This is a genomic window from Nocardioides sp. GY 10113 (assembly GCF_004919105.1).
Taxonomy (GTDB): domain Bacteria; phylum Actinomycetota; class Actinomycetes; order Propionibacteriales; family Nocardioidaceae; genus Nocardioides.
Window position 1 is genome coordinate 1 of record NZ_STGK01000010.1, and the last position, 229,199, is coordinate 229,199.

At 72.9% G+C, this 229,199-nt stretch carries 196 protein-coding genes and 3 tRNA genes; 64 read left to right on the forward strand and 135 right to left on the reverse strand.

The features are described 5' to 3' along the window. Positions 1–656 precede the first annotated feature (656 nt). Together E8D34_RS12820 and E8D34_RS12825 are read right to left on the reverse strand one after the other, a co-directional pair. Positions 657–729 (reverse strand) — tRNA-Gly (locus E8D34_RS12820). Positions 730–770: 41 nt separating this feature from the next. Further along, positions 771–1,580: an SGNH/GDSL hydrolase family protein gene (locus E8D34_RS12825; RefSeq protein WP_240771330.1), complete on the reverse strand. Its 810-nt coding sequence runs from the start codon at positions 1,578–1,580 to the stop codon at positions 771–773. A 91-nt stretch (positions 1,581–1,671) separates the two neighbouring features. Between E8D34_RS12825 and dcd the strand changes: the two genes are divergently transcribed. Both dcd and E8D34_RS12835 read left to right on the forward strand, forming a co-directional pair. After that, positions 1,672–2,247, forward strand: a complete 576-nt coding sequence (gene dcd / locus E8D34_RS12830) for a dCTP deaminase (RefSeq protein WP_136595045.1) — start codon at positions 1,672–1,674, stop codon at positions 2,245–2,247. Positions 2,248–2,327: 80 nt separating this feature from the next. Next, entirely contained in the window at positions 2,328–3,299 is a 972-nt protein-coding gene (locus E8D34_RS12835) for a siderophore-interacting protein (RefSeq protein ID WP_240771331.1), read from the forward strand. 19 nt (positions 3,300–3,318) lie between these two features. Here E8D34_RS12835 and E8D34_RS12840 read toward each other — a convergent pair whose 3' ends face one another. The 3 genes from E8D34_RS12840 to E8D34_RS12850 form a co-directional block, all read right to left on the reverse strand. Next, positions 3,319–3,783: a GNAT family N-acetyltransferase gene (locus tag E8D34_RS12840; RefSeq protein ID WP_136595046.1), complete on the reverse strand. Its 465-nt coding sequence runs from the start codon at positions 3,781–3,783 to the stop codon at positions 3,319–3,321. Positions 3,784–3,883: 100 nt separating this feature from the next. Then, positions 3,884–4,927, reverse strand: coding sequence for a 4-hydroxy-2-oxovalerate aldolase (gene dmpG, locus E8D34_RS12845; protein ID WP_136595047.1), 1,044 nt, complete (start codon positions 4,925–4,927; stop codon positions 3,884–3,886). Next, complete coding sequence (locus E8D34_RS12850; protein ID WP_136595048.1) at positions 4,924–5,895, reverse strand: acetaldehyde dehydrogenase (acetylating); 972 nt, start codon at positions 5,893–5,895, stop codon at positions 4,924–4,926. The genes dmpG and E8D34_RS12850 overlap by 4 nt, the downstream gene beginning before the upstream one ends. 94 nt (positions 5,896–5,989) lie before the next feature. Here E8D34_RS12850 and E8D34_RS12855 point away from each other — a divergent pair, with 94 nt between their 5' ends. Next, positions 5,990–6,781, forward strand: coding sequence for an IclR family transcriptional regulator (locus tag E8D34_RS12855; RefSeq protein WP_136595049.1), 792 nt, complete (start codon positions 5,990–5,992; stop codon positions 6,779–6,781). Positions 6,782–6,796: 15 nt separating this feature from the next. Here E8D34_RS12855 and E8D34_RS21565 read toward each other — a convergent pair whose 3' ends face one another. The 3 genes from E8D34_RS21565 to E8D34_RS12865 form a co-directional block, all read right to left on the reverse strand. Continuing rightward, a complete protein-coding gene (locus E8D34_RS21565; protein ID WP_276606598.1) occupies positions 6,797–6,931 on the reverse strand; it encodes a hypothetical protein in 135 nt (44 codons plus the stop codon). A gap of 114 nt (positions 6,932–7,045) precedes the next feature. After that, on the reverse strand, positions 7,046–7,909 hold the full coding sequence (locus E8D34_RS12860) for a DUF4097 family beta strand repeat-containing protein (RefSeq protein ID WP_136595050.1): 864 nt from the start codon (positions 7,907–7,909) through the stop codon (positions 7,046–7,048). A gap of 16 nt (positions 7,910–7,925) precedes the next feature. After that, positions 7,926–8,447 (reverse strand): toxin-antitoxin system HicB family antitoxin, encoded by a 522-nt coding sequence (locus tag E8D34_RS12865; protein ID WP_240771333.1) that lies wholly within the window; start codon positions 8,445–8,447, stop codon positions 7,926–7,928. Between the two features lie 134 nt (positions 8,448–8,581). Between E8D34_RS12865 and E8D34_RS12870 the strand changes: the two genes are divergently transcribed. Then, positions 8,582–9,337: an HAD-IIA family hydrolase gene (locus E8D34_RS12870; RefSeq protein WP_136595215.1), complete on the forward strand. Its 756-nt coding sequence runs from the start codon at positions 8,582–8,584 to the stop codon at positions 9,335–9,337. A gap of 287 nt (positions 9,338–9,624) precedes the next feature. Here E8D34_RS12870 and E8D34_RS12875 read toward each other — a convergent pair whose 3' ends face one another. Continuing rightward, positions 9,625–13,194 (reverse strand): (Fe-S)-binding protein, encoded by a 3,570-nt coding sequence (locus tag E8D34_RS12875; protein ID WP_136595052.1) that lies wholly within the window; start codon positions 13,192–13,194, stop codon positions 9,625–9,627. Positions 13,195–13,414: 220 nt separating this feature from the next. Here E8D34_RS12875 and E8D34_RS12880 point away from each other — a divergent pair, with 220 nt between their 5' ends. After that, positions 13,415–15,037 (forward strand): M1 family metallopeptidase, encoded by a 1,623-nt coding sequence (locus E8D34_RS12880; protein WP_136595053.1) that lies wholly within the window; start codon positions 13,415–13,417, stop codon positions 15,035–15,037. Here E8D34_RS12880 and E8D34_RS12885 read toward each other — a convergent pair. The 14 genes from E8D34_RS12885 to E8D34_RS12955 all read right to left on the reverse strand — a co-directional run bounded on the left by E8D34_RS12885 (position 14,953) and on the right by E8D34_RS12955 (position 32,475). Next, the gene (locus tag E8D34_RS12885; protein WP_136595054.1) at positions 14,953–16,293 is read right to left on the reverse strand and encodes a dihydrolipoamide acetyltransferase family protein; all 1,341 of its coding nucleotides are present in this window, start codon (positions 16,291–16,293) and stop codon (positions 14,953–14,955) included. The genes E8D34_RS12880 and E8D34_RS12885 overlap by 85 nt on opposite strands. 14 nt (positions 16,294–16,307) lie before the next feature. Then, on the reverse strand, positions 16,308–17,291 hold the full coding sequence (locus tag E8D34_RS12890; protein WP_136595055.1) for an alpha-ketoacid dehydrogenase subunit beta: 984 nt from the start codon (positions 17,289–17,291) through the stop codon (positions 16,308–16,310). Then, positions 17,288–18,433, reverse strand: coding sequence for a pyruvate dehydrogenase (acetyl-transferring) E1 component subunit alpha (pdhA, locus tag E8D34_RS12895; RefSeq protein WP_136595056.1), 1,146 nt, complete (start codon positions 18,431–18,433; stop codon positions 17,288–17,290). The genes E8D34_RS12890 and pdhA overlap by 4 nt, the downstream gene beginning before the upstream one ends. A 520-nt stretch (positions 18,434–18,953) precedes the next feature. After that, a complete protein-coding gene (locus E8D34_RS12900) occupies positions 18,954–19,892 on the reverse strand; it encodes a cation diffusion facilitator family transporter (protein ID WP_136595057.1) in 939 nt (312 codons plus the stop codon). A 61-nt stretch (positions 19,893–19,953) separates the two neighbouring features. Next, the gene (locus E8D34_RS12905; RefSeq protein ID WP_136595058.1) at positions 19,954–20,247 is read right to left on the reverse strand and encodes a hypothetical protein; all 294 of its coding nucleotides are present in this window, start codon (positions 20,245–20,247) and stop codon (positions 19,954–19,956) included. Beyond that, on the reverse strand, positions 20,244–21,134 hold the full coding sequence (locus E8D34_RS12910; protein ID WP_136595059.1) for a hypothetical protein: 891 nt from the start codon (positions 21,132–21,134) through the stop codon (positions 20,244–20,246). The genes E8D34_RS12905 and E8D34_RS12910 overlap by 4 nt, the downstream gene beginning before the upstream one ends. Positions 21,135–21,146: 12 nt before the next feature. Beyond that, positions 21,147–21,731 (reverse strand): hypothetical protein, encoded by a 585-nt coding sequence (locus E8D34_RS12915; RefSeq protein WP_136595060.1) that lies wholly within the window; start codon positions 21,729–21,731, stop codon positions 21,147–21,149. A 47-nt stretch (positions 21,732–21,778) separates the two neighbouring features. Then, complete coding sequence (locus E8D34_RS12920) at positions 21,779–22,795, reverse strand: putative zinc-binding metallopeptidase (RefSeq protein ID WP_136595061.1); 1,017 nt, start codon at positions 22,793–22,795, stop codon at positions 21,779–21,781. A gap of 56 nt (positions 22,796–22,851) precedes the next feature. Beyond that, positions 22,852–23,739 (reverse strand): transglutaminase family protein, encoded by an 888-nt coding sequence (locus tag E8D34_RS12925; protein ID WP_136595062.1) that lies wholly within the window; start codon positions 23,737–23,739, stop codon positions 22,852–22,854. Between the two features lie 25 nt (positions 23,740–23,764). Next, a complete protein-coding gene (locus E8D34_RS12930; RefSeq protein ID WP_136595063.1) occupies positions 23,765–26,245 on the reverse strand; it encodes a circularly permuted type 2 ATP-grasp protein in 2,481 nt (826 codons plus the stop codon). A 46-nt stretch (positions 26,246–26,291) separates the two neighbouring features. Then, complete coding sequence (locus E8D34_RS12935) at positions 26,292–29,663, reverse strand: transglutaminase family protein (protein ID WP_136595064.1); 3,372 nt, start codon at positions 29,661–29,663, stop codon at positions 26,292–26,294. Between the two features lie 74 nt (positions 29,664–29,737). After that, positions 29,738–30,325 carry a hypothetical protein gene (locus E8D34_RS20795; protein WP_168929430.1) on the reverse strand — a complete coding sequence of 196 codons (588 nt, stop codon included), beginning with the start codon at positions 30,323–30,325 and terminating at the stop codon, positions 29,738–29,740. Between the two features lie 67 nt (positions 30,326–30,392). Then, positions 30,393–31,463, reverse strand: a complete 1,071-nt coding sequence (gene hisC / locus E8D34_RS12950; RefSeq protein ID WP_136595067.1) for a histidinol-phosphate transaminase — start codon at positions 31,461–31,463, stop codon at positions 30,393–30,395. Positions 31,464–31,545: 82 nt separating this feature from the next. Continuing rightward, entirely contained in the window at positions 31,546–32,475 is a 930-nt protein-coding gene (locus tag E8D34_RS12955) for an arginine deiminase-related protein (protein WP_136595068.1), read from the reverse strand. A 94-nt stretch (positions 32,476–32,569) separates the two neighbouring features. Between E8D34_RS12955 and E8D34_RS12960 the strand changes: the two genes are divergently transcribed. The 7 genes from E8D34_RS12960 (at position 32,570) to E8D34_RS12990 (ending at position 36,110) form a co-directional block, all read left to right on the forward strand. Continuing rightward, positions 32,570–33,250, forward strand: coding sequence for a GntR family transcriptional regulator (locus E8D34_RS12960; protein WP_136595069.1), 681 nt, complete (start codon positions 32,570–32,572; stop codon positions 33,248–33,250). A 50-nt stretch (positions 33,251–33,300) separates the two neighbouring features. Beyond that, positions 33,301–33,693 carry a phage holin family protein gene (locus tag E8D34_RS12965; RefSeq protein ID WP_136595070.1) on the forward strand — a complete coding sequence of 131 codons (393 nt, stop codon included), beginning with the start codon at positions 33,301–33,303 and terminating at the stop codon, positions 33,691–33,693. A gap of 7 nt (positions 33,694–33,700) precedes the next feature. Then, a complete protein-coding gene (locus E8D34_RS12970) occupies positions 33,701–34,213 on the forward strand; it encodes a low molecular weight protein-tyrosine-phosphatase (protein WP_136595071.1) in 513 nt (170 codons plus the stop codon). 75 nt (positions 34,214–34,288) lie between these two features. Further along, the gene (locus tag E8D34_RS12975) at positions 34,289–34,783 is read left to right on the forward strand and encodes a thioesterase family protein (protein ID WP_136595072.1); all 495 of its coding nucleotides are present in this window, start codon (positions 34,289–34,291) and stop codon (positions 34,781–34,783) included. A 142-nt stretch (positions 34,784–34,925) separates the two neighbouring features. Beyond that, positions 34,926–35,135: a hypothetical protein gene (locus tag E8D34_RS12980; RefSeq protein ID WP_136595073.1), complete on the forward strand. Its 210-nt coding sequence runs from the start codon at positions 34,926–34,928 to the stop codon at positions 35,133–35,135. Between the two features lie 160 nt (positions 35,136–35,295). Continuing rightward, entirely contained in the window at positions 35,296–35,592 is a 297-nt protein-coding gene (locus E8D34_RS12985; RefSeq protein ID WP_136595074.1) for a type II toxin-antitoxin system VapB family antitoxin, read from the forward strand. After that, positions 35,592–36,110 (forward strand): LytR C-terminal domain-containing protein, encoded by a 519-nt coding sequence (locus E8D34_RS12990; RefSeq protein WP_136595075.1) that lies wholly within the window; start codon positions 35,592–35,594, stop codon positions 36,108–36,110. Before E8D34_RS12985 ends, E8D34_RS12990 begins: the two co-directional genes overlap by 1 nt. A 38-nt stretch (positions 36,111–36,148) precedes the next feature. Here the strand turns inward: E8D34_RS12990 and E8D34_RS12995 are convergent, their stop codons facing one another. Further along, complete coding sequence (locus tag E8D34_RS12995; RefSeq protein ID WP_136595076.1) at positions 36,149–37,648, reverse strand: potassium/proton antiporter; 1,500 nt, start codon at positions 37,646–37,648, stop codon at positions 36,149–36,151. A gap of 117 nt (positions 37,649–37,765) precedes the next feature. On the opposite strand from E8D34_RS12995, the gene E8D34_RS13000 reads away from it, so the two are divergent. Both E8D34_RS13000 and E8D34_RS13005 read left to right on the forward strand, forming a co-directional pair. Beyond that, positions 37,766–39,259 (forward strand): FAD-binding protein, encoded by a 1,494-nt coding sequence (locus E8D34_RS13000; protein ID WP_136595077.1) that lies wholly within the window; start codon positions 37,766–37,768, stop codon positions 39,257–39,259. Next, a complete protein-coding gene (locus E8D34_RS13005; protein WP_240771334.1) occupies positions 39,256–40,431 on the forward strand; it encodes a pyridoxal phosphate-dependent aminotransferase in 1,176 nt (391 codons plus the stop codon). Before E8D34_RS13000 ends, E8D34_RS13005 begins: the two co-directional genes overlap by 4 nt. A gap of 36 nt (positions 40,432–40,467) precedes the next feature. Here E8D34_RS13005 and E8D34_RS13010 read toward each other — a convergent pair whose 3' ends face one another. Both E8D34_RS13010 and E8D34_RS13015 read right to left on the reverse strand, forming a co-directional pair. Beyond that, positions 40,468–41,910 carry a VWA domain-containing protein gene (locus E8D34_RS13010; protein ID WP_136595078.1) on the reverse strand — a complete coding sequence of 481 codons (1,443 nt, stop codon included), beginning with the start codon at positions 41,908–41,910 and terminating at the stop codon, positions 40,468–40,470. Between the two features lies 1 nt (position 41,911). Beyond that, on the reverse strand, positions 41,912–42,802 hold the full coding sequence (locus E8D34_RS13015) for a MoxR family ATPase (RefSeq protein ID WP_136595079.1): 891 nt from the start codon (positions 42,800–42,802) through the stop codon (positions 41,912–41,914). A gap of 173 nt (positions 42,803–42,975) precedes the next feature. Here E8D34_RS13015 and E8D34_RS13020 point away from each other — a divergent pair, with 173 nt between their 5' ends. After that, on the forward strand, positions 42,976–43,329 hold the full coding sequence (locus E8D34_RS13020) for a hypothetical protein (RefSeq protein ID WP_136595080.1): 354 nt from the start codon (positions 42,976–42,978) through the stop codon (positions 43,327–43,329). 22 nt (positions 43,330–43,351) lie between these two features. On the opposite strand, the gene E8D34_RS13025 is transcribed toward E8D34_RS13020, so the two are convergent. The 3 genes from E8D34_RS13025 to E8D34_RS13035 form a co-directional block, all read right to left on the reverse strand. Next, positions 43,352–43,591, reverse strand: a complete 240-nt coding sequence (locus tag E8D34_RS13025) for a hypothetical protein (protein WP_136595081.1) — start codon at positions 43,589–43,591, stop codon at positions 43,352–43,354. Positions 43,592–43,974: 383 nt separating this feature from the next. Next, positions 43,975–44,718 (reverse strand): arylmalonate decarboxylase, encoded by a 744-nt coding sequence (locus E8D34_RS13030; RefSeq protein WP_136595082.1) that lies wholly within the window; start codon positions 44,716–44,718, stop codon positions 43,975–43,977. Next, positions 44,715–45,293, reverse strand: a complete 579-nt coding sequence (locus E8D34_RS13035; protein WP_136595083.1) for a TetR/AcrR family transcriptional regulator — start codon at positions 45,291–45,293, stop codon at positions 44,715–44,717. The genes E8D34_RS13030 and E8D34_RS13035 overlap by 4 nt, the downstream gene beginning before the upstream one ends. 89 nt (positions 45,294–45,382) lie before the next feature. Here E8D34_RS13035 and E8D34_RS13040 point away from each other — a divergent pair, with 89 nt between their 5' ends. Beyond that, the gene (locus E8D34_RS13040; protein WP_136595084.1) at positions 45,383–46,276 is read left to right on the forward strand and encodes a DUF4437 domain-containing protein; all 894 of its coding nucleotides are present in this window, start codon (positions 45,383–45,385) and stop codon (positions 46,274–46,276) included. A 329-nt stretch (positions 46,277–46,605) separates the two neighbouring features. Here the strand turns inward: E8D34_RS13040 and E8D34_RS13045 are convergent. From E8D34_RS13045 to E8D34_RS13060, 4 genes are all read right to left on the reverse strand, one after another. Continuing rightward, positions 46,606–46,692, reverse strand: a tRNA-Ser gene (locus E8D34_RS13045). 72 nt (positions 46,693–46,764) lie between these two features. Further along, positions 46,765–47,766 carry an aldo/keto reductase gene (locus E8D34_RS13050; protein ID WP_136595085.1) on the reverse strand — a complete coding sequence of 334 codons (1,002 nt, stop codon included), beginning with the start codon at positions 47,764–47,766 and terminating at the stop codon, positions 46,765–46,767. Between the two features lie 62 nt (positions 47,767–47,828). Then, positions 47,829–49,031 carry an ROK family protein gene (locus E8D34_RS13055; RefSeq protein WP_240771335.1) on the reverse strand — a complete coding sequence of 401 codons (1,203 nt, stop codon included), beginning with the start codon at positions 49,029–49,031 and terminating at the stop codon, positions 47,829–47,831. 55 nt (positions 49,032–49,086) lie between these two features. After that, on the reverse strand, positions 49,087–50,691 hold the full coding sequence (locus E8D34_RS13060) for a methyl-accepting chemotaxis protein (RefSeq protein WP_136595086.1): 1,605 nt from the start codon (positions 50,689–50,691) through the stop codon (positions 49,087–49,089). Between the two features lie 216 nt (positions 50,692–50,907). On the opposite strand from E8D34_RS13060, the gene zwf reads away from it, so the two are divergent. From zwf to eda, 3 genes are read left to right on the forward strand one after another with little or no spacing between them, the layout of a single operon-like run. Next, on the forward strand, positions 50,908–52,377 hold the full coding sequence (gene zwf / locus E8D34_RS13065; RefSeq protein WP_136595087.1) for a glucose-6-phosphate dehydrogenase: 1,470 nt from the start codon (positions 50,908–50,910) through the stop codon (positions 52,375–52,377). 26 nt (positions 52,378–52,403) lie between these two features. Beyond that, positions 52,404–54,287 carry a phosphogluconate dehydratase gene (gene edd / locus E8D34_RS13070; protein ID WP_206056720.1) on the forward strand — a complete coding sequence of 628 codons (1,884 nt, stop codon included), beginning with the start codon at positions 52,404–52,406 and terminating at the stop codon, positions 54,285–54,287. Continuing rightward, positions 54,274–54,906 carry a bifunctional 4-hydroxy-2-oxoglutarate aldolase/2-dehydro-3-deoxy-phosphogluconate aldolase gene (eda, locus tag E8D34_RS13075; RefSeq protein ID WP_168929432.1) on the forward strand — a complete coding sequence of 211 codons (633 nt, stop codon included), beginning with the start codon at positions 54,274–54,276 and terminating at the stop codon, positions 54,904–54,906. Before edd ends, eda begins: the two co-directional genes overlap by 14 nt. A gap of 118 nt (positions 54,907–55,024) precedes the next feature. On the opposite strand, the gene E8D34_RS13080 is transcribed toward eda, so the two are convergent. The 3 genes from E8D34_RS13080 to E8D34_RS13090 all read right to left on the reverse strand — a co-directional run bounded on the left by E8D34_RS13080 (position 55,025) and on the right by E8D34_RS13090 (position 56,773). Continuing rightward, on the reverse strand, positions 55,025–55,603 hold the full coding sequence (locus E8D34_RS13080) for a hypothetical protein (protein ID WP_136595089.1): 579 nt from the start codon (positions 55,601–55,603) through the stop codon (positions 55,025–55,027). A 220-nt stretch (positions 55,604–55,823) separates the two neighbouring features. Then, the gene (locus E8D34_RS13085) at positions 55,824–56,258 is read right to left on the reverse strand and encodes a nucleoside deaminase (protein ID WP_136595218.1); all 435 of its coding nucleotides are present in this window, start codon (positions 56,256–56,258) and stop codon (positions 55,824–55,826) included. Between the two features lie 23 nt (positions 56,259–56,281). Beyond that, complete coding sequence (locus tag E8D34_RS13090; protein ID WP_136595090.1) at positions 56,282–56,773, reverse strand: tRNA adenosine deaminase-associated protein; 492 nt, start codon at positions 56,771–56,773, stop codon at positions 56,282–56,284. 178 nt (positions 56,774–56,951) lie between these two features. Here E8D34_RS13090 and upp point away from each other — a divergent pair, with 178 nt between their 5' ends. From upp to pntB, 3 genes are all read left to right on the forward strand, one after another. After that, entirely contained in the window at positions 56,952–57,596 is a 645-nt protein-coding gene (gene upp / locus E8D34_RS13095; RefSeq protein ID WP_136595091.1) for a uracil phosphoribosyltransferase, read from the forward strand. Positions 57,597–57,879: 283 nt separating this feature from the next. Next, positions 57,880–59,415, forward strand: coding sequence for a Re/Si-specific NAD(P)(+) transhydrogenase subunit alpha (locus E8D34_RS13100; protein ID WP_136595092.1), 1,536 nt, complete (start codon positions 57,880–57,882; stop codon positions 59,413–59,415). A 4-nt stretch (positions 59,416–59,419) separates the two neighbouring features. Next, positions 59,420–60,850, forward strand: coding sequence for a Re/Si-specific NAD(P)(+) transhydrogenase subunit beta (gene pntB, locus E8D34_RS13105; protein WP_136595093.1), 1,431 nt, complete (start codon positions 59,420–59,422; stop codon positions 60,848–60,850). A 112-nt stretch (positions 60,851–60,962) separates the two neighbouring features. On the opposite strand, the gene E8D34_RS13110 is transcribed toward pntB, so the two are convergent. From E8D34_RS13110 to E8D34_RS13190, 17 genes are all read right to left on the reverse strand, one after another. Continuing rightward, positions 60,963–62,294, reverse strand: coding sequence for a hypothetical protein (locus tag E8D34_RS13110; protein ID WP_136595094.1), 1,332 nt, complete (start codon positions 62,292–62,294; stop codon positions 60,963–60,965). Beyond that, positions 62,291–62,785 (reverse strand): SigE family RNA polymerase sigma factor, encoded by a 495-nt coding sequence (locus tag E8D34_RS13115; RefSeq protein ID WP_136595095.1) that lies wholly within the window; start codon positions 62,783–62,785, stop codon positions 62,291–62,293. The genes E8D34_RS13110 and E8D34_RS13115 overlap by 4 nt, the downstream gene beginning before the upstream one ends. Before the next feature lie 194 nt (positions 62,786–62,979). Next, positions 62,980–63,555: an RNA 2',3'-cyclic phosphodiesterase gene (gene thpR / locus E8D34_RS13120; protein WP_136595096.1), complete on the reverse strand. Its 576-nt coding sequence runs from the start codon at positions 63,553–63,555 to the stop codon at positions 62,980–62,982. 57 nt (positions 63,556–63,612) lie between these two features. Beyond that, on the reverse strand, positions 63,613–64,251 hold the full coding sequence (locus E8D34_RS13125) for a hypothetical protein (protein WP_136595097.1): 639 nt from the start codon (positions 64,249–64,251) through the stop codon (positions 63,613–63,615). A 218-nt stretch (positions 64,252–64,469) separates the two neighbouring features. Then, entirely contained in the window at positions 64,470–67,679 is a 3,210-nt protein-coding gene (locus tag E8D34_RS13130; RefSeq protein WP_136595098.1) for a family 78 glycoside hydrolase catalytic domain, read from the reverse strand. A gap of 189 nt (positions 67,680–67,868) precedes the next feature. Then, the gene (locus E8D34_RS13135) at positions 67,869–68,102 is read right to left on the reverse strand and encodes a LuxR C-terminal-related transcriptional regulator (protein WP_136595099.1); all 234 of its coding nucleotides are present in this window, start codon (positions 68,100–68,102) and stop codon (positions 67,869–67,871) included. Next, complete coding sequence (locus tag E8D34_RS13140) at positions 68,099–68,734, reverse strand: lactate utilization protein C (protein ID WP_136595100.1); 636 nt, start codon at positions 68,732–68,734, stop codon at positions 68,099–68,101. Before E8D34_RS13140 ends, E8D34_RS13135 begins: the two co-directional genes overlap by 4 nt. 50 nt (positions 68,735–68,784) lie before the next feature. Further along, complete coding sequence (locus E8D34_RS13145; RefSeq protein ID WP_136595101.1) at positions 68,785–70,257, reverse strand: lactate utilization protein B; 1,473 nt, start codon at positions 70,255–70,257, stop codon at positions 68,785–68,787. Then, complete coding sequence (locus E8D34_RS13150; RefSeq protein WP_136595102.1) at positions 70,254–71,027, reverse strand: (Fe-S)-binding protein; 774 nt, start codon at positions 71,025–71,027, stop codon at positions 70,254–70,256. Before E8D34_RS13150 ends, E8D34_RS13145 begins: the two co-directional genes overlap by 4 nt. 4 nt (positions 71,028–71,031) lie before the next feature. After that, positions 71,032–72,537, reverse strand: coding sequence for a rhamnulokinase family protein (locus E8D34_RS13155; RefSeq protein WP_240771336.1), 1,506 nt, complete (start codon positions 72,535–72,537; stop codon positions 71,032–71,034). 23 nt (positions 72,538–72,560) lie between these two features. After that, entirely contained in the window at positions 72,561–74,597 is a 2,037-nt protein-coding gene (locus E8D34_RS13160) for a bifunctional aldolase/short-chain dehydrogenase (RefSeq protein WP_136595103.1), read from the reverse strand. 149 nt (positions 74,598–74,746) lie between these two features. Beyond that, entirely contained in the window at positions 74,747–75,910 is a 1,164-nt protein-coding gene (rhaI, locus tag E8D34_RS13165) for an L-rhamnose isomerase (protein ID WP_136595104.1), read from the reverse strand. Beyond that, the gene (locus E8D34_RS13170; RefSeq protein WP_136595105.1) at positions 75,903–76,274 is read right to left on the reverse strand and encodes an L-rhamnose mutarotase; all 372 of its coding nucleotides are present in this window, start codon (positions 76,272–76,274) and stop codon (positions 75,903–75,905) included. Before E8D34_RS13170 ends, rhaI begins: the two co-directional genes overlap by 8 nt. A 113-nt stretch (positions 76,275–76,387) precedes the next feature. Next, complete coding sequence (rhaS, locus tag E8D34_RS13175; protein ID WP_136595106.1) at positions 76,388–77,419, reverse strand: rhamnose ABC transporter substrate-binding protein; 1,032 nt, start codon at positions 77,417–77,419, stop codon at positions 76,388–76,390. Beyond that, positions 77,416–78,537 (reverse strand): ABC transporter permease, encoded by a 1,122-nt coding sequence (locus E8D34_RS13180; RefSeq protein ID WP_136595107.1) that lies wholly within the window; start codon positions 78,535–78,537, stop codon positions 77,416–77,418. Before E8D34_RS13180 ends, rhaS begins: the two co-directional genes overlap by 4 nt. Further along, on the reverse strand, positions 78,534–79,628 hold the full coding sequence (locus E8D34_RS13185; RefSeq protein ID WP_136595108.1) for an ABC transporter permease: 1,095 nt from the start codon (positions 79,626–79,628) through the stop codon (positions 78,534–78,536). The genes E8D34_RS13180 and E8D34_RS13185 overlap by 4 nt, the downstream gene beginning before the upstream one ends. Continuing rightward, positions 79,625–81,190, reverse strand: coding sequence for a sugar ABC transporter ATP-binding protein (locus E8D34_RS13190; RefSeq protein WP_136595109.1), 1,566 nt, complete (start codon positions 81,188–81,190; stop codon positions 79,625–79,627). The genes E8D34_RS13185 and E8D34_RS13190 overlap by 4 nt, the downstream gene beginning before the upstream one ends. A 224-nt stretch (positions 81,191–81,414) precedes the next feature. On the opposite strand from E8D34_RS13190, the gene E8D34_RS13195 reads away from it, so the two are divergent. Further along, positions 81,415–82,410: a LacI family DNA-binding transcriptional regulator gene (locus tag E8D34_RS13195; RefSeq protein ID WP_240771337.1), complete on the forward strand. Its 996-nt coding sequence runs from the start codon at positions 81,415–81,417 to the stop codon at positions 82,408–82,410. 171 nt (positions 82,411–82,581) lie between these two features. Here E8D34_RS13195 and E8D34_RS13200 read toward each other — a convergent pair whose 3' ends face one another. Next, positions 82,582–83,307, reverse strand: a complete 726-nt coding sequence (locus tag E8D34_RS13200; RefSeq protein ID WP_346763610.1) for a VIT family protein — start codon at positions 83,305–83,307, stop codon at positions 82,582–82,584. 137 nt (positions 83,308–83,444) lie between these two features. On the opposite strand from E8D34_RS13200, the gene E8D34_RS13205 reads away from it, so the two are divergent. Then, positions 83,445–83,969, forward strand: a complete 525-nt coding sequence (locus E8D34_RS13205) for a hypothetical protein (protein WP_136595111.1) — start codon at positions 83,445–83,447, stop codon at positions 83,967–83,969. A gap of 87 nt (positions 83,970–84,056) precedes the next feature. Here the strand turns inward: E8D34_RS13205 and E8D34_RS13210 are convergent, their stop codons facing one another. From E8D34_RS13210 to E8D34_RS13225, 4 genes are all read right to left on the reverse strand, one after another. Further along, positions 84,057–85,202 carry an acyl-CoA dehydrogenase family protein gene (locus E8D34_RS13210; RefSeq protein ID WP_136595112.1) on the reverse strand — a complete coding sequence of 382 codons (1,146 nt, stop codon included), beginning with the start codon at positions 85,200–85,202 and terminating at the stop codon, positions 84,057–84,059. Between the two features lie 53 nt (positions 85,203–85,255). Next, a complete protein-coding gene (locus tag E8D34_RS13215; RefSeq protein WP_168929433.1) occupies positions 85,256–86,275 on the reverse strand; it encodes a serine/threonine-protein kinase in 1,020 nt (339 codons plus the stop codon). Positions 86,276–86,340: 65 nt separating this feature from the next. Beyond that, positions 86,341–87,828 (reverse strand): MDR family MFS transporter, encoded by a 1,488-nt coding sequence (locus E8D34_RS13220; RefSeq protein WP_240771338.1) that lies wholly within the window; start codon positions 87,826–87,828, stop codon positions 86,341–86,343. An 83-nt stretch (positions 87,829–87,911) separates the two neighbouring features. Continuing rightward, entirely contained in the window at positions 87,912–90,143 is a 2,232-nt protein-coding gene (locus tag E8D34_RS13225; RefSeq protein WP_136595114.1) for an MMPL family transporter, read from the reverse strand. Between the two features lie 124 nt (positions 90,144–90,267). Between E8D34_RS13225 and E8D34_RS13230 the strand changes: the two genes are divergently transcribed. Beyond that, a complete protein-coding gene (locus E8D34_RS13230; RefSeq protein WP_136595115.1) occupies positions 90,268–91,044 on the forward strand; it encodes a WHG domain-containing protein in 777 nt (258 codons plus the stop codon). A 6-nt stretch (positions 91,045–91,050) separates the two neighbouring features. Here the strand turns inward: E8D34_RS13230 and E8D34_RS13235 are convergent, their stop codons facing one another. The 13 genes from E8D34_RS13235 to E8D34_RS13295 form a co-directional block, all read right to left on the reverse strand. After that, complete coding sequence (locus E8D34_RS13235) at positions 91,051–91,743, reverse strand: NAD-dependent deacylase (protein ID WP_136595116.1); 693 nt, start codon at positions 91,741–91,743, stop codon at positions 91,051–91,053. A gap of 49 nt (positions 91,744–91,792) precedes the next feature. Continuing rightward, positions 91,793–92,131, reverse strand: coding sequence for a hypothetical protein (locus E8D34_RS13240; protein WP_136595117.1), 339 nt, complete (start codon positions 92,129–92,131; stop codon positions 91,793–91,795). Positions 92,132–92,201: 70 nt separating this feature from the next. After that, on the reverse strand, positions 92,202–92,858 hold the full coding sequence (locus E8D34_RS13245) for a GAP family protein (protein ID WP_136595118.1): 657 nt from the start codon (positions 92,856–92,858) through the stop codon (positions 92,202–92,204). 66 nt (positions 92,859–92,924) lie between these two features. Continuing rightward, positions 92,925–93,830 carry an intradiol ring-cleavage dioxygenase gene (locus E8D34_RS13250; protein ID WP_240771339.1) on the reverse strand — a complete coding sequence of 302 codons (906 nt, stop codon included), beginning with the start codon at positions 93,828–93,830 and terminating at the stop codon, positions 92,925–92,927. Continuing rightward, positions 93,827–94,882 carry a maleylacetate reductase gene (locus E8D34_RS13255; RefSeq protein ID WP_206056710.1) on the reverse strand — a complete coding sequence of 352 codons (1,056 nt, stop codon included), beginning with the start codon at positions 94,880–94,882 and terminating at the stop codon, positions 93,827–93,829. Before E8D34_RS13255 ends, E8D34_RS13250 begins: the two co-directional genes overlap by 4 nt. A gap of 324 nt (positions 94,883–95,206) precedes the next feature. Then, the gene (locus tag E8D34_RS13260; protein ID WP_136595120.1) at positions 95,207–96,151 is read right to left on the reverse strand and encodes a 1,4-dihydroxy-2-naphthoyl-CoA synthase; all 945 of its coding nucleotides are present in this window, start codon (positions 96,149–96,151) and stop codon (positions 95,207–95,209) included. 76 nt (positions 96,152–96,227) lie between these two features. Continuing rightward, a complete protein-coding gene (locus E8D34_RS13265) occupies positions 96,228–96,680 on the reverse strand; it encodes a nitroreductase family deazaflavin-dependent oxidoreductase (RefSeq protein WP_136595223.1) in 453 nt (150 codons plus the stop codon). A 132-nt stretch (positions 96,681–96,812) separates the two neighbouring features. Beyond that, complete coding sequence (locus E8D34_RS13270) at positions 96,813–97,427, reverse strand: amino acid-binding protein (RefSeq protein ID WP_136595121.1); 615 nt, start codon at positions 97,425–97,427, stop codon at positions 96,813–96,815. Positions 97,428–97,485: 58 nt separating this feature from the next. Next, positions 97,486–99,309, reverse strand: a complete 1,824-nt coding sequence (recD, locus tag E8D34_RS13275; protein ID WP_206056711.1) for an exodeoxyribonuclease V subunit alpha — start codon at positions 99,307–99,309, stop codon at positions 97,486–97,488. Then, entirely contained in the window at positions 99,306–102,713 is a 3,408-nt protein-coding gene (locus E8D34_RS13280) for a UvrD-helicase domain-containing protein (protein ID WP_240771341.1), read from the reverse strand. The genes recD and E8D34_RS13280 overlap by 4 nt, the downstream gene beginning before the upstream one ends. Then, on the reverse strand, positions 102,710–106,117 hold the full coding sequence (gene recC, locus E8D34_RS13285; RefSeq protein ID WP_136595122.1) for an exodeoxyribonuclease V subunit gamma: 3,408 nt from the start codon (positions 106,115–106,117) through the stop codon (positions 102,710–102,712). Before recC ends, E8D34_RS13280 begins: the two co-directional genes overlap by 4 nt. Positions 106,118–106,164: 47 nt before the next feature. After that, entirely contained in the window at positions 106,165–106,686 is a 522-nt protein-coding gene (locus tag E8D34_RS13290) for a PGPGW domain-containing protein (RefSeq protein ID WP_136595123.1), read from the reverse strand. A gap of 43 nt (positions 106,687–106,729) precedes the next feature. Then, positions 106,730–107,224, reverse strand: a complete 495-nt coding sequence (locus E8D34_RS13295) for a nuclear transport factor 2 family protein (protein ID WP_168929434.1) — start codon at positions 107,222–107,224, stop codon at positions 106,730–106,732. Between the two features lie 86 nt (positions 107,225–107,310). Here E8D34_RS13295 and E8D34_RS13300 point away from each other — a divergent pair, with 86 nt between their 5' ends. After that, positions 107,311–108,885 (forward strand): adenylate/guanylate cyclase domain-containing protein, encoded by a 1,575-nt coding sequence (locus E8D34_RS13300; RefSeq protein ID WP_136595124.1) that lies wholly within the window; start codon positions 107,311–107,313, stop codon positions 108,883–108,885. A 3-nt stretch (positions 108,886–108,888) separates the two neighbouring features. Here the strand turns inward: E8D34_RS13300 and E8D34_RS13305 are convergent, their stop codons facing one another. Both E8D34_RS13305 and E8D34_RS13310 read right to left on the reverse strand, forming a co-directional pair. After that, positions 108,889–115,917, reverse strand: a complete 7,029-nt coding sequence (locus E8D34_RS13305) for a DUF5979 domain-containing protein (protein WP_136595125.1) — start codon at positions 115,915–115,917, stop codon at positions 108,889–108,891. A 108-nt stretch (positions 115,918–116,025) separates the two neighbouring features. Then, the gene (locus tag E8D34_RS13310; RefSeq protein WP_136595126.1) at positions 116,026–126,099 is read right to left on the reverse strand and encodes a CshA/CshB family fibrillar adhesin-related protein; all 10,074 of its coding nucleotides are present in this window, start codon (positions 126,097–126,099) and stop codon (positions 116,026–116,028) included. A gap of 330 nt (positions 126,100–126,429) precedes the next feature. On the opposite strand from E8D34_RS13310, the gene E8D34_RS13315 reads away from it, so the two are divergent. Beyond that, the gene (locus E8D34_RS13315; protein ID WP_136595127.1) at positions 126,430–126,960 is read left to right on the forward strand and encodes a MarR family transcriptional regulator; all 531 of its coding nucleotides are present in this window, start codon (positions 126,430–126,432) and stop codon (positions 126,958–126,960) included. A 112-nt stretch (positions 126,961–127,072) separates the two neighbouring features. Then, positions 127,073–127,687, forward strand: a complete 615-nt coding sequence (locus tag E8D34_RS13320) for a hypothetical protein (RefSeq protein WP_136595128.1) — start codon at positions 127,073–127,075, stop codon at positions 127,685–127,687. Between the two features lie 144 nt (positions 127,688–127,831). Here E8D34_RS13320 and E8D34_RS13325 read toward each other — a convergent pair whose 3' ends face one another. From E8D34_RS13325 to E8D34_RS13345, 5 genes are read right to left on the reverse strand one after another with little or no spacing between them, the layout of a single operon-like run. Beyond that, a complete protein-coding gene (locus E8D34_RS13325) occupies positions 127,832–128,608 on the reverse strand; it encodes an enoyl-CoA hydratase (RefSeq protein WP_136595129.1) in 777 nt (258 codons plus the stop codon). Next, positions 128,605–129,486: a 3-hydroxyisobutyrate dehydrogenase gene (mmsB, locus tag E8D34_RS13330; protein WP_136595130.1), complete on the reverse strand. Its 882-nt coding sequence runs from the start codon at positions 129,484–129,486 to the stop codon at positions 128,605–128,607. The genes E8D34_RS13325 and mmsB overlap by 4 nt, the downstream gene beginning before the upstream one ends. Beyond that, positions 129,486–130,625 carry an enoyl-CoA hydratase/isomerase family protein gene (locus tag E8D34_RS13335; protein ID WP_136595131.1) on the reverse strand — a complete coding sequence of 380 codons (1,140 nt, stop codon included), beginning with the start codon at positions 130,623–130,625 and terminating at the stop codon, positions 129,486–129,488. Before E8D34_RS13335 ends, mmsB begins: the two co-directional genes overlap by 1 nt. Then, the gene (locus E8D34_RS13340) at positions 130,622–131,770 is read right to left on the reverse strand and encodes an acyl-CoA dehydrogenase family protein (protein WP_136595132.1); all 1,149 of its coding nucleotides are present in this window, start codon (positions 131,768–131,770) and stop codon (positions 130,622–130,624) included. The genes E8D34_RS13335 and E8D34_RS13340 overlap by 4 nt, the downstream gene beginning before the upstream one ends. Before the next feature lie 17 nt (positions 131,771–131,787). Then, positions 131,788–133,296: a CoA-acylating methylmalonate-semialdehyde dehydrogenase gene (locus E8D34_RS13345; protein WP_136595133.1), complete on the reverse strand. Its 1,509-nt coding sequence runs from the start codon at positions 133,294–133,296 to the stop codon at positions 131,788–131,790. A 180-nt stretch (positions 133,297–133,476) separates the two neighbouring features. Between E8D34_RS13345 and E8D34_RS13350 the strand changes: the two genes are divergently transcribed. Next, positions 133,477–133,980 carry a nuclear transport factor 2 family protein gene (locus E8D34_RS13350; protein ID WP_136595134.1) on the forward strand — a complete coding sequence of 168 codons (504 nt, stop codon included), beginning with the start codon at positions 133,477–133,479 and terminating at the stop codon, positions 133,978–133,980. 83 nt (positions 133,981–134,063) lie between these two features. Here E8D34_RS13350 and E8D34_RS13355 read toward each other — a convergent pair whose 3' ends face one another. Together E8D34_RS13355 and E8D34_RS13360 are read right to left on the reverse strand one after the other, a co-directional pair. Beyond that, entirely contained in the window at positions 134,064–134,810 is a 747-nt protein-coding gene (locus E8D34_RS13355; protein WP_136595135.1) for an SDR family oxidoreductase, read from the reverse strand. Positions 134,811–134,902: 92 nt separating this feature from the next. Further along, positions 134,903–135,688: an SDR family NAD(P)-dependent oxidoreductase gene (locus E8D34_RS13360; RefSeq protein WP_136595136.1), complete on the reverse strand. Its 786-nt coding sequence runs from the start codon at positions 135,686–135,688 to the stop codon at positions 134,903–134,905. A gap of 78 nt (positions 135,689–135,766) precedes the next feature. Between E8D34_RS13360 and E8D34_RS13365 the strand changes: the two genes are divergently transcribed. Both E8D34_RS13365 and E8D34_RS13370 read left to right on the forward strand, forming a co-directional pair. Further along, entirely contained in the window at positions 135,767–136,690 is a 924-nt protein-coding gene (locus tag E8D34_RS13365) for an LLM class flavin-dependent oxidoreductase (protein ID WP_206056712.1), read from the forward strand. Between the two features lie 184 nt (positions 136,691–136,874). Continuing rightward, positions 136,875–137,429, forward strand: coding sequence for a flavin reductase family protein (locus tag E8D34_RS13370; protein WP_206056713.1), 555 nt, complete (start codon positions 136,875–136,877; stop codon positions 137,427–137,429). A 92-nt stretch (positions 137,430–137,521) separates the two neighbouring features. On the opposite strand, the gene E8D34_RS13375 is transcribed toward E8D34_RS13370, so the two are convergent. After that, a complete protein-coding gene (locus E8D34_RS13375; protein WP_136595137.1) occupies positions 137,522–138,580 on the reverse strand; it encodes an LLM class F420-dependent oxidoreductase in 1,059 nt (352 codons plus the stop codon). Between the two features lie 60 nt (positions 138,581–138,640). Continuing rightward, the gene (locus tag E8D34_RS13380; protein WP_136595138.1) at positions 138,641–140,689 is read right to left on the reverse strand and encodes an MDR family MFS transporter; all 2,049 of its coding nucleotides are present in this window, start codon (positions 140,687–140,689) and stop codon (positions 138,641–138,643) included. 162 nt (positions 140,690–140,851) lie between these two features. Between E8D34_RS13380 and E8D34_RS13385 the strand changes: the two genes are divergently transcribed. Beyond that, entirely contained in the window at positions 140,852–141,712 is an 861-nt protein-coding gene (locus E8D34_RS13385; RefSeq protein WP_240771342.1) for an aldo/keto reductase, read from the forward strand. Between the two features lie 68 nt (positions 141,713–141,780). On the opposite strand, the gene E8D34_RS13390 is transcribed toward E8D34_RS13385, so the two are convergent. Beyond that, the gene (locus tag E8D34_RS13390) at positions 141,781–143,133 is read right to left on the reverse strand and encodes an ABC transporter permease (protein ID WP_136595139.1); all 1,353 of its coding nucleotides are present in this window, start codon (positions 143,131–143,133) and stop codon (positions 141,781–141,783) included. Between the two features lie 133 nt (positions 143,134–143,266). Between E8D34_RS13390 and E8D34_RS13395 the strand changes: the two genes are divergently transcribed. From E8D34_RS13395 to E8D34_RS13400, 3 genes are all read left to right on the forward strand, one after another. Next, a complete protein-coding gene (locus tag E8D34_RS13395) occupies positions 143,267–143,977 on the forward strand; it encodes a hypothetical protein (protein WP_136595140.1) in 711 nt (236 codons plus the stop codon). Positions 143,978–144,032: 55 nt separating this feature from the next. Further along, on the forward strand, positions 144,033–144,200 hold the full coding sequence (locus tag E8D34_RS20800) for a hypothetical protein (protein ID WP_168929435.1): 168 nt from the start codon (positions 144,033–144,035) through the stop codon (positions 144,198–144,200). A 127-nt stretch (positions 144,201–144,327) separates the two neighbouring features. Beyond that, positions 144,328–144,726, forward strand: coding sequence for a universal stress protein (locus E8D34_RS13400; RefSeq protein ID WP_136595141.1), 399 nt, complete (start codon positions 144,328–144,330; stop codon positions 144,724–144,726). A 158-nt stretch (positions 144,727–144,884) separates the two neighbouring features. On the opposite strand, the gene E8D34_RS13405 is transcribed toward E8D34_RS13400, so the two are convergent. Together E8D34_RS13405 and E8D34_RS13410 are read right to left on the reverse strand one after the other, a co-directional pair. After that, positions 144,885–146,711 (reverse strand): carboxypeptidase-like regulatory domain-containing protein, encoded by a 1,827-nt coding sequence (locus E8D34_RS13405; protein ID WP_136595142.1) that lies wholly within the window; start codon positions 146,709–146,711, stop codon positions 144,885–144,887. A gap of 370 nt (positions 146,712–147,081) precedes the next feature. Then, entirely contained in the window at positions 147,082–148,299 is a 1,218-nt protein-coding gene (locus E8D34_RS13410) for a hypothetical protein (protein WP_136595143.1), read from the reverse strand. 636 nt (positions 148,300–148,935) lie between these two features. Here E8D34_RS13410 and E8D34_RS21570 point away from each other — a divergent pair. After that, positions 148,936–149,070, forward strand: coding sequence for a hypothetical protein (locus E8D34_RS21570; protein WP_276606599.1), 135 nt, complete (start codon positions 148,936–148,938; stop codon positions 149,068–149,070). A 166-nt stretch (positions 149,071–149,236) separates the two neighbouring features. On the opposite strand, the gene E8D34_RS13415 is transcribed toward E8D34_RS21570, so the two are convergent. Beyond that, positions 149,237–149,312, reverse strand: a tRNA-Thr gene (locus E8D34_RS13415). A 172-nt stretch (positions 149,313–149,484) separates the two neighbouring features. Here E8D34_RS13415 and E8D34_RS13420 point away from each other — a divergent pair. Continuing rightward, the gene (locus E8D34_RS13420; protein ID WP_136595144.1) at positions 149,485–149,895 is read left to right on the forward strand and encodes a limonene-1,2-epoxide hydrolase family protein; all 411 of its coding nucleotides are present in this window, start codon (positions 149,485–149,487) and stop codon (positions 149,893–149,895) included. Between the two features lie 98 nt (positions 149,896–149,993). Here the strand turns inward: E8D34_RS13420 and E8D34_RS13425 are convergent, their stop codons facing one another. The 15 genes from E8D34_RS13425 to E8D34_RS13495 form a co-directional block, all read right to left on the reverse strand. After that, positions 149,994–151,637, reverse strand: a complete 1,644-nt coding sequence (locus tag E8D34_RS13425) for an ATP-binding protein (protein ID WP_136595145.1) — start codon at positions 151,635–151,637, stop codon at positions 149,994–149,996. Then, positions 151,634–151,876: a hypothetical protein gene (locus E8D34_RS13430; protein WP_136595146.1), complete on the reverse strand. Its 243-nt coding sequence runs from the start codon at positions 151,874–151,876 to the stop codon at positions 151,634–151,636. The genes E8D34_RS13425 and E8D34_RS13430 overlap by 4 nt, the downstream gene beginning before the upstream one ends. Further along, a complete protein-coding gene (locus E8D34_RS13435) occupies positions 151,873–153,351 on the reverse strand; it encodes a glycosyltransferase (protein ID WP_136595147.1) in 1,479 nt (492 codons plus the stop codon). Before E8D34_RS13435 ends, E8D34_RS13430 begins: the two co-directional genes overlap by 4 nt. Beyond that, positions 153,348–154,169 carry a PHP domain-containing protein gene (locus E8D34_RS13440; RefSeq protein ID WP_206056714.1) on the reverse strand — a complete coding sequence of 274 codons (822 nt, stop codon included), beginning with the start codon at positions 154,167–154,169 and terminating at the stop codon, positions 153,348–153,350. The genes E8D34_RS13435 and E8D34_RS13440 overlap by 4 nt, the downstream gene beginning before the upstream one ends. Then, complete coding sequence (locus tag E8D34_RS13445; protein ID WP_136595148.1) at positions 154,166–155,158, reverse strand: ATP-grasp domain-containing protein; 993 nt, start codon at positions 155,156–155,158, stop codon at positions 154,166–154,168. The genes E8D34_RS13440 and E8D34_RS13445 overlap by 4 nt, the downstream gene beginning before the upstream one ends. A 20-nt stretch (positions 155,159–155,178) precedes the next feature. After that, positions 155,179–156,264 carry a response regulator gene (locus E8D34_RS13450; RefSeq protein ID WP_136595149.1) on the reverse strand — a complete coding sequence of 362 codons (1,086 nt, stop codon included), beginning with the start codon at positions 156,262–156,264 and terminating at the stop codon, positions 155,179–155,181. A gap of 102 nt (positions 156,265–156,366) precedes the next feature. After that, entirely contained in the window at positions 156,367–157,887 is a 1,521-nt protein-coding gene (locus E8D34_RS13455) for an alpha/beta hydrolase (RefSeq protein ID WP_136595150.1), read from the reverse strand. Positions 157,888–157,917: 30 nt separating this feature from the next. Continuing rightward, a complete protein-coding gene (locus tag E8D34_RS13460; RefSeq protein ID WP_136595151.1) occupies positions 157,918–159,072 on the reverse strand; it encodes a DNA polymerase III subunit delta' in 1,155 nt (384 codons plus the stop codon). Beyond that, positions 159,069–159,734, reverse strand: a complete 666-nt coding sequence (gene tmk / locus E8D34_RS13465; protein WP_136595152.1) for a dTMP kinase — start codon at positions 159,732–159,734, stop codon at positions 159,069–159,071. The genes E8D34_RS13460 and tmk overlap by 4 nt, the downstream gene beginning before the upstream one ends. A gap of 124 nt (positions 159,735–159,858) precedes the next feature. Further along, entirely contained in the window at positions 159,859–160,692 is an 834-nt protein-coding gene (locus E8D34_RS13470) for an SGNH/GDSL hydrolase family protein (RefSeq protein ID WP_136595153.1), read from the reverse strand. Positions 160,693–160,776: 84 nt separating this feature from the next. Then, positions 160,777–163,503, reverse strand: coding sequence for a type I DNA topoisomerase (gene topA, locus E8D34_RS13475; protein ID WP_136595154.1), 2,727 nt, complete (start codon positions 163,501–163,503; stop codon positions 160,777–160,779). Between the two features lie 125 nt (positions 163,504–163,628). Next, positions 163,629–164,180 carry a DUF2510 domain-containing protein gene (locus tag E8D34_RS13480; protein ID WP_136595155.1) on the reverse strand — a complete coding sequence of 184 codons (552 nt, stop codon included), beginning with the start codon at positions 164,178–164,180 and terminating at the stop codon, positions 163,629–163,631. 54 nt (positions 164,181–164,234) lie between these two features. Next, entirely contained in the window at positions 164,235–165,719 is a 1,485-nt protein-coding gene (locus E8D34_RS13485; RefSeq protein WP_136595156.1) for a class I SAM-dependent methyltransferase, read from the reverse strand. A 182-nt stretch (positions 165,720–165,901) separates the two neighbouring features. Beyond that, entirely contained in the window at positions 165,902–168,220 is a 2,319-nt protein-coding gene (locus E8D34_RS13490) for a sodium-translocating pyrophosphatase (protein ID WP_136595157.1), read from the reverse strand. A 291-nt stretch (positions 168,221–168,511) separates the two neighbouring features. Next, positions 168,512–168,844 (reverse strand): STAS domain-containing protein, encoded by a 333-nt coding sequence (locus E8D34_RS13495; protein ID WP_136595231.1) that lies wholly within the window; start codon positions 168,842–168,844, stop codon positions 168,512–168,514. 148 nt (positions 168,845–168,992) lie between these two features. On the opposite strand from E8D34_RS13495, the gene E8D34_RS13500 reads away from it, so the two are divergent. Next, positions 168,993–171,350 carry a DEAD/DEAH box helicase gene (locus tag E8D34_RS13500; protein ID WP_136595158.1) on the forward strand — a complete coding sequence of 786 codons (2,358 nt, stop codon included), beginning with the start codon at positions 168,993–168,995 and terminating at the stop codon, positions 171,348–171,350. A 9-nt stretch (positions 171,351–171,359) separates the two neighbouring features. Further along, positions 171,360–171,695 (forward strand): hypothetical protein, encoded by a 336-nt coding sequence (locus E8D34_RS13505; RefSeq protein ID WP_136595159.1) that lies wholly within the window; start codon positions 171,360–171,362, stop codon positions 171,693–171,695. Between the two features lie 93 nt (positions 171,696–171,788). Here the strand turns inward: E8D34_RS13505 and E8D34_RS13510 are convergent, their stop codons facing one another. From E8D34_RS13510 to ssd, 8 genes are all read right to left on the reverse strand, one after another. Further along, complete coding sequence (locus tag E8D34_RS13510) at positions 171,789–172,175, reverse strand: Rv3654c family TadE-like protein (RefSeq protein WP_136595160.1); 387 nt, start codon at positions 172,173–172,175, stop codon at positions 171,789–171,791. Continuing rightward, positions 172,172–172,489 carry a TadE family type IV pilus minor pilin gene (locus E8D34_RS13515; RefSeq protein WP_240771344.1) on the reverse strand — a complete coding sequence of 106 codons (318 nt, stop codon included), beginning with the start codon at positions 172,487–172,489 and terminating at the stop codon, positions 172,172–172,174. Before E8D34_RS13515 ends, E8D34_RS13510 begins: the two co-directional genes overlap by 4 nt. A 50-nt stretch (positions 172,490–172,539) precedes the next feature. Beyond that, complete coding sequence (locus tag E8D34_RS13520; RefSeq protein WP_136595162.1) at positions 172,540–172,791, reverse strand: DUF4244 domain-containing protein; 252 nt, start codon at positions 172,789–172,791, stop codon at positions 172,540–172,542. 153 nt (positions 172,792–172,944) lie between these two features. Then, complete coding sequence (locus E8D34_RS13525; protein WP_136595163.1) at positions 172,945–174,330, reverse strand: FAD-dependent oxidoreductase; 1,386 nt, start codon at positions 174,328–174,330, stop codon at positions 172,945–172,947. Between the two features lie 147 nt (positions 174,331–174,477). Continuing rightward, a complete protein-coding gene (locus tag E8D34_RS13530) occupies positions 174,478–175,215 on the reverse strand; it encodes a type II secretion system F family protein (protein WP_136595164.1) in 738 nt (245 codons plus the stop codon). Then, complete coding sequence (locus E8D34_RS13535) at positions 175,212–175,928, reverse strand: type II secretion system F family protein (RefSeq protein ID WP_136595165.1); 717 nt, start codon at positions 175,926–175,928, stop codon at positions 175,212–175,214. Before E8D34_RS13535 ends, E8D34_RS13530 begins: the two co-directional genes overlap by 4 nt. After that, complete coding sequence (locus tag E8D34_RS13540; protein ID WP_136595166.1) at positions 175,925–177,097, reverse strand: TadA family conjugal transfer-associated ATPase; 1,173 nt, start codon at positions 177,095–177,097, stop codon at positions 175,925–175,927. Before E8D34_RS13540 ends, E8D34_RS13535 begins: the two co-directional genes overlap by 4 nt. Next, on the reverse strand, positions 177,094–178,233 hold the full coding sequence (gene ssd, locus E8D34_RS13545; RefSeq protein ID WP_136595167.1) for a septum site-determining protein Ssd: 1,140 nt from the start codon (positions 178,231–178,233) through the stop codon (positions 177,094–177,096). Before ssd ends, E8D34_RS13540 begins: the two co-directional genes overlap by 4 nt. A gap of 121 nt (positions 178,234–178,354) precedes the next feature. Here ssd and E8D34_RS13550 point away from each other — a divergent pair, with 121 nt between their 5' ends. Next, positions 178,355–179,164 (forward strand): HAD family hydrolase, encoded by an 810-nt coding sequence (locus tag E8D34_RS13550; protein WP_136595168.1) that lies wholly within the window; start codon positions 178,355–178,357, stop codon positions 179,162–179,164. Between the two features lie 396 nt (positions 179,165–179,560). Here E8D34_RS13550 and E8D34_RS13555 read toward each other — a convergent pair whose 3' ends face one another. Next, positions 179,561–180,292: an oxidoreductase gene (locus tag E8D34_RS13555; protein WP_136595169.1), complete on the reverse strand. Its 732-nt coding sequence runs from the start codon at positions 180,290–180,292 to the stop codon at positions 179,561–179,563. Between the two features lie 106 nt (positions 180,293–180,398). Between E8D34_RS13555 and E8D34_RS13560 the strand changes: the two genes are divergently transcribed. The 5 genes from E8D34_RS13560 to E8D34_RS13580 all read left to right on the forward strand — a co-directional run bounded on the left by E8D34_RS13560 (position 180,399) and on the right by E8D34_RS13580 (position 185,344). Continuing rightward, on the forward strand, positions 180,399–181,409 hold the full coding sequence (locus tag E8D34_RS13560; RefSeq protein ID WP_136595170.1) for a class I SAM-dependent methyltransferase: 1,011 nt from the start codon (positions 180,399–180,401) through the stop codon (positions 181,407–181,409). 16 nt (positions 181,410–181,425) lie between these two features. Next, complete coding sequence (locus E8D34_RS13565) at positions 181,426–182,559, forward strand: histidine kinase (RefSeq protein WP_240771345.1); 1,134 nt, start codon at positions 181,426–181,428, stop codon at positions 182,557–182,559. A gap of 5 nt (positions 182,560–182,564) precedes the next feature. Continuing rightward, complete coding sequence (locus E8D34_RS13570) at positions 182,565–183,332, forward strand: LytTR family DNA-binding domain-containing protein (RefSeq protein WP_240771346.1); 768 nt, start codon at positions 182,565–182,567, stop codon at positions 183,330–183,332. 69 nt (positions 183,333–183,401) lie between these two features. Then, on the forward strand, positions 183,402–183,833 hold the full coding sequence (locus tag E8D34_RS13575) for a hypothetical protein (protein ID WP_136595172.1): 432 nt from the start codon (positions 183,402–183,404) through the stop codon (positions 183,831–183,833). Continuing rightward, positions 183,830–185,344, forward strand: coding sequence for a cation acetate symporter (locus E8D34_RS13580; RefSeq protein ID WP_206056715.1), 1,515 nt, complete (start codon positions 183,830–183,832; stop codon positions 185,342–185,344). The genes E8D34_RS13575 and E8D34_RS13580 overlap by 4 nt, the downstream gene beginning before the upstream one ends. A gap of 144 nt (positions 185,345–185,488) precedes the next feature. On the opposite strand, the gene E8D34_RS13585 is transcribed toward E8D34_RS13580, so the two are convergent. Further along, complete coding sequence (locus tag E8D34_RS13585; protein ID WP_136595173.1) at positions 185,489–187,312, reverse strand: phosphoenolpyruvate carboxykinase (GTP); 1,824 nt, start codon at positions 187,310–187,312, stop codon at positions 185,489–185,491. A gap of 527 nt (positions 187,313–187,839) precedes the next feature. Continuing rightward, positions 187,840–188,496 carry an SDR family oxidoreductase gene (locus E8D34_RS13590; protein WP_136595174.1) on the reverse strand — a complete coding sequence of 219 codons (657 nt, stop codon included), beginning with the start codon at positions 188,494–188,496 and terminating at the stop codon, positions 187,840–187,842. A 59-nt stretch (positions 188,497–188,555) separates the two neighbouring features. Between E8D34_RS13590 and E8D34_RS13595 the strand changes: the two genes are divergently transcribed. The 3 genes from E8D34_RS13595 to E8D34_RS13605 all read left to right on the forward strand — a co-directional run bounded on the left by E8D34_RS13595 (position 188,556) and on the right by E8D34_RS13605 (position 190,897). Further along, entirely contained in the window at positions 188,556–189,581 is a 1,026-nt protein-coding gene (locus E8D34_RS13595; RefSeq protein ID WP_136595175.1) for a patatin-like phospholipase family protein, read from the forward strand. A gap of 402 nt (positions 189,582–189,983) precedes the next feature. Further along, the gene (locus E8D34_RS13600; protein WP_136595176.1) at positions 189,984–190,328 is read left to right on the forward strand and encodes a SelT/SelW/SelH family protein; all 345 of its coding nucleotides are present in this window, start codon (positions 189,984–189,986) and stop codon (positions 190,326–190,328) included. 20 nt (positions 190,329–190,348) lie between these two features. Beyond that, positions 190,349–190,897 (forward strand): gamma carbonic anhydrase family protein, encoded by a 549-nt coding sequence (locus tag E8D34_RS13605; RefSeq protein ID WP_136595177.1) that lies wholly within the window; start codon positions 190,349–190,351, stop codon positions 190,895–190,897. A 6-nt stretch (positions 190,898–190,903) separates the two neighbouring features. Here the strand turns inward: E8D34_RS13605 and E8D34_RS13610 are convergent, their stop codons facing one another. Both E8D34_RS13610 and E8D34_RS13615 read right to left on the reverse strand, forming a co-directional pair. Next, on the reverse strand, positions 190,904–191,320 hold the full coding sequence (locus E8D34_RS13610; protein ID WP_136595178.1) for a VOC family protein: 417 nt from the start codon (positions 191,318–191,320) through the stop codon (positions 190,904–190,906). A 106-nt stretch (positions 191,321–191,426) separates the two neighbouring features. Next, the gene (locus E8D34_RS13615; protein ID WP_136595179.1) at positions 191,427–192,683 is read right to left on the reverse strand and encodes an NADH:flavin oxidoreductase; all 1,257 of its coding nucleotides are present in this window, start codon (positions 192,681–192,683) and stop codon (positions 191,427–191,429) included. 247 nt (positions 192,684–192,930) lie between these two features. Between E8D34_RS13615 and E8D34_RS13620 the strand changes: the two genes are divergently transcribed. Continuing rightward, a complete protein-coding gene (locus E8D34_RS13620; protein ID WP_136595180.1) occupies positions 192,931–194,565 on the forward strand; it encodes an ABC transporter substrate-binding protein in 1,635 nt (544 codons plus the stop codon). A 208-nt stretch (positions 194,566–194,773) separates the two neighbouring features. On the opposite strand, the gene E8D34_RS13625 is transcribed toward E8D34_RS13620, so the two are convergent. From E8D34_RS13625 to E8D34_RS13650, 6 genes are all read right to left on the reverse strand, one after another. Beyond that, positions 194,774–196,159, reverse strand: a complete 1,386-nt coding sequence (locus E8D34_RS13625; RefSeq protein ID WP_136595181.1) for an amidase family protein — start codon at positions 196,157–196,159, stop codon at positions 194,774–194,776. Beyond that, positions 196,156–197,208 carry an ABC transporter ATP-binding protein gene (locus tag E8D34_RS13630; protein ID WP_136595182.1) on the reverse strand — a complete coding sequence of 351 codons (1,053 nt, stop codon included), beginning with the start codon at positions 197,206–197,208 and terminating at the stop codon, positions 196,156–196,158. The genes E8D34_RS13625 and E8D34_RS13630 overlap by 4 nt, the downstream gene beginning before the upstream one ends. Continuing rightward, positions 197,205–198,203: an ABC transporter ATP-binding protein gene (locus E8D34_RS13635; protein WP_240771347.1), complete on the reverse strand. Its 999-nt coding sequence runs from the start codon at positions 198,201–198,203 to the stop codon at positions 197,205–197,207. Before E8D34_RS13635 ends, E8D34_RS13630 begins: the two co-directional genes overlap by 4 nt. A 41-nt stretch (positions 198,204–198,244) precedes the next feature. Further along, positions 198,245–199,291 (reverse strand): ABC transporter permease, encoded by a 1,047-nt coding sequence (locus E8D34_RS13640; protein WP_206056716.1) that lies wholly within the window; start codon positions 199,289–199,291, stop codon positions 198,245–198,247. Next, on the reverse strand, positions 199,278–200,228 hold the full coding sequence (locus E8D34_RS13645) for an ABC transporter permease (protein WP_136595184.1): 951 nt from the start codon (positions 200,226–200,228) through the stop codon (positions 199,278–199,280). Before E8D34_RS13645 ends, E8D34_RS13640 begins: the two co-directional genes overlap by 14 nt. Before the next feature lie 218 nt (positions 200,229–200,446). Then, on the reverse strand, positions 200,447–201,784 hold the full coding sequence (locus E8D34_RS13650; RefSeq protein WP_136595185.1) for an MBL fold metallo-hydrolase: 1,338 nt from the start codon (positions 201,782–201,784) through the stop codon (positions 200,447–200,449). A 104-nt stretch (positions 201,785–201,888) separates the two neighbouring features. On the opposite strand from E8D34_RS13650, the gene E8D34_RS13655 reads away from it, so the two are divergent. Then, positions 201,889–202,557: a TetR family transcriptional regulator gene (locus tag E8D34_RS13655; RefSeq protein WP_136595186.1), complete on the forward strand. Its 669-nt coding sequence runs from the start codon at positions 201,889–201,891 to the stop codon at positions 202,555–202,557. Positions 202,558–202,596: 39 nt separating this feature from the next. Here E8D34_RS13655 and E8D34_RS13660 read toward each other — a convergent pair whose 3' ends face one another. Next, positions 202,597–203,373 carry an SDR family oxidoreductase gene (locus E8D34_RS13660; RefSeq protein WP_136595187.1) on the reverse strand — a complete coding sequence of 259 codons (777 nt, stop codon included), beginning with the start codon at positions 203,371–203,373 and terminating at the stop codon, positions 202,597–202,599. A gap of 206 nt (positions 203,374–203,579) precedes the next feature. On the opposite strand from E8D34_RS13660, the gene E8D34_RS13665 reads away from it, so the two are divergent. Beyond that, a complete protein-coding gene (locus E8D34_RS13665) occupies positions 203,580–205,238 on the forward strand; it encodes a class I adenylate-forming enzyme family protein (RefSeq protein WP_136595188.1) in 1,659 nt (552 codons plus the stop codon). Positions 205,239–205,335: 97 nt separating this feature from the next. Here E8D34_RS13665 and E8D34_RS13670 read toward each other — a convergent pair whose 3' ends face one another. The 3 genes from E8D34_RS13670 to E8D34_RS21575 all read right to left on the reverse strand — a co-directional run bounded on the left by E8D34_RS13670 (position 205,336) and on the right by E8D34_RS21575 (position 207,527). Beyond that, positions 205,336–205,971, reverse strand: a complete 636-nt coding sequence (locus E8D34_RS13670) for a PaaI family thioesterase (RefSeq protein WP_240771348.1) — start codon at positions 205,969–205,971, stop codon at positions 205,336–205,338. 26 nt (positions 205,972–205,997) lie between these two features. Continuing rightward, complete coding sequence (locus tag E8D34_RS13675) at positions 205,998–206,783, reverse strand: SDR family oxidoreductase (RefSeq protein WP_136595190.1); 786 nt, start codon at positions 206,781–206,783, stop codon at positions 205,998–206,000. Between the two features lie 126 nt (positions 206,784–206,909). After that, on the reverse strand, positions 206,910–207,527 hold the full coding sequence (locus E8D34_RS21575; protein ID WP_136595191.1) for a TetR family transcriptional regulator: 618 nt from the start codon (positions 207,525–207,527) through the stop codon (positions 206,910–206,912). Positions 207,528–207,800: 273 nt separating this feature from the next. Here E8D34_RS21575 and E8D34_RS13685 point away from each other — a divergent pair, with 273 nt between their 5' ends. From E8D34_RS13685 to E8D34_RS13695, 3 genes are read left to right on the forward strand one after another with little or no spacing between them, the layout of a single operon-like run. Next, positions 207,801–208,976 carry a Rieske 2Fe-2S domain-containing protein gene (locus E8D34_RS13685; RefSeq protein WP_136595192.1) on the forward strand — a complete coding sequence of 392 codons (1,176 nt, stop codon included), beginning with the start codon at positions 207,801–207,803 and terminating at the stop codon, positions 208,974–208,976. A 1-nt stretch (position 208,977) separates the two neighbouring features. Next, positions 208,978–209,286 carry a ferredoxin gene (locus tag E8D34_RS13690; RefSeq protein WP_136595193.1) on the forward strand — a complete coding sequence of 103 codons (309 nt, stop codon included), beginning with the start codon at positions 208,978–208,980 and terminating at the stop codon, positions 209,284–209,286. Beyond that, complete coding sequence (locus E8D34_RS13695; RefSeq protein WP_136595194.1) at positions 209,286–210,131, forward strand: SDR family NAD(P)-dependent oxidoreductase; 846 nt, start codon at positions 209,286–209,288, stop codon at positions 210,129–210,131. The genes E8D34_RS13690 and E8D34_RS13695 overlap by 1 nt, the downstream gene beginning before the upstream one ends. Positions 210,132–210,226: 95 nt before the next feature. Here the strand turns inward: E8D34_RS13695 and E8D34_RS13700 are convergent, their stop codons facing one another. Beyond that, positions 210,227–212,662 (reverse strand): lamin tail domain-containing protein, encoded by a 2,436-nt coding sequence (locus tag E8D34_RS13700; protein ID WP_240771350.1) that lies wholly within the window; start codon positions 212,660–212,662, stop codon positions 210,227–210,229. 248 nt (positions 212,663–212,910) lie between these two features. Beyond that, positions 212,911–213,774, reverse strand: a complete 864-nt coding sequence (locus E8D34_RS13705; protein WP_206056717.1) for an IclR family transcriptional regulator — start codon at positions 213,772–213,774, stop codon at positions 212,911–212,913. 153 nt (positions 213,775–213,927) lie between these two features. Here E8D34_RS13705 and E8D34_RS13710 point away from each other — a divergent pair, with 153 nt between their 5' ends. From E8D34_RS13710 to E8D34_RS13725, 4 genes are all read left to right on the forward strand, one after another. Next, positions 213,928–214,788: an LLM class F420-dependent oxidoreductase gene (locus tag E8D34_RS13710; protein ID WP_136595195.1), complete on the forward strand. Its 861-nt coding sequence runs from the start codon at positions 213,928–213,930 to the stop codon at positions 214,786–214,788. A 49-nt stretch (positions 214,789–214,837) separates the two neighbouring features. Continuing rightward, entirely contained in the window at positions 214,838–215,353 is a 516-nt protein-coding gene (locus E8D34_RS21580) for a gamma carbonic anhydrase family protein (protein WP_136595196.1), read from the forward strand. A 66-nt stretch (positions 215,354–215,419) separates the two neighbouring features. Then, complete coding sequence (locus tag E8D34_RS13720; RefSeq protein WP_136595197.1) at positions 215,420–216,814, forward strand: FAD/NAD(P)-binding protein; 1,395 nt, start codon at positions 215,420–215,422, stop codon at positions 216,812–216,814. Between the two features lie 68 nt (positions 216,815–216,882). Next, complete coding sequence (locus E8D34_RS13725; RefSeq protein WP_136595198.1) at positions 216,883–217,203, forward strand: putative quinol monooxygenase; 321 nt, start codon at positions 216,883–216,885, stop codon at positions 217,201–217,203. 94 nt (positions 217,204–217,297) lie between these two features. On the opposite strand, the gene E8D34_RS13730 is transcribed toward E8D34_RS13725, so the two are convergent. From E8D34_RS13730 to E8D34_RS13740, 3 genes are all read right to left on the reverse strand, one after another. Beyond that, entirely contained in the window at positions 217,298–218,080 is a 783-nt protein-coding gene (locus E8D34_RS13730; RefSeq protein ID WP_136595199.1) for an SDR family NAD(P)-dependent oxidoreductase, read from the reverse strand. Positions 218,081–218,141: 61 nt separating this feature from the next. Beyond that, positions 218,142–218,645: a TspO/MBR family protein gene (locus tag E8D34_RS13735; RefSeq protein ID WP_136595200.1), complete on the reverse strand. Its 504-nt coding sequence runs from the start codon at positions 218,643–218,645 to the stop codon at positions 218,142–218,144. 52 nt (positions 218,646–218,697) lie between these two features. Next, entirely contained in the window at positions 218,698–219,141 is a 444-nt protein-coding gene (locus E8D34_RS13740; RefSeq protein WP_136595201.1) for a TspO/MBR family protein, read from the reverse strand. Between the two features lie 187 nt (positions 219,142–219,328). Here E8D34_RS13740 and E8D34_RS13745 point away from each other — a divergent pair, with 187 nt between their 5' ends. Then, positions 219,329–219,601 (forward strand): Rho termination factor N-terminal domain-containing protein, encoded by a 273-nt coding sequence (locus E8D34_RS13745; protein WP_136595202.1) that lies wholly within the window; start codon positions 219,329–219,331, stop codon positions 219,599–219,601. Positions 219,602–219,650: 49 nt separating this feature from the next. Here the strand turns inward: E8D34_RS13745 and E8D34_RS13750 are convergent, their stop codons facing one another. Further along, a complete protein-coding gene (locus tag E8D34_RS13750; RefSeq protein ID WP_136595203.1) occupies positions 219,651–220,124 on the reverse strand; it encodes a MarR family transcriptional regulator in 474 nt (157 codons plus the stop codon). A gap of 61 nt (positions 220,125–220,185) precedes the next feature. On the opposite strand from E8D34_RS13750, the gene E8D34_RS13755 reads away from it, so the two are divergent. Together E8D34_RS13755 and E8D34_RS13760 are read left to right on the forward strand one after the other, a co-directional pair. Next, positions 220,186–221,670 carry an MFS transporter gene (locus E8D34_RS13755; protein WP_206056718.1) on the forward strand — a complete coding sequence of 495 codons (1,485 nt, stop codon included), beginning with the start codon at positions 220,186–220,188 and terminating at the stop codon, positions 221,668–221,670. 197 nt (positions 221,671–221,867) lie between these two features. After that, on the forward strand, positions 221,868–222,683 hold the full coding sequence (locus E8D34_RS13760; RefSeq protein WP_136595205.1) for a hypothetical protein: 816 nt from the start codon (positions 221,868–221,870) through the stop codon (positions 222,681–222,683). Positions 222,684–222,728: 45 nt separating this feature from the next. Here the strand turns inward: E8D34_RS13760 and E8D34_RS13765 are convergent, their stop codons facing one another. The 5 genes from E8D34_RS13765 to E8D34_RS13785 form a co-directional block, all read right to left on the reverse strand. After that, positions 222,729–223,370, reverse strand: a complete 642-nt coding sequence (locus tag E8D34_RS13765; RefSeq protein ID WP_136595206.1) for a GyrI-like domain-containing protein — start codon at positions 223,368–223,370, stop codon at positions 222,729–222,731. A 43-nt stretch (positions 223,371–223,413) separates the two neighbouring features. After that, positions 223,414–224,091, reverse strand: a complete 678-nt coding sequence (locus E8D34_RS13770) for a hypothetical protein (RefSeq protein WP_136595207.1) — start codon at positions 224,089–224,091, stop codon at positions 223,414–223,416. A gap of 129 nt (positions 224,092–224,220) precedes the next feature. Next, on the reverse strand, positions 224,221–225,459 hold the full coding sequence (locus E8D34_RS13775; RefSeq protein WP_136595208.1) for an acyl-CoA dehydrogenase family protein: 1,239 nt from the start codon (positions 225,457–225,459) through the stop codon (positions 224,221–224,223). 78 nt (positions 225,460–225,537) lie between these two features. Then, positions 225,538–226,305 carry an SDR family oxidoreductase gene (locus E8D34_RS13780; RefSeq protein WP_136595209.1) on the reverse strand — a complete coding sequence of 256 codons (768 nt, stop codon included), beginning with the start codon at positions 226,303–226,305 and terminating at the stop codon, positions 225,538–225,540. 100 nt (positions 226,306–226,405) lie between these two features. Next, on the reverse strand, positions 226,406–227,062 hold the full coding sequence (locus tag E8D34_RS13785) for a TetR/AcrR family transcriptional regulator (protein ID WP_136595210.1): 657 nt from the start codon (positions 227,060–227,062) through the stop codon (positions 226,406–226,408). 124 nt (positions 227,063–227,186) lie between these two features. Between E8D34_RS13785 and E8D34_RS13790 the strand changes: the two genes are divergently transcribed. The 3 genes from E8D34_RS13790 to E8D34_RS13800 all read left to right on the forward strand — a co-directional run. Next, a complete protein-coding gene (locus E8D34_RS13790; RefSeq protein ID WP_136595211.1) occupies positions 227,187–228,041 on the forward strand; it encodes a hypothetical protein in 855 nt (284 codons plus the stop codon). A 56-nt stretch (positions 228,042–228,097) separates the two neighbouring features. After that, positions 228,098–228,472 carry a hypothetical protein gene (locus E8D34_RS13795; RefSeq protein WP_136595212.1) on the forward strand — a complete coding sequence of 125 codons (375 nt, stop codon included), beginning with the start codon at positions 228,098–228,100 and terminating at the stop codon, positions 228,470–228,472. Positions 228,473–228,683: 211 nt separating this feature from the next. Further along, positions 228,684–229,199: DUF222 domain-containing protein (locus E8D34_RS13800; protein WP_136595213.1), on the forward strand; the 516-nt coding region annotated here is incomplete at its 3' end.

The window sequence follows — 229,199 nt, forward strand, 5'->3', positions numbered from 1 at the left end:
CGTTGGCGTAGATCGTTTGCCCCGCCGCCGGATGCCCATCGCTGGTGAGCAAAGTCCCAGAGATAACGGTGGACGTGGCGGACGCGGATTGGCCCGTCCCCACTACGCCCCAGACAAGCAGCGCTGCGATTGCTAGAAATCGCATGGTGGCGCGAGGCAAACCCTGAACCGACGTCGAGCGTCGCGGGATTGGTTCGGACGAAGGGCTCATTGGGCTTTCCGTTCGGGCCTGGCTGCGATGCGGGCTCCAGAGTGACGGGCGAACTCTACTTGCGCTGGCAGGTCGGCCGTCGGCCCTTCCGCAACCTCGGCGAGACCGAGACTTGGATCGTCAATCCGCTGATCCTTATTGGAACTCGATAGTGGTGTTGTCGACCTCGAGGTCGTCGTAGAAGTCGAGCGCGGCGGTGGAGAAGCCTTCGAACGTGGTCACGTGGCGACCCTAGCGACGGCCGTGGACAGCCCGCCCAACCCGGGAGTCCCCCCGTGAAGACCGAAGGGCCCCTCCACCAGGAGGGGCCCTTCGCGCGGAGCGGGCGACGAGACTCGAACTCGCGACATCGACGTTCGGCAGAGTGTCGCGCTCGAGCGCGACCCCACACCAGCACCCCGTGAAGACCGAAGGGCCCCTCCACCGGGAGGGGCCCTTCGCTCGGAGCGGGCGACGAGACTCGAACTCGCGACATCGACCTTGGGAAGGTCGCGCTCTACCAACTGAGCTACGCCCGCAGTGCCTCCGGTCGGCTCTCACCGCCGAGGCGTGGAGGATGCTACCGCACTCCCCCGGCGCTCCACTCACGGGGCGAGACAAGGGTCGGGTACTTCGGCCCGAGCCCGTCCCCGGAGGATCGGCCGGTGACCCGGCGGTGCACCCAGGGCCCGAGGTGCTCCGCGGCCCACTGCCGGTTGGCGGCGCGCCTCTCCTTGCCGGCCAGCACCGGGCGCTCCAGCGGCGCCGGCCACGGGATGTCGTGGTCGATGCCGAGCCGGTCGAGGACCCTGGTGGCCATCAGGGTGTGGCCGGCCGAGGACATGTGCAGCCGGTCCACGTCCCAGTAGCCCCAGTCGTTGTAGTCGGCCATCCGCCAGTAGTCGACGATGGTGGCGCCGTGGCTGTCGGCGATCTCGCGGACCAGCTCGTTGTAGTAGGCGAACCGGCCACGCATCGGCTTCCAGAACGCCGAGGAGCGCGCACCGAAGGCCGTGAACAGCAGCACCGTCGCGCCCGACCCGACCAGGCGGCCGACGGCGTCGTCGTAGGCCACCATCAGGCCGTCGATGTCGACCTTCGGGCGCAGGATGTCGTTGCCGCCGGCGTAGAGCGTGACCAGGTCGGGCTTGAGCGCCAGCGCGGGCTCGAGCTGCTCGTCGATGATGGCCCGCACCTTGCGGCCGCGGATCGCCAGGTTCGCGTAGCCGAAGCCAGGCTCGACGCCGGCCAGCACCTCCGCCACCCGGTCGGCCCATCCGCGCACGCCGTTGGGACGCGACGGGTCGGGGTCGCCGACGCCCTCGGTGAAGGAGTCGCCGAGGGCGACGTACCGCTGGAAGTGCCCGGGGATCAACGCATCGAGAACCACGACCCCATTGTCCGCGACGACGGTCCGGACGCCACGGCGGGTCCACCGTCCACTGCCGGGGCGGCGGAGCCCCCTCGGATAGGGTGCCCACGTGCTGCTGAGCGACCGTGATATCACCGCCGAGATCGACGCCGGTCGGATCGCGCTGGAACCGTACGACCCCGCGATGATGCAGCCGTCGAGCATCGACGTGCGGCTGGACCGGTTCTTCCGGGTCTTCGAGAACCACCGCTACCCGCACATCGACCCCGCCGCGGACCAGTCCGACCTGACCCGCGAGGTCGAGCCGGAGGGCGACGAGCCGTTCATCCTGCACCCGGGCGAGTTCGTGCTCGGCTCGACCTACGAGGTGGTCACGCTCCCCGACGACATCGCGGCCCGCGTCGAGGGCAAGTCCTCGCTGGGCCGGCTCGGGCTGCTCACGCACGCCACCGCGGGCTTCGTGGACCCCGGCTTCTCGGGCCACGTGACGCTGGAGCTGGCCAACGTCGCGACGCTGCCGATCAAGCTCTACCCCGGCATGAAGATCGGCCAGTTCTGCTTCTTCAAGCTGACCTCGCCCTCGGAGCACCCGTACGGCTCCTCGAAGTACGGCTCGCGCTACCAGGGCCAGCGCGGTCCGACGCCGTCGCGCTCGTTCCAGAACTTCCACCGTACGTCGATCTGACGGGCCCACCCGACCGGCCGGCGACCGACCGGCGGACGACACCCTAGTTAGGTTAGGGAGTCCTAAGTTACGCTGCCCGGGTGAGCACGTACGTCGCCGAGCTGCCGATGATCCTCGACCGGGTGGTCGTGCGCGCCGCCGAGCGGGTCAGCCCGTCCGTCATGCGCTTCGAGCTCGGCGGCGACGGCCTGGCCGACTTCGGGGTCGACGGCCCGGTCCTCGACCAGCGGATCAAGCTGATCTTCCCCAACGCCGCCGGCGAGCTGCCCTCGTTCGAGGCGGGCGAGTCGTGGTGGACCGCCTGGCAGCAGCTGCCGGAGGCCGAGCGCGGCTCGATCCGCACCTACACGATCCGCGACGTGCTCGGCTCCGGGACCGACACCCGCCTGGTGGTCGACATCGTGGTGCACGAGCCGGCGCCGGGCGAGCGGCCCGACGGGCCCGGCAACGCGTGGGCCCTCGGCGCCCGGGTGGGCGACGAGCTGATCACGATCTGCCCGCGGCGCGGCCACCCGTTCGGCGGCATCGAGTGGGACCCCGACGGGGCCGACCGCCTGCTCATCGTCGGTGACGAGACGGCCGCGCCGGCGATCCGCGGCATCCTGCGCGACCTGCCCGCGCACGCACGCGGCGCGGTCTTCCTCGAGACCGCCACCGCCGCGGACGCGTACGACGACATGGTCGCTCCTGCGGGCGTCTCGGTCACCTGGCTGCCCCGCGAGGGCGGCCGGCGCGGGGCGGAGCTCCAGCCCGCCGTACTGGACCACCTGACCGGCGCCGGCACCCCGGGACCGCTCGCCGGCGACCGGGACGTGGAGGCGGTCGAGGTCGACCCGAACCTCTGGGAGACCCCGGCCTACTCCTCCTCCGGGGAGGAGACCGGCCCGGCCACCGCGACCACCGCGGGCGGTTTCCCCGGCCTCTACGCCTGGATCGCGGGCGAGTCGAGGGTCGTCACCGGGCTGCGCCGGGCGCTGGTCGGCCTCGGCGTGGACCGTCGCCAGGTGGCGTTCATGGGCTACTGGCGCGACGGCGTCGCGATGCGTTCCTGATCCCGAGCGACGCCGGCCCTCACAGCTCCTGGAGGTAGCAGAGCATCCGGTAGTCGGTGCCGGGGAGGATGTTGAGGAACCCGTGCCGCTCGTAGAAGCGCCGGGTGTCGACGTCCACGGCGTCGACGTTGATGTGCATCTCGCCGGCACCCCGGCCGCGGCACAGGTCGAGCGCCCGCCGCAGCAGCGCGGTGCCGATCCCGCGGTCGCGCAGGTCCGGGCGGACGTAGAGCTCCTCGAGCTGGGCCAGCGGCCCGTCGTAGTACGGCGTCGGCCGCAGGGTCAGGAGTGCGAACCCGGTCGGCTCGTCGTCGCCGGCGAGCAAAGCGATCACCTCGTCGAGGGCCAGCAGCCGGGCGAACCGGGTGGCGAGCTCATCGACCGACGGCGTCGCCGCCTCGAACTCGGTGTTGAAGTCCCACAGCAGCCGGCCCAGCAGTCCGGCCTCGGCGGGGGTCGCGGTCCTGACCGTGTCGGCGCCCATGCCCCGGCAGCGTATCCGGCCGCGGAGGGCGCGTCGTCACATCCCGATTGGCCCCGAACTCGGCCGGATCGGGGGCCAATCGGGATGTGACGACGAGAACTCAGACGAGCTCGGCCTGCTCCTCGCGCTCGGCGACCAGGTTGAGCGCGATGTCGATGATCATGTCCTCCTGGCCGCCGACGAGCCCCCGCCGGCCGCACTCCATCAGCACCTGGCGGACGTCGACCCCGTACTGCTCCGCGGCCCGCTCGGCGTGCCGCAGGAAGGAGGAGTAGACGCCGGCGTACCCGAGGGTGAGCGTCTCCCGGTCGACGCGGACCGGACGGTCCTGCAGGGGCCGGACCATGTCGTCGGCCGCGTCCTGGAGCGCGAAGACGTCGCAGCGGTGCTCCATCTCGGAGTGGTCGGCGACCGCGATGAAGGCCTCGATCGGGCAGTTGCCGGCGCCGGCGCCGTGGCCGGCCAGCGAGGCATCGACCCGGTAGACGCCGTTCTGCACCGCGACCACGGAGTTGGCCACCGAGAGCGAGAGGTTCTCGTGGGCGTGGATGCCGATCTCGGTGGCGTCGTCCAGCACCGCCCGGTAGGCCTGCACCCGGGCGGCGACGCCGTCCATGGTGAGGCGGCCGCCGGAGTCGGTGACGTACACGCAGTGCGCGCCGTAGGACTCCATCAGCTTCGCCTGCTGGGCGAGCTGCTCGGGCTCGGACATGTGGGACATCATCAGGAAGCCGGAGACGTCCATCCCCATCTCCCGAGCCGCCGCGATGTGCTGCGCGGAGACGTCGGCCTCGGTGCAGTGGGTGGCCACGCGGACCGAGCGGACGCCGAGGTCGTAGGCGCGCTTGAGGTCGTGGATGGTGCCCACGCCGGGCAGCAGCAGGGTGGTCAGCCGGGCGTTCTTGATGACGTCCGCAGCGGCCTCGATCCACTCCCAGTCCGAGTTCGAGCCGGGACCGTAGTTGACCGACCCACCCGCCAGGCCGTCGCCGTGCGCCACCTCGATGGCGTCCACGCCGGCCTCGTCGAGCGCTACCACGATGCGCCGCACGTCGGTCGGGCTGATCCGGTGCCGGACGGCGTGCATGCCGTCCCGCAGGGTCACGTCCTGGACGAAGATCGGGGTCTTCTGGCTCGTGCTCACGCGTCGGCCTCCTGCTCGTTCTGCTGGGCTGCTGCGATCCGCTCGGCTACCTGCAGGCCGGCGGCGGTCATGATGTCCAGGTTGCCGGCGTACGCGGGGAGGTAGTGCGCCGCGCCCGTGACCTGGAGGAAGACGCTCACCTGGTGCGTGGGCCGCTCGTCCCCGTCCTCGAGCAGCGTCTCCACCGGCTGGTCGGCCGGGATCTCGGTGATCTGCACCTTCTGGACCAGCGTGTAGCCGGGCACGTACGCCGCGACGTCGGCGACCATCTTCTCGACGCTGGCGCGGATCTCGTCGTGCAGCGCCGGGTCGGGCGCGTTGACCAGGGCGAAGACCGTGTCGCGCATCATCAGCGGCGGCTCGGCCGGGTTGAGGATGATGACCGCCTTGCCGCGCCGGGCACCGCCGACCGCCACGATCGCACCTGAGGTGGTCTCGGTGAACTCGTCGATGTTGGCCCGCGTGCCCGGGCCGGCCGACTTGGACGAGATCGAGGCGACGATCTCGGCGTAGGGCACCGGAACCACGCGGGAGATCGCGGCGACGATCGGGATCGTCGCCTGCCCGCCGCAGGTGACCATGTTCAGGTTCGGGGCGTCGAGGTGCTCCTCGAGGTTGACCGCCGGCACCACGTAGGGGCCGATCGCCGCCGGGGTGAGGTCGATCAGCCGCTTGCCCAGCGGCTGCAGCCGCTCGGCGTTGACCAGGTGCGCCTTGGCGGAGGTGGCGTCGAAGACGATCTCGATCTCGTCGAACCCGGGCATCGCGACCAGGCCCTCGACACCCTCGTGCGTGGTCGGGACGCCGAGGTCGCGGGCGCGAGCCAGGCCGTCGGAGTCGGGATCGATGCCGACCAGGGCACCCATCTCGACGTGCTGGGCGGTCTGGAGGACCTTGATCATCAGGTCGGTGCCGATGTTGCCCGAGCCGATGATCGCGACCTTGGTCTTGCCGGCGTTGTCGCTCATGCGCACTCCTCGGTGAAGCGGGTCATGGCACCACTCTCGCGCGCCCGCCCCTCGGAGCGAGGACCCATGTTCCACTGAGCGGTACGCTGATCCCGTGTCGACCGATCCCGTCACCGATCCGACGTCGGAGACCGCGGACCTGGACACCGTGCTCGGCAAGGCCGTCGCCATCCTGCGCGCCTTCGGCACCGACGACCGGGTGCTGCCGCTGGCCGAGCTGGTCCGTCGCACCGGGCTGCCGAAGGGCACCGCTCACCGGGTCGCCGGCGACCTGGTCCACCACCGACTGCTGGAGAAGACCGAGCACGGGTACCGCCTGGCCGGCGGCCTCTTCGAGCTGGGCATGCGCGCCGCGACCGAGCGCACGCTGCTGGAGGTCGCCATGCCGTTCCTGCAGGACCTCTACGAGCGCACCCACGAGACCGTTCACCTCGGCGTCCGCGAAGGCACCGAGGTCGTCTACGTCGCCAAGATCGGCGGGCACCGCCAGGCCCGGAGCCCGTCCCGGACCGGCGGCCGGATGCCGATGCACTGCACCGCGATCGGCAAGGCACTGCTGGCCCACGCCGAGCCGGAGGTACGCCGTGCCGTCCTCGACGGCGAGCTGACCCGGCGGACGCCGTACACCGTCGTGGCGCCCGGGCTGCTCGAGCAGCAGCTGGAGCGGACGCTGGAGACGGGCCTGGCCTACGAGCGCGAGGAGTCGACCCCCGGGCTGCTGTGCGTGGCCTCGCCGGTGCTCGAGCCCGACGGGCATCGGGCGGTGGCCGCGATCAGCGTCACGGGGCCGGTCGGCCGCTTCCGGCCCGAGCAGCACGAGACCGCGGTCCGCGCGGCGGCCGCCGCACTGGCGAGCACGTTGGCGCGGCGCCGAGGAGGCCTCTGACCCCGCGGCCGAGCCTCACAGCAGGCCGGCCGCCTGCTGACGGCGGCGCTGCGCGGCCCGGGTGCGGGCGTCGATCCTGCGCTGCGTGGCGCGGGCCATCCGCTCGGCCAGCTGCTGGCGCGACCGTTGGTCGTTCGCGTTCCCCTCCATGGTCCTCCCCTCCCTCCGGGGTTCCTCGGGTGCCGTCCGGTGAGATCACTCTTCCACCCACCGCCGACACACCTCAGACCCCGCGGAGGCCCCCGCTGATACGCGGACGGACACTCACGCCGGCGCGAGGACCACGTCCCCGGAGCCGGTCACCACCCGGATCTCGACATGGTCGGCGCCCGGCTCCGGAGCGCCCACCGGACGCAGTCCCGACGTGGCCCGGCCGCCCGTGGTGATGTCCGTCCAGACCGGGGTCCCGTCGGGGATCCCCAGCCGCACGTCACCCGATCCGGACCTGCCGCTGATCCGGCCCCGTCGCGCCGTACGGACCACCATGCTGCCGGAGCCGGTCCTCATCGCCACGTCGTCCTCGGCCTCGCCGACCTCGATGTCCCCCGAGCCGGTCTTGACCGAGAGGATCGCGGCGGTGCGGCCGACCCGGACATCGCCGGAGCCGGTGGAGATCGCGGCCGCGGACCCGGCGCCGCCGACCTCGACGCTCCCCGAGCCGCTGCTCGCCTTCAACGCTCCCCCGACGTAGCCGATCCGGACCCGACCCGACCCGGAGGTGACCACGGCAGCACCGGTCAGGCACTCGATGTCGACGTCGCCGGAGCCGCACTTGACCTTCGCGACCGCCAGCTCGCCGGCGGTCGCCACGTCGGCGCTCCCGGAGCGCACGACGAGGCTGCTTCCGGTCGGTACCCGCACGTCGATGTCGAGGGCCACCCCGCTGCCGAAGAGACCGCCCCGCGGCTTGGGCGCCACCACGCTGATGCCGTCGCGGCCGCGCATCCGCTCGACCACCACCTCCTCCGCCTGCGCACCGGAGACGCGCACGGTGGTGGTGGTGACGTCGGCGGCGGTGACCGTCAGCCGACCCCCACGGATCGCGGCCACGAGCTCGATCGGCCGCGGGGTGTCGACGGCGTGCTCCGCCCGTCGGGGGTCGGGGTCGTGCTGCTGATAATCGCTCATCTCTCGCTCCTGACGCTCAGATCCAGCCGGTCATCCGGCGCTGGCCGCGGTCGGCACCGAAGGGGAACCCGCCCGCGAACGGGGCACGGGCATCGGGCAGCACTGGGTCGTCGGTGGCCCGGCGGACGACCCCGACCAGCCAGGTGTTGAGGGACTGGCCGGCCGCCGCGGCGGCCCCCTCGGCGCGCGCCTTGAGCGTCTCGGGAATGCGCAGGCTCACCCGCGCCAGGTCCCCCTCGTCCCCCGTCTCACCGGCGGGCGGGGTCCGCGGCGCCGGCTCCACGACGGCCGCCGGCTCCGGGTCGTGCACGACGAAGTCGAGGTCGCGGCCATCCAGCCGGACGTCGACCCCGCCGTCCGCCATCGCCGCGGTGATCTCCGACGCGGCCTGGCTGATCGCCTCCATCAGCGCCAGCCGCGCGGCGGGGTCGAGTGCGAACCCGAGCCGCTCCGCGACCTGGCGCACCTCCGGACCTGCGCCCTCGGCCGCGGCGAGCAGGTCGCGGCGGAGGCTCTCGACGTACGGCGTGATGTCCATGTGCACCATAATGACATCACGCTGATGTCACTTCAACTCCAATGTGACGTCACTCTGCCTCATCGGGTCGCGAGGTCCCGCGTACAAGGCAGGATGGTGCCGTGACCCGACCCGTGGAGACCTGGCTGACCGACATGGATGGCGTGCTCGTGCACGAGGAGCACCCGATCCCGGGCGCAGCCGAGTTCATCGAGGCGCTCAAGAGCAGCGGACGCCCCTTCTTGGTGCTCACCAACAACTCGATCTTCACCCCGCGCGACCTGCGCGCCCGGCTGCTCGGCAGCGGCATCGACGTGCCGGAGGGGGCGATCTGGACCTCGGCGCTGGCAACGGCGCGGTTCCTGCTCGACCAGCGTCCGGGCGGGAGCGCGTACGTGGTCGGCGAGGCGGGCCTGACCACCGCGCTGCACGAGATCGGCTACGTGATGACCGACCGCGACCCCGACTACGTCGTGCTCGGGGAGACCCGCACCTACTCCTTCGAGGCGATCACCCGGGCGATCCGGCTGATCGACGACGGCGCCCGGTTCATCGCCACCAACCCCGATCCGAGCGGCCCCTCCCAGGACGGCAAACTGCCCGCCACCGGTGCGGTGGCGGCGCTGATCACCCGGGCGACCGGCCGCGAGCCGTACTACGTCGGAAAGCCCAACTCGCTGATGATGCGCAGCGCACTGAACAAGATCGAGGCGCACTCCGAGACCACGGTGATGGTCGGCGACCGGATGGACACCGACGTCATCGCGGGCCTCGAGGCCGGCCTCCGCACGGTGCTGGTGCTGACCGGGTCGACGAAGGCCGACGCCGTCGACGCCTTCCCCTACCGCGCGACCCGTGTCGAGGAGTCGGTGCGCGAGCTGATCCCGCTGGTCGAGTCCGGGGAGATCTGAGCCTCGCCCCGGTGCTCGAGGGGGGGTGTGCCTGAGGCCTGCCGGGAGGTGCGCCGCCGGCCACGGCTGGGCCGGGACCGGGCGCCGTGGCGAGTCGTGTGCCCCACGCACCGTCATAGGCGGGCCTCAGGCACACGAGGCGACCGGGGCCGGGCGCCGACACGGGTCGTGTGCCCCACACACCGCCATAGACGGGCCTCAGACACACGAGGCACCCCCGGGAGGGGGCAGGTATGCCGACGGCCCCGGACCGGAGCCCGGGGCCGTCGTGACGGGTTGCGCCGACCTCAGAGGTCGAAGAGCGACTCCGCGCCGTGGATGTCCGCGTCGGTGCGCGGCTGGTGAGCCTCGCCCGAGCCGACCGGCACCGGCGCGGCCGGAGCCGCGACCGGCGCAGCCGGCTCGGCGGCGGGCCGCTCCGCGACCGGCGCCTCCGCGGCAGTCTCCTCCGCCGCCGGCTCCTCCGCAGCAGTCTCGGCTGCGGGCTCGACTGCGGGCTCGACTGCGGGCTCGGCCGCCGGCGGGACCGACTCGGCCACAGGGGCAGCAGGCGCGGCAGCCGCGACCACCGCACCCTCGGGCGCCTCGATGTCGAACAGCGACTCGGCCGCGTGGATGTCCACGTCGGTGCGCGGCTGGCTGGCCACGCCGGACGCCGCAGCCACCGCCGTCGCGGCGACCCGAGCGGCCGGCGCTGCCGGGGCGGACTCGGGCGCTGCGGTCTCGGCGACCGGCTCGACCGGGGCAGCGGCCTCGGCGACCGGCTCGGCCGGGGCAGCGGCCTCGGCCTCCGGCTCAGCGACCGGCTCGGCGCCCGGCTCGGCGACCGGCTCGGCAGCTGTGGTCGCCGGCGCGGCAGCCGCGACCACCGAGCCCTCCGGTGCCTCGATGTCGAACAGCGACTCGGCCGCGTGGATGTCCACGTCGGTGCGCGGCTGGCTGGCCGCACCCGATCCGGCCACGACCGCCGCAGCGGCAGCCGGAGCAGCCGGAGCAGCCGGAGCAGCCGGAGCAGCCGGGGCAGCCGGGGCAGCCGGGGCTGCCGAGGCTGCCGGAGCAGCGGGCTCGGGAGCGGCGATGTCGAACAGCGACCCGCCGCTCGGGATCTCGGTCTTCGCCTCGGCCGCCGGCGCCGCCTTCGCCTCGGCCGGCTTCTCCGCAGGCGCCTCGGCGGGCGCAGCGGGCGCCTCGGGGGCGGCGATGTCGAACAGCGAACCGCCGCTGGGCACCTCGCCAGCGGGCTCGGCCGCCGCCGGCTCCGACTTGGCGGCGGGCGCCGCGGGAGCCGGGGTGTCGAACAGCGAGCCGCCGTCGTCGAAGAGCGAGCCGCCGGACGTCGCCTCCGGCGCGGGCTCGGCCTTCGCCGGCTCGGCCGGGGCCGGGGTGTCGAACAGCGAGCCGCCGGCACCCTCGTCGAAGAGCGACCCACCGGACTTCGCCTCCGGCGCCGCCGGGGCTGCGGGGGCCGTCGGGGCCGCGGGTGCGGCCGGCTCGTCGAACATGGAGCCCGGGTCGTCGAACATCGAGCCGGAGGACGGGGCGGCCGGGGCCGCCTCCTCGGTCACGACCGCCGTGGCCGCGGCCGGGGCAGCGGGCGCAGCCTCGACCGGGGCGGCCTTCGCCACCGGAGCCGCCGCGGCACCCTCCCCGGGCTTCAGCTTGGTCGCGACCTCGCCCTTGACCGAGGCGAGCAGCATCTGCGCGACGTCGAGGACCTCGACCTCCGCCCGGGCCTCGCCGTCGGCCTGCATCTTGGTCAGACCGTCGGAGAGCATCACCCGGCAGAAGGGGCAGCCGACCGCGATCTGGTCGGCGCCGGTCCCGACGGCCTCGTTGGTGCGGTTGAGGTTGATCCGCTCGCCGACCTTCTCCTCCATCCACATCCGGGCACCGCCGGCACCGCAGCAGAAGGAGCGCTCGTTGCTGCGCTCCATCTCCTTGTACTCGGCGCCCGGGAGGATCTGCAGGAGGTCGCGCGGCGGGGTGTAGACCTGGTTGTGGCGACCCAGGAAGCAGGGGTCGTGGTAGGTGATGGAGCGCTTGTGCGCGCCCTCGCCGTTGGCGACCGGGGTCAGCTTGCCCTCGCGCACCAGGCGGTTGAGCAGCTGGGTGTGGTGGGTGACCTCGAGCTCGATGCCGAAGTCCTTGTACTCGTTCTTGAGCGTGTTGAAGCAGTGGGCACAGGTCGAGACGACCTTCTTGACCTTGTACTCCTTGAACGTCTCCACGTTCTGCTGGGCCAGGCCCTGGAAGACGAACTCGTTGCCCGCGCGGCGAGCGGAGTCACCGGTGCAGGTCTCGCCGTTGCCCAGGACGCCGAAGGTCACCCCGGCCATGTCCAGCAGCTCGGCGACGGCGCGCGTGGTCTTCTTCGCGCGGTCCTCGTAGGCGCCGGCGCAGCCGACCCAGAACAGCCACTCGACCTCGTCGAGGGACTCGATGTCGTCGCCGACGACCTTGACCTCGAAGGGCAGGTCCTTGGCCCAGTCCATGCGCGCGTTCGGCGACATGTTCCAGGGGTTGCCCTTGTTCTCCAGGCCCTTGAAGAGGCCGTTGAGCTCGGCGGGGAAGTTCGACTCGACGAGCACCTGGTAGCGACGCATGTCGACGAAGTGGTCGACGTGCTCGATGTCGACCGGGCACTGCTGCACGCAGGCACCGCAGTTGGTGCAGTCCCACAGCGCGTCGGCGGAGAGGACGAAGTCGCCGCCCTCGGGGTTGTAGAACCAGTCGTCGGCGCCGACACCCTCGCCGGGCGCGCCGTCGGGAACGCCGACCAGCGCCTTGTCCGCGGCGCCCTCGACGCCCGACGCGACGGCGTACGCGTGCTCGCGCAGCCCCATCATCATCAGCTTGGGTGAGAGCGGCTTCTCGGTGTTCCAGGCGGGGCACTGCGACTGGCAGCGACCGCACTCGGTGCAGGTCGTGAAGTCGAGGATGTCCTTCCAGGAGAAGTCCCAGATGGAGCCGACGCCGAGGACCGAGTCCTCGTCGAGGTCGTCGATGTCGTCCAGCGTGATCGGCTTGCCGGCCGAGGTGAGCGGCTTCACCGCACCCAGGGCGGTGGCGCCGCTGTCCTCGCGCTTGAACCAGATGTTGAACCAGGCGGTGAACCGGTGCCAGGCGACACCCATGGTCAGGTTGGAGGAGATCACGATCAGCCAGGCCATCGCGGAGACGATCTTCACCATGGCGATGAAGAAGATGATGTTCTCCAGCGTCCCGATGGAGTCCTCACCGGTCGGGTAGAGGTTCGCGAAGAGCTGCGAGACCGGGAAGTGCAGCCCGGTGGCGTGCTCGGCGTGCTCGCCGCCATGGGCCTGGAGCAGGTTGTACTCCGCGCCGCGGATGAAGAGGATCGCCGAGCTCTCCAGCAGCACCATCGCCTCGACGAAGTACGCCTGCCACATGGTCGATCCGAAGAACCGGCTGCGGCGACCGAGCTGGTCGGGCCGGTGCGTGAGCCGGTAGATGATCAGCGGGATGATCGCCAGCGCGCCGAGCAGGCCGAGGAGCTCCGCGGCCCATTCGTACGGCGCCCACTGGCCGACGATCGGCCAGGTCCACTCGGGGTCGATGAGCTGCGGGAACGCCGCCGCGACCGCGGTGGAGAGCATGATGAACGCGGCGAAGGCGAACCAGTGGAGGATGCCGACCCAGGTCCACTGGAGCATCCGCGTGTGCAGGAACGTCTCCTTGACCATGGTCAGGGTGCGCGCGCCCGGGTTGCTGGTGCGACCCGGTGCGGGCTGGCCCTGGCGGATCACCGCGAGCATCGCCTTGACGGCCCGCGCGGTCATCACCACCGCCACCGCCGACACGGCGAGCGAGACCACGATCGCTACGGTCTGCATCATTCCAACGACTCCTCGTCCTCAGCAGAGCGCACAGAAAGCGCGCATGGCGAGCCTAAGGCTCGCGGGCACCGGCGATCTGCGAAGGCTTACCTAACGGAGCCTCCGCGGACGTCGGCCCGGCGATCCTACCCGTTGGTAACTTAAACGGTCAGTCGATGCTCACCCCTCCGCCACCGGCGACCCAGCATGATGTGAGCGAGACCACGGAAGGGAGCCCGGCGTGAGCAACCCTCGCACCCCGCGCCGCGGCCGGGCTGTGGCCGGCACCGCGCTCGCCCTCGCCCTCGCCGGGTGCAACCTCGGCGACGACGCGGCCCGACCGCTGGGCGAGGTCCCGCCGAGCGGCGGGGCGAGCACCGCCACTCCCGGCGACGGCACGGGCACCGCCCCCACCGCCCCCGAGGACCTGGACGTCGCGGTCAGCGAGACCCGCACGGACTCGGTCTACCCCGACGCCGGCGACCCGCTCGTCGATGCGCTCCACTACGACCTCGACCTGACCTGGTCGCCCGACCGCGACCGGCTCGACGCCCGGGAGATCCTCACCTTCCGCGCCACCGCGAACGCCCCCGGGATCCGGCTCGACCTCAGCGACGCCCTGACCGTCGGCTCCGTGGCGGTCGACGGCGAGCCCGCCGACTTCGCCCTCGCCGACCAGGACCTGACCATCGACCACCGGGTCCGCCGGGACCGCACGTACGAGCTCGTGATCGAGTACGGCGGCTCGCCGGAGCCCGTGCCGGCGCCGTCGGTCCGCGACGACTTCGCCGACGGCCTGGGCTGGCTGACCGCCGCGGACCACAGCACCTCGACGCTGCAGGAGCCCTACGGCGCCTTCACCTGGTACGCCGTCAACGACCACCCCTCCGACAAGGCGCTCTACGACTTCACGCTGACCACCGACGCGCCCTGGACCGGGGTGGCCAACGGCGAGAACACCGGCACCACCGAGGAGGACGGGCTCCGGACCACCACCTGGCACCTGGCCGAGCCGGCCGCGTCGTACCTGGTGACGGTGGCCTTCGACGACTTCCAGGTGACCGACCTGGCCTCGCCCTCGGGAGTCCCGATCCAGATCTGGGCACCGGCCGAGGGCGATCCGACGCCGGGGCAGACCGGGTACGCGCCACAGGCCATGGCGTGGCTCGAGGAGCTGCTGGGCCCCTACCCGTTCGACACCTTCGGCATCGTCGTGGTCGGCCGCGACAGCGGCATGGAGACCCAGACGATGGTCACCCTGGGCAACACCCCCTACACGACCTCGGCCGCCGTGGTCGTCCACGAGCTGGCCCACCAGTGGTACGGCGACACCGTCACGCCGGCGGACTGGAGCGACGTGTGGATGAACGAGGGAACCGCGATGTACCTGCAGGGCCTGTGGCAGGCGGAGCAGGCGGGCATCAGCATCGAGGAGAAGATCGACAGCTGGGCGCGCGGTGAGGCCGCCGAGCGGGCCGAGGCGGGCCCGCCCGGCGCCTACGACCCCGAGCAGTTCGGCGCCGGGAACATCTACTACGGCCCGGCGCTGATGTGGCAGGAGCTGCGCGAACGGATCGGCGACGAGGCGTTCTTCGCACTGCTGCGCGACTGGCCGGCCGACCAGGAGAACGACACCGCCGACCGCCGCGAGTACCTGCGGTGGATCGAGCGCGAGACCGGCGAGGAGCTCACCGCGTTCTTCGGGGACTGGCTGCTGTCACCGACCACCCCCGACCGCGACGACACCGGCAGCGACGACGGGAACGGGCGGGACGGCGCTCAGTACAGCAACGCCGTCGCCGGGTCCTCGATGATCCCGGCCACGTCCGCGAGGAATCGGGAGCCGGTCGCGCCGTCGATGTGACGGTGGTCGAACGAGACCGCCAGCGTCATCACCTTCCGTGGCACCACCTGGTCGCCGACCACCCACGGCTGGGGCCTGATCGCGCCCAGGCAGAGGATGGCCGACTCCCCGGGGTTGATGATCGGGGTGCCGGCGTCGACGCCGAAGACGCCGACGTTCGTGATCGTGAACGTGCCGCCGGCCAGCTCGGCCGGCTGGGTGCGGCCCTCGCGGGCGGTCCCGGTCAGCGCCTCGAGCGCGCGGGCCAGGCCGAGCAGGTCGAGGGCGTCGGCGTCCTTGACGTTGGGCACCACCAGCCCGCGCGGGGTGTCCGCGGCGATGCCGAGGTTCACGTAGTGCTTGAGGACCACCTCCTGCGCCGCCTCGTCCCAGGTCGAGTTGAGCAGCGGGTGGCGGCGCAGCGCCAGCAGCGTGGCCCGCGCGGCCACCAGCAGCGGGGAGACCCTGACCTCGGCGAAGTCTCGTCTGGCCTTGAGCCGCTCCACCAGCTCGACGGTGGCGGTGGCGTCCACGGTGACCCACTCGGTGACGTGCGGTGCGGTGAACGCCGAGCCGACCATGGCGGTGGCCATCTGCTTGCGCACGCCCTTGATCGGCTCCCTGGTCTCCCGCTCCCCCACGGACGCCGGCACCGCGGCCGACGCGGCCGACGCTGCGGCGGGCGGTACGACGCCGGACGCCGCGGCCTGCACGTCGTCGCGGGTCACCCGGCCCTCCGGTCCGGACCCGGCGATCCCGGCCAGGTCGACGCCGAGGTCGCGGGCGAGCTTGCGGACCGGCGGCTTGGCCAGCACCCGGGTCGAGGCGGCGGTGGCGACCGGCGCCTCCGCCACGGGCGCGTCCGCCACCGGCACCGCGACCCGGGCCCGCCTCCGCAGCTCGCGCTGCTTGGGCCCGTAGCCGACCAGGGTCGGGTTGCCGGCGGGCGGCACGTTGGTGTCGATCGGGGCGGCGGCCCGCGGCGGACCGGCAGACGCGGCCGCGGGCTCGGGCGCCGGCGCCGGCGCGGCGGCCGCCGCCTCAGCCGCGCCGATCGCGATGATCGGCGTGCCGACGGTGACGGTGTCGCCCTCGGCGACCAGCAGCGCGGTCACCTCGCCGGCGTACGGCGAGGGCAGCTCCACGATCGACTTGGCGGTCTCGATCTCGACGATCACGTCGTTGACCGCGATCGTGTCGCCGACCGCGACCCGCCAGGTGACGATCTCGGCCTCGGTGAGCCCCTCGCCGACGTCGGGCAGCTTGTACTCGGGCATCGCTCCCCCTCCCCTCAGAACGCCAGCGACCGGTCGACGGCGTCGAGCACCTTGTCCAGGTCGGGCAGGTACTCCTCCTCCACCCGCGCCGGCGGGTAGGGGGTGTCCCAGCCGCCGACCCGCAGCACCGGCGCCTCCAGGGAGTAGAAGCACTCCTCGGTGACCCGGGCCGCGACCTCGGCGCCCAGGCCGAGGTTGACGTGGGCCTCGTGGACGACGACGGCGTGCCCGGTCCGGCGTACCGACTCGAAGACCGGCCCCATGTCCAGGGGCGAGAGCGTGCGCAGGTCGATCACCTCCAGCTGGCGGCCCTCGTCGGCGGCGACCGAGGCGGCGTCCAGGCAGGTGCCGACGGTGGGGCCGTAGGCGACGAGGGTGGCCGCATCACCGGGGCGGACCACGCGCGAGGCCCAGAGCGGGCCGGGGGTGGCCTCGTCGTCGACCTCGGCCTTGGTGGAGTGGTACTGCCGCTTGGGCTCCAGGAAGATGACCGGGTCGTCGCTGGCGATGGCCTGCTGCAGCATCCAGTACCCGTCGACCGGGTTCGAGCAGGCCACGACCTTCAGGCCGGGGGTGTGGGCGAACTGCGCCTCGGGCGACTCGCTGTGGTGCTCCACGGCGCCGATGCCACCGCCGAACGGGATCCGGATGACCATCGGCATCGGGATCCGGCCGCGGGTGCGGGCGCAGAACTTCGCGACCTGGCAGACGATCTGGTCGTAGGCCGGGTAGACGAAGCCGTCGAACTGGATCTCGACGACCGGCCGGTAGCCGCGCATCGCCAGTCCGACCGCGGTGCCGACGATGCCGGACTCGGCGAGCGGGGTGTCCATCACCCGCGCCTCCCCGAAGTCCTTCTGCAGACCGTCGGTGATCCGGAAGACGCCGCCGAGCCGACCGACGTCCTCCCCCATCACCACGACCTTCTGATCGGCCTCCATCGACCGGCGCAGGGCGGCGTTGAGCGCCTTGGCCAGGGTCATCGTCGTGGTGGTCATGCCGCACCTCCCTCCTGCGCGGCCACCCCGAAGGAGGCCCGGTGGGCGGCCACCGCAGCCCGCTGCGCCGCCAGCTCGGGGGTCTGCTCGACGAAGACGTGGTCGAAGACGCCGAGCGGGTCGGGATCCGGCAGCGCATGGCACTCGGTGCGCATCCGCTCGCCGAGCGCGTCGGCCTCGGCAGCGAGGTCGGTGAAGAACGCGTCGTCGGCGAGGCCGTTGCGGCGCAGGTGCACCTCGACCCGGGCCAGGGGGTCCTTCAGCTTCCAGTGCTCGACGTCGTCGCTGAGCCGGTAGCGGGTCGGGTCGTCGGTGGTGGTGTGCGCGCCCATCCGGTAGGTGTAGGCCTCGATCAGCATCGGGCCCTGCCCCTCGCGGGCCCGACGCAGCGCCGCCTGGGTCACCGCGTAGCAGGCCAGCACGTCGTTGCCGTCGACCCGGACGCCGGGGAAGCCGAAGCCGTCGGCGCGCTGGTAGAGCGGGATCCGGGAGACCTTCTCGATCGGCTCGGAGATCGCCCACTGGTTGTTCTGGCAGAAGAAGACCACCGGGGCGTTGGCCCAGGCGGCGAAGATGAACGCCTCGTTGACGTCGCCCTGGGAGGAGGCGCCGTCGCCGAAGTGCGCCAGCACCGCGCCGTCGCGCTCGGGGTCGCCGCTGCCCACGACGCCGTCGCGCTGCATGCCCATCGCGTACCCGCAGGCGTGCAGCACCTGGGCGCCGATCACGATCGTGTAGAGGTTGAAGTTCTTCTCCAGCGGGTCCCAGCCGCCGTTGTCGACGCCCCGGAAGAGCCCCAACAGCTCGACCGGGTCGACGCCCCGGACCCACGCGACGCCGTGCTCGCGGTAGGTCGGGAAGACGAAGTCCTGCGGGGCCAGCGCATGGCCCGCGCCGACCTGGGCCGCCTCCTGCCCGAGCAGCTGCGCCCACAGGCCCAGCTCGCCGTGGCGCTGCAACGCGGTGGCCTCCACGTCGAGGCGGCGCACCAGGAACATGTCGCGGTAGAAGGTCCGCAGCTGCTCGGGGGTGAGGTCCACGTCGTACTCGGGATGGTGGACGCGCTCGCCCTCCGGGGTGAGCAGCTGGACCAGGTCGGGGTCCGCCTCGCTCGGCGCCGGTCCGAACACGGGGTCGCTCATCAACGCACCTCTTCCTCTCGCCGGGCTCGGCGGGGTCGCCGCCCTGCTCCCGGGTACCGGTCGGTGTGCGGGCCGGCCGCAGGCTGGGGTGTTGCCTGTGACCTGGAACACACCTTCGGGCCCAACCTACCTGTCCAGCCTCGGCGGCGGAGCATGTCGAGCTCCGGCATCGGACTGCCGACCGGCGACGCCACACGGTGGTCGGGGTCGTGTGCCTGAGAACCCTCCATTCCGGGGTGTGGGGCACACGACTCGAGCCGAGCCCCGTCCCGGACTGCGTCGTGTGCCCAGGAACCCGCTATCCCGATGCATCAGGCACACGACACAGGGCGGGACCTCCGGGCGCCTGCCCCTGCTGTCACGCGCCGTCCACCGCGCTGGGCAGCCGTCGGCGTTGCTTCCAGCCCGGTGCGGCGGGCTCCTACCGTCGTCGACGGCCGACCAGAGCTACGGACGACGTGTGACAGGCCGTCCCGGTCGACGACCTCCCCCCGCCGACGTCACAGCGCCCGGGTACGACTCAGCGCGCCTCGCGCACCTCGTGCAGCGCGCCGAGGTCCTCGTGGTCCCGGTGGCTCTCCGGCTCGACCTGGAACGTCGTGTGCTGGACGTCGAAGTGCGCGGCGACGCACTCGCCCAGGTCGTCCAGGATCGCGCCCACGCCGCGCTCGGCCAGGGCGGCGTCGGTGACGGTCACGTGCGCCGACAGCGAGGCGAGCCCGCTGGTGATCGTCCAGGCGTGGAGGTCGTGCACCTCGACCACGCCGGGTGCGTGCAGCAGGTGGTGGCGCACCTGCTCGACGTCCAGGTCCGACGGGGCGATCTCCAGCAGCACCCGCCCCACGTCGCGGATCAGCACCAGCGCGCGCGGCAGGATCATCCCCGCGATCACCAAGGACGCGAGCGGGTCGATCAGGTACCAGCCCCACAGCCACACCACGACGCCGACGAGCACCGCGACCACGGAGCCGAGGGCGTCGGCCAGCACCTCGTTGAAGGCGCCGCGGATGTTGAGGGAGCCGGCGTCGGAGCGGCGCAGGATGAGCAGGGAGGCCACGTTGGCGGCCAGGCCGACCAGGGCGAAGCCGATCAGCGGCAGGCCGTCGACCTCCGGCGGGTCACCCAGCCGCTCGACCGCGGTCACCGCGATGTAGCCGCAGACCGCCAGCAGCGCCAGGCCGTTCACGCCGGCCGCGACCACCTCCGCACGGTGGTAGCCGAAGGTCGAGCCGCGCCCGCCCGGCAGGGCGGCGACGTACGACGCCCCGAGCGCGAGCACGACGGCCCCCGCGTCGGTCGCCATGTGTCCGGCGTCGGCCAGCAGCGCCAGCGACCCGGTGATCCAGGCGCCGACGACCTCGACGAGCAGGACGACGGCGGTGACCCCGAGCACCCAGCGCAGCCGGCGGCGGTCCGCCGCCCGCCCGGCGGCATGTCCGTGCCCGTGCCCGTGTCCCACGCGTCCACCCTAGGGCGGGCCGGAACCGCGAGCCGGCAGAAAGGGCCTGCCGACGCGCGCCTCAGATCGCGCGGTCCCCGGCGGCGGGATCGACGACCCTCGACTGGGTGTCGGTGCCGTCCGTGGGCTCGTCGGTGGGCTCGTCGGCACCGACCAGCAGGATCACGATCATGATCACGGCGCCGATCAGCACCAGGACGGCCGCGCCGACGAGCGCGGCGAGCACCATGCCCCTGCGCCCGCCCCCGCCACCGGTGGGCGGCGCCGGGAACCCTCCCGGTCCGTCGGGGATGCCCGGGCCGCTCGGGGGCTCGTAGGGCGGCCGGATCGGGTCGTCGCCAGGGTTCTGGCTCACGTGGCGAGCCTAGACGAGGTTCGCCCGGCCGGTCCCGGGCCGGAGCCCCGACGGGGCAGGAAGGAGAGCGCCACCAGCGCCAGCCCGACCGGCGCGGCGAGCAGGAACCAGGAGGCGTACGGCGCCAGCGACCGCACCACGACCTCGGTGGTCAGCCGCGCCAGCTCGGAGCGGTCCTCCTCCGCGATCCGGCCGGCCACCTCGGCCGCCGGCCACGTCGCCAGGATGACCAGCACCGCGGCGAGCGCCAACCCGAGCGCGCCCACGCCCAGCGCCCGCAGCCGTCCGCGCCAGCCACGACCCAGCGCGACCGCGAGCACCACCAACAGCACCCAGACCGCCCAGGCGGCGTACGAAGTGCGGCGCAGGGCGAGGTAGGCGTCGCGCTGCTCGAGCAACGTGGACTCGCGCACCATCGGCACCCGCAGGGCGACGTCGTCGGCCGACACCGCGAGCCCGTAGCGGTCCAGGCGCTCGAGGGTGGAGACGAGCAGCGGGCCGACGTCGACCGCCACCCAGTCGTCCTCGTCGTCGTCGACGCCGTCACGGACGAGCCGGAGGAACTCCTCGTGCACCGTGCGGTTCGCCTCGCGCCAGAAGTCCGGGAATCCGGTGTTGGCCACGACGGCGTCCGCCGAGGCCCGCACCCACTCCTCGGCCATCGCGGGGAGCGCGAAGGGCAACCGTTCGTCGAGGTCCTCCAGCGCCGCGTCGCCGACCACGCGGCCCAGCTCCTCGCGCAGCGCCGGCTCGTCGGCGAGCGGCGCCACGGTCGCCACGTAGGCGTCGGTGTCGTCGACCCGGGCGTGCAGCCAGGTGCCGACGATGCCCAGCGGCGCGAGCAGCGTCGCCACCACCAGGAGGAGGGAGATCAGAGCGGTGCGCATCGCCCGGCCCGCCTAATCCCCGGTGGCCGCGCAGTGCGGGTGGGAGCAGTCGGCGTCGACCCGCCAGTCGCCGTCCTCCTTGACCAGGAGGTACCAGCCCTCGCCGGAGTCGACCCGGTCACCGCCGAAGAAGTCCTCGACGAACCGGACGTTGTCGCCCCGGTAGTTCGCGTGCCCCGTGTAGCCGACGATCGCCTCGTCCCCGCCCCGCTCGGTCACCTCGTCGATCTCGACCCTGATGGTGACGTCACCGAAGGCGTCGGCGTAGGACTCGCCGTAGGTCTCCTCGAAGTCGGCCTCGGCGTCGGCGAGGAACTCCTCCGCGCGGTCGGCGTAGTCGGCGCAGTCGACCGCCCCCGCGAGGAGCTCCTGGCGGTACCTGGCGCTGCGCAGCTCGCACTCGGTCCGGAAGTCGTTGTCGACCTGCGCCCGGACGTAGTCGTCGACGACGGCGCCGGGACCGCCGCCGGGGAAGAGGAGGAGCGCGGCCGCGCCGAGGACGACCAGCCCCAGCGCGAGCCCGGCGAGGACCAGCCCGACCACCCGGCCCGACGGGGTCGACCCGCGCGGGGCCGAGGGCTGGCGGGGGTCGGACATCGGCGCCTCCTGGGAGCGGAGTCGAAGCGGGCGCGGCAGGCGTCAGATCATGTCACGGTGGGCGCGGCCACCGGCGCGTTGCCCAGAGCGCCCCCGGCGGCCAGCCCGGCGACGAACTCCAGCTTCTCCAGCACCGGGTCCGGGATCAGGAACGGGTAGAGGTCGTCCTTGCCCATCGACCGGTTGATCTGGTTGAGGCCGATCGAGAACGGCACCCAGACCCCCCGCACCAGGTCCCCGAAGCCGGCGAACGCCGCCGGCTCCACCGACAGCAGCCCGTACGCCGCGGCGGTCTCGCAGGTGTCGGCGATGTGCAGGTAGTGCGCGAAGGTCTCCGCGAAGTCCTCGAACGGGTGCATCGTCGCGTAGGTCGTGATGTACGACGCCTCCCAGCCGTCCGGCGCGCCCTGGGCGTAGTGCCGGTCGATCTCGGCCTGGTAGTCGAGAGTGTCGTCGCCGAACAGCTGCCGGCAGCGGTCGACCGCCGCCTGGTCCCCGCCCTGGAGCAGCAGCATCTGCACGTAGTGGCCGGTCTCGTGGCGCAGGTGGCCGAGCATCGTCCGGTAGGCCTCGCCGAGCTCCACCCGGATCCGCTCGCGCCGTGCGTCGTCGGACTCGGCCAGGTCGATGGTGATCACACCGTCGGCGTGGCCGATCACCACGTCCTCGCCGGCCTGCCTGCTGCTGGAGAGCAGGTCGAAGACCAGGCCGGAGACGTCGATCCCGCGGGCGTCCAGCTCGACCACCAGTCGCCGCTTGGCGGCCTCGGCGGTGGGCAGCTGGCGCAGACCCTCGGCGTCGCTGTCGGCGGGCCGGGTCCGGGTCATGTCGCAGGCGGAGCACTGGCCGCCCTCGATCCGGGCCAGCCAGGTGCAGCCGCTGAGGTTGAGGTTGCGGCACACGTGCCAGACCAGGCCGTCGTGGTCGACGTACCGGCCGGTCTCGTCGACGACGACGATCTCGCGCTGCTCCCGGGAGAAGCCGAGGCGGCTGCCGCAGGAGATGCAGACGGAGTTCTCGAAGTAGAGCTGGTTGCCGCAGACCCCGCAGCGGAATACCTTCACGCCGCCATCATGCAGGGGCGGGTGAAGGACCGGGGCGGATCGCGGGCCGCGGGGAGTCAGCCGATCGGCGCCACGTCGACCGACACCGACAGCTCCGAGGTGGTGGCCTCGGTGAAGATCACACCCTTGACCGGCGGCACGTCGCCGTAGTCGCGACCCCAGGCGACCGTCACGTACCGCTCGTTCTGCCACTGGTCGTTCGTGGGGTCGAAGGCCAGCCACTCGTCGTCGCCCAGCCAGAGCGCGAGCCACGCGTGGGAGGCGTCGGCGCCGACCACCCGCTCCTTGCCGGGCGGCGGCTCGGTGGCCAGGTAGCCGCTGACGTAGCGGGCGGCCAGGCCGTGGGCGCGCAGCCCGGCCAGGGTGAAGTGCGCGAAGTCCTGGCAGACCCCGGCCCGCCGGGCGATGATCTCGGGCACCGTCGAGGTGACCGTGGTGGCCGACGGGTCGTAGTCGAAGTCCGCGTGGATGCGGTTCATCAGCTCGGTGACCGCCTCGCCGACCGGCCGGCCGCGGGTCAGCGACTCCGCGGCGTAGTCCCGGGCACCCGGGTGGATCGGGACGGCCGGGCTGGCCAGGGCGAAGTCGGTGGCCCGCCAAGCCCCCGGAGCCCCCGGGTCCAGCAGCGGCCGGAACCGCTCCCACCGGGTGGCCAGCCGCTCCTCGTCGACGACGGGGGTGACCACGTCGACCTCGCCGCGGCCGACCACCTGCAGCTCCCGGTGCGGGGTGACCACCTGGAAGTAGGTGACCCGGTTGCCGTAGAAGTCGACCTCGCTCGAGTGGTCGTCGGGCGTCGGCGTCACCGCGACCCGGTACTCACCGTCGCCGGTGCCCAGCTGCTGCCAGGGCAGCGAGCGGGGCACCAGGTGCGCGACCCCGAGGCTGTCGGTGACGTGGTCGTCGTAGGTGTAGGTGGTGCGGTGCTCGACCCGGTATCTCATGGCACGCTCCTCGACGGCACGGCCCTCACGAGGCTCCCTCCAGGGCGGCGCCGTCCGGGTCGCGCACCGGCAGGGCGCCGAAGCTGCGCGGACGCGGGCCGGTGGCGAAGTGGTGCTCGGCGATCGACTGCCCGGCGCGGCGCACCTGCGCCTCGACCGAGTCGAGGAACCGGGTCAGGTTGGGGCGGTCCACCCCGCCGATCGCGACCAGGGTGGCCAGGTCGGTCCCCTCGACCTCGGCGATCAGGTCGGCCAGCAGCCGCTCGGGGCGGGTGGATCCGGTCGACAGCGGCTGCGCGGCCAGGTGCTCGGCCGCCCGGGCCAGGTTGAACGCCACCGAGCGCGGGTTCTCGGCGTCCATCAGCAGCAGGTCCAGCACCCCGACGGGGCGCACGTAGTCGCGGTAGCGGCGGCGGTGGGTCACCGTGCTCTCGGCACTGGCGATGACGGCGTTGAGCACCTCCCGGTCCACCTCGAGCCCGCGCCGCTCCACGACGACCCGCAGCAGCCGGCAGAGCTGGAGCACCCGCTCCAGCGCCTGACCGACGCCGATCATGTGCCACCCGGTGTCGCGCACCATGCTCGCGGTGACGCCCTGCAGCGAGAGCACCCCGACCAGCATCCGGCCGGCGGTCTCGGCGATGGCGTGGCTGTGCGGCGATCCGCGCAGCGCCGCCTCCGCCCGCGCGGCGACGCCGAAGACGCGCCACACGTCCGGGGAGAGCTGGTCGCGGACGCCGGCGAGGTCGTCGCGCAGCGCGGCCAGCGCGTGCGCCACCGACCCCTCGCGGTCGGCGTCGAGCAGCAGCGAGCGGAACTCGGCGTCCAGGTCCTCGTGGTAGCGGCCCGCGAGCGAGGCGACCACGCCGAGCATCACCTCGAGGCTGATGCCACCGGTGGTCCGCGGGCGGGTCCGGTAGTCCTCCGCGAGCACGTGCGCGGCGAGCACCAGCCGCAGCATGTCCTCGGCGCGCTCGGCGTACCGGCCGAACCAGAACATGTCCTCCAGCGCCCGCGGCACGGTCGCCGGCAGGGAGCGGACGCTGGTCATCGGTCGCACGTCCGAGAGCCGCTGGTCGGGCTCGCGGTCACTGGCCTTGAGCACCCAGACGTCCTTGCTGGCGACCGGGCGGTCGCCGTCGCGGACGCTGGCCATGCCGCCGAGCAGCGGTCGGTAGGTGGAGCCGTAGCGCAGCGTGAAGGTGCGCAGGGTGACGTCGAGCGGGCGCGCGTCACCGCGGCTCCAGGCGGGCGCCTGCGACAGCGGCAGCCGCTCCTGGCCCGCGTAGCGGTGCGGCGCGGCCAGGATCCGCCGGCGCAGCAGGTCCGGCGCCAGGTCGGTGACCAGGACCCCGGTGCCGTCGGTGGTGCGGATCTCCAGCTCGTCGAGCCGGTCCAGCACGTGGTCCAGGGAGTCCGGGTCGCCGCACCACCAGGTCGGCACGGTCTCCAGCCGCAGCGGCTCGCCGAGCAGGTGCTGGCACATCGCGCCCATCGACGCCTGCAGGCCGGGGTTCTCCATGACGCCCGCGCCGAGGCCGTTGACCACCCGCACCCGGCCGCGGCGTACCGCCTCGGCGAGGCCGGCGACGCCCAGCTGGGAGTCCCCGCGCAGCTCCAGCGGGTCGCTCCACGCCGCGTCGACGCGGCGCAGGATGACGTCGACGCGCTCCAGGCGCACCGGGGTGCGCATCAGCACCCAGCCGTCGCGCACCACCAGGTCGCTGCCCTGGACCAGCGGCAGTCCGAGGCTGGTGGCGATCGCCGCCTGGTCGTAGAACGTCTCGGAGTGCGATCCCGGGCTGAGCACCACGACCCGCGGGTCGGGCAGGTCGCCCTGCGCGGACTGCAGCAGCGCCGAGCGCAGCGCCCACAGGTACGGCGCCATCCGGTGCACCTCGGCCTCGCGGTACAGCTCGGGGACCACACGGGAGAGCACCTTGCGGTTCTCGGTGGCGTAGCCGAGGCCCGAGGGCGCCTGCGTGCGGTCGGCGAGCACGCGCCAGGTCCCGTCGGCGTCACGCCCGAGGTCGGTGGCGGAGAGCACCAGCGGGCGGGGGTCGGCGATCCGGTCGCCGGCCATCACCCGGGTGAAGCCCGCGTGGCCGTAGACCAGCGCCGGCGGGACGACGCCGTCGCGCAGCAGCGTCTGCTCGCCGTACAGGTCGACCAGGATCGCGTTGAGCAGCTCGGCACGCTGGGCCAGGCCGACCTCGAGGCCCTGCCAGGAGGCGGCGTCGATGATCAGCGGCACCGGGTCCAGGCGCCAGGCGCTGGGCCGGTGCCCGGGCCGGGAGTAGGTGACCCCGTCGTCGGCGAGGAACCGTCCGATCTCCTCCTCCACCCGGCGCAGCTCCGTCGGCCCGATCTGGAGCGCGACCTCGGCCAGGCGCTTCCAGGCCTCGCGCAGCGAGCCGTCCGGCGCGACCATCTCGTCGTACCTCGGCGGAGCGCCGGTCAGGTCGGGCTGGCTCAGGCTGGCGACGTAGTCGCGCAGGACGGTCACGGGCGGCTCACGGGAGGGGTCACGTACGGGGTAGGTCGGGTGCGGGTCAGCGGCGGATCGACGCCCGACGCAGGTCGAGCGTGTGCGGGTACTCGGCGCTCGCCACGGCGCGGGCGGCGGCGCGCAGGGACGCTACGTCGATCGGGCCGGCGGTGTGCCGGCCCGGCTCGAAGCGCGAGGCGCGGCGCGCCTCCGCCTCGTTGGCGTTGACCGGCGGGTGGTCGTAGGAGCGGCCGCCGGGGTGGACCACGTGGTAGGTCGCGCCGCCGAGGCTGACCCCGGCGTCGAGGTCGACCACGTCGAAGGTGAGCGGCGACTGGACGCCGATCGAGGGGTGCAGCGAGGACCACGGCTGCCAGGCCTTGAACCGCACGCCGCCGTAGTAGGCGTCGCCGGGCAGGCCCGGGGTCCCCAGGCTCGTCGCGGCGGTGGGCGTCATCGGCACAGGGACACCTTGGCACGTCACGAGGTGGCGCGCAGGGTCGATGCCGGTCACGGCGACCTGGACGCGCTCCACGGACGAGTCGACGTAGCGGGCCGTGCCGCCCCCGGTGGCCTCCTCGCCGAGCACGTGCCACGGCTCCACGCCCTGACGCAGCTCCATCCGGATCCCCTCGCCCGGGCCGGCACCCGGGCCGGCGCCGAGGTCGGCGAAGCCGATCCGCGGGAACCGGAACTCCACGAACGGGTCCAACCAGGCCGGGTCGAAGGCGATCCCGAACCGCTCCAGGTCGGCGACCACGCGGCGGATGTCGCCGATCGCCCCCTGCGGCAGCAGGAAGTCCTCGTGCAGCCGGGTGCCCCAGCGGACCAGCGGCTGGGTGGCCACGTCGAGCGGCCGCTCCCAGAACATCGCGACCAGGCTGCGCACCAGCAGCGCCTGCACCAGGGCCATCTGGGGGTGCGGCGGCATCTCGAAGCCGCGCAGCTCCAGCAGCCCGAGCCGGCCCCGGGTCGAGTCCGGGCTGTAGAGCTTGTCGATGCAGAACTCGGCGCGATGGGTGTTGCCGGTCAGGTCGGTGAGCAGGTGCCGCAGCGCCCGGTCGACCATCCAGGGCGCCACCTCGTCGCCACGCTCGGCCGCCGCGGCGCTCATCCGGAGCACCTCCGCGAAGGCGATCTCCATCTCGTAGACCGCCTCGGGGCGACCCTCGTCGAAGCGCGGCGCCTGGCTGGTGGGGCCGATGAACCGGCCCGAGAACAGGTAGGAGAGCGCCGGGTGGCGCTGCCAGTAGCCGACCAGGCTGACCAGCAGGTCGGGCCGGCGCAGCAGGGGCGAGTCGATCGGCGCCCGGCCGCCCAGGGTCAGGTGGTTGCCGCCGCCGGTGCCGGTGTGCAGCCCGTCGAGGTCGAACTTCTCGGTGGTCAGCCCCGCCAGCCGCGCCTCGGAGTAGAGCCGGGTGACCAGGTCGCGCTGGTCGGCCCAGCTGGTGGTCGGCTGGACGTTCACCTCGATCACGCCGGGGTCCGGGGTCACCGACAGGGTGGTCAGCCGTGGGTCGGGCGGCGGCGGGTAGCCCTCGAGGACCAGCGGGCACCCCGCACCGTCCCCGCCCCCGCCGGCGGCCGCCGCCTCGACGACGTGCAGCAGGTCGGCGTAGTCCTCCAGCCGCGTGGTCGGCGGCAGGAAGACGTGCACGTGGCCGTCGCGGGCCTCGAACGCGACCGCGGTGCGGTCGGCGCCGACCGGGTCGGCCAGCGCCACCGGCGGCACGCCGGGCGCCAGCGGCTCCCCCGCCTCCAGGTACGACGGCTGCGCCGGCGCCTCCGGGTCCACCCAGTCGATCGAGTCCAGCGGCAGCCGCAGGCCCACCGCGCTGGTGCCCGGGGTGAGCACCAACCGGCCGCGCCGGAACCGCCACACCGGGCTGGTCCAGCCGGTCTCGGCCATCGCCAGCGGGACCACCCACCCGGTGGGCGTGGTGACGTCGGCGTCGAGCGCCTCGACCAGGGCCTCGGCCTCCTCGTCGAGCTCGTCCAGGTCGGCCTCCGGGCGGTCGCCGTACGGCTGGCGGACGTGGTCGGCGAGCGCAGCGAACGGGTCCTCGAAGGCGGGCCGGACCTGCGAGTCGGGTAGGCCGAGCGCGGCGGCGAAGCGACGCGCGAGCCGCTCGGCCGCGGCCGGCGGGTCGGCCACGGCGGCGCCGGCGTCCCAGGGGTCGGCGAGGAGCGCGGGGTCGGCCCACAGCGGCTGGCCGTCCGTGCGCCACTGCAGCGCGATGTTCCACCGCGGCAGGGGCTCGCCGGGGTACCACTTGCCCTGCCCGCGGTGGACCACCCCGCCGGCGGCGTACGTCTCCCGCAGCCGCTCGGCGAGGACGGTGGCCAGCGCGCGCTTGGCGGGTCCGTCGGCCTCGGTGTTCCACTCCGGGGTGGAGGCATCGGCCATCGACACGAACGTCGGCTCCCCGCCCATGGTCAACCGCACGTCGCCGGCCTCGAGGCGCTTGTCCACGGCGGCGCCGAGGGCGTCGATCCGGGCCCACTGGTCCGCCGAGTAGGGCGCGGTGACCCGGGGGTCCTCGTGGATCCGGGTCACGCCGTTGTGGAACTCGAAGGTCACCTCGACCGGCTCCGTGGCCCCCTCGATCGGAGCGGCCGAGCTCGGGTGCGGGGTGGCGCTGAGCGGGATGTGGCCCTCGCCGGCGAACAGCGCGCTGGTCGGGTCCATCCCGACCCAGCCGGCGCCGGGGATGAAGACCTCGGTCCAGGCGTGCAGGTCGGTGAAGTCCTCGGCGGGCCCGCTGGGACCGTCCACGCCGTGCGTGGCGTACTCGTCGGGCGCGAGCTGGACCAGGTAGCCGGAGACGAACCGGGCGGCGAGGCCGTACTGGCGCAGCAGGCTCACCAGCAGCCAGGCGCTGTCGCGGCAGGACCCGATGCCGACCTCGAGCGTGTGGTCGGGGGTCTGCACGCCCGGCTCCATCCGCACCGAGTACGCGACGTCGCGGTGCACGGCGGCGTTGAGCGTGGCCAGGAAGTCCACCGTCGGCACGCCCTCCTCGGGCAGCGGCGGAAGGCCCTCGCGCCAGGCAGCGGCCCGATCGGCGTTCTCGACCGGCCGCAGGTACGGCGCCAGGTCGGCCTTCAGGGCGGGCGCGTAGTCGAAGGGGAACCGCTCGGCGTACTCCTCGATGAAGAAGTCGAACGGGTTGATCACCATCATGTCCGCGACCAGGCCGACGGTGATGTCGAGGTGGTCGACCTTCTCCGGGAAGACCAGCCGGGCCAGCCAGTTGCCGAACGGGTCCTGCTGCCAGTTGAGGAAGTGGCCGGCGGGCTCGACCGTCAGCGAGTAGGCCTCGATCGGCGTGCGGCAGTGCGGCGCGGGACGCAGCCGGACCACGTGCGGCGCCACCGTCACCGGGCGCTCGAAGCGATAGGTGGTGCGGTGCTCGAGCGCGACCTTGATCGACATGGGCGCCACACTAGGTAACGACGGGCACCCCCGTGTTTCGGACAGGTCACGTCGTCGGTAGGGCCCTCCGCCGGTCAGCGCGAGGCGGTCAGCTCGTCCAGCTGGGACTGGAGGTAGGACCGCCACTCGCCCGGGTCCGTGGGCAGGTCGCTGGGCAGGGAGGGAAGCCCGCTGGGCAGGTCGGAGAGGACGCTGGAGAGGTAGTCCGTGACCTCCGACATCCGCTCGGAGGCGAACTCGGACATGCGCGAGGCCATCTCGGAGAGGTTGGTGGGCATGTCGGTGGGCATGCCCTCGGGCAGGCGCGGCCTGTCGGTCCCCTCGACTGTCTCCTCGGTGGGCTCCGCCGTCAGGCTGGCGCCCTGCTGGTCGGTGCCGGAGTCGTCGCCGGTGAGGACCAGGATCGCGGCCGCGACGATCGCCGCCACGATCACCACCGAGCCGAGCACGCCGAGCACGATCAGCAGCGTCCGGTTCGCCCCGCCGCCCGGCGGCGGACCGGTGGGCCCGCCCGGACCGTCGGAACCACCAGGCCCATCAGGCCCACCCGGGCCACCCGGGCCACCCGGGCCACCGAACGCGCCACCGAACTCGTAGGGGCGGGTGTCGCCGTCGTCACCGCCCGGCGGGTACTGCGGGTACTGGGGGCTCACTCCGGACACCCTGGCCTCCTCACGCCGGCCTCACCGTGCACCACCTGCCAAGGTAACGCCGCGACCGCCCGAACGGTCACGGCTCCAGGCGGGAGAGCACCTCCACCACGCGCCTGTTGGCCTCGGCCTCGCCGACGGTGATCCGGACGCCCTCACCCGCGAACGCGCGCACCGAGAGGCCCACCGCGTCGCAGGCCGCGGCGATCTCGGCCGTCCGATCGCCGACGCCGAGCCAGACGAAGTTGCCCTGGGCCTCGGGGACCTGCCAGCCGATCTCGGCCAGGCTCTTGACCAGTCGCTCCCGCTCGTCGACCAGGAGGTCGACCCGGGCGCGGAGCGCCGTCTCGGCCTGCAACGAGGCGACCGCGGCGGCCTGGGCCGCGGTGGAGACGCCGAAGGGCAGCGCGACCGACCGCACCGCGGCGGCGATCTCCGGGGTCGAGGCGAGGTAGCCGACGCGCAGCCCGGCCAGCCCGTAGGCCTTGGAGAAGGTGCGCACCACGGCGACGTTGCTGCGCTCGCCGACCAGGGCGATCCCGTCCACCGGATCCTCGGCGCGGACGAACTCCAGGTAGGCCTCGTCGACGACGACCAGCACGTGCTCGGGAACGGCGGCGAGGAAGCCCCGGACCTCGGTCGCCGACAGCGCCGGACCGGTCGGGTTGTTCGGCGTGCAGAGCAGCACCACCTTGGTCCGCTCGGTGACCGCGGCGGCCATCGCGGCCAGGTCGTGCCGGGCGTCCGCGGTCAGCGGCACCGGGACGGGCGTCGCCCCCGCCACGGTGATCGCGATCGGGTAGGCCTCGAAGGACCGCCACGGCATCACGACCTCGTCGCCGGGGCCGCAGAACGCCGTCAACAGGCCGAACAGCACGGCGGTGGAGCCGGTGCCCAGCGACAGCTGCTCCGGGACGACGTCCAGCCGGTCGGCGAGCGCCCGGTAGAGCGCGACGGAGCCCATGTCGGGGTAGCGGTTCATGGTCGCCACCGCCTGCTCGGCGGCCTCGAGCACGCCCGGCAGCGGCGGGTAGGGGTTCTCGTTGGAGGAGAGCTTGTACGGCGTCACCCCGGGAGGCGCCGTGGGCGGCCGGCCCGGCACGTAGGGCGGCAGGCTGCTGAGGTGCGGGAGCGGCTGCGGAGACGTCACCGGACGACCCTACGATCGCGGCGCGGGCGGGCCCGCATCCGGGCCGGGGCGGCCGTCCGCGGGGGCCGCGGGGCCGGCGGTGTCACGCCGCGCTGTCCTCGGCCTCGGCGAGCACGACCCGCCCGCCGGGCACGATCGCGAGGTCCCGCCCGAGCGTGAGGTCGAGGGGGTTGGTCAGGCAGCGCACCGAGCCGCCGCCGAGGTGGAACTCGGTGACGTCCACGAGCACCACCGTGAAGCCCCACTCCTCGAGCCGGGCCCGCACCCGGTCCGGGCACGAGGGCATCACCACGGTGCGGCCGACCACGACGGAGTTGGCGCAGAAGGTGGTCAGCGCCTCCTCCTCGGTCAGCACCAGCGGCTCGGGCACGAGGTCGAGCAGCATCGCCGCGGAGGCGGGGTCGAAGGCGTCGGGACAGACCAGCGCGCGGCCCTCGTCCAGCGGGCAGAAGGCGAGGTCGAGGTGGTACATCGCCGGGTGGGTGATCCGGACACCGCGGACCAGGACGTCCAGGTCCGCGGCGAGGGCGGAGAGCGCCAGCTCGTCGGTGCGCGGCCCGAAGCCGACGACCAGCTCCCCGCGCCACGCGAAGGCGTCGCCGGCCTCGAAGCTCGGACCGTGCCCATCCGTGCCCACGTGGGAGGAGGCGAAGAGCGCGGCCTCGAACCAGTCGCGGGCCGACGGGGTCTCGGTCCGCCGCTGCGCGTAGCGCATGTGCGACATCACCACCGAGCGGGTGGACGGGGTGCCCGGCACGGCGTGCCGCAGCACGGGGAGCCCGAGGTTCATCGCGTAGACCATGTCCGGGGCGTCCGCACGCGGCGGGATCACCTCGACCGGCGCCCCGAGCGTGCGCAGCGTGGAGGCCAGCCGGCGCCACTGGGCGCCGGCCCGCTCCGGGTCGGGCTGCACGGCGGTGTCCATGAACGGGTTGATCACGTAGTCGACGCGGAAGTGCGACGGCTCGACCATCGCGTAGTGACGACCCCAGAGCAGCTCGGTCACGACCATCCCCTTCCCGAATTTGTCGGATTGTCCGACAATCTGACAACGAAGTATGCGGGCAGCACGCCCCGAATGCCAACAGCCCTGCAGAATGGGCGCCATGCCCGGCCGCTTCGACACCCTGCACGTGGAGCACGCGCTGACCTCGGACCGGGTCGCCGCCGAGCTGCGCCGAGCGGTCTTCGAGGGCGAGCTGGAGAGCGGTACGCCGCTGCGGGAGGTCGCGCTCGCCGACTCGCTCGGAGTCGCCCGCTCGACCGTCCGCGAGGCACTGACGGTGCTGGTCGCCGAGGGGCTGGCCACGCGCGAGCCGCACCGCGGGGTGAGCGTGGCGACGCCGCGCGCCGAGTCGGTGCGCGACGTGTGCCGGGCGCGACAGGTGCTCGAGGGCGCCGGCGTCCAGGCGTGGCGCTCGGCGACCCCGGCGGCGCGCCGCCGGGTCCGCACCACGCTCGACGCCTACACCGCGGCGGTCCGGGAGAACGCCTCGTACGAGGAGCTCAACGAGCGCCACCTGGCGTTCCACGTGTCCCTGGTCGAGCTGACCGCGAGCCCGCGGCTGGTGCAGATGGCCGACAACCTGATGGACGAGCTCAAGCTGGCGCTGGCCCAGGTCGACCGGGTCCGCCGCAACGCCCACGACCAGGCCGACTCGCACGAGGCGCTGGTCCGGCTGCTCGAGGCCGACAGGCTCGACGGCGCCGACGGCGCGGCGGCCTTCCTGCGCAGCCACATCGCCGACGCCGAGGCGGAGATCATCGAGGCGCTCGGCCTGCAGTGAGCCTCCGGGCTCGCCTGCGACGTACCGTCTCGGCTGCCAGACTGACCGCCATGCTGGTCTTTCTGACGCGGTGGGCCATCACCGCCGCCGCCCTCGCCCTCGCCGCCCAGATCATGGACGGCATCTGGTTCGACGGAGCGACCACCGGCCAGGCCGAGTGGGAGGACAAGATCGTCCCGGTGCTGCTGGTCGCGCTGATCCTCAACGCGGTGACGATGTTCGTGAAGCCGGTGCTGACGATCCTCTCGATCCCGTTCATCATCATCACCCTCGGCCTGTTCCTGATCATCCTCAACGCGCTGCTGCTGCTGTTCACCGAGTGGCTGGCCGGACTCGTCGACATCGGCTTCCACGTCAACGGCTTCTGGACCGCGGTCGGCGGCTCGATCATCATCAGCATCACCACGTGGTTCCTGGACGCCTTCATCGGCGTGGAGCGATGATCGGCTGATGGACGTTCCGGTCCCCCGCACCCCGGGTGGCTACCAGGTCGCGCTGGTCTGCCTCGGCAACATCTGCCGCTCCCCGATGGCCGACGTGGTGCTGTCCGCACGGGTCGCCGACGCCGGGCTCGACGGCGCCGTGGCGGTGGTCAGCGCGGGGACCGGCGACTGGCACGTCGGCGACGGCATGGACCGCCGGGCGGCGGCCCTGCTCACCGCCGAGGGCTACGACCCGACCGCGCACCGGGCCCAGCAGGTCGCGGTCGCCTGGTTCGACACCTTCGACCTGGTCCTCGCGATGGACGAGGCGAACCTGGCCGACCTCTACGAGCTCGACCGCGCCGGCGAGGCCACCTCCGACGGCCGGGTCCGGCTGTTCCGCGACTTCGACCCCGAGGGCCCCGGCGAGGTGCCCGATCCCTACTACGGCGGGGACGCGGGCTTCCGGAACGTGCTGGCGATCGTCGAGCGGACCGCCGACGCCCTGGTCGCCGCGATCGCCGAGGCGATCGGCGACTGACCGAGACGGGACCGAGCACGTCCGCTGCCCGATTTCGGAGATGAGGCGGCGCCACGCAGGCAGTAGTGTCCGAGGATGCCCCAACCGACGTACGCCCAGCTCGCCGACCTTCCCGCGTACGCCGAGCAACCGGTGCCCACCGCGTTCGAGGACATGAACGGCTACCTCAACGTGCGGCACTACCTCGGCATCGGCAGCGAGGGCCTCGACGAGTCGCTGGTCGACCTCGGCATCCCGACCAACTGGCCGCTCTCGGCCGGTCGGGCCTGCCTCTCGGCCGAGCACCACGTGAGCTACCTGCACGAGCTGAAGACCGGCGACATGATGTCGGTGCGCGTCCGACTGCTCGGTCGCTCCGAGCGCGCCGCGCACGCGCTCGTCTACATCCTCGACGACACGAACGAGCGACTCGCCTGCGTGTTCGAGGAGATCTTCCTGCACGTGGTGGTCGCGATCCGCAAGACCGAGCCCTGGCCCGAGGAGATCGCGACCCGGATGGACGAGCGGGTCGTCCAGCACGCCGCGCTGCCGTGGCCGGCCGAGACCAGCGGCTGCCTGGCGCTGCGCTGACGCGTGCGCCGCCGTCGCGCACGTGCGCGCGATACCTGAGAAGTTCCGGCCGTGACAGGTATCACGCACATTCGGCGGCCCGGACACCTGGGCGTAACGAACGATCAATCTGCCGGCGACCTGTCCGGCGCACTCTGTGATCATGAACGAGACGACCTCTCCGACGCTCGTCCCGGGCCGCCACACCGCCGACCCGGAGACCACCCCGTCCGGCTCCACCCAGGAGCGCCGCAACGCCCTTCGCACCCGCCACGCCCGCGGTCTCACCACCCTGATGACCGAGCGCAGCGACCTGCGGGGCGTCCATGCCCTCGCCGACTTCGTCGCCGACGCGGTCCGCTGGTCCGCCTGATCACCCGACCGACCGCCGCGCCCGCACGGCGCGGCCCGCGTGAGGCCGATCCACGACACGGGGCCGTCCGGTGGTCGACGGCCGGTGGTCGACGGCCGGGGTCGACCACCGGGCGACGCCTCCCGAAGCGCCGTGACGGGTCCGTCTAGACTCACCAGCCGTGATCTTCAAGCGCGTGGGGCACGGTCGCCCCTACCCCGACCACGGGCTCACCGCCCGTGGCTGGGCTGCGGTCCCGCCGCGCCAGGTCCGACTCGACGAGCTGGTCACCACCAAGGACACCCTCCAGCTCTCCTCGCTGCTCGATGAGGACTCCACGTTCTACGGCGACCTGTTCGCCCACGTGGTGCTCTGGCAGGGCGAGTACTACCTCGAGGACGGCCTCCACCGAGCACTGCGCGCTGCCCTGCAGCAGCGCACGGTGCTGCACGCGCGGGTGATCCGGATGGAGGCTTGATGAACGTCGCAGCACGCACTCGCTCGGCCGCGACCGCGGCCGTGCTGGTCACCCTGTTCCTGGGCGGCACCGCCTGGGCGTGGTCGGCGGTGACCGAGCCGTTCCCGAAGGCCGAGGAGACGCCGGTCTGCATCGACCGACCGGTCGCTGCCGGGGACCGGGTGCGACCCCCGGACGTGGTGGTCAGCGTGCTCAACGCGAGCACGCGCAACGGCCTCGCCGGGCAGACCCTCAACCAGCTGGGCGGGTTCGGCTTCGCTCGCGGCGAGTCGGGCAACGCGACGGTCGCCAGCGCCAAGACCCTCACCGCGCAGATCTGGACCACCACGCCCGACAACCCGGACGTGCGGCTCGTCGCCAGCCACCTGGGCAAGCGCGTGCGGATCGTCGAGCAGGCCTCGGACCTGCCCGGCGTCACGGTGGTCGTCGGCGAGAAGTTCGACGGCGTGACGCGCGGCCGGAAGCAGGTCAGGGCCACGGTGGCCACCTCCGTCTGCGGGCCGACCCCGAACCCGTAGCGCGTCATCCGCCACCGGCGCCGCGGCCTGCGCGGTCGCTACCGCTCCTCGCCGAGCCACTGGGCGAGCCGGCCACCGGCGCTGACCCGGCGCAGCCGGTTCTCGGTCGCCTCCCGCTGCTTGCGGGGCGTGACCACCAGCAGGTCGTCGCCGCGGCGCAGCACCGTGCGCGACTCGGGCACCAGCGTGGCACCGTTGCGGACCACCATCGACACGCTCGCGCCCTGCGGCAGCCGGAGCTCCCCGACCTCGACGCCGTGCAGGCGGGAGACCGGACTGATGGTGACTTGGAGGAGGTCCGCGGCCACCCGCTCCAGCGGCGCCACCTCCAGCTCGAGGTCGCGTGGCTCCGCGCTGCGCGCGACCCGCAGCACGCGCGCGGCCAACGGCAGCGTCGGCCCGGTCAGCAGCGTGAAGATCACCACCATCACGAAGACGAGGTCGAAGAGGTGGTCCGCGTCGTCGATGCCCTCGGCGAGCGGGATGGTGGTCAGCACGATCGGCACCGCGCCGCGCAGCCCCGCCCACGACAGGAAGGCGATCTCGCGCGGCGGCATGGGCTGCACCACCGAGCTGATCGCGACCGAGAGCGGTCGGGCCACGAAGGTGAGGATCAGTCCCGCCGCGACCGCGAACCCGACGATCGTCCAGGTGATCCGGTCCGGCGACAGCAGCAGCCCGAGCATCACGAAGAGCCCGATCTGCGCGATCCAGGCCATCCCCTCGACGAACGACCGGGTGGCCCCGCGGTGCGGCAGCTCGGCGTTGCCGAGGACCAGCGCCGCGACGTACACCGCGGCGAAGCCGCTCGCGTGCAGCGCGGAGGCGGCGGCGTAGCCGATCAGGGTCAGGCACAGCACCGCGATCGGGTAGAGGCCGGAGGCGGGCAGCGCGGCGCGGCGCATCACCCAGGCGCCGCCGAAGCCGGCGGCCAGCCCCACGGTGACGCCGACCGCCAGCTCGAAGACGATGGTCGCGACCAGCCCGAGGACCCCGTGCTCCAGGGCCGCGCCGCTGGCGACCAGGCTGACCAGGACCACCGTGGGCGCGTCGTTGAGACCCGACTCCGCCTCCAGCGTGCCGGTCAGCCGCCGCGGCAGCGGGACCACCCGCAGCACCGAGAAGACCGCCGCCGCGTCGGTGGGTGAGCAGACGGCTCCGAGCAGCACGGCGAGCTGCCACGACAGCCCGAGCACGTAGTGGGCCGCCAGCGCGACCACCGCCACCGAGACCGTGACGCCGACGGTGGCCAATGCGAAGCCCAGTCGCATCGACGGCCGGGTCTCGCGCCAGCTGGTGGTCAGGCCGCCCTCCGCCAGGATGATCGACAGGGCCGCGAAGCCCAGTGCGTGCGCGACCTCGGCGTTCTCGAATCCGATCCCGAGCACGGACTCGCCCAGCACCACGCCCATCAGCAGGTAGATGAGCAGGCTCGGGAGTCCCGCGCGGGAGGAGAGCCGCACCGCGAGCACCGCCAGCAGCGTCACGCTCGCGCCGACCAGCACGAAGGTGTCGAGCTCGTGCAGGTCGAAGTCCATGTCACCTCGGAACCGGGGCGGCGATCGGGGCGGCGGATCCGAAGTCTATCGACGCCCGGGCACACCGCCACGGCCAAGGGGGTGGCCGGTTTCTAGAACGTGTTCTAGATTTGCCGCATGACCTCAACCCCCTCCGGGCTCGCCGTCCCGGCCCCGCTGCCGGCCTCCGCCCTCGCCGACGCCGAGAGCTACGACGTGGTGGTCGTCGGCTTCGGCATCTCCGGCGGCTGCGCCGCGCTGGAGGCCGCGCGCTCGGGCGCACGGGTGCTGCTGCTCGAACGGGCCGCGGTGCACGGCGGCACCTCGTCGATGTCCGGCGGCCACTTCTACCTCGGCGGCGGCACCGCGGTGCAGCGGGCGACCGGCCACGAGGACACCGTGGAGGCGATGATCGCCTACCTCGAGGCCAGCACGAAGGACCCCGACAAGGAGAAGATCCGCGCCTACTGCGAAGGCTCGGTGGACCACTTCGACTGGCTGGAGTCGCTCGGCTTCGAGTTCGAGCGCAGCTACTTCCCCGGCAAGGCGGTGATCCAGCCCGGCACCGAGGGCCTGATGTTCACCGGCAACGAGAAGGTCTGGCCCTACCGCGACGAGATCCCGCCCGCGCCGCGCGGCCACAAGGTCCCGGTGCCCGGCGACACCGAGGGCACCCGGATCGTGATGGACCTGCTCCGGCAGCGGGTCGAGGAGGCCGGCGTCGAGGTCCGGTTCGAGACCGGCGCGACCCACCTGGTCGTCGACGGCGAGGCCGGATCGGGCCGGGTCGTCGGGCTGGCCTGGAAGTCCTTCGAGAGGACCGGCGTGATCCGGGCCGGTGCGGTGGTGATCGCCGCCGGCGGCTTCGTGATGAACCCCGACATGGTGGCCCGCTACACCCCGGCGCTGGGCTCCAAGCTGTTCACCCTCGGCTCCACCTACGACGACGGCCTCGGCATCCGCCTCGGCGAGTCGGTCGGAGCGGCGCTGGAGCACATGGACGAACCGTTTATCACCGCGCCGTTCTACCCGCCGTCCTCCCTGGTCAAGGGGCTGATCGTGAACAAGGAGGGGAAGCGGTTCGTCGCCGAGGACAGCTACCACGCGCGGACGTCGTACGAGGTGCTGCGCCAGCCCGACGCGACGGCGTACCTGATCGCCGACAGCGAGCACATGGAGGAGCAGCGGATGCCGCTGGTCCCGCTCAAGGACGGCTACGAGACGATCGAGGAGATGGAGGAGGGCCTGGGCCTCCCCGAGGGCTCGCTGGTGGCCACGATGGCGCGCTACAACGAGTACGCCGCGAAGGGCGAGGACCCGGACTTCCACAAGCACCCCGACTGGCTGGCCCCGCAGACCGAGGGACCGTGGGGCGTCTACGACCTCACGCTCGGCGTGGCGATGTACGCCGGCTTCACCCTGGGCGGCATGGCCACCACCGTCGACGGCCAGGTGCGCCGCGAGGACGGCTCGGTGATCGAGGGCCTGTACGCCGCCGGCGCCTGCGCCTCGAACATCGCCCAGGACGGCGCCGGGTACTGCTCGGGGACCCAACTCGGCGAGGGGTCGTTCTTCGGACGGCGGGCCGGCCGGCACGCGGCCCTCGCGACGGCTGCCAAGATGAGGGCGTGACCACCCGCCTCGCCGCCGCCCAGCGGGCCAACGTCCCGCCGTTCCACGTCATGGACGTGCTCGCCGCGGCGGCGGAGCGCCAGCGCACCCACGGCGACGTGATCAACCTCGCCGCCGGCCAGCCGAGCACGGGAGCGCCGGCCGCGGTCAACGCCGAGGCGGTCCGCCTGCTGCAGAGCGGCGACCCGCTGGGCTACACCCCCGCGGTCGGGGTGCCCGAGCTGCGGGAGGCGATCGCCGACCACCACCGCCGCCACTACGGCGTCGCGGTCGGCGCCGAGGACGTGGTGGTCACGACCGGCTCCAGCGGCGGCTTCCTGCTGGCGTTCCTGGCCGCCTTCGAGGTCGGCGACCGGGTGGCGATCGCACGCCCCGGCTACCCCTGCTACCGCAACGTGCTGGCGGCGCTCGGGTGCGAGGTGGTCGAGCTCCCGACCGGCGCGGCCACGCGCTTCCAGCCGACCGTCGACGACGTCGCCCGGGCCCACGCGGCGCAGCGCCTGCACGGGCTGATCGTGGCGAGCCCCGGCAACCCCACCGGCACGATGCTCGCCCGCGACGAGCTCGCGGACCTGGCCCGCTGGTGCGAGGAGAACGGCGTCCAGCTGATCTCGGACGAGATCTACCACGGCATCGAGTACGGCACGGGCGAGCGGGCGGCCAGCTCCGCCTGGGAGACCTCGCGGGAGGCCGTCGTCTTCGGCTCCTTCTCGAAGTACTTCTCGATGACCGGCTGGCGACTGGGGTGGATGCTCGCGCCCGAGCGTCTGCGCCGACCGGTCGACGTGCTGACCGGCAACTTCAGCATCTGCCCGCCGGTGCTCTCCCAGCGCGCCGCGCTGGCGGCGTTCACCCCGGAGTCCTCCGCCGAGCTCGACGGCCACGTGCGCCGGTACGCCGAGAACCGCGCGCTGCTGCTCGACGGGCTCCGCCGCCTGGGGATCACCCGCCTGGCGCCGGCCGACGGGGCGTTCTACGCCTATGCCGACGTGCGGCACCTGACCGACGACTCGATGACCTACGCCAAGGGCCTGCTGGCCCGTACCGGGGTGGCGCTGGCCAGCGGCGTCGACTTCGACACCGTGGACGGCGGTCACTACCTGCGGTTCAGCTTCGCCGGCTCCGGCGAGGAGATCGTGCGCGCCCTGGACCGGCTCGACGGCGCGCTCTGATCCCGACGCCGGCGCACGTCCGGGCCTCGCGGACGTTCAGCGGGCGGGCGGGCCCACGATGCGGTGCACGAAGTGCTCCAGCTGCTCCAGGTTGCGGCACTCGAGCATCTCCACGACCTGCCCGTAGGTCGGCGCCGCGGAGTCACCGGTCCCCCAGTTCCGCTCGTGCTCGGGGTTCAGCCACCACGCCCGGCGCACCGAGCCGGCCATCCGGCGCAGCACGTCCTCGTGCAGGTCGGAGTAGTTGCTGCGACCGTCGCCGAGGATCAGCAGCGTGGTCTTCGGACCGAGCGCGTCGGCGTACTGCTCGTCGAACTTGGTGAACGCCCGGCCGTAGTTGGTGCGGCCCCACAGCGCGGCGTGGCTGGTGCTGGCGGCGAGGTCGGCGAGCACGTCGGCGGGGTCGGCACCGGAGCGGAAGTACGGCGTCACCTCGTGCACGTGGTCGATGAAGGTGAACGCCCGCATCGACTGGAAGACCTCGCGCAGCGCGAAGACGAAGAGCAGCGTGAACTGGGCGAAGTTCGCCACCGAGCCGGAGACGTCGCAGAGCACGACCAGGTCGGTGCGGTGCGGGCGCTTGGGCCGGTGGTGGGTGACGAGCGGGACGCCGCCGGTGGCCATCGACGCCCGGACCGTTCGCCGGAAGTCCAGCGGCCCGCGGCGCCGGGCGTGCTGCTCCTTGGCGAGCTTGGTCGCGAGCCGGCGCGCGAGCGGGAAGATCTCGCGGCGCATCTCCTCCAGGTCGGCGCGCCGGGCCGAGGTGAAGGCCAGCTTGTCGATGCTGGGCCGCACGGTGACGTCGGCGACGTGGTCGGGGCCCTTCTCCTCGGCGATGCGACGGCGGGCGTCGTCCTCGACGAGTCGGGTGAAGCCGCCGATACGGCGGGCCGCGGTGCGCGTCGCCTCGTCCTCGTCGGCGCCGCCGGCCATCAGCGCGGCGATGATCTGCTCGGTGAGCTCCTGGGGCGAGACCCGCTGCAGGGCGGTGTAGGCCGACCAGGAGGAGAGGCCCGGGCCGCGACCGGGCATGGCACCGAACCGGGCCATCATCTCCGCGGCCAGCTCGCGCATCTGCTGGGCGTCGTACTCGCCGGACTCCATCGCCTCCGCGAGGCGGTCGCGGAACTCCTGCAGCGCCGCCGCGTTGTCGCGGACCCGGCCCTGCTCGGCGCCGTCCCCGCCACCGTCGTCACCGGTGGCGCGGGCGGCACCGTCGCCGACCATCGCCGGGAAGTAGACGTCGAAGAGGGCGTCGAACGTGGTCCGGTGCGACTGCCTCTTCAGCAGCGTGGCGGCGAAGGCGTCCCGGACCGTGCCCCGCTCACCCCAGGGCAGCGCGGAGAGGGCGGCCACGCTGTCGATGTCCTCGGCGAGCGAGACCGAGAGGCCCGCGCCACGCAGCGCCTCGATGAAGGCGAGGTGCCGGTCGAGCAGCCCGGAGCGGTACTCCTCGACGGGGGCGGGGCCGTCGGCCATGTCAGCGGGCCCCGGGCAGGCTGCGGCCGATCTTCAGCTCCCGCACCGCGCGCTCGTGGTCCGAGGCGTGCTTGAGGACGACGCCGAGGGTGTCCGTGATCGCCTTCTCGTCGAGGTCGCGGATCTCCAGCGCGATCAGGGTGCGCGCCCAGTCGACCGACTCGGCGATCGAGGGTGCCTTCTTCAGGTCCATGTCGCGGAGCCTGCCGACCGTGGCGACCAGCTGCTCGGCGATCCGGTCGTCGATGCCCGGCACCTGGCTGTGCAGGATCTCCCGTTCACGGGCGGCGTCGGGGTAGTCCAGGTGCAGGTAGAGGCAGCGCCGCTTCACCGCCTCGGAGAGCTCGCGGCTGGCGTTGGAGGTCAGCACCACGAAGGGCCGGCGGGTCGCCGCCACCGTGCCGAGCTCGGGGATGGTGACCTGGAAGTCGCTGAGCACCTCGAGCAGCAGGCCCTCGACCTCGATGTCGGTCTTGTCGACCTCGTCGATGAGCAGGACGGTCGGCTCCTCGCGCCGGATCGCGGTGAGCAGCGGCCGGGTGAGCAGGAACTCCTCGGCGAAGATGTCGTCGTGGGTGCGGCCCCAGTCCGGCGCGTCGGCGCCCTTGGGCTCGGCCTGGATGCGCAGCAGCTGCTTCTTGTAGTTCCACTCGTAGAGCGCGCGGGCCTCGTCCAGACCCTCGTAGCACTGGAGCCGGACCAGGTCGGCGCCGGTGGCGCGGCTGACCGCCTTCGCCAGCTCGGTCTTCCCGACGCCGGCGGGGCCCTCGAGCAGCAGCGGCTTCTCCAGCGCGCCGGCGAGGAACGCGGTGGTCGCCGTCGCGTGGTCGGTCAGGTAGCCGGTGGCGTTCAGGCGGGCGGCCGCGTCGGCCGGCGAGGCGAACCAGGTCATGGCGCCTATCCTGCCCGCCCGGCGGGCACCGGGTCCCCCGACCCCGGGAGACTTCGTGATCCCGCACCCACGAGGTTGTGCGGATTGCCCCGTGACCGCAAGGCGCCCGGCCTCGTTGGGGAGGCATGCCCCCGTCCGCCGCCGCGCCACAACGCTGGCTGCGCGCTGCCAGGGTGGCTCAGACCGGCCTCTCCTCGGTCGCCCTGACCTCGCTGGTGGTCGCGGCCGCGGTCAGCGTCTGGGGGTCGTCGGGCGCCCACGACGACATCGCGGGGATCGGGGTGCGGCCCCAGAGCGAGCAGGTCGACCGGATCTACCTGGAGAACAGGTGCTCGGTCACCGGGTTCACCGGCGCAGGGTTCAGCCGCACAGGGCTCAGCGGGGACGGCACGCCGACCAAGGCCCTGATCCGCCGCGAGTCCGGACGGATCGCGCTGGTCAGCTTCGCGGAGGGCTGGCGGATCCACACCGGCGGCGCCCCGGGTGAGCTGATGGCCGTGTGCCTGGGCCCGGCGACCTCGGACTGACGCGCCGATCGGCTCCGCCGACTCAGTCGACCGCGCGCAGCAGCCGGTGCCGGGTGGCCAGACGGCCGTCGGCGTCGCGGTACAGCCCGCGGCGGGCCGCCTCCCGCTCGCCGGGCGGGAAGGTGTCGAGCAGCGCGCGGATCTGCTCGCGGCAGCGGTTCGTCTCGGCGACGATCTCCGCCACCAGCTCGGTGGCCTGGGCGTTCGCCGGGTCGGTGGCGTGGTCGGTGGGCGCGTGGCGATGCGGTCGGTGGGTCCTCATGGGCACGTCCTGCCTCTCCGGCGATGCCGCCCAGACCCCCCGTTGACCCTGAGCCCGGCGCCGCCGATGCGCGGATGCGGTCACACAAGCACACCGGGCCGGCTCCACGCCGGATTTGGCGTACGACGCCCGCGGGGTGCGTCGTCACCTGGATTCCCGCCCCGAGATCGGCATCTCAGGGGCGGAAATCCGTGTGACGCGGCCCCTCGGCGGGCTTGCGGGGCAGGAACCTGCGGGCAGGAAGTACGCCGGGATCAGGCAGCGCGAGCGGGTCCAGACGCCTCCGGGTCGTCATGGCACCAGGACCCTACGGGGCCGACGCGGCCGTGCGACCGGCCGAAGGCGCCGGATCCGGCCGGTCGATCCGCTCCGGGCGCGGTCGGTCAGTGGTCGCGCAGCAGGCTCCCGTGGCCGGCGAATCGGTCGTCGATGCCGTGCTCGCGCAGCGCGTGCCACAGCGTCGCGGCGTTGATCGCCACGACCGGCTTGCCGAGCTCCGCCTCGAGGTCGTTCGCGAGACCCACGAACGAGAGGTTGGTGCCGACCTGGACGATCGCGTCGACGCCCGGGCCGTCGAGGTCGGCGACCACCCGGCGCAGCCGGGGCTCATCGACGCGGGCGATGTCGGTCGCCGTGGCGCAGCGCAGCCCGGTGATCGCCGCGACGTCGAACCCGGCCTCGGTGAAGAACCGGCCGACCTCGCGGTCCGCGACCGGCTGGTAGGGCGAGAACACCGCGATCCGTCGTACGCCGAGCGTCTGCAGCGCCGCGCGACACGAGCTGGCCCCGGTGGTGACCGGCAGCCCGGTGGCCTCGTGCAGGCGCCGCTCGAAGGCGGCGTTGCCGTCCACCCCGCCCCAGAACGTCTCGGCCGACATCCCCATCACCAACCGGTCGGGCTCCGCGGTCATGACGTCGCGGACCGCGGTGTCGATCGAGGCGCGGATCTGCACCAGCAGGGCCTCGAAGCCGGCATCACCGTCCATGGTCGGGTCGGCGATGTGCATCGACCCGGCACGGTGGGCGACCCCGGGCACCCCGACCCGCCAGTAGTCGTGCTCGACGACGGTGTTGGTGCTGGGCACGATCACGCCGAACACGGCGCGGGTTCCGACCACGTTGGTCACGGGGCTCCGATCTCGTTGAGGTGCCGGTCGACGGCGCGGTGGGCGCGCTCCCGGGCGGTGGGCCGGTCCAGCAGGAGGGCGTCGACGAGCAGGGGCGCGACGATAGCGGCGACCGCGTCGTCGGCGGCCTCCTCGGCCGCTCCGCCGTCCTCGGCGAGGCCGGCGGCCCGCAGCACCGCGCGGAACGGCGCGAGCAGGTCGTCGACGTACCGGTGGCGGAGGGCCGCGGCCTCCCCGTCGACCGCGGCGGTCGCGGCGAGCGCCTGGAGGAACGCCGCGACCGGCTTGTCGCGCAGGCGGTCGCAGAGCGCGTCGACCTCGGCGTGCAGGTCGGCGCGCGGATCGCCCGAGCCCGCGCGGGACGGGCTCGGCGCGACCTCGATCAGCGCGGCCAGCACCGCGGTCGGCGTCGGCCAGTGCCGGTAGATCGTCGAGCGCGACACCCCGGTGACCTGGTGCAGCCGCTGCGCGGTCAGCGCTGCCGCGCCGTCGGACAGGAGCAGGTCGAGGGCCGTGGTCAGCACCACCTCGGTGGTGTCGCTCGCCGGTCCCGGCGGTCGTCCTGATCGGGCCATGAGAAAACGATACAGGTTGAACCATCAATGTGATACCAATACATCTTGTATCGCTTATCAACCGGTCCGCCCGAGCCCGAGGAGAGCCCATGCGTCCCCACGTCGAGACCATCGACGAGCGCGACCTGATCTGGCACGTCGCCGAGTTCGAGCACGCCACCGGCACCGCCAAGCAGCGCAACCTCTGCTACGACGAGGAGGACGGTTCCGCCTCGCTCAAGGTGCACTTCACCAGCGACTGGTCGCGGCCCGCGGGCGTGCACGCGGCCGAGACCGAGTGGTACGTGCTGGAGGGCGAGGTGCGGATCGGCGACACCGTGCTCGGCCCCGAGGGCTACTGGCACGCCGCGACCGGCGTGTGGACGCCGCCGCTCGAGGTGGCCGCCGGCACGGTGGTCCTGCTCTGGCGCGAGTACGGCGACTGGACCTTCACCCCGTCCGCGACCGACGCCGTCGGCGTACGGGAGGACCAGCGGCTGATCGTGCTGCAGACCAGCGAGATGCCGTGGATCGACGTCGAGGACGGCAGCCCGATGCGGTTCGACCTCGGCGGCACGCCGGTGCCGGGGCTCTACATCAAGCTGCTGCACCGCGACGAGAAGACCGGCTTCTACACCCGGCTGATCAAGGCGAAGCCGGGCTGGGTCGAGCACCCGCTGGCCCACCACCCGTGCAGCGAGGAGGCCTACTGCCTCGAGGGCGGCTTCGAGTACAGCTTCGGCACGATGTGGCCGGGCACCTACTTCTGGCGCCCGCCGCTGGTGCGGCACGGCGACTTCACCGCGCACCACGAGCTGGGCTGCACCTGGATCCTGCGCTCCGACAGCGACCTCGTCGACTGGTACACCGAGGACGCCCGGATCGAGATGCAGGGCACCCCGACCAACTGGGGCGACGGCTTCCCGCTGAGCGCGGCGCCGGTGCCGGTGCAGCCGGTGCGCTCCCGCAGTCTCGGACGCTGGGCGGACCCGACGTACCAGTGATCCGACCGCGTCCGGCCCCTGCGCGTGTCCCCGCGACCCCGGACGCGACGAAGCCCCGCCCGAGGACCCGGGCGGGGCTTCGGCCTTCTCGGCGGTCCATCGACGATGGCGTCACCCATGGGGGAACAGCTCGTCGGCATGATCGCTGCAGGCCCGGGAGGTCATGTCGACCGCACCCCGCCCTCGCCGTCGACCTAGTGCTTCGGGGAGACCACGGCGCCACCCTAGCCAGGCCGGGACGACCAGACCCGGAACAGACCCGGAAATGACAAGATCCGGACCCACAACCGTGGGTCCGGATCTTGCAGATGTCGTCCGACATCACAGGGCGGTGGCGGAGGGATTTGAACCCTCGGTGGGCTTGCACCCACAAACGCTTTCGAGGCGTTCTCCTTAGGCCGCTCGGACACGCCACCGGGGGAAACGTTACCGGAGCGCCTCCCCGGCCCGAAATCGGGGCGCCCCTTCCCGAGCGGCCGTGAGCGGCCTCACCAGCGCGGGTGGATCGCCTCCCGCAGCCGGGCGTCGTACAGCTCGCGGACCCCGGACAGGAACGACTCGGGCAGCGGGCCGATCTCGCCGGCGGCGGCGTTCGCCCGCGCCTGCGACGGGCGCGAGGCACCGGGGATCACGGTGGTGACGCCGGGCTGCTGCCAGCACCAGGCGATCGCGGCCTGGGCCGGGGTCACGTCCTCGCCGAAGGTCTCCCGGACCAGGGCGCTGAAGACCGCGGAGGCCTGCAGCCCGGTCTCGTAGTCGACGCCGGAGAAGGTCTCGCCGACGTCGAACGCCTCGCCGTGGCGGTTGTAGCTGCGGTGGTCGTCGGCGGCGAACGTGGTGCTCGCGTCGTACTTGCCGGTGAGCAGGCCCGACGCCAGCGGCACCCGGGCGATGATCCCCACGCCGGCCTCGGCCGCGGCGGGCAGCACCGCGTCCAGCGGCTTGAGCCGGAACGCGTTGAGGATGATCTGGACCGAGGCGACGCCCGGCCGGGCGATCGCGGCGAGTGCCTGGTCGCAGGTCTCCACGCTGACGCCGTACGCCGCGACCACGCCGTCGGCGACCAGGGTGTCGAGCGCGTCGTACGTCGCGTCGGCCTCGATCACCGCGCTCGGCGGGCAGTGCAGCTGGACCAGGTCGATCGTGTCGACCCCAAGGTTGCGCCGGGACCGGTCCAGCCAGAGCCGGAAGTTGTCCAGCACGTAGTTGGCGGGCACCTGGTCCATCCGGCGCCCCATCTTGGTGACCACGGTGAACCCGGAGTCGGCGCCGCCGTGGTCGGCCAGGAAGCGGCCGACGATCTGCTCGCTGCGCCCGTCGCCGTAGACGTCGGCGGTGTCGTAGAACGTCACCCCGGCCTCGGCGGAGGCCTCGAGCACCGCACGGGCGTCGGCCTCGCTCACCTCCCCCCAGTCCGCTCCCAGCTGCCAGGTGCCGAGGCCGACGACCGAGGCCGTCCGACCCATCCGAGGGAAGCTGCGCTGCTCCACGATGTCCTCCTCAACCGCGTGACGAGGCCCGGTGCCCCGCCCTCTCACCCGGCGCCGACCGCCTATCGGCCGAGCGCCAGCCGGGCGTCGACGGCCGCGGGGCTCAGCACCCGCTTGAGGGCGAGCGCCGCGCAGCCGACCAACCCGGCACGATCACCGTACGTTGCCGGGAGGATCTGCAGCTCCCGGGTGGCCACCGCGGAGGCGCGCGCGTAGACCGACTCGCGCACGCCGGCGGCGTAGACGTCGTACGCCGCCGCCATGTCGCCGCCCAGCACGACGGCCTCCGGGTTGAGCAGGTTGATGGCGACCGCCAGCAGCTCGCCGACCTGGCGTCCACTCTCGCGCAGCAGCTGCTTCGCCTCGGCATCGCCGCCGAGGGCCTGGGCGACCAGGTCACGGACGTGGTCGACCTCGTGTCCCTCCGCCTGCAGCCGCGCGACCAGCGCCCAGCCGGCGGCGACGGTCTCCAGGCAGCCGGTGTCGCCGCAGCGGCAGGGCCTCCCGGCCGCCTCCGGCACCTTGGCGTGCCCGAGGTCGCCGGCCGCGCCGCGGGAGCCGGTCACGATGGTGCGGTCGGCGAGCACCCCCAGGCCGATGCCCGTCGAGGCCTTGACCACCAGCAGGTCGCGCAGCCCGCCGGCCGCGCGGGCATGGCCCAGGTACTCCGAGCGCGCCATCGCGTCGGCGTCGTTGGCCAGGAACAGCGGCGCGCCGGTCACCTCGGCCAGGTACGGCGCCAGCGGCACATCGTTCCAGCCCGGGATCACCGGGCTGTCGATGCTCACCCCACGCTCGGGGTCGACGACGCCGGGCAGGCTGAGGCCGACGCCGAGCACCGACCGGGCGCGCGCGCCCACCAGCCGGGCGAGCTCGTCGGCGACCACCGGCATCACCTCGTCCGGGCCCGCCCCCAGCGCCAGCTCGAACTCGGCGGCCGCCTGCTCCTCGCCGGCCAGGTCGAAGACGCCGACCTGCGCGCGCGAGCGACCGATCGCCGCCGCGAGCACGACGCCGGCCCCGGCGTTGAAGACCAGGCTGCCGGGCGGGCGGCCGCCGGTGGACGCGAGCTCGGCGCCGAGCACGAGCAGGCCCGCCTCGGTCAGTGCATGCACCCGGGCGACGACGGCGGTGCGGGACAGACCGGTGAGCCGGCGCAGGTCCGACCGCGTGGTCGCACGCCCGGAGCGCAGCAGCTCGAGGAGGTCCCCGGCCGTGGCCAGGTCCCGGCCCGGATCCCGCTGCACGCCCACCCCCTCGGTCACAGGAGAACCTTAGAGCGCGACTCCCCGGCAGGGGCCGCGCCCGGGCGAGGCGGGATCAGAGGCGGAACCTGCCGACCTGGCCCCTCAGGTCCTCCGCCGTCCGGGCCAGCCCCGCCGCCGCGTCCTGGGTGATGGCGGCGTTGTGGCTGGTGTCGGAGGCGAGACCGGCGAGGACTCCGAGGCTGCGCGAGATCTCCTCCGAGCCCCCGGCGGCCTCGGTGACGTTGCGCGCCATGTCGTCGGTGGTGGCCGTCTGCTCCTCGACCGCGGACGCGATGGAGACCTGGGTGTCGTTGATCTGGTCGATGATCCCCGCGATCTGGGTGATGGCGTGGACGGCCGCCTGGGTGTCGGACTGGATCGCGCTGATCCGGCGGTCGATGTCGCCGGTCGCCCGGGCCGTCTCCAGCGCCAGCTCCTTGACCTCGCTGGCCACGACCGCGAAGCCCTTGCCCGCCTCCCCGGCGCGACCGGCCTCGATCGTCGCGTTCAGCGCGAGCAGGTTCGTCTGCTGGGCGATCGACTGGATGACGCTGATCACGTTGCCGACCTCGGCGCTCGACTCGCCGAGCCTCACCACGGTGTCCGACGTCGTCTGGGCGACCGACACCGCCTGCGAGGCCACGCCGGCCGCGGAGGAGGTGTTCTGGGAGATCTCGCGGCTCGAGGCCGACATCTCCTCGGTGCCCGTCGCGACCGTCTGCACGTTCTGGGTCACCTGGGCCGCGGCAGCGGAGACGCCCTGCGCGTGCGAAGCGGACTCCTCGGCCGAGTCGGCGATCCGCTGGGCCGTCGCGGCCATGGTGGACGCCTGCGCCGTGAGGTCGTCGGAGCTGGTGAGGATGCCGGACAGCATGGTGCGGATGGAGCCGGCCGCCGCGTCCAGCGAGGCGGCCATCTGCGCCAGCTCGTCCCCGCTCGGGTCGTCGACACGGACGGTCAGGTCGCCGGCGGCGAGCGCCTCGAGGGCCTCGGCCTGGCGGCGGATGCGCGCGAGCACGTTCCGCACCAGCCGTACGCCGATCGCGCACGACACCAGCAGCCCGATGACGACCGTGAGGATGAGCACCAGCCGCGAGGTGCCCGCCGCGGCCTCGAACCCGGCGCCGCGCCGGACGATGGCGTCGGCGTTGTCGCGGGCCGTCTCCAGGGTCGCCTCGTAGACCTTGCGCAGGTCGCGGGTCTCGCTCAGGCTGAGCCGGGTCGCCCCGTCGACGTCGGTCAGGGCCATGTCCATGACGGTGCCCAGCGACTCCTCCCAAGCGGCGACATCGGCCCGGGCCTGGGCCAGCAGCGGGCCCTCGCCGTCCGGCACGTGGTCGGCGGCGGTCACGAACAGCTCGTCGACCTGCTGGAGCTTCTCGGTGATCGAGTCCGCGAACTCGGGGTCCTGGGTGAGCAGGAGGCCTCGCTCGTCGTTGGCGATGCCCTTCGCAACGACCCGGATCTCCTCGACCGTGCTCAGGTAGGGCACCGAGTGCCCCAGCTCCTGATCCCTGACCTCCGCGAGCCGGGCGATGGTCCAGAACCCCACCCCGGCCGCGACGATGGCCGACAGCAGCACGACCACGATCGGCGCGGCGATCTTCTGGCCGAGGCTGAGGTCGGCCAGCCGCCGACGGCGGGGCTGGTCGACGTGCGCGCGATCGGTCGTGTCCATGCAGATGTCCTCCGGTCCTTCGAGGCGGGGCAGCGGCCCCACACGCCCGGTATCGGCGCCCACCGACGATTCCTGAGGTGACGGCTGTCACACGCTCGGCGGCACCGGCGGCCCGCGGTCCATCGTGCGGCGAGCCGGTCCGGCGGCCGTGCTTATGTCCCGAAAATGCCGAAGTTGGGTTTCCCGAAGACACTAGGCGGGGCTACCCTCGATCCAATGACCGTTTCGCCGCCCGACCTCGTGCTGCCCGCCTGCGACTTCACCGTCTTCGGCGCGACCGGCGACCTCGCGCTGCGCAAGCTCCTGCCGGGCCTCTACCACCGCGAGCTCGAGCACCAGCTGCCCGAGGGCACCCGGATCATCGGCATCTCCCGCAGCGGCCTGGACGACGCTGGCTACCGCGACCTGGTCGGCCACGCGCTCTTCGACCACGTCCCCGAGGACCACCTCGAGGCCGGTGCCCTGCACCGGTTGATGCGCCGGCTGCACCACGTGAGCATCGACGCGGACATGCCGGAGCGCTGGCACGACCTGCAGGGCCTGCTCAAGGACCGGCCGGCGGTCGCCGGCGGGGACGCCGCGGTCCGCATCTACTACCTGGCCGTCGCGCCCGAGCTCTACTCCCCGATCTGCCACCGGCTGGCCGAGTTCGACCTGGTCAGCCCGGAGTGCCGGGTCGTCCTGGAGAAGCCGATCGGCAACAGCCTGGAGTCCTTCCGCGCGATCAACGACGCGGTCAGCGAGGTCTTCGAGGAGCGGCAGATCTTCCGGATCGACCACTACCTGGGCAAGGAGAGCGTCCAGAACCTGCTGGTCACCCGCTTCGCCAACACCTTCCTCGAGCCGCTGTGGAACTCCCGGTGGGTGGACCACGTCCAGATCACCGTGGCCGAGCGGCCGGGTGTCGGCCACCGCACCGACTACTACGAGTCGGCGGGCGCACTGCGCGACATGGTCCAGAACCACCTGCTCCAGCTGCTGTGCCTGGTGGCCATGGAGCCGCCGACGCACATCGGGCCCGAGACCGTGCGCAACGAGAAGGTCAAGGTGCTCCAGGCGCTGGCCCCGCTCGTCGGCGAGGACGTCGACCACCTCACCGTGCGCGGCCAGTACGAGTCCTACCCGCACGACATCGGGGTCCCCACCGGGACCGAGACCTTCGTCGCGCTGCGCGCGGAGGTGCAGAACTGGCGCTGGGCAGGCGTGCCGTTCTACCTGCGCACCGGGAAGCGGATGGCGCGCGACGAGTCGACGATCGAGGTGGTTCTCAAGGAGCCGCCGCACGCGATGTTCCCGCAGAGCGAGGGCACCACCACGCCCAACCGCTTGACGATCCGGATGAAGCCGGACGAGGGCATGCAGCTGCACGTCACCGCGAAGGTCCCCGGCCCGGGCGGGATCCGGCTGACCCCGGCCTCGCTCGACCTCAGCTACGCGACCGCCTTCGACGAGCGCTGCCCCGATCCCTACGAGCGGCTGCTGATGGACGTCATCCGCGGCCTCCCGACCCTGTTCATGCGTCGCGACGAGGTGGAGGCCGCCTGGGCCTGGATCACCCCGATCCTGGCGCGGTGGCAGGACACCTCCACCGAACCGATCTGTTACGCCGATGGCACCAATGGACCCGCCGAAGCGTCCACTCTGATGTCTCGGGACGGCCGCACCTGGCAGGAGAACCCAGCATGAGCCACTCCACGACCTCACCCGCGCAGCTGCACCCGGTCCTCGCGGACGTCACCGCGCGACTGGTCGAGCGCAGCGCGCAGACCCGCACCGCCTACCTGGCCAAGATCGAGGCCGCCCGGCTGAGCGGCCCCGCCCGCGGACACCTGGCCTGCGGCAACCTCGCCCACGGCTTCGCCTCCGCCGACCCCGGCGAGAAGAAGGAGCTGCGCCGCGGCGGGAAGCCCAACCTGGCGATCGTCACCAGCTACAACGACATGCTCTCGGCCCACCAGCCCTACGTCGACTACCCGCCGGTGCTCAAGCACGAGGTGATGCGGGCCGGCGGCATCGCCCAGGTCGCCGGCGGCGTGCCGGCGATGTGCGACGGCGTCACCCAGGGCCGCGCGGGCATGCAGCTCTCGCTGTACAGCCGCGACGTGATCGCGATGGCGACCGCGATCGCGCTCTCCCACGACATGTTCGACGGCGCGCTGCTGCTCGGCGTCTGCGACAAGATCGTGCCCGGCCTGCTGATCGGGGCGCTGTCCTTCGGCCACCTGCCGGCCGTCTGGGTGCCGGCCGGGCCGATGACCTCGGGCCTGCCGAACAAGGAGAAGGCCCGGGTGCGGCAGCGGTTCGCCGAGGGGAAGGCCGGACGTGAGGAGCTGCTCGAGGCCGAGGCGGCGTCGTACCACTCCCGCGGCACCTGCACGTTCTACGGCACCGCGAACTCCAACCAGCTGCTGATGGAGGTGCTCGGGCTGCACCTGCCGGGCTCCTCCTTCGTCAACCCCGGTACGCCGCTGCGCGAGGCGCTCACCCACGCGGCCGCCGCGCGCGCGGTCGCCCGCACGGCGCAGTACGAGGATGCCCCCACCCTGGGCCAGATGGTCGACGAGAAGGCGATCGTCAACGCCTGCGTCGCGCTGCTGGCCAGCGGCGGCTCCACCAACCACACGATGCACCTGGTCGCGATCGCCCGGGCCGCGGGCATCCAGCTGACCTGGAACGACCTCTCCGAGCTGTCCGACGTGGTGCCGCTGCTCGCGCGGATGTATCCCAACGGGCCGGCCGACGTGAACCACTTCCACGCCGCCGGGGGCATCGCGTTCCTGGTTCGCACCCTGCTCGACGCCGGCCTGCTGCACGAGGACGTGGAGACCATCGTCGGCCCCGGCCTGCGGCGCTACACCGAGGAGCCGGTGGTGATCGACGGTGAGCTGACCTGGCGCCCGGGTCCCGACCGGAGCCTGGACCTCGACGTGCTCCGGCCCGCGACCGACCCGTTCTCCGCCCACGGCGGCCTCCAGGTCCTCCACGGCCCGCTCGGGACCGGCGTCGTCAAGACCTCCGCGGTCGCCCCCGAGCACCACTACGTCTCCGCCCCGGCCCGGATCTTCGACGACCAGCAGGACTTCCTCAAGGCGTTCCAGGACGGCGAGCTGGACGGCATCGACCTCGTCGCGGTGATCCGCTACCAGGGTCCCGCCGCCAACGGGATGCCCGAGCTGCACAAGCTGACCCCGGCGCTGGGCGTCCTGCAGGACCGGGGCCAGAAGGTCGCGCTCGTGACCGACGGGCGGATGTCCGGCGCCTCCGGCAAGGTCCCGGCGGCCATCCACGTCACCCCCGAGGCCGGCCTCGGCGGCCCGTTGGCGCTGCTCCGCGACGGCGACCTGATCACGCTCGACGCCGACGCCGGGACGCTCACGGTCGGCGAGGACGTGGTGCTCGCCGACCGTGAGCCGACCGGGCACCGGCCGACCGAGTCCGAGTGGGCGGGTACGGGACGCGAGCTGTTCGCGGCCTTCCGCGCCACGGTCGGGCCGGCCGACCAGGGGGCATCGGTCTTCGGCCTGCCCGCCGTCCCCCCGACCGCCGACGCCACCGACACCGCCGCCGACCGGGAGGTCTCCGTTGTCCGCTCCTGAGCTGCCCGACTCCGTGCTGGACGCCGTGCCGGTGCTGCCGGTCGTCGTCATCGACCGCGTCGCCGACGCCGTCCCGCTGGCGCGGGCCCTGGTCGCCGGCGGTCTGCCGGCGATCGAGCTGACGCTGCGCACCCCGGTGGCCCTGGAGGCCATGGCCGCCATCGCCGCGGAGGTGCCCGAGATCCTGCTCGGCGCCGGCACGGTGACCACGCCAGCGGAGGCGGAGGCGTCCGTCGCCGCGGGCGCCCGGTTCCTGGTCTCCCCCGGCTGCACGCCGACCCTGCTGGCCGGCATGCAGGCCACCGGGGTCCCGTTCCTGCCCGGCACCTCGACGGTCTCGGAGGTGATGGCCGTGCTCGAGGCCGGACTGACCGAGATGAAGTTCTTCCCCGCCGAGGCGGCCGGCGGGGCGCCGTACCTCACGTCGGTCGGCGGACCGCTGCCGCAGGCCCGGTTCTGCCCCACCGGCGGGATCACGCCGGCCAGCGCGCCCACCTACCTGGGCCTGGCCAACGTCGGTTGCGTCGGCGGGAGCTGGATCACCCCCGGCGACGCCGTCGCGACCGGTGACTGGGAGCGGATCAGCAAGCTCGCCGCCGAGGCCGCCGCACTGGGCTGAGACCGGTCCTCGCCGGTCCGCCGCCGACTGGTCGGCCGCGCGCGGAGCGACAGGCGTCACCCCCCGGCGACGCGTCGCCAGGGGGTGACCGGGATCAGTCAGCGGGCTCGCCGAGCCCTCACTGGTGCACCGCGCGCGGGGCGATGGGGCGCGCGGGGGTCGGCACTCCCTGGCCCCCGGGCGTGTAGACGATCGACAGCTGGCGAGCGCGGACGAAGCTGCCCGTGCCGGCCTCGCGAGCCACGAGCTGCACGTTGTGCTTGCGAGCCTTGACCGGCACCACGATCGTGATCGCACCGGCGTTGCCGGTCTGGTCCGCGACGTGGGTCAGCTGGTAGGCCAGGGAGTCGGAGATCGCCAGCTTGCCGTCGATCCGCAGGTTGTACTGCAGCCGGCCCGCGCCGGCGAGTGAGAAGTCGTCCTCGGCCCCGACCGTGCCGGTGACCGCGAGGTAGCCCTTGGCGGTCCGGAACTTCTTGGTGACGATCGGCGTGTAGTCCGTCTCCGTGAAGTCGTTGATGAAGCCGGTCTTGGCGGCGCCGAAGACCTTGACCGCCTTGGGCCCGGCCTGGGCCTTCGCGGCCGCGGTGGACTGGGCGCCGCCGGTGACGGCCTGGCTGGGCAGGCCCAGCGCGAGGACGAGGGCGAAGAGGCCGAGCACGAGCCCGACCCGCCCGCTGGTGAGGTGCGATCGCACCGAGGTGATGTTCACAGGAGTCTCCCGAGCAGATGGGGGAAGCGAACCGGACTGCCGCATCCCTGGGGGTTGCCCATGACGCTAGGCAGCGCCGCTCGGGCGCAGCAACGGTTGCCGCGGCGACTGGTCTAGACCGGTTGGGGCAGCCCTGGAACGCCCTCGCCCCGGCCGCGATCAGACCGCCTCCAGACCGCCCCCAGGGCGCGGATCGGTGCCCCGGTCACCCGCGGTGACCGGCGAAGAACCGCTCCAGCAGGCGCGTCGACTGATCCGCCAGCACGCCCGCGACCACCTCCGGCCGGTGGTTCAGCCGACGGTCGCGGACGACGTCCCACAGGCTGCCCACCGCGCCGGCCTTCTCGTCGTACGCGCCGAAGACGACGCGGTCCACCCGGCTGAGCACCGCTGCGCCCGCGCACATCGTGCACGGCTCCAGGGTCACCACCAGGGTGCAGCCGGACAGCCGCCACTCGCCGCGGGACCTCGCCGCCGCGCGCAGCGCGACCACCTCCGCGTGCCCCGTCGGGTCCGCATCCGCCTCGCGCACGTTGCGGCCCGACGCGATGACCGCACCCGACTCGTCGAGGACCACCGCGCCGATCGGCACGTCACCCGTCGCCAGCGCGGCGCGCGCCTCCTCCAGCGCGGCCTCCATCGGGCCGCGCCAACGATTCGTCGTCACGCCGAGGTGAGCCCGACCACGTCGTCGAAGAGCTCGCCGAAGCCGATCTGGCGCGCCACCTCGGAGAGCATCTCGTCAGGATAGAGCTCCTCGTCGTCGAGCAGCACCGCCAGGTCGAGCGCGGGCAGTCCGAGGTCCTCGAGGAGGTCCAGGTTCCCGGCGGGGGCGGGGTCGTCCTCGTCCTCGGGCAACGGCAGGCCGAGGAACTCGACCGCGGTCGCCGCCAGCTCCCACTCCGTGGCCGCCGTGATGTCGGAGAGCAGCAACCGCACCCGGTGCGGCTCGACGCGTGCCAGCAGGAAGAAGTCCTCGTCGACCGCGACCATCCCGACCGCGCCGCCGTCGGCCGGGAAGCGGCGCAGCGCGCCGACCAGCGTCTCGATGTCGCGGGCGTGGTCGACCACCAGCTCCTCGACCACCCAGTCGCCGTCCTCCCGGTACGCGGCCACGGCGAAGTCGACCTCGGCGGCCTCGTCCAGCTCGTTCATCGCGTTCCTCCAGGGGGCATCGGGACCAGCACGGTCCAGCGTGACACGCGCGCGGCCGCATCACCAGAGAGTTCACCGCCCGTACCTACTGAGCAGGCCGCCCGGACGGCCGAGCCGGACCACCGGCCCGACGCCGCGCACGGTGCCCTGTCGGGCGCCCAGCGTCTAGGGTTCCCCCATGCGCACCCTGGTCGTGGATCACCCCCTCGTCGCCCACAAGCTCACCGCCCTGCGGGACGAGAACACCGACTCCCCGACGTTCCGGAACCTCACCGACGAGCTGGTCACGCTGCTCGCCTACGAGGCGACCCGGGAGGTGCGGGTCGAGCCGCACGAGATCGTCACCCCGGTCGCGCCGACGACCGGCGTTCGCCTGGCCTCGCCGCGACCGCTGGTGGTGCCGATCCTGCGGGCCGGCCTGGGCATGCTCGAGGGGATGATGCGGCTGCTGCCGACCGCCGAGGTCGGCTTCCTCGGGATGATCCGCAACGAGGAGACCCTCGAGGCCTCGACCTACGCCGAGCGGCTGCCCGAGGACCTCTCCGGGCGGCAGTGCTACATCGTCGACCCGATGCTGGCCACCGGCGGCACCCTCGCCGCCGCCATCCGCTTCCTGGTCGACCGCGGCGCCGACCACATCACGGCCGTCTGCCTGCTGGCCGCCCCCGAGGGCTGCGCGAACCTCGAGAAGGAGATCGGCGACCTGGCGGTGCCGGTCACCGTGGTCACCGCGGCCATGGACGAGCACCTCAACGACAAGGGCTACATCGTCCCCGGCCTGGGCGACGCCGGCGACCGTCTCTACGGCGTCGCCGGGGGCTGACCGACGCCGCCGGAGTCGAGGTGCGAGGCGCCCCGGCGCCCCGGCGCCCCGGCGCCGAGCGTCGCAACCCGGTGGGTTGAGGTGCGAGGCGCCCCGGGCGCCGAGCCTCGAAACCACCGAGGCCCGGCCGGTCTCGAGGCTGGCTTCGCCCGCACCTCACCACCGGGCTCACAGCCGGTGAGTCGGAGGTCACACGCCCCTGGGGCGTGAGACGTCTACCACCGGGGCGGTCGCCTGTGTACGTTCGCGACCACTTGCGCCCTGGAGACATTGGGAGGAACAGGTGCTCATCGGCATCCCGCGCGAGTCGAAGGCAGGCGAGACACTCGTCGCCGCGACCGCGAAGACCGCCACACAGCTACGCCAGCTCGGTTACGACGTACTCGTCGAGTCCGGTGCCGGCGCCGCCGCCGACCAGCCCGACGCCGCGTTCGCCGCGGCCGACATCCGCGTCGGCACGGCGGCGGAGGTGTGGGCCGCCGACGTCGTGATCAAGGTCAACGCGCCGACCGAGGAGGAGATCTTGCGGCTGCGCAGCGGCGCCACGATCATCTCGATGATGGCGCCGGCCCGTAGCCCCGAGCTGCTGGAGAGGCTCCAGGCCGCCGGCGTGACCGCGCTGGCCATGGACGCGGTCCCGCGGATCTCGCGCGCCCAGTCGATGGACGTGCTCTCCTCGATGGCGAACGTCGCCGGCTACCGCGCGGTGGTCGAGTCCGCCCACGAGTTCGGCCGGATGTTCACCGGCCAGGTGACCGCGGCCGGCAAGATCCCGCCGGCACGCGTCTTCGTGGTCGGTGCCGGCGTGGCCGGCCTGGCCGCGATCGGCGCCGCCTCGGCGATGGGCGCGATCGTCCGGGCCTTCGACGTACGGCCCGAGGTGGCCGAGCAGGTCGAGTCCATGGGCGCGGAGTTCGTCACCGTCGAGATGGAGCAGGAGGTCTCCTCCGACGGCTACGCCAAGGAGATGACCGCCGAGCAGGAGGCCGCCACCGCGGCGATGTACGACGAGGAGGCCCGCGCCGCCGACATCGTCATCACCACCGCGCTGATCCCGGGCCGGCCCGCGCCGAAGCTGATCAGCGCCGAGACCATCGCCGGCATGCGCGGCGGCTCGGTGATCGTGGACATGGCCGCCGCCAACGGCGGCAACGCCGCGGCGACCGTCACCGACGAGAAGGTGGTGACCGAGAACGGCGTCACCATCCTCGGCTACACCGACCTCGCCGGCCGGCTGGCGGCGCAGACCTCGCAGCTCTACGGCACCAACATCGTCAACCTGCTCAAGCTGCTGACGCCCGAGAAGGACGGCCAGCTGACGCTCGACATGGACGACGTCGTGCAGCGCGGCATCACCACCGTGCTGGGCGGGGAGTCGATGTGGCCGCCGCCGCCGGTGCAGGTCTCCGCCGGCGCCCCGGCGCCGGCCGCCCCGGCCCCGCCGGCCGAGGTGAAGCCGGCCAAGAAGCCAATGTCGTCCGACACCAAGCTCGGGCTGGTCGGCATCGCCGCGGCCGCGCTGTTCCTGCTGATCGGCTTCGCGCCGGCCCAGCTGCAGCTGAACCTCACGGTGTTCGCCCTGTCGATCGTGATCGGCTACTACGTCATCGGGCACGTGCACCACGCGCTGCACACCCCGCTGATGTCGGTGACCAACGCGATCTCCGGGATCATCGTGGTCGGCGCCCTGCTCCAGATCGGCAAGGGCGACACCGCGATCACGATCATCTCGTTCGTGGCGATCCTGCTGGCCAGCATCAACATCTTCGGTGGCTTCGCGGTGACCCGCCGCATGCTCGCCATGTTCTCCAGGAGCTGACCCGATGACCATCTTCTCCGCCGCCGTCGCGGCCTACCTGGTCGCCGGCCTGCTCTTCGTGCTCGCGCTGGCGGGCCTGTCCAAGCACGAGTCCGCCAAGCTCGGCAACTCCTTCGGCATCCTCGGCATGGGCGTGGCGCTGGTCGCCACCGTCGCGCTGGCCATCGACACCGACATCAACACGCTCGGCACGATCCTGCTGATCGTGGCGGTCGGCCTGGGCGCGGCGATCGGCCTCAACCTGGCCCGGACGGTCGAGATGACCGGCATGCCCGAGCTGATCGCGCTGCTGCACAGCTTCGTCGGCCTGGCCGCCGTACTGGTCGGCTGGAACGGCTACCTCCACATCGAGGCGCACCCGCACGGCCGGGACGCGGTGGCCCTGGACCTCCAGGGCCTGCTCGGCATCCACTCCGCCGAGGTCTTCATCGGCGTCTTCATCGGCGCGGTCACCTTCACCGGCTCGATCGTGGCGAACCTGAAGCTGTCGGCGAAGATGAAGTCCGCGCCGCTGGTGCTGCCCGGCAAGAACGCGATCAACCTCGGCGCGCTGGCGCTCTTCGCGGTGCTGACCGTCTGGTTCGTGATCGACCCGCAGCTGTGGCTGCTGATCCTGGTCACGATCGTCGCGCTGGCGCTCGGCTGGCACCTGGTCGCCTCGATCGGCGGCGGCGACATGCCGGTCGTGGTCTCGATGCTGAACAGCTACTCCGGTTGGGCCGCGGCCGCCTCGGGCTTCCTGCTCGACAACAACCTGCTGATCATCGTCGGCGCGCTGGTCGGGTCGTCCGGTGCCTACCTGTCCTACATCATGTGCGCCGCGATGAACCGCTCGTTCATCTCCGTCATCGCGGGTGGCTTCGGCATCGAGGCCGGCCCGGCCGAGGACAAGGACTACGGCGAGCACCGCGAGATCAACGCCGAGGGCGCAGCCGAGCTGCTGGCCAACGCCTCGTCGGTGGTGATCACCCCCGGCTACGGCATGGCGGTCGCCCAGGCCCAGTACCCGGTCGCCGACCTCACCGCCAAGCTGCGCGCCAGGGGTGTCGACGTCCGGTTCGGCATCCACCCGGTCGCCGGTCGCCTGCCCGGCCACATGAACGTGCTGCTGGCCGAGGCCAAGGTGCCCTACGACATCGTGCTCGAGATGGACGAGATCAACGACGACTTCCCCGAGACCGACGTCGTCCTCGTCATCGGCGCCAACGACACCGTCAACCCGGCCGCCGCCGAGGACCCGTCCTCGCCGATCGCCGGCATGCCGGTGCTGGAGGTCTGGAACGCCAAGGACGTCATCGTCTTCAAGCGCTCCATGGCCACCGGCTACGCCGGCGTGCAGAACCCGCTGTTCTTCCGCGAGAACAGCCAGATGCTGTTCGGTGACGCGAAGGAGCGGGTCGACGACATCCTGGAGTCGCTGCGCGTGCTGGTCTGACGCGCTCGGCGTACGACGAGGGGCCGGTCCCGGTGGGGCCGGCCCCTCGGTCGTTCTGTGGGTCGTCACTGCAGCCCCACGAATCACCGGAAGCCACCCAGCGCGACCGCCGCTACTGCAGCCGGGGGTCGAGCACGAGGTCGATCAGGCGCTGGTCGAGATCGTCGCTGATCGGGTCCTCGTCCTCACGCACGATCATCCCCTCGTGGACCAGCACGGTGTGGCGTGGCCCCACGTAGACGAGCTCACGGCTGTCGGCCCGCGAGTTCCGGGGGCAGCAGCTGGCCCAGTCCTCCTCGTCCCAGGCGCCGACGAAGACCGTCGTCGGGTCGTCGCCGCCGTACACGCGGCGCTCGACGCACCCGATCAGCCAGCTGCGCCCGCAGACGGGATCCGCCCCGGCGAGCTGCACCGTGACCATCAACCCCTTCCGGTCGGTGAGCGCACCCTCGACGGCGGCGAGACCCGGGTGGTTCCCCGCCCAGCTCCGCGTGTCGCGTCGGAAGCTGGGGAAGTGGTCCTGCACGACGGAGGCGACGGTGTCGTCCGAGGGCATCGCCACCGCCGCGTCGGGCAGGGTGAGTCGCGGGTCGGCGGCCGCCGCCGCCATCGCGGCGGTGGCGAACGGGTTGAAGTCGGGCGTGCCGCGCCCCTCGACCAGGACGTAGCCGGTCCGGCCGTCGCGGCGCTCGATCGCCACCGCGACCTGGTAGTCACCACACGTCGAGGGCGCCACGGCGGGGCCCTCGTAGGCGCCGCAGTGCCGCTCCCACCGGGTGAGGGTCCCGGGCTCGCCCCGGGGACCGGTGACCGTCTCGTCCGTGCACCACACCGCACCGTTGCTGGCCGCCGTCTGCCGGGGGAAGAACCGGCATCCGACGGAGGGGTCCGGCGCATCGGGGTCGACGACCAGCCCGATACGTCCGTAGGTGTCATGCGCCGACTGCGCGGGGTCGTCCGTGTCGAAGGAGGACCCTTCGGCCGGCAGCGTGAACTCGACGCCGAAGACGGTGTCGTCGGGGCCCTCCAGGCTCCTACCCGCCGGTTCGAGGTGCTCGGTCGCGATCGCGAACCACGCGCCCCGGGTCGCCCGCAACGGGTCGGCGATCTCCCAGCCGTACCCCTCCCCGGCCGCGACCTTCGTGTCGACCCAGGTCTGCGGCGACTGGGTCTTCTGGATCGACGACGGGGTCGGCGAAGGAGTCGGCGACGGCAGCTGGGCGGGGAGCGGCCGTCCGTCGCCGCCGCCGATCGACCCGACCAGGGCGATGGCGCCCACGACGACCACCACCGCGGCGACCGCGACGACGGCCAGGGCACGGTGCCGGGCAGCGCGGGCCCGGCTCCGACGCCCCAGAGCGCCGAGGTCCGGCGGCGGCGGCACGTCGACGTCGGCCCACCGGGCGAGTTGTCGACGCAGCTCGGTCTCGATCGGGGCGGTCATGACGGCTGCTCCTCCGCAGTTGGGTGCTCGGCGAGGGATCGCTTCAGCGCCGTCAGCGCCCGATGGCACTGCGACTTCACCGTGCCGACCGAGCAGCCCAGCGCCGCCGCGGTGTCGGCCTCGGTGAGGTCCTCGTAGTAGCGGAGCACCACGACCGCGCGTTGCCGCGGCGGCAGTGCGTGCACGCCGCGCCACAGGTCGATGCCGTCAGCGGGGTCCGGCACCGGATCCGGCGGCAGCGCGCCCAGCCTCAGCCGTCCCGCGCGACGCAGCCGGGTACGGCGCTCGCCGAGGTAGGTGTTGAGCATGACCTTGCGCAGGTAGGCGTCCGGAGCATCCATCGACCGGATCCGGTCCCACCGGGAGAACGCCGTGACGAGGGCCTCCTGGACCAGGTCCTCGGCGCTCTCGCGGCGCCCGGTGAGCAGGTGGGCGGTCCGGAACAGGGCGGGCCACCGGGCAGCGACGTAGTCGGCGAAGTCGTCATCCATCGACGTCTCACCAGCGCCCTGTCCGGCCCCGCCGCGCCCCGGCGCGGTCGCTCCACATGACCCTCACACCCACCACAAGGTCACCACACCACCAAAGGGTTGCCTGAGGACAGCAGGCATTTTCTGCGGCGTGCGGTGCTTCGTCACTCCTGTCGCAGGAATCCCCGGTCCACCGGTGATTCCCGCACCCCCGCTCACCCGCCAATCGGGATCTCCGCCAGCACCTCGTACCGCGGCCGCCCCGCAGCCCCCTCCCCCAGGTGGGAGGCGATCACCGCCACCTCGTAGACCGGCCACTCGGGCCCGGAGTAGGTCTCCAGCAGCCGCACCCAGTTGCTGGTGTCGGCGGGGTGGCGCAGCCGGGCCACGGTCAGGTGCGGGCGGAACCGCTGGCCGTCGACGGTCGTCCCGACCCGGACCGCCGCGTTGCGCGCCCGGCCCGCCATCCGCTCCAGCACCACGTCGGCGGCCTCGCTGACCGGCGCCACGCCGACCGCCAGCACCCGGGTCGCGGCGGCGTCCGGGAAGACCACCGGACCCGCCAGGCGCAGGTCCGGGATCGGGGTCCGCTCCAGCCCCTCGGCCAACCGGTCGACGTACTCGTCGGCCAGGTGGTCGACCACGTCGGGCAGGAACGCCAGCGTCACGTGGAACTGGGTGGACAGCGTCCAGCGGAAGTCGGCGGCGTCGCGGCGCGGCTCGAGGAAGGCCTCGAGGTGCTCCACGGCGTCGGCCGGCGGGACGACGGCGGCGAAGAGTCGGGTGCCCATCGGGCCATCATCCCGTGTACGGGCACCCCGACGCGCGCTCCCCGGTCGTGCCCGGCGTCAGGCACAGCCCTCTCGGACCGCGGCGGCCGCGATCGGGCCGGAGGGGTCCTGGCCGCAGCGCCGCCAGCCGCGAACCGGGCTGCCGAACGACCTCCACCGGCCCTCACGGTAGGTGACGACGTACGCCCCGGCGTTCGCGCCGCGCCCGGCCCGGCAGGAGTAGCGGCGGAAGGATCCGGCGGCGACCATGTTGCCCCGGAAGACCGGGAAGGCCTGGTTCCGAGTCGTCGTGTTGCGCAGGTCGACCCGTACGCGCGCCGCGTGCCGGAGCGTTGTCGAGCCGGCGCTCCGCAGGCGGAGCCCGGATTCGGACGCCGCAGCGTCCAGCACCGCGGCCGCGCCGGACGGGCGAAGCGCGCGACCGCCGCGGAACCGGACCGTCGCCGTCAGCACGTCCTGAGCGGGCACCAGGAGGGTCCCCACCCGGCTGCCGTGCGGAGGCACGGCACTCACCCGGAGGTGCGTCACCTGCCCACGCGTGGTGGCCACCTCGACCCGGTAGTGGCTCCGGTACCGGGCAGGGTCGCAGGCGGTCGCGGTCTGCACCCTGCCGTCGGCGGCGCCGGCTGGCGCGACCACCGGAGCCTGGAGCAGCGCGGCGGCGAGCAGCGCGGGAAGCAGCGCACGAATCTTCATCGAATCCCCATGTCATCGATCGGTGTCGGACGAGCAGGCGCTTCGGGTCGGCGGGAGCGGCGCACCTGACCCGGCCATCATGCCGGCTGCACGACGCGACCGCGGCCGCTCCCACGACTCGGTCAGCGAGCGCCCGCGGCGCCGACGTCGTACCGGCACCCGGCGCGCCCGAGAACGCGCGCCGGGTGCCGGGACCGGTGACCGTCCGGGCCGCCGGGTCAGCCGCAGACCGCGGTCAGCCGCTCGTCATCGGCCACCGCCGCCTCGGCGTCGTCGGCGGCGACGCTGAGGGTGTGGCAGCCGGCGGGCACCTTGGCCCGCAGGAAGCCACGCTCGCGGACGGCCGGCACGGCCCGCCCGTCGAGGTAGAGCACGTCCTCGGTAGCCCCGGCGGCCGGCACCGACACGGTCGCGACGGTGTTGCCGGGCACCGCGACGCCGACGTCGGTGCGCCCGTCGTGCTGGTGGAACGCCGCGCCGATCCGGCCCTTGAGCGTCGGCAGGATGACGTGCGCCCACTCCATCGCCCCGGCCTGCGGTCGCACGGTGTACGTGGCGTAGCCCGGCGTCGTCGGACGGATGCCGAACAGCCCCTGCGGCACGTTGTACGCCGGCGACGCGGCCCACGGGTGCGAGTAGGTCATGTTCGGCTTCAGCGACGCGTCCCACGCCTCCGCGGTGGCGCCGGCTCCGTTGCGGATCATGTTCATCCAGCTCCGGGTGCCGTCGTCGGTGAGCAGGTCCAGGGCGAGGTCGCCGCGGTCGCCGTTGTAGAGCGACTCGATGACGAACGCCGCGCAGTAGACGCTGCACCGCATGCCTTGCCCGCCGACGAACTCCGCGGCGCGGGCCGCACGCTCGGCGTCCGGGACCCCGAACGCGCTGGCGAAGACGCTGGCGTGCACGGCGTGGTGCGCGACCGGGCTTCGGTCGGCGTTGAGGCCATCGCGGTAGGCGCCGGCGGCGGCATCCCACAGGTACTTGTTCATCGCGTCACGCAGCCGGGCGCCGGTGGCGGCGAAGTCGGCGGCGTCGGCGTCCTCACCGATCGCGGTGGCGATCGCGGACATGTCCATGAAGGCCCGATAGCTGATCGCGTTGATCACCGTGTTGTACGGCCGGAAGACGTAGCCGTCGCGCTCGGAGGAGGGCCAGTCGACGATGTCGCAGTCGGTCTGGCTGCTGCAGCCGTTGGAGCGGCTGTCCTTGCGGATCAGGCCGGTGGACGCCTCGACCCACTGGGTCGGCAGCTTGGCGACCAGCTGGTCGTAGCTGCGCTCGAGCTGGGCGACGTCTCCGGTCTGCTGGTAGCTGTCGTGCATCGCGAGGATCGTGTAGAGCGGCCACTCGGTCGGCCAGGTACGCCGGGTCAGCAGGTAGTCGATCGAGTAGTTGCCCAGCGTCGGGTCCGAGGACGAGAAGAAGTTGGCCATCATCTGCAGGTAGCTGTCAGCCTCGTACGGCTCGCGCTCGCGGGTCCAGGAGTCGACGTACAGGTTGTGGTTCGTCGCCTCGACGGTGTCGTGCGAGAGCTGCCACACCTGGTTGAGCGACGCATCGGAGGAGTCGAAGACGGCGCCCTCGGCGTCGAAGGGGTAGACCTGCGCCAGCGCCGGGAAGTCCTCGATGCCGAGGCCCGTCGGCGCGCCGAGCACCTCCAGGTAGCGGAAGACCCGCATGCCCCAGGTCTCCAGGTGCTGCTCACCGTCGGCCAGCGTCCAGATGTCCTTGTACTGGTTGCCGGTGCGCAGGTTCGACCGCACCTCCTGCGGGCCCCACAGCTCCTCGCCGAACCGGAGCTCGACCTGCTGGCCGGCCGTCCCGACCAGGTCCGCGCTCAGACCGCCGATCCAGGTGCGGCCGTAGTCGACGAAGTAGCGGCCCGGCTCCTTCTCAACCACCTCGACGGGCAGCTCGAGCCGCTGGGTGACCTTGTCGGTCGGGGTGGCGACCAGGTCGTCGTACGCCGCGAGCTCGCGCGCCGACACCCAGGCGCCGTCGTCGAAGCCGGGGGTGTGGAAGCCCGTCGGGTACGACGCCGACTGGATGTTCTCCTTGGGAGCGGTGAAGTAGCCGGTGCCGATCGAGCCGGCGGCAGGGAAGACGCTGTCACCGGGCATGGCGGACCAGTCCGAGCCCGTGCCGAAGGAGTCGGTGGAGCCGTCCCGGTAGCCGACGACGAGCTGCGCCTGGAAGCCGCGGTCGCGGGTCGACCAGGCGAGGGCGCCGAGAGCGTTGGCCTCGCCCTGGCGGACCAGGTCGGTGACGTCGAAGCCGTCGTAGCGGGTCTCACGGGCGATCGAGCGGGTCGGGCCGAGGCCGACGAACTCGCCGTTGAGCCAGAGCTTGTAGACGTACTGGCGACCGGGCTCCGGGGAGGAGCCGGTGGCGAAGACGGTCGCCCACTCGATCTCCTTGTCGGCAGGGGTGGCCTCGCCGCGGAGGAACGCCCAGTCGGCGCCGCTGAGGCCGTAGACGCAGTTCTGGCCGGTGCCGACGTTCAGCCGGCCGCCGTCGACCGTGGCGCAGGAGAAGTCGCTGCCGGCCGCGGAGAAGTCGTTGGCGTAGAGGACCCGGCCGTCGGCCGCGGTCACGGAGAGGTCGTCCCAGGAGCTGCGCTCGCTGCCGCCGGTGCGGAAACCGATGGTGCCGGAGGTGAACCGGGCGTCGGTGGTCGTGTCGACCAGGCGGTCGTCGAGGTAGGTGCGCACGGTCGAGCCGTCGACCTCCATCCGCAGCCGGTGGTCGACGCCGCGCTCCAAGGTCACGCCGAGCGGCGTCGAGGAGAGCTGGGCGAACGAGCCGTTGACGCGCTGGTGCGGCGCGAGCGTGTTGACGCCGTCGCCGCGCAGCTGCCACATCAGGTAGTTGTTGGCGTCCTGGGCGTTGAAGACGATCGTGGCGTTCTGCGTGGTGACCGAGAACGTCGCCTCGAGCGTGTAGTCGTGCCAGCCGAGCGCGGCCGGGTCACCCAGCCAGACCGGGGTGCTGGCCCGCCAGTCGCCGCCGAGGGCGGTGCCGAAGCGCGCGGGGCGCGACCACGGCGACCGCTTGCCGGTGCCGTCCCAGGTGCGCACCTGCCAGGAGTAGGAGGCGCCGCGCGCCAGCTCGGGGCCGGCGTAGGCCACATTGGTGCTGGCGCCGGAGTCGACCCGGCCGGAGTCCCAGTGGAGCCGGCCCGCGGCAAGCCGTGAGCGACTGGTCGCGACCTGGACCTGGTAGGCGGTCTGGTCGGCCGACGGCACCTGCCAGCCGAGCAGCGGCCCGGTCACGTCGTCGACGTCGGCGGGTGCGGTGCGCTGGCCGACGGTCAGGCCGGTGGGCTGCGGACTCCCCGACGGGGACGGATCGGCCTGCGCTGGTGACAGCACGGCCAGGAGCAGCGCCACGACGGCGAGCACCAGGACGGATGGACGACGAGCGGACAACGGAGGCTCCCTCGAGACGGCGTGAAACGATTCATAGGCACGCTAGGGAGTCGGTGACGGTCGTCACAAGAGGGGTGACCGGATGCGGCCACAGGCTCGACCTCCGGTCGGGTCGTGTGCCTCAGGCACCGCCATGGCGGGTTCTCGGGCACACGACCCCGTCACAGCGAGCAGGTCGGATGCGCGCGCTCAGATCAGCCCGGTGCGCACCGCGTGCACGACGACCTCGATCGTGGTGCCCACGCCGAGGTCGTCGGCGGCCGCGCGCAGCCGCCGCCGTACCGTCCGGTCGGAGACCTCCAGCCGCCGGGCGATCGCCTCGGTGGTGTGGCCGGCGGCCACCAGGCCCAGCACGGTCACGTCCTGCGACCCCGGCTCCCACCGGAAGGCGGCCGCCGGATCGACGCTCGTTCGGCCGGTCACCGCTCTCCGGGGCCGCCGACCACGATCACGGTCAGGTGGCGCGGACCGTGCACGCCCTCCACCCGGGAGAGCTCGATGTCGCTGGTCGCGCTGGGGCCGCTGATCCAGGTCAGCGGGCGCGAGGGGTCCAGCACCGCGACCGCGTCCGGCACGTCGGCGACCACCTGGTCGGCCCGGACCACGCAGACGTGGCGGTCCGGCACCAGGGTGACCGCCCGGCGGCCCTGGTCGGGCTGGTGATCGAGCACGATCGTCCCCGTCTCGGCGATGCCGACCCGGCAGGCGGTGACCACCGCGTCGACCGCGTCCAGCTCGGCCGCGCTCAGGCCGTCGTCGGGAACCAGGTCGCCGTCGATCCCGGCCACCACCTCGCGGGGCAGCGCATCGGGGACGACCACCCGCGAACCGGCCGGTACGGCGTCGGCGACCGCCGCGGCGAGGCCCTCCGGCGTGCACCGGACGACGACCGCGCGGTAGTCCTCGACCCGCTCGGCGAACAGGTCCAGCACCTCCTCCGCGGAGCCACCGGCGGCACCCGGCGGCGCGACCACCGGGGCGTGCTCGACCTCGGTGGGCTCCACGTCGGCGAGGGCGGCGCGGACCCGGCCCAGGATCTCCTCGCGGGCGCTCATCGCTCACTCCTTCCACGTGCGGTGGTCTCGAGGCTCACTTGATTCGCACCTCAACCACCGGCGCTCTCGTCGCGGCCGCCGTCGGTCCGCTCCCACCAGGCCCGGAAGGACTCGGTCGGCGGGACCGGGAGGTCGCGTGCGTCGGTCCAGGCGGCGCCCGGTCCGGGCAGCCGTCCCAGCGTCGTACGGCGGCGGCCGAGCAGCTTCCCGGCCAGGCCCGAGCCACGCTCCACCTGGGCCAGTCGGCCGGCATCGGCGAACGCCCACGCGGCGCCGCGGAAGGCGAGCGCCTCGGGCTTCGGGATCCGGTCGGAGCGGTGGGCGTCGACCACCTTCGAGCGCAGGTGCACCAGCACCTCGGGGATGTCGATGCGCACGGGGCAGGCCTCGAAGCAGGCACCGCACAGCGAGGAGGCGTACGGCAGCGAGTCCGTCTGCTCGTCCACCCCGGTGCCCTTGAGCAGCGGGTTGAGGATCGCGCCGATCGGGCCCGGGTACACCGAGCCGTAGGCGTGGCCGCCGGTGCGCTCGTAGACCGGGCAGACGTTGAGGCAGGCCGAGCAGCGGATGCAGCGCAGCGCCTGGCGGCCGACCTCGTCGGCGAGCGCGCGGGTCCGGCCGTTGTCGAGCAGCACCACGTGCACCTCCTGCGGGCCGTCGCCGGGGGTGATCCCGCTCCACGTCGAGGTGTAGGGGTTCATCCGCTCGCCGGTGGAGGAGCGCGGCAGCAGCCGCAGCAGCGGGTCGAGCTCGGCCCAGGTCGGCACCACCTTCTCGATGCCGACCACCGAGACCAGCACCTCGGGCAGCGTCAGGCACATCCGGCCGTTGCCCTCGGACTCGACGACCACCAACGTGCCGGTGTCGGCGATCGCGAAGTTGGCGCCGGAGACGGCCATCTTCGCGCGCAGGAACTTCTCGCGCAGGTGCTCGCGCGCGGCGCCCGCCAGCACCGCCGGCTCGTCGGTCAGGTCGACCGGCGCGGGGCGACCGACCTTCGCCATCTCGCGCAGGAAGATCTCGCGGACCTCGGCCCGATTCCGGTGGATCGCGGGCACCAGGATGTGGCTGGGCAGGTCGCCGCCGAGCTGGACGATCAGCTCGGCCAGGTCGGTCTCCCAGGCGGCGATGCCGGCCTCGGCGAGCGCCTCGTTGAGGCCGATCTCCTGGGTGACCATCGACTTGACCTTGACCACCTCGTCGACGGCGTGCTGCCGCGCGATCGCGGTGACGATCGCGTTCGCCTCGGCGGCGTCGCTCGCCCAGTGGACCGTGGCGCCGCGGGCGGTCAGCGACTCCTCGAGCCGGACCAGCTGCTCGTCGAGGGTGCGCAGGGCGCGGTCCTTGACCGCGGCTCCGGCGAGCCGGACGTCCTCCCAGTTCTCGACCTCGCGGACCACGGACGCCCGCTTGCCGCGGATGGTGCCGGTGGCGTGGGCCAGGTTGTGCCGCAGCTGGGTGTCGGCCAGCGCCGTGCGCGCCGCGCTCGGGAACGTCGGCATCCCGACGAACGTGCCGCTCATCGCGCCGCCCCCGGCGCCGGAGCCGCCGGCTCGTCCTCCGTGGCGGCCAGGATCTCGGCCAGGTGCATCACCCGGACACCGCTGCGCTGGCGGGTCAGCATCCCGCCGATGTGCATCAGGCAGGAGTTGTCGCCGGCGACCAGCACCTCGGCCCCGGTCCCGCGGACGTGGCGGACCTTGTCGCTGCCCATCGCCACCGAGGTGTCGGAGTTCTTCAGCGCGAACGTGCCGCCGAAGCCGCAGCACTGGTCCGCGTTCGGCAGCTCGACCAGGCGCAGCCCGCGCACCGCCTCCAGCAGCCGCCGAGGCCGGTCCCCCACCCCGAGCATCCGCAGCGAGTGGCAGGTCGGGTGGTAGGTCACCGCGTGCGGGAAGTAGGCGCCGACGTCGGTCACGCCGAGCACGTCGACCAGGAACTCCGTCAGCTCGTACGTCGGGGGCGCGGCGGCGACCGCCTCGGCCAGGCCGGGGTCGCTGCCGTTCTCGCCCGCGCGTCGGGCCACCAGACCGTGCTGGTGCCGCGCCGAGCCGGCGCACGACCCGGACGGCGTCACGATCGCGTCGTACCCGGCGAAGGCGTCGACATAGGTGCGCACCGCCGGCACCGCCTCGTCGAGGTAGCCGGTGTTGACCATCGGCTGGCCGCAGCAGGTCTGGGCCTCGGGGAAGTCGACCTCGACGCCGAGCCGGCGCAGCAGCCGGACGACGGCCGCTCCCGTGCCCGGGAACATCGCGTCGTTCACGCAGGTGACCATGAGCGCTACGCGCATGGGGTCATCCTGCCCGACCGCTGAAGACCCGCGCCTCGGCGGCGTCCCAGTCCAGTCCCGTGCGCGGCTGGTACTGCTTCACGTCGTAGGAGCGGCGGACCAGGCCGCGCATGGCGGCCAGGTCCGGCAGGTCCGCGCCGAGGGTGCGGCCCTGGACCAGGACGTTGCCGAGCGCGGCCGCCTCCGTCGGGCCGGCCACGACCGGGAGCCCGCAGGCGTCCGCGGTCAGCTGGCACAGCAGCTCGTTCTGCGAGCCGCCGCCGACGACGTGCACGACCTCCAGGTCGACGCCGGCCAGCTCGGCGGCCGTGCGCACGTGGCGACGGTAGGCGACCACCAGGCTGTCCAGGATGCAGCGCGCGATCGCCACCGGGGACGCCGGCTCCGGCTGTCCCGCCTCCCGCGCCAGCGCCACCACGCGCTCCGGCATCGGGTCGCTCGCGGTGCCCGGCGTGAGCAGCCGCGGGTCGTTGATGTCGATCACGGTCCTCAGCGGCTCGAAGCCCGCAGCCGCAGCCAGCAGACCCTGGAGCGAGAGCCCCAGCCGCCGCGCGTCCCACGCGCGCATCGACTCCGACAGCACCCACAGGCCCATCACGTTCTTCAGGAACCGGATGGTCCCGTCCACGCCGCCCTCGTTGGTGAAGTCGGCCCGGCGGGCCTCCTCGGTCACCACGGGCTTGTCGAGCTCCAGCCCGACCAGCGACCAGGTGCCCGAGGAGATGTAGGCGAACCGGTCGGTCGTCGCCGGCACCCCGACCACCGCGGAGGCGGTGTCATGGGAGCCGACCGCGATCACCGGGACGTCGACGCCGGCGCCGATCTCCCGCGCCACGTCCGGCAGCACCGGGCCGAGGACCGAGCCCGGGTCCCGCAGCGCCGGAAGGATCGACCACGGGATGCCGAGCTGGCGGCACAGGTCGATCGCCCACGTGCCCTCGTGGACGTCGTACAGCTGGGTGGTCGAGGCGTTGGTGCGCTCCGCGCCCATCTCGCCGGTCAGCCAGTAGCCGAGCAGGTCAGGGAGCAGCAGCAGCGACTCCGCTGACTGCAGCGCCGCGGTGCCCTGCGCGGCGACCAGCTGGTAGATGGTGTTGAAGGCCAGCTGCTGGATCCCGGTGGTCGCGTAGAGCCGGTCGGCGCCGATCTTGTCGATCACCTGGCCCGCGATCCCGTCGGTGCGGGGGTCGCGGTGGCTGAACGGGTTGCCGAGAAGCTGGCCGTCGCGGTCCAGGAGGCCGTAGTCGACCGCCCAGGAGTCGATGCCGATCCCGTCCAGCGGCCCGGTCCGGGCCACCTCGCGGATGCCGACCAGCATCTCCCGGTGGATGCCGAGGATGTCCCAGAAGAACGATCGCCCGGCCCGGACCGCCCCGTTCGGGAAGCGGTGCAGCTCGTTCAGCTCGATGCCCTGGGCGCTGATCCGCCCCGACATCACCCGGCCGCTGGTGGCGCCGAGGTCGACGGCGGCGACCCGCACCGACCCCGCCGGGCTCCCCTGCTCAGACACGCTCGAGTCTCCGATCCACCAGGTCAGCGCAGGAAGGCGGCCGCGACGCCGGCGTCGACCGGGATGTGCAGGCCGGTGGTGTGGCTGAGCTCGTCGGTGCACAGGACGAACACCGCGTTGGCGATGTTCTCCGGCAGCACCTCGCGCTTGAGGATGGTGCGCTGGGCGTAGAACTTGCCCAGGTCCTTCTCGTCCACGCCGTACACGGCGGCGCGGTTGGCGCCCCAGCCGGAGGCGAAGATGCCGGACCCGGCGACCACGCCGTCGGGGTTGACGCCGTTGACCTTGATCCCGTGCTCGCCCAGCTCGGCGGCCAGCAGCCGGACCTGGTGGGCCTGGTCGGCCTTGGCGGCCCCGTAGGCGACGTTGTTGGGGCCGGCGAAGATCGAGTTCTTCGACGAGATGTAGACGATGTCGCCGCCCATCTCCTGGGCGATCATGACCTTCGCGGTCGCCTTCGCCACCAGGAACGAGCCCTTGGCCATCACGTCGTGCTGGAGGTCCCAGTCCTTCTCGGTGGTCTCCAGCAGCGATCGGGACAGCGAGAGGCCGGCGTTGTTGACCACCAGGTCGATGCCGCCGAAGGCGAGCACCGCGGCGTCGACGGCGGCGGAGACCGCCGCCTCGTTGCTCACGTCGACCTGGACGCCGACGGCGACGTCGGGGCCGCCGATCTCGGCAGCCGCCTCCTGGGCCTTCTCCAGGGACAGGTCGGCGATCACCACGCAGGCGCCCTCGGCGGCGAGCTTGATCGCGGTCGCCTTGCCGATGCCCGAGGCGGCACCGGTCACCAGCGCGACGCGGGTGGCCAGCGGCTTCGGCTTCGGCATCCGCTGGAGCTTGGCCTCCTCCAGCGCCCAGTACTCGATCCGGAACTTCTCGGCCTCGTCGATCGGTGCGTACGTCGAGAGCCCCTCGGCGCCGCGCATCACGTTGATGGCGTTGACGTAGAACTCGCCGGCCACGCGGGCGGTCTGCTTGTCCTTGCCGAAGCTGAACATGCCGACGCCGGGTACCAGCACGATCAGCGGGTCCTTGCCGCGGATCGCGGGGGAGTCGGCGTCCGCGTTGCGGTCGTAGTAGCCCTGGTAGTCCTCGCGGTAGGCGACCGCGAGCTCCTTGAGGCGGGCGATGGAGTCCTCGACCGAGGCGTCGGCCGGCAGGTCGAGGACCAGCGGCTTCACCTTGGTGCGCAGGAAGTGGTCGGGGCAGGAGGTGCCGAGCGCGGCCAGCCGCGGGTGCTCCGACGCGGCCAGGAAGTCCAGCACCACGTCGGCGTCGGTGAAGTGGCCGACCATCGGGCGGTCCGCCGAGGCGATGCCGCGGATGGTCGGTGCCAGCGCGGCGGCCTTGGCGCGGCGCTCGGCCTCCGGCAGCGCGCCGTACCCGTCGAGGGCGGGGCCGAACGGCTCGGCCTTGGAGTGCTCGGCGATGTACGCCGCGGCGGTGTCGATGATCCAGAGGGAGTTCCGCTCCGACTCCTCGCTGGTCTCGCCCCACGCGGTGATGCCGTGGCCGCCGAGGATGCAGCCGATCGCCTGCGGGTTCTTCTCCTTGATCGCGGAGATGTCGAGGCCCAGCTGGAAGCCGGGACGGCGCCACGGCACCCAGACGACCTTGTCGCCGAAGATCTTCTCCGTCAGCGCCTCGCCGTCGACGGCGGTCGCGATGGCGATGCCGGAGTCCGGGTGCAGGTGGTCCACGTGCGGGGCGTCGACCAGGCCGTGCATGGCCGTGTCGATCGACGGCGCCGCGCCGCCCTTGCCGTGCAGGCAGTAGTCGAACGCGGCGACCATCTCGTCCTCGCGCTCGACGCCCGGGTAGACGTCGACCAGCGCGCGCATCCGGTCGAGGCGGAGCACGGCCAGTCCGGACTCCTTCAGGGTGCCCAGGTCGCCGCCGGAGCCCTTGACCCAGACCAGCTCGACGGGCTGACCGGTGACCGGGTCGGTCTCGGTGCCCTTGGCCGAGGTGTTGCCGCCCGCGTAGTTGGTGTTCTTCGGGTCGGCGCCGAGGCGGTTGGAGCGCGCGATCAGCGCGGCTGCTGCGGGGTTCGTCATGATGCCCTTCTCGAGGTTCTCGACGGGTGGGTGCTGGCGCTCCGCTGGTTGAGGTGCGAGCGAAGCGGGCCTCGAAGCCGAGGCTGCGGTACGGCTGGTGCCGGTGGCCCGGGCTCTGGGGGATTCGCCCGAGCCACCGGGGACGGTGGTCAGTTCCAGGAGAGCTGGGTGCCGCCGACGCGCTCGGCCTCGATCTGCTCCTGGTAGCCGGACTCGGCGTAGGCCCGCATCGGGTCCGCCGGCAGACCGCGCTCCTCGCGCCAGGCGGCGAGGTCGGCGCGGACATCGGTGTAGAAGGCGTCCATGAAGACCTGGTGCGCGCCGAGCACATCGCCGGCCTCCTGGGCCGCGGCGAGCGCGTCGCGGTCGACCAGCAGGGCGCGGGCGGTCATCTCCTGGACGTTGAGCACGGACCGGATCTGGCCGGGGATCTTGTCCTCGACGTTGTGGCACTGGTCGAGCATGAACGCGACGTCGCTGTCGGGGCCGAAGCCGCCGCCCCGGATCACCTCGAAGAGGATCCGGAAGAGCTGGAACGGGTCCGCGGAGCCGACGATCAGGTCGTCGTCGGCGTAGTAGCGGCTGTTGAAGTCGAAGGATCCGAGCTTCCCGAGGCGCAGCAGTTGCATCACGATGAACTCGATGTTGGTGCCGGGCGCGTGGTGACCGGTGTCGAGGCAGACCACGGCGCGGTCTCCGAGGGCGCTCACCTGGGCGTACGACGTGCCCCAGTCGGGGACGTCGGTGTGGTAGAACGCCGGCTCGAAGAACTTGTACTCCAGCACCAGGCGCTGGTCGTCGCCGATCCGGTCGTAGATCGTCGCCAGCGACTCGGCCAGCCGGTCCTGGCGGCCGCGCAGGTCGGCCTGGCCGGCGTAGTTGCTGCCGTCGGCGAGCCAGATCTTCAGGTCGCGGGAGCCGGTCGCGTCCATCACGTCGATGCAGGCGAAGTGGTGGTCGATCGCCTTCTGCCGGATCTTCGGGTCCACGTGCGTCAGGGCGCCGAACTTGTAGTCGTCGTCCTGGAACGTGTTGGAGTTGATGGTGCCCAGCGCGACCCCGTGGTCGGCGGCGTGGGCGCGCAGCTTGCCGTAGTCGTCGACGTGGTCCCACGGGATGTGCAGCGCGACGGACGGCGCGAGGCCGGTGAACCGGTGCACAGTCGCGGCGTCGGCGATCTTCTCCTCGACCGAGCGGGGGGTGCCCGCGGTGCCGAAGACCTTGAAGCGGGTCCCGGAGTTGCCGAACGCCCACGAGGGCAGCTCGATGGCCTGGCCCTCCAGCCGGGCCGCGATGGCGGCGAAGTCAGTCATGACGGTTGCTTTCCTCTGCATGGCGGGAGCTGGCGAGCTGGTCGTCGAGGTTGAAGACCTCGCGGAGCAGCACGAAGTTCTGGTCGGGGGCCCGGCCGTCGATGCCGGTGAAGAACTCGGTCATCTGGGCCTGCCAGCGGGCGTTGACCTCGGTGGCGTCCATGGCGGCCTGCGCCGCGGCTAGGTCGTCGGCCTCGACGTAGCCGATCAGGAGACCGTCGTCCTCCCGCAGGAACAGGGAGTAGTTCCGCCAGCCGGTCTCGTCGAGCGCGGCGAGCATCTCGGGCCACACGGCCTCATGGCGCTCGACGTACTCCGCCATCCGGTCGGGACGGACCTGGAGACTGAAGCAGTAGCGGGGCATAGGTGCTGCTCCTCCCTGTTGCCTGCGGGTGGGACGTGCTGTGGTGGTGCGGGTGACTCGACCCGATCCGGGCCGACCGGCCGACGCGATACGCCGACCGGCCGACGTACGGATCAGAAGTCGAAGTCGTCGATGTTGTCGGCGTTGAAGACGAACGGGTCGCCGAGCAGGACGGAGCCGCCGTCCTCGACGGTGTACTCGCCCAGGTCACCGGCCTCGAAGGTGTCGCCGGCCTCGCCGGTGATGTCACCGTCGATCAGGGCCTGGGTGGCGTAGGCGGCCAGGTAGCCGAGGTCGGCGGGGTTCCACAGCGCGAACGCGGTGACGGTCCCGTCCTTGACGTACTCACGCATCTGGTTCGGGGTACCGAGACCGGTCAGCGCGACCTTGCCCTTGGCCTTCGAGGTGGAGAGGTAGCGGGCGGCCGCCGAGATGCCGACGGTGGTCGGCGAGATGATGCCGGCGAGGTCCGGGTGGGACTGCAGCAGCGCGGCGGTCTTGTCGAAGGAGGTCTGGTCGTCGTCGTTGCCGTAGACCACGTCGACGAGCTCGATGTCCGGGTGGTTGGCCTCGAGCTCGGCCTCCATCAGCTCGATCCAGGCGTTCTGGTTCGTGGCGTTGGCGGCGGCCGACAGGACCGCGACCTCGCCCTTGTCGCCGATCTGCTCGGCGATCAGGTCGACCTGAGCCTTCGCGATGCCCTCGGCGGTGGCCTGGTTGATGAACAGGTCACGGCAGTCGGGGTTGGTGTCGGAGTCGAAGGTCACGACCTTGACGCCGGCGTCGCGGGCCTCGTTGAGCGCGTCGCAGATCGCCTCGGGGTCGTTGGCGGAGACCACCAGGCCGTTGACGCCCTGCTGGGCGGCGGTGTTGATGAACGGCACCTGGCCGGCCGGGTCGTCACCCGAGTCGGGGCCGACCTCCTCGTAGGTGCCACCGAACTCCTCGATCGCCTTCTCGCCACCGGCGTTGCTGGTGTCGAAGTAGGGGTTGCCGAGGTTCTTCGGCAGGAAGGTGATGGCCAGGTCGCCGCCGCCGTCGCTGGCGCTGCCGCCGTCGTCGTCGGAACCACAGGCGGCGAGGCCCACCGTCGCGACCAGCGATGCGGCCGCCATTGCGACGACCCGCCGAGTCTGGAACTTCATCGTTCACTCCCATTCGTTGTAGATGATCCGGACGGCGGGCGCTGGTCGGCCCCGTCCCGTCGCGTGCCGGACGGCCGCGACCTTCTCCTCGACGAGCGGATTCCCGAGGCCCAGTTGAGGAAGCTGGTGGACATCACGGAGAGCACGAGGAGCACTCCGATGACGATGTTGATCATGTTCACCGTCTGCCCCTCCAGGCGCATGGCGCTGGAGATGACGCCGATCAGCAGCACACCGGCGACGACGCCGTGCAGGGCGCCGCGGCCACCGAAGATCGAGACGCCGCCGAGCAGGACGGCGCCGATCACCTGCAGCTCCATGCCGGTGGCGTTGTCGCCGCGGGCGTTGCCGAAGCGCAGCGTGTAGTAGATGCCGGCGAAGGCGGAGACGGCACCGGTGAGGACGAAGAGCAGGAACTTGGTGCGCTCCACGTTGACGCCGGTGAACCGGGCAGCCTCGTCGTTCAGGCCGATCTCGAAGACGCCGCGGCCGAATGAGGTGAAGTGGAGCAGGAGGGCGAACACCACCGCGAGCGCCGCGATCGGGATCAGCACCATCGGGTAGGAGCCGCCCTCGACGATCCGCTCGGTGAACAGGTCGCGCCACTTCTCGGGGAAGTCGGTGATCGCCTTGGTGCCGAGCAGGCCGACCGCGAGGCCCCGGTAGAGCGCCAGCGTGCCGATGGTCACCGCCAGCGACGGCAGCCCGAGGTAGGCGACCAGGTAGCCGTTGAGCGCGCCCGCCAGGGCGCCGACCGCGATCGCCATCACGGCCGCGACCCCCATCGGCAGGCCCATGTCGGCGAAGAAGATGCCGGTCAGGACGCTGCTGAGGCCCACGATGCTGGCCACCGACAGGTCGATCTCGCCGGTGACGATCACCATCGTCATCGGCAGCGCGATCAGCAGGATCGGCGCCATGTCGAGGAACAGGTAGTACAGCGTCAACGGGCCGTCGAAACCCTGGACGTTGGCCGTGGCGTAGGCGAAGACCGCGACCAGGAGGGCGATCACGGCCGCCTCCCGGGTCAGCAGCCAGCGCAGCAGCAGCGGGCGCGCGTACGGCTGGTAGGTGCGGGTCTCCGCACCCGGCTGCGACAGAGTGTCGGTGCTGGTCATCGGGTCCCCCCGGTGCTGGTCGTGGCGAGCGGGTCGATCTCGGTCACCGATGGTTCGAGATCTCGGGCGTCGGCGAGCTTGCGCTCCTGACGGTTGGCCAGCACGCGGTCGAGGACCACCGCCGCCAGGATCAGGGCGCCGACCACGGCGCGCTGCCAGAAGTCCTGGATCCCGATCACGGGAAGGGCGCTGTTGATGGTGACGAGCAGCGCGGCGCCGATGGCCGCGCCCCACACCGTGCCGCTGCCGCCGAAGATCGCCACGCCGCCGATCACCGCGGCGGCGACCGCCTGGAGCTCCATGTTGAGCCCGGCGCCGGAGCTGACCGTGCCGTAGCGGGCGACGTAGAAGGTGCCGGCGAGGCCGGCGAGCGCGCCCGAGAGGACGAACGCAGAGATGACCCGGCGGGTGACGGGCAGGCCGTAGAGGACCGCGGCGTCGGGGTCCGAGCCGATCGCGTAGAGCTCGCGGCCGGCGCGGTGGGCGTGCAGGTGGTAGCCGACGAGACCGAGCACGATCAGGGCGACGATGGTCAGCACCGGGACTGTCAGCACCTGCGCCGTGCCGAGGTCCTGGAAGCCGCGCGGGATGTCGCTGGCGTTGATCCGGTCGCTGCCGGCCCAGGTCAGGAAGATGCCGCGGTAGATGTAGAGCGTGCCGAGGGTGATCACCAGGGCGGGCACCTTGCCGAAGGCGACGAGCACACCGTTGACGGCGCCCAGTGCCGCACCGGCGAGCACGGCCAGCAGCACCACGAGCGGCGCCGGGAGGCTGGTGTCGATGAAGAGGCGGCCGGTCAGGTAGGCGGTCAGGCCCATCGTCGAGCCCACGGAGAGGTCGACGCTGCGGGTGATGATCACGGCCGTCTGCCCGACCGCGAGCAGGATCAGGATGCTGGGGTTGACCAGCAGCGAGCGCCAGCCGTCGGAGTCGAGCAGGAAGCTCGGGCTCTTCGCGGTCGCGGCCGCGATCACCAGCAGCAGCACGACCGCGACCGCGACCTCGCGCGACCGCAGGGCCGCGGCGAGCGCGCGCTGCACGGGGTTGGTACCGGACTGGGTCCCCGGCTGGGCCGGCGTCAGCGTGGTCATGCGGTCACTTCCCGGTCGGAGGTGGTGGTCAGCTCGGTGCCGCGGACGTCCGCGTGGCCGGTGGCGGCCCGCATGACCGACTCCGGCGTGGCGTCCGCGCGGTCCAGCTCGGCGGAGATGCGGCCCTCGTGGACCACCAGCACGCGGTCGGCCATGCCGAGGACCTCGGGCAGCTCCGAGGAGATCATCACGATCGCCAGACCCTGGCCGGCCAGGTCGGAGAGCAGGCGGTGGACCTCGGACTTGGTGCCGACGTCGATGCCGCGCGTCGGCTCGTCGATGAAGAGGATCGACGGCTCGGTCGAGAGCCACTTGGCCAGCACGACCTTCTGCTGGTTGCCGCCCGACATCGTCGCCGCGTGCATGTCCAGCGCGTTGGTCTTGACCTCGAGGCGCGCGGCCCACGGCGCGGCAGCGCGGTTCTCCGCACCGGTGGTCAGCAGCCCCGCGGTGGCGAGCTTGCCGCGGATCACGGAAGCGATGTTGCGAGCGACCGAGCCGTCGATGACCAGGCCCTGCTGCCGGCGGTCCTCCGGGACGAAGGCGATGCCCGCCTTGATCGCCGCCTTCGGGTTGTGCTTCGGCAGCGGCTGCCCGGCGACGCGCACCGAGCCCGCGTCGTACGCGTCGACGCCGTAGATGGCCCTGGCGATCTCGCTGCGCCCCGCGCCGACCAGGCCGGCGAGCGCCACGATCTCGCCGGCACGCACGGAGAAGCTGACGTCGTGGAAGGTCCCGCGGCGGTTGAGCCCCTCGACCTCCAGGACCACGTCACCGAGCTCGGCGGGAACCTTCGGGAAGAGGTCGGCCACCTCGCGGCCGACCATCCGGGCGACGATCTCGTCCACGGTGGTGTCGGCGATCGCCTCGGTGGAGACGTACTCGCCGTCGCGCATCACGGTGACGGTGTCGCAGAGGTCGAAGACCTCCTCGAACCGGTGGGAGATGAAGACCAGCGCCCGGCCCTCGTCGCGCAGGCTGCGTGCCACCGCGAAGAGGCGGTCGACCTCGACGCCGCTGAGCGCCGCGGTCGGCTCGTCCATCACCAGCAGTGCAGCATCGAGCGAGATCGCCTTCGCGATCTCGATGATCTGCTGGTCGGCGATGGACAGGCCGCGCGCGGGGCGGCGCGGGTCGATGACGACGCCGAGCCGGTTGAACAGGGCCTCGGACTCGGCGTACATGGTGGCCCGATCGATGGCCCGGCCACGTCCCAGCGGCTGGCGGCCCATGAAGATGTTCTCGGCGACCGAGAGGTCGGGGAAGAGCGTGGGCTCCTGGTAGATCACGGCGACGCCGGCACCCTTGGACTCGGCGGTCGAGCCGAAGTCCACGGGCTGGCCGAGCAGCTCGAAGACGCCCGCGTCGCGGCGGTGGACCCCCGCGACGATCTTGACCAGCGTCGACTTGCCGGCGCCGTTCTCCCCCACCAGTGCGTGGATCGAGCCGGCGGAGACCTCGAGGGTGCCCGACTTCAGCGCGGCGACCGCTCCGAACGACTTGGCGACGTCCCTCAACACCAGGGTCGGCGACGGTGCGCCCTTTGCCGGGAGGTCAGACATGCCTCTCCTCGTCCCTTGTCATTTCTTGATTGAAAGGTTTCAATCACCGATGGGGCTTGACGCTAGGTGACGCCACTCACATGAGTCAACCCCGAGTCGAAACTTTGTTGAAACGAATCAATACCAAGGAGTTCACCGCCCACCTACCCGTACCCTGTGCCGCTGGGAGGGCCCGGTGGCGGCCCCCACATCCAGGAGGTCTCGTGGCATCCGCTTCACGGAGCGTGTCCGTCAAGGACGTCGCGGCGGCGGCCGGCGTCTCCGTCGGCACCGTCTCCAACGTGCTCAACCGACCCGAGAAGGTGTCGCCCGCGACGTTGGAGCACGTCACCGCCGTGATCGACCGCCTCGGGTTCATCCGCAACGACGCGGCGCGCCAGCTGCGCGCCGGCAGCAACCGCGCCGTCGGCATGGTGGTGCTCGACGTGGCCAACCCGTTCTTCACCGACGTCGCCCGCGGCGTCGAGGAGAGCCTCGCCGAGGTCGGTCGCCCCCTGATCCTCGGCAACTCCGGCCAGGACCCCGACCGCGAGCGGACCTACCTCGACCTCTTCGAGGAGCAACGGGTCAGCGGGCTGCTCGTCTCCCCCGTCGGATCGGTGCTGCCTCGGCTGCGCCGTCTCCGGGACCGCGGCACGGCGGTCGTCGTGGTGGACCGGCGCGTGGAGGGCCAGGAGTTCTCCTTCGTCGCCGTGGACGACCTGCTCGGCGGCCGGATCGCGGCGCAGCACCTGCTCGACCGCGGCCACCGGCGACTCGCCTTCCTCGGCGGCCCCGCCGAGCTGACCCAGATCCAGCTCCGGCACCGCGGCGCGGAGGCCGCGGTCGCCGCGGTCGACGGCGCCACGCTGCGCTTCCTCGAGACCGGGTCCATGGACGCCGGCGCCGGCCGCCGCGGCGCCGAGGAGCTGCTCGCACTGCCGCCGGACGATCGGCCCGACGCGATCTTCGCCGCGAACGACCTGGTCGCCCTCGGCGTTCTGCAGGCGTTGACGCTGGCCGGCATCCGGGTGCCCGAGGACGTCGCGATCATCGGGTACGACGACATCGACTTCGCCGCGTCGGCGGCGATCCCACTCAGCTCGGTGCGCCAGCCCCGCGAGGAGCTCGGCGCGGTCGCCGCCGAGCTGCTGCTGGCACGGATCGCCGACCCCGACGGTCCGGTCAGGGAGGTCACGCTGGAGCCGACCCTGGTGGTCCGGCGGTCGACCGGGGGCTGAGGCCGCCGAGGCGGGCCGGGTCGTGTGCCCCACGCATCGGGATACCGCGGCCTCAGGCACACAACCCCCACCCGAGACCCGGTCGTGTGCCCCACACATCGGAATACCGGGGCCTGAGGCACACAACCCCACCCGAGCGGTGCCCAGCCGCCCAGAGCGGCGACCGGCGCCTCAGAGCTGGGCGCCGAGCGCCGATCCGATGCCGTAGGTGATCAGCATCGCGAACAGCCCGCCGCCCATGTTGCGCAGCACCGCGCGGCCGGCCGGCCCGTAGCCGAGCCGGGCGCTGGTCCATCCGGTCAGCGCGAGCGCGGCGGTGACCGCGACCACGGTGACCGGCACGCGCAGGTCGGCCACGACCAGGACGATGGTCAGCAGCGGCAGCAGCGCACCCACGGTGAACGCGAGCATCGAGGCCCAGGCGGCGTGCCAGGGGCTGGTCAGTTCGTCCGGGTCGATGCCGAGCTCGACCTCCGCGTGGGCGCCGAGCGCGTCCTGGGCGGTCAGCTGGCGGGCGACCTCCATCGCCAGCTCGTCGTCGAGGCCGCGCTGCACGTAGAAGCCCGCCAGCTCGGCGAGCTCGTCCTCGGGCTCCTCCTCGAGCTCGCGGCGCTCCTTGGCCAGGAGCGCCTCCTCGGAGTCGCGCTGGGTGCTGACCGAGACGTACTCCCCGGCGGCCATGCTCAGCGCGCCCGCGACCAGCCCGGCGACGCCCGCGACCAGGATGGCGGTGCGGTCGGTGGTGGCGCCGGCGACGCCGAGGACGATGCCGGCGGTGCTCACGATGCCGTCGTTGGCGCCGAGCACACCCGCTCGCAGCCAGTTCAGCCGAGCGCCGACGCCCCCTTCGTGGGGCTCGTCGCGATGCTGCCTCGGCTCCATCTCGTCAACGCGCACGCCTCATCATCGCCGCAGGTCGCGAGCGGCGCCAGCACGGCGCGCCCACCCGTCGACGGCGGCCGTCGCGGCCTAGAGTCGGGCCGACCGCCGGTGCGCCCGCACCGGCTCTTCCCCGCACCTCGAGGAGCAAGTTCATGCAGATCACCGGCAGGATCGCGATCGCGGTCGGCGCGCTCGCGCTCGTTCTGACCGGATGCGGCGACGACGACCCGCCGGCCAACGCCAGCTCGTCGACCACGCAGACGGCGTCGGACGCCGCCGCGACGCCCACCGACGCCGCCCCGACCAGCGACGCTCCCACCTCCGACGCCGGCGACGAGGCGACGGGCGACCCGGCGGACGGCGCCGTCGGCTCGCTGCCGTTCCGCCTCGTCACCGCCGACGGCTCGATCGAGGTCGACGGCACCGCCGAGGCGTGCGACAACCCCGACGAGGCCAACCTCGCCACCTCCTTCACCGACGGCACCACCACGGTGACCGTCAACGGGGTGGACGGCGCGGGGTCGATCACGATCTCCGGCGGCACCCAGTTCGAGGGGCGGATCGACAGCCTGATGGTCGGCGACGCCGGCAACGTGGCGATCACCGGCCACGGCGCGCTGGCCGACGACGCCGCCACCCCGACGGGGTTCACCATCGAGGGCAGCTGCGCCGGCTGACCCCCGCCGACAGACGCGAAGGCGCCCGGCCCACCGCGAGGTGGACCGGGCGCCTTCGTCGTACGTCAGCCCGTGAGGGGCGTGGGCTCAGAGGCCCAGGTCCCTGCCGATGAGCTCCTTCATGATCTCGTTGGAGCCGGCCCAGATCTTGGTGACCCGGGCGTCGCGCCAGGCGCGGGCCACGCGGTACTCGTTCATGAAGCCGTAGCCGCCGTGGATCTGCACGCAGTGGTCGAGGACCTCGCCCTGGACCTGGCTGGAGTACCACTTCGCCTTGGCGGCGTCGATCGCGGTGAGCTCCTTCTTCGAGTGCGCGAGGACGCACTTGTCGATGTAGGCCTCGGCCACCTCGATCCGGGTGACCAGGTCGGCCAGCAGGAACTTGTTGTGCTGGAACTTGCCGATCGACTGGCCGAACGCCTGGCGCTCCTTGGCGTAGTCGATGGTCTCCTCGAGGATCTGCTTGGCGTGCGCGACGTTGGCGATCGCGCAGCCCAGGCGCTCCTGCGGGAGCTTCTGCATCATGTGGATGAAGCCCATGTTGAGCTCACCGATGATCTCGGCATCGGTGACCCGCACGTTCTCGAAGAACAGCTCAGCGGTGTCGGACTCCTCCATGCCGACCTTGTCGAGCTTGCGGCCGCGGCTGAAGCCCTCCTTGGTCGCCTCGATGCCGAAGAGCGTGATGCCCTTGGGGCCCTTCTCCGGGTCCGTGCGCACGGCGGTGACGAAGAGGTCGCCGGAGTAGCCGTTGGTGATGAAGGTCTTGGAGCCGTTGATGACCCACTCGTCGCCGTCGCGGACGGCGGTGGTCTTCAGGGCGGCGAGGTCCGAGCCGCCGGACGGCTCGGTCATCCCGATGCCGAGCAGGATCTCACCGGAGGCGACGCCCGGGAGCCAGCGCTGCTTCTGCTCCTCGGTGCCGAGCTCGACGATGTAGGGCGCGGTGATGTCGGCGTGGATGCCGTGGCAGGTCGGGTAGGCGGCGCCGACCTTGGCCAGCTCCTCCTGCAGGACGGCGTTGAAGCGGAAGTCGCCGGCCTCCGAGCCACCGAACTCCTCGGGGACCTCGAGGCCCAGCAGACCCTGCTTGCCTGCCTCCAGCCAGAACTCACGGGGCAGCGCCTTCGCGGCGATGTGCTCCTCGGTGTGCGGGCGGACCGAGCGGTCGACGAACTCGCGGACGGACTCGCGGAACGCCTCGTGGTCCTCGTTGTAGATCTCACGCTTCATGGCGTGAATACTACTTGCCGGTAGTGTGCCTGACGACTCCGCGGACGATCGCCTCATCCGACCGACAGGGCCGACGCGCCGACGGCAGCGGCGATCACGCCCAGCACCGCGAGCACGGCCAGGAGCCACCATCGCAGCGAGCTGCGCCCCTCCCGTACCGCCGCCGCTCGCACGAGCACCGGGTCCGCCCCGGACCCCGCCGGCGGCAGGCGCAGGGCGGCCTGCACGTCGTCCCGCATCGCCGCGGCCGACGGGTAGCGGTCGCCCGGCTCCTTGGCCATCGCCGTGCGCAGCACTCGGTTCACGACCTCCTCGCGGGGGCCCTCGGCCCGCAGCTGCGGCACCCGCGCACGCCGGTGCGAGGAGATCAGCTCGTACTCGCTGGCCGCCCCGCCGTACGGCGGCTCGCCGGTCAGCGCCATCCACAGCAGGCAGCCCAGCGAGTAGATGTCGGTGGCCGCCGACGCCGGCGCACCGCGGTGGAGCTCGGGGGCCATGTAGGTCGGCGTGCCGCCCGCGGCGGCGCTGAACCTGCTGGCGGCCGGCTCGAGCCGGCGCGCGATCCCGACGTCGCACAGGTAGGCGCGCACCTGGCCGCCCCGCACCCCGACCAGCACGTTGCCGGGCTTGAGGTCGCGGTGGACGAGGCCGGCCCCGTGGATGTCGGCCAGTCCGTCGGCGACCTGCTCCACGATCTCCAGCGCGGTCCTCTGCGGCAGCACCCCCGACGCACGGACCCGGGCGCCGAGGTCGCCGGTGGCGACCAGCTGGCTGGCGATGTAGAGGTGGCCGTCCTCCTCGCCGTGGGCGTGGACGGCCACCACGTGGGTCGACTCCAGCGACTCCTGGGCCTGCGCCTCACGCGCGAACCGGGCCCGGAACTCCGGGTCGCGGGCGTAGAGCGGGTCGATCACCTTGAGCGCGACCTCGCGCCCGACCCTGTCCTCCACCGCCCGGAAGACGACCCCGGTGCCCCCTCGACCGAGCTCCTCGACCACCCGGAACCGACCGACCCGGCTGCCCGGCACCGGGTAGCCGGGCGCCGGCGATCCGGGCGCGGGGGGAAGACTCACGACCCCGTTGTACCCGACGACGGCGCTCCGGGGCGGCCCTTCGGCCCGGATCGGTTACGGCGTGGTTACCCGGCCGGATCGGTCCGCGTCGGCATCACGACCCAGGCGAGCACCAGCAGCGCGGCGGTCGCCGCCACGGCGACGAAGACCGCGTGCAGCGCGGGATCGAGGACGCCGGCCGGCAGCGACTCGAGGTCGACCGCCCCGGGACCGGTCCGCGCGGTGACCATCCCGTTGGCGATCGCACCGAAGACCGCCACCCCGACGGCACTGCCCACCGAGCGGGAGAACATGTTCGCTCCGGTGACCACGCCGCGGCGGTCCCAGTCGACGGCCGACTGGGCCGCGACGATGCTCGGGCTGGCGACGTAGCCCAGACCCAGGCCGAGGACCAGGCTGCCGGCCGCGAGCACCAGCACCGAGGAGCCCGGGCCGACCGACGCCAGGATCACCGCACCGAGCACGGCGAAGCAGGAGCCCAGCAGCAGCAGCGGCCGGAACCCGCGGCGCACGTAGAACCGGCCGGCGGTGCTCGCCGCGATCGGCCAGCCGATCGCCAGCGCCGCGACCGCGAGGCCGGCGGTGACCGCGTCCGCACCGAGCACGGTCTGGGCGTAGACCGGCACGTAGGAGGTGACGCCGAGCGTCAGCGCACCGACCACGAACGCGCCGAGCGTGGCCGCGTTGAGCACCCGGTCGCGGAACAACCAGCCCGGCAGCACCGGGTCGATGGCCCGGCGCTCCACACCGACCAGCGCCAGCGCCAGCACGGCGGCGCCGGCGAAGATGCCGACGCTGGTCCCCGACGACCACGACCATCGGATGCCGCCCTCGAGCAGACCGAGCAGCAGCAGGCCAGCGGCGATCGCCACCACGAACGCGCCGAGGACGTCCAGTCGCAGCCGCTCCCCCGCCGTACGACGCCGCGCGGTCGCCGCCTCGGACTCGGTGAACCGCCGCTGCAGCATCCACGCCGCGGCCGCGCCGAGGGGCAGGTTGATCCAGAAGATCCAGCGCCAGGACAGGTGCTCGGAGAACAGGCCGCCCAGCGTCGGCCCGACGACCGCGGACATGGCCCAGACGCTGGCCACGTAGGCCTGCGCGACCGCGCGCTCGGCGACGGAGTAGATGTCCCCCATGATCGTCATGCCCGTCGGCTGGATGGCGCCCGCCCCCAGGCCCTGCACGGCGCGGGCGGCGATCAGCGCGGTCATGCTCCAGGCCACCGCGCACAGCAGGGAGCCGAGCACGAAGAGGCCGATCCCGACCAGCATCAGCGGCTTGCGACCGACCACGTCGGCCAGCTTGCCGTAGATCGGCACGGTGACCGCCTGGGCCAGCAGGAACGCCGAGAACATCCAGGGGAACTGGGTGAAGCCGCCGAGGTCGGCGACGATCGAGGGCACCGCGGTGGCCAGGATCGTGGTGTCGATCGCGACCAGCGCGATGCTGATCATCACCGACCCGAGGATCGGCCCGCGCTCGCTGCGCAGCCCCACCGTGGCCCTGCTGACCGGGGTGGCGGGCGCAGCGGCGGTCGGTGGGGTGCTCACGTCCGGCGACAACCGACCGGGGCGGTGGAATGTTCCACCGCCCCGGCCATGGGAGGGCGATCCGATTTCGTCAGCGGCTCGGATCAGCCGGTCGGGGTGAGGCGATGACGCCCGCCAGCGTCGGCCTCGGTCGGGGCGTCGGGCCCACCCGCGGGATGGACGATCGCCTCCTCGCGGAACCCGTGCCGCTCCCACCAGCGGCGCAACGGCCCGGGCGCGTACCAGTTCCAGCCGCCGAGCAGCTTCATCGTCGCCGGCACCATCAGCGCTCGGACGATGGTGGCGTCGACCAGGATCGCGACCAGCATGCCGATGCCGAGCATCTTCATGAAGACGATCCCGCTGGTGGCGAAGGCGCCGATCACCACGGCCAGCAGCACCGCCGCGCTGGTGATGATCCGGCCGGTCTTCTGCAAGCCGGTGGCGACGGCGATCTCGTTGCGCGCGGCCGCCGGGAGGCTCGGGTCGCCGGCGTCCCACTGCTCCCGGATCCGGGAGAGCAGGAAGACCTCGTAGTCCATCGAGAGCCCGAACAGGATCGCCAGCATCAGGATCGGCTGGGTGGCGTCGAGGTAGCCCTGCGGCGTGAACCCGAGGAGGCCCGAGAGGTGGCCGTCGTTGAAGATCCAGGTCACCACGCCGAAGGAGGCGGTGATCGAGAAGGCGTTCATCGCCACCGCCTTGATCGGCAGCACCACCGAACCGAACGCGATGAAGAGCAGCACCAGCATCACCGCGACCACGATCAGCCCCATCCACGGCAGGTGGGCGCCGACGGAGTCGATCAGGTCCACCACGTCCGCGGACTGGCCGCCGACCAGCACGGTGCCCTGCTCCGGGGTGATCTGGCGCAGGTCGCGGACCATCTGCTGGGAGTCCTGCGTCTGGGCGTTGCCGTCCCACGTCGTGCGGATCAGCACGTGGGGGCCGGCCTGGGCGATCACCGCGGCCGCGGGGTCGCCGGGCAGCTCGGCGACGTCGGCGAGGTAGGCGTCCACCGTCGCCTGGTCGGCGCCCTCGAGCAGCGAGTTCGCGCTCGAGGTCTCCGGGCCGAACGTGGTCAGCTTCGCGGCCGCGACGTGCGCCGGGGCGTCGTCCGGCAGCACCCGGTAGTCGACGCTGCCCCAGCGGACGCCGAGGAACGGCGAGGCGAAGGTGAGCAGCACGACCGCGGTCAGGGCGAGCACGGCCACCGGACGGCGCATCACCGCGCGGGCCAGGGCGGCCCAGCGGCCGTTCTCGTCGGAGACGCCGACCGGGCGGTTCCGGCGCCAGGGCAGGCGGCCGGCGTCGACCCGGCGTCCCAGCAGGACGAGGACCGCGGGGAGGATGGTGAGCGCGGCGAGCATCGCGATCAGCACGGCCGCCATCCCGCCGTACCCCATGCTGCGCAGGAACATCTGAGGAAAGATCAGCAGGCTGGACAGCGCGGCGGCGACGGTGAGCCCGGAGAAGAGGACCGTGCGGCCGGCCGTGGCGATGGTACGGCGGATGGCGACCTGCGCGGCGTCGGGCTGGTCCTCGGGCAACGCCGCGAGCTCCTCGCGGAACCGGCTGACCACGAACAGCGCATAGTCGATCGCCAGGCCGATGCCGAGCAGCGAGATCACGTTGACCGCGAAGACCGACACGTCGGTGACCTGGGTGAGCAGCCGGACCACCGCGAGGCCGCCGATCATGGCGATCACACCGACCATCGCGGGCATCGCGGCGGCGACCAGGCTGCCGAAGATCAGCAGCGCGAGCAGGACCACGATCGGCATCGAGATGATCTCGGCCCGCTCGAGGTCCTCGGCCGTGATCTCGTTGACGTCGGTGAACGAGGCGTAGGCACCCGCGACATCGGTGTGCAGTCCGGCCGCGCCCGAGGCGTCGAGGCCGGGCCGGATCTCCTCGTAGTTGTCGAGGTAGTCGTCCTGGCTGTCGCCGGCCAGCGAGATCAGCACCTGCGCCGAGTGGCCGTCCGGCGTGACCAGCCCCGCGTCGGGGGCGGCGTAGTACGGCACGACCCGGGCCACGGCGTCGGCCGGCAGGCCGTCCACGACGGCGGCCACCTCGCGCCGGAACGCCGGCTGGTCGGCGGTGAGGTCGTCGCTGGTGTAGATCGCGACGACGTCGACGGACTGGTTCCCGAAGAGCGCGCGCTCGGCACTGAGCTCGCGGTACCCCTCGGCGGAGGAGTCGTCGAACCCGCCCCGGGAGAGCGAGTCGAAGACGCCGACTCCATAGACCCCGGCGGCCGCGACCAGCAGCAGCCCGAGGACGAGCACGAGCCGCGCACGGTGCGCGACGATGTTGCTCCAGCGATCGATCATGAGTGGGCCCCCTGAGTCGTCCACCACGGTTTAGTAAACAGCGTGAGCATCGTTAACGGTGTTAACGCATCGAAAGTAAACGGTGTAAACTTCTCCCGTCAACCCCCTTTTCGGAAGGAGTCCCGTGGGCCACATCCCGGCACCCCCGACCCGCCGCGAGCGCCAACGCGAGGCGACGTACGACGAGATCGTCACGGTCGCGGCCGAGCTGCTCGCCGAGGGAGCGGACCTGTCGTTGCGGGCCGTCGCCGCGCGGATGGGGATGACCGCCCCGGCCCTGTACCGCTACGTCGCCGACTACCAGGCGCTGGTCGACCTGGTCGCCTACGAGCTGGACCGGCGGGCGACCGCGGAGTGGGCCAAGGAGGCCGAGCGCTTCCCCGAGGACGACCCGATGGCGCGGCTGACCGTGGCCTGCTGCGCCTTCCGACGGTGGGCGATCGCGAACCCGCGGGCCTTCTCCCTCGTCTTCGCCAACCCGATCGCCAGCCACGTCACCGAGCGGCGCGAGGCGCTGACCGTGGCCACCTCGGGCTGCTACCTGACCGACCTGCTCTTCCAGGTGTGGGAGAAGACCAAGTTCCCCTACCCGAGCCTCGAGGAGCTCGACCCGATCGTGCGCGAGGCCGTGCAGGACCCGTGGATCCCGGCCGACACCTCCCAGATCGCGCCCGAGGACCGCGGGCTGGTCTGGATCTACATGCGCTCCTGGGCCGCCGTGTACGGCGTGGTCGCGCTCGAGGCGACGATGCACTGCGACCCGCGGGTGATCCGCAGCGGCGCGCTGTTCCGGGCGACGCTGGTCGACTGGCTCGAGCCGCTCGGCATGGACGGGGACCGGGAGCGACTGACCGCGATCCTCGACGCGGAGCTGGCGCGGGACCGCGCCACGGCGGGCTGAGCCGGGTCAGGCGCCGAGGATCTCGTCGACCCAGGCGGGCACCAGCTCGCCGGCCCGGCCGTGCCGGGCCTCGTGGAAGAAGAAGGTGCCCTCGCTCGGCTCCAGGTTGAGCTCGATCGCACGTGCGCCGTGCCGGCGCGCGTGCTGCACGAACCCGGCCGCCGGGTAGACCGCGCCCGAGGTGCCGATGGAGACGAAGACCTCGGCCTCGCCGAGCGCATCCACGATCCGGTCCATCTCGTAGGGGATCTCGCCGAACCAGACCACGTCCGGGCGCAGCGTCACCTCGCCGCAGGACGGGCAGGCGGGACGCTCGCCCAGGGTGCCGGCCCAGGGGTGCCGCACGTCGCAGGCGGTGCACCACGCCTTGAGCAGCTCCCCGTGCATGTGCACGACGTTGGTCGAGCCGGCGCGCTCGTGCAGGTCGTCGATGTTCTGGGTGACCACCAACAGCTCCTCGCCGACGGCGGCCTCGAGCCGGGCGAGCGCGTCGTGGGCGGGGTTGGGCTTGACGTTCGCCAGCGCCGCGCGGCGCTCGTCGTAGAACCGGAGCACGGTCGCGGGGTCCCGCTGGTAGCCCTCGGGGGTGGCCACGTCCTCCACGTGGTGCCCCTCCCAGAGCCCGTCGGCGTCGCGGAACGTCGGCACGCCGCTCTCGGCGGAGATGCCGGCGCCGGTCAGGACCACGATGCGACTCACGTCACGCAGCGTACGTGAGGCGTTCGACCGCCGGGGCCGGAGTCCCGAGTCACGGGCGGTCCGGTCGCCCCCGCTCCCGGGCCCCGGCCGCGACCACGTCGGCGGCCGCCGCCACGTGCCGGGGGTCGCCGGCGGCGCGCTGCCACGACACCCAGGAGTAGGCCGGGACCAGGCGCAGCGCACCGCGCTCGAGCAGCCCCAGGCCGACCAGCGCCTCGACGATCCCGTCGGCGGCGTCCGGCGCCACCGCCGCCATCACCACGTCCCCGTCCGGTCTGACCGACGCGCCCGGGAGGACCGCGATCTCGTCGACCGCGGGATCGTTCGCCAGCACGTCCACGACCTCGGGGGTGAGGTCGGCCGGGGAGGAGATGCGGAGGTCCAGCACAGCGTCGATTGTGGCGCGTGCCCGGAGATCGTGCGCCGCGAACCGCGAGATCACGCCCCATCAGCGTGACTCACGCCGCAACCAGACCCCGGATCAGGAGCGCCGCGCCGACGACGTAGCAGGCCGTCACCAACGCCGCCCGCCCGTGCCGGTGTGCCCCGTCCTGCACCGACAGGACCAGGCGCTGCGCCATCCCCGGGTCGGTGACGCACAGCGTCAGCGCGGCGATCGGCACGGCGAACCAGATCACGTCGTAGATCGCGACCGCGATCAGGCCGCCGGGCAGCCGCGGCTCGTGGGCGACGATCAGGTTGAGCGCGACCAGGTAGAACACCCCCGGGATGTGGGTGAGCGCCCCCGCCACCGCGGCCATCGGGGCGCGGACCTCGCGGTCGAACCAGCCCGCCACCGGCCCCCGCGGTTCCTGCGCGGGGGCGACGCGGCGCTGACCCACCCCGAGGTGCACCGCGATCCCGAGCAGCAGCACCAGGACCCCGCCGACGGCGTCCACCACGCCCCGCGCCTGGCTGACGTGGCGCTGCACCTGGAAGCCGTGGAAGACGCTGACCACCAGGACGCCGAACGCGATCGTGAAGCAGAGCCCCCCGACGACGTACGCGAGCATCAGCCGCCGGCGCTGCTCACGGGTGAGGAGCGCGGAGACCGCGGCCAGGCTGGTGGGGCGGATCGTGCTCGCCAGCGCGAGCAGTACGAGCTCAGGGACCAAGGTCGACCTCCGCCGATGTCGCGAGCAGCGTAGCCCGCAGACGGGCCGACCGCCCGCCGGCGCGGGTCACGCCGGTGCGGGCGCGAGCACGATGTCGAAGGAGGTCCGCGACCAGGTTCCGTCGATCGACCGTCCGTCCGGGGTCGGTGTCCCGGCGCCCTGCCGCTCGAAGTCACGCACCAGCGACTCCTTGACCCCGAACACCGCGTCCGAGGCGAGCAGCTCGTCGCCCCTCACGAAGATGTGCGTGACCAGGGTCCGGTAGCCGGGCGCCCGGACCATGAGGTGCAGGTGTGCGGCGCGCATCGGCGACCGGCCGGTCGCCTCGAGCATCTGCCCGACGGGGCCGTCGTGCGGGATCGGGTACGGCGTGGGCGTGATCGCCCAGAACCGGTACGAGCCGTCCCGGTCGCTGAACAGGTGGCCCCGCGCGGCGGTCCGGTCGTCGGCGTACTGCACGTCGTAGAAGCCGTCGTCGTCCGCCTCCCACACCTCGATCCGGGCGCCGGGCACCGGCCGGCCGTCGACGTCGCGAACCGTGCCCTCGACCCAGCAGGGCTCGCCGGCCGCACCGTGCGCGATGTCGCCGCCGCGGCCGACCTCGGGCGAGCCCTCGACGAAGAAGGGACCGAAGACGGTCGCCTCGGTGGCGTCGCCGACCGCCTCGTTGTTGATGGCGATGGTCTGCATCGAGGCGCCGAGGGTGTCCGAGAGCAGGATGAACTCCTGGCGCCGGTCGTCGGTCAGGTGACCGACCGCGGTCAGGAAGGCGATGCCCGCGGCCCACTCCTCCTCGGTCAGCCGGACGTCGCGCAGGAACGCGTGCAGGTGGGTGACGACGCCGCGCAGCAGCTCCTTGCGCCGCGGGTCGGCGCAGCCGTCGAAGGAGGCGAGCACCCGCGCGACGACGTCGTCCTCGCGCGCACGCTGCTCGGCGGAGATCTCGGCGGCTCGGCTGATCTGCTCGCTCACTGGGGCTCCTCCCCGGCCCAGGCCGCCTGCAGCAGCCGGGTCAGGTTCTCGGTGGTCACGGGCGTCGGGTTGGACGGGGGCGCGATCGCGAGCACGTCCTCGACGGCGGCGGGGATGTCCGCCTCCTCGAGGCCGACGTCGCGCAGCGCACGCGGTGCCCCCAGGGTGCTTCTCAGCTCCTGCAGGCCCGCCAGCGCCGTCGGGCTGCCGAACGCCCCGGCCAACCGGGTCGCGGCCTCCGGGGCGTTCGGCGCGTTGAGCGCGAGGACGTACGGCAGCACGGTCGCGTGGGTCTGCGCGTGCGGGAGGTCGTACCTGCCGCCGAGCACGTGGCAGATCTTGTGGTGCAGCCCGGATCCGGCCGAGGCGAACGCCTTCGCGGCCAGGTGGGCGCCGTAGAGCGCCAGCTCGATGCCCGGAAGCCCGGCCGGATCGCCCGCGACCAGCGGCAGACCGTCGCGCAGGGCACGGGCGCCCTCGGTGGCCAGGACCGCGTTGATCGGGTCGGCCTGCGGCGCCCACAGGGAGTCCACGCAGTGGGCGAGCGCGTTGAGACCGCTGGCGACCGACAGCTCCACCGGCAGGCTGCGCAGCAGGGTGGCGTCGTACACGACGGCGCGCGGCAGCACCACCGGGTCGACGCCGGTCGTCTTGCGGCTGGCCTCGGTGAGCCCCCACACGGCGGTCGCCTCGCTGCCGGCGTACGTCGTCGGGACGGCGACGATCGGCAGTCCGGTGGTCAGCGCGACCGCCTTGGCCAACCCTGTGGTGGATCCGCCGCCGACCGAGACGATCGCGTCGGCCCGGCTCTCCACGGCCGCCGCCCGCGCCCGCTCGGCGACCTCGATCGGCACGTGCATCACGACCTCGTCGTGGCGCAGGACCGGCGTCAGGCCCGACGTGACCAGGTCGGCCAGCTCACCCTCGGCGGACCCGGCGATCACCATCACCCGCGCGGCGCCCAGGCGCTCGACCTCCGCCGTGACGGCGGCCGCGGCGTCACCGGTCTGGAAGCGGACGCGCTGGGGCAGGGACTCGTGGACGAAGTGCACGGGTCCAGTCTCGGGTCTCGCCGGCGCGCGCGACAGGACCTCTCGACCCATGGCGGGCATCCGGGCGTGCTCCTCCGCGCTCCTCCGTGCTGGGCGGGGCCTCAGGGCATCAGGCCCGGGAGGTCGACCGACCAGGAACGGAGGTCGAGGAGGCTCGCGGTCCCGCGTGGTGATCGACCCCCGAGGCGGGTCGTGTGCCCGAGACATCGGGACAGCGGGCCCCTGGGCACACGACGCCGTCCGGCGCCGGCGCTCCGCTCGAGTCGTGTGCCCCACACCCTGGAATAGCGGGTGCTCAGGCACACGACCCGCACCCGCGCCGACTCAGTAGTACCAGGGGTACGGCGACCAGTCGGGGTCGCGCTTCTCCAGGAACTGGTCGCGGCCCTCCTGGGCCTCGTCGGTCATGTAGGCCAGGCGGGTGGTCTCGCCGGCGAAGAGCTGCTGGCCGACCAGGCCGTCGTCGAGGAGGTTGAACGAGTACTTGAGCATCCGCTGGGCGGTGGGGCTCTTGCCGTTGATCTTGCGGCCCCACTCCAGGGCCTCCTTCTCCAGGTCGGCGTGGTCGACGACCCGGTTGACTGCGCCCATCCGGTGCATGGTCTCCGCGTCGTACTCGTCGCCGAGGAAGAAGATCTCGCGGGCGAACTTCTGGCCCACCTGGCGGGCAAGGTACGCCGAGCCGTAGCCGCCGTCGAAGGAGCCCACGTCGGCGTCGGTCTGCTTGAACCGGGCGTGCTCGCGGGAGGCGAGGGTGAGGTCGCAGACGACGTGCAGGGAGTGGCCGCCGCCGGCCGCCCAGCCCGGCACCACGCAGATGACGACCTTCGGCATGAACCGGATCAGCCGCTGGCACTCCAGGATGTGCAGCCGGGCCAGCTTGGCCTTGTCGATGGCGCTCGGCTCCTCGGCGCCGGTGTCGTCCGCGCCGATCGCCTTGTCCTCGTACTGGTAGCCGGCCTTGCCGCGGATCCGCTGGTCACCGCCGGTGCAGAAGGCCCACTTGCCGTTCTTCGCGGACGGGCCGTTGCCGGTCAGGATGACGCAGCCGACGTCGGCGGAGGTGCGCGCGTGCTCCAGGGTGCGGAGCAGCTCGTCGACCGTGTTCGGGCGGAACGCGTTGAGCACGTCGGGGCGGTCGAAGGCGATCCGGACCGTGCCGTGCGCCTTGGCGCGGTGGTAGGTCAGGTCGGTGAGGTCCTCGAAGCCGGGCACCACGTCCCACTGGCTCGCGTCGAAGATCTCGCTCACGCCGTCGATCGCACTCATGACGCGAACGCTACTGCCCGCCCCGCCGACCGCAGGGGGCAGGTCGCGGACGCCCGACCGGTGCCCGCGCGCCCGGTCAGTCCTCGATGCGCTCCAGCAGGAAGACCGGGATCTTGCGGTCGGTCTTCTCCTGGTACTCCGCGTACGGCGCGTACTGCGCCACCGCGCGCTCCCACCACTCCTCGCGCTCGGCGCCCTCGGCGATCCGCGCCCGGTAGAGCGCCGGCGTCGGACCGTCCTGGAGCTGGACGACCGGATCGGCGACGAAGTTGTAGTACCAGGCGGGGTTCTCCGGCGTGCCGCCCTTGGAGGCGACGGCGGCGTAGACCCCGTCCTTCTCGACCCGCATCACCGGGTTCTTGCGGAGGTTGCCGGACTTCACGCCGCGGGAGGTGATCACGACGATCGGCCACTCGGGGTGGTCCATGAGCGTGTTCGCCTCGCGGCCGTCCGTGGCCTCGTAGGTCTCGACCTGGTCACGCACCCAGGCCTGCGGGTTCGGCTCGTAGGTTCCTTCGAGGAGATCCATGGTGTTCACAACACCATGCCGCGGGCCCGGATTCCAGAGGTGGTTTCGAGGCTCGGCGCCGGGGCGCCTCGCACCTCAACCACCGGCGACGCCGGCGCCGGGGCGCCTCGCACCTCAACCAGCGGCGGCGGGTCAGTCGTTGGCGTTGGCGATGGTGACCGCGAGCCCGCACAGGTGCCCGAGGCGGGCCAGCTCGGAGTCCAGGAACTCCGGCCCGCCGCGCCGGCCGATCACGACGATCTCGTTGCCGTCGAGCCGGGCGGCGGCGTACAGCGTGTTCTCGTCCTCGGGGACCTCGAGCCGCTCCGGGCCCTCGATCTCGAGGAACTCCAGCTCGTCGGGCGCTGCGCTGGTGCCGTAGACGACGCCCTTCGCCCGGTGCACCCGGGAGCCCCAGTCGGCACGGAACGTCGCCGGCAGCAGGTCGACCAGGCGGTCCAGCGCGTGCCCGGGTGACGCGGTGAGCTCCTCGACCGCCTCCAGGTCCAGCACCAGCGTCCCGCCGGACGGGTAGTGACTGATCCACAGCACCCGGACCCCGTCCAACACGTTGCACGCCGACACGATCGTGTCGGGCATCGTGCCCTGCGGGATCTCGAGCAGCACGTCGTCCAGCGCCGTGCCGTCGGAGCGCTTCTCGACGATCTCGATCGCCTCGATGTCACCGCCCGCCATACCGATCGCGGTCGCCACCCGCCCCAGCGAACCGGGGACGTCGGGGAGTGCCACGCGCATCAGGAAGGGCATGCGGCCACGCTAACGCGGCGGCGCTCCCGCCGGGGCGGCGGTTCGGAGATTGGCCCGTTCATCGGCCGGCGCCCGAGAGCCGCTCGGCCAGGCCCGTGGCGCGCTGGGCCGTGGTCGCCACCGCCGCCCGCACCGCGGCCTCGGTGCCGACCACCCGGACCCTGCTCTTGGCCCGGGTGACCGCGGTGTAGAAGAGCTCCCTGGTCAGCAGCCGGGAGTCCGCGTCGGGCAGCAGCACCGTGATCTCGCGGGCCTGGCTGCCCTGGCTCTTGTGGATCGTCATCGCGTGCATGGTGTCGAGCGCGTCCAGCCGGCCCGGCGCGAACGCCCGCGGCGCCCCGACCCCGGCGATCCAGGCGCGCGGCCGGCCGTCGTCCGCCGCGACCACCACGCCGGTCTCGCCGTTGTAGACGTCGAGCGTGTAGTCGTTGCTGGTCACCAGCAGCGGGCGGCCCGGGTACCAGGGCAGGCCGAGCGGTTGGCCGAGGTCCTCGGCGAGCCACTGCTCCACCTGCCGGTTCCAGTGTCGTACGCCGAAGGGCCCCTCGCGGTGGGCACAGAGCAGCCGGAACTCCTCCAGCGCCGCCAGCGCGGCCGCCGCCCGCTCCTCCGGGGCGCCGGCACCGGTGGCGCGGTCGTGCACCCGGCGGGCCGCCGCCACGCAGATCCCGCGCAGCACCTCGGCGGGCTGGTCGGTCTCGACGTACTCCACCTCCGCCGAGCCGCGCCGAAGCACCTCCAGCACGGCGTCGGCGGCGCCGTCGCGCAGCGCCTGCGCCAGCTCCTTGATGTCCTCGGTGGAGCGGTGGTTCTGACGCAGCGCCACCACGGGCGAGTCCGGGTGGTCGGCGAACCCCGCGACCAGGTCGGAGAGGACCGCGCCGGCACCGACCGAGGTCAGCTGCCCCGGGTCGCCCACCAGCACCAGCCGGGTCTCGGGGCGCACCGCCTCCAGCAGGCGGGCCATCAGCGTCAGGTCGACCATCGACGCCTCGTCGACCACGATCAGGTCGTGCTGGAGCCGGTTGCCCCGGTCGTGTCGGAACCGGGTCGTGTTGTCGGGCCGCCAGCCCAGCAGCCGGTGCAGCGTGCGCGCCTCGGGTCGGCCGAGCCCGGCCGGGTCGAGCCCGAGCGCCTCGATCTCCTCGCCGACCGCCTCCTGGAGGCGGGTCGCCGCCTTGCCGGTCGGCGCGGCCAGCGCGACCGAGAAGTGCTGGTCGCCGCCGGCGGCGTGGAACTGGTCGGCGAGCGCCACCACGATCCGCGCCACCGTGGTGGTCTTGCCGGTGCCGGGGCCGCCGGTGAGCACCGTCGTGCGGTGCCGGACGGCGTGATCGACCGCCGCCGCCTGCTCGTCGCTGAAGTGCTCGCCGGCCACCCGGGTCAGGGTCCGGGCGAGCACGTCCTCGTCGACGGCCGGCGCAGCGGCGGCGATCCGCCCCGCCAGGTCGTCGGCGATCTGGCGCTCCATCCGGTGGTAGCGGTCCAGGCTGACCAGGCCGAGATCGTGGTGCAGCACCCCGGCGGCGGTCAGTGGCGAGGCCGCGATCGCCGCCGTCCAGGCCGCCGGCTCGGGCAGCGCCGCGCCGTCGGGCAGGCCGAGGCCGACCGCCAGGTCACCCCCCTCGCCGGCCCGCAGGTCGACCCCGACCGAGCCGGACCGGACCGCGCGCACCGCGAGCGCGACCGCCAGCCGCACCCGCTCGTCGGTCTCGCCGCCCAGCGCGGCGACCCGCTCGGCCACCAGCACGTCGGCGGCGTCCAGCACCCCGGCCGCGTTGAGCTCGGCCATCAGGCCACGCGCCCGGCGGGCCAGCCTCGGGTCGTAGGCCCCGCGCGCCGGCGCCTCGGCCGCGGCCTGGGGCAGGTCGGTGTCGGTCATCGGGCGCCTCCCGGGGCCACGCCGTCGAGCAGGTCGGACAGGTCGGTCACCAGCGCGGCCGGCGGCCGCCAGGCGAAGACGCCGCACGGGGCGCCGTCGACCCGCGGCGTCTCGGGTCCGCAGAGGCCGCGCAGGTACAGGTAGGCGACCCCGCCCAGGTGCCGCTCCGGGTCGTAGCCCGGCTGACGCCAGCGCAGGAACCGGTGCAGCACCACGGCGTACAGCAGCGCCTGCAGCGGGTAGTCGGAGTGCCCCATCGCGGCGTCCAGCCCGGCCGGCGCGTAGGAGGCCGCGGTCAGTGGCACGTCGCGCGGCCCCAGCCAGTTGGTCTTGTAGTCGACGATCACGTACCGCGGCTCGCCGCCCTCGCCCCGCTGCCGCAGCACGACGTCGACCGACCCGGTCAGGTAGCCGCGCAGCGCCTGCTCGCCCAGCGCGGGGACGGCGAGCGCGTCGGCGTACCCGCGCACCGGGTCGCCCTCGGGCAGGTGCCGGCGGAGCAGGTCGGCCAGGTCACCCAGCAGCACCTCGGGCGCCGCGCCCGCGGGCACCAGGTCGCCACCGGCCAGCGGCAGCTCGAAGTCGAGCTCGCAGAGCCGGTCGGCGCGGCCGAACGAGCGCAGCGTCGCGTCGCCGAGCAGCGGGCCGAGCGGGGTGTCGCAGGCCGCGACCAGCGCGGTCGCCAGCTCGTCGGGGTCCAAGCCGGGCACCGGCCACCAGGTCAGCTGCTCCTCGATGTGGGCGAGCAGCTCGGCGCGCAGGTCCCCGGCCGCCGGGTCGGCGTGCTCCAGCACCGCGTGGACCAGCGACCCGAAGGTGGCGCCGACCGGCAGCCCGGCCATCGGCGCGGGGACGTCGCCGACCACGGCGGTCGGCGCGGGGACCGGCAGCACCGCGTCGCCGGCCACCCGCTCGTCGTCCTTGGCCAGCACCTCGGGCTCGCTGCCGACGCCGGCGTAGGGCTCGGCGACCTCGACCGCGCTCAGCGCCGAGTACGACGTACGCCGCCAGGCGACGTCGACGGCGCGGTCGAACGTGCGCACGCCCAGCTCCGGCGGGCTGCTCGCGGGCAGCGCCGGCGGGGTGTCGTCGTGGTGCGCGACCTCGGGCTGCGGGCCGCCCCGGTCGCGCCACTCGCCGAACAGCCGCGCGGTCGCGTCGTCGTCGGGCACGGCCGGCTGGGCGGGCACGGCGGAGCCCTCGCGCAGCAGCATCCGGTGCAGCGGGGACGCCTCGGCGTTCTTCGTCGGCGCCCACCACGCCACGACGTGGCTCTGGGCGCGGGTGAGGGCCACGTAGAGCAGCCGCAGCCACTCCCCGGCCTCCTCCTCGGCCCAGCGCCGGCAGTGGTCGGCCCAGTGCGGTCCGGCGCCACCGACGTCGATGCAGCGCCGGCCGGCGGCGTCGTGGAAGAGCGGTCGGGTCGGCTTCGGGACGAACCGGTCGGCCAGCGCCGGCAGGTAGACGACCGGGTACTGCAGGCCCTTGCTGGCGTGGATGGTGACCAGCTGGACGGCGGCGGCGTCCGAGTCCAGCCGCCGGGTGCGCTCGGCGCCACGACCCTCGGCGGCCTCGGAGACCTGGAGCCGCAGCCAGCCCAGCAGGGCGACGACGCCGAGGTGGTCGCGCTGGGCGACCTCGTGCAGCACCTCGCCGATGTGGCGCAGGTCGGTGAGGAAGCGCTCGCCGCCGGCGGTGGCCAGCAACCGGGCCGGGAGCCCGCCGGCGCTGGCCGCCTCGAGGACGGCGGCCACGCCGCGCCGCCCCAGGGCGTCGGCCCAGGCCCGCAGCCGGTCGGCGATCTGGTCGGTCAGGTCGTCGCCGCCCTCGTCGAGCGCGGCCGCGTCGTACCCGAGGAAGGCGGTCAGCGCCGCGGCCCGCACCCGGGCGGCGCGGTGCGGCTGCTCGAGGGCCTCCAGCAGGCTGAGCCAGGCGGTCGCGGCGGGGGTGGCGAAGACGCTGCCGCCGCCGGCGATGACCGCGGGCACGCCCACCTCGGCCAGCGCGGCGCGTGCCTGGGCCAGGTCGGCGTGCCGGTAGCAGATCACCGCCACGTCGCTGGGCCGGACCGGGCGGCCGTCGAAGGTGGCCTCGGAGGCGAGCAGCCGGCGCACGTCGAGGGCCAGGTCGCGGGCGATGTGCGGGCGCACGGCGCCGACCGGGACCAGGCTCCGGCCGCGCTTGCCGAACTGCTCGCGGCGCACCACCCGGACCCGGAACGCGGCCTCGCCGGACGGCGCGCCGCGCAGCCGGGGCTCCTGGTGGTGGGCCTCGACCGGGTGCACGACGATGCGCGGGTCGCCGAGCTCGGCTCCGGCCAGCAGCGCGCCGAACCCGGAGACCAGCGCGGCGTCGCTGCGCCAGTTGACCGCCAGCGTGTGCCGGGTCGTCGCGGTCGCGGCGGCCTGGAGGTAGGTGGTGACGTCGCCGCCGCGGAAGGCGTAGATGGCCTGTTTCGGGTCGCCGATCAGCACCATCGTGGAGTGCCCGGAGAAGGCGCGGTCGAAGACCTGCCACTGCACCGGGTCGGTGTCCTGGAACTCGTCGACCAGGACGATCCGCCACCGGTCACGCATCCGGACCCGGGCCGGCGCGTCCGGGTCCGCCAGGGCGTCGCGCAGCTGGGCCAGCAGGTCGTCGTAGGAGAGCACCCCGAGGTGGCGCTTGCGCCGCTCCATCTCCGCCCGGACGGCCCGCCCGAAGGAGACGCGGCGCCCGGCCGGGTCCTCGCGGGGCGCGTCGCCCGGCTCGAGCTCGGCCTGCGGGTCGGCGACCGCGGTGCGCGCGATCGCCATCGCCTCGGCGTAGTCGAAGACCGGCGCCTCACCGGGACCGATCCCGGCGAAGGCCCGCAGGTAGAGGTCGTCGACGACCTGGACGAGCAGGTCGTCGAGGTTCTCCACCAGCCGCGCCCGGGCGTCGGTGTCGCCGGCGACGCCGAGTGAGTCCAGCACCAGCGAGCAGAACTGGTGGATGGTGGCGATCGTGGCGCCGTCGAAGTCCGCGAGCGCCCGGACCACGCGGCGGTGGCGCAGCCGCAGGGTGGCCGCGTCCTGGTCGAGGAGCAGGTCGATGAGGTCGCTGCGCCGGCCCGGCTCGGGCGCCACGGCGCCGGCCAGGGCCCAGGCGAGGAACCGCTCGGCCTCCACCAGCTGGCGGCGGACCTGGTCCCGCAGCTCCTGGCTGGCGGCGCGGCCGAAGGTGACCACGAGCATCGCCTCCAGCGGCACGCCCTCCTCGGCGACGAAGCGGGTCACCAGCGCGCCGATGGTCCAGGTCTTGCCGGTGCCGGCGCTGGCCTCGAGCAGGGTGGTGCCGGTCGGCAGCGGGCCGCGGATGTCGAAGGGGGTCAGCTCGGTCGGGTCGATCGGCGCGGTCACGGGGCCGCTCGCTGGCTCGCTCACAGGGGTCCCACCTTCTCCGCGCCGGCCAGCAGCGGCTCCCAGAGCCGCCAGGCCACGTCCGCCAGGCCGAGGTCGAGCAGGGTGTCCAGCCCGGCGCCCGCCCCGAAGGCCAGACGGTGCGCCGGCTCGGCGTCCTCGCCCTCGATGCCGTAGGCGTTGTGCGGGTCGGTCACCCACACCTTCCGGGCGGCGGCCCGGACGTCGACCGGGTCGCCCCACAGGGTGCGCTGGTGCGCCTCGGCCCAGGTCGCGGCGGTACCGACCGGCAGCGGCAGCGGCCGGGTCATCCCCTCGTCGTGGAGGGCGACCAGGCCGCGCAGCCACTCGGTCGCGCGGTGGTCGAGAGGGCCGGTCAGCGCCCGCTTGGGGCCCGACCGCTCCCGGGCGACGGCGTGCGCGGTCCAGTTCTCGTCGGGATAGGCCGCCGACAGCGCGAGCACGTCGACCCACGCCTCGAGCCGCTGCTTAGGCTTCAGCCGCGAGTAGGAGAGCGTCACCACCTGGTTGCCGTAGACCCGGGGCACCGTTCCGGTCAGCCGGCGACCGTCCCCCAGGTCCACGTCGACGTCGAGGCTGCGCGGCGCGCCCTGGCGCAGGGCGGCGGTGGCGGCGAAGAGCTGCTGGCACTCCTCGACCACGTTGCCCAGCGCACGCTGGCCGAGTCCGGCGGGCGGCAGCGTGCCGCGCAGCTGCTCGGCCAGCATCACCGCCTGCGCGGTCGCCGCGGGGTCCTCGGCGGCGAGCACCTCGCGCAGCAGCCGGTCGCCGATCTGCCACACCTCCAGGCCGTTGAGGCTGATCGGGATCGCGTCGGCGATGTCGTCGGGCTCGAACGGGGTGGCGACGACCAGACGTCGCCGCAGGAAGGTCCGCACCGGCTTGACCAGGAACTCCTTGAGCTCGCTGAGGGTGAGGTCCCCGGACGGTACCGCCGGCAGCGGGTCGGCCAGGAACGGCGCCTCCGGCCGGCGTGGGCCGACGGCCGCGCGGGCGCCGCCGAGCGTCGCCCGGTCGAAGGAGAACGGGCGGTCGGCCACCAGCGCGCCGGCGGCGTGGTTGCGCGGGTCGTAGGGCTGCAGCGGGTGACGGACCAGGATCTCCTCGCGCACCGACGCGGCGCCCGACGCGGCGCCCGTCGCGGGCGTGGCGGTGCGGTCGAGCGCATCGAGGACCTCCCCGAGCGGCACCGACGGCGGGCGCTCCTGGCCGGTGTGCTCACCGGCGCCGGCGTAGGTGATCACCAGTCGCTCCTGGGCGGCGAGGATCGCGTCGAGCAGCAGCTGGCGGTCCTCGCTGCGCGGATCCCGCTCCCCCACCTGCGGATCGCGGGCCAGGACGTCGTCGCCGTCGACCGTGGGGTGTCGGGGGAAGACCCCGTCGTCGAGGCCGACCAGGCAGACCACGCGGTGCGGCACCGAGCGCATCGGGACCATCGTGCAGACGGTCAGCGTGCCGCTGCGGAAGTTGGCGCGGGTGGGGCGGCCGGCCAGCCGGGCGGCCAGCAGCGCCCGCACGTCGGCCAGCCGCAGCGGCACGTCCGCGCCCTGCCCCGACGCGTCGGCCCCCGCCCGCGCCCGGGCCAGCTCGCGCTCGAACTGCGGCAGCTGCCAGGCGTCGTCGACGTCGACGTCGCACAGGCCGCGCACGCCCTCGGCGAGCGTGCTGAACCACTCTCCCGCGCGGGTTGCGCGGCCCAGGCCGTCGAGGCAGTCGGCGAGCCGGTCGACCGCCTCGGCCAGCCGCCCGACCAGGTCGATCTCGCCGCTGCCGATGTCGTCGACGGGCAGGCCCCGCCCCAGGTGCCGGTGCTCGTCGCCGCCCATGGCCACGCCGAGCAACAACCGGTCGAGCCCGGCCCGCCAGGTGTTCTGGGTGAATCCCTCCATCCGGAAGGCGGCGCGGTGCGGCCCGTCCAGCCCCCAGCGGACGCCGGCGTCGGCGACCCACCGCGCGATCCGGGCGAGCTCGTCGTCGGTCAGGTCGAAGCGGCGGCGCACGGGGTCGCGGGCGAGCAGGTCGACGACGTCGGAGGCGGTGACCCGACCGCCGGCGAGCTCGACCAGCGTGACCGCGACCGCGAGCAGCGGGTTCGTGCTGGCCGCGGAGCGGTCCGCGAGGCGCACCCGCAGGCCGTGGGCGGGGTGCACGGCCACCCCGTCGCCGACGATCTCGGCGAGGCCGAACCCCGCCGAGATCAGCGGAGCGTAGGTCTCGATGTCGGGGCACATCACGACGATGTCGCGCGGCTCCAGCGTCGGGTCGTCGGCGAGCAGGCCGACCAGCACCTCGCGCAGCACGTCCACCTGGCGGGCCGCGCCGTGGCAGGCGTGGACCTGCACGGAGCGGTCGCCGGGAGCGAGCACGCGCGCCGCGACCTCCTCCGCCGACGGCGCCCGGTTGGCGCGCAGGTCCGACTGCAGCCAGCCCAGCAGCGTCGGCGGCAGCGGCGCCTCCGCCGCGACCGGGGTGTCGACCGTGGTCGGGCCGGGGGCCGTCAGCGCCTGGGCGAGCTCGCGGGAGTCGCGGCCCAGCGAGGCCAGCAGCGGGTGCGCGACCAGGCCGGCCGTGGCGTCGTCGGCCCGCGAGCCGCCCGTGGCGCGCGCGGCACCGGCGACGGCGTCCCAGAGCGCCGCCGAGGGCTGGGCCAACCACAGGTGCACGTCGCGGTGCTCGGCCAGCGCGCCCAGCAGCTCGATCTCAGTCGCCGGCAACCGCGTGTGACCGAACAGCGAGAGCCGGCCGGGCAGCTCGAGGCCGTCCGGCGCGCCGGTGTCGCCGCCGCCGCGGAGCCGGTCGCACACCCGGCGGTGCCGCTGGTCCGGCGCCTCTCCGCCCATCCGCTCCAGCAGCCGGCGCCACAGCTCGGCCTGCCAGCGCAGGTCGGGCGGCAGCGCGCCGCCGATGCCGTCGGTGTCCCGCCCCTCGCGCCAGTCGGCGACCAACCGGGGTCGCTGCACGGCGTACGACGCGAAGAGGCCGGCCAGGCGCCGGGAGACGGCCCAGCGGCGACTGCGCCGCAGCTCGCCCTCCTCGCCGTCCAGACCGTGACCCAGGTGGGTGGCGAGGGTGACGCACCACGGCTCGTCCAGGTGCTCGTCGATGGTCTCCAGCAGCGGCCAGACCAGGCGGTCGGGGTGCCAGGGGTCATCGGCGTCGCGGCCGAGCAACAGCCCGACCAGCGTGGCCGGCTGGAGGAACCGCACCCCGGCGCAGATCCCGTCGCCCCCGCGCGGGCCGACGCCGAGCCGGTGCGAGAGCCGCTGGGTGAGCCAGCGCTCCACGCCGCGCGCCGGAACGACGACGACCTCCTCGGCGAACGGGTCAGGCAGCGGGGTCGCGAGCAGGGTGCCCAGGTCGTCGGCGAGCCGGTCGGTACGCCAGGCGCGGTGCAGGTGGAGGGCCATCGTGGTCCGAGGCTAGTGGCAGGGCCCGACCGAACCGCGGAGCCGGGTCAGTCGTCCGCGTCGTCGCGCCGGTGCAGCCGCGGGTGGTGCTCCTGCCAGTCGTCGTCGGCGTCGTCGATCTCGCCCTGCAGCGCGGCGACCGCCTCGGGCTTCCCGTGGAACCGGCCGTAGGAGTAGACCACCAGCGCCAGGGCGATCGCGCTGGAGGCGAGCATGGTGACGCCGGTCCAGTCCCCGCCGAGGAGCCACATCGACGCCTCCAACGGCCACCACGAGGGCGCCGGAGGCTCGATGATCCAGAGCACGCCGAAGGCCCCGATGGCCAGCGCGCCGAGCGTGGAGAGCACGATCCGCGGCCAGGTCTCCACGCTCTCGGCGGCGCCGCGCAGCGCCCGCAGCCGCACCGGATCCACCCACCGCTCGGCCCACGTGTACTGCCGGGAGAGCAGCGCCAGGCCGGCGAAGGTGAGCAACAGACCCGGGCCGGGAAGGAAGAGCGCCGCGATCCCGGCGACCAGGACGACCCATCCCAGCCCCTCCAGCAGGAGTCGCTTGGCCGCGTCGCTCATGGCACGAGCCTCCCAGAACGGGGCAACCTCATCCGCCGAGCCCTCATCCGCCGAACCGCTCGAGGTAGCCGACCACCTCGTCGTCCGCGCGCCCGTGCTCGACCGCGATCCGGGCCCAGCGCAGCGCCATCGCGTGGAAGCGCAGCGGGTTGTAGACGTCCTCCTCGCGGGAGAACAGCCCGTCGCCGGCGTACGTCATGATCGTGATGTTCGGCTCCTCCAGGAGCGTGCCGTCGCCCGGGTCCGGCATCGGGTTGCGGACCTCGCAGACCAGGCGCGCCGCATCGGCGTCCACCACCTGCCAGCTCAGCGGGAAGCCGGTCATCAGCCGCCCGGGGTACGCCGTCATCGTCCGGACCGCCCAGTCCCGGATCTCCGACCGCCCACGGAACGTGCCCATGCCGTGCTCGACGTAGACGGCGTCGGGGGTGAACAGGTCGGCGTACCCGTCCCACTCGCCGGCGTCGCGCATCTCCTCGACGCGCACGTGGAACGCAGCGTAGGCCTCGCTGATCTCGTCGGCGCTGAAGCGACTCACCCGGGCATCCAAACAGACCGGCCCGCTCCGCGGCCCCGGTCTGCAACTAACGGTGGCCGGAAACACGCAGCCACTACCCTCCGGTCATGGCCCGTTCGACGAACCGCCGTCGTCGGGCGCCCTTCGGAGCCCGGGTGCTCGGCGCCCGCGACCAGGGCCCGCGGCAGCTGCGCCTGCGGGTCCAGCTGCTGCTGACCGGTCTGCTGCTGGTGACCAACGTCTTCGGCGCGCTCGTCGTCTTCGTCGTCAACATGTGGGCGATCCCGTCCCCCGACCCGACGCGGGAGATGGTGATCGCGCTCGCGATCGCGGTGCCGGCCTACGTCCTGCTGGGCGTGGTGGTCGGCGTGCTGGCCGGGACCGCGGGCGCGTTCCGCGCGCTCCGCTGGGCGACCCAGCCCGGCGTCGACCCGAGCCCCGCCGTGCGGGCCCGGGCCCTGCGCGTGCCGCTGTGGCTGACGCTGATCCAGTTCGCGATCTGGGCGGCGGGGACGGTGCTGTTCACGGTGCTCGCGAGCGTGATCCAGCCGTCGCGCGCGCTCGGCACCGGCTTGACGGTGGGGATCGGGGCGATCGTGGTCTCCGGCGTCGCCTACCTGGTCACGGAGTTCTCGCTGCGCCCGATCGCCGCACGCGCGCTCTCCGACCGCCGGGTGACCGGCCGCCTGCGCGGCGTCGGCGTCGGGCCGCGGATGATGCTGTTCTGGGTGACCGGGAGCGCCGCCCCCGTGACCGGCCTGCTGATCGCCGCCGTGCTCGCGTTGACCCGCGACGAGGCGACCCTGGACCAGCTCGCCATCGTCACCATCGTGCTGTGCACGATCGCGCTGCTCACCGGCGCGCTGATCACCACGCTCAACACCCGCGCGGTGGTCGCCCCGATCCTGTCGGTGCGCGACGCGCTGCAGGAGGTCGAGAAGGGAGACCTCGACGTCGACGTCCCGGTGTACGACGGCACCGAGCTCGGCCAGCTGCAGAGCGGCTTCAACGCGATGGCCGCCGGACTGCGCGAGCGCGAGCGGATCCGCGACCTGTTCGGCCGCCACGTCGGGCACGAGGTGGCCGCGGCGGCCGCGGCGGTGCGCACGGGCGAGATCCCGCTGGGCGGCGAGACGCTGACCGCCTCGGTGCTCTTCGTGGACCTGGTGGGATCGACCACCTACGCGACCACGCACTCACCCGCCGAGGTGGTGGCGATGCTGAACCGCTTCTTCGGGGTGGTCGTCGACGAGGTGACGGCGCGCCACGGGCTGGTCAACAAGTTCCTCGGCGACGCCGTGCTCGCCGTCTTCGGCGCGCCGGTCGAGGCGGCCGACCACGCGGCCCTCGCGCTGGCCTGCGGGCGGCGGATGGCGGAGCGCCTGGCCGCGGAGGTGCCGGAGGTGGGGTTCGGGATCGGCATCGCCACGGGGCCGGTGGTGGCCGGCAACGTCGGCCACGAGCAGCGCTTCGAGTACACGGTGATCGGCGACGCGGTGAACTCCGCCTCCCGCCTCACCGACCTGGCCAAGGAGACCCCGGGCCGGGTCCTGGCCGCCCTGGACTCGGTCGCCTCGGCCGCCGAGCGCGCCGAAGGCGAGGCCGGGCACTGGGTCGCCGACGGGGAGCGCCTGCTGCGCGGGCGCACCGAGCCGACGCCGGTGGCCGTCCCGACGCGCTGACCGTCAGGCCCGGCGCCTACCGCCGTACACCGCGACGCCGCCGGCGACCAGGAGCAGCAGCCCGAGGCCGAGCAGCCCCCGACCGAACCCCGCGCCGGTGCCCGGCAGGATCGAACCACCGCCGCCGGGCGGGTTCTCCTCGTTCGTGCCGCCGACCTCGGGCGGGACGAACTTGTTGGTGACCTCGATGCTGGCCTCGATCGCCCCCTCCTCGCTGCCGCTCAGGTCGAAGGTCACCGAGTCACCGTCGCCCCGGACGGTCTCCCCGTCCACGGTCGCCACGATCGAGGTCTCCGCGGCGCCGTTGGCGTCGGACTCCGTCAGCGTGCACCGGGAGACGGCGGCGAGCAGGTCGTAGCTCGCCCGGTAGTCGTTGGCCGTGCGCAGGATCCGGTCGGCGCCGCCGGGGATGTCGTAGGCCACCTGCTCGCCGTCGGCCAGGCGGGTGCACTCCAGCGTCACCGTGAACGGACCCTTCGCCCCGGCCACGGTGAGGTCGCCGATGACCGTCTTCTCGACCTCCAGCTGAGTCACGTCGAAGGTGTTGGTCGCCGTCATCGAGACCTGGGTCAGCGCGTCCGGATCGTCGGCCTCCGGGATGGTCACCACGCCGTCATCGGGGTCGAGCGCCACGGCGTCCGCGCCGGCCGTCCCGGTCTCCTCGACGACGCACTCCGTGCCGGTCGGGTAGGGGCCGAGCGTGATGCTGTCGCCGGCCAGCAGCTCGACGTCGCCGCCGAACGGCGTCTGGTCCTGGTAGGTGCAGACCACGTGGAAGACGAAGGTGCCGTCGCCGTACAGGGCGGCGCCAGCGCCGTCGATCTCCTTCGCCAGGGTGAAGGAGCCGGCGTCGTAGGCGTTGGTGACCTCGACCTCCGCCGGCGTCTCGCCGGGGGTCACGGTCGCGCTGCCGTCGCCGTTGTCGACCAGGTTGTCGCCGGTGAACATCAGGCCGTTGGCGGCGTCCGCGTCGGTCTCGGTCAGGGTGCAGGTCGCGCCGACGGGGATCCGGTCCTCCGGGGCGATCCACGTCTCCTCCGGCCCGATCTGGAAGGTGACCTCGGTGGTCCCGTCGTCATCGAGGACGACGTCGTCGCCGGTCGCGGTGACGCAGGACAGCGTGAACGTGAACGGCCCGAAGTCGACGTCGGTGGCGTCGGTGTCGACGCGCTTGGTCACCGAGAGCCCGGTGAACTGGTAGTCGTTGGTGATCGTCACGATCTGCGCGCCCGGGACGTCCTGGTCCTCGACCGGGATCGTGTCGTCGGTCGGCTCGGTCACGTCGACGGTCGTCGGCGTGCCGGACCGGGACGTCTCGCTGAAGTCACCGACGTCGCCCTGCTCCTCGAAGGTGCACTGGGTGCCCTGCTCGCTGACCGGGATGCCGTCGACGCGCGCGGAGAAACCGTTGCCGGCGTTCAGCTCCAGCACCTCCGCGTCGCCGAGGTCGAGCTCCCCGCCGTCGGGGTCGCCGACCACGCAGGTCAGGTCCACCAGGAACTCGTCGGGTGCGTACATCGACGCCGGACCGGTGATCTCCTTGTCCACCCGGACCGAGCCGGTGCGCAGGTGCACGCCGACCTTGCCCGGCGTGGTCTTCCGGTACTCCAGCTCGCGGGTCTGCCCGCTGTTGAGGTACTTGACGCCGAACTGGTTCCAGGCGAACTCGTCGGCCGCCGGGACCACCCGGGAGGCGCCCTCGGGCCACGCGCCACCGGGCGCGGTCTGCAGCACGTTGAGCGTCGAGAAGGTGACGTCCACGGCCTGCCCGGCCTGCAGGCTGCCCGCGGTGGTGCCGGTGAAGTCGAGGGCGATCCTCAGGCCGGTGACCTGCGTCCAGTCGGTGCCGCCGTCGGCGGCGACCCAGATCTCGCCCGACTGCTCGCAGACCGGCTGGCTGACGAGGTCGGACCAGGTGCCGACGCAGACGTTGGGGCTGGTGGTCACCTCGATGGTCTGCGCGGTGCCGGCGGGGGCGTCGACGACCAGGGAGTCGGCGACCAGCTGGGGGCGGTAGTCCGACTCACGGGCGGACCCCAGCAGGGTCAGGTCCCCGGGGATCGGCAGCTGGTCGAAGATCGTCATCTGGTCGATGCTCACGGTGCCGGAGTTGACGCTGTGCAGCACCCAGTCGTCGGTGCCACCGACCTGGCTGTTCGCGGCGCAGGGCGACCGGTAGTACGCCTGCCCGCCGACCGTGAGGTTCGCGTTGCAGGGGCTGGCCAGGTCGGTCGGCCGGATGGCGCCCGGCAGCGATCCGATCACGCCCTTGGCGACGAACAGGTTCGGGCCGACGACCGTGCCGATGTCGTCGGTGGTGCCGCAGGTGGTGGGATCGTCGGCCCAGTCATCGGTGATCGGGCCGCCGTCCTCGGTGTTGGTGCACCGGTCCAGCTGCTCCTCGGTGCCGGCGACCATCGTGTTGGTCGCCGTCTCGCCCTCCCCGAGCCCGGGCTGCAGCTCGAGCCAGACCCGGATCGTGAAGGTCTCGCCGGGGGCCATCACGTTGCCGTCGTCGGGCCAGGTGAAGACCACGGTCGAGCCGCTGGCGGTCACGGTGACGTCGGAGGAGAGCATCCCGCCGGGGTCGGCGGTGAACTCCGGCGCGGGGTCGCCGGTGTACACCAGCTCGGGCGGCAGGACGTCGGTGAGCTCGGTCAGCGTGAGGTAGCCGGTCCCGGTGTTCTCGATGGTCAGGTCGAACGGCACCGAATCGCCCGCGCTGGCCAGCCGGTCGCCGCCGTTGGTGAGCTTGTTGACCGCGAGCTCGTGCGTGCCCGGGGTCAGCTCGACGGTCGCGCCGGCGTCGTCGGGGTCGGAGTCCTTGCCGTCCGGACGGAAGCTCTGCGAGGTCTGGGTGTTGACGACGGTGGAGGGGAACTCCACCCCGCCGCCCGAGCGGTACTCGTCGCGCAGGTCGACGTCGAAACTGATCGAGCCGTTCCAGTTGGGGGCCGGCACGGTCGCGGAGAACGGCTGGCCGTCCTCGCGGGAGAAGGTGACCCGGATGCCCTGGACGTCGCCGTCCGCTACGGCGGGCAGGGTGCCGGGCGCCGGGCCGGGCGTCCCGTTGACCCACTGCGTCCCGTCGTACAGGTCGATCTGGACCTGGTCGGCGCCGTTGGGCATCACGACGCTGACGTTGTCGGCGAAGTCGAACGCGTCCCAGAACTCCGGCGAGCCCGCCTGGTCCTCGATCACCACCTGGGCGGGCGAGAGGGTGCTGCGCGGGTCGGTGCCCTGGTTGGCGCCGAGCGTGACGCGGATGGTGTCGTTGCCCGCGTCGTGCTGCGGCTCGGTGATCGTGGCCGGGTCGACGGACTTGGTCGCGGTGGTGTTGACGATGCCGCCGGTGAGCTGGGTGGTGGCGTCGTCGACGTCCCCGCTGACCTGGCCGGGCGCGGTGACCGGGTCGTAGGACTGGGCGAAGGCCCGGTTGGTCTGGTCGTAGGTCTCACCCGCCTCCAGGATCAGGTCCGTCCCGTCGCTGCGGTAGGTGGGCCGCAGCTGGGACTCGACGTCGATGGTGAGGTCGGTGTCCTGCGTGATGGATCCTCCGTCGGCCTCCGGGTCGGTGCCCTGGTAGGTGACGCTGATCCCGACCACGTCCTCGAGCTCGGCCGGACCCATCGCGTTGACCTCGGTCGCGGTGTGCTGGGTCGTGGAGTAGGTGCCCGTGGCCTCGTCGTAGCGCAGGAGCCAGACGGTGGTCGCGTCCAGGTCGACCTGCGAGGTGTCGCTCGCGCCGATGGTGATGCTGGTGGCGTTGAACCGCTCGAACGGGTTCGGGATCGACGGGTCGGTCAGGTAGTCGACGCTGCCGTCGGTGACGAACGGGTCCGCCAGCGCCCCCTCGGGGGTGCCCTCGCTCTGGCAGCCGGCCAGCGTGGTGTCGGTGCAGGTCGCGGGGTCGGTCACCCGGACGTACGACGCCTTCGCGACCGACGCGTTGTGGGCGACGACGCTCCAGTCGACGTACGGGTAGTCGGCCGGGTCGGTGCCGGCCGGCGGGGTGTAGACGTCCTCGGTGGGGTCGACGCTCTTCTCCACCTCGACCGCGGGCGGCTGGTCGATGATCAGGATGGTGTCGTCGTCGGTGTCCGTGACGGTGCCGCCCCCGCTCTCGGTGCCGGTGACCCGGAAGGTGTTGTCGACGAGGCCCTCGTCGGCAGTGTTGTAGATCAGGTCGCCGGTGACGAAGGAGCCGTCCGACCGGCGGGTGTCGCGCAGCTCCCAGCCCAGGTTGAACGAGCGCCAGGTGGAGCCCGCGCCGACGCCGGAGCCGGGGTCGGGCGCGAACGGGTCGAAGGCGTCGCCGACCTGCTGGGCGGCCTCACGGGCGGCGGTGTCCTCGGCGGTCTCCTCCAGCGTGATCCGTACGCCGATGGTCGACTCCTGCTCGGCCGCGGTCAGCGCGTAGCCCTTGAAGCCGCGGTCGGCGGTCATCCAGGTGCCGCCCGGCGCCGGAACGGTGACCCACTGCGTGCCGTCGTACAGCTCGACGCTGGTGACGGTGTCGTACTTCAGCCACCAGCCGTTGGCGTAGGGGTCGTCGCTGGCGGCGATGGCGTCGACGGAGGTCAGGTTGAAGGCGTCGAAGACACTGTCGGCGATGTCACCGGTGGCAGGGTCGCTGGCCATGTCGGTCAGCACGACCGGGTCGAGCCCCTCGCCGACGCTCCAGTCGAGCCGCGAGCCGGCCTCCTGGTTGGACTGCGAGGCGACGTCGCGGTCCCAGGTCTTCTCGACGTCGACCGCACCGGGACCGCCGCCGGGCGGGATGATCACCTCGCCGGTGTCGGTGCTCCCGTCGCCGTCGGTGAGCTCGTTGCCGCCGTCGGTCTCGCCCTCGATCTCGGCGGTGGCGCTGTTGCTGTAGGTGATCGGGGTGTCCTCGGGCGGCGCGGGGCAGGTGGGGTCGCGCAGGTCGCCCCGGGCGGTGAACTCGATGTTCGGCGTGACGGTGGTGTTGGACGGGAACCCGTCGGCCGACTGGTTGGTGAAGGTGAACCGGACGCCCTGGACGTCGTCGGCGCTCAGGCCGGCGGCGGAGAGTGCCGCGGTGACCTCGGCCTGGCTCATCTGGAAGACGGTGGCGGCGGTCTCCGGGCCGTAGGCCTGGATGGCCACCCAGCTCCCCGAGGCGTCCTGCACCTCGATCGTCAGCACGGTGTCGGCGGGCACCTGCGTGGGCGCGACCGCGGAGATGTTGAACGCGTTCCAGAAGCCGTCGCAGGCGCCGTCCCAGGCGTCGGTGACCACGATCTCGTCGACGAACGCGCCGTCGCCGGTCGCGGTGGCGTTGGTCTCGAGCGACGAGATGACCGTCTCGCCGGGGTAGACCGGGGTGCTCGGCCGCACGGTCTTGTCCAGCGTCACCTCGACCGAGGGGTTGACGATCTCCAGGTCGTCGGTGGCGTTCGCGTCGTCGGTGAGCCCGTTGCCGGCCTCGACGTCGACGTCGAGGTTGTTGGTCAGCGTCACCTCCGCGGCGCCGCCGGTGGCGTTCTCGGTGGTGTCGATGTCGAAGGAACCGCCACCGGTCTCGTTGGGCTGGATGTCACCGGTCCAGGTGATCTCGAAGCCGGTGATGTCGCCGGTCGGATCGGGCGGCGTCTCGCCCGGGCCGACGACCACGGTCTCCCCGCCGGGCTGGTAGACGATCGTCGCCTCGTCGGCGTCGGCCGGCCAGGTCAGCGGCCCGGTCCAGCCCCCGAAGGCCACGTCGGGCGGGGTGAAGAAGTCGACGTCGGCCAGGTGCAGCGAGGTGACCGGGGTGTCGCCGTTGGTACCGGTGATCGTGGCGGTCGAGGACTGGCCGGCGGTGATCCGCTGCGGGGTGATGTTCTTCCCCGCCTCGACGGTGGGGATCAGCGGGTCGACGGTGTAGGAGGCGGTGCCGTCGTCGGTCTCGGTGGCGTCCTCGTTAGTGACCGATCCGGTCGCGACGTTGTCGACCGTGTGGGTCTCGGTGGACAGGTCGCTGTCGTCGTTGCGGTCGCCTGCCCGCTGCTCGAGCCCGAGGTCGACGCTCACGGACTCACCGGGCGGGATGTCGCCGGTGCAGGTGACCCGGATGCCGCCGACGTCGGCATTGGTGACGCCGGGCGGGAGCGTGAGGTCGGTCGGCGTCGGCGTGGGCGGCCCGTTGGCCCAGTTCCAGGTGCCGTCGGGCGACTGGACGTAGGCGTCGACCTGGACGCTGTCGCATCCGGCCGGGAGCGTGACGTCGCCGAAGCCGGTGAAGTCGGTGATCGTGAACGGGTTGCTCGGGTCCAGCTCGGTGGCGCCGTCAGGCGCCGCCGACGGCTCCTGGAGCTGGATCTCGTCGACCGACACGTTGGAGGTGTTGCGGACGTCCAGGCCGATCGTGGAGGGCGAGCCCACGCCGAAGTCCTGCGGGGTGGGGCCCCAGGTCTTGTCGGTGGTGACGTCGACGATCACCTCGGAGTCGATGTTGATCGTGGCGTCGTCGCTCTTCTCGTCCGCGTTGCTCGCGGTCACCGTCGCCTCGTTGACGATGTCGGGACTCAGCCCCGGCGGGAAGTCGTCGGGGACCCGCAGGGTGATCTGGACGGTGAAGTTGCTGCCGGCCTCCAGGCCGGTGCCGACCGGGTTGTCCGTCACCTGCTCGAGGTCGACGGTGAGCGAGGTGTCGGGCCCCACGGTCGCCGGCGGGTCCGTCGTACCGCCGGGCTCCCAGGTGACCGTGTTGGGCACGCTGCCGGGGGTGAAGGAGACGTTGACGATCGGGAAGCCGTCGAGCGCGGCCGGCAGGGCGTCGGTGATCTGGGTGTCGAGGCAGTCCTCCTCGTAGCAGTTCACCTGGATCGTGTAGGTGAAGTTGGCACCCGGCTGCGGCGTCGCGTTGTCGACGCTCTTCTCGATGTCCAGCGAGTCCGGGAGGGCGAGCCCCGGGCTGGCCGCGACCACGGGAAGTCCGAGGGCGGCGAGCAGCAGGGCGAGGGCAACCAGGCCCGAGCGCCGCAGCCCTGACCACCGAGTTGGGTCCCGCCGAGCGCCCCGGGTCATAGCGGGACCATATCCATTTATTTCAGATTGTCACGGGACCTGAATCAATGGATCGGTGCAGGTAGCGGAGGTCTTCTGCCTCCGGGCCTCCACGTCGCCGTCGCCACCTCACCCCCGCCGGCGGCGGCTGAACGCGACGGCGGCGGCACCGGTGAGCACCAGCAGCGCACCGAGCGGCAGCAGCCACGGACCGAAGTCGGCGCCGGTGCCCGGCAGGACCACGCCCGGCGGGCGCTCCTGGTTCGTGCCCCCCACGCCCGGCGGCGGGGGCGTGATCGTGGTGGCGGTCTCGCAGTCAGCCTCGCTCTCGCAGGTGCCGCCGATCCCGCCGTCGGGGGCGACGACGTTGCCCAGGGTCCCGTCGCCGGTGACGGGATCGTCGACGGTGACCGAGTAGGTCACGGTCACGGTCTCGCCGACGTCCAGCGGCCCGCTCCAGCTGAGGGTCGGACGCTTGAAGGTGACGTCACCCGCGGTGGCCGACCCGTCGCGGTTGTACGTGGCGTCGTCGAGCACGTCGGAGAGGTCGTCGGTGAACGACGCGGGGTCGTCCTCGGTGTAGGGCGCGGTGCCCGTGTTCGTGACGGTCACCGTGTAGTTCACGACGTCGCCCGGGTCCGCCTCGGTCTTGTCGACCGTCTTCGACACCTCGAACATCCGGATCGGGGTGATCACCTGGCAGCCCTCGGGCCTGACCGGCGCCACGAGGGGCTGGACCCGGGCCCCACTGTCACCGCGCGGCGTCGGGACGAAGCAGTTCGACCCGGGCACGCCGGTGACCGCGTTGCGCAGCACCTCGTCGCCGCCCGGCGGGTCGTCGACCGTCACCGAGTAGGTGATCGTCGCGGTCTCCCCTGCCGCGAGCGGCGCGGACCACGTCAGCTCCGGCTCGGCGTACGTCACGCCGCCGACGGTCGCGGTCGCGTCGTTGTTGTAGGTGGCGTCGTCGAGCACGTCGGTGAGGTCGTCGGTGAACTCCGCGGGGACCAGCTCGGTGTAGTCGACGCCGCCGTCGTTGGTCACCGTCACCGTGTAGGTCACCACGTCGCCCGGGTAGACCGGCCCGTCGGGGTCGGCGGTCTTGACGATCTCGAGCGACCGAACGAACAGCTCCTCGGTGCAGTCGGGGTCGATCGAGCCGGGGTCGGTGCAGTTCGACTCGGGCGGCCCGACGACCGCGTTGTAGAGGTCGCCGTCTCCGCTCGGCGGGTCGTTGACCGTCACCGTGTAGGTGATCGTCGCCGTCTCGCCCGGCTCCAGCGGGCCCTCCCAGGAGAGCACCGGTGCGGCGTAGTCGACCGAGCCGATGTCCGCGCTCGCGTCTCCGTTGTACGCCGCGTCGTCCAGGACCTCGGTGAGGTCGTCGGTGAAGGTCGCCAGGTCGGGATCCTCGTAGGCGACCTGCCCGATGTTGGTCACCGTGATCGTGTAGGTGACCGTGTCGCCGGGCTGCGCCTGGCCGAGGACCGAGGAGGTCTTCTCCAGCTCGAGCGCCTTGACCGGCACCTCGGTGGTGCAGTCCTCCTCGGTGCCGTCGTCGCAGTTGGACTCCGGCGGCCCGACGACCGCGTTGTCGAGGAAGCCGTCGCCGGTCAACGGGTCGTTGACGGTCACCGAGTAGGTGATCGTGACGGTCCCGCCCACGGGAATGGTGCCGAACCAGGTGAGGCTCGGGTCCAGGTAGGCGACGAGCCCCGAGGACGCCTCCGCGTCGTCGTTGTAGGTGGCGTCGTCCAGCACCTCGCTGAGGTTGTCGACGACGGACGTGCCGGCGAGCGGCACCTGACCGGTGTTCTCCAGCGTGACGGTGTAGGTCACCGTCCCACCCGGCAGCACCTCGTCACTCGGGTCGGCGGTCTTGGTGATCTGCATCGCCCGGACCGGGACCTCGGTGGTGCAGCCGTCCTCGGTGCCGGTGTCGCAGTTCGACTCCGGCGGCCCGACGACCGCGTTGTCCAGGAAGCCGTCACCGCTCAGCGGCTCGTTCACCGTGACCGAGTAGGTGATCGTCGCGCTCTCGCCCGGCGCGAGCTCCCCCTGCCACGACAGGGTCGGGTCGCTGAACGAGACGTCCCCGATGTCCGCGCTCGCGTCCCCGTTGTACGTGGCGTCGTCCAGCACCGCCGTCAGGTCGTCGTCGAACGTGGCGAGATCCGGGTCGACGTACGCCGCCTGACCGGTGTTGGTCACCGTCACCGTGTAGGTCACCGTCCCGCCGGGCAGCACCTCGTCGCTCGGGTCGACGGTCTTGAGGATCTCCAGCTGCTTGACCGGCACCTCGGTGGTGCAGCCGTCCTCGGTGCCGTCGTCACAGTTCGACTCCGGCGGCCCGACGACGGCGTTGTCCAGCAGGCCGTCACCGCTGATCGGGTCGCTGACGGTCACCGAGTAGGTGATCGTCGCCGTCTCGCCCGGCGCCAGCTCGCCCTGCCACGACAGGGTCGGGTCGCTGAACGAGACGTCCCCGATGTCGGCCGACGCGTCGCCGTTGTAGGTCGCGTCGTCCAGCACCGCGGTCAGGTCGTCCGTGAACGTCGCGAGGTCCGGGTCGACGTACGCCGCCTGACCGGTGTTGGTCACCGTCACCGTGTAGGTCACCGTCCCGCCGGGCAGCACCTCGTCGGCCGGGGCGACGGTCTTGAGGATCTCCAGCTGCTTGACCGGCACCTCGGTGGTGCAGCCGTCCTCGGTGCCGTCGTCACAGTTCGACTCCGGCGGCCCGACGACCGCGTTGTCCAGCAGGCCGTCACCGCTGATCGGGTCGTTCACCGTCACCGAGTAGGTGATCGTCGCCGTCTCGCCCGGCGCCAGCTCGCCCTGCCACGACAGCGTCGGGCTGCTGAACGACACGTCCCCGATGTCCGCGCTCGCGTCCCCGTTGTAGGTCGCGTCGTCCAGCACCGCCGTCAGGTCGTCGTCGAACGTCGCGAGGTCCGGGTCGACGTACGCCGCCTGACCGGTGTTGGTCACCGTCACCGTGTAGGTCACCGTCCCGCCGGGCAGCACCTCGTCGGCCGGGGCGACGGTCTTGAGGATCTCCAGCTGCTTGACCGGCACGGTCGTCGTGCACGACGGATCCGTCGTTCCGTCCTCGCAGTTGGACCCGTCGGGGCCGGTGACCGCGTTCACCAGCAGACCGTCCCCGCTGATCGGGTCGTTGACCGTCACCGAGTAGGTGATGGTCGCCGTCTCCCCGGGATCCAGCGTGCCCGCCCAGGCCAGCGTCGGGCTCACGAAGGCGACCGAGCCGATGTCGGCAGACGCGTCGTCGTTGTACGTCGCGTCGTCGAGGACGTCGGTCAGGTCGTCGGTGAACGACGCGACCGGGTAGGTCGCCTGACCGGTGTTGGTCACCGTCACCGTGTAGGTCACCGTGTCGCCGGGCAGTACCTCGCCCGACGGGGCCGCGGTCTTCGCGATCTCCAGCGCGGCGATCGGGACCACGACCTCGCACTCGGGACCGGCGTCGGTCTCGTCGCAGTTCGACTCCGGCGGTCCGACCACCGCGTTGGTCATCGTCCCGTCCCCGCTGAGGGGGTTGTTCACCGTGACCGAGTAGGTGATCGTCGCCGTCTCCCCCGGCGCGAGCTCCCCCTGCCACGACAGCGTCGGGTCGCTGAACGAGACATCGCCGATGTCCGCGCTCGCGTCCCCGTTGTACGTCGCGTCGTCCAGCACCGCCGACAGGTCGTCGTCGAACGTCGCGAGGTCCGGGGCGACGTACGGCGCCTGGCCGGTGTTCGTGATGGTGATCGTGTAGGTCACCGTCTGACCGGGCACCGCGGTGTCGGAGTCGGAGGTCTTCTCGATCTCGACCTGCTTGACCGGGACCTCGGTGGTGCAGCCGTCCTCGGTGCCGTCGTCGCAGTTCGACTCCGGCGGACCGACGACGGCGTTGTCCAGCAGACCGTCACCGCTGATCGGGTCGCTGACCGTCACCGAGTAGGTGATCGTCGCCGTCTCACCGGCGGCGAGCTCGCCCTGCCACGACAGCGTCGGGCTGGCGAACGAGACGTCGCCGATGTCCGCGCTGGCGTCGCCGTTGTAGGTCGCGTCGTCCAGCACCGCGCTCAGGTCGTCGGTGAACGTCGCGAGGTCCGGGTCGACGTAGTCCACCGAGCCGGTGTTGGTCACGGTCACCGTGTAGGTCACCGTGCCGCCGGGCAGCACCTCCCCGCTCGGGGCGGCCGTCTTGAGGATCTCCAGCGCCCGCACCGGCACCTCGGTGGTGCAGTCGGGCTCGGTGCCGTCGTCACAGTTCGACTCGGGCGGACCCACCACAGCGTTGGTCAGCAGGCCGTCACCGGAGACGGGGTCGTTGACCGTCACCGAGTAGGTGATCGTCGCCGTCTCACCGGCCGCCAGCTCGCCCTGCCACGACAGCGTCGGGTCGCTGAACGAGACATCGCCGATGTCCGCGCTGGCGTCGCCGTTGTAGGTCGCGTCGTCCAGCACCGCCGTCAGGTCGTCGGTGAACGTCGCGAGATCGGGGTCGACGTAGTCCACCGCGCCGCTGTTGGTGACCGTGACCGTGTAGGTCACCGTGTCGCCCGGCTGCACCTCGCCGTCGGGGGCGACCGACTTGACGATCTCCAGCGCCCGCACCGGCACCTCGGTGGTGCATCCGTCCTCGGTACCGGTGTCGCAGTTGGACTCCGGCGGCCCGACCACGGCGTTGTCGAGCAGCCCGTCCCCGGACGCGGGATCGTTGACCGTCACCGAGTAGGTGATCGTCGCCGTCTCGCCCGGCGCCAGCTCGCCCTCCCACGACAGCGTCGGGTCACTGAACGAGACGTCCCCGATGTCCGCGCTCGCGTCGCCGTTGTACGTCGCGTCGTCCAGCACCGCCGAGAGGTCGTCGGTGAACGTCGCGAGGTCCGGGTCGACGTACGCCGCCTCGCCGGTGTTGGTCACCGTCACCGTGTAGGTCACCGTGTCGCCCGGCTGCACCTCGTCGGCCGGGTCGACGGTCTTGAGGATCTCCAGCTCCTTGACCGGCACCTCGGTCGTGCAGCCCGGTTCGGTGCCGTCGTCACAGTTGGACTCGGGGGGACCGACGACCGCGTTGGTCAGCAGGCCGTCCCCGCTGATCGGGTCGTTCACGGTCACCGAGTAGGTGATCGTCGCCGTCTCACCCGGCGCCAGCTCGCCCTGCCACGACAGCGTCGGGTCACTGAACGAGACGTCCCCGATGTCGGCCGACGCGTCGCCGTTGTACGTCGCGTCGTCCAGCACCGCGGTCAGGTCGTCGTCGAACGTCGCGAGGTCGGGGTCGACGTACGGCACCTGGCCGGTGTTGGTCACCGTGACCGTGTAGGTCACGGTGTCACCGGGCAGCACCTCGTCGCCGGGGGCCGCCTGCTTGGTGATCTCGAGCGCCCGGATCGGGTTCGGCTCGACGCAGTCGGGGTCGGTCGTGGTGGCGTCGTCGCAGTTCGACTCCGGCGGACCGACGACGACGTTGAACAGGTCGCCGTCACCGCTGAGCGGATCGTTGACCGTCACCGAGTAGGTGATCGTCGCCGTCTCGCCCGGCGCCAGCTCCCCCGCCCACGACAGCGTCGGGTCACTGAACGAGACATCCCCGATGTCCGCGCTCGCGTCCCCGTTGTACGTCGCGTCGTCCAGCACCTCGGTCAGGTCGTCGTCGAACGTGGCGAGGTCCGGGTCGACGTACGGAACCTCGCCGGTGTTGGTCACCGTGATCGTGTAGGTGATCGTCTCCCCCGGCTCGGCGACCCCGTCGCCGTCGGCGGACTTGACGATCTCGAGCTTCCGGACCGGCACCTCGGTGGTGCAGTCCTCCTCGGTGCCGTCGTCGCAGTTGGACTCCGGCGGGCCGACGACCGCGTTGGTCAGCAGGCCGTCGCCGGTCGGCGGGTCGTTCACGGTCACCGAGTAGGTGATCGTCGCGGTCTCGCCGGCGGCGAGCTCGCCCTGCCACGACAGCGTCGGGCTGCTGAACGAGACGTCGCCGATGTCGGCCGACGCGTCGCCGTTGTAGGTCGCGTCGTCCAGCACCGCCGTCAGGTCGTCGTCGAACGTCGCGAGGTCCGGGTCGACGTAGTCCACCTGACCGGCGTTGGTCACCGTCACCGTGTAGGTCACCGTGTCGCCGGGCAGCACCTCGTCGCTCGGGGCGGCGGTCTTGACGATCTCCAGCGCCCGCACCGGCACCTCGGTGGTGCAGTCGGGCTCGGTGCCGTCGTCACAGTTCGACTCGAGCGGTCCCACGACCGCGTTCGTGAGGATGCCGTCACCGCTGGGCGGGTCGTTGACCGTCACCGAGTAGGTGATCGTCGCGGTCTCGCCGGCCGCCAGCTCGCCCTCCCACGACAGCGTCGGGCTGGCGAACGACACGTCGCCGACGTCCGCGCTGGCGTCGCCGTTGTAGGTCGCGTCGTCCAGCACCGCGGTCAGGTCGTCGGCGAACGTCGCGAGGTCCGGGTCGACGTAGTCCACCTGACCGGTGTTGGTCACCGTGACCGTGTAGGTCACCGTCCCACCGGGCAGCACCTCGTCGGACGGGTCGGACGTCTTGACGATCTCCAGCGCCTTGACCGGGACCTCGGTGGTGCAGGACTCGTCGGTCGATCCGTCCTCGCAGTTCGAGCCGTCGGGGCCGGTCACGGCGTTGATCAGCAGTCCGTCCCCGCTGAGCGGGTTGTTGACGGTCACCGAGTAGGTGATCGTCGCGGTCTCGCCGGGCGCGAGGTCGCCCTCCCACGACAGGGTGGGGCTGCTGAACGAGACGTCACCGATGTCGGCGGACGCGTCGTTGTTGTACGTCGCGTCGTCCAGCACGTCGGTCAGGTCGTCGCTGAGCGTCGCGCCGTTGTAGACCCCCTGCCCGGTGTTGGTGACGGTCACCGTGTAGGTGACGATCCCCCCGGGGAGCACCTCGCCGGACGGGTCGGCGGTCTTCTCGATCTCCAGCGCGGCGATCGGCACCACGACCTCGCACTCGTCGCCGGGGTCGGTCTCGTCGCAGTTCGACTCCGGCGGCCCGACCACCGCGTTGGTCATGGTCCCGTCCCCGCTGAGCGGGTCGTTGACCGTCACCGAGTAGGTGATCGTCGCCGTCTCACCCGGCGCCAGCTCGCCCTCCCACGACAGCGTCGGGCTGCTGAACGAGACGTCACCGATGTCCGCGCTCGCGTCACCGTTGTACGTCGCGTCGTCCAGCACCGCGGTCAGGTCGTCGTCGAACGTCGCGAGGTCGGGGGCGACGTACGGCACCTGGCCGTTGTTGGTGACGGTGATCGTGTACGAGACGGTGTCACCGGGAACGACGGTTCCGGTGGCGTCGGAGGTCTTCTCGATCTCGAGCGACGCGACCGGCACCTCGGTGGTGCAGCCCGGTTCGGTGCCGTCGTCGCAGTTGGACTCCGGCGGGCCGGTGACCGCGTTGTCCAGCAGCCCGTCCCCCGACAGCGGGTCGTTGACCGTCACCGAGTAGGTGATCGTCGCCGTCTCACCCGGCGCCAGCTCGCCCTCCCACGACAGGGTCGGGCTGCTGAACGAGACATCACCGATGTCCGCGCTCGCGTCCCCGTTGTACGTCGCGTCGTCCAGCACCGCGGTCAGGTCGTCGTCGAACGTCGCGAGGTCCGGGGCGACGTACGGCACCTGGCCGTCGTTGGTGACCGTGACGGTGTAGGTCACGGTGTCGCCCGGCTGCACCTGGTCGGTGGGGTCGGCGGACTTGGTGATCTCCAGCGACCGGATCGGGTTCGGCTCGATGCAGTCGGGGTCCTCGGTCTCGCCCGGGTCGGTGCAGTTCGACTCCGGCGGGCCGACGACGACGTTGAACAGCTCGCCGTCCCCGGAGATCGGATCGTTCACGGTCACCGTGTAGGTGATCGTCGCCGTCTCACCGGGGGCGAGCTCGCCCGACCAGGTGATGTTCGGGTCGCTGAAGACGGCGTCGCCGATGTCGGCGCTGACGTCACCGAACGTGGCGTCGTCGAGGATGTCGCTCAGGTCGTCGGTGAACGTGGCGAGGTCGGGGTCGACGTACGGCACCTGCCCGGAGTTCGTGACCGTGATCGTGTAGGTCACCGTGTCGCCGGGCGCCACGTCCTCGGCGCCGTCGGAGGACTTCACGATCTCCAGGGCGCGGATCGGCACCTCGGTGGTGCAGTCCTCCTCGGTGCCGGTGTCGCAGTTCGACTCCGGCGGGCCGACGACGGAGTTCACCAGCAGGCCGTCGCCGGAGACCGCGTCGTTGACCGTGACCGAGTAGGTGATCGTGACCGAGTCGCCGGCCGCGAGCGGGCCCGACCAGGTCAGGTTCGGGGTGCTGAAGCTGACGTCGCCGACGCCGCCGGAGTCCGCGTCGTTGTTGTACGTCGCGTCATCGAGCACGTCGGAGAGGTCGTCGGTGACGATCGCCGGGTTGCCGGCCGTGTAGTCCGCCTGACCGGTGTTCGTGACCGTGACCGTGTAGGTGACCGTGTCGCCGGGGGACGCCTCGTCCGAGGGATCGACGGTCTTGACGATGTCGAGCTGCTTCACGGGCAGGACGACCGTGCACGCGGGGTCGGTGGAGTCGTCCGCGCAGTTGGACTCCGGTGGCCCGACGACCGTGTTGCTGAGGATCCCGTCGCCGCTGATCGGGTCGTTGACGGTCACCGAGTAGGTGATCGTGGCGGTCTCCCCGACGGGGAGCTCACCGCTCCACGACAGCACCGGGTTGGCGAAGTCGACGGTGCCCGTGTCGGCGGCCTCGTCGTTGTTGTACGACGCGTCGTCGAGCACGTCGGAGAGGTTGTCGGTGAACTCCGCGAGGTTGTCGGCGGTGTAGTCGACCTCGCCGGTGTTCTCGACGGTGATCGTGTAGTCGACGGTCTGCCCCGGCAGCACCTCGTCCGAGGGGACCGCGGACTTCGTGATCGTCAGCCCGGGGTCGGGCAGGTCCACGAACAGGGGGTAGTCCTCGACCTCGCCGCGGTCGGTGATGCCGTTCGGGGTCTCGGCGCCCGCGGCCGTGTCGGCGATCCGCAACCGGAGGAAGGTCGAGTCGTCCAGCGACTGCACCGCGTCGTCGGGCACGGTCCAGCTGAGGTTGACCGAGGAGCCGGTGCACTCCACCGGCCCCTGCCGCTCGCCGTCGTCGAACGTGCCGTTGGCGTTCCAGTCGACCCAGCCCGAGACGAAGCCCGGGCCGGTACAGGCGACGTCGAGCGAGTAGGTCTCGCCGTAGTCGGTGACGACCGTCCCCGGCGGCGCGATGCCGTCCTCGTCGGTGACGGCGTTGCCGGTGGTGTCGTCCAGCGAGGCATCGGCGCTGGCCAGATACGCGGCGTCGGAGTCGACCGTCGCGCCGAGGCGGGGCACGTAGTCACCGGGGACGCCCATCACGAAGGAGTCGGAGGAGACGTCGAGCCGGTTCGCGCCGGCGGGCACCACCCCGCCGGTCCAGTTCGACTGCAGCAGGGCGCCCGCGGGGCCGTAGCGCAGCGGCGCGTCGCCGAAGTCGGACTCGAAGACCACGCCGATCGCGACGGCGCTGAAGCCGCCGCCCCTCATCTGGATGTGAGCGCCGGTCGCGCCCTCCATGAACCCGACCGCGATCGGTCCGAAGCCGCCGTCGACCCCCGGGTACTCCGAGCACTGGGTGTCGTTGGACTCCAGTCGCAGGGTCGACCCGTTGTTGGTCGCGACCGTGGCGGTCGGGCAGTTGCGGGTGCGGTCGATGACGCGGAAGGTGGCCGGCCCGTTCGGCGTGGCCTCGATGTACTCGTCCTGCCGCTCGTTGTTGCTCTCCGCGTCGGCGACCACCAGGCCGGCGACGTCGACCTCGTCCCCCTGGAGGGTCACCGAGCAGTCGAAGTCGAAGTCGACGGTGCCGCCGTTGTCGACGTTGGCGATGCCGTTGACCAGCTGGTTGGCGTCGTCGATGCCGCCGATGTTGTACAGGTTGTCCAGGGCGTCGCCCCGGTAGTCGCCGGGGCGGTAGGCCCGGATCGGACCGATGGCGTTGGAGAGCGTGCAGGTGGTCTCGAGGACGTTCAGGCCGATGGTGCGCCGGTTGGTGACCGTCGTGCCGCTGGCGATGGTCTCGCCGTCGTCGCCCCACTCGAACCAGTCGATGTAGCCGGGGTAGAGGCCGTCCCCGCCGTCGGCGTACCGGGCCTCGGCCTCGGGGGCGGTCGCGACGAGTGCTCCCGAGATCGCCACGAAAGCGCCCGCGACCAGCGCGAACGCGAGAAGGCCGCGAAGCAGCGTCCGCCCCCACGATCGCAGTCGGCGCGACCCGCGTGGGCGGTGAATTGCGGACGAGTTTCCCCCGAGGAACACTCCCATGCCCGACAACGTATGTGATCCACGCCACGTGCGCGAGAGTCAAAAGTGATCGATGAGCGCCGAGTGGCGCGTGTGATCTGTGCGATCAATCAACATTCGCGCTGGTGATCCGACCGACCGGAACCACCGCGTCGCGCCGGAAGGATCGCACCATTCGGGAGGTCGTTCGACGATCCGGCCGGCGGACTCATTACCATCAGTCGGATGTCACAGCCGCTGCCCGCCGACCCGATCGCCCAGGCGCGGCAGAACTGGCGCGACCACGGCTGGGACGGCGCGGCCGACGGGATGGCCGTGGTCACCTCGGTCTTCCGGGTCAACCAGATCCTGCTGGCCCGGATCGACGCCGCGCTCAAGCCCTTCGGCCTCTCCTTCGCCCGGTTCGAGATGCTGCGCCTGCTCGGCTTCACACACAGCGGGCGGATGCCGATGAGCCGCGCCCGCGACCTGCTCCAGGTGCACCCGACCAGCGTCACCAACACCGTCGACCGGCTCGAGGCCGACGGGCTGGTACGGCGTACGCCGAACCCGCGGGACGGGCGGTCGTTCCTGGTCGAGATCACCGACGCCGGCCGGTCGCTCGTCGCGTCGGCCACGGACGCCCTCAACGAGCAGGTCTTCGAGGCGGTCGACTTCGGCGCCGACGAGCTGCAGACGCTGTCGCGGCTGCTGGCCGGGTTCCGGCAGCGGCACGGTGACTTCCGCGAGCCGCAGGCGCCGCCCGAGCCCTTCTGAGCCGAGTCGGCGCCGACTGCCCGGGCCAGTCGGGCACGACGCGTGACCTGGCGCCCGGTCCGCTCGTTCGGTTCTCTGCCCCGGCGTCGGGGCCCTGACGATGGAGTCACGCATGCCGCACCGCGCCCGCCGTACTGCCCTCTCGCTGCTCCTCGCGCTCGGCGCCGGTGCACTCGCCGCCGCACCGACGCACGCCGGAACCCCGCACCAGCCGGTGGCCCTGTCCACCACGGCGAGCGACCCGGTCGGCGACGTGCGTCCGGACACGAGCAGCGGCAACGCCCCCGAGCGGGTGCTCCGGTCGGTCGACCTCAGCCGCATCCGCTACGCGCTGCGCCTCGACGACGACGGACGGCCGAAGCTGTTGAGGATCACCTACCGGATCGACCGGGTGCTGCACGGCGCGCGGTACGACCAGGCGCTCGGCACCATGATCGGCCCGCCGCGCTCGCGGCTGACGGTGCTGTCCCTGCCGTCACACCACCGCAAGGTCTACGTGGTGTCCGCGAGCGAGGAGATCGGCGACCCGACCGACCACCGCTGCCGGGCCGCCACACAGCGGATCGACCGCGACCGGGACATCGTCAAGCAGGTCGTCCCCGCGCGCTGCCTGGGCGGCTTCGACGGCACCGAGACCTTCCGCAGCTGGGCGCTGCTGGAGCGGCCCGGCGGCGCCGACCTGGCGTGGGACCGCACCGCCCCGATGCGCCTGCCGCAGGGCGGCTGACGCGCCGATCCGAGCCGTTCTGACGCGCCGCCGCTGGTTGAGGTGCGACGAGCTCTGGCGAGGAGCCTCGAAACCAAGGCGCTACCGCGGCCCGCGGCGTGGTGGTTCCGAGGCTCGCTTCGCTCGCACCTCAACCACCGCGACTCAGCGGTGCGACCAGTCCGGCTTCCGCTTCTCGGAGAACGCGCTCATCCCCTCGCTCCGGTCGTCGAACGCGAACGTCGCGTAGAACGTGCGGCGCTCGAACCGGACGCCCTCGGCCAGCGTCGACTCCATGGCGACCGTGACGGCCTCCTTGGCGGCGTACACGGCGGGGAGGGAGAGGCCGGCGACCTTGTCGGCGACCTCGCGGGCCACCGTCATCAGCTCACCCGACGGCACGATCCGGGCGACCAGACCGGCGCGCTCGGCCTCCTCGGCGTCCATCTGGCGGCCGGTGAGCAGCAGGTCCATCGCCTTGGCCTTGCCGACGGCCCGGGTCAGGCGCTGGGAGCCGCCGATGCCGGGGATGGTGCCCAGGGTGATCTCGGGCTGGCCGAACTTCGCGGTGTCGGCCGCGAGCAGGATGTCGCACATCATCGCCAGCTCGCAGCCGCCGCCGAGCGCGTAGCCGGAGACCGCGGCGACGACCGGCGTCCGCACGGCGGCGAAGCGGTCCCACAGGCCGAACCAGTCGGCCAGGTACATGTCCTGGTAGGACTGCGCGCCCATCTCCTTGATGTCCGCGCCGGCGGCGAAGGCACGCTCGGAGCCGGTCAGCAGGATCGCGCCGATCCCCGTGTCGCGGTCGAACTCCTCGGCGGCCGCGACCACCTCGCGCATCAGCGCCGCGTTGAGCGCGTTGAGCGCCTTGGGACGGTTGAGTGTGATCAGGCCGACCCGGCCGTCCCGCTCGACGATGATGTTCTCGTAGTCGCTCACGCGCTCTCCCCACGGATCTGCTGGATGATGGCCGAGAAGTCGAGGCCGGAGCCGCCGGCCTCGCCGAAGGCACGGTACAGATCCGCGACCAGGGTGCCGACGGGGGCGTCCGTGCCGGTCTTCTCCACCGCCGCCATCGCCAGCCCGAGGTCCTTGTTCATCAGCGCCGTGGCGAACCCCGGCTGGTAGTCCCGGTTGGCGGGGCTGGTCGGCACCGGCCCCGGCACCGGGCAGTTGGTGTTCAGCGCCCAGCAGCTGCCCGACGAGGTGGAGACGACGTCGTAGAACGCCTGGTGGCTCAGCCCGAGCCGCTCGCCGACGACCAGCGCCTCGCTGACCCCGGCCATCGAGACCGCGAGGATGAGGTTGTTGCACAGCTTGGCGACCTGGCCGGCGGTCACCTCACCGCAGTGCACGACCCGGCCGGCCATCGGCTCCAGCACCGGCCGCACGGCCTCCAGGTCCGCCTCGGACGCGCCGACCATGAAGGTCAGCGTGCCCGCCTCGGCGCCGACGACGCCGCCGGAGACGGGCGCGTCGACGAACCGGTGGCCCGCCTTCGTCGCCCGCAGCGCGGCCTCGTGGGCGTCGTCGACGGCGATCGTGGAGGAGTCGACGAAGAGCGTGCCCGGGGCCGCCGCCGGCAGCGCCTCGTCGTACGCCGCCAGGACGATCGCGCCGTTGGGCAGGGAGGAGACGACGGCGTCGACGTCGGTGGCCGCGGCGGCCGCGGAGTCGACCACGTCGATCCCGGCGGCGCGGGCGGTCTCCTGGGAGGCGGGCACCGGGTCGTAGCCGCGGACGGTGTGGCCGGCCTTGACCAGGTTGGCCGCCATCGGGCCGCCCATGTGGCCGAGCCCGAGGAATCCGATCTTCATCAGTGCTGCTCCTTGCCGGGGGTGGTGGTCGTCGTCGACGTGGGTGGGGGCGTGCCGGGGAGGCCGAGCTCGGCGGGCTCGTCGGCGCCGAGCGGTGCGAAGAAGGCGTCCACCTCCGCGGTGGTCACCTCGGCGATCGAGGCCGGGCTCCACCGCGGGTCGCGGTCCTTGTCGACCACCTGCGCCCGGATCCCCTCGACGAAGTCATGGTGGCCGTGGCAGCGCAGCGCGAGGCGGTACTCCACCTCGAGGGCGTCGGCCAGGTCGGCGTACGACGTGGCCTCGCGGAGCGCGCGCAGCGTGATCGCCAGCGAGGTCGGCGACTTGCCGGCGATCCGGTCGGCGGCCTTCTGCGCCTCGGGCTCGGGCCGGGCCCGGAGCCGGTCGAGGATCGCGGCCACGTCGTCGCCGGCGTACGCCTCGTCGATCCACGACCGCGCGGCGAGCAGGTCCGACGACGGCGGCTCGCCCTCGGCGAGGGCGCCGATCGCGTGCTCGACGTCCTTGGTGGCGAGCAGGTCGAGCAGCGCCGGGATCTGCGCGCTCTCCATGTAGTGGTCGGCCATCCCGATCGCGATCGCGTCGCCGGCCCGCACCGAGCCGGCGGTGAGCGCCAGATGGGTGCCCGTCTCGCCGGGCGCGCGGGAGAGCAGCCAGGTGCCGCCCACGTCGGGGAGGAAGCCGATGCCGGTCTCGGGCATCCCGATCGAGGAGCGCTCGGTGACGATCCGGAACGCACCGTGGGCCGAGAGCCCGATGCCACCGCCGAGCACGATCCCGTCCATCACCGCGACGTACGGCTTCGGGTAGTGCTTGATGGCGTCGTTGAGCCGGTACTCCGCCGCCCAGAACTCGGCGGCGTCGGTGCCGCCGGCCTTGGCGTCGTGCCACAGGGCGACGATGTCGCCGCCGGCGCACAGGCCGCGCTCGCCGGCGCCGGTGAGCACCACGACCTTCACCTCGTCGTCGGTCACCCACTCCTCGAGCGCGGCGGAGATGATGTCGACCATCTCCAGGGTGAGGGCGTTGATCGCCTTCGGCCGGTTGAGCTCCAGGTAGCCGGCGTGGCCGGCTCGTCGTACCAGGACGGGCGGCTGCGTCGTCTCGGCTCCGCCCCCGTTCACGGCCTCGGCCGTCATGCCACCTCCCGTACCAGTGCGCGACCCACCACGAGCCGCATGATCTCGTTCGTGCCCTCGAGGATCTGGTGGACGCGCAGGTCGCGGACCACCTTCTCCATGCCGTACTCCCGAAGGTAGCCGTAGCCGCCGTGCAGCTGCAGCGCGTCGTTGGCGACCTCGAAACAGGAGTCGGTGACGAACCGCTTGGCCATCGCGCAGAGCTTGGTCGCGTCGGGGGTGTCGGCATCCAGCGCCGCGGCTGCGTTGTGCAGCAGGTAGCGGGCGGCGTGCAGGTTGGTCTCCATGTCGGCCAGCCGGAACTGCAGGGTCGACTGCTCGATCAGCGGTGAGCCGAACGCGGTGCGGGTGCGCAGGTGCGCGAGCACCGTGGTCAGCGCGAACTGCGCGCCGCCCAGCGAGCAGGCGGCGATGTTGATCCGGCCGCCGTCCAGGCCGCCCATCGCGATCGCGAAGCCGCGACCCTCCTCGCCGAGGCGCTGGTCGTCGGGGACGTGGACGCCCTCGAGGATCACCTGCCGGGTCGGCTGGGCGTTCCAGCCCATCTTGTCCTCGTTGGCGCCGAACGAGAGGCCCTCGGCGTCGCGCGGGACGATGAACGAGCTGACGCCGCGGGCGCCGTCGTCCGACGTACGGGCCATCACCAGGTAGACGTCGGTGCTGCCGGCCCCGGAGATGAACTGCTTGACGCCGTCGAGGACGTAGCCGCCCTCGACCTTGCGCGCGCTGGTGCGGATCGCCGCCGCGTCCGAGCCCGCGTCGGGCTCGGTCAGGCAGTAGCTGGCCAGGTGCTCCATGGAGGCCAGGGCGGGGACCCATCGCTCCCGCTGCTCCGGGCTGCCGTAGCGGTCGATCATCGAGGTGACCATGTTGTGGATGGAGATGTAGGCCGCGATCGACGGGTCGCCCTTGGCCAGCTCCTCGAAGATCCGTACGCCGTCGAGGCGGGTCAGCCCCGAGCCGCCCACGTCCTCGGCGACCCAGATGCCGCCCAGGCCGAGCTCGCCGGCCCGGCGCAGCACGTCCACCGGGAAGTGCTTCTCCCGGTCCCAGGCGATCGCGTTCGGGGCGAGCTCGCTCTCGGCGAACTTGCGCACCGCGTGCACGACCGCGCGGGTCTCCTCACTCTCCTGCGTGAGCGTCACGGCTCCGTCAGCCCCGCTCAGTCCATCGTCGGGATGACGAAGCTGGAGCCCGCGGACTCGCCCGCCTCGCCGGCCGGCCAGGTCTGGGTGACCGTCTTGGTCTTGGTGTAGAAGCGGAACGAGTCCGGTCCGTGCTGGTTGAGGTCGCCGAACCCGGAGCGCTTCCAGCCGCCGAAGGTGTGGTACGCGATCGGCACCGGGATCGGCACGTTGACGCCGACCATGCCGACGTTGACCCGGGCGGCGAAGTCGCGGGCGGTGGCGCCGCTGCGGGTGAAGATGGCGACGCCGTTGCCGTACTCGTGCTCGTTCGCGAGCCGCAGCGCCTCCTCGTAGTCGTCGACCCGGGCGATCGACAGCACCGGCCCGAAGATCTCCTCCTGGTAGATCCGCATGTCCGTGGTGACGTTGTCGAAGAGGGTGGGGCCGACGAACCAGCCCTCCTCGTAGCCGTCCACGACCAGGTCGCGGCCGTCGACGACGAGGTCGGCGCCCTCCTGCTCGCCGATCCCGATGTAGGTGAGCACGCGCTCCTTGGCCTCCGCGGTGACCAGCGGCCCGTAGTCGGAGTCGGCGTCGTGGCAGTGACCGACGGTGAGCTTGTCGATCCGGGTGCGGAGCTTCTCGACCAGTGCGTCGGCGGTCTCCTGGCCGACCGGGACGGCGACGGAGATCGCCATGCAGCGCTCGCCGGCGGAGCCGAAGCCGGCGCCGACCAGGTCGTCGGCGGCCTTGTCGAGGTCGGCGTCGGGCATCACGATCATGTGGTTCTTGGCGCCGCCGAAGCACTGGGCGCGCTTCCCGTTCGCGGTCGCGGTGGAGTAGATGTACTCCGCGATCGGGGTGGAGCCGACGAAGCCGACGGCCTTGATCTCCTCGTGGTGCAGCAGCGCGTCGACGGCCTCCTTGTCGCCGTTCACGACGTTGAGCACACCGGCCGGCAGGCCGGCCTCGATGAAGAGCTCGGCCAGGCGCATCGGCACGGAGGGGTCGCGCTCGGAGGGCTTGAGGATCATCGCGTTGCCGGCGGCGAGGGCCGGGCCGGCCTTCCACAGCGGGATCATCGCCGGGAAGTTGAACGGGGTGATGCCGGCGACGACGCCGAGCGGCTGGCGCATCGAGTAGACGTCGATCCCGGTGCCGGCGGCGGTGCTGTACTCACCCTTGAGCAGGTGCGGAGCACCGGTGGCGAACTCGATCACCTCGAGGCCGCGCTGGATGTCGCCCTTGGCGTCCGGGACGGTCTTGCCGTGCTCGGCACTGAGCAGCCGGGCCAGGTCCTCCATCTCGTCGTTGACCAGCGCGATGAACTTGGCCAGCACCCGCGCGCGGCGCTGCGGGTTGGTGGCGGCCCACTCGACCTGCGCGGCGGCGGCGACCTCGATCGCGTGCGCGACCTCCTCGGCGCTGGCCAGGTCGACCTGCGCCTGCACGGTGCCCGTGTTCGGGTCGAACACGTCGGCCGTGCGGCCCGAGGTGCCGGCGACGCGCTCGCCGCCGATGAAGTGACCGATCCGGTTGACCATGGTGAGTGACCCTTCGTTTGACGCCCGAATAACTAGTTGGAAGTCCAACTAACTGCGCCCACTATAGGCACGGTGACCCAGACCACGGAAGGGCATCAGCCCGCCGATCGGGGTTCTCCTCGGAACCGCTCACCGGGAGGCCCCGGGCACGCTAGCCATCCGGCCGGTTCAATCGGCCGCATGAGCGACGAGGCGGGACTGTTCGAGCGGCTGGAGCGGCTGGAGCGGCTGGAGGCGCGACTTGCGCAGGTCGAGGACGAGCGGGCGATCGAGAAGCTCGTCGCGTCCTACGGTCCGCTGGTCGACGCCGGGCTGCCCGACGAGGTGGCCGAGCTGTGGACCACCGACGGCGTCTACGACGTCGACGAGCTCTACATGGGCTCGGCCGACGAGGTGCGCGCGATGGTCACCAGCGACGCGCACCAGGGCCTGATCGGCCGCGGCGCCGCCCACTTCCTCGGCCCCGCGCACGTCACCGTGACCGGGGACAGCGCCCGGGCGGTCTGCCACTCGCTGCTCGTCGTCCACCACCAGGAGCGCTACCTGGTGGTCCGCGCCGGGGTGAACCTCTTCCAGCTGGTCCGTACGCCGGAGGGCTGGCGCATCGAGCACCGGACCACCCGGGCGCTGGACGGGCGCGCGGAGTCGCGGGCGCTGCTGGGCCGTGGGGTCACCGGCGCGTAGGCGCACCCACCCGGGGTGGGTCGTGTGCCTGAGAACCCCCTATGGGTAGGTGTCAGGCACACGACCCACCCCGGCGGCGCCCCTCACCGCAGCTTGATCGATCCCCCGTCGGCCATCAGCGTCTGCCCGGTCATGTAGCGGCTGTCGTCGCTGGCCAGGAAGAGCACGATCGGAGCCACGTCGGCGCGCGGGTCGCCCCAGCGACCCATCGGCACCTTGGCGGCCGAGCGCGCGTAGTCGTCGGGGAACGCCGCGGCCCACCGCTGGACCCCCTCGGTGGCGGCGATCGGGCAGATCGTGTTGACCCGGATGCCGTCGCGCGCCCACTCGTTGGCGACGGTCCGGCTCAGGCCCCGGATCGCCTCCTTGGCCGCGGCATAGGAGGACTGGGTGGGCATCCCGTCGAGTCCGGCGCCCGAGGCGAAGGTGATCACCGAGCCGCCGGCCACCCTCAGGTGCGGGTGGGCCACCTGGAGGAAGTGCCAGGTCTGGTGCAGCCCCGACCGCAGCGAGACCTCCAGGTCGTCCACGGACTGCTCGAGGAACGGCTTCTGCACCGAGCCCTGCGCGCAAGTGACGAGCACCGACAGCGAGCCGAACCGCGCCACGGCCTCCGCGACGGCCGCCTCGGCGGTCGCCCGCTCGGCGACGTCGCCGCGTACGGCGGCCACCCGGTCGCCGTACGCCTCCAGCAGGCCCGCCGCCCCGTCGAGCTCCCGGTCGACGAGGACCACGCGGGCCCCCTCGTCGGCGAACGTCTCCACGATCGCGCGGCCGATCCCGGCGGCCCCGCCGGTCACCACCGCCACCCGGTCCTGCAGCCGTCCCATCCGAGCCCTCCGTCCCGCGGGTCGGCGGAGACCTTCCGCCGACCCGCGTCACGATGCCGCGAGGAGGCGACGGGGAGCGCGCGTCCTCCCGGTCAGCGGGGCATCTGGCCGTCGTCGACCTTCACCACGGTGCCGGTGACGAACTCCGAGGCCGGCGAGACCAGGTAGAGCAGCGTGCTGTCGAGCTGGGCCGGGTCGCCGAGCCGCTGGCGCGGCAGCGCCGGGGTGAAGTCGCCCATCCGCTCCAGCATCCCGTCCATCATCTCGGAGCGGAACGAGCCGGGCGCGATGGCGTTGACGTTGATCCGGTTCCGCGCCCACTCCACCGCGAGCGCCTCGGTCATCCGGTTCACCGCGCCCTTCGTGGTCACGTACAGCGCCGAACCGGGGCCGATGGTGGCGAAGCCGGCCATCGAGGAGATGTTGACGATCCGCCCCGGCTCGCGGGCCGCGATCAGCCGCTTGGCGACCTCGGTCGCCATCAGCCACGGACCACGCAGGTTGGTGGCGATCACCGTGTCGACGAACTCCACGCTCATCTTGTGCGCCAGCCGCGCGTCCGGCATTCCGGCGTTGTTGACCAGGATGGTGACCCGGCCGAGAGCCTCCTCGGCCGCGTCCACGGCGGCGGTGATCGCGTCGGCGTCGGTGACGTCGAGCGGTACGGCGACCGCGGTGCCGCCCGCGGCGGCGATCTCCGCGACCAAGGCGTCGAGCCGCTCGACCCGGCGGGCGCAGACGGCCACCTTCGCGCCGGCGGCGGCGAGGACCCGCGCGAACCGGTCGCCGAGACCCGAGGAGGCGCCGGTCACGAGAGCGACCTGGCCGGCCAGGTCGTGGTCGGCGTACGGAAGGGGGTACGGCGTCTCGTCGGTCATGCCCGGGGAGGCTAACAGCGGTCGGCCGATCGGTAGAACCTGTTCTCCTCCCCCGGCGCGACCTGCCAGGGTGGCGGGGTGATCGCGGAGCGGATGGATGTCGGGCTGACCCTGCCGGTGATGGAGCCCGACATCGGGCCCGAGACCCTGCGGACCTGGGCGGCCGCGATCGACTCCGGGCCCTTCTCCTCGCTGGCGTTCGGGGAGCGGATCGCCTTCGACAACCCCGACGCGCTGACGCTGCTCGGTGCGGTCGCGGCGTGGACGTCGCGGGTCCCGATCACCACGACCGTGATCGTCCCGCAGCTGCACGACCCGGTGGCGCTGGCGAAGGCCCTGGCCACCGCGGACCGGCTCTGCGCGGGCCGGCTCACCGTCGGGCTCGGCGTCGGCGGGCGGGAGGAGGACTACGCCGCCGTCGGCGCCGACTGGTCGACCCGGCGGATCGCCGACCTGGCCGAACGGGCCAGCACGATGCGGCGGGTCTGGTCCGGCGAGAACGTCACCGGCTCGACCCTGCCGGTCGGCCCACCGCCGTACCGACCCGGCGGGCCGCCGCTGCTGGTCGGCACCCACGGCCCGCGGACGCTGGCCGCTGCCGCGGAGTGGGCCGACGGGCTGGCCGGGATGAGCCTCGACCTCGACCTCGCCGCGACCGCGGAGCTCTTCGACGTCGCCCGGAAGGCCTGGGCCGAGGCGGGGCGACCGGCGCCGCGGTTGACCACCTCGTTCTGGTTCGCGCTCGCCGAGACCTCGCCGGACCCGCGGGCGCAGATCCACCGGCACCTGCGCCACTACATGAACTGGATCCCGGCCGCGTTCGTCGACGCGCTGGCCCCGACCGCGGGGTTCGCCGGGACGGTCGAGCAACTGCGCGCGACCCTCCAGGACTTCGCCGACCTGGGGGCGGACGAGGTGCAGCTGATCCCGACCAGCGACGACCCGCGACAGCTGGAGGTGCTGTCGGCGGCGCTCGCCGACGCTCCGCTGACTCCTCGCTGACTCCTCGCTGACTCCTCGCTGACTCCTCGCCGGCTCCCCGCTGCCTCGTCGCCGGGGCCCGGCTGACGCGTCGCTCCCGTTCGGGCGTGACCTATCGCACAACTCCTCGGGATGAACCCCGGCCGGGCCGTAGTTCTACGGTGAACGGCGACGCCGACAGGAAGGGCGACTGGTGGGAGTCAGCGTGACGGAGCTCGTGACCGATCTCGCGACGGACCTCGCGACCGGTTCCACGGACCGGCCGGAGGCCGATCGCGCCGATCTCGCCGACGCCTTCAAGAGCGGGTTCCGGCGCCAGCCGAACGGCGTGGCGCTGGTCGCCTGCGCGACCCCGGACGGACCGGTCGGGCTGACCGCCTCGAGCGTTGCCTCCGTCAGCGCCGACCCGGCCCTGCTGTCCTTCTCGGTGCTCCGCTCCAGCGTCTCCGGCGCGACGATCGCGGGCGCCGGTGGCGGCGCCGTCTACCTGCTCGGCGAGCAGCACGCCGACCTCGCCGCCGCCTTCGCCACCCGCGGGGCGGAGCGGTTCACCGCCGCACAGGGCTGGACCACGCGCCCCGGCCAGGAGGGCGGCCTCCCGGCGCTGCCCGACGCGCTGGCGACCTTCTGGTTCGACCATCACCAGGTGATCCCCGCCGGCCAGGCCTGGCTGGTGCTCGCCTCGGTCACCGCCGTCGACCTCGGCCCGGGCGAGGACCCGCTGGTCCACCACGACCGACACTTCCGCCGGATCAGCTGAGGGCCGGCGTCCGAACCGCGTCGTCACATCCAGAATGGCCCCCTCCACCGGCGTTTGCGGGGCCAATCGGGATGTGACGACGAGCCTGAGCCTCAGCCCGCGACCGGCTCCCGCACGATCTCGGCCAGCCGCCGGACGTGCTCGACCTTCTCCTCGTCGCTCTCGGCGACCGGGTTGAGGAGCAGGGTCCGCACGCCGGCGGCGTCGAGCTCGCCGAGCTTGCGGCGGATGACGTCCTCGGACCCCATCAGCGAGACGGCGTCGACCAGGTCGTCGGGGACGGCCGTGGCCGCCTCCGCCTTGCGGCCGTCCAGGTAGAGGTCCTGGATCTCCTTCGCCTCGGCCTCGTAGCCGTAGCGGCAGGCCAGCTGGTTGTAGAAGTTCTTGCCGCGCGCGCCCATGCCGCCGACGTAGAGCGCCAGCTGGTTGCGGACCGCGGCCACGGCCTCCGGCGACGGCTCACCGAGGTGGAAGGCGATCTGCAGCTGGATGTCCAGCTCGCCCAACGACGGGTCCCGACGAGCGAAGCCGGACTCCAGCGCCTCGCCCCACGCCTCCCGGTAGCGGCCCGGGTGGAAGAAGAGCGGCTGCCAGCCCTCGGCGATCTCGGCCACCATCGCCACGTTCTTCTCCCCGAGCGCGGCGATCGAGACCGGGATGGAGGAGCGGACGGGGCGGTTGATGATCTTCAGCGGCTTGCCCAGGCCCGAGCCGCCGTGCTCCTTGGTCAGCGGCACCGTGTAGTGCTTGCCCTCGAAGACCACGGGCTCGCGCCGCCACACCTGGCGGCAGATCTCGACCACCTCGCGGGTGCGGCCGAGCGGGGCGTCGTACTTGACGCCGTGGAAGCCCTCGATCACCTGCGGGCCCGAGGCACCGAGCCCGAGCGTGAACCGGCCGCCGGAGACGAAGTCCAGGCCCGCGGCCGTCATCGCGGTCAACGCGGGGGTACGCGAGTAGATCGGCAGGATCGCCGACATCAGCTCGATCTTCTCCGTCTTCGCGGCCAGGTAGCCGATCTGGCTGGGCGCGTCGAAGGAGTAGACCTCCGGGATCGCCACCAGCTCCAGGCCCGCCTGCTCGTACGCCTGCACGCGCTCCACCGTCTCGGCGAAGCCGCGGGCGTAGTCGATCACCATTCCGAGTCTCATGCGGCCACGCTATCCGCACCGAGGAGCCCCGCCGCGACGGTTCGCCGTCACCGGCCCGGGCTACTCCGCGCCGGTGATGGCCAGCAGCCGCGGCGGGAGCACCGGGTTGTCGACCCGGTCGATCACCAGCTGCCGGGCCAGGTCGCCGACGACCTCGGTGATCTCGCTCGTGTCGGCAGGGACGATGTCGAGGTGGCCGATGATCCACTCGCTGAGTGCCTCCCGCAGGCCGTCGACCGCCACCTCGCCGCGGTCGGTGAGCACCATGTCGTTCGGCAGACCGGCCAGGTAGCCCTCGTCCAGCAGCTGCGCGAACAACGGCGCCAGTACGCCGGCCGGCATCCGCCGCGATCCCGCGATCACCCGCACGTCGGCGGTGCGGCCCGACGCGGTGAGCCCGTAGACCTGTGCCAGGCCCCACGCCCACCCGGCGTCGATGGCGACCCGGTCCGACTCCAGCACCTCGGTGATCCCGTCCCGACCGCGGCCGTAGAGCAGCGTGACCACCTGCCGGGTGAACAGGTCGCGGTTGGGCGGGTCCTCCGGGGCCGCGAACGCCTGACCCATGTCGTTGGCGTCCGGGGCCAGGCTGTCGGCGAGCTTCACCTGCGGCAGCAGCAGCGCCAGCACGAAGGCGACCAGCGCCACCGGCGCCGCCCAGAGGAAGACCTCGCTGAGCGACTCGGCGTACGCCTCCACGATGGGTCGGATCACCCGAGCGGGCAGCTCGTGCAGATCCGCGGGGACGGCCGCGGACGCGGGCGGCACCTGCGACTCCGCGACCGCCTGCGGCAGCCGGTCTGCGAGGAAGTTCGCGTAGAGGGTGCCGAAGATCGCGGTGCCGAACGCGCCGCCCATGGTCCGGAAGAAGGTGACCCCCGAGGTGGCCACCCCCAGGTCGCTGTAGGGCACCGAGCCCTGCACGATGATGGTCAGCACCTGCATGCTCAGCCCGATGCCGAGGCCGAGGATGAACAGGTAGAGCCCGGTGACCCACTTGGCCGTGTCGGGGTCCATCGTCGACATCAGCAGCATCGCGGCGGCGACGACGAGGGTGCCGATCACCGGGAAGATCTTGTAGCGCCCGGTGCGGCCGACCACGCCGCCGACGGTGATGGAGGTCGCCATCAGCCCGACCACCATCGGCAGCATCGAGAGCCCGGAGACGGTCGCGGACTCCCCCAGCACGAACTGGAAGAACGTCGGCAGGAACGTCATCGATCCCATCATCGTGAAGCCGACGACGAAGGAGAGGGCGCCGCAGTAGGAGAAGACCCGGCGGCTGAACAGCCGCATCGGCAGCACCGGCTCGGCGGCGCGCAGCTCGATCAGCACGAACGCGGTCAGGACCGCGACGCCCAGCACCAGCAGGCCGATGATCTGCCAGGAGTCCCACGGGTACTCGGTGCCGCCCCAGCTGGTGGCCAGCACCAGCGCGCCGGCACCGACCGAGACCGCGGCCATGCCCAGGTAGTCGATCCGGTGCTTCAACCCGGAGCCGCCGCCGGGGATGGTGCGCCCGGCGACGATGATCACCACGATCGCCAGCGGCACGTTGACGTAGAAGCACCAGCGCCAGCTGAGGTGGTCCGTGAAGAGCCCGCCGAGCAGGGGCCCGATCACCGTCGCCACGCCGAAGACCGCGCCGAGCGCGCCCTGGTACTTGCCCCGGTCGCGCAGCGGGATGATGTCCGCGATCAGGGCCATCGCGGTCACCGTCAGGCCGCCACCGCCCAGGCCCTGGATCGCCCGGGAGACGATCAGCCAGGTCATCCCGGGCGCCGCGCCGCACATGGCCGACCCGAGGATGAAGACGACGACGCTGACCTGGAACATGTTCTTCCGGCCGAACTGGTCGCCAAGCTTGCCCACCACCGCGGTGACCGCGGTCTGCGCCAGCAGGTACGCCGTGACCACCCACGCCATGTGCGTCCCGCCGCCGAGGTCGCCCACGATCGTGGGCAGCGCGGTGGCCACGATCGTGCCGTCCAGCGCGGCGAGCAGCATGCCGAGCGCGATGGTGCCGAACGCGACGGTCCTGGCCCGCCCGGAGAGCGTCCGCCCGGTCTCCGGGCTCGGCGGCGCCGGGGCGGTCCGGGTCGCTGTCATCGCGCCTCCTCGCGGTCGACTCCCTGGCAGTCTGTCGGCCGGCGGCCTCCGCCGGAAGACCCCGCGGCGCGGGAGGGCTCCCGTTCCGGCCCGCGGGGGTGTTGGGTGGAGGGCACGGCCGTCCCCGCCCGCCCGGCCGCCCCGCCCGAGGAGGGTGCCCCGATGTCTGCAGCGATCCCCACCGTCACGCTCGTCAACGGCGTCACCATGCCGGTCCTCGGCTTCGGCGTCTACCAGGTGCCCCCGGAGGAGACCGAGCGCGTGGTCGCCGACGCCCTGGCCGCCGGCTACCGCCACCTGGACACCGCCGCGGCGTACGGGAACGAGGAGGGGGTGGGTCGCGCGATCGCCGCCTCCGGCGTACCGCGCGAGGAGCTGTTCGTGACCACCAAGCTCTGGGTCCAGGACACCGGCGAGCGGGCCACGTCGGCCGCCGCGGAGTCCTCACTGCGGGCGCTGGGGCTGGACTACCTCGACCTCTACCTGATCCATCAGCCGTACGGCGACTACTACGGCTCGTGGCGGGCGATGGAGCACCTCCAGGACCGCGGCCTGACGCGGGCGATCGGGGTCTCGAACTTCCACCTCGACCGACTGGTCGACCTGATCGTCCACAACGACGTCACCCCGGCGGTCAACCAGGTCGAGACCCACCCCTTCTACCAGCGGTACGACGAGCATGGCGCGATGGCCGAGCGCGGGGTGCAGCACGAGTCCTGGGGCCCGTTCGCCGAGGGCCGCAACAACCTCTTCGGCGACCCGCTGCTCGGCGAGATCGCCGAGACCCACGGCCGCACGGTCGCCCAGGTGGTGCTGCGCTGGCTGGTGCAGCGCGAGATCGTGGTGATCCCCAAGTCGGTCCGCCCGGAGCGGATGGCGGAGAACCTCGACGTCTTCGACTTCGAGCTCACCGTCGACGAGATGGACCGGATCGCGACCCTGGACACCGGCGAGAGCCTCTTCTTCTCCCACCGCGACCCGGCGATGGTGGAGTTCCTGGGCACGCGGCGGATCCACGACTGAGCGGGGCAGGGTCGTGTGCCTGAGAACGACCTATCGGCGGGCGTCAGGCACACGACCCGCCTCGAGACTCAGGCCGAGGCGGGCTCGGCGGTCAGCCCCTCCGCGCGCACCTCCCGGTGCACCCGCCCGAGCCCGCGCCGGTCGTAGGCGCGGGTGCCGACCAGGCCGACCAGGAGTCCGAGCGCGGCGGCGACACCCGCCGCTACGAGCGCGCGGCCGAGGCCGGCGTCCCAGCCGCCGTCGAAGTAGAGGATCGCCCGCGCGCCGACGTACACCTGGTGCATCGGCTCGAACGAGCCGAGCCAGCGGATGAACGGCGGAACGGCCTCCAGCGGGAGGGTGCCGCCGGCCGAGGGCAGCGCGAGCACGATGAAGATGAAGAGGTTGACGGTCATCCCGAGGTTGCCGACCAGGGCGTTGACGGCGTTCACGACGATCGCGATCGACCAGATCATGGCGAACCCGAAGACCCACAGCAGCCACGGGTGGTCGATCGGCATCCCCAGCGCGGCGCCGATCGCCACGTAGACGGTCGAGACGCAGACCGCGGCCAGCCCCATCACCGCCCACTTCAGCGCCAGCGTCGTACGACGGCTCAACCCCGAGTGCGGGCGGTGCCGGTAGCGCGGGCCCATCTCGTCGGGGACGAACCCGAGCCGGGCATCGATCAGCGTGGTGGCGCCGATGGACCCGGAGAAGCCGGCCATCACGAGCAGCAGTGCGTAGTAGAACGCCGAGAGTCCGCGGCCCGTGCCCGAGGGCAGCGGGTCGTAGGCGGTGACCTCGACGTCGAGCGGGCTCGCGAGGGCCGCGGTCTCGACCGCCGAGAGCGGCCCCGCGTCGGCCGCGTCCAACTGCAGCCGCACCTGCTCGGTCAGCTGCTGCCCGACCCGGGCGTCGACCTCGGCGAGCGCGCGCTGCCCGGCCGCCGAGGCGATGCTCGCGGCCATGCTGCCGGCCCGGGTGTTGGTGGCCAGCTCGACGGTCGGCCGCGCCGCGCCCTCGCCCTCGGGGCTCGCCCCGGCCGCGGAGGCGGCCCAGCCGAGGACGTCGGCGCTGAGGGTCTCAGGGAGGACGACGACGCCGTAGAGCGACCCGTCGCCCATCCGCTCGTCGGCCTCCGCGGCGCTGAGCTCCTCGACGTCGAACTCGTCGCCGTCGAGCCCCGCGAGGAGTCCGGCGGCGACCTCGTCACCGACGCGGACGGGGCTGCCGTCGGGCGCCGTCGCGCCCGCGTCGGAGTTGACGACGGCGAGCGGGAAGCCGGACAGGTTGGCGTCGGTGTTGACCAGCCCGCCGAGGTACGTCGCGGCCAGGCAGGCCATCACCAGGGTGACCGCGAGGGTGGGCAGCAGCCACAGCGCGCGGCTGCGCAGCGGCGAGGCGGCGGTGGTCGCCGGCACGGATGAATCGGGGTGCATGGATGCCTCCAGGGCAGGACGAACTCACGGCCGGGAGTCCTCGCAGGCCTCTGACCAGCCATGATTTACAGGTGTCAATCAGACGGTACTCCCTCTGATTGACACCTGTAAATCAAGGCGGCAGAGTGGCTCCGTGACCGCGGAGAGCCGAAGGAGGCGCGCCAGCAGCGCCTCGGGCGACGTCCGCGCGCAACGCTCGGCCGACGCCCTCCACGAGGCCGCGATCGCACTGGTCCTCAGCGGTCGTCGGGTGTCGGTGGCGGCCCTCGCGGCGGCCTCCGGGGTCACCCGGCAGACCGTCTACCTCCACTACGCCGACGCCAACGGCGTGGTGCTCGCAGCCACCCGCGCGATGCTCGACGCCGAGGTCGGCACCGGCCCCTCCGGCGACCAGATGCACTGGCCCGGCGCCGCGCCGCCGCCGGTCCTGGTCAGCCTCGCCCGCCACCTCGAGGCCCACCGCGCCTTCTACCGGCGGGTGCTCGAGGGGCCGATCGCCGAGGACGTCGGGGACGCGATCGCGGCGTACTTCCTCCCGGGCACCCGGCAGCGGATCGAGGAGGCGTACGGCGACCAGCTGCCCCGGGAGACCCTCGACGACCTCACCACGTTCCTCTACGCCGGCATCCGGCGCCTGCTGACGGACTGGGTGGTCGAGCCCCTCTCGACCACCTCTCCGGACCAGATCGCGGCGCGCTGCTGGCGCGCCGCGCGACTGCTCAGCGAGCGGATGGCGCCGACGTCGGGCTTCCAGCCCTTCGTGCCGAACCGGATGCTCAACCAGATGCCCAGTGTTGGTGATCCCTCGGGGTCGCCCGCTCCGTTCCGGCCCCCCAGCATCTAGCGTTCCTGACTCGCGCGGATCAGGCGCGCCGGAGCGACCCGGGGGGGTGACGCGGATGACACGGAGGACGCAGCGACTGCTGCTCGGTGTGCTGCTGCTCGTGCCCGCGGTCGTCCTCGTCGCCACCGGCTCCGGGATGAGCCAGGCGGGCCTGATGATCTGGGCGCTGATGGTGGGCACCGCGGCCGCGCCCACGGCCGTGCGCATCACCTGCCGCCGCTGACACGACCGGTCGACCGCGGACAGCCCCCGACGGTCCACCTCGAACCCTGCCGGGCAGGGGGCTGGTGCGAGCCCTGCGGTGCGCGGACACTCGGAGGCACACGTTCCAACCGAGCAGGGAGATCTCCATGACGACGATCCTGGTGGGCTACGTGCCCACGCCCGAAGGAGTGGCCGCGGTCGACTACGCCGTCGCCGCGGTGAAGCGCGACGGCGGCCGGCTCGTGCTGGTCAACTCGGGCGTCCGCGGCAGTGACGCCCACCCGTCCTTCGCGCCCGCGGCCGACTGGGACGGGCTCGCCGCGAAGCTCACCGCGGACGGCGTCGACCACGAGATGCGCCAGCCCGCGCTCGCCCAGTCCCCCGCCGAGGAGATCCTCGCGGCGGCGGCGGACGTGAGCGCCGACCTGATCGTGATCGGCCTCCGCCGACGCTCGCCCGTGGGCAAGCTGTTCCTCGGCAGTGCCTCGCAGCAGGTGCTCCTCGACGCCAACTGCCCGGTGGTCGCCGTCAAGCGCCCGGAGTGAGCGCCCGGGCGCCGGCCGCGGCGCCCGCCCGCCCCGGAGCGGGTCGTGTGCCTGAGAACGACGCATAGGCAGGCGTCAGGCACACGACCGCACGAGGAGATGGACGCCCGCCCGGCTCTGCCGCGGGTGCGGCGGAACCGGGCGGGCGTCCGGCTGGGCTACGCGGCGCCGTGCACTGACAGCTCGATGTCCCCGAGGTCGACGTCGCCCTCGATCGTCAGGTCCTGCTGCGGGGCCTCGAGCCAGAACGGCGTGCCGGGCTGGTAGGGCATGTGCACCCACAGCTCCGGGAGGATGTCCAGCGGGGTGGAGGCGAGGCCACCGGTGGCCGTGCCCGTCGAGAGCTGGGTGATGGTGAACTCACCCGACGAGCCGCGGATCCGGCTCCGGGCCGGCCGCTCCGGATTCGGGTTCGTGGCGAGGCCCGCCGGGTAGGTCACCTGGTAGCCGATGTTGGTGATCGCCGGACGGTCGGTTCCGGCGTACACGAGTCGTCCAGTGAGGATGCGACCAACGGCGAGCGGGATGTCGTACCGCCGGGAGGCGTGGATCTTGACGTTGTCGTGGCAGATCGGCGCGAAGTTCTGCCGGTAGCCGTGCGCGGCGACCGTCCACTTGTCGCCCGGGACGAGGCCGCGGATGACGTAACGTCCGTTGGCGTCGGCCGCCTCGACCTCCTGGAAGCCGTTCCACTTCTGGGGAGCGTCCGGCGGGCAGATCTCGCTGGTGTTGGCCTGGACGGTCGCATAGGGCGCGGCGCGGCCGCGCAGCGTCAGCAGCGGCTTGTCGAGCCGCAGCCGACCGAGGTCGTAGGCCCGGGCGCCGCGGACCCGGAACGTCGTGAGGCCGTAGCCGTTCCCGTCCTTGGCGACCAGGGTGTAGGTGCCGCGGCGCAGGCCGGGGTACGTCGCGGTGCCGTCCTTGCGGAGGATGTTCGGGTAGAGGACCTTGCCGCTTCGGGTCCGCAGCTCACTGTCGACGCGGCCCTCGGTGCCCCGCAAGCGGAACGTCGCGGACGCGCCGCGCACGAGCGGCACGGGCACCGTCACCTTCTGGTCCTCCTCGGCGACCGTCACCCGCTCCCTGTGCGGGATCAGGGCGCCGCCCTCCCGCAGCTTGCCGACCCGGTAGTCGCCGGGGGTGAGGCCGGTGAACCGGTACCTGCCGCGGCGGTTGGTGAACAGGCTCGCGATCAGCTCCCCGTCACCGTGCGTCAGGAAGATCTCGGTACGCCGGGCAGGCGTCCCCGTCGCCTCCCGGAACGCCCGACCGGTGAGCGTGACGCCATGGTCGAGCGAGCCGTGGACGAGGCCGGGGTGGTCGGCGTCGATGGTCACCTCCTCCGACCTCCACGGGAGGCTGCCGAAGCCGCCGGCCTTGACGTAGTAGGCGCCGGGGACCAGGCCCTCGAACGCGAAGGCGCCGTGCTGGTCGGTCTGTCCGTTCCAGGCGACGGTGTCGTTGAGACGCATCAGCTGGATGCGCTCGAAGGCGGCGCCCTCCAGGGTGCCCTCGATGCGGGCGGGGTCCTGGACCTCCACCGTGCCGACCTCGAGGTCGGTCGCGGTCGCGTCGTACAGGTCGGTGTGGAGCACCCAGCTGTCGAACTGGCCGTCCGGGCCGACGTACCGCATCAGGTGGGCGGCGTCCGACGGCAAGGTGCACGAGGTCGGGGCGTCCGAGTGGTCGTCGCAGACCTGGATGAGGAAGCCGCGGGAGTCCTGGCGGACCCGGAACCTGCCGTCGGCATCGGTGTGGGCGCGACGGTCGGTCGTCGAGTCGAGGAGCTCGAGGTCGGGGATTCTGCGCGGGGGGAGCACGTTGACGAGCGCGCCCTCGACCGGGTTGCCCGAGGTGTCGACGACGACGCCGGTGACCCAGCCGGGCCCGGTGTCGGCGGCCGCGGCGGTCGGGGCGACGTGAGCGACGGCGCCGAGGGTGGTCAGGCCCGCGGTCAGCGCCGCGAGGAGACGGGGGACGGACATGGCTGTTCCTTCGTTCGGTGAGGAGTCGAAGGGAGTACGCGTCTGCCTGGGGGAAGGTTGCAGGGACCCACCGGACGCGCTTCGCCGGGCGCGCCGCAGCCGACCACGGGCCCGTGCGGCGCCCCCACGGCGGCCTCGGCAGGTCGCTCGTGGATCGGCGTCCGGCCCCGCGCACTGAGCGACGCCACGCAACAAGATGGCACGCGGTCCGGTCAAGAACGGCTGGCAGCACGACGGCTGCGCGGGGCCGCCCGGCCACATCAGCACGCGCGTCGTCGCTGACCGGCCGACCAGTCCTTGATCGACTTGCCGACCATTGACCGCCTTCCCCCCCGGACCGACGCACTAGGTTGTCAGGCCCGTACCTCACCTACCCGAACTCGACTAGGTCGCGCTGTAGCCACTCCACAACGAGATCCGGACCTGCGGACGAGGACGGGAGCGGGACGGTAGCGACCACGAGCCCGTCACCGCGTGCGACCGTAACCGTCGTGCCGTGGTTGACGCCGATCAACTCCCCGGACAGCGCGGCGACCGAGAAGATCGAGGTCGTGCGGAACGCAAACAGGTCCGTAGAGCACGACTTGAGCTTGATGTTCTCGATGTAGATGCCCTTTGGAAACCTCGGCACCTCCTTGGGGCCAACCAGCCTGGTCGGCTGAGTCCGGCTGCCGTCGACCCCGCTCAGGTCCTCCAAGATGTCGCCGTTCCACAGAACCGGAAGCGTCGACCGCGGATGCTTCACCGTCGCCGACCACGTCTCGACGATGCAGACCTCTCCGAGCCACGACAGGTCACCGACAGGCGTGAGCGGCCGGACAGTAGCGCTCTCCCCGCCGGTCATCCCCGTGGCGAGGCCGAGGTAGGCGTGCTGCGCCTCGACGCTGAAACCTGGGCACCCCGTCAACGCGATCGACCCGGGCACGTCTGGGCAATAGTCCGCCTCGTCGACGACGCCGTCGCCGTCGCGGTCCGAGGCCCCCTTGAACGCGGAGATGGTGACGGTGGTGGTCGTGGTCGCGTCAGTCTTGCTGTACTCGTACGTGAACCGCGTCCCGGTCGGCGCGGCGACTAGGTCGTCGACCGTCCCGACGAGCAGGAAGTTCTCGGTCAGCACCGGCTGCTCGACCGAACCCATGATCGGTTCGGTGCCGCCGCACTCCTCCACGGTGTACTGGCCGACCAGATTCGACATGCCGTTCGGGATCAGCGAGGTGTAGTCGCCGGGCTCCGCGTCAGGGAACACGGTGTTCGCGGCAGGCAGGCCGTCCCACTCCCCGGGGAACCCGACCGCACCGACCGTGAAGGCTCCGACACCTTCGCCGGAGAGCGCCCACGACTGGTCGTTGGACGGGCACCCCGGTGTGTATCTGAATGTGTCCGAGGCGGTCCACCGGAAGTCCATCGACCCGTCGTCGGCGTCGGCGAAGGTGGCCTGGCGGTGATGGTTCAGGGACGACTCGGTCCGTACCCAATCCACGGACACCTGGAACGACCACGGCGCCAGTGGGTCGTCCTCCCCGGCGGCATGCGCAACCCCGGCCGGCGCTGTCGCACCCACCAGCGCGCACACCGCAACGATCGACATGATGGCGCTGCTGCGATTCCCTGGCATGTTCAATCCCCATCGCCGGGCGCGACCGCACGTCGCACGCTCGGAGCTGCGATGTCCCACGAGCGGAACCAACAGCGTGACGGCCCCGACCATCCGGCGCCACATGCCTCGGACCAGATTCGCTGACGCCATCGGTGGCCTCGCTTCTCCCTGGAGGATCCCGCTCACCTACGGACTGCGCACGGTAGCGCCCTGCCACGATCGCCGAGTGCGAAACGGAGGCAATAGCTCCGGTGGACTGGACCGGTGGTGGCCGGCTCGTCCCGCCGCGGCGCAGCTTCGAGCGTCGAGGTCGCATCAATAGCAGCCCAACCTGCGCCACCACGGCACCGACGCCGTGAGCAACGGCTGCAAGCACACGTGACACAAGGCGCGGGGCGTCGAGCGATCTGCAGCGCTGACTCCTCCGCGGACGGAGCCCGTTCCGACGAGACTCGAGCCTCAGACGAGCGCATCTCGCAGTCGCATCGGCGACGCCGAAACGGCATCCACGTGGACCACCCCCGCGAGCCGTCACCGTCCCACCGCGAATCCGACCGACCGATGGTGTCCATTCGGAGCACTTCCTGCTTGCACAAAGGAACCCGAGCCCTGCAACCACGAGAAGCGATGACCGCCACCACGCATCAGCACAACCGCCGCGGCGACGGCGACGGCGACGGCGACGGCGACGGCGACGAGATGCTCACCCTCACCGAGGCCACCGAGTTCCTCCGGATCGCCGTCGCGACGCTGCGCTTCTGACGCAACCGCCGCACCGGCCCGCGCAGCTTCAAGGTCGTCCGCCACGTCCGCAACTGGCGCAGCGACCTGGTCCGGAGGCCCGTCACACGGATGGGCGGGTGAACGACAACGAGAAACCCCGCCCTGTCCGCGCAGGATCTGCGCTGGCCAGAACGGGGTTCCGAGATGGAGCCGCCTGTCGGAATCGAACCGACGACCTATTCATTACGAGTGAATCGCTCTACCGACTGAGCTAAGGCGGCGGAGTGCCGGCGGGGCCGTCACAACCTCGCGCAGCATACCGGCGGCCTCTGGCGCGGAGCGAATCGGCCCACCCCTCCCGTCGCTCCCGGGGCCGCAGACGCCCGTCCAGACCACTGTCACGGGGCTCGTCATCACCAACCGCGCCCTCGCGACCTGAGGCAGGCTGAGGCCATGAGCTCCCCTGAAGCCGTCGTCCGCGACCTGCTGGACAGCCTCGCCGCCAACGATCTCGAGGCCGCCCTCGACCTCCTGGACGAGGAGGTGGTCTGGAAGAACACCTACCTGCCGACGATGCGTGGGCCGCAGGTGAGCAAGGCGCTGCGGGACATGATGGAGCGCGGCGGCCGGTTCGAGGTGACCTGGCACCACGTCGCCGCCACCGACACCGGCGAGGAGTCCGGCATCGTGCTCACCGACCGCACCGACCTGCTCGGCCTCGGCAAGTGGAGCACGTCGTTCTGGGTGCGCGGCACCTTCGAGGTCCGCGACGGCAAGGTGGTCCTCTGGGACGACGCGTTCAGCTGGGCGGGCTTCATCGGCTCCAGCCTGATGGGGCTGGTCCGGATGATCGTGCCCCGCTGAGCCGGGGTTTCGAGGCTCGCTTCGCTCGCACCTCAACCACCGGCAGGGCCGGCTTCGCTCGCACCTCAACCACCGGCAGGGCCGGCTTCGCTCGCACCTCAACCACCGGCAGCAGGGCCGTCGGTGGGCAGCAGCACGGCGAAGGACGACCCCTCGCCCAGCGTGCTGTCGATCTCCATCCGACCGTCGTGCGCGGAGACGATGGTCGCCACGATCGAGAGCCCGAGGCCGACGCCGAAGCGCTCCTGGACGGTCGGCTCCTCGGAGCGGAAGAACCGCTCGGTCAGCCGCGGCAGCTCGTCGGCGGCGATCCCACGACCGGTGTCCACCACCGCCACCCGGGTACGCCGCGCCGACTCGTCCTGGGTGACCACGACCGTCACCGTGTCGCCGCGGTCGCTGTACTTGATGGCGTTGGTCAGTAGGTTGTCCAGCGCCTGGCCGAGGCGGGCGAAGTCCCCCAGGACCTCGGCCCGGGCGGGCAGGTCCGCGGCCAGGGTGATCCCGCGCGACGCCGCGGTCGGGGTGGCGGCGGCGACCGAGGCGCGGGCCAGGCCGACCAGGTCGACCGGCGCGACGCTGATCCGGAACCGGCCGGCGTCTACCTGGGCGGCCAGCAGCAGGTCGGAGACCAGGAGCAGCAGCCGGCGGGCGCTGCGCTCGATCACGCCGAGGCTCTCGCGCTGGTCCTCGGTGAGGTTGTCGTCGTCGCCGCGCAGCAGGTCGAGGTAGCCGAGGATCGAGGTGACCGGGGTCCGCAGCTCGTGGCTGACCAGCCCGGTGAACTGGCGCTGCATCTCGCGCGCCTCGACCTCGTAGGAGATGTCGGTCGCCATCAGCATGAAGCCCGGGACCGGGTCGTCGCGCAGGCCCGGGCTCCGGAAGGTCCAGACCCGGACGTGGCGCACCGTGCCGTCCGGGCGCATCAGCTCGGCGTCCTGCACCTCGCCGTGCTCGGGCACCGCGTCCAGGTTGAGCCGTGCGGTCTCCGGGGGGCCGAGGTCGTCGACGTGGAGCCGACCGATCACCTCCTCCGCGGGCCGCCCGAGCAGCCGCTCCGCGCCCGGGTTGCAGAGGTTGACCACACCGTCGGCATCCAGCCCGAGCACGGCCTGGTCGGGCGCGGCGTTGACCAGCTCGACGATCCACTCCCGGGTGGTCGCCAGCCGGGCGTTGGCCCGCTCCAGCTCGACCCGCCGCTGCTCGAGGCGGTCGACCACCTCCGAGATCGCCAGCGCCACCGCCAGGGTGATCGCCGGCAGCAGGACGCACCGCGCCGCCGCGAGGCCCGGGTCGACGTCGTGCGTGTCGAGCGCCAGCGGTGTCGCCGTCACGACCAACGCACCGATCGAGGCCACGACCGCGCCCCGCCTGCCCTGGTCGACGGCGAGCACCACGATCGGCACCAGCATGTTGGCCGCCACCAGCCCCGTCGAGGCGTCGCTACCCAGCTGGACCAGCAGCAGCGCGAGGATCTGCAGGATCGGGACCACGAGCCCGACCGGGGCCGGCGATCGGTCCCACGGCACCAGCGCCGCGATCAGCGGCAGCGCCACGGCGAGCGCGACCCCGGCGGCCACCAGACCCGGCGTGAGCACATCGAGGCCGACCACCGGGATGACCGCCGCCGACGCGGTCAGGACCACCGTGAACGGGAGGCAGCGCAGCCACGCCGGTTCCGCCGGGTCGAAGGCGATCAGCACCCACCGCCCCCAGTGGCTGCCGGTGGAGATTCCTCTCACCCGGGTTCCCCCCACCACAGCAACAACGCCACCGTGATCGCCATCGCCAGGACGCCGGTGACCAGCACCCACCACTCCGCGCGCCGGTTGGCCCGGGTCTCGTCCCGCAGTGCCTCGTCGCTGAGCGTCGCCCACCACTCGGGGCGCTCCATGCCTTCGGGCGGACCGGCGGGCTTGTCGATCTGCTCGCTCGTCTCGTGCGTCTCGTGCGTCTCGTCCGTCACTCCACCCTCACTCACCCGACTACCTTGCCCGACTTCTCCGTCTTGTCCCAGGTCTGGGCCGCTCCCTGCCACTCCTTGACGAAGGAATCGACCGAGATCGCGCACAGCACGGGCCCGAACCCGACCACGTAGAGCAGCGGGATCGCCACCTTCCGCCCGCCCGGGCGCTTCTCGATCCAGGGCAGCGCGCGCGCGATCGACATCGCGATCACCGCCCACGAGTAGAGGACCAGCGTCATCCACCACTGGCCGGTCGGGCTGACCTCGAGCCCGAACAGGCCGGGAACCCGCTCGGTGTAGAGGTCCGGGACCCAGGCGGCCGACATCACGACCAGCGTCCCGATGCCGGGGAACATGAAGCCCTCGACCCAGGTGCGCCGCGCGGTCGGCAGGTCGATGAAGAGGGTGCTGAGCGTGATGAACAGGTAGACCCCGACGCCGACCCACCACAGGCCGGAGAAGACCTGGGCCGCGAACGAGTCGTCGAACAGGAAGAGCGCCAGGATCCCCGCCGTCGCCAGCGTCAGCGCGATCGGCAGCAGCAGCACCGAGAACCAGATCAGGCCGAACGAGAGCGACCCCAGCCCGTGGGTCCGGTACGGCCGGAACCAGGTACGCCGGAAGGCCCGCGTGATCTGCACGTTGCCCCGCGCCCAGCGCAGCCGCTGCTTCCACAGCGCCGCGACGCTGTCCGGCTCCTCGGCCAGGACCACCGCGGTCGGCTCGAAGATCACCTTCCGGCCCTGCAGCTCGGTGAGCATGGTGGTGTAGGTGTCCTCGGCCAGCGTCGTGGTGTTGATCGCGCCGCCGACGGCAACCAGGTTGTGCCGCGAGTGCAGCTGCGCACCGCCGGCGAGGCACGCCATCGCGCCGAGCACGTTCTGCGAGCGGCGGGCCGCGGCCTGCGCGGTGATGTACTCGTAGCCGATGAACCGGGCCACCGGGCCGGGCTTGGCGCTGCCCTCCTTGATGTAGGCGGTGACCGCGCCGACCTGCGGGTCGGAGAGGTGGCGGGTCATCCGGCGCAGCGAGTCGGGGCGGTAGACCACGTCCGCGTCCATGATCAGCATCGCCTCCATCCAGTCGTCGGCGAGCGCGATCCGGATGCCGTGGTTGAGGGTGTGCGCCTTGCCCTCGCCGCCCTTCTCCCGGCGCAGGTGGACGATCCGGCCGGGGTACTTGTCGGCCATCCCCTGCACCACCTCCGGCGTCCGGTCGGTGCTCGCGTCGTCGACGACGTAGACCTTGAGCCGGTCCGGCGGGTACTCCAGCCCCATCAGCCGGGTCAGCGACGCGACCAGCACGTCCGCCTCGTTCCACGCGGGCACCAGCACCACCACCCGCGGCAGGTACGGCTCGACCTTCCCCCAGTGGTTGCGGATCGCGTGCAGCGGCAGCAGCAGGTACTGGTAGACCGCGGCGAGCACCGGGACCAGCCCCGACGCGATCAGGGTGAGGCAGAACGCGCGGCCCGCATCGGCCCAGGTCACCGGGCCTCCTCACCCGCCAGCCCGCCCGACCGACCACCAGCCGTGCCACGTAGCCACGCGTAGCGACCGACGTCGTCGGCGTGGTGGGCGTCGCTGGAGGCGACGAGCCGGACCCCGCGGTCGGCCAGGGCGGCGACGATCCGCGGGCCCGGGCAGCACCACTTCTCGTTGACCTCGACCACCACGTCGTGGGCCAGCGCCGCGTCGGCGAGCGCCGCCAGGTGGTCCTCGCCGACGTCGTCCTCGGTGAGCCCGATCTTCGGCAGGATCGAGAACGGGTGGGCCAGCTGGGCGGGTCCGCATCCCTCGACCGCTCGCAGGTACGACGCCACCAGCATCTCGACCGGAGCCGACCGCGCCAGGCCCCCGTCGAGGAGCTCGCGGACCGCGCGCGGGGAGAGCGGACCGTCCGGCCCGGGCAGCTGGTGGTCGGCGAGCAGCACCCGACCCGGCCCGTCCGGCCCGCCGACGCGGGCCAGCACCTCGGCCGGCGCGTCGACGGCGCCGGCGGTGTCGAGGAGCTTGGCCTCGACGCCGGTGACCACCTCCAGGCCGTCGACCGGGGGCAGCGCGGCGACCGCGGCGAGGAAGTCGGGCACGTAGGTGGTCGAGGTGCGCACGTGGTCGACCATCCGGATCGAGCGCAGGCCGCGCTCCCGGGCGGCGGCGAGGTTCTCCTCGGGCGTGCTGCGCGCGTCGTCGGAGAACGTCGAGTGGACGTGGTGGTCGTCGGTGGGCACCACGTACCCGGCAACGGACCCGGCAACGGAGCCGCCGTCGGGCCCGCCGCCGGGTCCGTGGGGCGTGCCGGGGCTCATCGTTCCGGGAGGATGTCGTCGAGCGGCAGGAAGCGGTCCTCGAGGAAGCGCACGTTGGCGATCTCCTCGAAGTCGATCCGCTCCGGGACGGGTCGCCCGAGCACCGCGTCGAGCATCAACGAGGGCATGTCCACGCCCGAGGCGATGGTCAGCGGCATCGCCCCCGGGAACCGCGGGTTCACCTCCAGCAGCGCGGGTGCTCCGTCGGAGTCGAGCTTGAGCTGGACGTTGGCGACACCGGTCAGCCCGATCGCCTCGGCGACCTGGCCGGCGGTGGCGATCAGCGCCTCGTCGTGGACGGTGATGCCGGCGACCGCGACACCGGAGTCGACGCGCAGCCGGGCCCGCGGCACCGCGGCGACCACGTGACCGTCGGGCGCGGCGAGGACGTCCACCGAGTACTCCGCTCCCGGCAGCATCTCCTGGACCAACAGGTCCTCCGCGTGCGGCGGCGCGGACTCGAGTGCCCGCAGCTCGGCGTCCAGCGCCGGCTGCTCGGTCACCGCGCGGACGCCCCGCGAGCCGGCGCCCCGGCGCGGCTTGACGATCACCGGGAACTGCCAGCCGTCGGTCGACCCCGGCTCTCCGAGCAGGTCGGTGCGCGGCACCCGGAGCTTCCCCTCGCAGGCGCGGGCCAGGGCCAGCTTGTCCAGCGCGGTCTCGAGGGTCTCCAGCGCCGGCGAGGCGAGCTCGGTGCCCACGGCCGTCAGCTCGTCGCGGCGCGCGGCCAGGCGCGGCAGCTCCACGTCCACGGTCGGGAACAGCACCTCGATCCCGTCGGCGCGGCAGGTGGCGATCACGTCGTCGACGAAGGCGTCGGCCAGCCCGGGCAGCACCAGCCGGCGACGCTCGGGGTCGGCCAGGTAGATCCCGCTGGCCCAGCGGTCCATGTCGGCGGCGTACACCTCGACGTCGCCGCGTGCGATGAGGGAGCGGATCACCGCCACACCCGCCGGTCCCCCGGCGCCGGTCACCAGTACTCGGGTCATCGCTCCTCCTGCGGTTCGGGCTAGCTCTCGGTCGAGCGTGCGGTCTGGGGAGCGGGGTCGGCCGGCGCTCTGAGGTGGGCCATCGGGTCGGCGGACTCGTCGACGTCGAGCGCGAACGCCGCGGAGGCCCGCAGCGTCTCCAGCGGCTCGGCGTACTTGGTGGTTCCGTAGCGCGACCAGTACCGGGCGGTGGAGCGGACCAGGTCGGGCTCCATGTAGTTGCGGTGCCCCTGCGAGGCGTAGGCCTCGATCATCCGGAGCTTGGTGTCGACGTGGTCGTCGATCGGGACGAACCGGTTCGGCTGGTACTGCACGCCCACCGACGGGCTCTCGAAGCACTCGATCGCGGGCACCCGACGCGCGGCGATCTCGACGGCCCGGTGCACCGCCCGGTGGTCCTGGTGCCGGTCGTGGGAGGTGTGGGTGTAGATGACCGCCGGCCGGACCTCCGCGATCACCTCCTCGATCGCGGTGATCAGGCCCGCCGCCGGGTCGAGCCGGGTGTCGGGGAAGTCGCGCAGCTCCAGGTGGGCCCCGATCACCGCCGCCGCGGCGGCCGCCTCGGCCGCGCGGTGCCCGGTGTCGCCGCCCACGCCGCCGCCCGACAGCGTCAGGATCACCACCCGGTCGCCGTTGGCGGCATGCCGGGCCAGGATGCCGCCGACGCCGATCTCCACGTCGTCGGGGTGCGCCCCGACCGCGAGCACGGTGGCGGCGGAGCCGGCCTTGCGCCGGGCCTCGGCGACCAGCTCGCGGATCCGGGTCACCAGCAGGGTGGAGTCGACCGGCTTGAGGTAGAACTCGTCGGCGTCCTGGCGCAGCGCCTCGACGGCGTAGTCCATCACCGAGTGCGCGGTGGCGACGATCACCGGCATCCCCGGTCGACGTCGCCGTACCTCCGGGATCAGGGTCAGGCCCGACATCCCCGGCAGCTCGACGTCGGTGAACAGCAGGTCGACCTGGGCGCTCTCCAGGACCTCGAGGGCGGCGTCGCCGTTGTCCACCACGGTCGGCTCGATGTCGTCGTGCCGCGCCAGCACCCGTCGCGTGAAGTCCGCGACGTCGGGGTCGTCCTCGACCACCAGTACGTGGATGGTTTCGGCCACGCCCCGACCCTAACGAGGGCCACAACCCCCGACCAGTGCGGCGCGTGCGGATTCGAGGCTCGGCGCCGGGGCGCCTCGCACCTCAACCACCGAGAGGGCGGATCAGCACTCGAGGCCGTCCTCGGGGACGACGCCGTCGACCAGGTAGCCGTGGACCGCGTCGTCGATGCAGTCGTTGCCGCGGTTGTACGCCGTGTGCCCGTCACCGTCGCGGCTGACCAGCACCCCGGACTCCAGCTCGTCGGCCAACGCCACCGCCTCCTGGTAGGGCGTGGCGGGGTCGCGGGTCGTGCCGATCACCACGATCGGCGCCGCTCCGGCCCCGTCGATCACCAGGTCCGGCTCGTCGGTGGCGGTGAACGGGATCCCGTCGCAGGAGGTCATCCCCCAGGCGAAGACGTCCCCGAACGTCGGCGAGGCCGCCTCGAACGCGGGCATCTGGTCGGGCACCTCCTCGGGCGCGATGGCGAACGGGTCGTCGAGGCAGTTGATCAGCGGCAGCGCCTCGAGCAGGTTGCTGGTGTAGCGGCCGCCCTTCCGGTCCGCGTAGAGGTCGGCCAGGAGGAGCAACGTGCTGCCGTCGCCCTCCAGGGCCTCGTTCAGCCCCTTGTCCAACGCCGGCCAGTAGTCCTTGAGGTAGAGCGGGAAGATCACCCCGTAGAAGGCGTTCCCGACCTGCAGGTCCCGCGCCTGGTTGGTGGGCAACGGCTCGGCGTCGATCTCGTCGAACAGCTCCGAGATGGTGTCCAGCCCCTCCTGGAGGGAGTCGCCGAGGAAGCACGAGCCGCCGTCCACGCAGTCGGAGACGTAGGCGCGCAGGGCGGTCTCGAAGCCCTCCGCCTGGCTGAGCGAGGACTCCAGGCTGCTCAGCGCCGGGTCCTCGGCGCCGTCGAGCGCGAACCGCCCGACGCGCTCGGGGAAGAGCTCGGCGTAGGTCGCGCCGAGCAGCGTGCCGTAGGAGAAGCCGAAGTAGTCCAGCTGCTGCTCGCCGAGCACGGCCCGCAGCACGTCCATGTCGCGCGCCACCTCGACCGTGCTCACGTGCCCGGCGATCGCGGAGGAGCGCTCCTCGCAGCCCTCCCAGAACCGCTCGCCGGTGGCCGCGAACTCCTCCTCCTCGTCCGGCGTGTCGGGCGAGGGGTCCTCGGCCAGGTACGCGTCGAGCTCCCCGTCGGTCAGGCAGTCGATCGGGTCGGAGTCCCCGGTGCCGCGCGGGTCGAACCCGACGACGTCGTACGCCGCCAGCAGCTCGGGGGCGAAGTAGCCGTCGGCGTTGGCGGCCATGTCGGTGCCGGGCACACCGGGACCACCGGGGTTGACCACCAGCGTGCCGATCGCGTCGCGGGTGGCCGGTGCCCGCTCCAGCGCGATCCCCACCGACCCGGCGCCGGGATCGGTGTAGTCGATCGGCACCTCGAGCACGGCGCAGTCGTTGCCGCCGCACGAGGACCAGGAGAGCTGCTGTCCGTAGAACCGCTCCAGGCCGGCGGGGACGTCCTCGGTCGCCGGCGCTACGTCACCCGAGCCGGTCGGCGCCGGGCGCAGCGCGTCGCCCTCGCCCACGCAGCCGGACAGCCCCAGCAGACCCGCCAGCAGCACCGCGACGACCGCACCCTTCGGCACCGGACCTCACCCCTCGTTGACGAGCCGTTCCTACGCCTCGGCGATGCGCAGTCCGACCATCATGGACTCCAACGCCAACGCGGGCGGCACGTTGAACTCGAGCATCTGCTCGCGGGCCGCGAAGATCGCGCCGATCCGGCGCAGGTGGTCCTCGGGGGTGGAGCGCCGCGCGAGCTCGGTGATCTCGGGGCGCAGCTCCTCGTTGACCAGGGCGCCCGGTGCGCCGGCGGCGACCGCGATCGCGTCCCGGTAGACCGAGGTCAGGTCGGTCAGGCTCCGGTCGACCACGTCCAGCACCCGGCGCTTGGCGCGGGTCTTCTGGTCCTTCTCCAGGTCCCGCAGCGCGGGCGCGTACTCCCGCGGGCGCCGGCCCCGCTCGACCACGCCGTACGCCGAGTCCAGATCGGCCTTCTCCGCGGCGTCGAGCTTGCTGGTGATCGCGTCGGCCTCGACCTTCGCGTTCTCCGCGAGCAGCGACGCCGCCCGCATGCAGGCGCCGAGCGTGCTCAGCCGGGCCGGGATGGCCACCACGTCGCTGCGCCGCTTGCGGACCTCGGCGTCGTGGGCGAGCGCCATCGCGCGACCGATGTGCCCCTGGCTGGCGCGGGCGGCGTGGAGGGCCAGCGACGGCTCGACGCCCCGGCCGCCGAGGAAGCCGGCGACCTCCTCGGTGGTGGGCGTGGACAGCGTGACCAGGCGGCACCGCGACCGGATCGTGGGCAGCATGTCGTCGACGGTCGGCGAGCAGAGCATCCACACGGTGCGACCGTTGGGCTCCTCGATCGCCTTCAGCAGCGCGTTGCAGGCCTGCTCGGTGAGCCGGTCGGCGTCCTCCACGATCAGGATCTGCCAGCGGTCGCCCATCGGGGTCAGCGCGGCGCGGCGGACCAGGTCCCTGACCTCCTTGACGCCGATCGTCAGCTTCTCGGTGCGGACCACCGCGACGTCGGCATGGCTGCCCCCGAGCACCGTGCGGCACTCGTGGCAGGTGCCGCAGCCGCCGGCGGGGCACTGCAGGGCGGCGGCGAACGCCACCGCCGCGTTGGACCGGCCGGAGCCGGGCGGGCCGGTGATCAGCCAGGCGTGGGTCATCCCGTGACCGGCGGCGGCCTGGGCGAAGGAAGCGATCGCCGGGCGCTGGCCCACGAGCGTGTCGAAGACACCGCCGGCGGTGGCGGTGCTCATCGCTGCGCCCTGGTGGCCGTGGCGAGCAGCGGCGCCACCCGGTCGGCGATCGCCGCGGAGATCTCCTCGATCCCCGCGCGCGCGTCCAGCACCAGGTAGTGCTCGGGGTCCGCGGCGGCCATCTCCAGGAACGCCGCGCGCACCCGCTGGTGGAACTCCAGCGACTCGCCCTCGATCCGGTCCCGCTCGGTGAACCGGCCCAGCCCGGCGGCCGGTTCCAGGTCGAGCACCACCGTCAGGTGCGGGCGCAGGTCGCCGGTGGCCCAGCGGGCCACCCGCTCGACCTCGGCGACGTCCAGGGTCCGGCCGGCGCCCTGGTAGGCCAGCGTGGAGTCGACGTAGCGGTCGGTGATCACCACGCCGCCGGCGGCCAGCGCCGGCGCGACCAGCGTCGCCACGTGCTCGGCCTTGTCAGCGGCGTAGAGCAGCGCCTCCGTGCGGTCGTCGAGGTCGCCGGTCTCGGGGCTCAGCACGATCCGGCGCAGCTCCTTGCCGACGCCGGTGTCGCCCGGCTCGAAGGTGAGACGGACGTCGTACCCCTCCGCGGCGAGTCGGTCGGCGAGCAGACGCGACTGCGTGGACTTGCCCGATCCCTCGCCGCCCTCGAAGCAGACGAAGAGCCCCCGCTCCGCGTAGATCCCTGGGTACTCCCCTGCACTCACGCGGACACCCTACGGGTGCGCCTCGACAGAGTCGGGGCGCACCCGCTCCCGGTGGTTGAGGTGCGAGCGCAGCGAGCCCTCCCGGTGGTTGAGGTGCGAGCGCAGCGAGCCTCGAAACCCGCCCTCAGCGGTGCAGGCCGGGCCTGACCGCGGAGGTCACCGCGGCCGCGTAGGCGCGGTAGCCCTTCAGGTTCGGGTGGAACACGCCCGGTTCGCCCCAGCCGATCACCCACGGGTCGGGCGCGTTGACGCCGTGCCCGTCGAAGCGCGAGCGGACGTCGACGAACTCGAACCCGTGCCGCTCGGCCGCGGCGCGCATCACCTCCGCCAGCGTGTCCGCGCCGGCGTTGAGCGTCTCCTGCTCGTCCACGGAGACGCCGAGGTAGTCGCCGTACTCCGGGGAGAAGAGGTGGACGTAGCCGGTGACCAGCACCCGCGCGTCGGGCGCGGCGGCGGCGATCTGCGCGTAGAGCCCGTCGAGCAGCCCCGGGAGCCTCCCGGTGATCACGCCCAGGACGGCGGCGCTGGCGGTGGCGCACTGGGGGTCGCTGCCGAGGACGCAGGCAGCGACCGCGGTGCCCCAGCCCGTGTCGTTGCCGCCGATGCTGAGCAGCACCAGGTCGGTGTCGTCGTCGAGGGCGTCGAGCTGCCCGCCGCCGACCAGCGAGACGGTCGTCGCGCCGGCGCAGGCGACGAAGTCGTCCAGGCTCAGCGTGGCGCGGCCGTCCACGAGGACGCCGTACGCCGACTGCGACCGGCTGCAGGTCGACGAGCTCGGCGCGTACGGCGGCACGCCGTACCCGGAGCCGTAGGAGTCGCCCAGCACGTCGTAGTCCACGCGGTGTACGGGGCCGTGGCCCTGCGGCGCGGCGGCCCCGACGGGGACCCGGGCCAGGAGGAGCAGCGGAAGGACGGCGGCAAGGGCGGCGACGACGGCGACGCGCGATGGAGATCTCATCGCCGGATCCTAGAGCCGGATGTGACTGCCGTCACATCCCCCCTTCGGACTACGCCTTCCCCGACCCGCGACCTCCTGCGGCGGTCAGGCCTTCTTGGCCGCCGTCTTCTTCGCGGGCGCCTTCTTGGCCGCCGTCTTCTTCGCGGCGGCCTTCTTGGCGGGCGCCTTCTTGGTGGTCTTCTTGGCCGCCTTCTTCGCCGGACCCTTCGCCCGACGCTCGGCCAGCAGCTCGGCGGCGCGCTCGAGGGTGATCGCCTCGACGGTGTCGTCCTTGCGCAGCGTCGCGTTGTACTCGCCGTCGGTGACGTACTCGCCGAACCGGCCGGCCTTGACGACGACCGGCTGCCCGGAGACGGGGTCGTTGCCCAGCTCCTTGAGCGGCGGCGCCGCCGCTGCGCGCCCGCGCTGCTTGGGCTGGCTGTAGATCTTCAGCGCCTCGTCGAGCGTGATCGAGAAGATCTGGTCCTCGGAGGTCAGCGACCGGGAGTCGGTGCCCTTCTTCAGGTACGGGCCGTAGCGACCGTTCTGGGCGGTGATCTCCTCGCCGTCCTCGCCCGTGCCGACCACGCGGGGCAGCGCGAGCAGCTTGACCGCGTCCTCCAGCGTCACCGTGTCCAGCGACATCGACTTGAACAGCGAGCCGGTGCGCGGCTTCTCCTTGGCCTTCTTCTTCGCCGCGGTCTCCTCCTCCTCGGGGAGCACCTCGGTGACGTAGGGGCCGTAGCGACCGTTCTTCGCGACCACGCGCAGACCGGTCTCGGGGTGGACGCCGAGCTCGATCTCCTCACCGGCCGGGTTGGCCAGCAACTCGGTGGCCTTGGCCACCGTCAGCTCGTCGGGCGGCAGGTCGTCGGGGACGTTCGCGCGCTTGGCGAACGCGGTGCCGTCGTCACCGGGGCCTTCCAGGTAGGGGCCGTACTTGCCGACGCGCAGGTGGATCCCGTCGGACTCCTCCCCGATCGGGAAGGTGGCCAGCGCCTTGGCGTCGATGTCGCCGAGGCCGTCGACCAGCGGCTTGACCCCCTGCAGGGTCGCGGAGCCGCGGTAGAACTCCTCCAGCTCCTGGACGCGGTGGCGGCGTCCGGCGGCGATGTCGTCGAGGACGTCCTCCATCCCCGCGGTGAAGTCGTAGTCGATGAGCCGCTCGAAGTGCTCGGTGAGCAGCCGGACCACGGAGAAGGCGATCCACGCCGGCACCAGTGCGGTGCCCTTCTTGTAGACGTAGCCGCGGTTGAGGATCGTGCCGATGATCGAGGCGTACGTCGACGGTCGCCCGATCTCGCGCTCCTCGAGCTCCTTGATCAGGGTGGCCTCGGTGTAGCGGGCCGGCGGCTTGGTCTCGTGGCCGTTGGCGCTGAGCGAGGCGGCGCTGACCGCGTCGCCCTCGGTGAGGTTGGGCAGCCGCGCCTCGCTGTCGTCCTTGCTGCTGCCGTCGTCGGTGCCCTCGACGTAGGCCTTGAGGAAGCCGTGGAACGTGATCACGCGGCCGGAGGCGGAGAAGACGACGTCCTCCCCGCTGCTCGCCGCGCCGCCGAGCCGGATCGAGACGCTCTGGCCCACGGCGTCGCGCATCTGCGAGGCCACGGTGCGCATCCAGATCAGCTCGTAGAGGCGGAACTGGTCGCCCTTGAGCCCGGTCTGGGCCGGGGTGCGGAACGAGTCGCCCGCGGGGCGGATCGCCTCGTGCGCCTCCTGGGCGTTCTTGACCTTGGAGGCGTAGACCCGCGGACGGTCCGGCAGGTACTCGGCGCCGTACAGCTCGGTCACCTGCGCACGCGCGGCTCCGATCGCGCTGTCCGACAGCGTCGTGGAGTCGGTTCGCATGTAGGTGATGAAGCCGTTCTCGTACAGCCGCTGGGCGACCGACATGGTCACCGAGGAGCTCATGCCGAGCTTGCGGCTGGCCTCCTGCTGCAGCGTGGTGGTGCGGAACGGCGCGTACGGGGAGCGCTTGTAGGGCTTGGACTCGACCGAGCGGACGTCGAACGCGGTGTCCTCGAGCGCAGCGACCAGGGCCTCGGCGCGGGCACGGTCCAGGTGCACCACGTCGGCGCGGCCCTTGAGCAGGCCGTCGGGGCCGAAGTTGGAGCCGGAGGCGACGCGGGTGCCGTCGACCGAGTACAGCTTGGCCGGGAACATCCGCTGGTCGTGCTTCGAGCCCGCGTCGAAGGTGCCCTCGAGGTCCCAGTAGGAGGCGACCTTGAAGGCCATCCGCTCCTTCTCGCGGTCCACCACCAGCCGGGTGGCGACCGACTGCACGCGGCCGGCGGAGAGGCCGGACATGATCTTGCGCCACAGCACCGGGGAGACCTCGTAGCCGTAGAGGCGGTCGAGGATCCGGCGGGTCTCCTGCGCCTCGACCAGGTCCATGTCCAGGTCGCGCGGGTTCGCGGCGGCGTCCTGGATCGCCGCGCGGGTGATCTCGTTGAAGACCATCCGCTTGACCGGGATGTTCTTCGGCTTCAGCTCGTCCAGCAGGTGCCAGGCGATGGCCTCCCCCTCGCGGTCACCATCGGTGGCGAGGTAGAGCTCGTCGGCGTCCTTCAGCAGCGACTTGAGCTTGGAGATGTGGGACTTCTTGTCCCGGGGCACCACGTAGTACGGCGTGAACTCGTGGTCCACGTCGATCGCGAGCCGGCCCCAGGGCTTGTCCTTGATCTTGGCCGGGGTGTCGGCGGCGTTGTTGGGCAGGTCGCGGATGTGCCCGATCGAGGACTCGACGACGAAGCCGTCGCCCAGGTAGCCGCCGATCGTGCGCGCCTTGGCCGGTGACTCGACGATCACCAACTTGTGTGCCACTGCCGTCTTCATCTCCGTGCTCAGAGGGCGTGATCGCCCTGGTCGTGGTCCCCCGCCGGCGCCCCGGAAGGCCGCCTCGGCCGCTCACGGTAGCGCGTACTCCCCACAACTCCGCAGCAACGACCACCGGAGAAGACTCACCGAGTGACGGTCAACTCACCCTCGACCCGCTCCTGGAGCGGCCCCGCGACGGCCGTCGGCGCCAGCGGCGCGCCCGCGCTCCGCGGCCGCGTGCCTTCCTCCGTGATGGCGCGCACCACCAGGAAGGAGAGGACCGCCAGCACCACGAGGAACGCCACGCCGCAGACCACGAGGCCGACCACCAGCCCGCGCCGGGAGCCGTCGGCCCCACCGGCGCCGGCCCGCGGCGAGGGCGGCCACTGCTGGGGGTGACCGGGCTGCTGCGGATGGCCGGACCGGAGGTGGCCAGGATGCTGCGGATAGCCGCGCTGCGGGTAGTGGCCGGGCTGCCCCGCCTGCGGGTGGTGCCCCGGCTGCCCCGCCTGCGGGTAGCCCGACGGCCCGGACTGGACCGCGGGCGGAGCCTGCGGCGCGGGAGGCACCGGCTGCGCGGCCCGCGCGGCGCCGTACGGATCCGTGGTGGTCTGGTGGCTCCAGGCCTGACCGTCCCAGTAGCGGTAGGTGTCCGGCGTCCCGGCCGGATCCGGGTACCAGCCTGCGTTCGTCACGCCGTCAGTGTGCCAAAGCGGCCCGGGGCCGCGAACGCCCGTCCGCCGGCGCGCTCAGACCAGGAACCCCTCGCGCACCAGGTCCTCGACCTCCGGCAGGTACACCTCGCGCAGGGCCGCCGCGTCCCGCTCCAGCAGGTGCGCGACGGCGTCCAGGATCTGTCCGACGCTCAGGTCGCCGTCGCAGGCGCCGACCAGCGCCGCGGTGACCGTGTCGGCCTGGCGGGCCTGGCGGAACCCGCGCTGCTGGCGGAGCACGATCGTGGCCGGGTCCTCGGCGCCGACCGGGCCCTGGGTCTCCTGGACGACGTCCTCGCGGACCCGCAGGTGGCTCCCGGGGGTGACCACGGCGGACGCGGCGACCTGGTCGGCCCAGCCGCCGATCGCCGACGCGATCGGCTGCTCCACCTCGTAGGGCCACTCCAGCAGCTCGGCGTGCCGGTCGGACCGGCCGCTGCGGTGGAGGTTGATCCAGCCGAACCCGATGCCGCCCACGCCCTGCTCCTCCAGCCAGGAGAGCCAGGTGTCGTAGCGGCGCAGGTAGTCGGCCGCGGTGCCCGAGCCGGTGGCCGGGTGGTGGCCCGAGTCCTTGAGCCACAGCTCGACGTAGGAGGCCGGGTCGAGCACCTCGCGCTGCACCACGAACGCGTCGCAGTCCTCGGGCAGCCAGGCGGCGAGCCGCTCGTCCCACGGCTGGTCGCGGTCGATCACCCAGTTGGCCAGGACCTGGCACCAGCCGCCGTCGTTGAGGTGGGTGGGCGCGGTCCGCACGATGTGCTCCACGACGCGGTCGCCCGGCAGCCCGGAGTCGCGGTAGACGAGCCGCTCGCCGGTGGCCGGGGAGATCACGAACGGCGGGTTGGTGGCGATCAGGTCGAAACGCTGACCGGCGACCGGCTCGAAGAACGATCCGTCGACGACCTCGATCTTGTCCTCGACCTCGTTGAGGGCGGCGTTGAACCGGGCGATCGTGAGGGCGCGGGCGTTGACGTCGGTGGCGACCACCCGGTCGGCGTGGGCGGCCAGGTGCAGGGCCTGGACGCCGCACCCGGTACCGAGGTCGAGGGCGGAGCCGACGTCGTGGCGCAGGGTCAGCTGGGCGAGCGAGGACGAGGCCTGGCTGATCCCGAGCACGTAGTCGCCGGTGACCTGGGTCGGGGCGCCGTCGAGCCCGGGGGTCAGGTCGCTGACCACCCACAGGTCCTCGCCCTCGGCGGTGGCGTAGGGCCGGCAGTCCAGCCGAGCGGCGACCTCGGCGACGCTCTGCGCCAGCATCCCCGCCGAGGCGAGCCGGTCGACCAGTCCGGGCAGCGCCACCTCGGCCTGGTCGCGCTCGACCGCGTCCTGGAGCAGGAAGAGGCGGACCAGCGTGGCCAGCGGCGAGCCGTCCCCGTCGGTACGACGCCGCGCCGGCGTGGTCTCGTTGCGCGAGAGCGCCTGGTGGGCCTCGGCCCCCAGCAGCTCGGCGACCGCGTCGTAGTGGAAGTCGGCGGCGGCGAGGGCGTCACGGAGCGGGGCGGCGAGGTCCAAGGAGGGCACGGGCCAACGCTACGGGGCCGGCGCCGCCGAGGACACCGGGGACGACCCCGTGGGCACCGGACGCTGGACTCGCCGGCAGCGCGGCACCGACCATCGGCGGCGCCACACGGCCGACGTGGGGTGGGTGGCCGCGCCACGGCCACCCACCCCACGTCGACGGAGGGGCACCACTCCGGCGCCTCCTACGTCGTGGCGGCCGTCTCCTCCTCGTCGACCATGGACGTCGCGCGCTGCTTGGAGATGAAGACCGCGACGAAGATGCCGGCCGCCGCCGCGACCGCGATCAGGATCCGCACCGCGTCGTTGGCGCTGTCGCCGTAGGAGAGGCTGACCACGGCGCCGACGATCAGCAGCGAGACGAGGTTCATCACCTTCAGCAGCGGGTTGATCGCCGGGCCGGCGGTGTCCTTGAACGGGTCGCCGACGGTGTCGCCGATGATCGTGGCCGCGTGCGCCTCGGAGCCCTTGCCGCCGTGGTTGCCGTCCTCGACCAGCTTCTTGGCGTTGTCCCAGGCGCCGCCGGCGTTCGCGAGGAAGACCGCCATCAGCGTGCCGGTGGCGATCGCGCCGACCAGGAACCCGGCCAGCGGGCCGACGCCGAGGCCGAAGCCGACCGCGATCGGGCTCAGGATCGCGAGGATGCCGGGGGTGGCCAGCTCGCGCAGCGAGTCCCGGGTCACGATGTCGACGACCTTGCCGTACTCGGGCCGGCCGGTGCCCTCCATGATCCCGGGGATCTCGCGGAACTGGCGACGCACCTCCATCACCACGGCACCCGCGGCCCGACCGACCGCGCTGATCGCCAGGCCGGAGAAGAGGAAGACCACACCGGCACCGAGGAGCGTGCCGACGATCAGCTTGGCGTCGACGATCAGGAACGCCGCGCCGAACGAGCTGGCGTCGGCCGCGCTGACGCCCTGGGCGCTCAGCAGCGACTCCGAGGCGGACTGGGCGTAGGAGGCGAAGAGCGCGCTGGCCGCGAGCACGGCCGTGGCGATCGCGATGCCCTTGGTGATCGCCTTGGTGGTGTTGCCGACCGCGTCCAGCTCGGTCAGGATCTGCGCGCCGCGCTCGCTGACGTCGCCGGACATCTCGGCGATGCCCTGGGCGTTGTCGGAGACGGGTCCGAACGTGTCCATCGCGACGATCACGCCGACCGTCGTGAGCAGGCCGCAGCCGGCCAGCGCGACGGCGAACAGGGCCGCCGAGCCACCCAGCACGGCGGCGCCGAAGACCGCGGCCCCGATCACGATCGCGGTGTAGACGGCCGACTCCAGGCCGACCGCGAGTCCGGCGAGGATCACCGTGGCCGCTCCCGTCAGGGACGTCTTGCCGACGTGCTTGACCGGGGACCGCTCGGTGCTCGTGAAGTGCTCGGTGAGCGCCAGGATGAGGGCCGCCAGGGCGATCCCGATCACCACGGCGCCGGCCGCGAAGGTCGCCGGGCCGACCGGGGGCTCGCCCTCCGCTGCGACCAGGAGGCCGCCGAACGCGTCGCCCGTGCCGGTCAGGTCCGACCAGGACGAGGGCAGGTAGACGTAGGCGAGCACGATGCTGGCGAGCGCACCGACGCCGGCGGAGAGATAGAAGGAGCGGTTGATGGTGGCCATCCCGCTCTCGCCGGCCCGGGGCTTGGTGAAGAAGACGCCGGCCATCGCCGAGAGCGCGCCGATCGCGGGGACCAGCAGCGGGAAGACCAGGCCCTTGTCACCGAAGGCCTGGGAGCCCAGGATCAGCGCCGCGACCAGCGTGACGGCGTACGACTCGAAGAGGTCGGCGGCCATGCCGGCGCAGTCACCGACGTTGTCGCCGACGTTGTCGGCGATCGTCGCCGCGTTGCGGGGGTCGTCCTCGGGGATGTTCTGCTCGACCTTGCCGACCAGGTCCGCGCCCACGTCGGCGGCCTTGGTGAAGATGCCACCCCCGACGCGCATGAACATCGCCAGCAGCGCGGCGCCGAAGCCGAAGCCCTCGAGCACGTCGGGCGCGGAGTCCTGGAAGAGCAGGACGACGATGCTGGCGCCGAGCAGGCCGAGGCCGACGGTGGCCATGCCGACCACGGCGCCGGTGCGCAGGCCGAGGTTCATCGCGGGGTCGCGGCCGACCTCCTCGGCGGCCGCGGCGACGCGGAGGTTCGCGCGGACCGCGAGCCACATCCCGAGGTAGCCGATCGCCGCCGAGAAGCCGGCGCCGACCAGGAAGAAGACGGATCGGAAGATCCGGACCGACAGGTCGTCGGCGGGCAGCGCGAGCAGCGCGAGGAAGGCGATCGCACCGAAGACCGCGAGGGTGCGGAACTGGCGGGTCAGGTAGGCGTTGGCGCCCTCCTGCACCGCGAGCGCGATCCGGCGCATGTTCTCGGTGCCCTCGCCGGCGGCCAGCACCTCGGCTCGGAAGACCGCAGCCAGGGCCAGTGCGGCGAGGGCGATCAGCCCGACGACCAGCACCAGGACCAGGTTGCCGCCGTCCACCTCGGCCACCAACGGAGAGATTCCAACCATTCTTCTGCCTCCTTGGAGGGAGTCGCAGGGAGAGTCGGTGTGACCCACGTCATAGGAACGTGGTGCGGATACTACGCAGAGCCGAGCGCCGTTCGGGGGGATTGAGTGATGGAAGTCACATGAAACAAGGGGACATGCGGCGCGCGGACATGCAAGACGGCGGGCGGCGGCACGCGGTCGCGCCCGGTCGGGCCGGCGGGGCGGCGACGACGGGCGTCAGGCGAGGCGCGCGGTCAGCGGCGCAGGGTCAGGTGCGGCGCAGGATCAGCGGCGCAGGATCAGCGGCGCAGGTCAGGCGAGCGCGGCGTCGACGGTGCCGTGGATCACGAACACCTTGGCCAGGCCGGTGATCTTGAAGATCTTGAGCAACCGGTCCTGGGTGCAGACGAGCTCCAGCGCGCCGTCGTGCGCGCGCACCTTCTTCAGCCCACCGACCAGGACGCCGAGGCCGGTGGAGTCGAGGAACTCGACGCCCTCCATGTCCACCACCAACCGGTAGTTGCCCCCGGCGACCAGCTCGCTGATCGTGTCGCGCAGCTTGGGCGCGGTGTAGACGTCGATCTCGCCGCCCACCGCGATCACGGTACGGCCCGCTGCTTCGCGCGTCGACAGCGTCAGATCCACGTTCACCCTCACAAGGCTCGGCCGTATGTCGGCACTGGTCAGAAGCCACATCAAACCACGCGGCCCCGAGGCGCGAAAAGACGACCGGACTCCGTCGCTCGACCCCGGCACCTGGGTTGTGTCTACCCGCCGTGTGAGGATCTGAAACATGACCTGCCCGACGGCCGCGCAGCCCCTCGAGGTGGCGTCGGCGGTCGACCGCCTGACCGCGGCGCCGGGGCGCGCCGAGCGGCTCACGCACCGCCAGCGGGTGCCCGCGCGGCCGGCCGCGCACGCGGCGTGGCCGGCCTGGGCCGACCCGGACCTGGTCACCGCGTACGCCGCCCGCGGGGTGGGCAGCCCGTGGCGCCACCAGGTGGTCGCCGCCGAGGCCGCGCGGCGGGGCGAGCACGTCGTACTGGCCACCGGGACCGCCTCGGGCAAGTCGCTGGCCTACCTGCTGCCGTCGCTGACGGCGATCCGGGAGCGACGCGGCGCGCGTGGCCAGCGTGGCTCAAGCACGCTCTACCTGGCGCCCACCAAGGCGCTGGCCCAGGACCAGCGCGCGGCGATCGCCGGACTGGGCCTGGACGTGCGGGTGGCCACCCACGACGGCGACAGCTCCCCGGAGCAGCGGGAGTGGACCCGCGACCACGGCGAGTACGTCCTCTCCAACCCCGACATGCTGCACCGCTCCCTGTTGCCCGCCCATGAGCGCTGGGCGCGGTTCTTCGCCACCCTCGACTTCGTGGTGGTCGACGAGTGCCACCACTACCGGGGCGTCTTCGGGGCCCACGTCGCCCAGGTCCTGCGCCGGCTGCGCCGGATCTGCGCGCGGTACGGCGCCTCGCCGACGTTCGTGCTCGCCTCGGCCACCGTGGCGGAACCGGCCCGGGCGGCCGAGCGGCTGACCGGGCTCGACGTGCTGCCGGTGACCGAGGACGGCTCCCCGCGGGGCGAGCTCGAGGTGCTGCTCTGGGAACCTCCGCTGCTGCCCGGCAAGGGCGAGCACGGCGCGCCCGTGCGCCGGCCCGCGCCGGTCGAGACCGCCGACCTGATGACCGACCTGGTCCTCGAGGACGTGCGCACCCTGGCGTTCGTGCGATCCCGGCGCGGCGTCGAGTCGGTGGCCCGCCGGGCCGGGGAGCTGCTCGCCGAGGTCGACCCGTCGCTGGCGGACCGCGTCGACTCCTACCGGGGCGGCTACCTGCCGGAGGAGCGTCGGGCCCTGGAGGAGGACCTCCGCAGCGGTCGACTCCTCGGGATGGCCGCCACCAACGCTCTCGAGCTGGGGATCGACGTCTCCGGCCTCGACGCGGTGGTGATCGCCGGCTTCCCGGGCACCCGGGCCGCGTTCTGGCAGCAGGTGGGCCGCGCCGGCCGCACCGGCGGCGGGGCGATCGGGGTGCTGGTGGCACGCGACGACCCGTTGGACACCTACCTCGTGCACCACCCCGACGCGCTGCTCGGCCAGCCCGTCGAGGGCACTGTCTTCGACCCGGACAACCCCTACGTGCTCGGCCCCCACCTGTGCGCCGCCGCCCAGGAGATCCCGCTGACCACTGCGGACCTGCCGCTCTTCGGCGAGCGGACCCGCGAGGTGCTCGCGGAGCTCGTCGCGGCCGGGCTGCTGCGGCGCCGCACCCAGGGCTGGTACTGGACCGACCGCCGCCGCGCCGCCGACCTGGCCGACATCCGCTCGGCCGGCGGTCGCCAGGTGCAGCTGATCGACGGCGCGACCGGACGGGTGGTCGGCACGGTCGACGGCGGCCGCGCCCACTCCACCGCCCACGCCGGCGCCGTCTACCTGCACCGCGGCGAGACCTGGCGGGTGGAGTCGCTGGACCTCGACGAGCACGTCGCCGTGATGAACCCGGTCGAGGCGACCTTCACGACCACCGCCCGGGAGCTCACCGACATCCGGATCGTCACCGAGGCCGAGCACGAGGCCTGGGGCCGGTGCCGGCTCTCGCTGGGCACCGCCGACGTCTCCCAGCAGGTCGTCTCCTACCTGCGCCGCCGGGCCGCCACCGGGGAGGTGGTCGACGAGACCCCGCTCGACCTCCCCGAGCGGACCCTGCGGACCACGGCGGTCTGGTGGACCGTCCCGCCTCAGGTGCTCGCCGAGACCGGCCTCGCGGAGTCCGACCTGCCGGGCGCCGCCCACGCCGCCGAGCACTGCTCGATCGGGCTGCTCCCGCTGTTCGCGACCTGCGACCGCTGGGACATCGGGGGCGTCTCGACCGCGCTGCACCCCGACACCGGGATGCTCACGGTCTTCGTCCACGACGGCCACCCGGGCGGCGCCGGGTTCGCCGAGCGTGGCTACCGCACCGCGCGGGCCTGGCTCACCGCCACCCGGGACGCCATCGCGGCCTGTGGCTGCGCGACCGGTTGCCCCTCGTGCATCCAGTCCCCCAAGTGCGGCAACGGCAACGAGCCGCTGGACAAACCAGGGGCGCTGCGGCTGCTCGACGCGCTGCTGCGCGAGGCGGGAGGAGACCCCGCCGACACGCCGCGACGGTAGCCTGCCACCATGCTCGTCCTCGGACTCGTGCTCCTCGTCCTCGGCGCGATCCTCGTGCTCTCGGGGCTCTTCGCCTCCGGCACCGAGGCCAAGACCGTGGGCGGCACCACCGACGTGCACACCACCTTCCTCGGCATCGACATGCCGGCCGAGACCCTGTTCCTGATCGGCGTGGCCTCGGCGGTGCTGGTCCTCGGCGGACTGTGGCTGTCGAAGGTCGGCGCACGCCAGGAGTGGCGCCGCCGCAAGGACCGGCGACGGCTCGACGAGCTGTCGCAGAAGCTGGACCGGAGCGAGAGCGAGCGTCGCGACGAGGGGACCGGGAACGGGAACGACCGTTCCTGACGCCGGCGCTCCGCCGCAGCGGGCACGAGGTGAGCACCGCACGGGCCGGGCAGGCCGGGCAGGCCGTGCAGCAGGCCGGGCAGAACGGGCAGTTCAGCCTGGCCCGGCCCGGGCCCGCGCCTCGAGGTCGGCGCTCCACCCCCGCCACCGTGGACCGGCGAGCCGGACCCTGACCTCCACCGCTCCGGCGAGCGTCGTGCACCCGACCAGGGTCGCCGCGTTGGCCTCGGCGATCCGCGCCGCAGCGGCGCAGGCAGCACCCCCGTCAGCCCACGACGCGGCCCCTGCCAGCGCGGCGAGGTCCGCCGCGGCCTGCGCCCTCCGGTGGTCGACGACCAGCGCCGCGACCACCGCAAGGCCGCACCCGACCACCAGCAGCAGGCCGGACAGTGCCACCACCAGCACCGTGGCCGCACCGCGCTGGCCGGGCCGCGCCGGCCGCCGTCGGGCACACGACGCCGCCGGGCGCCCCGGCGTCACGGGGTCGACCCCTCGCTGAGCGCCACGGCCTCCGCCCGGAGGCGGACGCCCGGGAGGCCACCGAGCAGCCCGCCGGGGCCGGCCAGCACGCCGGCGGCCGTCGCCACCGCGCGGCCGCCCTCGTTCGCGACCGCGACGCGGACCCCTGGCGGCGCGATGCGCTCGGCCAGCGCCACCGCGTCCGCGGGATCGTCGCCCCGGGCCACCGCCCGGGCCGCCTCCCGCGCGGCGTCGACGGTGCGGGCCTGCGCGGCGCCGAGGGAGAGCAGCCAGACCAGGACGAGCGTGACGGCGATCAGCGCCGGCAGACCCATCACCAGCTCGGCCGTGACCGCGCCCCGGTCGCCCCGACGCGCCGCCGGCCTCACCCCACGCCCAGCAGGCCGAGCACGTGGTCGTAGAGGGTGCGCAGCATCCGGTCCCCGAACCCGCTGGTCAGCAGCTTGTAGAGCAGGCCGGCCAGCCCGGCGCCGGCGGCCGTGCCGACGGCGTACTCCGCGGTGGTGATGCCGCGTTCCTCCCGCCTCCGAGCCGCCGCAGGCCGCAGCGGGGGCGGGGGCGGGGCAGGGAGCGGGAAGGGACGGATCGGGCTGACGGGGACGTCGTCGCGGGGCATCGTGGCCTCCTCTCGGGCCGCCGGGTGCGGCCGGTGCCCCGACTCTGCGCCAGCGCCGCGACCAGGCGGGAGCGAGCAACCGCGGGCTGTGGAACGCACGCGGGCGGTCCACAGCGGGGTTCGCCGCGAGCGGCGAGCGGTGGTGCGTCGGCGCTACCCGGTACGACCGGAGATGCGGTCTCCTAGGCGGGCGACGAAGGACGTCCGCGCCGCACCACGCGTCTCGATCCGGTCCGCGATCCCGTAGGCGCGGTACAGGCCGTGGATGCCCAGCCAGCGCAGCGGCTCGGGCTCCCACCGGCGGGCCCGCTGGTCGACCCACGGCAGGGTGGTCCGGTCGGTCGACTCGCCGGCGACCAGGTCGGCCAGCGTGCGGCCGGCGAGGTTGGTCGCGGTGACGCCCGTGCCGACGTACCCACCGGCCCAGCCCAGGCCGCTGTCGCGGTCGTAGGCGACGGTGGCCCGCCAGTTCCTCGGCACCCCGAGCACGCCGCTCCAGCCGTGGGCGATCCCGGCGCCCGCCAGCGTGGGGAACCAGGAGACGAGGATGTCGCGGAGCTCCCGCACGGTGTGCTCGGGGATGTCGCCGTCGAGGTCGGTGCGGGAGCCGAAGCGGTAGGGGTAGCCGCGTCCGCCGAGCGCGATCCGACCGTCGGGCGTGCGCTGCGCGTAGGTATAGCGGTGGGAGAGGTCCTCGAGGGTCTCGTAGCCCCGCCAGCCGATGGCGGCCCACGCCTCCTCCGGGAGCGGATCGGTGATGATCATCGAGGAGTTCATCGGCACCCACGTGCGCCGCTCGCCGTCCAGGCCCGCCGTGAAGCCCTCCGTGGCGCGCAGCACGTGCCGGGCGCGGATCACCCCGCGGTCGGTGACCACCCGGCCCGGGGCGATCGAACGCGCCGTGGTGCCCTCGTGGATCCGGACGCCGCGGGCGCGGACCAGCGCGGCCAGCCCGCGGACCAGCCGCGCGGGGTCGATCCGCGCGCAGTGGGGCTCCCACACGGCGGCGCGGGTCTCGGCGACGCGGACCCGGGCCGCCGACTCCTCCGGCCCCAGCAGCACCGCGCCGAGCGTCGGCCACCGCTCCGCCCGAGCGACCAGGTCGCGCGCCCGCTCCTCCTGCGCCGCATTGCGGGCGACCAGGAGCGTGCCGCCGCGGCGGATCCCGGCGTCGATGCCGTGCCGCTCGGCGACCGCGATCACCTCGGCGACGGCATCGATCATCGCCTGCTGGAAGCGGGCCACGTCCGCGCGCGGGTGGGTGCGCGCGTAGCCGTCGAGGCCGCCGGTGACCGTCGCCGACAGCCAGCCCCCGTTGCGCCCCGAGGCGCCGTAGCCGGCGAACCGCTGCTCGACCAGCCGGACCTCCAGGTCGGGCCGCAGCTCGGAGAGGTAGTACGCCGCCCACAGGCCGGTGTAGCCGGCGCCGACGATCACCACGTCGGCCTCGGCGTCGCCGGGGAGCGGGTCGCTGGGCTCCGGCTGGCCGATCGCGGACCACCAGTGGGAGACGTCCCCGGTACGGCGGGCGAGGTTCATGGGCACTCCGGGCTCTGCGATCGGCGGACCGGGCGACGCCCGGTGGAGGACAAGAGTGGACCCACCGCGGCCGCCGGCGGCGCAACGACGCGCTGGTCGTGGCAACGCCGATCCGCCGCGCACCGACCCAGCGAACGGCCCGGGCCGTCACCAGGCGAGGGTGCCGGCCAGGCCGGCGACCACCGGGACGATGCCCAGCAGCAGGAACGCCGGCAACAGGCAGATCCCCAGCGGCACCGCCGCGCGCACGCCCACCGAGCGCGCACGGTCCTCGGTCTCGGCCCGGGCGCCGGCGGCGAGGTCGGCGGCCAGTCGCTGGACCGCCTCCGCCACCGGAGCCCCCGTGCGATGGGTCCGCGCCATCGTCCGGCCCAGCGGCGCCAGGGCCGGGTCGGCAGCCAGTCCGGACCAGAGCGGGCCCGGGTCGGCGCCCAACGCCAGGCGGGCGGCGACGGGCGCGAGGCGGTCGGCCGCCGCGCCGGGCAGGGCCAGCACGACCAGGTTCACGGCGTCGGGTGGCGCGCTCCCCGCGCGGAGCGCGGCGGCGAGCAACCCGACCAGGTGCGGCAGGTCCCGGCGAGCCTCCTCGCGGAGGCGGCGTACCTGCCGCGGCTCGATCCGACCGGCGGCCACCCAGGTGCCGATGCCGACCGCCGCCCCGCCGGGCAACGCCAACGGGCCGCCGAGGAAGGCGGCCGCGCCCGCCGCGGCGACCAGCCCCGACGCCGCGCGCAGCGCCACCGACCCGCGCGGCACCGCCGACCGCTGCGGCGCGGACACCGCCGCTGGCCCCGCTCGGCGCACCGCCCCACGCACCCGCGGCGGCGCGGGTGCCAGCAACGCGGCCGCGGCGATGGCGGCGAGCACGGCGAGCACTCCGCTCACCGGCCGCGCTCGACGTCCGACGCGATCGCCTCGATCCAGGCCAGCCCCGCCAGCCCGGAGCCGAGGCCGGCGGCGAGGCAGAGCAAACCCGGCGTGGTGCCGAGGAGGAACCCCCACGGGTCGGCGCCCCCGGCGCCGCCGACCGCCAGCGCGACCAGGGGCAGCCCACCGACCAGCCGGGCGGTGGCCCGCGCCGAGGCCAGCTCACCGGCGACCACCCGCCGGGTCTGCTCGGCCGCGCGCAGGTCCTCCGCCACCCGCCCCAGGGCATCGCCGAGACCGTGCCCGGTGCGCTGCGCGACCTGCCAGGCGGCCGCGACGACCCTCAGGTCGGCGGCGCCCGGTCGCTCCGCGAGGCCGCGCAGGGCCTCGGCGACGGACCCGCCCGCCGCGGCCGCCCGCGCCGCCGGCGCCAGCAGCGGCCACTCCTCCGCCACCCGCTCCAGCGCATCCGCCGGCACCGCGCCCCCGGCCAGCTCGCCGCGCAGCGCCTCGCAGAGCTCGACGACCGCCGCCCGGGTCGCACCGGCCGAGGCCCGCGCGACGCGTCCGCGCCACCACCGCTCGCCGGCCACTCCCACGCCGAGCGCGAGTGCGGCCAGGACGACGAGCCGCGGCGACGGCGCGGCGACCATCCCCAGCGCGGTGACCAGCGCGGTGACCAGCGCCGCCGCCCCGGCGACCGCGTCACGTCGGCGGGCCCGCGCCGTCATCGTCGCGCCCGGCCCAGCAGCACGGCCAGCTCCTCCGCCGCCGCGCCGGGGACGCCGGAGCCGTCCGCTGCGAACCGGACCGCTGGCACCGCCCGCGCCCAGCCGCCGTCGTCCCGCCGCAGCAGCGCCACCTCGGCCAGCCACCGCCGACCGGTGCGGTCGCGCTCGAGGTGGAGCACCACCCGCACCGCCGCGGCGAGCTGGCTGTGGGCGGCGGCCCGGTCCAGCCCGGCGGCGAGGGCCAACGCCTCGACCCGGGCGGGCACATCGGCCGCGGAGTTGGCGTGCAGCGTCCCGCAGCCGCCCTCGTGCCCGGTGTTGAGGGCCGCCAGCAGGTCGACCACGGCGGCGTCGCGGACCTCGCCCACCACCAGCCGATCCGGGCGCATCCGCAGGGCGTGGCGGACCAGGTCGCGCAGGCCCACCGCCCCGGCGCCCTCCAGGTTCGCCGGCCGGGCCTCGAGCCCGACCACGTGCGGGTGGTCGGGCCGCAGCTCGGCCGCGTCCTCGACCACGACGATCCGCTCGGCGGCCGACGCCTCGGCCAGCATCGCGGCCAGCAGGGTCGTCTTCCCGGAGCCGGTGCCACCGGAGACCAGGAAGGAGAGCCGGAGCTCCAGGACCGCCCGGACGATCTCGAGCGCCGGCTGCGCCAGCCCGCCGCTGCGCCGCAGCTCCGCCAGCGTGAAGCCGCCGCGCCGCGGCACCCGCAGCGAGATCGCCGTACCGGGATGTGCCAGCGGGGCCAGTACGGCGTGGCAGCGGGTTCCGTCCGGGAGCCGCACGTCCGCGCACGGCGCGGCGTCGTCCAACCGCCTCCCGCCGGTCGCGACCAGGCGTTGCGCCAGCCTCCGGACGGCCGCCTCGTCGGGCAGCCGGACCTCGGTGGCCTCCAGCCCACGCCCACGGTCGACCTGGACCGGCTCCGTGCCGTTGACCAGTACGTCGGTGACGCCGGGCAGGCGCAGCAGCGGCTCCAGCGGACCGGCCCCGAGGACGTCACGGCGCAGGGCCTCGTAGACCGCGAGCACCGTGGCGTCGCCGACCGGCCGTCCCGAGGCCCGCAGCGCCTCGGCCACCCGGTGCGGGGTCAGGGCGCCGGTCCCGTCGGCCAGCCGCCGCCGGACCGCCTCGACCAGGTCGGCCGGCGCGGCCGCGAGCGCGCTCACGCGTGGGCCGCCGCCCAGACGGCCTCGGCGGCCCGAGCCAGCGGGCCGCGTGCCTGCCGCAGCGGCCCCAGCCCCAGGTCGATCGACTCCGCCAACCCGCGCTGCTCGCGCATCTGCGCCAGCACCGGCAGGCGGACCACCCGGGTCACGTCCCGAGCCGACAGCTCCTCCCCGCGCACCACCACCGCGACGGAGGGGTGCGCGGCGAACCGGCTCCGGAGCCGGGCGGTCGAGGCCACCCCGACGAGCGTCGCCGGGGCGACCAGGACCAGCAGGTCGCAACGGGCCGCCAGCTCCTCGGCCAGCGTGTCCGCGGCCCGCGGCAGGTCGAGCACCACGGTGCGGTGGCCCCGCCGCGCGGCCGAGAGCGCCTCGCGGACCGCGAACGCCTGGAGGCGCTGGGGCTCCGCCCCGGCGTACCAGGAGAGGACGCCGAGCTGGTCGCGCCGCGGCAGCGCCTCACGCAGGGCACGGGCCGAGAGGCGACCGGTGGTGCGGCACAGCGCGTCCCAGCGGAAGCCCTCGGTGCGCTCCAGCCCCAGCATCCGGTCCAACCCGGGCCCCTGCGGGTCGCAGTCGATGATCGCCGTCTCCGCGCCGATCGCGGCGGCCCGGCCGCCGACAGCGGACTCGTCGGCGGGCCCGGCGGCGTACCGGGCCGCGTACTGGGCGACCGCGCAGGCCAGCGTCGTGGCACCGGCCCCGCCGGCGCCCCCGATCACCCCGACCACCCGGCCGCGGGTCCGGTGGCCCTCGGTGACGTCGGTCAGCAGCTCGACCAGCCAGCCGTCGGAGACCGGCACCTCCACGACCTGCCGCGCACCGATCGCGAGGGCGTGCCGGAACGCCTCGTCGGGCACCCGGGCGCGGCCGACCAGGAAGACCCCCGGGCGGGGGTCCGGCGCCATCCGGGCGAGCTCCGCGGCGACGTCCGTGCCCACCAGCACCACGGGCGCGCGCCCCCACAGGCCCAGCGCCTCCGCAGCGCCGCGGACCACCGCGGGCGTCACGTCGGCCGCTGCGGCCAACGGGAGGAGGTCGGCGAGCAGGTCGGGGTCACGGGTGATCACCAGCGGGGCGGTCGGGTCCGGCTGCCCGACGACGGCGAGCGGTGGGAGGTCGACGTGGAGGCTCATGGCACTGTTCTCGCGCACCGGCGGCCGTCCCGGCACCGAGCGGTCTCCCCCTGAGGAGGACCTTCGTCCCGACGCTGCCTTGTGCGCTGCTAGCGGGCCACCGCGTGGCTACGATGGCGCCATGCCCCCGGCGGCGGCGCGCTCAGCCGCGTTCTTCGACCTCGACAAGACGATCATCGCGAAGTCGAGCGTGCTGGCTTTCAGCAAGCCCTTCCAGGCCGGCGGACTGATCTCGCGCCGCGCGGTGCTGCGCTCGGCGTACGCCCAGTTCTTGTTCATGGTCGGCGGCGCCGACCACGAGCAGGTGGAGCGGATGCGGCAGTTCATGTCGACGCTGTGCGCCGGCTGGGACGTCGCGACCGTGCGCGAGATCGTCGCCGAGACCCTGCACAACGTGGTCGACCCGATCGTCTACGACGAGGCGGTGCAGCTGATCGCCGACCACCGCGCCGCCGGGCGGGACGTGGTCATCGTCTCCACCTCCGGCAGCGAGGTGGTCGAGCCGATCGGCGACCTGCTCGGCGCCAACGACGTGGTGGCCACCCGGTTGGCCATCGAGGACGGCCGCTACACCGGGGAGATCGAGTACTACGCCTACGCCGAGGAGAAGGCGAACGCCATCCGGGCCCTGGCCGAGCAGCGCGGCTACGACCTCGACTCCAGCTTCGCGTACAGCGACTCGGTGACCGACGTACCGATGCTGGAGACGGTCGGCCACCCGTTCGCGGTCAACCCGGACAAGGACCTGCGGAAGGTCGCCGAGGGCAACGAGTGGCCGATCCTGGTCTTCACCAAGCCGGTCGCCCTGCGCAGCCGACTGCCGCTGCCGCCGCCGAAGCCGACGCTGGCCGCGCTCGCGGTCGGCGGTGTGGTCGCGGTCGGCGCGGCGGTGTGGGCCGGGGTCCGCCGGAAGGGCTCCATCGGCGCCTGACACCGGCGCCCGACCGATCCCCGACCGATCCCCGACCGATCCCCGACCCACCCCCGACCCACCCCCGATCGGTCCGATTTCGGCCTCTGACCTGGGAATACGCCGCATTGTGCAGCATGCACACGGCCCGCGCTCCAACTCACCAGCCTGCGCTGGCCGACCACCAAATACAAGTCTTGAAGGTGGCGTGCGGTCGGCGTAGAAAGGCCTTGGACAACTTCAGACCACACGCAGTACCTGGTACCCACGCGGCGATCTACCCTTCTGAATTGGGCGCTGACCGACGGGAACCTCCCGAGGTAGCACTTGTTGATGCACGCTTGGTAGCCGGAACTGCGTGTCCGCGGTGGCATCCGAGCGACGCACGAGCCTCGGGTGCCACCTGCATGTTCGGGACTAGTCCTCCGCGGCCCGCCGCAGCGGACTCGCCTCGGCCGCGGCGGCGTACGCCTCGGCCGCGTACAGCAGCCACGCGTGCCGCCCCGCGGCGTTGCCGGACGCCCAGCCCCGCAGGTTCGACTCGTACTGCGCGCGCAGGGCCAGGTGCGCGGCCTCGGGCACCACCAGCGACTTCTCGTCCACCCCGCGGGCGGCGAGCAGGAGCCGCTCGGCGGCGCGGGCGACGATCCCGTTGTGGGAGCCGAACGGCGCGGCGGTGGCCAGGTCCGCGTGGACGATCGCGGCGAGCGCCAGGGCCGGGGCCTCCGTGCGCGCGGTGATCATCGAGGCCAGCGCCCGCAGCGTGGTCGCCGCGTCGGCGTCGCGCGGACGCCCGAGGCGATCGGCGGGCAGGGAGGCCTGGGCGGCCAACGCGTGCAGCCGGGCCAGCGCCTGCAACGGCTGGGTGCGGATCACGGGCACCAGCCCGAGCAGCTCGGTGGAGACCCGGACGGCGTCCGCGGCGATCTCGTCGGCGGCGCCCTCCCGGATCTCGGCCAGGGAGGAGGCGGACCCCTCCAGCACCGCGCTGGCGTGCGCGCCGCGCAGCAGCGACTCCGCCGTGGTCTCCGGAGAGGTACGCCGTAGGCCCCGGTCGCGCAGCACGACGTCGATCCCGTCCCGGGCCGACGCGAGGGCCGAGGGGACCCCCTCCAGCGAGAGCAGCCAGGCCAGCGGGTCCGCGTTCACGGCACCGACCCTACTGACCCGGCGTCGAGCGGTCCGAGACGGGCGCGGCACACGCCACGCGCGCTACCGGGCAACCGGCGCACGAGGGTCTACGGTGGTGCCCACGATGTCCGACCAGTCGCACGAGACCGCAGGCCCCGCCGAGCCGGCAGACCCGGCCCGGTCGTTCGGCAGCGTCGTCGACGCCTACGAGCGCGGGCGTCCCGACTACCCGCTCGACGCGGTGCGCTGGCTGACCGGCGACCAGCCGCTGACGGTGCTCGAGCTGGGCGCCGGCACCGGCAAGCTGACCCGGCACCTGGTCGACCTCGGCCACGACGTGCACGCCACCGACCCGGACCCGGCGATGCTCGACCGGCTGGCCCGCTCGGTGCGGGTCACCCGGCTCTCCCAGACCGCCGCCGAGGAGATCCCGGCCCCGGACGCCGCCTTCGACCTCGTCGTCGTGGGCCAGGCGTACCACTGGTTCGACAAGGAGCGGGCCCTCCCCGAGATCGCCCGCGTGCTCAAGCGGGGCGGCGAGCTGGCCCTGGTCTGGAACGTCCGCGACGAGCGGGTGCCGTGGGTCCGGCGCCTCGGCAACCTGATCGGCCGCCAGGACGTCACCAGCGCCGGCCCCGACGAGGCACTGCACGACTCGCCGTACTTCGGCCCCGTCCAGGAGGCCACCTTCAAGCACTGGCAGGTGGTGGACCGGGTCAGCATCCAGGACCTGGTGCTCTCCCGGTCGAACGTGGCCACCCTGCCTGCCGAGGAGCGCGAGGCGCTGGTCGCCGACGTGCTCGACTTCTACGACGACTACGGGCGCGGGATGGACGGCATGCAGCTGCCGTACCTGACCCAGTGCTACCGCGCCGTGGTGGGCATCCGGCCCCGGACCGCCCCGCCCGCGCCTGCGGCCCCGCCCGCAGCGCCGCACGACCCGGTCGCCGAGGAGACCCAGCCCGTCCACCGCGACGACCTGACCGGCGACGGCGCCTGGGCGGCGGACCCCACGGGCACCGCGGAGCGGTCCGCGCTGGAGGACACCGGCAGCCAGGCGGCGACCCAGGTCCCCGGGATCACCGAACCGCCCACCGACGACGACTCCGGCGTGCTCCTGATCGACTTCCGCTGAGTCGAGGCCGAGGCTCGTGCGCATCCCCGGTCGCCGCCGCGGCCACCTCGGCACCGAGGCCGACCGCGCCGCCTTCCGCGCGCTGCACCAGGCCTCGCTCGCCTCGCCCGCGCTGCGCGAGGGGCTCACCGCCAGCAGCGCCGAGCGCTCGATCAGGCACCTGCGCGCGTTGCTCGGCACCCCCGCGCTGGCGCTGACCGACACCGCCGGCGTCCTGGCCTGGGACGGTCTCGGATCCCACCACCACGCGGAGCAGGCCGCGGCGGCCGCGGCCCTGGTGGCCGAGCGCGGCACCACGCGCACCCTGGACCGCAAGCAGGTCGGCTGCGAGCGACCGGGGTGCCCGATCCGGAACGCCGTGGTCAGCCCGCTGGTGGTGGAGGGTCGGGTGCTCGGCACGGTCCAGGCGTTCGCGCCGTCCACGTCGGCGGGCCTGCTGCGGGCCACCGAGGAGGTCGCGCAGTGGGTCTCCGCGCAGCTGGAGCTGGCCGAGCTCGACGCGCATCGCAACCGGCTGATCGAGGCCGAGGTGCGCGCGCTCCGGGCCCAGATCAGCCCTCACTTCATCTACAACTCCCTCGGCGCGATCGCCAGCTTCGTGCGCACCGACCCCGACCGGGCGCGCGACCTGTTGCTGGAGTTCGCGGACTTCACCCGCTACTCCTTCCGCCGGCACGGCGAGTACACGACGCTGGCCGAGGAGCTGCGCTCGATCGAGCGGTACCTGCTGCTCGAGCAGGCCCGGTTCGGTGACCGCCTGCAGGTGACCCTGAACATCGCGCCGGAGGTGCTCACCGTCGTGGTGCCGTTCCTGTGCATCCAGCCGCTGGTCGAGAACGCCGTACGGCACGGCCTGGAGCGCGCCGAGGGCGTCGGCCACCTGCGGATCACCGCCCACGACCGCGGCCCCGACGCGGTGCTGGAGGTCGAGGACGACGGGATCGGCGAGGACCCCGAGAAGGTACGCCGCGCGCTCGCCGGCGACGCCTCGCTCGACTCGGTGGGACTGGGCAACGTCGACGCCCGGCTGCGCGCCACGTTCGGCGACGACTACGGGCTGGTCGTCGAGACGGCGCCCGGCGCCGGGACGAAGGTGGTGGTGCGGGTACCGAAGTTCGCGCCCGGAGTGAGTGTCGGAGGGACAAGATGAGTGAGGTGAGCGACTCCAGGACCCCAGCAGGGACGCCGGCGGGTCCGCCCGGCCTGCGCGTGCTGGTGGTGGACGACGAGCGCCCGGCGCTGGACGAGCTGACCTACCTGCTGCGGTCCGACCCGCGGATCGGTGCGGTCACCGGCTGCGGCTCCGCCACCGAGGGGCTGCGGTACCTGCGCGAGCGCGAGGTCGACTGCGTCTTCCTCGACGTGCAGATGCCCGGCCTGTCCGGGCTGGAGCTGGCGGAGGTGCTGGGCCGGTTCAAGCAGCCGCCACCGGTGGTCTTCGTGACCGCCCACGAGCAGCACGCGGTCGACGCGTTCGACCTGCACGCCGTCGACTACGTGCTCAAGCCGGTGCGTCCCGAGCGCCTGGCGGAGGCCGTGCGCCGGGTGCTGTCGGGCACCGACCGCCGACCCGCCCCGGAGGACACCCAGATCGCGGTCGAGCGGGGCGGGGTCACCCGGTTCGTGGAGCGCGGAGACATCACCCACGTCGAGGCCCAGGGCGACTACGCCCGCCTGCACACCCGGTCGGGTGAGTCCTACCTGGTGCGGGTGCCGCTGTCGTCCCTGGAGGAGGAGTGGTCGGCCTCCGGCTTCGTGCGCATCCACCGTTCGCTGCTGGTCGCCCTCGGCCACGTCGACGAGGTCCGCCAGGAGGCGGGCCGCTGCACGGTGCTCGTGGCCGGCACGGAGCTGCCGGTGAGCCGGCGCCACACCCGGGCGCTGCGCGACGTCCTGGTCCGCCGCGCAGCTGGCGGATCGTGACCGGTGAGCCCCCGGTGAGACCTCGGCGAGCGCCCGGTGATCGCCCGGTGAGCCTCCGGTGAGCCTCCGATGAGCGAGGAGCGGCCCCGCACACCGCCGCCGCGGGTCCGCGTGACCGGCCCGCCCCGGCACGTGGTCGCCCGGCCGAGCACGCGCCTCGGCGACGTCCACGAGCAGACCGCCCTGGGCGACCTCTTCCTGCGGTCCCTGCTGCGCGAGCAGTTCGGGCTCGCCGCGCGGGTGCTGGTCGCGCTGGCGCTGGCCCTGGGCAGCCTGCCGTTGCTGTTCGAGCTGCTGCCGGGACTGGCCGAGCGGGAGGTGGCCGGGATCGGGCTGGCCTGGCTGCTGCTCGGCGTCCTGGTCTACCCGTTCCTGCTGCTGCTCGGCTGGCGCTACGTACGGCGGGTGGAGCGCAACGAGCAGGTCTTCGCCGACCTGGTCCTCGCCGGGCGCGACCCAGCGGACGACGACGGGGACCGACACAGGGGAAGCGCCCGGTGAGCGCGACGCAGCTGTCCGCGGTGGCCGTCGTACTGGTCTCCCTGGTGACGCTGGCGATCGGCACCTGGGGCCTGCGGGTCTCGCGGACCACCAGCGACTTCTTCGTGGCCTCGCGGACCGTGCGCCCGGGCCTCAACGCCTCCGCGATCGGCGGGGAGTACCTCTCGGCCGCCTCGTTCCTCGGCATCGCCGGGGTGCTGCTGGTGGGCGGCGCCGAGATGCTCTGGTACCCGGTCGGCTGGACCGCCGGCTACCTGGTCCTGCTGGTCCTGGTGGCGGCGCCGCTGCGGCGATCGGGCGCCTACACGCTGCCGGACTTCGCCGAGGCACGCCTGGCCTCCCGCGCGGTCCGGTCCGCCTGCTCGCTGCTGGTGGTCGCGATCGCCTGGCTCTACCTGCTGCCCCAGTTCGAGGGCGCCGGGATCACGCTGGCCGCCGCGATCGGGGCCCCGGAGTGGGTCGGGCCGCTGGTGGTCGGCGCGGTCGTGCTGGCCAACGTCTCCTCCGGCGGGATGCGCTCGATCACCTTCGTCCAGGCGTTCCAGTACTGGTTCAAGCTGACCGCGATCCTGTTCCCCGCCGTGGTGCTGCTGGTGGTCTGGTGGGGCGACGGCCGGCCCGGGCCGGCCTCGGCGATGTCCGACGGCTGGTCGACGCCGGTCGCCGACGGCGGGGGGATCGGCCTCTATACGACGTACTCCCTGATCCTCGCCCTCTTCCTGGGCACGATGGGGCTGCCGCACGTGGTGGTCCGCTTCTACACCAACCCCGACGGGCGCGGCGCCCGCCGGACCACCGTCGTGGTGCTGGGCCTGCTCGGCCTGTTCTACCTCTGGCCCCCGCTGTACGCCGGACTGGGACGCGTCTACGGCGAACGGATCCTGGCGGAGGGCCGGTCGAACGTGCTGGTGCTCGCGCTGCCGCGGGCGATGATCGAGGGCCTGCCCGGCGAGCTGCTCACCGCCCTGGTCACCGCGGGCGCGTTCGCCGCGTTCCTGTCCACCTCCTCCGGCCTGGCCATCGCGATCTCCGGCGTGATCACCCAGGACGTCACCGGGCGGATGGTCGGCGAGCGCCGCCGCGGCGGGGTCACGGCGTTCCGTCTGGCCGCTGTGGTCGCGGTCGCGGTCCCGCTCGCCGCCGCGCTGGTGCTGGAGAACGTCGGGGTGGCGGAGTCGGTGGGCCTGGCCTTCGCGGTGGCCGCCTCCACGTTCTGCCCGCTGCTGGTGCTCGGCATCTGGTGGCGCGGACTGACCACGCCGGGCGCGCTGGCCGGCCTGGCCGCCGGGGGCGCGGGCGCCGGAGGTGCTGCGTTGCTCGCGATCGCCGGGGTCGACGCCGACGGCTGGGCCGGCGCCCTGCTGGACCAGCCGGCCGCGTGGAGCGTCCCGCTGGCCTTCCTGACGATGGCGGCGGTCTCCCGGCTCACCGCCGACCGGGTCCCGGCCCATGCCCGCCGCTTCCTGGTGCGCCTGCACACCCCGGAGTCACTCGAGCTGGACCTGACCTGAGGCGCCATCGAGCCGGGGGTTGGGAACCGCCGAGCCGGGGGTCGCGCACCTCGAGCCCCGCCCGAAAAGCGGGCGAGCCGGCAGGAACCCCGTCTCGACGGATGGTTCCTGCCGGCTCGACCGCGCCTCAGGCCCGGTTCGGCGTCAGGCCTGGTTGAGGGCGTCCTCGACCCGGCGGTGGGCCTCCCAGATCGCCTCGGGCAGGCCGTCGAACTGGGCGAGGTGCTTCTCGCGGTGGCCCATCTCCTGCTGCCAGCGCTCGACATCGATGGTCAGCACGGTGTCGAGGTCGGCCAGGGCCTGCTCGTCCAGACCCTCGAGGTTGAGCTCCTCGCGGGCCGGGATGACGCCGACGGGCGTCTCCACGCCGGAGACCTCGCCGTTCTTGTACTGCATCAGCCACACCAGCGGGCGCAGGTTCTCCCGGTAGCCGGGCCACAGGAAGCGGCCGTCCTCGCCGCGCTGGAACCAGTTGACGTGGGCGAAGATCGGCTTGGTCGTGGCCCGGCCGATCACCTCCAGCCAGTGGGCGGCGTAGTCGGCCTCGGAGTACGACATGAACGGGCGCATCGACATCGGGTCGTAGCGGAGCACGCCCTCGAGGCCGTCGGCCGCGGCGGTCGCCTCGGCACCCAGGGTCAGGCCGTCGTACACGCCCTCGGCGACGTCGTTGATCGCGCGGACCAGCGGCTCGCGGTCACGGGTACGGCCACCGAAGATGATGCCGTGGATCTCGACGCCGGCCGGGTCCTCGAAGTCACCGGCGACGTTCGGCACGTTGGCCAGCGTGGTGGTGAACCGGCTGTTCGGGTGGGCCCAGGGGGCGTCCACCTCGTCGCCGGTCCGGTCGGCGATGACGTCGCCCTTCCAGTCGGTCCAGCCGTCGAGGTCGGTCGGCTTGTCGCCGCGACCCTCCCACCAGACCTCCTGGGTCTTGGTGTTGTAGGCGACGTTGGTGAAGATCGCGCCGGTGCCCGGGACGATCGAGTCGATCGCGGTCGGGTTGGTCTTCTCGTTGGTGTCCTTGGCGACACCGAAGACGCCGTACTCCGGGTTCATCCCGTAGAGCTTGCCGTCCTCGCCGACCCACAGCCACGCGATGTCGTCACCGTAGAACTCGACGTAGTACCGGTCACCCAGGGCGTCGGGGGCGAGCGTCATCGCGAGGTTGGTCTTGCCCGAGGCGCTCGGGAAGCCACCGCAGATGTTGTACTTCGCGCCGGTCTCCTTGTCGGTGATGCCGAGCAGCATGAACTGCTCCACCAGGAAGCCGTTCTTCCAGCCGTCGTAGGCACCCTGGCGCAGGCCGTGGGCGATCTTGCCCAGCAGCGCGTTGCCGCCGTAGGAGGAGCCGAAGTGCAGGATCGTGCGCTCGTCGGCGACGGTCACGAAGTAGCGCTTGTCGTCGGGGGTGCCCTGACCGAGGTTCGCCAGGTCGCCGGTGACGTGCACGGCGCGGACGAACGAGTCGCCCAGGTCGTTGATGAACTCCACGCCGACCCGCGCCATGCGGATCATCTGGAGCACCACGTTGCGGTTGTCGGTCAGCTCGACGCCGGCCGCGAACCTCTCCAGCGGCGAGCCCTGGGGCGCCATCAGGTAGGGGATCACGTACATCGTCTTGCCCGCGGAGGCACCGGTCATCAGCTCGATGAGCTTCGGCTTCATCTCCGCGGCGGGCTTCCAGTTGTTGTAGATGCCCTTGTCGGCCTCGTCACTGGTGGCGACGATGGTGCGCTCCTCGGCCCGCGCGGTGTCCTTGTAGAAGGAGCGCGAGTAGTAGCGGCCCTCGCCGGCGGGCAGCAGCTCGCCGTCGTCCAGCGCCTCCTGGATCAGACGCGCGTCGTCAGCGGCGGATACGACCTCGACCCGCTCCGCCCCGGTCACCCCCGCCCAGTGTGCGACGTACTCCCGGACGCTGGGGTTCGTCAGCCCCGCCTCGTCCAGCACTCGCTCCAGATCCACCATGCCTGTCAGCCTTTCGATCAGTTCGGAGGTGGGGGCACGCTACCTCACAGGGAGGTCACGGCCGACCCGCGTCCAGCGCCTCGTCTGCACGTCGGACGCCGTCGTCCAGTGCGCCCACCATGGCACCCTCCGAGCGCGCTGTGCACATCTCCCCCGGAGCAAAAGGGCCGGATGTGACCCATGCCACTTTTGGATCGATCAAGACCTGTCAACTGGTGGATCTGGCGACTTTTCGCGTCTCCTGCGCGACTCCGACGCCGTCCCCCCGGCGGCCCGACGACGGCCATCGAAACTCCTGCGAGAACTTTATTCTGGAAAATTCCCCGAATCCGATGACATGTCCACCTTTTCCGTGGCAGCATTCTGCTCAAGCCGCCGCAGGTGACCCGAGACGCCTGCGGCGGCCTTTCAATTTTTCCGGCCGGTCTCGGCCGGTCTCGGCCGGTTGCGGCCGGTGGTCGCCCCTCGGCCCGTCCGCCCGCGGAGGCCGCAAAGGCCGCGAAGGCCGCGAAGGCCGCGGCGAGGCTTCAGCCCGTGTAGGGGACCTCGGTGCTCCAGGCCGACTCGTCCTGGTGGGCGGCCGCCCAGATCGCCTCCGCGACCCGGTCAGGGGTGAACGGCCCCTCCTTCGCCAGGGCGCCGCGCACCGTGACTGACACCGCGCGGATCCCGTCCCGCTTGAGGGTCGTGTCCAGGCTGCCGATCAGGTTGCGCAGGCCCGCCTTCTGGACGCCCAGGGAGGCGGCGCGGTTCCAGGGCTTGTCGGCGGCCATGCTGCCGGTCGCCGTGACCCTGCCCCCCTCCTGCAGGAACGGGCGCGCGGCCTGCACCGAGGTCAGCAGGGCGCCGACGCCCAGGGCGACGTCCTCGAGCAGGCCGGCCACGGTCAGCTCCAACGGGTCGGCCTCGCGGAAGGCACTCGGATTGAAGTGCACCACGTCGATCCGCCCCAGCCGCTGCCCGATCCGGGTGATCGCGGTCCGCGTCGCCGCCTCGTCGGTGATGTCGGCCGACGCCGGGACGGCCTCGGCGCCAGCCTCCCGGACCTCCGCCGCCAGCGCCTGCAGCGGCTCCGGATCGAGGCCGACCAGCCCCACGTCGTACCCCTCACGGGCGAAGCGGAGGGCGACGGAGCGGCTGACGCCGGGGCCGGCGCCGACGACGAGGATCACAGGACGGGTCACGGACCCACACTAGGTCCCACTCGGCCCCGCAGCCCCACCGCAGCCTGGATAATGGCGCCATGGCTCGGGTCGCTCTCGTTCTCGGCTCCGGCGGCGCCCGCGGCTACGCGCACCTGGGGGCCGTCGCGGAGCTGCGCGAGCGCGGGCACGAGATCGTCGCGGTCTCCGGCACCTCGATGGGTGCCGTCGTCGGCGCGCTGGTCGCGGCCGGCGTCGAGGAGCAGTTCGCCGACTGGGCGCGCACGCTCACCGGCCCCCGGGTGCTCCGGCTCGTCGACCCCACCCGGTCCCCGGGCGGAGCGGTCGGGGCCGACCGGGTGATGGGCGAGCTGGAGGAGCTGGTCGGCGACATCGACATCGAGGACCTGCCCATCCCGTTCACCTCCGTCGCCACCGACCTGCTCGCCCGCCGGGAGGTGTGGTTCCAGCGCGGACCGCTGATCCCGGCGATCCGGGCCTCGGTCGCGATCCCCGGGCTGTTCACGCCGTCGGTGATCGGCGGCCGGCTGCTCGTCGACGGCGGCCTGCTCAACCCGCTGCCGCTGGAGCCGACGGCGGCGGTGGCCGCTGACCTCACCGTCGCGGTCTCCCTGCAGGGTCCGCGCGCACCCGGGGAGCCCGTGGCCCCGGCCCGCAACTTCTCGGTACGACGGGCGGAGTGGGCCTCCGAGCTGCGGCGGCGCTTCCGGCGCGGGGACGGCGACGGAGCCGGGGACCTCCAGGACCACCCCGACGGCGCCGACGTCACCGACGGCGCCGACGTCACCGGCGCCGCGGCGCGGCCCGGAGCGGGCGCCTCGCTCGCCGACGCCGTCGAGGCCGCCGACCTCGCGGACGGCACCGGCGTCCCGGCGGAGGTCGCGGCGCCGCGCCCCGGGGACGTGCGGACGGCCGAGGTCGTCTCGCTCTCCTTCGACGCGATGCAGAGCCTGATCGCGCGCTACCGGCTGGCGGCACTGCCGCCGGACGTGCTGGTCACCGTGCCGCTCAGCGCCGCCCGCACGCTGGACTTCCACCGGGCCGGCGAGCTGATCGACATCGGGCGCGCGCTGACGGCGTCGGCGCTGGACGCCGCCGGGCGCTGACGCGCCTTCCGCGGCCTCGAGGCTGCGGTCGGGGCTCGGTTCGCCCGCACCTCGGGACAGGTGCGCTCACACCTCGACCAGCGGCAGCGGGCCTCAGTGGGCGACCAGGCCCCGCGAGGCAGGCTGGCAGTCGCAGGTGTCGGAGCAGGCGAGGTAGGTGTGCATCGCATGACCGCACACCGGACACGGTCGGTCGTGGGAGAGGTGGCTTCCGGGAAGTTCGTCCACGGTGTCGTACATGGCGGTCCTCGACAAGGAGAAGAGCGCTGGATGTGCGCTGTCACCTCAGCATCGGCTGCCGAGGCCGCAGATGTGAGCAGAATCGCCGTGGGTGATCACAACGTGTCATCGGCGGTCCTCGAACGGGCCATCCGCGGCTGTCCGGGTGGGATGCTTCCGGACATGAGCGAGGACAACCCGTCCGCACCGACCGCCGGCCCGGTGGTGACCATCCGCTACTGCGTCGACTGCAAGTGGCTGCTGCGCGCCCAGTGGTACGCCGGAGAGCTGCTGCAGACCTTCGCCGACGACCTCGCGGGCGTGCTGATCGTGCCCGCGCACGGGGCCATGTTCCGGATCGAGGTCGGGGGCGGCTCGGACGGTACGACCACCGTGTGGAACCGCAAGACCGACGGCGGCTTCCCGGAGATCGCCGACCTCAAGCGGCGGGTCCGCGACCTGGTGGCGCCGGACAAGGCGCTGGGACACGTCGACCGCAGCTCCACCGGCTCGTCGGGCCGCCACTGACGGACCGCTAGCGTGCACGCATGTTCTGCTTCGACTTCGAGGGCAGGCGCCCCCAGGTCCACCCCGAGGCGTTCGTCGCGCCGACCGCCACGCTGATCGGCGACGTGCGCGTCGAACGGGGCGCCAGCGTCTGGTACGGCGCCGTGCTGCGCGCCGACATCTGCACGATCGTGGTCCGCGAGGGCGCGAACGTGCAGGACAACTCGGTGATCCACGGCGCACCGGACACGGTGGTCGAGATCGGCGCCGGTGCGACCGTCGCGCACCTGTGCGTCGTGCACGGCTCGACGCTCGGCACCCACGCGCTGCTCGGCAACTCCTCCACCATCCTCGACGGCGCCAGCCTCGGCTCGGGCTCGATGGTCGCCGCCGGCTCGCTGGTCAGCCCCGGCACCGAGCTGCCCGCCGGCGTCCTGGCGGCCGGCACGCCGGCGCAGGTGAAGCGACCGATCGAGGGCACCGGCGCCCAGTTCTGGGTCGAGGCGAACCCGCCGTACTACGCCGAGCTGGCGCAGCGGCACCGCGCCGGGGTCAGCGCGACCGAGCCGACGACGCCCGGGGACGCCTGAGCCGGGTCACTCCTGCGGACTGGCGATGTTGACCATCCAGCTGATCCCGAACCGGTCGGTCAGCTGGCCGTAGACGTCGCCCCACACCTGCCGCTCCAGGGGCATCCCGACCTTCGCGCCGTCGGAGAGCCCGTCCCAGTAGCCGCGCAGCTCGGCGTCGTCGTCGCCCGAGAGGCTGACGGTGATCTGGGACCCGGCGTCGAACTCGGCCATCCCGGGAGGGGCGTCGGAGGCCATCAGGGTGAAGCCGGCGGGCGTCTCCAGCTTGGCATGCATCACCAGGTCGGCGAAGGTCGCGTCGGCGTCGCCGAACTCGGCGAACGTGTGCACCTCGAGCTCGCCGCCGAGCACGTCGCGGTAGAACTCCATCGCGGCACGGGCGGTGTCCCGGAAGCTGAGGTAGGGGGTGAGCAGCGAGGCCATCGCGGGCTCCTTCGGTCGGGTCGGGTGGATGTCGGCCACGCTAGGACCGACCACCGACACCGACCCGGCACCGACCCGGCACCGCCCCGGCACGGGCGCCGGGCCGTCAGCCGACGTAGCTCTCCGGCTTCCCCCAGCCGCTGCTGCGGGTCGTCGTCCGGTCCACCAGGACGCAGCGGGTGCCGGTGAAGTTGGTCGGCATGCACTTGTTGCAGTGGATGCACAGCGACGGCGTCGCCGGCTCGTCGGCGATCCGGTTCACCAGGTCCGGCTCGCGCAGCAGGGCGCGCCCCATCGCGACGTACTCGAAGCCCTCCCGCATCGCGAGGTCCATCGAGGCGCGGTCGGTGATGCCGCCGAGCAGGATCATCGGCATGGACACCGCGGCCCGGATCTGCCGGGCGTCCTCCAGCAGGAACGCGTCGCGGTAGGGGTACTCGCGGATGAACCGCTTGCCGACCAGCTTCACGCCCGTCCTGATCGGCTGCGGCATCACCGCGGCGAACTCCTCGATCGGGGCGTCGCCCTTGAACAGGTACATGGGGTTGAGCAGCGAGGAGCCGGCGGTCATCTCCAGGGCGTCGGCGGTGCCGTCGGCCTCGATCCACTGGGCCACCGGGATCGCCTCGTCCAGCCAGAAGCCGCCGGGGACGCCGTCGTCCATGTTCATCTTGACGATGATCGCGATCCGGTCGCCCACCGCGTCGCGGATGGCGCGCAGGGTGTCGCGGGCGAACCGGGCCCGGTTGGTCAGGCTGCCGCCGTACTCGTCGTCGCGCTTGTTGACCTTCGGACTGAGGAACGAGCTGATCAGGTAGTTGTGGCCGAGGTGCACCTCGATCGCGTCGAAGCCGGTGGCGATCGCCCGACGCGCGGCCTCGGCGTGCGCCTCGGTGACCCGGGCGATGCCGGCGTGGTCGATCTGGTGGGCGACGCTCATCGACTGCTTGTGCAGGAAGCGGCTCGGCGAGAGCGCCGGCGCCTTGTTGCCGCGCGGCTCGGCGACCGGCCCGCCGTGGCCGATCTGCGCGGAGACCGCCGCACCCTCGGCGTGCACCGCGTCGGTGAGTGCCCGCATCCCCGGCAGCGACTCGTCGGTCCAGTAGAGCTGGTGCCGGTCGGTGCGGCCCTCGCGGGCGACGGCGCAGTAGGCGACCGTGGTCATCCCGACGCCGCCCTTGGCGTAGCCGACGTGGAAGTCGACGAGGTCCTGGGTGACGCGGGCCCGATGGCTCAGCCCCTCGTACGTCGCCGCCTTGATGACGCGGTTGCGCAGCGTCACGGGGCCCAGACGGACCGGGCTGAGCGGGTCGGGCGCGGGTCGGCGGGCGGCGTGCTGGCCGCGACGGTCGTCGGTGCTCACCCCGGCAACCTAGGAACGCGTCGGCGACCGCGACGGACGCGCTCCCGGTGACCGGGAGGCCGCGGCGCACCGCCCGCCGGGACCTGCTGCGCCGCCGCGTCCGCGGGGTCGGCGTACGGGCTTCCCGGTGAGTGGGACACAGCCGATGCGGGCACCCGCGTTCCACCCACTGTGACCGTGAACACATCGGCATCGGCGGCCTGGACTCGGGCGGCTCCGTGCCCTCGCACGCACCGTGGAGGAAGCAGTGAAGTCATCTCTCTCGCACCGGTCGCGGCTGACCGCAGCGCTCCTGGTGAGCACGCTGGCAGTGGCCGGATGCGCCACGTCGTCGCCGAAGAGCGACGGCGGCACCAAGGACAGCTCGACAGGCGGCACCAGCAAGTCCGACATCTACACGACCGGCCTCGTCAACGTCGACGACGACGGCGGCGAGCCCCAGGAGGGCGGCACGCTCACCGTCGCCGACTACGGCGAGCCCCGCAGCCTCGACCCGACGGTGACCTACGCCAACGGCGCCACCGGCGGCAGCGCGCTGGCGGCCGTCTACGACACGCTGATGCGCTTCGACTTCGACACCAACGAGTACGTCCCGCAGCTGGCGGAGTCGCTGACCAGCGACGACAACGTCACCTGGACGCTGAAGCTGCGTCCGGGCGTCACGTTCACCGACGGCACGCCGCTCGACGCCGACGCCGTCCTCGGCAGCCTGGAGTACTACAACGGCCGGTACGGGTACCAGTCGCTCCTGATGTCGTCCAACGTGGCCAAGACGACGAAGGTCGACGACCTCACGGTCACCTTCACGCTGTACTTCCCCTGGACGACCTTCCCGAACATGCTCGCCGGCGGTCCCGGGATGATCCTGGCCCCCGCGGCGTACCAGGACCCGCAGAAGTTCGAGCCGATCGGCGCCGGACCGTTCACCTTCGACAAGTACGCCCCGGGCGAGGAGCTGGTGCTCACGGCCAACGAGGACTACTTCAACGGCGCGCCGCACCTCGACGCGCTGCGCTTCATCTGGCTCGGCGGCGCCGACGACCAGGCGAAGCTCGACGCACTCGAGAGCGGTGACGCCGACACGGCGTACATCCGCAACTCCCGGGTGGTCGAGGAGGCCCACGACGCCGGGCTCTCCGGGATGATGAACGCCACCGGCCTCGGCGACGCGCTGCTGATCAACAACCGCGACGGTCGCCCCGGTGCCGACCTCCGCGTCCGCCAGGCGATCAACTACGCCTTCGACCCGGTCACCTACGTCGAGCGTGTCCGCGAGGGCGCCGGTATGCCGACCAAGAGCCTCTTCCCCACGTCCTCGCCGTGGTACACGGGCGTGGAGCCGACGGCGACCGACCCGGAGAAGGCCAAGGAGCTGCTCGCCGAGGCGATGGCCGACGGGTACGACGGCAAGATCAGCTACACGCACGGCGCCGACGCCGCCTCGCAGTCCGCTGCGGTCACGATCAAGGCGATGCTCGAGGCCGTCGGGTTCGAGGTCACCCTGGACCCGCTGCGATCGATCGCCGACCAGGTCCAGAAGCTCTACATCGACCACGACTACGACCTGGGCGTGGCCGCGATGAACATCCCGGACATGGACCCGTACTCCCGCCTGGCCGGTGGCCTCGGCGCCTCGTCCCCGTCCAACACGACCGGCTACTCCAGCCAGCAGATGGACAACCTGCTGCTGCAGCTCCAGGCCGCTGAGGGGCCCGAGGACGGCATGGCCACGATGAAGAAGATCGAGGAGCTGTGGGACCGCGAGGTGCCCGGGGTGGGGATCGCCGCCGGCGGCACGTTCGAGCCGTGGAACGACAACGTGCACGGCATCGTGCCGACCACGGAGACGATGTTCCTCTACGACCAGGCGTGGAAGGAGTGACGACGGCCCGCTGAGCGGCCGCCGTCACCGACGGACACACCACAGCAGCACCCACACGAACCGCCCCGGACCGCGAGGTCCGGGGCGGTTTCCCTTGTCGCGAGTGGGTGGGAAGCCCCGGCCGCCGAGAGGGTCGGCAGCGCCGGCCGAAATGGTCGAAAGCGCCGGTCGAGTCGGCAGACTCGACCGGCGCTTTCCACCTACTCGGCTAGCGGGTCTCCAGCTGGGCGGCCAGGGAGATCAGCAGCTCCTCGCGCCCCAGGTCGGCGGCGAACTGGACGCCGATCGGCATGCCGTCGGGCGCCTGGCCGAGCGGGAGCGAGATCGCCGGCATCCCGGTGACGTTGAAGACGCTGGTCCACGCCGAGTAGGTGCTGCCGTGCTGCCACATCACCTCGGGGCGGGACGTGTCGAGCAGGCCCAGCGGCGCCGTCTGCGCGGTCAGGGTCGGGGTGAGCAGCACGTCGTACCGGCTCATGTGCCGGCCCAGCCGCCAGCCGATGTCCTGGGCCGCGCGCAGCGCGCGGTGCACCTGGGTCCCGGTGAGGCCGGAGAAGTACCCGTAGAGCATCTCGGTGAACGGCTCGACGTCGCCGGGCTCCAGCTTCTCCCGGCCGAGCTCGGCGAGGCGGTCATCGATGGTGACGACCAGGTCGGCCCCCATCAGGACGCCGGAGGAGGCGGCGACCTCGGCCGGGTCGAAGCCGGCGGCCGCCTCCTCGACGTCGTGGCCGAGGGACTCGCAGAGCTTCGCGGTCGCCAGCACGGCGTCGCGGCAGGCCGGGTCGACGTCGAAGCCGGCGATCTCGGTGGCCACGCCGATCCGGAGCCGACCGGGCTCGCGGGACGCGGCGTCGAGGAACGTGGTGCGGGGGCCGGGCGCCGAGAACGCCTCGCCCGGCAGCGGCCCGGCGATCACGTCGAGCAGCGCCGCGCTGTCGCGGACGCTGGTGGTCACCGCGTGCGGCACCGAGACCGGTCCGGCCAGCGTGCCGGTGTCGGGGTGGCCGGTGGTCCGGCCGCGGCTGGGCTTGAGGCCGACCAGGCCGCACGCGGCCGCCGGGATCCGGATCGAGCCGCCGCCGTCGGTGGCGTGCGCGGCCGGCACCATCCCGGCCGCCACCGCGGCCGCGGAGCCGCCGCTGGAGCCGCCGGTGGACCGCGAGTGGTCGTGCGGGTTGCGGGCCGGGCCGTGCAGCAGCGGCTCGGTGCTCGCGTTGAGCCCGAACTCGGGGCTGTTGGTCGTGCCGAGCACGACCAGGCCGGCCGCCTTGTAGCGGCGCACGATCTCGGAGTCGGCCGTCGGCACGTTGTCGGCGAAGAGCCGGCTGCCCGAGGTGCTGGGGATGCCGGCGACGTCGGCGCCGAGGTCCTTCACCAGGAACGGTACGCCGGAGAGCGGCCCCGCGGGCAGCCCGGCGTCGACCTCGGCCAGCGCGGCGTCGTACCGACGCCCGACGACGGCGTTGAGGGCCGGGTCCCGCTCCTCGATGCGCGCGATCGCGGCCTCGACGACCTCCCGGGCGGTGACCTCCCCTGCTCGGATCGATGCGGCGGTGGCCAGGGCGTCGGGATGGGTCGACGGCAGCGTCACGGGTGGTGCTCCTCCAGGGTGGGGTCGGTCTCGGACGGGATGTCGGTCCCGGACGGCGTCTCGGGGTCGACGTGGTGGCAGGCGAGCAGGTGGCCGGGCGCGACCTCCCGCAGTCGCGGCTCCTCCGCGGCGCAGCGCTCGGTGGCCAGCGGGCAGCGGGTGCGGAACCGGCAGCCCGAGGGCGGGTTCAGCGGCGACGGCAGCTCGGTGGTGGTCTGCGCGACGGCGGGCTGCCCCGCCTCCTCGGCGCCGGGCACCGAGGCCAGCAGCAGCCGCGTGTAGGGGTGGCGGGCCTCGACCTCGAGGCCGTCCGAGGGCAGCACCTCGCACGTCTTGCCCAGGTAGAGCACCATCACCCGGTCGCTGATGTTCTTGACCACCGCGACGTCGTGGGCGATGAAGACCACGCTCAGCCCGTAGCGCTCCTTGGTGCGCTCGAGCAGGTTGAGGATCTGTGCCTGCACCGAGACGTCGAGGCTGGAGACCGGCTCGTCGCAGATCAGGACGGTCGGGTCCATCAGCAGCGCGCGGGCGATGCAGACCCGCTGGCACTGGCCGCCGGAGAGCTCGTGCGGGCGGCGGTCCCAGACCACGTCGGGGTCGAGCCCGACGGCGCTCAGCGTCTCGCGCAGCAGCGCGTCGCGGTCGCCGCCCGAGGTCGAGCTCCCCCAGACCTCCAGCCCCTCGGCGACCAGGTCCTTGACCTTGCGCCGCGGGTTCAGCGAGGAGATCGGGTCCTGCAGGATCATCTGCATCCGCGCCCGGGCCCGGCGTACCTCACGGGACCTGAGGCCGACCAGCTCGGTGTCGCCGAGGACCACCGAGCCGGAGGTGGGCGCCGGCAGCTGCATGATCGCGCGACCCGCGCTGGACTTGCCGCAGCCGGACTCGCCGAGGATGCCGAGCGTCTCCCCGGCGCGCAGGTCGAGGCTGATCCCGGAGACGGCGTGCACCACCTGGCGACGGCCGACCGGGAACTCCACGACCAGGTCACGGACGCTGAGCACCGGCGCCTCAGGGGCGGCGGCGTCCACGGGGCTGGCGGTCATCGGACGCCCTCCTTCATCGGTACGCCGGTGGGCCCGTCGACCGGGAAGTGGCAGGCCACGGTGCGGTCGATCGCGGCCTCGACCAGGGCCGGGGCCTCGGACCGGCACCGGTCCTCGGCCCGCCCGCAGCGGGGCGCGAACCGGCAGCCGTCGGGCGGGTTGGCCATGTCGGGCGGGGTGCCGTCGATCGCCCGGAGCACGGTGTGCGGCGTCGCGGACAGCAGGGGCACCGAGGCGATCAGCGCCTCGGCGTACGGGTGCTGGGGGGCGGCGAAGAGGTCCTTGGTCGGCGCCTTCTCGACCACCCTGCCGGCGTACATGACCGCGACCCGGTCGGTCCGTCCCTCGACGGCGCCGAGGTCGTGGCTGATCAGGATCGTGGCCATGTCCCGCTCGGCGGCCAGCGAGGCGAGCAGGTCGAGGATCTGCTTCTGCACGGTGACGTCGAGCGCCGTGGTGGGCTCGTCGGCGATCAGGATCGCGGGGTCGCAGCTGAGCGCGACGGCGATCATCACCCGTTGGCGCATGCCTCCGGAGAGCTCGTGCGGGTACTGGTCCAGGCGCCGTCGCGGCTCGGGGATGCCGACGGTCTCCAGGAGCTCCACCGCCCGCTCGCGCGCCTCACGCCGGCCGAGGCCGAGGTGCAGCCGGAGCGGGTCGGTGAGGTGCACGCCGATCTTCCGGACCGGGTTGAGGGAGGTCATCGGGTCCTGGAAGACCATCGCGATCTCCGGGCCCCACAGGCGACGCCGCTGCTTGGCGGAGAGCTCGTGGACCGCCCGGCCGCCGATCCGGACGGTGCCGACGACCTCGGTGGTCGGGCCGGCCGCGACCAGCCCCATCAGGGTGCGCCCCAGGACCGACTTGCCGGAGCCGGACTCGCCGACCAGGCCGAGCGTCTCCCCGGCGGCGAGGCTCAGCGAGACGCCGTCGACGGCGCGGACCACGCCGCGCGGGGTGGTGAAGCGGGTGTGCAGGTCCTCGACCTCGAGCACCGCGGCTCGGTCGGCTCGGTCGGCTCGGTCGCGTGCAGGCATCACAGCTTGGCCCCCCTCGGGTCCCACCGCTTCTGGGCGCGCTCGCCCAGCAGGTTGAAGGAGAAGACGGTCAGGAAGAGCGTCACGCCGGGCACCAGCAGGATGAACGGGTGCTGGCTCATGGTGTCGTTGGCCTCGGCCTCGAGGATCATGTTCCCCCAGGTCGGCTGCGGCGGCTGGATGCCGAGGCCGAGGAAGCTCAGCGACGCCTCGGCGACGATCAGGCTGGAGACCACGACGACCGCCATCGACAGCATGGGCGGGACGACGTTGGGCACCAGCTCGCGGGCCATGATCCGCAGCCGGGTCGCACCCAGCGCGCGGGCGGCGAGCACGAACTCGCGCTGGCTGTACGCGATCGTGTTGGCGCGGGCCAGCCGGACCATGGTCGGGATGGTGAGCAGCGACAGCGCGATCGCCATGTTGCGCACCTTCGGGTCCAGCACGGTGGCCAGCACGATCAGCAGGATCAGCGGCGGCACGGCGAGCAGCGCGTTGGTGAGGATCCCGATCACGCCGTCGACCCGCCGCCGGTAGAAGCCGGCGACGACGCCGAGGGCGCCGCCGACGACCAGGCCGATGCTGACCGCCATCAGGGAGATGGTGAGCGAGGCGCGCGCCCCGTAGATCACCCGGGCGAGCATGTCGAGGCCGTAGCCGTTGGTGCCGAGCGGGTGGTCGGCGTAGCGGAACGGCTCCAGGTAGGTCGGCTCGAGGATGGTCGCGGCCACGTCCTCGTGCTCGCCCAGCGGCAGCACGGGGGCGAGCACCGCGACGGCGACGAGCACGACGAGCCAGCCGGCGGCGAGGCCGAGCAGCAGGTCGGCCCGGCGCCGGCGGGCGGCCCAGAGCAGGCGGTCGGCGCCGGCGTACGCGAGGACCAGGCCGGCGATCGCGAGGACCGGGTTGACCACGGGGACCAGGAGGCCGGAGAGGGCGAGCGCGAGCAGGACCACGCCGGCGGCGGCCAGGGCGGCACCGCGCAGCGCGAGCTGGCGGCGGGTGAGCAGGGTGCCGCGGACGGCGCGGGGGTCAGTGAGCAACACGACGGGTCCTCGGGTCCAGGTAGCCGTACACCGCGTCGATGCCGGTGTTGACGAGCACGTAGAGCGTCGCGATCACCAGGGTGGCGCCCTGGACGATCGGGAAGTCGCCCTGGCTGGCCGCGGTCACCACGAGCGACCCCATGCCGGGCAGGGAGAAGAGCGATTCCACGATCACGGTGCTGCCGATCAGCGTGCCGAGCGCGATCCCGAGCACGGTGACCAGGGAGAAGGACGACGGGCGCAGCGCCTCGGTCACCAGCACCCGGGCCGGCGGCATCCCCTTCGCCTTCGCGGCGAGCACGAAGTCCTCGCGCAGGGTGCGGACCAGGTCGTTGCGGAGCACGCGGGTGAACAGGGCGGCCTCCGGCAGCGCGATGACCAGCGCCGGCAGGATCGCGTGCGAGAGGTTGCCGGTGACGCTCTCGGACAGGCGGACCCACTGCGAACGGGGCAGCAGTCCGAGCTCGTCGACGAGCAGCATGATCAGCAGCAGGCCCATCAGGAACGAGGGCACCGAGAGCACCGCGAACACCCCGCCGCTGATCATCCGGTCCGCCAGGCCGCCCTCGCGGTAGGCCGAGACCAGGGCCAGCGGCACCGCGATCAGCAGGGCGATGCTGAGGCCGAGCACGGCCAGCTCGAGGCTGACCGGCAGCGCCGCGGAGATCCGGTCGAGTACGTCGGTGTACGGCGGCACCGTGGAGGCGCCGAGGTCACCGGTGAGGGCACCGCCGAGCCAGTCCAGGTAGCGCTGGAGCAGCGGCTGGTCCAGGCCGAGCTCGGCGTGCAGCTTGGCGTACTCCTCGGGCGGACGCCCCGGGCCGAGGATGGCCGCGGCGGGATCTCCCGGGAGTAGCGCGACCAGCGCGAAGACGCCGAAGCTGACCAGCGCCAGCACCGCGACCAACTGGCCGAGGCGGCTGAGGATTGCGCGCACGTGTGGTCCTTCCTGGGCGGCCGAAGAGCGGCGCCAACGCTAGGTCGTGAGTCCAGTCACAAACCGGGGAGTCCCGCTCACCGGGAGACGGCGGCAGGGCCGGGAGACGGTGGCCGGGGGGAGCGGAGACGGGGACGGAGCGGGGTGCGACCGGCCCGGACCGGGTCGTGTGCCTGAGACCTACCTGCAGGTCGGCCTCAGGCACACGACCACCGGGACTACGCCTGGCCGGACCGCGCCCTCTCGGCCCGCTCCGCGTCGCGGACCCACTGGGCGCTGGTGCGCAGGTTCAGCTGCGCCATCAGCCCCAGCTGGCCACGGGCCGCCTGCTCGAGCACGTCGCGGTACGCCGCCCGGGCGCCGACGTGGTCGCGGTCGGCCAGGAACGCCCACTCCGCGAGGTGGCAGGCCAGTCGCAGGTCCTCGACGGTGCCGGAGCCGGCCGCCACGGTCTCGGCCAGCGCGCGGGCGCGGTGCACCAGCACGTCGACCCCGCCGGCGAGCTGGGCGACCTCGGCGGCCTGCCGGTCCTGCGGGGCGGGCAGCAGGTGGGACGGGTACCCGTCCCACCAGCCGCCGTAGCGGCGGATCACGTTGCGGCAGATGAACTCGGGCTGGTCGTAGAGCGGAGCCAGGCGCGGGTGCTCACGCAGCTCGACGGGGATCTCGAGGGAGTCCACGATGGCGTCCGGCAGCACGCCCGCGTTGAGCCCGGCGAGAGCATGGTCGACGATGAGCCGCAGGAGGCGCGCCATCGCGCCGAGCTCGTCGAGGATCGCGTCGGGGTCGGTGACCGGGTCGCCGTGCCCGGGGATGATCACGCTCGGCCGGAGCGCGGCCATCTGGTCGGCGGCGTCGGCCCACTCCTCGGCGTAGCGCTGCACCTTGCGCGGGTTGCCGGCGTTGGGCAGGTAGCCGGTGACCAGGTCGCCGGCGGCGATCACGCCGCGCTCGGGCGCCCACACCCAGGCCGCGTCGTCGGTCTCGCCCTTGCCGTGGCGGACGACGAACCGCTCGCCGCCGATCTCGAGCTCGAGGGTGTCGTCGAAGAGCACCGTCGGCCACACGACGTCCTGCTCGCGCTCGAGCCACCGGGTGCCGGTGCTGCCTTCCAGCTGGCCGTTGATGCGGGCGTTGAGCCCGGGGGTGCGCAGGTAGCGGCGCAGGTGCCCGGGGAGGTTGCGGTGGGCGACCACCTCGGGCGTCTCGCCCGCCTCGACGAAGGACCAGAGCCCGAAGGCGTGGTCGCAGTGGCCGTGGGTGTAGACGACCGTGTGCAGCGGCTTGTCGCTGAGCCGGCGCACGGTCTCCAGCAGCGCGGGACCGTCGCCGGCGCAGCCGCAGTCGACGAGCAGCAGGCCCTCGTCGGTCTCGAAGAGCGCCACGTTGACCATGCCGGGCTGGATCCACCAGGTCCGCGGCGCCACCTCGATCACGCCGGGCTCATGGCCGGAGTCGACGGTGCGGTCGAAGATGTGCAGCGCCTGGTCGGGGCTGAAGCGACCGAACGCGGCGGCGCCGCTGGCGCGCTGCTGCTCGGGGAAGGTGGCGGTCACGGTGGTCTCCCAGGGTTGGTCGGTCGGCCGGTCTCCCGGCCCGCGAGAAATTAAGACGACTGGCGTAGAACATGTTCTAAGTCAGATGGCTTAAACTGTCAACCATGACAACTCCCGGCACCGAGCGCCCGCGCACCGAGCGCACCCGTGCGGCGCTCATCGACCGGGCCGAGCGGATGATCGCCGAGCGCGGCACCGGCGTCTCCCTGCGCGAGATCAGCGCAGCGGCCGGGCAACGCAACCACTCCGCGGCGCAGTACCACTTCGGCTCCCGCGAGGGGCTGATCGACGCGGTGGTCGCCACCCGCTCCGCCCGCATCGACCGGCGGCGCGCCGAGCTGCTGGCAGGGCTCGACGGCGCTGCGGACGCCGACAGCGCGAGCATCGAGTCGCTGCTCGCGGCGCTGGTCGCCCCGTGGGTCGAGCTGCTCGACACCGACGAGGCGTCGTACTCGCTGCGGTTCCTGGCTCAGGTCCTCGACGACCCGGAGCTGGAGCGCGCCCTGGCCGGCTCCGGCGACCGGCCGACCGCGCTCAGCGCCATCAACCGGCGGCTCGCCCGGCACCTGCAGCACCTGGGGCCGGAGGACCGGGCCCGACGGCTGACCTGGACGCACTCGGTCGCGCTGCGGGTGCTCGCCCACGAGGAGCGCCTGGGCAGCCGCCCGGGTCCGGGGCTGGCGGCGGTCCGCGACGACCTGATCGCCATGCTCGCGGCGCTGCTGCGGGCCCCGGGGACGGGGTCGGGTCGTGTGCCCGAGACCCCGGCATAGAGGGGCGTGAGGCACACGACCCGGACCGCGCCCGAAGGCTCAGCCGAAGAACGCCTGCCCGCCGTCGAGCGGGATGGTGGCGCCGGTGAGGTAGCGCAGGTCCGCGCCGACCAGCGCGACCACGGCCCGGCCGATGTCGCCCTCGCAGTCGCCGATCCGGCGCATCGGGATGGACGCGATGAACTCCTCGGCCTCCTCCGGGTTGTTCTCGGTCCACCACTTCAGGCCCGGCGAGAGCGCGTGCGGCGCGATCGAGTTCACCCGGATCCCGTCGGGTGCCCACTCCACCGCGGCGGTGCGGGTCAGCGAGCGGAGCGCGACCTTCGAGGCGGCGTACGCGCCGTAGGTGGTCGGGTCCCAGCGCACCATCGCCGAGGTGACCAGGTTGACGATCGACCCGTCGCCGGTCGCCTTCAGGTGCGGGTGCGCCGCCTTCATGAAGGCGAACGTCGCGAACGGTCCGGTCTCGAAGCCCTTGCGGAACGCCCGGTCGCTCAGCTCCAGCAGCGGGCCCATCGCCCCGGCCCAGGCGTTGTTGACCAGGATGTCGAGGCGACCGAACCGCCGGACGACCTCCTCGACCACCCCGGGGACGGCCTCGGTGTCGGCGACGTCGCAGGCGAACGCCTCGGCGTCGACGCCGCGCTCCTTCAGCAACCGGCAGGTCTCCTCCAGCTTGGCCGCGGTGCGCCCGACGACCGCGACCGAGACCCCCTCGGAGGCCAGCGCGAGCGCGATCCCCTGGCCCACGCCCTGTCCGGCACCGGTCACCAGCGCGACCCGTCCGGCGAGCCCCTCCGACCGCACTGCATCCATCACGACGTCTCCTGTCCTCCGTGGCGGGCCGGCGCACCGGCCCCGACCCGGCCACCCTCCGACCTACGCCGTACGACGGCGGGCGGCTGTCCCGGTCAGCGGTACCCGCCCGCGGCGCCGCCACGGGCGCGCGCGAGACTTCGCGTACCGGCGGCCACGTGACGGTCGCCACATCCCGACCCGAGCGACCCGAGCCGAGGAGCAGCATGACCACGACCGAGGACCAGGCCACCGACCCCCGCGCGGCCGCCGCCGCCCTGATCGGAGGGCTCGTCGGCCCCGGCGGGCCTTTCGCGATGGAGCCGGCCGACGTGCTCGGCGCGACGATCCCGGTGTTCACGAACCGGCGCCGCTCGCTCGGCGCGCTGCTCGCCGAGTCCGCCGAGCACGGCGACCGCACCTACATCGCCACCGCCGATCGCCGGATCTCCTACGCCGAGCACGCCGCGATGGTCGCCTCGCTGGCCGAGCGCCTGCGCACGGAGTACGGCGTCAAGCCCGGCGACCGGGTCGCGATCAACGCGGCGAACAGCCCCGAGTGGATCCTGACCTTCTGGGCGACCGTCTCCCTCGGCGCCATCTGCGTGGCCTTCAACGCCTGGTGGTCGCCGTCCGAGGTCGCGTACGGCCTCGAGCACTCCGACCCGACGCTGCTGGTCGTCGACGCCAGGCGCGCCGCCGCGCTGCCCGAAGGCGTCGCGGTCCCGGTGCTGACCCTCGAGGGTGACATCCCGCGGCTCGCCGCCGCCGCGCCGGGCGCGAGCCTGCCCGACGTCGAGGTCGCCGAGGACGACCCGGCGGTGATCATCTACACCTCCGGCACGTCGGGCCGCCCCAAGGGCGCGGTGCACAGCCACCGCAACCTGCTGGCCGCGGTCGAGTACCACCGGATGAACGACGCCCTCGCCACCGCCTTCGGCGATCCGACGGACCCCCGCGACAAGACCTACCTCCTGGTGATGCCGCTGTTCCACATCGCCAGCCTGCACAACCTCGCCGTCCCGCGCCTGGCCACCGGGTCGAAGATCGCGCTGCACGAGGGCGGCTTCGACCTGGACCGCGTGCTGGCCCTGATCGAGCGCGAGCGGGTCACCCACTGGGGTGCCGTGCCCACGATGGCGCGGCGACTGATGGAGCACCCCGACCTCGACAAGTACGACCTGTCGTCGCTGGTCGCCTTCGCGCTCGCCTCCGCGCCCTCCACCCCGGAGTTCCACGCCAAGCTGCGGGCCCGCCTGCCGTTCGCGGCGTCGCTGGCGAACTCCTACGGGCTGACCGAGTCCTGCACCGCCGTCGCCGTCGCCACGCCGATGGACCTCGCCGAGAAGCCGGACACCCTGGGCCGACCGATCATCGGCGTCCAGGTCGAGATCCGCGACGCGTCGGGCGCCCCGGTCCCGGCCGGCGTCGAGGGCGAGATCTGCGTGCGCGGCCCCTACACGATGATCGGCTACTGGAACGACCCCGACGCCACCGCGAGCGCGATCCGCGAGGACCGCTGGCTGCACACCGGCGACATCGGCATGCTGGACGAGCAGGGCCGGCTCTCGCTGAGCACCCGCCGCTCCGACCTGATCATCCGCGGCGGCGAGAACGTCTACCCCGCCGAGATCGAGGGCGTGCTGATCGAGCACCCCGCCGTCGCCGAGGCGATGGTGCTGGGCGTGCCGGACGAGGACCTGGGCCAGAGCGTCGCCGCCGTCGTGGTTCCCCGCCCGGGCGCGTCCGTGAGCGAGGCCGACCTGGCGGCGTACGTCGCCGAGCGGCTGGCGTACTTCAAGGTGCCGACCCACTGGCGGTTCCAGGCCGAGCCGCTGCCGCGCAACGCGACCGGCAAGGTGAAGCGGGCCGAGGTCAGCGCCTGACCGAAGGCCGCGCCAGCGGCACGTCACATGCAGAATGGCCCCCGGATCCGCGGATTCGGGGGCCATTCTGCATGTGACGCGGGGCCTGTGGGCCGCCTCAGCGGGGCACCGGCAGATCCACCTCGATGAACAGCCCGTCCGCCTCGACGCAGACCTCGCCGCCGGCGCTGATGGTGCCGACGGTGCGGATCTTCCGGCCGGTGTGCGAGACCTGGCGGGCCGACACCGTGAGCTCCTCGAAGAGCGGGGTGCGCCGGCGGTAGCGCAGGGTCAGCGTGCCGGTCATCCCGGACGGGCCGGGCCCCCAGGCGTTCGCGACGCCGAGCGTGTGGTCGAGCAGCAGCGCGGAGACGCCGCCGTGCACGCAGCCCGGCGGGCCCTGGTAGGGCAGGCCGAGCGTCACCGTCCCGCTCACCGACCCGTCGGGCAGGCCGTACACGTGCAGCGGCGGGGCGATGGCGTTCTCTGGGCCGGTGACCGGGTCGTGCCGGGCCACGCCCTCCCCCGCCCACATGTCGACCAGCCGCTCGTCGGTGCCGGGCGCGTGCTCCTCGAGGTGCTCGGCGATCGCGTTCAGCCGCCCCGCGACGTCGTTCATCTCCGCCGCGCTGTTGCCGCCGGCGTGCAGCAGTGCCGCCACCACCCGCCGGGCGGCCGCCACCGCGGCGTCCACCCCGTCGTTGGCGGGGTCGGCGGTCAACATCTCGCCGGTCGTCGCAGCGCCGGGGTCCACCGCTGCATCCATCGCCGTGCCCCCGCTCAGAACTGGGTGGTGGGACGCAGGGTCGTCTCCGCGCCGCCGTCGACGTAGAGCACCTGCCCGGTCACGTGGGTGGTGGCGGCATCGGCGAGGAAGCAGACGACCCGCGCGACGTCGTCGGCTGCGGCGTACCCGTGCAGCGGCATCGGCACGGCCGCGTCCATCAGCTCCTTCATCTGCGCGTCCGCGAAGAGCTCGGCCGACATCGGGGTGAGCACGATGCCCGGCGCGACCACGTTGACCGCGATCCCCGCGTCCGCCCACCCCGCCGACACCGCGGTACGACGGGCCCACTGGGCGACCGCGTTCTTCGACGACGGGTAGAGCACGTACCCGCTGCCAGCCTCGACGGCCGCCCGGGCGGCGGCCACGGCCGCGGTCTCGTCGCCGCTGAGGCAGGCGTCGATCACCGCGGGGTCGTTCGGGTGCGCGCCGCCGGCGATCGAGCCGATCAGCACCACCCGGGGCGCCGGCGAGGCGGCCAGCAGCGGGCGCAGGCCGGCGACGACCTCGGTGGTGCCGAAGTAGTTGACCCGCACCGTGACCTCCTTGTCGACCGACAGGCCGGCGCAGGTGATCAGGGCGTCGACCGCGCCGTCGGGACCGACGGTCTCGGTCACCGCGGCCACCGCCGCGGCGCGCCCCTCGGGCGTGGAGAGGTCGGCCTCGATGTCGGCGCCGCGCAGGTCGACGCCGATCACAAGGTCGCCCTCCTTGAGGTAGCGCTCGCGGACGCAGGCGCCGATCCCCGAGCCGGCTCCGGTGACGACGATGGTGCGGGACATGGGGCCTCCTGGGCGAGCGGGTGGCCCGTGCCGGGCCGTCGGGCGCGGCGCCGTCCGGCGCCGCTGCGAGGCTAGGCCGCGACCTCCCGCACCGCCAGGGGCCCTCCCGCAGACCGGGAGATCGAGTCAGTCCCCGGCGACGCCCCGGCCGAGGTCGCCGAGCAGCAGGCGGCAGGCCAGGCGGATGTCGCCCTCGGCCCCGGCCGCGTCGATGTGGCCGTTCAGCGCGGAGGTGAGCACGCCGTACCAGGTCTGCTCGATGAGCCGGACCAGGCGCAGGTCGTGATCGGTCGGGTGGGCGATGCCGGCGGCCTTGAGGATCACGTCGCCGAAGGCCGAGTCGACCGCCAGCGACGGCTCGTCGCCGGCGACGGTGGCGTTGTTGGAGTGCAGCATCGCGTGCGCCAGTCGCGGCCGCCGCATCAGCTCCCGGCCGGTCCCGACCAGCACGTCGGCCACCGCGTCGATGGGGTCAGCCCCCGGGCGCAGCGCCGGCACGTCGTCGTTGAGCCGCTCCACCAGGCCGCGCAGCACCTGGGTGAACAGGATCGTCTTGGAGGGGAAGTAGCGGTACATGGTCGCGACCGCGACGCCGGCGTCCTTCGCCACGTCGACCATCTGGATCCCGTCCAGGCCGTGCGCCGCCCCGTGCTCCGCGGCGGCCCGCAGGATCCGCCGATAGCGGTCCTTCTGCCCCTCCGAGCTCGGCAGCGCCGGCAACCTGCTCTCGGCGACTCGCGGCACTCTCTCCCCCTCCGGGCTGAACGATCGCTGGACGAGCGTCCAGACTGTGGCGTGCGTCACGATCCTGCGCCACCGACCGACCGGATGACGAGAACGGCGTCCGGTCAGCGGGACACCCCGATCCTCCCCCACCGCGCGCTTCCGATCAGTGGGACCACGCCCGACGGCGTACGGCGGGCGTGCGCAGACTCGAGGGTGACCGCCGACGGGCCGCTCGGCACCTGCCCGGCCCTCGGCGGGACCAGTCGCTCGACCGGAGACGAGGAGCCAGCCATGAGCGCCCAGCAGGAGAAGGTCCGCACCATCGAGGCGGACGCCGCCCCGGCCCGCTTCGCCCGCGGCTGGCACTGCCTCGGCCTGGCCCAGGACTTCCGCGACGGCAAGCCCCACCAGGTGCTGGCCTTCGGCACCAAGCTCGTGGTCTGGGCGGACACGAAGGGCGACCTGAAGGTCCTCGACGGCTACTGCCGGCACATGGGCGGCGACCTCACCCAGGGCACGGTGAAGGGCGACACCATCGCCTGCCCGTTCCACGACTGGCGCTGGGGCGGCGACGGCCGCTGCAAGGAGATCCCCTACGCGCGCCGCGTGCCCCTGCGGGCGCGCACCGCGACCTGGCCGACGATGGTGCAGGACGGGATGCTCTTCGTCTGGAACGACCCGGAGGGCAAGCAGCCCCCGGCCGACGTGACGATCCCCCGGATCGACGCCTACGAGAGCGACGAGTACACCGACTGGCTCTGGTACACGACCGTGATCGAGGGCTCCCACTGCCGCGAGATCGTCGACAACGTCGTGGACATGGCGCACTTCTTCTACGTGCACTACTCGTTCCCGACGTACTTCAAGAACGTCTTCGAGGGCCACACCGCGACCCAGTTCATGAACGGCGAGGGCCGCGAGGACGTCCGCCCGACGCGGCCGGGAGCGGGGCCGGTGGCGATCGGCCAGACCTCCGTCGCCGCCTACCACGGCCCGTCGTTCATGATCGACGACCTGACGTACCACTACGAGGACGGCGACGTGCACACCATCCTCATCAACTGCCACTACCCGATCGACGAGAACTCCTTCGTCCTGCAGTACGGGATCATGGTGCAGAAGGCACCGCACCTCGAGGACCCCGACGCGACCGCCCGCAAGCTCGGCGCGTTCACCAAGTTCGGGTTCGAGCAGGACGTGGCGATCTGGAAGAACAAGGCCACGATCGACAACCCGCTGCTGTGCGAGGAGGACGGTCCGGTCTACCAGCTGCGCCGCTGGTACCAGCAGTTCTACGTCGACGCTGCCGACGTGACGCCGGAGATGACCGAGCGGTTCGAGTTCGAGATCGACACCAGCAAGCCGAACGAGGCCTGGCGCCGCGAGGTCGCGGAGATCATGGCCGCGCGCACGCAGCAGGCGGGTCAGCAGGCGGGCCAGCAGCCCGAGCAGCCCGCGAGGGCCTGAGATGCGGCTGCGCCCCGACGTCCGGCTCGACGACGGGCCGATGACGCCGGTCGCCTGCACCGCCTGCGGCGCCCGCGTCGAGGCCCGCAAGTCGAGCTGGGACCAGACCTCGATCCAGTGGACCGCCGCCGCCCGCGAGGCCTGCCTGGAGCGGCGGGCGACCTCGCCCCGGCCGGGCCCGAACGGCGCCGCGTTCCCCGGCTGCGCCACGCTCTCCGCGGCGCTCCGGGAGGCGGCCGTGGCCGGCACCCTGCCGGTGCAGGACCCCGACGACCTCAAGGCCAACCCGATCCAGGAAGCAGGTCACTGATGAGCGACCGACCGGCCATCGAGGCAGTCGACCCGGCAGCGGACCGGGCGGTCGACCTCGACCGCTACGGCCCCTGGGCCGTCATCGCCGGCGGCTCGGAGGGCGTCGGCGCCTCCTTCGCACGCCAGCTCGCCGAGTCCGGGTTCAACCTCGTCCTGGTGGCCCGCAAGCCGGGCCCGCTGGAGGAGACCGCGTCGTCGGTGCGCGCGCTCGGCGTCGAGGTGCGCACGCTGTCGCTGGACCTCACCGACGCCGCCTCGGTCGAGAAGCTCGCCGGCGCCACCGCCGACCTCGAGGTCGGGCTGCTGATCTACAACGCGGGCGCCAACTCCTACGGTCGGCGCTTCCTCGACGGCGACCTCGACGGCTTCCGGGGCGTGATCGACCTCAACGTGACCACGCCGCTGGCGCTGGCCCACCACTACGGCCGGCTGATGCGCACCCGCGGGAAGGGCGGGATCGTGCTGGTCGGCTCGCTGGCCGGCTACCTCGGCACGCCCCGCGAGGCGGTCTACGGCGGCGCGAAGGCGTTCGGCCGGATCTTCGCCGAGGGCTTCTGGCTGGAGGCGAAGGAGGCCGGCATCGACGTCCTCGAGCTGGTCCTCGGCCTCACCCGTACGCCGGCCATGGAGCGTGCCGGGCTCAACTTCGACCTGCCCGGGATGGTCGTCGGCGAGCCCGACGCCATCGCCCGCGAGGGCCTGGCCGCGATCGGCGACGGCCCGGTGCACGTGATCTCCGGCAATGAGGGCGTGGTCGCGATGCGGGGCAGCGCGGACCGCGCGAAGCTCGTCGTCGGAACGCACCAGATGATGCAGAAGCTGGTCCCCGAGACCGCTGGTTGAGGTGCGAGCGAAGCGAGCCTCGACACCAAGGCGCCGGCTGCCTTGGTGTCGAGGCTCGGCCGCGGGCGGCCTCGCACCTCAACCAGCGGCCAGGCTCAGTCGACGTCGACCACCGGGTCCGACGTCTGGCACCGCTCCGCGTGGGTGTTCCCCTCGCAGCCGTGCAGGATCCGCAGGACCTGCGGGTCGTGGTCGCTGGCCTGGTCGCTGTACTCCGCGTTGATGTGCACCACGCCGTACTGGACGTAGCGGATCGCCGGGCTGACCAGGATGTGGTCGAGCACCTGGGAGTTGCCGTCGAAGACGTAGCTGTACCGCTCGTCCGCGGGCAGCGTGTCCCACAGGTTCCGCAGCAGCTGGCCGTCGTCGGTCACGGTCTGCAGCACCGGACTGAACTGGTAGTCGTTGAGGTCGCCCAGGACGACCACCTTCGCCGTACCGGCGCTCTCGTCGGCCAGCTCGGCGACGAAGTCGCGGACCAGCGTCGCCTGCTGCAACCGCTGGACCTCGCTGCCGCGCACCGGCGGCTGGACCGCCGCCGAGAGCGGGTAGTCCCCGCCCTTGGAGTTGAAGTGGTTCGCCACCACGAACAGGGTGTCGTTGCCGTAGGTGAACTCGCCGACCAGCGGCTTGCGGCTCTCCTCCCACGCGACGTCCGTCGGCTCGATCCGACCCGGGGAGACCGACAACGAGACCGCGTCGCCCTGGCCGTCGACCACCTCCACGGCGGTGTCCGCGTCGCCGCCGGGCCGGTCCACGAAGCCGACGGTCGCCGGGTTGAAGAGGAAGACCTGGCGGATGTTGCCGCCCGGCTGTCCGCCGTCCTCGCCGTCGCTCGGGTCCACCCCGCGCCAGTCGTACCACGGCCCGCCGGCCGCGCTGACGGCGGCGATGAGCCGGGCCATCGTCTCGTCGGCGGCGACCACGCCGTCGTTGGTCGGGCCGGTGTTGTCCTGGACCTCCTCCAGCGCCAGGATGTCCGGCGAGCCGAGGCTGTCGACGATGCCGGCGGCGAGCTCGTCGAACTTCTCCTGCGGGTCGCCCGGGTCGAGGTTCTCGACGTTGTAGGTCGCGACCGCGACGTCCTTCTTCCGGGTCTTCGGCAGGACACGCTGGCGCGGCAGGTCGGCCGGGGTGATCGCGCCGACCTCGGTCGCGGCCAGCACGTAGCCGCCGAAGGACTGGTAGTCGATCGTGCCGGTGGTACCGGCGGCGAGGATCGAGCCGACGTCCGCGCCGTCGACGTCGTCGGGCGCGACGATCATCAGCCGCCCGCTGTTCGGGTCGTCGTAGGAGCCGTAGACCGTGCCGCCGCGCGGGGTCGGGTTCTGGTCGGGCCGGGTGGTCACCCAGATCTCGTCGTACTGGGTGTTGACCGGCGCGACCAGCCGCAGGTCGTCGGCGAGGGTGACCCGCATGCCCTCATGCACCTCGAGCCAGTCCAGCGCGTAGGCGGCGGGCTCGAGCGGCTCGGTCTCCAGGGCGCCGGACTTCGTGTAGTCCGCGGGCAGCACCACCGGGACCGCCGCGGGGAGGGCCTGGCCGGTGGCGATCGTGGTCACCGCCGGCGAGGTGATCTCGGTCAGGGTCTGCCCACCCGAGGTCGGCCGGTACTCCGAGACCCGGCCCGAGACCAGCACGGAGTCGCCGACGGAGACCGTCGGGGCGGCCGAGCCGGTGTAGACGAAGACACCCTCGCTGGTCAGCGGGTCGGCGTCGGCGTCGGGGTCCTGGATCCAGAACCCGCGGGAGCCCGAGGCGCGCACGGCGGTGACGACGCCGGGGACGTTGGTGACGGTGTCGCCGGCGACCGGGGAGAGCCGCCCGGCGCCCTGGAGGTCGTGGATCCGCAGCGGACCGGGGGTCGGGTCGCCGCCGCCGCCCGGGTCGCCGACGGTGACCGTGACGCCGGCGCTGTTGGTCGCGCTCGGCACCCCGGCGGTGAAGTCCGCGGAGTTGTCGTCGGTGTCCACGAGGGTGCCGGTGCGCGCGTCGGCGGTGGTGTTGCTCAGCTGGGGCGCCGCGGCCGTCTCGACGTTCTGGGTGTTGCCGTAGCCGACCAGGTCCTTGACGCCCGGCGCGGTCGCGCACGCGGGGGAGCAGGCGCCCAGCGCGGTCGGCGCGGTGACCAGCGCGACGACCCCCGAGGAGGCCGACATCGAGATCGAGCCGAGGACGTCGGGGGTCGGCAGGTCGAGCGTGCCGCCGGCGCCGGCGTTCTCCTGGATCAGGAACCGGCCGTGCGCCGGGATGGTGCCGCCGAGGAGCGTCACGTTGCTGAACGCTCCCGAGGCCGAGGCGTACTGCACGCTCCACCCGCTGACGCTGATCGGGGCGTCGCTGAGGTTGGCGAGCTCGATGAAGTCGTTCCTGAAGGTGGCACCGGAGTTGCCCCCGCCGCCGTACACGGCCGAGATCACCACGTCGGTGGAGAGCGCCGACGCCCGCTCCGGCACCGCCAGCACCGCTCCCGCCAGGGCGAGCAGCGCGGCCAGCGCCACCGATATCCGGACCCGAGACCTGTCGACCACGACACCACTCCCTCTGCCAGTCCCCGGCCGGTCCCCCGTTGGGACGCCGGGATCGCGCCCCCATGCTGTGCAGACGAGCCGGCGACACGCCAGGGTCAACGGCGGAACGACCGCGAAACTCGGTCGGAACGCGAGTCGTCAGGAGCTTTCCGCCGCCTCGCCGAACAGGCGGTCAGGTCGGTCGGGTACGACGACGGGGCCCGTCCCGTGAGGGATCGGGCCCCGCGAAGGGTGGTGGTCGGCGGGACTCAGGCCCCGGTGCCCCGGTTCGCCCGGGCGAGCCGCGGCCGGACGACGTCGAAGGTCGGGAAGAGCGCTCGGCTGACCTGGCGCGCGGCGTCCAGCACCAGCGGGGCGACCCGCTCCAGCGGGGTGTCGGTGTCGCCGACCAGCGAGATCGCGGCGACCGGTCCGTCGGGGCCGCGGACCGCGGCGGCGGCGCAGGCGATGTCGGCGAAGCACTCGCCGCGCTCGAAGGCCAGCCCGTGCCGGGAGCGGATCCGGGTCAGCTCCTGGTGCAGCGTGGCGATGTCGCAGATCGTCCGGCTGGTCTTCGGGCCGAGCGCCGGCTGGATCTGCAGGTCCACGTCCTCCGCCGGCATCCAGGCGAGCATCGCCTTGCCGAGCGCGGTGGAGTGGGCGGGCGCCGTGCCACCGACCCGCGAGGGGATGCCGCCGGCGTACCGGCCGCCCATCTTGTCCAGGTACCGGATCTCGGCGCCGTCGAGCACGGCGAGGTGGACCACCAGACCGGTGCGGACGAGCAGCTCGTGCAGCGGACCGGCGGCCGCCTCGCGCAGCTCGAGGTGGTTGCCGCCGTTGCCGCCCAGGCCGAGCGAGCGGGCGCCGAGGCCGTAGCCGACCGCGGAGTGCGAGAGCCACTGGAGCCGGACCAGCTGGTCGAGGATCCGGTGGGCGGTGGAGCGCGGCAGGTGCGTGATGCGGGCGACCTGCTCGAGCGTGAGCCGGGTGCTCGGGGTGGCGAAGGCGTCGAGGATCAGGGTCATCCGCTCCACCATCGAGGGCGGCAGCGCCCGCTCGTCCCCGGCCCGCGCCGTACGCGACGAGCCGGCACCCGTCGTCTGCTTCTCCTCGATCGCGAGCACCGACATCGGTGATCCCTCCACTCCCTCAAAACTGAAATCGTTTCTAGTTTTGAAGTTACCACGGTCACACGTGGATCCGTCAACGATCGACACGGGATCGCCTCCCGACCACCGGGAGGGACCCACCTCTCCCGGCCGCCGAGGGGGTACGAAGGCGCCATGAGGATCGGGATCGTCAGCCCCGTCACGACCCGGCTCCCGGGCGTGGCCAACCCCTGGGAGGCCTCGGCCGGGATCGAGGACCTGGCCCGGATCGCCGCGCACGCGGACCGACTCGGCTTCGACCACCTCACCTGCAGCGAGCACGTCGCCGTGCCGACCGCGGTCGCCGAGACGCGTGGAGCGACCTACTGGGACCCGCTGGCCACCTTCGGTTACCTCGCCGCGCACACCCGCCGGATCCGGCTGGCCACCCAGGTCCTGGTGCTCGGCTACCACCACCCGCTGGCCATCGCCAAGCGCTACGGCACCCTGGACGCGATCAGCGGCGGCCGCCTGGTGCTCGGCGTCGGCGTCGGTTCGCTGCGCGAGGAGTTCGACCTGCTCGGCGCCGCCTGGGCCGGGCGCGGCGAGCGTGCCGACGACGCGATGCGCGCGCTCCGCGCCGCCCTCGGTCAGCGTGTCCCGGCGTACGACGGCCCGCACTACGCCTTCGACGACCTCGTCGTCGAACCGCACGCCGTGCAGCCGAAGGTGCCGCTGTGGGTCGGCGGCCAGGGCGCCCGCTCGCTGCGCCGCGCGGTCGAGCTCGGTGACGGGTGGGTGCCGTTCGGCCGCCTCGACGACCTCGCCGCCCTCGTGGCCGACGCCGACCTTCCGGCCGGCTTCGAGGTGGTGCTCGGCGGTGGCCGGCCGCTCGACGCGCTCGGCGACCCGGGGCAGACCGGGGAGCGCCTGCAGCGGGTGACCGAGGCCGGCGCCACGATCGTCAGCGTGACGATCCGAGCCGACTCCGTCGAGGAGTACCTCGACCAGCTCACCGCCGTCGCCGAGGCCGGCGGCCTGAGCCCCGCCAGCTGACCGGAGCCGCCGGTGCTGGGGCGGGGAGACACGCCCTAGGGTCGGGCGCATGAAGCTCGCACTCGGAGACCGCCGCCCCGCCATCGACCCGGCCGCCTGGGTCGCGCCGAACGCCACGGTGGCCGGCGACGTCAGCGTGGCCGCCGAGGCCTCGCTCTGGTACGGCGTGGTGGCCCGCGCCGACATGGAGTCGATCGAGATCGGCGCCCGGAGCAACCTGCAGGACGGCTGCCTGCTGCACGCCGACCCGGGCTTCCCGCTGCGGATCGGCGCCGGCGTCTCGGTCGGCCACGGCGCGGTCCTGCACGGCGCCACCATCGAGGACGACGTGCTGGTCGGGATGGGCGCGATCGTGATGAACGGCGCGGTGATCGGCGCCGGCAGCGTGGTCGGCGCGGGCGCCTGCGTCGCCGAGGGCACGATCGTGCCGCCCCGGTCGCTGGTGGTCGGCGTACCGGCGAAGGTGGTCAAGGAGACGAGCGAGGAGCACGTCGCGGGGATCCGGCTCAACGCGGACGCGTACGTCGACCTGGCGGCGCAGCACCGCGGCGCCACGCCGGCCTGACCCCGAGGAGCCGCGCGACCGCGCGATGCGTTGGACGGCGGCCCGCGCCCGTGCTTGTCTGGCGGCGTGAACACGGCGGTCGATGCGGACTACCTGGTCGTCGGCGCCGGCGCCACCGGGATGGCGTTCGTCGACGCGCTGCTCGACCACGCCGACCGCGACCTCCGGGTCGCCCTCGTCGACCGGCGGCACGGCGCGGGCGGCCACTGGCTGGCCGCGTACCCCTTCGTCCGCCTGCACCAGGCGTCCGCCTTCTACGGCGTCGGAGGGCGGCTGCTCGGCGGCGGTCGACTGCAGCGGCGCGGCCCCGAGAAGGGCCTCCAGGAGCGGGCGGACCAGCCGACGATCTGCGCCTACTACGCCGAGCTGCTCGAGGAGCGCCGGGCCGCGGGCCAGGTCGAGTTCCACGGCGGCTGCGACTACCTCGGCGACGGCTCCTTCCGGTCGCACCTGACCGGCGAGACCTTCGAGGTCGGGCCCCGGTGCCGGATCGTCGACGCGCGCTACCTGGCCCCCGACATCCCCGCGGAGATGCCGCGCCGCTTCGCGGTCGAGCCCGGCGCCCGGGTGATCCCGGTCAACGACCTGGTCCGGGTCGAGGACGCACCGAGCCAGTACGTGGTCGTCGGCTCCGGCAAGACCGCCACCGACGCCGTCGTCTGGCTGCTCGGCAACGGGGTGGACCCGGACGCCATCTGCTGGATCCGGCCGCGCGACCCGTGGATGCTCAACCGCGGCCTGATCCAGCCCGACCCCGCGATCTTCCTCGGGATGGCGGCGACGCTGTTCGAGGAGTCCGCGGCCGCGGAGTCGCTGACCGACCTCTTCCACCGACTGGAGGAGGCGGACATCATGCACCGCATCGACCGGTCCGTGGAGCCGACCATGGCCCGCGCACCGACGCTCGGCGCCTGGGAGCTGGACCTGCTCCGGATGGTCGAGAACGTCGTGCGCCTCGGCCACATCCGCAGCGCGGGCCGCGGTCGGATCGACCTGGTGGGCGGCACCATCCGGGTCGCCGACGACGCGCTGGTCGTCGACTGCGCGGCGGAGGGCCTCAAGATGCCGCCGCTGATCCCGGTCTGGCAGCCCGAGGTGATCACGCCGCAGCCGATCCGCGCGGGCTTCCCGTGCTTCGGTGCCGCGCTGACCGGGTACGTCGAGGCGACCCGCTTCGACGCCGCGGCCGACGACCGGGGCGACGCCGAGAAGAACCGCGTCTGCGCCCCCTCGCCGTACGCCAACACCATGGCGGACTGGGCCCGGATGAACGTGGTCGGCACCCGCAACGCCCAGGCGTTCGGCGCCGAGCCCGACATCAAGTCCTGGGCCGACGGCGTCGCGCTCAACCCCGCGCGGATCGCCCCGGGCACGCCGTCCTCCCCCGCGCTGGACGACGCCCTGGAGCGACTGGCCCGCGCCACCGCGCCCGGCCTGGCGCGACTCGACGAGCTCGCCTGAGCCCGCTGCTCGCCCCTGCCGCTCCCCCGCCCTCGCCCCGGGGCCGCCGTGCTGGCACAGTCGGAGCCATGATCCTGATCTGCGTGAAGTGGAAGGTGAAGCCGGAGCACGCCGAGGCCTGGCCCGAGATCACCCGCGAGTTCACCGAGGCCACCCGGGCCGAGCCGGGCAACAGGTTCTTCGAGTGGTCGCGCAGCCTCGACGACCCGAACGAGTACGTCCTGATCGAGGGGTTCGACGACGACGCCGCGGTGCCGCACGTGACCTCGGCGCACTTCAAGAAGGCGGTCGCCGAGCTGCCGCAGTACGTCGCCGAGACGCCACTGATCCGCAACCTCCAGGGGCAGCCGGAGGAGTGGGACGTGCTGGCGGAGTTCCAGGCACCCTGAGCCGCCGCGGCCGGCACCATGGTCTCGCGGCTCGGCTTGGTCTCGAGGCTCGGCGCCGGGGCGCCTCGCACCTCGACCGGCGGCAGCTGCGCCGTCAGGCGTGGGTGCCGCCGTCGACCCGGACCTCGGTGCCGGTGACGAACGCGGCGTCCGCGCTGGCCAGCATCGCCACCACCGACGCGACCGCCGCGGGGCCGGCGAAGCCGTCGCCGATCGCCGGCAGCAGCTTGCCGAACAGCGCGTAGTCGGCGTCCTCGGGCAGCCCGGGGCCCACCGACTGGCGCGCCCTGCCGGTGCCGTCGGTCATGCCGGAGGAGATCGAACCCGGCTGGACGCTGTTGAAGCGCAGCCCGCGTCCGGCGTACTCGATGGCGAGGGCGTGCGTCATCGACTGGATGCCGCCCTTGCTGGCCGCGTACGCGGCCATGTACGGGTGGCCGAACTCCGCCGAGGTGGAGCTGAAGTTGACCACCGCCGGCGCGTCCCCGGCGAGCAGCGCCGGGATCGCCTCGCGGGTCACCAGGAAGGTGCCCACCAGGTTGACCCGCAGCACCCGCTCGAAGTCGGCCAGGGACGTCTCGTGGGTGTGCGAGGAGCGCAGGATCCCGGCGGCGTTGACCAGCGCGTCGAGGCCGCCGAGCGTCGCCACCGCCGAGGCGACCCCGGCCACCACCGACGATTCGTCGGCCACGTCGAGCACCAGCGTCGTCAGCCGCCGGGTGTCGCCGGCCAGCTCCGTGGTGTGCCCGAGCCCGTCGTCGCTGACGTCGGCTGCCACCACCCGGCCGCCCTCGGCCAGGAGGCGGAGCACCGTCGCCTGCCCGATGCCCGACCCGGCTCCGGTGACCAGGACCCGCCGGCCGTCGTACCGCTGCATGGTTGCCCCCTCGCTCGTGACCACCGCCATTGTGGCCGCGCGGACGGGCCGGCGCAGGCGGTCAGTTGAGGACGACGATGCCGGCGTTGAGCGCGGTGGCGAAGGTGACCCAGGCCAGGTAGGGCACCAGCAGCCACCCGGCGACCCGGTCCCGCCGCCAGCACAGCACCAGCGTGACCGCGAGCGCGCACCACAGGACGAGGATCTCGGCCAGCGCCACGGCGTACCGGTCGGCGGAGAAGAAGAGCGGTGTCCAGGCCAGGTTCAGCAGGAGCTGTACGCCGTAGGCGACCTGCGCGCGGTCGAGGCCGGCGACCCGCCAGGTCCGCCAGGCGGCGACGGCCATCAGCACGTAGAGCACCGTCCATGCGGGGCCGAAGAGCCAGGACGGCGGCGCGTAGGGCGGCAGCTCCAGCGCCGCGTAGGTGTCCGTGGCCGAGGACGCGGCCAGCCCGCCGAGACCGGCCACGACGGCGACGGCGACGAGGTGGGCGAGGAGCACCAGCGCGCTGGTGCCCCGTCCGGCGCCGTGGGCGGCGTGGCGACTCGCGACGTGCGTGCTCATGCCTCGCAGTCTTCCCAGCCCGGGCCCGCTGACACCCGGTTCGCACGGCGGATCAGTTGAGCACCACGATCCCGCCGTTGAGGGCGGAGGTGTAGCCGACCCAGCCCAGGTAGGGGCCCATCAGCAGCCCGGCGATCCGGTCGCGGCGCCAGAAGAGCACCATCGTCGCGGCGATGGCGCACCAGAGCACGGCGATCTCGGCGAGCGCGAGGCCGTGCAGGTCCGCCGCGAAGAAGAGCGGCATCCAGGCCAGGTTGAGCAGCAGCTGGGCGACGTAGAGCACCTGCGCCCGGTCGAACCCGGCGGCCCGCCAGGCGCGCCAGGCCGCCACCGCCATCAGCACGTAGAGGGTGATCCAGGCCGGCGGGAAGAGCCACGCCGGCGGCGCGTACGGCGGGAGGTCGAGCTCCTGGTAGGCCTCGGTCGCCGCGGAGGCGGTGATCCCGCCGACGGCCATCACCTCGGTGACGGCGAGCAGGTGCCCGAAGAGCACCATCGCGCTGGCGCCTCGGACGGAACGGCGACTGCCAGAAGATGGGCGCATCTGTGTCGTCATGTCCACGTGCCTTCCCGTCGCGAGTGACCGTAACACCCGATTTATACCTATTTTTGACGATGACGGGTTTCCCGTTCCCGCTCCCGGGTAGACGACCGCAGGTCCGCCAGTCCGAGAGGAGCCCGAGATGCCGCAGGACAGGACCCCGGGTCCGAGCGTGAAGAACCCCGAGCAGTACGAGGCGCTGCGCGACCAGGGCGCCTCGAAGGAGAAGGCCGCCCGGATCGCCAACGCGTCCGCCGCCGAGGGGAAGTCGACCATCGCCAGGCGCGGCGGCCGGGCCGGCTCCTACGACGACTGGACGGTCGACGAGCTGCGCGAGCGCGCGGCCGAGCTCGATATCGACGGCCGGTCCTCGATGACCAAGGACGAGCTGGTCGCGGCCCTGCGCGACCGCTGACGGCTCACCGACCGCCCGCTCCTGGACGCTCCTCGAGGGCGAGACCGGCTCAGGGCCGCGGCCAGGGCCGCCCGTCGCGCTCCTCGATGGAGCCGTTGAAGCGGCGCAGCAGCTCGGCCAGCGCGGCGACGTCCTCCTCCGGCCAGGCCCGGAGCACCTCGCCCAGACCCGCCAGCTTGCGACGACGGTCGTGGGCCAGGTGCGCGGCGCCCTGCTCGGTCACCTCGAACTTGCGGGCGAGCCCACCGTCCGGGTCGGGGATCCGGCGCACCAGGCCCTGCTCGACCATCTTCGCGGTCTGCCGGTTGAGGGTGGAGGCGTCGAGGCCGAAGGCGTCGGACAGCTGGCCGATCGACATCGGCCCGTCGACCTGCAGCCGGGTGATCAACGTGTACGCACTCTTGTCCAGGTGCAGCCCGTACGCCGCGTCCCGCGGCGCCAGGTGCCGCCCGAGGATCATCGCCTCGAACTCGATGTCGGCGAGGTCCACGTCGCGTGCGGTCGTTGCCTGCGGGCCGCTCATGGCGGGAACTGTAGCAACCACAAGTCGTGCATCGTGCACGAAATGTGTACTGTGCACATTCGTGAGCCAGACCGCCCCTCCCGCAGCGCCCCCAGCGGCGCCCGTCGTCCGATCGGGCCCCGTCGTGCTGGTGCTGGCCTGCGCGGGCATCACCGCCGCGATCACCCAGACGCTCGTGATCCCGATCCTCGGCGACCTGCCGGAGCTGCTGGACACCAGCGCCTCGAACGCCTCGTGGGTGGTCACCGCGACCCTGCTCGCGGCCGCCGTCGCCACCCCGGTGAGCGGTCGCCTCGGCGACCTCTACGGCAAGCGCAGGATCATGCTGGCCTGCTCGCTCGTGCTCGTCGCCGGGTCCGTCATCGGCGCCCTGGCCGACTCCGTGCTCCCGATGATCGTGGGCCGCGGCATGCAGGGCGTCGGCATGGGCCTGATCCCGCTCGGGATCAGCGCGATGCGCGACCTGATCCCGGCCGAGAGGCTGGGCTCCTCGATCGCGCTGATGAGCGCCTCGATGGGCGTCGGCGGCGCTCTCGGCCTGCCGATGGCGGCGGCCATCGCCGAGCACGCCGACTGGCACGCGCTGTTCTGGGTCGCCACCGCCGCGGCCGTGATCGTGACGGCGCTGATCTACTTCCTGATCCCGGCGACGCCGGTGACGGCCACGGGGCGGTTCGACCCGATCGGCGCACTCGGCCTCGGCATCGGCCTGGTCTGCCTGCTGCTCGCCATCTCCAAGGGTGCCGACTGGGGCTGGAGCAGCGCCGCCACCCTCGGCTGCCTGGCAGCCGCGGTGATCGTGCTGCTCGCCTGGGGCGCCTTCGAGCTGCGCATCCCGGCACCGCTGGTCGACCTGCGGGTCACCGCACGGCCCGTCGTACTGCTGACCAACATCGCCTCGATCGTGCTCGGCATGGCGATGTACGCCCAGATGCTGCTCACCCCGCAGCTGCTGCAGCTACCCGTGGCGACCGGCTACGGCCTCGGCCAGAGCATGCTCGGGATGGGCCTGTGGATGCTGCCCGGCGGTTTCGTGATGATGCTCGTCTCCCCGCTCGGCGCGAAGATCTCCCACGCCCGCGGCCCGCGGATCACCCTCGCCCTCGGCGCCGGCGTGATCGCCGTCGCCTACGGCCTCTCGCTCGCACTGATGGGCTCGACCTGGGGCCTCCTCGTCGCGATCTGCGTCGCGAACGGCGGCGTCGGCCTGGCGTACGGCGCGATGCCCGCGCTGATCATGGGCAGCGTCCCGCTGTCGGAGACCGCCTCGGCCAACAGCGTGAACACGCTGATGCGCTCCATCGGCACCACCACCTCCGCGGCGGTGATCGGCGTCGTCCTGGCCCAGATGACCACCGACTTCGGCCCGTACACGCTGCCGAGCGAGGACGCGTTCCGGACCGGCTTCCTCATCGGCGCCGGCGTCGCGGTGCTGGCCGCCGCGACCGCCCTGGCCATCCCGGCCCGGGCCAGCCGGGAGGCCGAGGACTCCATCGAGCACGAGGTCGCGGACCTCGACGAGATCGTCGCCCCGCCGGCGGACTGACCCCGACGCACCAGGCCGCACCCGGCCGCACCCGCGAGCCCCGCGACCGATCCCGGTCGCGGGGCTCGCGGCGTTCGGGGCGTGCTGGATTCCTTGATCGCGCCCCCACCCCGCCGATCTCCCCGACAGAGGCCCGAGTGCGGGCCGAGGAGGGAACGCCGACGAGCGACGGCGCTCCCACGAGGAGGGGAGCACCGATGGTGATGCAGGACAGCCCCGTCGCGACGACGGAGACGACCGGGACCGACGTCCTCATGGGCACGGACGCGGCGGCGCGCCCGGGACGCCACCGGCTCGGATGGACGGCGGCCTCGCTGGCGCTGGTGGGCGCGCTCGTGCTCGCGGTGCTCCTCAGCCTGCGCACCGCGACCTCGATCGCGTCGACCGAGGTCGCCTCGGTCGATCGCCTCGACCCGGCACCCGCGGTCGCGGACCCCGGCGCGGAGCCGCTCGCGGCCACCGACGCGGCACCCTCGGTGCCGTCGGTCATCCCCGCCGACTTCCCGCTCGCCCACGGACAGTCAGCCGACGACGAGGCCACCAGGCCGGAGCCGGGCGAGGGCCTCGAGGGCCGGGCCGCGCCCGAGATCTGCGGGATGCAGGTGGCCGCCGGGCACGGCGAGGTCGACCGCCTCTCCTCCGTCGGGTACGACGGCGAGCCGGTCGACGAGCGCGACCTGCTCCTCTTCGCCGACGCGGACGCGGCAGCCGGCTACCTGGCGAGCGTCCGCTCGGCGGTCGCGGAGTGCCGCGTCGATCGGAGCACCGACGGCGGCAGCCCCGTCCGGTTCGCCGTGCCGTCCCACACCAGCGGCTACGACGACCTCTACGTGACCGCGACCGGCGCGGCCGACGGCACCTACCACCTGCTCCGCGTCGGGGCAGCCGTCCTGGTCCGCTACGCGGCGCCGATGCCCTTGCTCGGCACGGACGAGTACCTCACGCTGCTCACCGACGAGAACCGGGCGATCGCACTGGAGATGTGCGTCTTCACCGCCGCTGGCTGCAACTGACCCGCAGCGCACGTCCGGTCGGTCGGCAGCCGCCGACCCCGGGGCTCACGCGGGAGCGACCGGCTGCCGCAGGATCGTGCGCAGCTTCTCCGGCGCCACCCGGCGCGGGTCGCCGAGGTAGATCTCGTGGTGCTTGCCGGTGGGCCGCAGGCCCGCGGCGGCGATGTGATCCTCGTGCATCCGCGCCAGCACCGGCCCCTCCGCGTCGTACGGGCCGAGGTGCAGCGTCTGCACGCAGCGGCCCTCGGCGAGGGTCTCCAGGCGCACCTCGCCGAGGGCGTCCGGCGCCCCCTTGGCCGCCACGGCCGCGAGCGCGTCGGCGACCATCGCCGGCGTGATCCAGTCCGGGGCGAGGATCATCATCGTCCAGTCCCACCGGGACTTGTCGCGCGCGACGGTGAAGGAGTCCATGTCCTCGGCCCACCACAGCCCCTCCAGAGGCATCACCACGTAGTCGCGGCCGAGCGTGCGCTTGCTGGCGAACTTGAGCGCGAAGGCGACGGGGTAGAGCGCGGCCAGCGCCGCGGCGTACTCCGGGGAGGTGTTGGGGTCGCCGTGACCGTCGACCATCAGGTACTGCAACGGCGGTACGTCGACGAGGCGGAACTCGCCGCGCCGGGCGCGGTAGGCGTCGATCTCCTTCTTGAGGTCGACCTTGGCGGTGGCCCCCGTCGCCGCGTCAGTCATCGGGCTAGTCATCGGGCTCAGTCATCGGGCTCAGTCATCGGGCTCAGTCATCGGGGTGGCCGGCGGCCCGCTCGACGTTGTGCTTGAGCACCTTGAGCATCCGCGCCTGCATCACCCACACCATCGCCGGGAACAGGAAGCCCACCACGCGGCCGACCCAGTCCGGGTAGAACGCCTCGTAGCCGCCGATCACCAGGCGCGTCCGACCGCCGGGCAGCGGCCTGAGGTCGAATCCCCAGAGCCCCTCGCTCCACGCGTAGGGCCGCGGGTCGTCGCGGCGCAGCGGGTTGCCGAGCAGGTCGCTGGCGCCGTAGAGGCCGAGGAACCGCTCCGGCTCGAGCCGGACCACCTCCCACGCGTCGACCGCGCCGTAGGCGTTGGTCCAGTACTTCACGTGGTCGCCGACCTCGAGGTGCTGCCACTCGGGATGGACGTGGCGGGCGCTGGGCCGGCCGCCGTTGTCGAGGTGGTCCCAGGAGTACCAGCCGGCCCGGTCGCCGCCGAGCTGGACGAGCCAGGGCCAGACCTCCTCGGGCGGGGCCTCGATGGTGGTCGCCATCGTCGCCCCGCGACGTCCGCCGCGGATCACGTCGGCGCCCGGGAACGGCCCGTTCACCTCGGCGGCGGTGGCACCCCAGGTGCGCAGCCGCGGGCGGACCGCGACGCCGTAGACCACCGTCCCGGCCACGGCGGCACCGAGCGCTCTGCGCGGCCACCCCATGCATCGAACCTAGGGGTGGCCGCCGACCGGGGCAACGCCCGATCGGCCCAGCCGGGCGGGACCTTCGTGCCGCCCGCGCCGCCCGGGCACCCCGAAGCCGCCGGTTCCCGCCCCCGGTCGGGAACCGGGTCAGCCCTCGCGGCGTGCCGCCTGGCGGGCCAGCTCGGTGCGCGCGAGCGCGTTCTTGTGCACCTCGTCGGGGCCGTCGGCGAACCGCAGGGTGCGGACGCCGGCGTACGCCGCGGCGAGGTCGAAGTCCTGGGAGAGCCCGCCGGCGCCGTGGGTCTGGATCGCCTTGTCGAGGATCCACTGCACGGTGGCCGGGGTGGCGATCTTGATCGCCTGGATCTCGGTGTGGGCGCCCTTGTTGCCGACGGTGTCCATGAGCCAGGCGGTCTTGAGCACCAGCAGCCGCAGCTGCTCCAGCCGCACCCGGGACTCGGCGATCCAGTCCCGGACCACGCCCTGGCGGGCCAGCGGCTTGCCGAACGCGACGCGGGCCTCGGCGCGCTCGCACATCGCCTCGATCGCGCGCTCGGCGATGCCGATGGAGCGCATGCAGTGGTGGATCCGGCCCGGGCCGAGCCGGGCCTGGGCGATGGCGAAGCCCGCGCCCTCCTCGCCGATCAGGTTGCTCACCGGGACGCGGACGTCGGTGAACGCGAGCTCGGCGTGGCCGCCGTGCTCGTGGTCGTCGTAGCCGAAGACCTCCATCCCGCGCTTGATCTCCAGGCCGGGGGTGTCGCGCGGGACCAGCACCATCGACTGCTGGCGGTGCCGGTCGGCGGTCGGGTCGGTCTTGCCCATCACGATGAAGATCCGGCAGTTCGGGTTCATCGCGCCGGTGATCCACCACTTGCGGCCGTTGATCACGTACTCGTCGCCGTCGCGCACGATCGACGTACCGATGTTGGTGGCATCGGAGGAGGCGACGTCGGGCTCGGTCATCGCGAACGCCGAGCGGATGGTGCCGTCCAGCAGCGGCTCGAGCCACTCCTTCTTCTGCGCCTCGTCCCCGAACATCTCCAGCACCTCCATGTTGCCGGTGTCCGGGGCGGCGCAGTTCATCGCGGCCGGGGCGAGGTGCATGGCGCGGCCGCTGAGCTCGGCGAGCGGCGCGTACTGGAGGTTGGTCAGGCCGCCGCCGTGCGGGTTGTCGGCGCCCGGGAGGAAGAGGTTCCACAGGCCGCGGCTGCGGGCCTCGGCGCGCAGGTCGCCGAGGACGGGCGCGCTGTCCCACGCCCAGCGGTCGGAGAGCGCGGACAGCTGGTCGCGGAAGACCGGCTCGGCGGGGTGGACGTGGGTGTCCAGGAAGTCCCGCAGGTTCTCCTGCATCTCGATCGTGCGGGCGTCGTGCGCGAAGTCCATCGGTGGAGGCTCCTTCGGTGGAGGTGATGGTGGGCGGGAGGCGGCGCCGCGTGCGCGCCGCGGGGACGTTCGGGTCGCTCAGACGCCGCCGCTGAGCAGGATGCCGCCGTCGACGACCAGCGTCTGGCCGGTCATCCACGCCGCGTCCTCGCTGAGCAGGAACGCGACGACGCTGCCGATGTCCTCGGGCACGCCGAGGCGCTGGAGCGGGTAGGCCTTCGCGACCTGCTCCTCGCGGCCCTCGTAGAGGGCGCCGGCGAACTTGGTCTTGACCACGGCCGGCGCCACCGCGTTGACCCGGATGTCGGGGGCGAGCTCGACCGCGAGCTCCTCGGTGAGGTGGATCAGCATCGCCTTGCTGGCGCCGTAGAACGCGATGCCCGGCGCCGGGCGGAGGCCACCGACGGAGGCGACGTTGACCACCGAGCCGCCGTGCTCGCCCATCCACGCCCGGTGCGCGTGCTGGACCCAGGAGAGGGCGGCGATGCAGTTGACGTCGACGATCTTGCGGGCGACACCGGCGTCGAGCTCCATCAGGGGGCCGTACGCCGGGTTGATGCCGGTGTTGTTGACCAGCAGGTCGAGGCTGCCGAACGCCTCGATCGCGCGGGCGACGGTCTCGGCCTGGTGGTCGGTGTCGTCGGCGTGCCCGGCGACGCCGAGCGCGACGTCGGGGCCGCCGAGCGCGGCGACCGCCTCGTCGAGCGCGTCCTGCTTGCGACCGGTGACCACGACGCGGGCGCCCTCGGCGACCAGGCGCTCCGCGATGCCCAGCCCGATGCCGCGGCTGGCGCCGGTCACGATGGCGGTCTGCTGCTCGAACCGGTGGGCGGGCTGTGCGGTCATTCAGGAGCTCCTTTTCATACCATCTGGTCGGTATGTAGCATCGGCGGCGCGGCGGCGACTGTCAAGGGCCGCCCGGCCCTCGCGCGCCGGTCGGGAGCGGCTAGCGCGGCAAGACGCTGGCGAGCAGCAGGTCGGCGTACTGCTCGCCCAGCTGCTCCGCGCTCAGCGCCCCGTCCGGACGCCACCAGACCGAGATGTGGTGGACGGCGCCGAAGTAGTAGTCGACGACCAGCTCGGGGTCCACCTCGGCGCGGAACTCCCCGGCCACCTGGCCCTCGTGGACCATCGCCCGGAACGTCTCGTGGTAGCGCCGGCGCGCGCGCCGCACCTCCGCCTGCTGCTCGGCGGCGAGCTGGTGCAGCGACCGGAAGAAGATCGTGACGTCCGGCAGGTTCTCGATCACCGTCACCACCACGTCGGCGGCGGCACGGCGGACCCGCTCGGCCACCGGCGCGTCGAGCGCGGCGAAGCGCTCCAGGTTCTCCTGCTGCAGCCGCAGGACGCGGGCGTAGATCTCGTGCAGCAGGTCGTCCTTGGAGGAGAAGTAGTGGTACATCGCCCCCTTGGTCACCCCCGCCGCGGAGACCACGTCCTGCACCGACGTGCGCTCGAACCCCTTCTCGGAGAAGAGCCGCACGGCGGTCTCGACCAGCCGCTCGGGCACGCTGAGTCCGTCGACGGTGGTCGGCGGGCGACCCCGCCGGGGTGCGGTCGTGCCTGCGGAGTCGGCCCCGGCCTCGGTCGTGGGCTCGGACATGGAGCGATCATACCGACCGGTCGGGATGTAGGCCGGCTCCGTCGAATGTGCGACGTCGGACGCGCCGCGGCCCGGTCCCGTTCGGCGTGCGGAACCGGGGGCCGGGGCCCAGCGTCGGACCGCCATGAGACCGACGCTCCTCGCCGCGGCACTGCTCCTGCCCGCGCTCGCGGCCTGCGGAACCGCCACCGTCCCCGAGGACCAGCCCGCGGACCAGCCCGCGGGCCCATACGACGGCCCGTTGGTGGTCGCGCACTCCGACGCCGTCCACCCCGACGCCGGCGCCGCCGGCAACGTCGTCGACTGCCGGACCTGGGGCTCCGGCGGGCGCGCGTTCGGTCCCGGCGACCTGGACGCCGACGAGGTCTACGGGGAGGGGGCGACCGCCGACAGCCCCGAGGGCGCGCTCGAGACCGCCGCCGGCGAGGGCCTGTTCGGCCCCGTGCCAGGGCTGACACTGGTCAGGGAGGAGCCCGATCGGGCGCTGTTCGTGGTGCAGGTCGACGGCGTGGCGAAGCAAGCGGTGATCGTGCGCAACGGGCCCGCGACCGAGGGGGCCGGTGGCCCCGGCTGGTACCTGGAGTCGTGGGCGAGGTGCGACGCCTCGGAGCAGCCGCCGAGCTACGCGGAGGCCCGCGGCCTGGAGATCTGGACCGACGCCTCAGGCCGTCCCGCACCCACCACCGAGATCGTCTCGCGTCCCGGCCCCGAGCACTGCGACTGGCAGTCGGTCACCTTCCTGACCGTCGGCGACCTGACCTTCGCCAGCCGACCGATCCGCGGCCTGGCCGAGCGTTTCGCCGACGACGTCCCGGCGGGTCCGGTCGACGCGGGCCTCCCGGCGGATGCGCGCGACAGCGGCTACCACCGCGCGGATGCGGAGCTCTGGCTCGGGGCCGACGGCCGGACCGCCTTCCTCGTCGAGGGCGAGGACACCACCGCGTGGCCGCGGGTCCTGAGGCCCGTCCTGTGCATGTGAGCGGAACCGGTGGTGGGCCCCAGTCGTCGAAGCAGCACCCGACGAAGGAGTCCCCCATGCGCCCCCTCAGGACCACCACCGGCATCGCACCCCTGGCCGTCGCACTCCTGGCCACCGCGCTCGGGACCGCGACACCGGCCCTCGGCGCCCAGGCCGCCAACCCCGCCAGCGCCGCCCCGGCGGCGGTGCGTGCCACGACCTGCGTGCAGCAGGTCATCGACTACGCCCCCGGGGCGACCGGCAAGCGCACGCCACGCAAGGCGGCCCGGCCCTTCCTCGAGAAGGGGGAGCGGATGGTGGTGGTCCGCAACGAGCGATACCCCCGCCGCGCTCGCGTCCGCGTGTTCGACGCCGAGGGTGAACGGGTCGGGACGATCAAGGTCCGGCGCCCTCGGGGATGGCTCGTCGAGACGGTCACCCGCTGCGGCTGAGCCGGCGCGAGGTGGCGGCGCGGTCCGCCCCGAACCGCCTTGCGGCGATGGGAATCTGGGGCGGCTCGAGGTGGTTTGCGTGCCTGTGACCTGCGGTTTCATCGATGCTGGCTATCGAACGCCAGTTCTGTTACCGCGTAGAATCGGCGTACGCCGAGCTGCGACTGCGGACCATGGCGGCGTCTGGTGATGTGGCGGATGCGCGCGGGACGTGGCCGGGTGGCTGGCCCACCGCGCGAACGTCGAGGTCGCCCGGCTCCGGTCGGAAGGTCGGTTGGCCGAGGCGATCGACCAACGCTGGCCGAAGGTTGGTGAGGCGATGGCTCGCGGGCGGTTGTCGCTGGACCAGGCCAAGGTGATCGTGCACGCCCTGGACGCGCTCCCCGACCGGGTCGGCGCCGACGTCCGGTCCGACGCCGAGGCACGCCTGGTCGCGCTCGGCACCGGCGAGGCGCCCGAATGCGGCGGGTTGGGGATGCTGCCCCAACACCTCCGCGTCCTCGGTCGCCGGGTGCTGGACGTGGTCGCCCCCGCGGTGGCCGAGGACGAGGAGGCCCGCCGACTGCACGAGGAGGAGACCCACGCCCAGACAGCGCTCTCACTGCGGATGAAGCCGCTCGGCGACGGCGCCACCCGGATCACGATCACGCTCCCGGACGCGTCCGCGACCAGGTTGGCGACCTACCTCGACGCCCTCACCTCGCCCCGGTCCGGGGTTTCGAGGCTC

Bases quoted from the DNA above. Each gene is read 5' to 3' on its own strand.
- E8D34_RS12840 (WP_136595046.1), bottom strand. From the start codon at position 3,783: ATGGGCGCCGACACGGTCAGGACCGCGACCCCCGCCGAGGCCGGACTG.
- E8D34_RS12850 (WP_136595048.1), bottom strand. From the start codon at position 5,895: ATGAGCGACAACGCCGGCAAGACCAAGGTCGCGATCATCGGCTCGGGC.
- E8D34_RS21565 (WP_276606598.1), bottom strand. From the start codon at position 6,931: ATGGAGGGGAACGCGAACGACCAACGGTCGCGCCAGCAGCTGGCCGAG.
- E8D34_RS12860 (WP_136595050.1), bottom strand. From the start codon at position 7,909: ATGAGCGATTATCAGCAGCACGACCCCGACCCCCGACGGGCGGAGCAC.
- E8D34_RS12865 (WP_240771333.1), bottom strand. From the start codon at position 8,447: ATGGACATCACGCCGTACGTCGAGAGCCTCCGCCGCGACCTGCTCGCC.
- E8D34_RS12870 (WP_136595215.1), top strand. From the start codon at position 8,582: ATGGATGGCGTGCTCGTGCACGAGGAGCACCCGATCCCGGGCGCAGCC.
- E8D34_RS12875 (WP_136595052.1), bottom strand. From the start codon at position 13,194: ATGATGCAGACCGTAGCGATCGTGGTCTCGCTCGCCGTGTCGGCGGTG.
- E8D34_RS12885 (WP_136595054.1), bottom strand. From the start codon at position 16,293: ATGCCCGAGTACAAGCTGCCCGACGTCGGCGAGGGGCTCACCGAGGCC.
- E8D34_RS12890 (WP_136595055.1), bottom strand. From the start codon at position 17,291: ATGACCACCACGACGATGACCCTGGCCAAGGCGCTCAACGCCGCCCTG.
- pdhA (WP_136595056.1), bottom strand. From the start codon at position 18,433: ATGAGCGACCCCGTGTTCGGACCGGCGCCGAGCGAGGCGGACCCCGAC.
- E8D34_RS12910 (WP_136595059.1), bottom strand. From the start codon at position 21,134: ATGCGCACCGCTCTGATCTCCCTCCTCCTGGTGGTGGCGACGCTGCTC.
- E8D34_RS12915 (WP_136595060.1), bottom strand. From the start codon at position 21,731: ATGTCCGACCCCCGCCAGCCCTCGGCCCCGCGCGGGTCGACCCCGTCG.
- E8D34_RS12925 (WP_136595062.1), bottom strand. From the start codon at position 23,739: ATGAGATACCGGGTCGAGCACCGCACCACCTACACCTACGACGACCAC.
- E8D34_RS12935 (WP_136595064.1), bottom strand. From the start codon at position 29,663: ATGTCGATCAAGGTCGCGCTCGAGCACCGCACCACCTATCGCTTCGAG.
- E8D34_RS12955 (WP_136595068.1), bottom strand. From the start codon at position 32,475: ATGGTCGTGACCGAGCTGCTCTGGGGTCGTCACTACGCGATGGTCGAG.
- E8D34_RS12960 (WP_136595069.1), top strand. From the start codon at position 32,570: ATGCCCGGCCGCTTCGACACCCTGCACGTGGAGCACGCGCTGACCTCG.
- E8D34_RS12965 (WP_136595070.1), top strand. From the start codon at position 33,301: ATGCTGGTCTTTCTGACGCGGTGGGCCATCACCGCCGCCGCCCTCGCC.
- E8D34_RS12970 (WP_136595071.1), top strand. From the start codon at position 33,701: ATGGACGTTCCGGTCCCCCGCACCCCGGGTGGCTACCAGGTCGCGCTG.
- E8D34_RS12975 (WP_136595072.1), top strand. From the start codon at position 34,289: ATGCCCCAACCGACGTACGCCCAGCTCGCCGACCTTCCCGCGTACGCC.
- E8D34_RS12980 (WP_136595073.1), top strand. From the start codon at position 34,926: ATGAACGAGACGACCTCTCCGACGCTCGTCCCGGGCCGCCACACCGCC.
- E8D34_RS12990 (WP_136595075.1), top strand. From the start codon at position 35,592: ATGAACGTCGCAGCACGCACTCGCTCGGCCGCGACCGCGGCCGTGCTG.
- E8D34_RS12995 (WP_136595076.1), bottom strand. From the start codon at position 37,648: ATGGACTTCGACCTGCACGAGCTCGACACCTTCGTGCTGGTCGGCGCG.
- E8D34_RS13000 (WP_136595077.1), top strand. From the start codon at position 37,766: ATGACCTCAACCCCCTCCGGGCTCGCCGTCCCGGCCCCGCTGCCGGCC.
- E8D34_RS13010 (WP_136595078.1), bottom strand. From the start codon at position 41,910: ATGGCCGACGGCCCCGCCCCCGTCGAGGAGTACCGCTCCGGGCTGCTC.
- E8D34_RS13015 (WP_136595079.1), bottom strand. From the start codon at position 42,802: ATGACCTGGTTCGCCTCGCCGGCCGACGCGGCCGCCCGCCTGAACGCC.
- E8D34_RS13025 (WP_136595081.1), bottom strand. From the start codon at position 43,591: ATGAGGACCCACCGACCGCATCGCCACGCGCCCACCGACCACGCCACC.
- E8D34_RS13035 (WP_136595083.1), bottom strand. From the start codon at position 45,293: ATGGCCCGATCAGGACGACCGCCGGGACCGGCGAGCGACACCACCGAG.
- E8D34_RS13040 (WP_136595084.1), top strand. From the start codon at position 45,383: ATGCGTCCCCACGTCGAGACCATCGACGAGCGCGACCTGATCTGGCAC.
- E8D34_RS13060 (WP_136595086.1), bottom strand. From the start codon at position 50,691: ATGGACACGACCGATCGCGCGCACGTCGACCAGCCCCGCCGTCGGCGG.
- zwf (WP_136595087.1), top strand. From the start codon at position 50,908: ATGACCGTTTCGCCGCCCGACCTCGTGCTGCCCGCCTGCGACTTCACC.
- E8D34_RS13085 (WP_136595218.1), bottom strand. From the start codon at position 56,258: ATGGAGGCCGCGCTGGAGGAGGCGCGCGCCGCGCTGGCGACGGGTGAC.
- E8D34_RS13090 (WP_136595090.1), bottom strand. From the start codon at position 56,773: ATGAACGAGCTGGACGAGGCCGCCGAGGTCGACTTCGCCGTGGCCGCG.
- upp (WP_136595091.1), top strand. From the start codon at position 56,952: ATGCGCACCCTGGTCGTGGATCACCCCCTCGTCGCCCACAAGCTCACC.
- pntB (WP_136595093.1), top strand. From the start codon at position 59,420: ATGACCATCTTCTCCGCCGCCGTCGCGGCCTACCTGGTCGCCGGCCTG.
- E8D34_RS13110 (WP_136595094.1), bottom strand. From the start codon at position 62,294: ATGACCGCCCCGATCGAGACCGAGCTGCGTCGACAACTCGCCCGGTGG.
- E8D34_RS13115 (WP_136595095.1), bottom strand. From the start codon at position 62,785: ATGGATGACGACTTCGCCGACTACGTCGCTGCCCGGTGGCCCGCCCTG.
- thpR (WP_136595096.1), bottom strand. From the start codon at position 63,555: ATGGGCACCCGACTCTTCGCCGCCGTCGTCCCGCCGGCCGACGCCGTG.
- E8D34_RS13125 (WP_136595097.1), bottom strand. From the start codon at position 64,251: ATGAAGATTCGTGCGCTGCTTCCCGCGCTGCTCGCCGCCGCGCTGCTC.
- E8D34_RS13140 (WP_136595100.1), bottom strand. From the start codon at position 68,734: ATGAGCGCCCGCGAGGAGATCCTGGGCCGGGTCCGCGCCGCCCTCGCC.
- E8D34_RS13145 (WP_136595101.1), bottom strand. From the start codon at position 70,257: ATGAGCGGCACGTTCGTCGGGATGCCGACGTTCCCGAGCGCGGCGCGC.
- E8D34_RS13150 (WP_136595102.1), bottom strand. From the start codon at position 71,027: ATGCGCGTAGCGCTCATGGTCACCTGCGTGAACGACGCGATGTTCCCG.
- E8D34_RS13160 (WP_136595103.1), bottom strand. From the start codon at position 74,597: ATGACGAACCCCGCAGCAGCCGCGCTGATCGCGCGCTCCAACCGCCTC.
- rhaI (WP_136595104.1), bottom strand. From the start codon at position 75,910: ATGACTGACTTCGCCGCCATCGCGGCCCGGCTGGAGGGCCAGGCCATC.
- E8D34_RS13170 (WP_136595105.1), bottom strand. From the start codon at position 76,274: ATGCCCCGCTACTGCTTCAGTCTCCAGGTCCGTCCCGACCGGATGGCG.
- rhaS (WP_136595106.1), bottom strand. From the start codon at position 77,419: ATGAAGTTCCAGACTCGGCGGGTCGTCGCAATGGCGGCCGCATCGCTG.
- E8D34_RS13180 (WP_136595107.1), bottom strand. From the start codon at position 78,537: ATGACCAGCACCGACACTCTGTCGCAGCCGGGTGCGGAGACCCGCACC.
- E8D34_RS13185 (WP_136595108.1), bottom strand. From the start codon at position 79,628: ATGACCACGCTGACGCCGGCCCAGCCGGGGACCCAGTCCGGTACCAAC.
- E8D34_RS13190 (WP_136595109.1), bottom strand. From the start codon at position 81,190: ATGTCTGACCTCCCGGCAAAGGGCGCACCGTCGCCGACCCTGGTGTTG.
- E8D34_RS13205 (WP_136595111.1), top strand. From the start codon at position 83,445: ATGCAGATCACCGGCAGGATCGCGATCGCGGTCGGCGCGCTCGCGCTC.
- E8D34_RS13210 (WP_136595112.1), bottom strand. From the start codon at position 85,202: ATGAAGCGTGAGATCTACAACGAGGACCACGAGGCGTTCCGCGAGTCC.
- E8D34_RS13225 (WP_136595114.1), bottom strand. From the start codon at position 90,143: ATGATCGATCGCTGGAGCAACATCGTCGCGCACCGTGCGCGGCTCGTG.
- E8D34_RS13260 (WP_136595120.1), bottom strand. From the start codon at position 96,151: ATGAGTGCGATCGACGGCGTGAGCGAGATCTTCGACGCGAGCCAGTGG.
- E8D34_RS13265 (WP_136595223.1), bottom strand. From the start codon at position 96,680: ATGGATCTCCTCGAAGGAACCTACGAGCCGAACCCGCAGGCCTGGGTG.
- E8D34_RS13270 (WP_136595121.1), bottom strand. From the start codon at position 97,427: ATGCCCTTCCTGATGCGCGTGGCACTCCCCGACGTCCCCGGTTCGCTG.
- recD (WP_206056711.1), bottom strand. From the start codon at position 99,309: ATGACCGACACCGACCTGCCCCAGGCCGCGGCCGAGGCGCCGGCGCGC.
- recC (WP_136595122.1), bottom strand. From the start codon at position 106,117: ATGGCCCTCCACCTGCACCGCGCCTGGCGTACCGACCGGCTCGCCGAC.
- E8D34_RS13290 (WP_136595123.1), bottom strand. From the start codon at position 106,686: ATGAGCGACGCGGCCAAGCGACTCCTGCTGGAGGGGCTGGGATGGGTC.
- E8D34_RS13300 (WP_136595124.1), top strand. From the start codon at position 107,311: ATGGCCCGTTCGACGAACCGCCGTCGTCGGGCGCCCTTCGGAGCCCGG.
- E8D34_RS13305 (WP_136595125.1), bottom strand. From the start codon at position 115,917: ATGACCCGGGGCGCTCGGCGGGACCCAACTCGGTGGTCAGGGCTGCGG.
- E8D34_RS13315 (WP_136595127.1), top strand. From the start codon at position 126,430: ATGTCACAGCCGCTGCCCGCCGACCCGATCGCCCAGGCGCGGCAGAAC.
- E8D34_RS13320 (WP_136595128.1), top strand. From the start codon at position 127,073: ATGCCGCACCGCGCCCGCCGTACTGCCCTCTCGCTGCTCCTCGCGCTC.
- mmsB (WP_136595130.1), bottom strand. From the start codon at position 129,486: ATGAAGATCGGATTCCTCGGGCTCGGCCACATGGGCGGCCCGATGGCG.
- E8D34_RS13335 (WP_136595131.1), bottom strand. From the start codon at position 130,625: ATGACGGCCGAGGCCGTGAACGGGGGCGGAGCCGAGACGACGCAGCCG.
- E8D34_RS13345 (WP_136595133.1), bottom strand. From the start codon at position 133,296: ATGGTCAACCGGATCGGTCACTTCATCGGCGGCGAGCGCGTCGCCGGC.
- E8D34_RS13350 (WP_136595134.1), top strand. From the start codon at position 133,477: ATGAGCGACGAGGCGGGACTGTTCGAGCGGCTGGAGCGGCTGGAGCGG.
- E8D34_RS13355 (WP_136595135.1), bottom strand. From the start codon at position 134,810: ATGGGACGGCTGCAGGACCGGGTGGCGGTGGTGACCGGCGGGGCCGCC.
- E8D34_RS13360 (WP_136595136.1), bottom strand. From the start codon at position 135,688: ATGACCGACGAGACGCCGTACCCCCTTCCGTACGCCGACCACGACCTG.
- E8D34_RS13375 (WP_136595137.1), bottom strand. From the start codon at position 138,580: ATGAGACTCGGAATGGTGATCGACTACGCCCGCGGCTTCGCCGAGACG.
- E8D34_RS13380 (WP_136595138.1), bottom strand. From the start codon at position 140,689: ATGACAGCGACCCGGACCGCCCCGGCGCCGCCGAGCCCGGAGACCGGG.
- E8D34_RS13385 (WP_240771342.1), top strand. From the start codon at position 140,852: ATGTCTGCAGCGATCCCCACCGTCACGCTCGTCAACGGCGTCACCATG.
- E8D34_RS13390 (WP_136595139.1), bottom strand. From the start codon at position 143,133: ATGCACCCCGATTCATCCGTGCCGGCGACCACCGCCGCCTCGCCGCTG.
- E8D34_RS20800 (WP_168929435.1), top strand. From the start codon at position 144,033: ATGACACGGAGGACGCAGCGACTGCTGCTCGGTGTGCTGCTGCTCGTG.
- E8D34_RS13400 (WP_136595141.1), top strand. From the start codon at position 144,328: ATGACGACGATCCTGGTGGGCTACGTGCCCACGCCCGAAGGAGTGGCC.
- E8D34_RS13405 (WP_136595142.1), bottom strand. From the start codon at position 146,711: ATGTCCGTCCCCCGTCTCCTCGCGGCGCTGACCGCGGGCCTGACCACC.
- E8D34_RS13410 (WP_136595143.1), bottom strand. From the start codon at position 148,299: ATGTCGATCGTTGCGGTGTGCGCGCTGGTGGGTGCGACAGCGCCGGCC.
- E8D34_RS21570 (WP_276606599.1), top strand. From the start codon at position 148,936: ATGACCGCCACCACGCATCAGCACAACCGCCGCGGCGACGGCGACGGC.
- E8D34_RS13420 (WP_136595144.1), top strand. From the start codon at position 149,485: ATGAGCTCCCCTGAAGCCGTCGTCCGCGACCTGCTGGACAGCCTCGCC.
- E8D34_RS13440 (WP_206056714.1), bottom strand. From the start codon at position 154,169: ATGAGCCCCGGCACGCCCCACGGACCCGGCGGCGGGCCCGACGGCGGC.
- E8D34_RS13445 (WP_136595148.1), bottom strand. From the start codon at position 155,158: ATGACCCGAGTACTGGTGACCGGCGCCGGGGGACCGGCGGGTGTGGCG.
- E8D34_RS13460 (WP_136595151.1), bottom strand. From the start codon at position 159,072: ATGAGCACCGCCACCGCCGGCGGTGTCTTCGACACGCTCGTGGGCCAG.
- E8D34_RS13470 (WP_136595153.1), bottom strand. From the start codon at position 160,692: ATGAGATCTCCATCGCGCGTCGCCGTCGTCGCCGCCCTTGCCGCCGTC.
- topA (WP_136595154.1), bottom strand. From the start codon at position 163,503: ATGAAGACGGCAGTGGCACACAAGTTGGTGATCGTCGAGTCACCGGCC.
- E8D34_RS13490 (WP_136595157.1), bottom strand. From the start codon at position 168,220: ATGGTTGGAATCTCTCCGTTGGTGGCCGAGGTGGACGGCGGCAACCTG.
- E8D34_RS13500 (WP_136595158.1), top strand. From the start codon at position 168,993: ATGACCTGCCCGACGGCCGCGCAGCCCCTCGAGGTGGCGTCGGCGGTC.
- E8D34_RS13505 (WP_136595159.1), top strand. From the start codon at position 171,360: ATGCTCGTCCTCGGACTCGTGCTCCTCGTCCTCGGCGCGATCCTCGTG.
- E8D34_RS13515 (WP_240771344.1), bottom strand. From the start codon at position 172,489: ATGGGTCTGCCGGCGCTGATCGCCGTCACGCTCGTCCTGGTCTGGCTG.
- E8D34_RS13520 (WP_136595162.1), bottom strand. From the start codon at position 172,791: ATGCCCCGCGACGACGTCCCCGTCAGCCCGATCCGTCCCTTCCCGCTC.
- E8D34_RS13525 (WP_136595163.1), bottom strand. From the start codon at position 174,330: ATGAACCTCGCCCGCCGTACCGGGGACGTCTCCCACTGGTGGTCCGCG.
- E8D34_RS13535 (WP_136595165.1), bottom strand. From the start codon at position 175,928: ATGACGGCGCGGGCCCGCCGACGTGACGCGGTCGCCGGGGCGGCGGCG.
- ssd (WP_136595167.1), bottom strand. From the start codon at position 178,233: ATGAGCCTCCACGTCGACCTCCCACCGCTCGCCGTCGTCGGGCAGCCG.
- E8D34_RS13550 (WP_136595168.1), top strand. From the start codon at position 178,355: ATGCCCCCGGCGGCGGCGCGCTCAGCCGCGTTCTTCGACCTCGACAAG.
- E8D34_RS13560 (WP_136595170.1), top strand. From the start codon at position 180,399: ATGTCCGACCAGTCGCACGAGACCGCAGGCCCCGCCGAGCCGGCAGAC.
- E8D34_RS13575 (WP_136595172.1), top strand. From the start codon at position 183,402: ATGAGCGAGGAGCGGCCCCGCACACCGCCGCCGCGGGTCCGCGTGACC.
- E8D34_RS13585 (WP_136595173.1), bottom strand. From the start codon at position 187,312: ATGGTGGATCTGGAGCGAGTGCTGGACGAGGCGGGGCTGACGAACCCC.
- E8D34_RS13595 (WP_136595175.1), top strand. From the start codon at position 188,556: ATGGCTCGGGTCGCTCTCGTTCTCGGCTCCGGCGGCGCCCGCGGCTAC.
- E8D34_RS13600 (WP_136595176.1), top strand. From the start codon at position 189,984: ATGAGCGAGGACAACCCGTCCGCACCGACCGCCGGCCCGGTGGTGACC.
- E8D34_RS13605 (WP_136595177.1), top strand. From the start codon at position 190,349: ATGTTCTGCTTCGACTTCGAGGGCAGGCGCCCCCAGGTCCACCCCGAG.
- E8D34_RS13610 (WP_136595178.1), bottom strand. From the start codon at position 191,320: ATGGCCTCGCTGCTCACCCCCTACCTCAGCTTCCGGGACACCGCCCGT.
- E8D34_RS13630 (WP_136595182.1), bottom strand. From the start codon at position 197,208: ATGACCGCCAGCCCCGTGGACGCCGCCGCCCCTGAGGCGCCGGTGCTC.
- E8D34_RS13655 (WP_136595186.1), top strand. From the start codon at position 201,889: ATGACAACTCCCGGCACCGAGCGCCCGCGCACCGAGCGCACCCGTGCG.
- E8D34_RS13660 (WP_136595187.1), bottom strand. From the start codon at position 203,373: ATGGATGCAGTGCGGTCGGAGGGGCTCGCCGGACGGGTCGCGCTGGTG.
- E8D34_RS13665 (WP_136595188.1), top strand. From the start codon at position 203,580: ATGACCACGACCGAGGACCAGGCCACCGACCCCCGCGCGGCCGCCGCC.
- E8D34_RS13675 (WP_136595190.1), bottom strand. From the start codon at position 206,783: ATGTCCCGCACCATCGTCGTCACCGGAGCCGGCTCGGGGATCGGCGCC.
- E8D34_RS13685 (WP_136595192.1), top strand. From the start codon at position 207,801: ATGAGCGCCCAGCAGGAGAAGGTCCGCACCATCGAGGCGGACGCCGCC.
- E8D34_RS13690 (WP_136595193.1), top strand. From the start codon at position 208,978: ATGCGGCTGCGCCCCGACGTCCGGCTCGACGACGGGCCGATGACGCCG.
- E8D34_RS13695 (WP_136595194.1), top strand. From the start codon at position 209,286: ATGAGCGACCGACCGGCCATCGAGGCAGTCGACCCGGCAGCGGACCGG.
- E8D34_RS13705 (WP_206056717.1), bottom strand. From the start codon at position 213,774: ATGTCGGTGCTCGCGATCGAGGAGAAGCAGACGACGGGTGCCGGCTCG.
- E8D34_RS13710 (WP_136595195.1), top strand. From the start codon at position 213,928: ATGAGGATCGGGATCGTCAGCCCCGTCACGACCCGGCTCCCGGGCGTG.
- E8D34_RS21580 (WP_136595196.1), top strand. From the start codon at position 214,838: ATGAAGCTCGCACTCGGAGACCGCCGCCCCGCCATCGACCCGGCCGCC.
- E8D34_RS13725 (WP_136595198.1), top strand. From the start codon at position 216,883: ATGATCCTGATCTGCGTGAAGTGGAAGGTGAAGCCGGAGCACGCCGAG.
- E8D34_RS13730 (WP_136595199.1), bottom strand. From the start codon at position 218,080: ATGCAGCGGTACGACGGCCGGCGGGTCCTGGTCACCGGAGCCGGGTCG.
- E8D34_RS13735 (WP_136595200.1), bottom strand. From the start codon at position 218,645: ATGAGCACGCACGTCGCGAGTCGCCACGCCGCCCACGGCGCCGGACGG.
- E8D34_RS13740 (WP_136595201.1), bottom strand. From the start codon at position 219,141: ATGGTGCTCTTCGGGCACCTGCTCGCCGTCACCGAGGTGATGGCCGTC.
- E8D34_RS13745 (WP_136595202.1), top strand. From the start codon at position 219,329: ATGCCGCAGGACAGGACCCCGGGTCCGAGCGTGAAGAACCCCGAGCAG.
- E8D34_RS13750 (WP_136595203.1), bottom strand. From the start codon at position 220,124: ATGAGCGGCCCGCAGGCAACGACCGCACGCGACGTGGACCTCGCCGAC.
- E8D34_RS13760 (WP_136595205.1), top strand. From the start codon at position 221,868: ATGGTGATGCAGGACAGCCCCGTCGCGACGACGGAGACGACCGGGACC.
- E8D34_RS13765 (WP_136595206.1), bottom strand. From the start codon at position 223,370: ATGACTGACGCGGCGACGGGGGCCACCGCCAAGGTCGACCTCAAGAAG.
- E8D34_RS13770 (WP_136595207.1), bottom strand. From the start codon at position 224,091: ATGGGGTGGCCGCGCAGAGCGCTCGGTGCCGCCGTGGCCGGGACGGTG.
- E8D34_RS13775 (WP_136595208.1), bottom strand. From the start codon at position 225,459: ATGGACTTCGCGCACGACGCCCGCACGATCGAGATGCAGGAGAACCTG.
- E8D34_RS13780 (WP_136595209.1), bottom strand. From the start codon at position 226,305: ATGACCGCACAGCCCGCCCACCGGTTCGAGCAGCAGACCGCCATCGTG.
- E8D34_RS13785 (WP_136595210.1), bottom strand. From the start codon at position 227,062: ATGTCCGAGCCCACGACCGAGGCCGGGGCCGACTCCGCAGGCACGACC.
- E8D34_RS13790 (WP_136595211.1), top strand. From the start codon at position 227,187: ATGAGACCGACGCTCCTCGCCGCGGCACTGCTCCTGCCCGCGCTCGCG.
- E8D34_RS13795 (WP_136595212.1), top strand. From the start codon at position 228,098: ATGCGCCCCCTCAGGACCACCACCGGCATCGCACCCCTGGCCGTCGCA.